The following is a 227,351-nucleotide window of genomic DNA, read 5'->3' as shown; positions in this document are numbered from 1 at the left end:
CGGTGCACGGCGTGGCGTCGGCCTCCGCGTACAGCAGCGCCTTGACCAGGGCGGGCGAGGCGTGCGGATGCGTCGACTTGATGAGGGCGGCCACCCCGGCGACGTGCGGGCTCGCCATCGACGTACCGGCCATGTAGCCCCACGTGCCGCCGGGCAGCGGGCCGAGGATCAGTCCGCTGGTCGCCGGGGCCTGCGGCGTCTGGTACGCCGTCGAGTCGCCGCCCGGCGCGGCGATGTCGATGACCCCGAGGCCGTAGTTGGAGAACGACGACTTGATCCCCTTGGCACCGGTCGCCGCGACCGTGACGACACCCGGCAACTGGGTCGGGATGTCGTAGCACTTGTGCGGGTCGACCGTACGGCTGCCCGGTGTGGAGTCGTTCGGGGAGGCCGGGTCGGTGATCGAGCGGGAGTCGAGGTCGTAGTTCTCGTTGCCGGCCGCCGCGACGTTGACCGTGCCCTTGCGCTCCGCGTACTGCGAGGCCCGCCGGACGGCCGTGACGAGCGCCTTCTGGTCGGGGTCGTCGGCGCAGTTGAAGTACCAGGGGTCGGTGTAGTAGCTGTTGTTGGTGACGTCGACCCCGTGGTCGGCCGCCCACACGAAGCCGCACACCACGGCCTCCGTGTAGAAGAAGCCGTCCGGGTTGCCGACCTTGATGCCGGCCACCTTCACGCCCGGCGCCACACCGGTGATGCCGACGCCGTTCTTGGCGCCCGCGATCTCCCCGGCCACATGGGTGCCGTGCGGGCTCTCGGAGGCGCTGGGCCGCCAGGCGCCGTCCGCGGTGTCCGGCTTGCCGGTGACGCAGTTGACGGAGGCCCGGCGGTCGAAGTTCGGGGCGATGTCGGGGTGGGTGTCGTCCACGCCGGTGTCGATGACGCCGACCGTGACCCTGGAACTGCCGAGCGTCTTCTGGTGCGCCTTGTCCGCCTTGATGGCGGGCAGGTCCCACTGCAACGGCTCCAGCGGGTCCTGCCCGGCGGCGGCCCGGGTCCCCGCACCGGCCAGCTGGGCGGCGGTGAGCGGCGTCGGGGTGCCGGTGTCGGTGGTCGACTGGGCGGGCAGCGGCGCCGTGCGCGTGGCACCGGCCGACTCCACGCCGCGCACCGTGCGGACGGCTCTCGCGAAGTCGGGGTTCGCGGAGTGGACGACGACGACGCCTATGCGGTCGTAGGAGGTCACTATGGTGCCCCCGGCCTTGCCTATCGCCTTCCGCACCTGTGCCGGGACTCCGTACCCGGGACGGACGTTGACGACGTAGCTGAGCGAGGTCGCGTCCGCCTGTGCGGTGCCGGCGGCGGGTGCGGCCGGGGTCGCCGAGGCGGTGGTGCCCGGCAGGAAGGCCAGGGCACCGGCCATGGCCATACCGAGCGGAAGGGCGAGGACGCGGCGAGCGCGCGGCTGAGACGCTGTCATGTGTCTGTCTCTCCAGTGTGTTCGCGGTGGCATGGGTGCAGCGGTGCGCGAGTCGTGCCCGGGTGGCTGCCGCGAGGGTGACGGCCCGCGCCGGTGTTGACGGCGCGGGCCGGCGTGCGCGGGCCCGCGGCCCGGACCGCGCGGCGGACACCGGAGGCCGCCGGTGCCGGGTCCGTACGGACGCCGGACACGGCGGCCGGAGCGGGCACCGGCCGGACCGCCGGCGTCGGCCGGCGTCCGGAACGCGGACGGACCAAGGGATCTCCCCATCTCCGGGCACGGCACCGCCCGAGCCACGGGTACGGCTCGGGCAGGTACATGACGGGTGGTGCAGGGCGAAACTATCCCGCCACCTCACCGGCCAGCAATGAGTGGGTCATGACTTGTCCAAGGCCACTTGCCGGAAGAACTCATAGGACTTGAACCGGACCTCGCGTGGCGCCGTGGACCTCGGACAGGGGGGCCGAGCACGATCGAGCCCCCGTCGCACCATCCGCGAACCTCCGTATCCGCACACGAGATCCGCACCGAGGAGACAGACGTGGCCACCGAGACACCGCCACCCCCGAAGACCGGGGCGCCCCTTCCCTCCGCCCAGGAGTTCACCACGGTGGCCCAGAGCGCCGAGTTCGGTGAACTGCGCCGCTCCCACCGCTCGTTCGCCTTCCCGCTGACCATCGCCTTCATCGCCTGGTACCTGCTCTACGTCCTGCTGTCCAACTACGCGGGCGGCTTCATGGGCACCCGCCTCTTCGGCAACATCAACGTCGCCCTCGCCCTCGGACTCGCCCAGTTCCTCACCACGTTCCTCATCGCCTGGTGGTACGCGCGGCATGCCGCGGCGAAGCTCGACCCCCAGGCGCAGGAGATCAAGTCCCGGATGGAGGGCGGCGCATGAGCCCCGCGACATATCCCGCGGCCCACACCCTGCTGGCCGCGGGCGGCGCCGCGAGCGAGCACCGGACCCTGATCGTCACGCTGTTCTCGGTGTTCGTCGCCGCGACCCTCGTCATCACCGTGTGGGCCGGCCGCCAGACCAAGGACGCCGCCGACTTCTACGCGGGCGGACGGCAGTTCACCGGCTTCCAGAACGGACTCGCCGTCTCCGGCGACTACATGTCCGCCGCGTCCTTCCTCGGCATCGCCGGCGCCATCGCCCTCTTCGGCTACGACGGCTTCCTGTACTCCATCGGCTTCCTGGTCGCCTGGCTGGTCGCGCTGCTCCTGGTCGCCGAACCGCTGCGCAACTCCGGCCGCTACACCATGGGCGACGTCCTGGCGTACCGCATGCGCCAGCGCCCGGTGCGCACCGCGGCGGGCACCTCCACGATCGTCGTCTCGATCTTCTACCTGCTGGCCCAGATGGCGGGCGCCGGCGTCCTGGTCTCCCTGCTGCTCGGCATCACCAGCGACGCCGGCAAGATCGGCATCGTCGCCCTGGTCGGCGTACTGATGATCGTCTACGTCACCATCGGCGGCATGAAGGGCACCACCTGGGTCCAGATGGTCAAGGCCGTGCTGCTCATGGTGGGCGCGGTCCTGCTGACCTTCCTGGTGCTGCTGAAGTTCGACTTCAACATCTCCGACCTGCTCGGCCGCGCCGCCGACAACAGCGGCAAGGGCGCGGCCTTCCTGGAGCCCGGACTGAAGTACGGCGCGAGCGGCACCACCAAGCTGGACTTCCTCTCGCTCGGCATCGCCCTGGTCCTCGGCACCGCCGGACTGCCGCACATCCTGATCCGCTTCTACACCGTCCCCACCGCCAAGGCCGCCCGCAAGTCCGTGCTCTGGGCGATCGGCCTGATCGGCGTCTTCTACCTGATGACCCTCGCGCTCGGCTTCGGCGCCGCCGCGCTCATCAAGCCGGACGAGATCATCGGCTCCAACAAGGCGGGCAACACCGCGGCCCCGCTGCTCGCGCTGCACCTCGGGGGAGTGGACTCCGACTGGGGCGCCATCCTGCTGGCCTCCATCTCCGCGGTGGCCTTCGCCACGATCCTCGCCGTCGTCGCGGGCCTCACCCTGGCCTCGTCCTCCTCCTTCGCCCACGACATCTACGCCAACGTCATCAAGAAGGGCCGGGCCACCGAGAAGCAGGAACTGGGCGCCGCCCGCTGGGCGACCGTCGGCGTCGGCGCGGTCTCCATCGTCCTGGGCGCCCTCGCCCGCGACCTGAACGTGGCCGGCCTCGTCGCCCTCGCCTTCGCGGTGGCCGCCTCCGCCAACCTGCCCACGATCCTCTACAGCCTGTTCTGGAAGCGGTTCACCACCGCGGGCGCCCTGTGGTCGATCTACGGCGGCCTGGTCACCGCCGTGGGCCTGGTGCTGTTCTCCCCGGTGGTCTCCGGCAAGCCCACGTCGATGTTCCCGGACGTCGACTTCCACTGGTTCCCGCTGGAGAACCCGGGCCTCATCTCCATCCCGGTCGGCTTCCTGCTGGGCGCGGCCGGCACCCTGCTGTCCAAGGAGAAGCCGGACCCCGCCAAGTACGCGGAACTGGAGGTCCGCTCCCTGACCGGCACTGGAGCGCACTGACACGAGCGCACACGAGCGCACTGACGCGAGGGCGCCGACACCCGCGTCCGCGCACCCGGGTACGCCCCGGACCACATCAGGGGCGTGCCCGGGACCGGCGGCCGTGCCATGGGGATCGTAGAGACCTACGACACGGCCGCCGCGCACGTCGTGGGATCGGGACCGGTGTCGCTGTCGGTCCGGTCACGTAGGCTCGCAGGTGAAGGAAGAAGAGATCGACGGGAAAGCTCGACGGGAAAGCTGGACGCCACCGCCGCCGAAGGATCCGCCGGTCCGCCGACACGCGACGAGGGAGGGGGCCCACGTGCTCATCGACACCTACGGCCGGGTCGCCACCGACCTGAGGGTCTCGCTGACCGACCGGTGCAATCTCCGCTGCACGTACTGCATGCCCGAGGAGGGCCTGCAGTGGCTGGCCAAGCCCGATCTGCTCACCGACGACGAGATCGTCCGGCTGATCGGCATCGCGGTCACCTCCCTGGGCATCGAGGAGGTCCGCTTCACCGGCGGCGAGCCACTGCTGCGCCCCGGCCTGGTGGGCATCGTGGAGCGCGTCGCCGCGCTGGAGCCGCGCCCCCAGATGTCCCTCACCACTAACGGCATCGGCCTGCGGCGCACCGCGGCGGCCCTGAAGGCGGCGGGCCTCGACCGGGTCAACGTCTCCCTGGACACCCTGCGCCCCGATGTCTTCAAGACCCTCACCCGCCGCGACCGCCACCGCGACGTCCTCGACGGCCTGCTGGCCGCCCGCGAGGCGGGCCTGACCCCGGTGAAGGTGAACTCCGTCCTGATGCCGGGGCTGAACGCCGACGAGGCCCCGGACCTGCTGGCCTGGGCCATGGAGCACGACTACGAACTGCGGTTCATCGAGCAGATGCCCCTGGACGCCCAGCACGGCTGGAAGCGCGAGGGCATGGTCACCGCGGCCGACATCCTGGCCTCCCTGCGCACCCGCTTCGAGCTGACCGCCGAGGGCGCCGACGCGCGCGGCGCGGCGCCCGCCGAGCGCTGGACCGTCGACGGCGGCCCGCACCGGGTGGGGGTCATCGCCTCCGTCACCCGCCCGTTCTGCGCCGCCTGCGACCGCACCCGTCTGACCGCCGACGGGCAGATACGCACCTGTCTGTTCGCCACCGAGGAGACCGATCTGCGCGCGGCCCTGCGCTCGGACGCCCCCGACGAGGAGATCGCCCGTCTGTGGCGGGTGGCGATGTGGGGCAAGAAGGCGGGCGCGGGCCTGGACGACCCGTCGTTCGTCCAGCCGGACCGGCCGATGTCCGCGATCGGCGGCTGACCGGGCCGGACCGCACAGCCCGGCCGCCGCAGGACCTCAGGGGGAGCCCGGAGGGAGCCGAAGGGCTCAGCTCTCGTGCGCCGCCTGCCACTCGGCCAGCGCGACCACGTCCTTCAGGAACCCGCGCACACCGAGGAACTGCGACAGATGCTCCCGGTGCTCCTCGCACGCCAGCCAGGTCTTGCGCCGCTCCGGCGTGTGGATCTTCGGATTGTTCCAGGCCAGCACCCACACGGCGGCGGCACGGCAGCCCTTGGCGGAGCAGATCGGGGCGGTCTCGTCACTCACAGTTCGTCTCACAGCCACTGCACACAAGGCGACGCCGAGCAGCCACGGGGGGAGCTGCCCGGCGTCGGTCCGTCGCTCCGACGGGGGATGCGGAGCGCGTACGAAGTATGTCACGGGAGACCCGTCGCCCGGGACCGGAACAACACGATTGATCTTGAGCATTTATTGAGGTTCGCCTGAAACGGACCACCTCCCGGCCCGCCCGTCGGGGAACGGCGCCGGTCACAGCCCGTCGCGGTGCTCCCGCGCGGATCCGGCCGCACCCGCCGCCGGATCACGCGCCATGTCCCCGGCGGCGGACTGCGTCAAGTCGTCGCTCCCGAAGGCGCCGTGCGCGCCGTCCCGCGGACCACCGCCCGCGCCGTCCCCGGTGCCGCTCCGCGTGCCGCCCTGAGCGCTGTCGCGTGCGCCGCCCCGGGTGCCGCTCCGAGTGCCGTCCTGGGCGCTGTCCCGTCCGCCGTCCTGCGCCGTGCGCGGCGGCGAGATCATCGGCTTCAGCGGTGCGGTCACGAACGTCGACGGCAGCCGCGGCGCGTTCTCCCGCCCGGCGTTGGCGATCACCACGGCGATGTAGGGCAGCGCCGCGCCGAGCACCAGGGCCACGATCGCCACGTACCGCTGGACGTCCCACAGCACCACCGCGAGCAGCACCGCCACCGTACGGACCGCCATGGAGATGACGTACCGGCGCTGCCGGCCGCGCACGTCCTCCTGGAGGCCCGTGCGGGCTCCCGTGATCCGGAACACCTCGGCGCCGCCACCGCCATGCTGCTTGCGCATCGCATTTCCACCATTCGCCCGCATCGGACAGTCCCCCGGCCCGTTCCGGCTCCCGGCCGGTCGGGGACACCGGCCCGCACTTCCTCGACGTCCACGGTACGCCGCGGGCACCGCGCCGACGAGGCCGGGGCGCCCTTCTGCCTGCGCGAACGACCCGGGCGGCGGTGTTCGAGGTGCGCCGCAGGGTGGACCGGCCGACACTGGCGGTGATGCTCATGTCGAGCGGGACGAGGAGGCAGCCATGGGCTGGTTGTGGGCGATCATCGTGGGTTTCGTGCTCGGCCTGATCGCCAAGGCGGTCATTCCAGGAAAGCAGCACAGTCCGCTCTGGCTGACCACCATCTTCGGCATGCTCGGCGCCATCGCGGGCAACGCGGTCGCACGGGCGGCCGGTGTCGCGTCCACCCGCGGCATCGACTGGACCCGGCACATCTTCCAGCTCGTCGCCGCGATCATCATCGTCTTCGTCGGCGACATGCTGTACATGGCGCTGTGGGGCAACAAGCACCGGCGCCGCGAACGGGCGTGAGACGCGCGGGGCGGTTCCCGGGACCCGAGGTCCGGGGAACCGCCCCCGCGGCACGTTCGCCCGTCAGCCCCCGGTGACCTCGACCGCGGCCAGGTTCTTCTTGCCCCGGCGCAGCACCAGCCACCGGCCGTGCAGCAGGTCCTCGCGGGACGGCACGGCGTCCTCGGCGGTGATCTTCACGTTGTTCACGTAGGCGCCGCCCTCCTTGACCGTGCGGCGGGCGGCCGACTTGCTGGGCACCAGGCCGACCTCGGCGAACAGGTCGACGACCTGGGCCGGCTCGGCGACCTCGATGTGCGGCACCTCGGACAGCGCCGCGGTCAGCGTCCGCTCGTCCAGCTCCGCCAGCTCGCCCTGGCCGAACAGCGCCCTGGACGCGGCGATCACGGCGGCCGTCTGGTCGGCGCCGTGCACCAGCGTCGTCAGCTCCTCGGCCAGCGCCCGCTGCGCGGCCCGCGCCTGCGGCCGCTCCTCGGTCTGCCGCTCCAGCTCCTCCAGCTCGGCCCGGGAGCGGAAGGACAGGATCCGCGAGTACTTGGAGATGTCCCGGTCGTCCACGTTCAGCCAGAACTGGTAGAACGCGTACGGCGTGGTCAGCTCCGGGTCCAGCCAGACGGCGCCGCCCTCGGTCTTGCCGAACTTGGTGCCGTCCGCCTTGGTCATCAGCGGCGTCGCCAGCGCGTGCACGCTCGCCTCCGGCTCCAGCCGGTGGATCAGGTCCAGGCCCGCCGTGAGGTTGCCCCACTGGTCGCTGCCGCCCTGCTGGAGCGTGCAGCCGTGGCGCCGGTAGAGCTGGAGGAAGTCCATGCCCTGGAGGAGCTGGTAGCTGAACTCGGTGTAGCTGATGCCCTGGTCGGACTCCAGACGGCGGGCCACCGAGTCCTTCGTCAGCATCTTGTTGACCCGGAAGTGCTTGCCGATGTCCCGCAGGAACTCGATCGCGGACAGGCCCTCGGTCCAGTCCAGGTTGTTCACCATGACCGCGGCGTTCTCGCCCTCGAAGGACAGGAACGGCTCGATCTGGCGGCGCAGCTTCTGCACCCAGCCGGCCACCGTCTCCGGCGAGTTCAGCGTGCGCTCGGCGGTCGGGCGGGGGTCGCCGATCAGGCCGGTCGCGCCGCCGACCAGGGCCAGCGGCCGGTGTCCGGCCTGCTGGAGCCTGCGCACGGTGAGCACCTGCACCAGATGCCCCACGTGCAGCGACGGCGCGGTCGGGTCGAAGCCGCAATAGAACGTGACGGGACCGTCCGCGAGCGCCTTGCGCAAAGCGTCCTCGTCGGTGGACAGGGCGAACAGCCCACGCCACTTCAGCTCGTCGACGATGTCCGTCACGGTTCTCGTGTCTCCTAGATGATGTGCTGCTCGTAGATGATGTGCTGCGCGGCCGGTGGCACCGCTGGCCGGCGCACCGCGTCCCCGGCGGTCGGGTGACAGCCGCCTACGAGGTTATACGCCCTGACTGACAGAGCTCATGTTGAAATCCGGGACGCGCAGCGGCGGCATGGCGGCCCGGGTGAACCAGTCGCCCCACTCCCGCGGCAGCGTCCGCTCGGTGCGCCCGGCCTCCGTCGCCCGGCCCAGCAGGTCCACCGGCGACTCGTTGAACCGGAAGTTGTTGACCTCGCCCGTCACCTCGCCGTCCTCGACCAGGTACACGCCGTCCCGGGTCAGCCCCGTCAGCAGCAGCGTCGCCGGGTCCACCTCGCGGATGTACCACAGGCACGTCAGGAGCAGGCCGCGCGCGGTCCCGGCGACCATCTCCTCCAGCGAGCGGTCCCCGCCGCCGTCCAGGATCAGGTTCCCGGCCGAGGGCGCCACGGGCAGCCCGGTCAGGCCCGCGCTGTGCCGGGTGGTCAGCAGATGCTCCAGGCGCCCGTCACCGATCCAGCGCACCGGCCGCACCGGCAGCCCGTTGTCGAACACCGACTGGTCGCCGCCGGAGGAGTGCGCGACGACGAAGGGCGCGCACTGGAGGCCCGGCTCGGCCGGATCGCTGCGCAGGGTCAGCGGCAGCTCGCTGAGCCGGTCACCGATCCGGGTGCCGCCGCCGGGCCGGGAGAACACGGTCCGCCCCTCGGCGGCGTCCCGGCCCGACGCGGACCAGATCTGGTAGATGAGCAGGTCGGCGACCGCGGTCGGCGGCAGCAGCGTCTCGTAGCGCCCCGCGGGCAGCTCCACGCGCCGCTGCGCCCAGCCGAGCCGTACGGCCAGCTCCGCGTCGAGCGCCGCCGGGTCGACGTCCTTGAAGTCCCGGGTGGCCCGGCCCGTCCAGGCCGAACGCGTACGGTCGGGGCTCTTGGCGTTGAGCTCCAGCGTGCCGCTGGGCTGGTCGTGCCGCAGCCGCAGCCCCGTCGACGTGCCCAGGTAGGTGGACACCAGCTCGTGGCTGGCGAAGCCGTACAGCTCGCGGCCACCGGCACGCGCGCGGGCGAACGACTCCCCGAGGGCGGGCGCGAAGTCCGCGAACACCGCCGAGGAGGTCTCGGCGGGCGCCTCGGTGAAGTCGGCGGCCACCGGCACGTCCGCGACCAGCGGCTGCGCGTCCTCGGCGGGCCCGGCCGCGCGGGCGGCGGCCTCGGCGGCCCGCACCAGCGGCTCCAGCTCGTCCGCGGTGACGGCCGACCGGGACACGACACCCGAGGCGGTGCCCTCACGGCCGTCGACCGTGGCGACGACGGTGAGCGTGCGCCCGCGCGTGACACCGTTCGTGGTGAGCGCGTTGCCCGCCCAGCGCAGATTGGCGCTCGACTCCTCGTCCGCGATGACCACGCACCCGTCGGCCCGGGACAGGGCCAGGGCCCGCTCGACGATCTCGTGCGGCTTGCTCGTACGCGGGCTCATCGGCCGGCCTCCTGGGTGGTGTTCAGGCTGTGCTTGCCCGGGGGGCGACCCCCGGACCCCCGGCAGGTGGTGCGGTCGGCGTTCATCGACCGGCCTCCTGGGTGGTGTTCAGGATGTTGACGCCCTTGAAGAGGGCCGAGGGGCAGCCGTGGGAGACGGCCGCGATCTGGCCCGGCTGGGCCTTGCCGCAGTTGAAGGCGCCGCCCAGGACGTACGTCTGCGGCCCGCCCACCGCGGCCATGGACCCCCAGAAGTCGGTGGTGGTCGCCTGGTAGGCCACGTCCCGCAGCTGCCCGGCCAGCCGCCCGTTCTCGATCCGGAAGAACCGCTGCCCGGTGAACTGGAAGTTGTAGCGCTGCATGTCGATCGACCACGACCGGTCCCCGACCACGTAGATGCCCCGCTCGACGCCGCCGATCAGGTCCTCCGTCGACATGCCCGCCGGGTCCGGGCGCAGCGACACGTTCGCCATGCGCTGCACCGGGACGTGCCCGGGGGAGTCGGCGTACGCGCAGCCGTTGGACCGCTCGAACCCGGTCAGCCGCGCGATCCTGCGGTCCAGCTGGTAGCCCACCAGCGTCCCGTCCTTCACCAGGTCCCAGGACTGCGCGGCGACCCCCTCGTCGTCGTAGCCGACGGTGGCCAGGCCGTGCTCGGCGGTGCGGTCACCGGTGACGTTCATCAGCTCGGAGCCGTAGCGCAGCTTGCCGAGCCGGTCGAAGGTGGCGAAGGAGGTGCCGGCGTAGGCGGCCTCGTAGCCGAGCGCCCGGTCCAGCTCGGTGGCGTGCCCGACGGACTCGTGGATGGTCAGCCACAGGTTGGACGGGTCGACGACCAGGTCGTAGACGCCCGCCTCGACACTCGGCGCCCGCATCTTCTCGGCGAGCAGGGCGGGGATCCGCTCCAGCTCCCCCGCCCAGTCCCAGCCGGTCCCGGTCAGATACTCCCAGCCGCGGCCCACCGGCGGCGCCAGCGTCCGCATCGAGTCGAACTCCCCGCTGGCGGCGTCCACCGACACGGCCGTCAGCTGCGGATGCAGCCGCACCCGCTGCTGCGTGGTCACGGTGCCCGCGGTGTCGGCATAGAACTTGTTCTCGTGCACGGCCACCAGCGAGGCGTCCACATGGTCCACGCCGTCCGCCGCGAGCAGCCGCGCGCTCCAGTCGGCCAGCAGCGCCGACTTCTCCTCGTCCGGCACCGCGAAGGGGTCGATCTCGTACGAGGACACCCAGATCCGCTCGGCGTGCACGGGCTCCGCCGCCAGCTCCACCCGCTCCTCGGAACCGGCCGCGGCGATCACCCGCGCGGACAGCTTCGCCATCTCCACCGCCTGCGAGGCGACCTTGGCGGCGGCGTCCATGCTCAGGTCCACGCCGGACGCGAAGCCCCACGCCCCGCCGTGCACCACCCGCACCGCGTACCCCAGGTCGGTGGTGTCCGACGCCCCGGCCGGCCGCGCGTCCCGCAGCCGCCGGGACGCGCTGCGCACCCGCTCGCACCGGAAGTCCGCGTGCTCCGCGCCCAGCGCACGCGCGCGTGCGAGGGCGGCGTCGGCCAGCGCGCGCAGCGGAAGGGCGGTGAAGGCCTCGTCGATCGTATGTGGCACGGGGGTCTCCCTGCTCTCGTCGCCTGTCGGACCGATCATGTCGCGCGGGCGGCGCCGCGGACCACACGTTTGCCGGTCGAGTCCGCCGCTTTCTGTAGGGACTCGACAGAGCGGCCCCCCTGCCACTGTCGGTGCCCGATTGTCCGCCGTAGCGGCCCTACCGATAGGTTTTCGGATGAAGCCGCCTGTCATCGCCTGCCGCCGCCCGTCGTCGGCGGGGCGCGGGTGTGCTGTCGGAACGATAGAGACCGCTAGGAAAGGGTGATCCGTTGAGCCGCTCGGTTCTCGTCACCGGAGGCAACCGGGGCATCGGCCTCGCCATCGCCCGCGCGTTCGCCGATGCCGGTGACAACGTAGCCATCACGTACCGGTCCGGGGAGCCGCCGGCCGGCTTCCTCGCGGTCAAGTGCGACATCACCGACCCCGAGCAGGTGGAGCAGGCCTACAAGGAGATCGAGGCCCAGCAGGGCACGGTCGAGGTCCTGGTCGCCAACGCGGGCGTCACCAAGGACCAGCTCCTGATGCGCATGACCGAGGAGGACTTCGCCACGGTCGTCGACACCAACCTCACGGGCACCTTCCGGGTCGTCAAGCGCGCCAACCGCGGCATGCTGCGCGCCAAGAAGGGCCGGGTCGTCCTGATCTCCTCGGTCGTCGGACTGCTCGGTTCCGCGGGGCAGGCCAACTACGCCGCCTCCAAGGCCGGCCTGGTCGGCTTCGCGCGCTCCCTCGCCCGCGAGCTGGGCTCGCGCAACATCACCTTCAACGTCGTCGCCCCCGGTTTCGTCGACACGGACATGACCCGGGCGCTCAATGACGAGCAGCGCGAGAACATCATGGCGCAGGTGCCGCTCGGCCGGTACGCGCAGCCGGAGGAGATCGCCGCCGCGGTGCGCTTCCTCGCCTCGGACGACGCCTCGTACATCACTGGAGCCGTCATCCCCGTTGACGGCGGACTGGGAATGGGTCACTGAACACCATGAGCGGAATTCTCGAGGGCAAGCGCGTCCTGATCACCGGTGTGCTGACGGAGGCGTCCATCGCCTTCCACGCCGCGAAGCTGGCCCAGGAGCAGGGCGCCGAGGTCATCCTGACCGCGTTCCCGCGGCCCACGCTGACCGAGCGCATCGCCAAGAAGCTGCCGAAGCCCACCAAGGTCATCGAGCTGGACGTCACCAACGAGGAGCACCTCGCGCGCCTGGCCGACGTCGTCGGCGAGGAGCTGGGCGGCCTGGACGGCGTCGTGCACTCCATCGGCTTCGCCCCGCAGGACGCGCTCGGCGGCAACTTCCTGAACACGCCGTTCGAGTCGGTCGCCACGGCCATGCACGTCTCGGCGTACTCCCTGAAGGCGCTGACCATGGCCTGCCTGCCGCTGATGCAGAACGGCGGCTCGGTCGTCGGCCTCACCTTCGACGCGCAGTTCGCCTGGCCGCAGTACGACTGGATGGGCCCGGCCAAGGCCGCCCTGGAGGCCACCAGCCGCTACATCGCGCGGGACCTGGGCAAGCAGAACATCCGCTGCAACCTCGTCTCCGCCGGGCCGCTCGGCTCCATGGCCGCCAAGTCCATCCCGGGCTTCAGCGACCTCGCCGCCGTGTGGGACTCCCGTTCCCCGCTGGAGTGGGACCTGAAGGACCCGGAGCCGGCCGGCCGCGGCATCGTCGCCCTGCTGAGCGACTGGTTCCCGAAGACCACCGGCGAGATCGTCCACGTGGACGGCGGACTGCACGCCATCGGCGCCTGAGTCCGGATCCGGACCGGACCGGGCGGTCGCCGTACGGCCGTCACACCGGCCGCTGTACGTCCGAGGGGCCCGCACCCGCCAGGGGTGCGGGCCCCTCCGCGTCGCCCGCCCGCCCGCCCGTCCGTCCGGCGGGTGGCCCGCCCGGTGCGGATCAGGCGTGTGCGGTCCGGTGCGGATCAGGCGTGCGCGGGCGGACCGAACCGGCCCGGAGCGCACTGGAACGGATAGCTCGCGGCCTCGGCGGCGGCGGCCTCCGCGTCGCCCGCGCGGATCGCGTCGACCAGCCGGGCATGGTCCATGTACGCCCGCGGGGTCAGCTCCGCGCCCACGTCCGCGCGCAGCGCGTCCCGGGTGACCTCGCCGAGGTCGGCGTACATCGCCGTCATGACGTCGTTGTGCGAGGCGGCCACCACCGCCAGGTGGAAGGTCGCGTCCGCGGCCACGAACGCCTCCGCGTCGCCGCTCTCCCAGGCCTCCTCGCGCCGCACCAGCAGGGCGTCGAGCTGCTTGAGGTCCTTCTCGCCGCGCCGCTCGGCGGCCAGCTTCGCCGCGGCCGACTCCAGCGTGGAGCGCAGCTCGGCGAAGTGCCGGGGATCCGCCCCGGCGAACCGGCGCTGCATCACCCCCGCCAGCTCACTGGTGGCCACCACGTAGGTGCCGGACCCCTGGCGGATGTCCAGCAGACCGTTGTGGGCGAGGGCCCGGACCGCCTCACGGACGGTGTTGCGGGCCACGCCGAGCTGCTCGACCAGTTCGGGCTCGGTCGGGATGCGGGAGCCGACCGGCCACTCCCCGGAGGTGATCTGGCTCCGCAGCGCGGCGATGACCTGCTCGGACAGGGCCGAGCGGCGGGGATGGCTCAGAGGCATGGCTCACCTTCGCACGCGGGGACCGGGACGGGTGCCCCGGGCTGTGGACGGACTGGACAGCTAATCATCCCATCATTCTATGATGGGCCTCATGGCACGTGAGGAATCAACCCGGACGACGACACCGACCGAGCGGCAGGCACCGGCCGTGCCCCCGGCCGCGCCCGCCGCCGCCCGGACGCCCGGGGCGACACCCGGGACGACGGCCGGGACCGCGGCGAAGCACGCCCCACGCGCGTGGGCGACCCGGCTGGTCGTCGTCGGCATCGTGCTGGCCGCGCTGAACCTCCGCCCCGCCATCACCAGCCTCGGCGCGCTCCTCGAAGAGGTGCGCGACGGCCTCGGCATGAGCGGCGGCGTCGCCGGACTGCTCACCTCCGTGCCTCCGCTCTGCTTCGCGGTCTTCGGCGTCATGGCCCCCCGGCTCGCCCGCCGGTTCGGACCCGCCGCCGTGGTCTGCGCGGGCATGGCCGCCATCGGCGCCGGACTGCTCATCCGCCCCTACGCGGGCGGCACCGCCGGATTCCTGGCCGCCAGCGCCCTCGCCCTGATGGGCATCGCCGTCAGCAACGTCCTGATGCCGGTCATCGTCAAGCGCTGGTTCCCCGACCGGGTCGGCTCCATGACCGGCCTGTACTCGATGGCCCTCGCCCTGGGCACCTCGACCGCCGCCGCCGCGACCGTGCCGCTGACCGACGCGCTCGGCGGCGACTGGCAGCCCGGCCTGGCCGTGTGGGCGGCGCTCGCCCTGGCCGCCGTGCTCCCGTGGCTGCCGCTGGTCCGGGACCGCGGCCCAGCCCCCGCCGTCACCCCGGAGGCCGTACGGCAGGACCGGGAACCGGCGGAGGGGGAGGTGTCCGCGTCCGGTGCGTCCGCTCCCGGTACGCCCGTGTCCGGTACGTCCGTGTCCGGTACGCCGGCGGCCGGGCGGCCCGCGCCGGCCCTGCGCATCACCCGGAGCCGTACCGCCTGGGCCCTGGCCGTCTTCTTCGGCCTCCAGGCCACCGCCGCCTACATCACGATGGGCTGGATGGCGCAGATCTTCCGCGACGCGGGTGTGTCCGCGGGCACCGCCGGACTGCTGCTCGCCGTGACCATGGTGATGGGCGTACCGCTGGCCTTCGTCATCCCGCGCGTGGCCACCCGGCTGCCCCACCAGGGTCCCATCGTCCTCGTGCTCGGACTGTGCGGCCTCGCCGGATACGCGGGCCTGTACTTCGCCCCGTCCGGCGGATCCTGGGCCTGGGCCATCCTGCTCGGCGTCTCCAACTGCGCCTTCCCGCTCGCGCTCACCATGGTCGGCATGCGGGCCCGGACCGGCGCGGGCGTGGCCCAGCTGTCGGCGTTCGCCCAGAGCACCGGCTACCTGATCTCCATCCCCGGGCCGCTGCTCGTCGGTGTGCTGAACCAGAGCAGCGGCGGCTGGGGCCTGCCCATCGCGCTGATGAGCGGCCTGATGATCCCGCAGATGGTGGTGGGCTGGCTGGCGGGCCGCGACCGCACGGTCGAGGAGGAGGCGGCGCGCTGAGCCGCCCCCCGGCTCACTTCCGCGGGGCGGGAGTGCGAGACTGGGGCCATGCAGCCTGTGCTCGACCCGAACCCGAAGAACAGCCAGAAGAAGATGCTGCTGGTCTTCGGGTCGTTCTTCGCCATCTTCGTGATCATCGCCGTCGTCGCGACCCTCGTCGCTCCCTGACACCCGGCGGCACGCGCCCGGCTCCCACCCGGTGCTCACCGGCGCCCCTCGCGGCGGTCCGGGGGCAGGGCTGGTGCCCGGGGGTAGGGCTATCCCCCCGTCCCCTAGGGGGCGCGGGTCAGGGTCAAGTGGGTGGGAATCCGGATGGGCCGGGGGCCGCCGTTTCCGTACCTTCGTGGTGTGGCCGCGGAACAGCGGTCCGCGGAGCACCCGAAGACCAGCGGAGGCAAGCATGTCGGCCCATACGCAGACCCGGCCCCACCCGGCGACCTCGGGTGGCGTCGACATCCGGTTGCCGTGGTGGGCCCTGGCCCTGCCGGCCCTCGCCTTCGTCGTCCTGCTCGTACTGATATCGAACCCGTCGAACGCCCATGCGGCAACCGGCGAGCCCGCGATCACCCAGCTGCTGGAGCACGCCCAGCATCTCCTCGGCCGCTGAGCCGTACGCCCCCGACCGGCACGGTCCGCGCAGGTCCCCGGCCCGCCCACAGCGCGACGCCCCTGTCAACTCCCTGCGCCCCATGGCCTGTTTCGTGCGAAGCTGGGAGTCATGAGCGCCGCAGAACCCCGCAGGATCGTCCTCTTCCGCCATGCGAAAGCCGACTGGCCGCAGGTGACCGACCATGAGCGACCGCTCGCCGAGCGGGGCCGCAAGGACGCCGCGGTGGCCGGCCGCAGACTGGCCGACGCCGGTGTCCCGTTCGACCTGGCTCTGTGCTCGACCGCGGTCCGGACCCGGGAGACCTGGAAGCTCGCCGTCCACGAGCTGCCGGACCGGCCGAAGACCGTCTACGAGGAGCGGATCTACGATGCCTCGCCCGGCGAGCTGATCGCCGTGCTCAACGAAACCCCCGACGATGTGCGCAACGCCGTCCTGATCGGCCACAACCCGGGCGTCCAGGGACTGGCCGAGATCCTGTCCGGCACGGCCGAGGACGACGCCCGCGAGCGGATGGGCCGCCGCGGCTTCCCGGCCGCCGCCTTCGCCGTCGTCACCTTCGACGGCTCCTGGAAGAGCCTGGAACCGGGCGTGGCCACGCTGACCGACTACTGGGCGCCGTCGGAGTAGCCCGCCCCGGCCCGCACGGGCCCGATACGACGGGCACGGCCCGATACGACGGGCATGGCCTGGCTTGGCACGGTACGGCAGGCGCGGGCCCTGTTCGACGGGAGCGACCGGCGCGGACTCGACTCCGCCCGGCGAGCATGGGCCTGGCCTGGTGGAGCACGGTTCGCGCGGCTCGCACGGGGGAGACCCGGCAGCGGCCCGGCCCAGGGACGGCCCGGCGCGGGCCGTGTTCGGCCCGGGACGACCGGCGCCGGCTCGATCCGGCACGGCCGACGCGGGCCCGGCCTGGTGCCGTACGGCTCGTACGGGCGCGACCCGGCCTCTCGCGACCGGCACTGGCTCGTCCGTGCAGGCCCCACCGGCACGGGCACCGTCGGGGGACCTGGGTGAGGATGATTCCGTGCGGGCCCGGACCGGCAAGGGCATGACAAACGCGGGCATGGCCCGAGCCCAGGTCAGGCCCACGCGCCTGGACCCGGGCCGACACGCCCCGCCCGGCGGACGCGCACAGCAGGCTCCTGGCGCGCCCCCGGACAGGATGACCGCAGGGTGGGTGTCCGTGCGCCCACCGGTGGGCGCACGGACGGGGGACAGCTCAGCGCTCCTCGTGCGCGTCCGCCGCCTCGACCTCTTCGCGGGTCACGCCGAGCAGATACAGGACCGTGTCGAGGAAGGGCACGTTCACCGCGGTGTACGCCGCCTCGCGCACCACCGGCTTGGCGTTGAAGGCGACCCCGAGGCCCGCCGCGTTCAGCATGTCCAGGTCGTTGGCACCGTCACCGATCGCCACGGTCTGCGCCAGCGGAACACCCGCCTCGGCGGCGAACCGGCGCAGCAGCCGCGCCTTGCCCGCCCGGTCGACGATCTCGCCCGTGACCCGGCCCGTGAGCTTCCCGTCGACTATCTCCAGCGTGTTGGCCTGCGCGAAGTCCAGCCCGAGCCGGTCCTTCAGATCGTCCGTGACCTGGGTGAAGCCACCCGAGACCACGCCGACCTGGTAGCCGAGGCGCTTCAGCGTGCGGATCAGCGTCCGCGCGCCCGGCGTGAGCCGCACCTCGCTGCGCACCTTCTCCACCACCGAGGCGTCCAGCCCCGCCAGCAGCGCCACCCGGGCGTGCAGCGACTGCTCGAAGTCCAGCTCCCCGCGCATCGCGGCGGCCGTCACCTCGGCGACCTCGTCCTCGCACCCCGCGTGCGCGGCGAACAGCTCGATCACCTCGTCCTGGATGAGGGTCGAGTCCACGTCCATGACGACCAGGCGCTGCGCCCGGCGGTGCAGGCCCGCCGCGACGACCGCGACATCGACGCCCAGGGCCGCCGCGTCCGTCGCCAGCGCGGTGCGCAGCGGTTCCGTCTCCACCCCGGACACGGCGAACTCCACGGCCGTCACCGGGTACTTGGCCAGCCGGAAGACACGGTCGATGTTGCCGCCGGTCTTGGTGATGCGTGCCGCGATCTGGGCGGTGGCCTCGGCGGTGAGCGGATGGCCGAGCACGGTGACCAGCGAGCGCCCCAGGCCGCGCGGCCGGTTGTCGCCGCGACCGGAGATGATCTCCGCCTGCATCCTCATCGACTCGGCCCAGCTGTGCACCGTGGCGCGCAGGTCGCCCTCGAGACCGGCGGGCGGCTGGGTGACGAGCGCGCACAGCACCATCCGGCCGCGGGTGACGACCTGCTCGATGTCGACCACGTCGACGGAGTAGGCCGCGAGGGTGTCGAAGAGGCCGGCCGTGATGCCGGGCCTGTCCTTCCCGAAGATCTTGACGAGAAGGGTGAGGTCATCGGAACTCTGCGAAGCACTCATGGTGCCTTCCACCGTATCCGGCACCCAGTGCCTCCTGCCCCTCAGGTCCGCCTGGCGGACGGCGAACACTCGGGGTCGGCCGGATGACCGCCGCCCGACGATCGGGCCACGGCACCGGGACCCACGGCGTGTCGCTCCACCGGAAGGCCCGGTCGCTCCACCGGAGCGTCCGGCGGGCCATGGTGGAGGGGGAGGGACGGCGGGCCTCCGCGATACTGCGCCTCGGGGCACCCGGTGCCATGGCCTCCCGCCGGGTGGCGCGATCTCGACGGCGGAGTCCGCCTCAGCGCCCCTGCGACCGGGCGGCCCGCCGTGGCACCGAGTGCGTAGCGGGCGGCCCCCGGACCGGAGCCGCATCCGTCCGCCCTGGCCACACCGCCCGCTCCGTCCGCCCCGGCCGCGCCGCCTGTCACCGCCCCCGGCGACCGCCTCGGTGACCGCCCCGGGGCCACTGCGGAGCCACCCCGGTGGCTCCGTCCGCGCCCGCCCCGCCCCGCCGCGGACCGGACGCACCCGCACCCGCCGCCCCCTGACCGCCCAGCTCACGAGGGCGGCGGCGACCGACGACGCCTCCGTCCGTGACGGTCCTGCGTCCGCCCCGCCCCGCCCCGCACCCCGCCCCGCGCACCCCAGCCCCGTGGCCGTACCTCGGACAGACCGTCCGTCACTTCCGGCGGACCGTCCGTCGCGCGGCGCGGGCGGCCGCCACCGCATGTCCGCCTCGGGGTGAATGCCACACTCCGTCCTCGTTTCCACCGGACGTGCGTCACCGACCGGTTGCCTGCGTTACCTACTCATGACAAGGCCCGGCTTTCGGTCAGAGGGCGGAGCCTGGAATAGTTCAGCACGATGTTCGACATCCCTAGACTCCCCGCTACGGGGGCAATTCGGGGGACAACTCAGTGGGGCTTGGAGTGCCGGAACTCGTACTGGAAACACATGGACGGACCTGGACGCTCGATCCGTCCCGGACCTACACCCTCGGCCGTGATCCGCAGGGTGACATCGCATTCGACGACGCCAGGGTCTCCTGGCGCCACGCCACGGTCAGCCACAACGGCCGCAGTTGGGTGATCGAGGACCACGGCAGCACCAACGGCACGTTCGTGCGGGGGCAGCGGGTCCAGCAGACGGAGATCGGCCCGGGTTCGGCCGTCCACCTCGGCAACGCCACCGACGGCCCGTGCCTGAACCTCTCGGCCGCGGCGGCGGCCGCCGCCGCACCGCAGGCGCAGCCCTACGCCGCGCAGGGCGCCGGGGCGGGCTGGGCCGGGCAGCAGGCGCAGCAGCCGCCGGCCGTCCAGCCGGACCCGCAGGCCGGCTGGCAACAAGCCCAGGCCCAGGCACCGCAGGCGGCGGCGATCCCGCAGCAGCCGGTGCCGCAGCAGGGCCCCGGTGGTGGCGCGGGGGCGCCGCCGGCCCACGGCGACCGCAGCCCCACCACGTTCCACCAGTTCTCCCTGGGCCGTGTGATGCGCATCGGCCGTGCCCTGGAGAACGACCTGGTCGTCTCCGACCTCCAGGTCTCCCGCAATCACGCGGAGTTCCACGCGACGCCCGACGGCCGCATGGAGATCCGCGACCTGGGCTCGCACAACGGCACGTACGTCAACGGCCAGCCGATCACCAAGGGCGGCTCGGCGACGCTCGGCCCGACCGACATCGTCGGTGTCGGCCACTCGACGTTCCGGATCGTCGGCGACCGCCTGGAGGAGTTCGTCGACACCGGTGAGGTGTCCTTCTCCGCCCGTCATCTGACCGTCACGGTCGACGGCGGCAAGCAGATCCTCAAGGACGTCTCGTTCGGCGTCCCGGAGAAGTCGCTGATCGCGGTCATCGGCCCGTCCGGTTCCGGCAAGTCGACCCTGCTCAAGGCGCTCACCGGCTACCGCCCGGCCGACCAGGGCGAGGTCCTCTACGACAACCGGAACCTGTACAAGCAGTTCGCCGAGCTGCGCCAGCGCATCGGTCTGGTCCCGCAGGACGACATCCTGCACAAGGAGCTGACCGTCAAGAAGGCCCTGAAGTACGCGGCCAAGCTGCGCTTCCCGGCCGACACCACGGGCGCCGAGCGCGACGCCCGTATCGACGAGGTGCTGCGCGAGCTGAAGCTCGACCCGCACAAGGACAAGAAGGTCACCTCGCTCTCCGGCGGCCAGCGCAAGCGCGTCTCGGTCGCCCTGGAGCTGCTGACCAAGCCGTCGCTGATCTTCCTGGACGAGCCGACCTCCGGCCTCGACCCGGGCATGGACCGCGATGTGATGACGCTGCTGCGCGGCCTCGCCGACGACGGCCGCACCGTCCTGGTCGTCACCCACTCGGTGGCCGAGCTGGCCATCTGCGACAAGCTCCTGGTGATGGCGCCGGGCGGCAGCGTCGCCTACTTCGGTCCGCCCGAGGAGGCGCTGAACTTCTTCGGCTACGAGAGCTGGGCCGACGTCTTCTCGGCGTTCGAGAACTACCGCGACTACGACTGGGCGGGCCGCTGGAAGGGCTCGCAGCACTACCAGATGTACGCCGCGGACATCGACGCGGTCGCCCCGCAGTCGGCGGCCGTGCCGCCGCCGCAGGCCATCAGGCCGCCCAAGCCGCAGGCATGGGGTTCGCAGCTGCTGACCCTGATCCGGCGGTATGTGTCGGTGATCGTCTCCGACAAGGGCTTCCTGGCGCTGACGGTGATCCTTCCGGCGGTGCTCGGCGCGGTCAGCCTGCTGATCGACCACGAGAAGGGCCTGCTGGTCAACCCGATCAACTCGCGGACGCATCTGCCCACCCCGAACGGCACCGCGACCACGGTCCTGCTGATCCTCGCGGTCGGCGCGTGCTTCGCGGGCGCGGCGAACTCGGTGCGCGAGCTGATCAAGGAACGGGTGATCTACGAACGGGAGCGGGCCACCGGCCTGTCCCGGTCGGCGTACCTGATGTCGAAGGTCGTCGTGCTCGGCCTGATCACCGTGCTCCAGGGGCTGATGGTCGGCCTGATCGGCTTCTCCAGCCGGGAGATCCCCGGCAAGGGGCTGGTCCTGGGCAGTGCCACGCTCTTCGAGCTGTGCCTGCCGATCATGGCGCTCGGCTTCACCTCGATGATGGTGGGCCTGGTCATCTCCTCGCTGGTGAAGACCGCCGAGAAGACGATGCCGCTGCTGGTGATGTTCGCGATCATCCAGGTCGTGTTCACCGGCTGCCTGTTCACGCTGCACGGCACGCTCGGCGTCAACGAGTTCTCGTACCTGATGCCCTCGCGCTGGGCGGTGGCGGGCGCCGGCACCACGCTGGACCTCAACAACATCGCCCCGAACGTCGACGACCCGACCAGCACCGACCCGCTGTGGGACCACACGGTCTCGGCCTGGAGCCTCGACATGGCCGCGCTGATCGCGCTCGGTGTGGTCTGCGGCTTCCTGGTGGCGCGCTTCCTGCGCCGCCACGAGCCGGAGGTCATGCGCAAGTGACGGCCGGCGCACCCCGCGCGCGGTGAGACGCGAGCGGTGACACGGGCCGCGGGGGACCGCGGCGCACCGTGCGAAGAGCGGCGAAGGGCGGCACCCGTACCGGGTGCCGCCCTTCCGCGTCGTGCCGTCAGAGGTCCGCGCCGACCCCCTGGGGTCAGTACGCGCTGTTGACGTTGTCGATCGAGCCGTAGCGGTGGGCGGCGTAGTTGGCCGCGGCGGTGATGTTGGCGACCGGGTCGTAGATGTTCGTCGGCGTGCCGGGCACGTGGTAGGTGTTGAAGGTCGGCTGGATGACCTGGAGCAGGCCCTTGGAGGGTATGCCGTTGCGGGCGTTGATGTCCCAGCCGTTCATGGCCATCGGGTTGCCCGAGGACTCCCGCATGATGTTGCGGTGCAGGCCGCTGTAGGAGCCGGGGATGTTGTGCTGGCGCATGATCGACAGCGACTTGCGGATCCAGCCGTCGAGGTTGTTGCCGTAGCTGGTGGCCGCGGCGACCGGCTCCATGCGGGGACGCCCGGCGGACCGGGAGGCGGCCTTCTCGGCCTTGCGGGCGGCCTCCGCCTTGTGGCGGGCCGCGGCCGCGGCCTTGTGCTGCGCGGCGGCGGTACGGGCCTTGTGCTGCGCGGCGGCCTGCTTCTTGGCCTCGATGGCCTGGATCTTGACGCTGGTGCCGGCGAGCTGGTCGGTGACGCTGGCCTTGACGTCCTTGACCGGCTGCGAGCCGATCTGCACCGGGGCCGCCACGGTGTCGGCGGACGCGGTGGTGTGGTCGCCGCCGGGGACGGCGGTGAAGGCGATCGCGGCGGCACCGAGGACGGCGACAGAGGCGACGGCGGCCTTGTGGGTACGGGTCAGGGCACGACTGGATCGGGGGATGCGGAAGTTTGCAGGCATGGTGAAACGGACCTCTTCGAGTAGCGCGGAGGTCGCTCTCCGGACTGCGGGAGGGGGTCCTTCCCACACGAACGCCGCGAACGGAAATCCGCGGCGCTGAGCGACGAGAGCAATTCTTAGCTGCCGCAAAATCCGAGGGCAAAGGTGTGACGTACGAAGCCGGGTAGTGGATCAGGAAGCGACAAAACGGGACAGACTGGGGTACCTGTCCCGTTCACCGGGGGAGAGTCCTCTCCTATGCCCCTTCGTACGTGATGTGCGCCCTATGTGCGTCCTCACATGGGGGGCGGGTCATTCTCACGGTTGGTTGCCGTCGCAACGCATTGTGTGAGTGGCCTCCTCCGCAGGGAGGAGACGAGCGCGGCCGACGTAGTGCCATGGGCGTGCCCGCGTACGGCCTCCGCACGACCACGCACGGCCGCGTACGACCACGCAGGGCCGTATACGACGACACACGGCCGCGTACGGCCGCGCGCACGGCCTCGCTCCGGCCTGCCCACTCCCGCCGCGTCCCCGTCCCCTGTCCCTGTCTCTGTCCCCGTCCCCTGTCCTCTGTCCTCGTCTCCGTCCTCGTCTCCGTCCCCGTCCCCGTCCCCAGACCTAGGTCCGGCGGCCCCGCGGAGGCGTCCGCAGGTCCCATCCCCCTGTCACACCGCGCCGGTACCGTGAGGTCATGAGTCAAGGCCCCCGGTCCGGCCTCGGTGCGGTGAGTGCCGCGCTGCTGGCCATGAGCAGGCACCTGGAGGTGCGCGACGTCCTGAAGACGATCGTCGCCTCGGCCCGCGAGCTGCTCGACGCGCAGTACGCCGCGCTCGGCGTCCCGGACGACCACGGCGGCTTCGCCCAGTTCGTGGTCGACGGGGTCAGCGAGGAGCAGTGGCGGGCCATCGGCCCGCTCCCGCGCCAGCACGGCATCCTCGCCGCGATGCTGCACCAGACGGAGTCCGAGCGCCTGGCAGACGTGCGCACCGACCCGCGCTTCGGGGGCTGGCCGGCCGCCCACCCGGAGATGTCCGACTTCCTGGGCCTGCCCATCCGCGACGGCGACGAGGTCATCGGGGCCCTGTTCCTGGCCAACAAGCGCTGCCCCAGGCCGGCCGGCGGCTGCGGCTTCACGGAGGAGGACGAGGAACTGCTCGCCCTTCTCGCCCAGCACGCCGCCATCGCCCTCACCAACGCCCGCCTCTACGAGCGCAGCCGCGAGCTCACCATCGCCGAGGAGCGCTCCCGCCTCGCCCACGAGCTGCACGACGCGGTCAGCCAGAAGCTGTTCTCCCTGCGCCTGACCGCCCAGGCCGCCGCCGCCCTCGTCGACCGCGACCCGGTGCGCGCCAAGGGCGAGCTCCAGCAGGTGGCCGTGCTCGCCGCGGAGGCCGCCGACGAGCTGCGCGCCGCCGTGGTCGAGCTGCGCCCGGCCGCCCTCGACGAGGACGGCCTGGTCGCCACCCTGCGCACCCAGATCCAGGTCCTCGACCGCGCGCACAGCGCCCGTGTCACCTTCACCGCCCGCGGCTTCCGCGCGCTGCCGGCCGCCCAGGAGGAGGCCGTGCTCCGGGTCGCCCAGGAGGCCCTGCACAACGCGCTGCGCCACTCCGGCGCCGCGCATGTCGACGTCACCCTGGACCGCCGCGGCCCCGGCGCCGTCCTGCGCGTCACCGACGACGGCACCGGCTTCGACCCGCGCGCGGTGCGCCGCGCCGGACGCCATCTCGGCCTGGTCTCCATGCGGGACCGGGCGAGCGGCGCCGGCGGCACGCTCACGGTGGAATCGGCGCCCGGCAAGGGCACCACGATCGAGATGGAGGCCCCGGGTGGCTGACGCAATCAAGGTGCTGGTCGTCGACGACCACCAGGTGGTCCGCCGGGGCCTGCGCACCTTCCTGGAGGTGCAGGACGACATCGAGGTGGTCGGCGAGGCGGCCGACGGCGCCGAGGGCGTGCAGCGGGCCGAGGAGCTGAGACCCGACGTGGTCCTGATGGACGTCAAGATGCCCGTCATGGACGGCGTCGAGGCGCTGCGCAGGCTGCGCGAGCTGGGCAACGCCGCGCGCGTGCTCATCGTCACCAGCTTCACCGAGCAGCGCACCGTGGTCCCGGCCCTGCGCGCGGGCGCCGCCGGGTACGTGTACAAGGACGTGGACCCGGACGCGCTCGCCGGCGCCATCAGATCCGTGCACGCCGGTCATATCCTGCTCCAGCCCGAGGTCGCCGGCGCCCTGCTGTCCCAGGAGGACACCGGCCTCGGCCAGGGCCGCGGCACCACCCTCACCGACCGGGAGCGCGAGGTGCTGGGTCTCATAGCGGACGGCCGCTCCAACCGCGAGATCGCCCGCGCCCTGGTCCTCTCCGAGAAGACCGTCAAGACCCACGTGTCCAACATCCTGATGAAGCTCGACCTGGCGGACCGCACCCAGGCCGCGCTGTGGGCCGTACGCCACGGTGCGGCCGGCTGACCCGACCGCACCGGCACCGCGCACGGCACCTGGCACATGGCGCACGCACACGGCACACGGCGCATGGCGCACGGCAACGGAACGTTCCGTTCCGGACTGAGATTCATACCGTCGTGGGAATGTCCCCCGGATGGCGCAACCTCCGGGGGCCCCGGCCGTTCTCCAGTGCGTGCCGCGGCGACTGCCGCGGCGGACACCAGAAGGGCTTGGAACGTGAAGAACCTGAAGAAGGCAGCGGCCGCGACGATGGTGGCCGGCGGACTCATCGCCGCCGGTGCCGGAATGGCCTCCGCCGCCGACGGCGCCACGGCGGCCGGTGCCGCCAAGGGCTCCCCGGGCGTCGTCTCGGGCAACACCATCCAGGTGCCCGTCGCCGTCCCGGTCAACGCCGTCGGCAACAGCGTCAACGTCATCGGCGTCCTGAACCCGGCCTTCGGCAACCTCGGCCTCAACCGCTGAGAACGGCGCCACACCGATGCCCACGGCCTCCCGGGTCCACCCCGGGAGGCCGGTCGGCTCAGCACCCCCCGCGCAGCAGCCCCACCGCTTCTACCGCGTGCCCCTCTCCCGCTTCTCCCGCTCCTCGATCACGGAGTTGTACGCCGCCACCTGCGCCCGCCGCGCCGTACGCTCCACCGGCCGCAGCGCGGCCCCCCGCGCGGCCATCTCCGACGCGCTCACCGCGCCGCCGTGCCCGTTGCCGTACGCCAGCGACACCAGCAGCCCCACCCGCTGCGCCAGCTCCAGCACCCGCACCGCCCGCGGCGGATACCCGGGCGCGAGCACCTCGCGGCCCCGCTCGGCCCGCGCCCGGTAGGCGTCGAGTGCCGCCTCCGCCACCGGCCCCGACCCGGCGACGTCCAGCCGCGACAGCACCTCGGTCGCCTCCCGCAGCGCCTCGGCGAGTTCCCGCTCGGCCTCGCCCAGCGACGGCACGTCGGCGGGCGGCGCCTCCCGCGCCGGCAGCACATGCCAGACCACCTCGGCGTGCACATCACCCGCCGGCCCCGCCTCGCGCACCTCGGGCACCAGCCCGAGCGCGGCACCGTGGCACACCACCCCCTCACCGGCCTCCAGCGCCCGCGCGTTGAACTCCGGCGGACCGCTCAGCCCCAGCGGATGACCCGGCACCGGCAGCGCCACCCGCAGGGCACCCGCCCCGAGCGTGCGCAGCCGCCCCAGCGCGAGCGTGAGCCCGACCGGCCCCGACTCGCCGGGCAGCCCCGCCACCCGGTGGACGGCGTCCTCACCCACCACGGCGAGCACGGCGTCGTCCGGCGCGACAAGTCCGGCAAGAAGGGCATTTCCCCAAGCTGCGAGGCGTCCTGAACGCGGTTCCGAGAGCATGCGTCCACCCTAAGGACCGGACCGATGGAACAGCCCGCCCGGCCGGTGGCGTAGATTCGGTGGGGGCTGCGCCCACCGGCGCGGCGGACCGAGCCACAGGCGTACGCGACAGCCGAGACCGGCGGCACACTGCAAGGGGAGACAACGCGCTCATGAGCGATGTTCTGGAGCTTCAGGACGTATCCGTGGTCCGCGAGGGCCGGGCTCTGGTGGACCAGGTCTCCTGGTCGGTCAAGGAGGGCGAGCGCTGGGTCATCCTCGGCCCGAACGGCGCCGGCAAGACCACCCTCCTGAACGTCGCCTCCAGCTACCTCTACCCCAGCAAGGGCACCGCCACCATCCTCGGCGAGACCCTCGGCAGGCCCGGCACCGACGTCTTCGAACTGCGCCCCCGCATCGGCGTGGCCGGTATCGCCATGGCCGAGAAGCTCCCCAAGCGCCAGACCGTCCTGCAGACCGTGCTGACCGCCGCCTACGGCATGACCGCCGGCTGGCAGGAGGAGTACGAGGACGTCGACGAGCAGCGCGCCCGCGCCTTCCTCGACCGCCTCGGCATGACCGACTACCTCGACCGGCGCTTCGGCACCCTCTCCGAGGGCGAGCGCAAGCGCACCCTGATCGCCCGCGCCCTCATGACCGACCCCGAACTGCTGCTCCTGGACGAGCCCGCCGCCGGACTCGACCTCGGCGGCCGCGAGGACCTGGTCCGCCGGCTCGGCCGGCTGGCCCGCGACCCGATCGCCCCCTCCATGATCATGGTCACCCACCACGTCGAGGAGATCGCGCCCGGCTTCACCCACGTCCTGATGATCAACCAGGGCAAGGTGCTCGCCGCCGGACCACTGGAGCTGGAGCTGACCTCCCGCAACCTCTCCCGCTGCTTCGGCCTCCCGCTCGTCGTCGAGCAGGTCGGCGACCGCTGGACCGCCCAGGGCCTCCCGCTCTCCTGACCCGCGCCGAACTCCCCGCCCGGACAGCCGACTCGCCTGCCGTCGCCGTCAACGGCCGCCCCCTCGGCCCCGGTTGACGACCGCTTCCCCGAACCCTGCACCGAGCCACCCCCCGTGCGCCCTGTCGGTCACGCGACCCGCGGTCCTACCATGACCATGTGAACGACATCGACGCATGGGTGTGGTGGCTCGTCGGCGCGGCTGCGCTCGGAATCCCGCTCGTGGTGACCGCGATGCCCGAGTTCGGCATGCTCGCGGTCGGCGCCGTCGCCGCCGCGATCGCCGCTGGACTCGGTTTCGGGACCGTCATCCAGGTCCTCGCCTTCCTCGCCGTCTCCGTCGCCCTCCTCGCCGTCGTACGCCCCATCGCCGCCCGGCACAGCAGGCAGAGTCCCCGACTCGCCACCGGCATCGACGCGTTGAAGGGCAGGCAGGCCCTCGTGCTCGAACGCGTCGACGGCGCCGGCGGACGGATCAAGCTCGCCGGCGAGACCTGGTCCGCACGGGCGCTCGACCCCGACCGCAGCTACGAGCCCGGGGCCGAGGTCGACGTGGTCGAGATCGAGGGAGCCACCGCCATCGTCATATGACCTGCGCCGAACACCCCACGAGGCGGTCGACGGTCTGTCAGACTCGACCAGCAAGATCTTCAACAGCCGCAGAGCCCATAAGATCTTCCTAGAGCGCCGAGGCGGAGAGGGGACAGGGAACCCACGATGGAACCGGTCATCATCGTCCTGATCATTCTGGTGGTGTTGGTCTTCATCGCCCTGATCAAGACCATCCAGGTCATCCCACAGGCCAGCGCGGCCATCGTGGAGCGCTTCGGCCGCTACACGCGGACACTGAACGCGGGCCTCAACATCGTCGTCCCGTTCATCGACACCATCCGCAACCGCATCGACCTGCGCGAACAGGTCGTGCCGTTCCCGCCGCAGCCGGTGATCACCCAGGACAACCTGGTCGTCAACATCGACACCGTCATCTACTACCAGGTGACCGACGCCCGCGCCGCGACCTACGAGGTCGCCAGCTACATCCAGGCGATCGAGCAGCTCACCGTCACCACCCTGCGCAACATCATCGGCGGCATGGACCTGGAGCGCACCCTCACCTCGCGCGAGGAGATCAACGCGGCCCTGCGCGGCGTCCTCGACGAGGCCACCGGCAAGTGGGGCATCCGCGTCAACCGCGTCGAGTTGAAGGCCATCGAGCCGCCCACCTCCATCCAGGACTCGATGGAGAAGCAGATGCGCGCCGACCGTGACAAGCGCGCCGCCATCCTCCAGGCCGAAGGTGTGCGGCAGTCCGAGATCCTGCGCGCCGAGGGCGAGAAGCAGTCCCAGATCCTGCGCGCCGAGGGTGAGGCCAAGGCCGCCGCGCTGCGCGCCGAGGGCGAGGCCCAGGCCGTCCGTACGGTCTTCGAGGCCATCCACGCCGGCGACCCGGACCAGAAGCTGCTCTCCTACCAGTACCTCCAGATGCTGCCGAAGATCGCCGAGGGCGACGCCAACAAGCTCTGGATCGTCCCCAGCGAGATCGGCGACGCCCTCAAGGGACTCTCCGGCGCCATGGGCAACTTCGGCCCCCTGGGCGGCAATTCGGGCGGCGGCGGCAACGGCGGCGGCAGCACCGTACCGGCCCAGAACGACGGCAGGAACGCCCCCGCCGAACGCCGCGAGAAGCCCTTCATCGACTGAGGCGCCGGGCCGTCAGGACTCCGGGGCAGCGGGCCAGAGGACACCGGGCCAGAGGACACCGGGACAGCGGAGAACGGGCACCCGGAGACACGGGTGCCCGCGGCCGGTGGACCGGAGGACGTCAGGCGGCCTCGCGGGCCAGCCAGTCCGGCAGCGCCGCACGGTCGTCCGCGCCCAGCGCGAACAGCATCGCGTCCGCCGGTGTCGGCTCGAACGGCTCCCGCAGCAAGGGCATCCCCGCCTCCTGAGGAGTCCGGTCCGCCTTGCGGTGGTTGTCCTCCGCGCACGAGGCCACCGTGTTCAGCCAGGTGTCCTGCCCGCCGTGCGACCGCGGTATGACATGGTCCACGGTCGTCGCCCGCCGCCCGCAGTACGCGCACCGGTGCCGGTCACGCACCAGGACACCCCGCCTCGACCACGGTGCTTGTCTTCGGAAGGGCACCCGTACGTACCGGCACAGCCGGATCACCCGGGGCGCGGGGATGTCCACCGCGGCCCCGCGCATCCGCAGTTCGGGGTGGGCCTGCTCGACGACGGCCTTGTCCTGGAGCACCAGCACCACGGCTCGGTTCAACGTCACCGTCGACAGCGGCTCGAAGCTCGCGTTCAGCACCAGCGTGTCCCGCATCCGGCCCACCTCCCGTGTGCACCTGCCCACCCCCCGGCGGGCCCGGCTCAACTCTCTACGGGCGCGTCGGGATGGACAACGCAATAAAAATGCCCGCCTCCGATCACTTCCAAGACCAGAGGCGGGCAAACGTTCCGTGAACGCGAAATCGCGCGGCGGGGGGCTCAGCTTTCGGCGGGCACCTCGTACTCACCGATCAGCTGCGCCCGCGCCAGCGTGTGGAACCGCAGGTTGAAGCCCACCACGGCGGGCGAGGCGTCCGCGTCCGGACCGAGCTTGTCCTGATCGACGGCGTACACCGTGAAGACGTACCGGTGCGGCCCGTCCCCGGGCGGCGGCGCGGCACCGCCGAAGTCCTTCGACCCGTAGTCGTTGCGCGCGTGCACCGCGCCCTCGGGCAGGCCCTCGAACCTCCCGCCGCCCGCACCGGCCGGCAGCTCCGTCACCGAGGCCGGGATGTCGAACACCACCCAGTGCCAGAACCCGCTGCCCGTCGGCGCGTCCGGGTCGTAGCAGGTGACGGCGAAGCTCTTGGTCCCGGCCGGGAAACCCTCCCAGCGCAGCTGCGGCGAGGTGTTCCCCGCCGACTGGACCTGGGCGTCCTTGAGCCTCGCGCCCTCCTGCACGTCGTCGCTCGTCACCGTGAACGACGGCACGGGCGGATGGAAGTCGTGGGGGAGTGGCCGCCGCTTCAGCTCGGGCACCTCGGTACCTCCTGGTCGTTCTGATCGTTCCGGCTGTCGGTACCGACCTTAGGGCCTTGCTAGAACCAGCTCCGCTTGCTGCCGACCTCGGCGATCCACTGGTGCAGATACGCCGCCCAATCGGTGCGCTGATAGTCGTGCAGGCCCACCTGGAACGAGCGGTAGGTGTCGCTGCCCTCGCTGAACAGACCGGGCTTCTTGTCCATCTCCATCACCACGTCCATCGCCTGCTCGTCGGCGACGAAGCTCAGCTCGACCTCGTTCAGACCCCGGTACTCCGACGGCGGGTAGAACTCGATCTCCTGGTAGAACGGCAGCCGCTGCCGTGTCCCGCGGATGTGACCGCGCTCCATGTCCGCGTGCTTGAACCGGAAGCCCAGCTGGATGAACGCGTCCAGGATCGCCTTCTGCGCCGGCATCGGGTGCACGTTGATCGGGTCGAGGTCACCGGAGTCCACCGCACGGGCGATCGCCAGCTCCGTCGTCACTCCGATGTTCATGCCGCGCAGCGCCTGCCCGTCGATCATCGTGACCGGCGTCTCCCAGGGGATCTCCAGACCGAAGGGCACCGTGTGCACGGCACCGGCCTGGAGCTCGAAGGCCCCACCGAGCCGCACCTTGGTGAACTCGATGTTCTGCTTGTACTCCTCGTCGCCGCTCTCCACCTCGACCCTGGCCTGCAGCCCGACCGAAAGACCCTCGATCGCCTGGTTCACGGACCCGCCCTGGATCCGCACCTCGCCCTGGACGACACCGCCCGGCACGACGTTGACCTCGTGCAGTTCGGTCTCGACGGACGCCCCGCCGGCTCCGAGGCTCGCGAGCAGCTTCCTGAACGCCATGACTCTCCTTATACGGTGTGGATCCCTGATCCCTACATACGCGATGCGGCCCCGACCGGTTCCGCGTCCACACCCTGGCAAGGGGAGGGATCTTTGACCAGTCCTTGAGACCCACCCGTCTGGACTACGCTCGGAAGCCATGATCGCGCCCTCGGACCGTACGCCGCTGCCCAGAGACTTCTTCGACCGTCCCGTCCTGGAGGTCGCCCCCGACCTCCTGGGGCGGACCCTGGTCCGGACGACCCCCGACGGCCCGATCGTCCTGCGCCTGACCGAGGTCGAGGCATACGACGGCCCGAACGACCCCGGATCCCACGCCTACCGCGGCCGTACGCCCCGCAACGCCGTGATGTTCGGCCCGCCCGGACACGTGTACGTCTACTTCACCTACGGCATGTGGCACTGCATGAACCTGGTGTGCGGTCCGGAAGGACAGGCGAGCGGGGTCCTGCTCCGGGCCGGCGAGATCACGGAAGGCGCCGAACTCGCCCGCACCCGCAGGCTCTCGGCCCGCAACGACAAGGAACTGGCCAAGGGCCCCGCCCGGCTGGCCACGGCCCTCGGTGTGGACCGCGCCCTGGACGGCACCGACGCCTGCGCGGCGGGCGACACCCCGATCCGCATCCTCACCGGCATACCGACACCCTCCGGCCAGGTCCGCAGCGGCCCCCGCACCGGCGTCGCCGGCGAGGGCGGCAACGGCGACGTCCACCCCTGGCGCTACTGGGTCGCCGACGACCCGACGGTGAGCCCGTACCGCGCCCACGTGCCCAAGAAGCGCCGAAGTTGACTCGCCTCGGGAAGGTGCGTAATGTATCCCGAGCCGCTGAACCGGGTACGGCGTTTGCCAGCAGCCGGAGCGGCCAACCCACTATCTAGCTCGCACCCCTTCGCCGGGGTCGATTCTGGTGTGCCTGCATGCCCGAATTCGAACTCGTCGGACCCGATTATGAATCGGGACGGGAATCGGCTAACGTAGTGAATGTCGAAAGGCCGGACGGCGAAAGCCGGAAAGCCCGAGACGCCCCCCCCGACAGGGAATCGGATCGAAAAAGGATCTGATAGAGTCGGAAACGCAAGACCGAAGGGAAGCGCCCGGAGGAAAGCCCGAGAGGGTGAGTACAAAGGAAGCGTCCGTTCCTTGAGAACTCAACAGCGTGCCAAAAGTCAACGCCAGATATGTTGATACCCCGTCTCCGGCCGTCATGGCCGGGACGAGGTTCCTTTGAAGAAAACACAGCGAGGACGCTGTGAACCGGGGGAACATTCCTTCCTCTTGGTTCCGCTCTCGTGGTGTCGCCCCGATTACGGGGAAGCATTCACGGAGAGTTTGATCCTGGCTCAGGACGAACGCTGGCGGCGTGCTTAACACATGCAAGTCGAACGATGAACCACTTCGGTGGGGATTAGTGGCGAACGGGTGAGTAACACGTGGGCAATCTGCCCTGCACTCTGGGACAAGCCCTGGAAACGGGGTCTAATACCGGATACGAGTCTCCAAGGCATCTTGGAGACTGTAAAGCTCCGGCGGTGCAGGATGAGCCCGCGGCCTATCAGCTTGTTGGTGAGGTAGTGGCTCACCAAGGCGACGACGGGTAGCCGGCCTGAGAGGGCGACCGGCCACACTGGGACTGAGACACGGCCCAGACTCCTACGGGAGGCAGCAGTGGGGAATATTGCACAATGGGCGAAAGCCTGATGCAGCGACGCCGCGTGAGGGATGACGGCCTTCGGGTTGTAAACCTCTTTCAGCAGGGAAGAAGCGAAGTGACGGTACCTGCAGAAGAAGCGCCGGCTAACTACGTGCCAGCAGCCGCGGTAATACGTAGGGCGCAAGCGTTGTCCGGAATTATTGGGCGTAAAGAGCTCGTAGGCGGCTTGTCACGTCGGTTGTGAAAGCCCGGGGCTTAACCCCGGGTCTGCAGTCGATACGGGCAGGCTAGAGTTCGGTAGGGGAGATCGGAATTCCTGGTGTAGCGGTGAAATGCGCAGATATCAGGAGGAACACCGGTGGCGAAGGCGGATCTCTGGGCCGATACTGACGCTGAGGAGCGAAAGCGTGGGGAGCGAACAGGATTAGATACCCTGGTAGTCCACGCCGTAAACGGTGGGCACTAGGTGTGGGCGACATTCCACGTCGTCCGTGCCGCAGCTAACGCATTAAGTGCCCCGCCTGGGGAGTACGGCCGCAAGGCTAAAACTCAAAGGAATTGACGGGGGCCCGCACAAGCGGCGGAGCATGTGGCTTAATTCGACGCAACGCGAAGAACCTTACCAAGGCTTGACATACACCGGAAAACTCTGGAGACAGGGTCCCCCTTGTGGTCGGTGTACAGGTGGTGCATGGCTGTCGTCAGCTCGTGTCGTGAGATGTTGGGTTAAGTCCCGCAACGAGCGCAACCCTTGTCCCGTGTTGCCAGCAGGCCCTTGTGGTGCTGGGGACTCACGGGAGACCGCCGGGGTCAACTCGGAGGAAGGTGGGGACGACGTCAAGTCATCATGCCCCTTATGTCTTGGGCTGCACACGTGCTACAATGGCCGGTACAATGAGCTGCGATACCGTGAGGTGGAGCGAATCTCAAAAAGCCGGTCTCAGTTCGGATTGGGGTCTGCAACTCGACCCCATGAAGTCGGAGTCGCTAGTAATCGCAGATCAGCATTGCTGCGGTGAATACGTTCCCGGGCCTTGTACACACCGCCCGTCACGTCACGAAAGTCGGTAACACCCGAAGCCGGTGGCCCAACCCCTTGTGGGAGGGAGCTGTCGAAGGTGGGACTGGCGATTGGGACGAAGTCGTAACAAGGTAGCCGTACCGGAAGGTGCGGCTGGATCACCTCCTTTCTAAGGAGCACATAGCCGAATGCAGGCAAATGTTCTGCACGGTTGCTCATGGGTGGAACGTTGACTATTCGGCACGGTTCGGATGTCTTCTGCTAGTACTGCTTCGGCGTGGAACGCAAGGGGATGGATGGAACGTGTCGGGCACGCTGTTGGGTCCTGAGGGAATGATGCCCTCAGTTTGCCGGCCCCGGTGAAGCATCGTTTGTTCGGTGTGTGACGGGTGGTTGGTCGTTGTTTGAGAACTGCACAGTGGACGCGAGCATCTGTGGCCAAGTTTTTAAGGGCGCACGGTGGATGCCTTGGCACCAGGAACCGATGAAGGACGTGGGAGGCCACGATAGTCCCCGGGGAGTCGTCAACCAGGCTTTGATCCGGGGGTTTCCGAATGGGGAAACCCGGCAGTCGTCATGGGCTGTCACCCGCTGCTGAACACATAGGCAGTGTGGAGGGAACGCGGGGAAGTGAAACATCTCAGTACCCGCAGGAAGAGAAAACAACCGTGATTCCGGGAGTAGTGGCGAGCGAAACCGGATGAGGCCAAACCGTATGCGTGTGAGACCCGGCAGGGGTTGCGTATGCGGGGTTGTGGGATCTCTCTTCTACGGTCTGCCGGCCGTGGGACGAGTGAGAAACCGTTGATGTAGGCGAAGGACATGCGAAAGGTCCGGCGTAGAGGGTAAGACCCCCGTAGTCGAAACATTAGCGGCTCGTTTGAGAGACACCCAAGTAGCACGGGGCCCGAGAAATCCCGTGTGAATCTGGCGGGACCACCCGCTAAGCCTAAATATTCCCTGGTGACCGATAGCGGATAGTACCGTGAGGGAATGGTGAAAAGTACCCCGGGAGGGGAGTGAAATAGTACCTGAAACCGTGTGCCTACAAGCCGTGGGAGCGTCGGATGCAGCTTGCTGTATCTCGTGACTGCGTGCCTTTTGAAGAATGAGCCTGCGAGTTTGCGGTGTGTTGCGAGGTTAACCCGTTGTGGGGTAGCCGTAGCGAAAGCGAGTCCGAACAGGGCGGTGGAGTAGCACGCTCAAGACCCGAAGCGGAGTGATCTAGCCATGGGCAGGTTGAAGCGGAGGTAAGACTTCGTGGAGGACCGAACCCACCAGGGTTGAAAACCTGGGGGATGACCTGTGGTTAGGGGTGAAAGGCCAATCAAACTCCGTGATAGCTGGTTCTCCCCGAAATGCATTTAGGTGCAGCGTCGTGTGTTTCTTGCCGGAGGTAGAGCACTGGATAGGCGATGGGCCCTACCGGGTTACTGACCTTAGCCAAACTCCGAATGCCGGTAAGTGAGAGCGCGGCAGTGAGACTGTGGGGGATAAGCTCCATGGTCGAGAGGGAAACAGCCCAGAGCATCGACTAAGGCCCCTAAGCGTACGCTAAGTGGGAAAGGATGTGGAGTCGCAGAGACAACCAGGAGGTTGGCTTAGAAGCAGCCACCCTTGAAAGAGTGCGTAATAGCTCACTGGTCTAGTGATTCCGCGCCGACAATGTAGCGGGGCTCAAGCGTACCGCCGAAGTCGTGTCATTCACGCAAATAGCCCCAACGGGTGTGTGGATGGGTAGGGGAGCGTCGTCTGCCGGGTGAAGCGGCACTGGAAGGTAGTCGTGGACGGTTGACGAGTGAGAATGCAGGCATGAGTAGCGATTCACACGTGAGAAACGTGTGCGCCGATTGACTAAGGGTTCCTGGGTCAAGCTGATCTGCCCAGGGTAAGTCGGGACCTAAGGCGAGGCCGACAGGCGTAGTCGATGGATAACCGGTTGATATTCCGGTACCCGCTGTGAAGCGTCAAACATCGAGCATCGTGATGCTAAGGCCGTGAAGCCGCCCTGATCTCTTCGGAGTTGAGGGGAGTGGTGGAGCCGCTGAACCGAGCGGTTAGTAGGTGAGTGATGGGGTGACGCAGGAAGGTAGTCCATCCCGGGCGGTGGTTGTCCCGGGGTAAGGGTGTAGGCCGAGGTAGGTAAATCCGCCTTGCATATGCTGAGACCTGATGCCGAGCCGATTGTGGTGAAGTGGATGATCCTATGCTGTCGAGAAAAGCCTCTAGCGAGTTTCATGGCGGCCCGTACCCTAAACCGACTCAGGTGGTCAGGTAGAGAATACCGAGGCGTTCGGGTGAACTATGGTTAAGGAACTCGGCAAAATGCCCCCGTAACTTCGGGAGAAGGGGGGCCATGTCTGGTGATCGGATTTTCTCCGTGAGCTGGGGGTGGCCGCAGAGACCAGCGAGAAGCGACTGTTTACTAAAAACACAGGTCCGTGCGAAGCCGTAAGGCGATGTATACGGACTGACGCCTGCCCGGTGCTGGAACGTTAAGGGGACCGGTTAGCTCCATTTCGGTGGGGCGAAGCTGAGAACTTAAGCGCCAGTAAACGGCGGTGGTAACTATAACCATCCTAAGGTAGCGAAATTCCTTGTCGGGTAAGTTCCGACCTGCACGAATGGCGTAACGACTTCTCGACTGTCTCAACCATAGGCCCGGTGAAATTGCACTACGAGTAAAGATGCTCGTTTCGCGCAGCAGGACGGAAAGACCCCGGGACCTTTACTACAGTTTGATATTGGTGTTCGGTTCGGCTTGTGTAGGATAGCTGGGAGACTTTGAAGCGTGCACGCCAGTGTGTGTGGAGTCGTCGTTGAAATACCAGTCTGGTCGTGCTGGATGTCTAACCTGGGTCCGTGATCCGGATCAGGGACAGTGTCTGATGGGTAGTTTAACTGGGGCGGTTGCCTCCTAAAGGGTAACGGAGGCGCCCAAAGGTTCCCTCAGCCTGGTTGGTAATCAGGTGTTGAGTGTAAGTGCACAAGGGAGCTTGACTGTGAGACCGACGGGTCGAGCAGGGACGAAAGTCGGGACTAGTGATCCGGCGGTGGCTTGTGGAAGCGCCGTCGCTCAACGGATAAAAGGTACCCCGGGGATAACAGGCTGATCTTCCCCAAGAGTCCATATCGACGGGATGGTTTGGCACCTCGATGTCGGCTCGTCGCATCCTGGGGCTGGAGTCGGTCCCAAGGGTTGGGCTGTTCGCCCATTAAAGCGGTACGCGAGCTGGGTTTAGAACGTCGTGAGACAGTTCGGTCCCTATCCGCTGTGCGCGTAGGAGTCTTGAGAAGGGCTGTCCCTAGTACGAGAGGACCGGGACGGACGAACCTCTGGTGTGCCAGTTGTTCTGCCAAGGGCATGGCTGGTTGGCTACGTTCGGGAGGGATAACCGCTGAAAGCATCTAAGCGGGAAGCCTGCTTCGAGATGAGGGCTCCCACCCACTTGATGGGGTAAGGCTCCCAGTAGACGACTGGGTTGATAGGCCGGATCTGGAAGCACGGTAACGTGTGGAGGTGACCGGTACTAATAGGCCGAGGGCTTGTCCTCAGTTGCTCGCGTCCACTGTGTAAGTTCTGAGGCAACGAACAGTTGCCGGCTTTGAGCTGAACTCACAATTAAAGAGTGTGCTTGTTCGCTCGAAACCATTAGGGTTTCGGTGGTCATAGCGTGAGGGAAACGCCCGGTTACATTCCGAACCCGGAAGCTAAGCCTTACAGCGCCGATGGTACTGCAGGGGGGACCCTGTGGGAGAGTAGGACACCGCCGAACAATCTTTGGAGGACCCCTGGTCACCAGCGTTCAGCTGGGACCAGGGGTCCTTTTGTTTTTTCGTCACACACAGCTTGGAGCGCGCCGGGTACCCGGTTGCGTGAGAATGATTTTGCGGTACAGCAGACAGGAGTCACCGATGTCCACCAACTCTCCCGACGAGCGTCCGGACCGCGATCAGCGCCGCCGGGACGTTGGTGACCGCGGCGAACGCGGTGACCGTGGCGGCTTCCGCGGCGGGCCGCGCCGCAGCGACGACCGTGGTGGCTACACCGGCCGTCGTGACGACGACCGTGGATACGGCCGGCGTGACGACCGTGACCGTGACCGCGGTGGGTACGGCGGCCGTCGCGACGACCGCTCGGACCGTCCCGACCGCGGCGACCGCCGGGACAGCGGTGACCGTGGTGGCTTCCGCCGTGGCAGCGGCGACCGCCCCACCTACCGCCGTGACGACCGCAGGGACGACCGTCGTGATGACCGTGGCGATCGCGGTGGCTTCCGTGGTGGTCGTGACGACCGCCGGGACAGCGGCGACCGCGGCGGTTTCCGCCGCGAGGGCGGCGACCGCCCGACCTACCGCCGTGACGACCGTCGCGATGACCGCCCCGGCAGCGACCGTGGTGGCTTCCGCCGTGACAGCGGCGACCGGCCCACCTACCGCCGCGATGACCGGCGGGACGACCGCCGCGACGACACCCGTGGCGGGTACGGCGCCCGGCGTGACGACGACCGTGGGTACGGCCGGCGTGACGACCGTGACCGTGACCGCGGTGGGTACGGCGCTCGTCGTGACGACCGCAGGGACGACCGGCGGGACGACCGCCGCGATGACCGTGGCGATCGCGGTGGCTTCCGTGGTGGTCGTGACGACCGCCGGGACAGCGGCGACCGCGGTGGCTTCCGCCGCGAGGGCGGCGACCGCCCCGCCTACCGCCGCGACGACCGCAGGGATGACCGCCCCGGCAGCGACCGTGGTGGCTTCCGCCGTGACAGCGGCGACCGGCCCACCTACCGCCGTGACGACCGGCGGGACGACCGTCGCGACGACCGGCGGGACAACGACCGTGGCGGGTTCCGTCGTGACAGCGGCGACCGGCCCACCTACCGCCGCGACGACCGCAGGGACGACCGGCGGGACGACCGCCGCGATGACCGTGGCGACCGCGGTGGCTTCCGTGGTGGTCGTGACGACCGCCGGGATGACCGCCGTGACGACCGGGGCGGACGTCCCGGCGGCTTCCGCCGCGACGATCGCGGGGAGCGGGGCGACCGTGGTGACCGCGGGGGACGTCCGGGTGGTTTCCGCCGCGAGGGTGACCGTCCGTCCTACCGTCGTGACGACCGGCGGGACGACCGCAGGGACGACCGTCGCGACGACCGCCGTGGCGGCGGCCGCTTCCGTGACGAGCGGGACCGGGACCGCGACCGGGAGCCGATCAAGCGGCTGCCGATCCCGGAGGAGGTCACCGGCGACGAGATCGACAAGGACGTACGGCAGGAGTTGCAGAGCCTGCCGAAGACGCTCGCCGAGGATGTCGCCAGGAACCTGGTGATGGTCGCCCGGCTGATCGACGAGGACCCGGAGGGCGCCTACGGCTACTCCAGGGTCGCGCTGCGGCTGGCGTCGCGTGTCGCGGCCGTGCGCGAGGCGGCCGGGTTCGCCGCGTACGCGAGCCAGAAATACAGCGAGGCGCTGGCGGAGTTCCGGGCCGCGCGGCGGATGACCGGCAACGTGGAGCTGTGGCCCGTCATGGCGGACTGCGAACGCGGGCTCGGCCGGCCGGAGAAGGCGCTGGACATGGCCGGTGCCCCCGAGGTGCACAAGCTCGACAAGGCCGGGCAGGTGGAGATGCGGCTCGTCGCGGCCGGTGCCCGGCGCGACATGGATCAGCTGGACGCGGCCATCGTGACGCTCCAGAGCCCCGAGCTGGCCTCGAACTCCGTCCAGCCGTGGACCGCCCGGCTGCGCTACGCCTACGCCGACGCGCTGCTGGCCGCCGGCCGGGAGTCCGAGGCGCGCGAGTGGTTCGCGAAGGCCGTCGAGGCCGACCGGGACGGCAGCACCGACGCGTCGGACCGCCTGGCCGAGCTGGACGGTGTGGAGTTCACCGACGCGCTCGACGAGCACGGCGAGAACGACACGGCCGACGCGTCGGACGCGGTCGCCGCGACGGACAAGGCCGACGAGCCCGAAGCCGCCCCGCAGCACAGCGGCGCCGACGACGCTGAGAACGACGAGAACGACGAGAACGACGAGAGCGCCGTCGAGGCCAAGAACGACGAAGGCGTCGACAAGGACTGAGTCCTCGAGCGTCCTTGCGCCGCGAGAGTGACGACGAGAGTGACGAAGGGCGGGCCCCGGTCGATACCGGCCGGGGCCCGCCCTTCGTGCGTCACGGCCTCCCCGCCCTCACAGCTCCAGTGCCCGCAGCACCAGCCCAGACGCCGGTTTCGGGCCGAACGACGTCGACTTGCGGGGCATCGTGACGCCCTGCCGGGCCAGCTCGCGCACCACGTCCTCGCGGACCGGGTGCAGCAGGACGGCCGTCCCGCCGTCGCGTTCGGCCTTCGCCACGGTGGCGGCGGTGTCGTGGATGTAGGCGATACGGGCGGGATCGTCCTCGGGGATGTCCCAGACGTGCTCCAGGAGCGTGGCGTGCAGGACGGTCGCGTCGAGCCTGCGCCAGGCCGCCGGACGGTCGGCGGGGACCGTACGGTCCAGGAGACCGGGGTCGGGGCGGTCCACCAGATGGAAGGAGCCGTCGCCCGCGAGGAGGAAGGCGTTGCCCGCGCAGGCCGCGTCCGCCAGCACCTCCAGCGCCTTGGCCAGGGGCGTCCCGTCCAGCCGCCGCACCCGGAAGTGGCCGCCGAGCGCCGTCAGCGCGTCGGCGACCGGCAGTCCGTGCAGCAGGCGGTGGATGGCGCGGACCCGGAGCGGATAGCGGGCGGTGTCCACCAGCAGGACGAGGCCGTAGTCCCAGGCGCTGGGCGAGGGGTGCTCCGCGCGCAGGCGCCGGTAGGTCGCCCAGCGGTGGTGGCCGTCGGCGATGAGGGCCTGGTGCGTGGCCAGGTCCTCCCGGATCCCGGCCAGGTCGGCGGGGTCGGTGAGGGCCCACAGGCGGTGGCCGAAGCCGTCCTCGGTGGTGGTGGAGAGCAGCGGGGGCCGTTCGGCGGTGCGTTCGATGATCACGGTCGTCGCGGCGGTGGAGCCGTTGCCGCGGTAGGTCAGCAGCAGCGGTTCCAGGTTGGCGCTGGTCGCGCGCATCAGAGCGGCGCGGTCGGCGACGACGTGGGGCATCACGTCCTCGTGCGGCAGCACCACGCCCTCCGCCGGGTCCGAGACGCGCAGCGCGCCGATCAGGCCGCGTTGCAGCAGGCCGTCGCCGTCGCGCTGCTCGTAGACGTACAGGCCGGGTTCCGGGTCGGTGGTCAGGACGCCCTCGGCGAGCCAGCGGCGCAGGGTGTCGGCGGCCTGTTCGTTGCGGGCGTCGGGCGTGCCGGCCTGGGGCAGGATCAGCCGGACGATGTTGTGGGGGTCGGCGGACTGGAGGTGGTGCAGTCCGTCGGGGCGTACGACGACGTCGTAGGGGGGTGACGTCACGGCGGCCAGACTGCCGACCCGGTCGGGGTCGTAGCGGAGGCCCCGGAACGGAGTGAGGTCGAGGCCGCGGCGCGGTGTTGCCGGCGAGTGACCTGCTGTGTTCATCCCGGCATCGTACGTGTGTCAGTGGCATGAGGGATGATCGGGGGAAACCGGCACACGAGGAGCGATGCGGAATGAGTCAGGGCGTCAGGACCGGTCCCGAGGGCAGTGCGCGGGCGCTGAGCGAGGCGTACGACACGGCGCTGCTCGACCTGGACGGGGTGGTGTACGCGGGAGGTGAGGCCATCGCGCACGCCGTGGACTCGCTCGCCGCCGCCCGTGCGGGCGGCATGCACCTGGCGTACGTCACCAACAACGCCCTGCGCACCCCGGACGCGGTGGCCGCGCACCTGACCGACCTGGGGATACGGGCCGAGGCGTCGGACGTCGTCACCTCGGCGCAGGCGGTGGCCCGGCTGATCGCCGAACAGCTGCCGCAGGGGGCGCGGGTGCTGGTCATCGGTGGTGAGGGACTGCGGGTGGCGCTGCGCGAACGCGGCCTGGAGCCGGTGGATTCGGCCGACGACGACCCGGCGGCCGTGGCCCAGGGATACGGCGGCCCGGAGATGCCGTGGGGGCGGTTCGCGGAGGCGGCCTACGCCGTCGCGCGCGGGGTGCCGTGGTTCGCCTCCAACACGGACCTGACGATCCCGAGCGCGCGCGGCATCGCCCCGGGCAACGGCGCGGCGGTGGAGGTGGTCCGGATCGCCACGGGTGCGGAGCCGCAGGTGGCGGGCAAGCCGCTGCCGCCCATGCACCGCGAGACGGTGCTGCGCACCGGGGCGCGGCGCCCGCTGGTGGTCGGCGACCGGCTGGACACGGACATCGAGGGCGCGTTCAACGGCGGGGTGGACTCGCTGCTGGTGCTGACCGGGGTGACCGACGGGGCGCGGCTGCTGTCCGCCCCGCCCGAGCACCGGCCGACGTACGTCGACGCCGATCTGCGCGGACTGCTCACCGGGCAGCCGGAAGTCACCCGGACGGGTGAGGGTTTCCGGTGCGGCGGGTGGACGGCGACGGCGGGCGCAGACCGGCTGGAGCTGGCCGGTGAGGGTGAACCGCTGGACGGGCTGCGGGCGTTGTGCGCGGCGGCGTGGACGGCGGGCGGCGCGCGGGCGTGTGGGCTGGAGAGCGAGAAGGCGCTGGCCCGCCTGGGGCTGTGACGCACTGTCGAGGCCAGGGGAGGGGTTAGGTTACCCTAACCAGGTGTTGGTCGACAGTCCCCCCGAAGAGCGCGCGGCGCGGGCCGCCGCACCCCCGAGCCGTCGCGGGGCGCGCGCCGCCGGGCTGCTCGCGTCCGCCGCGCTGCTGCTGCTCGTCGCCCTGGCAAGCGTCGCGATCGGCGCCAAAGGGCTGAGCCCGGCCCCAGGTCTGGCACGGACTGTTCCAGGACTCGGGGACGTACGGCGACGTCGTGGTCGGCCAGCGGCTCTCGCGCACCCTGCTCGGACTGCTCGCCGGGTCCGCGCTCGGGCTGGCCGGTGCCGTGCTCCAGGCGCTCACCCGCAATCCGCTGGCCGACCCGGGCATCCTCGGCATCAACGCGGGCGCGTCGGCCGCCGTGGTCACCGCGATCACCTACCTCGGCGTGACCGGCCTGAGCGGCTATGTGTGGTTCGCTTTCCTCGGCGCCGCCGCGGTGGGAGCGCTGGTGTGGTTCCTCGGCGGCAGCCGGGGCGCCACGCCGGTACGGCTCGCGCTGGCCGGTACGGCGATCGGCGCCGCGCTCTACGGCTATGTCCAGGCCGTGATGATCACGGACGACGCGGCGCTGGGCCGGATGCGGTTCTGGACCGTGGGCTCCCTGGCCTCCGCCACGAACGAGACCGTCGTGCAGGTGCTGCCCTTCTGCGTCGCCGGCACCGTCCTCGCGCTGCTGCTGGCCCGGCCGCTGAACGCCCTGTCGATGGGCGACGACACCGCGCGCGCCCTCGGTGCCCGGCTGCACCGCACCCGGGCGCTGGCGATGCTCGCCGCGACCGTGCTGTGCGGGGCGGCCACCGCCGCCTGCGGTCCGATCGTCTTCGTCGGCCTCATGGTCCCGCACGTGGTGCGCTCGTTCACCGGGCCCGACCTGCGCTGGATCCTGCCCTACTCCACCGTGCTGTCGCCCGTGCTGCTGCTCGGCTCGGACGTGATCGGACGGATCGTCGCCCGGCCCGCCGAGGTCCAGGTCGGCGTCGTCACCGCGCTCATCGGCGGCCCGGTGTTCATCCTGCTCGTCCGGCGGCGGAGGACGGCCCAGCTGTGAAGACGCACCGCACCCCCACCGCGAAGACCCCCCGGACGACCGCCCTCGGAACGACTACCACCGAGGCGGCCGCCGCCGGAACCGGGACCGCGCACACCCCCGGTGCCCGCGCGCCCCGCGCCGTACGTGCCGTCCGCGCCCCCGGCGGGCTCTCCCTGCGCCTGGACGTACGGGCGTTCACCGTCGTCGTCCTGCTGACGCTCGCCGCGCTCGCCGCGGGCGTGGTGCTCATCGGCACCGGAGACTTCCCGATCGACGCCTCCGACGTACTGAAGACGCTGGCCGGACAGGGCGACGCGGGCCAGGAGTTCATCATCCGCGAACTGCGGCTGCCCCGGGTCCTGGTCGGCCTGCTGGTCGGCGCCTGCCTGGGCCTGGGCGGTGCGCTCTTCCAGTCGGTCGCCCGCAACCCGCTCGGCAGCCCCGACGTGCTCGGCCTCTCCCAGGGCTCGACCGCCGGCGCCCTGGTGGTGATCGTGCTGCTGTCCGGCAACGCCGCCGCGGTCACCCTCGGCGCGCTGGCGGGCGGCCTGGCGACCGGGCTCGCGATCTATCTGCTGGCCTGGAAGCAGGGCGTCCACGGCTACCGGCTCGTCCTGGTCGGCATCGGCGTCAACGCGGTCGCCACCGCGGTCAACGGCTATCTCCTCACCAAGGCGGACTTCGTCGACGCGGCCCGCGCGGTGAACTGGCTGGCCGGCTCGCTCAACGGCCGCGACTGGGACCAGGTCTGGCCGCTGCTCGCGCTGTGCGCCGTACTGCTCCCGCTCGTCCTCGGCAACGCGCGCGGGCTGCGCATGCTGGAGATGGGCGACGACGTCTCCTACGCCCTGGGCGTGCGCGTCGAGCGGGTGCGGCTGCTGCTGATGGGCTCCGCCGTCCTGCTCACCGCCGCCGCGACCGCCGCCGCCGGACCGGTCGCCTTCGTGGCGCTGACCGCGCCGCAGCTCGCCCGCCGCCTGACCCGCTCGCCCGGCCCGAACCTGGTCCCGTCGCTGTGCATGGGCGCCGCCCTGCTGGTCACCGCCGACTGGGCCGCGCAGCGCGCCTTCGGCGCCGACCAGTTGCCCGTGGGCGTGGTCACCGGCGTGCTCGGCGGGGTCTACCTGCTGTGGCTGCTGGTCACCGAGCGCCGGAAGGGCCGGATATGAGCAGCCGGCCGGACATGAGCAACCCGAGTACCACCGTGAACGACCCGAGGAGCACCGTGAGCCGCCTGTCCGCCGACAACGTCACCCTGGCCTACGACCAGCGCGTCATCGCCGAGGAGCTGTCGGTCGAGATCCCCGACAACTCCTTCACGGTGATCGTCGGCCCGAACGCCTGCGGCAAGTCCACGCTGCTGCGGGCCCTGTCGCGGATGCTCAAGCCCAGCCACGGCCGGGTGCTGCTGGACGGCCAGGTCATCCAGTCGATGCCGGCCAAGCAGGTCGCCCGGACGCTCGGGCTGCTGCCCCAGTCGTCGATCGCGCCCGACGGCATCACCGTCGGCGACCTGGTGGGCCGCGGCCGCTACCCGCACCAGGGCATCCTGCGGCAGTGGTCGGCCGAGGACGAGCGGGTCGTCCAGGAGTCCATGGAGCAGACCGGGGTCACCGCGCTCGCCGAACGGTACGTGGACGAGCTGTCGGGCGGTCAGCGCCAGCGGGTGTGGATCGCCATGGCCCTCGCCCAGCAGACGCCGCTGCTGCTGCTGGACGAGCCGACGACGTATCTGGACATCCAGCACCAGATCGACGTCCTGGACCTCTGCGCCGACCTGCACGAGGAGCAGGGGCGCACCCTCGTCGCCGTGCTGCACGACCTCAACCACGCGGCCCGCTACGCCACCCACCTCATCGCGCTGCGCGAGGGCGAGGTCATCGCCCAGGGCGCGCCGAAGGAGATCGTCACCGCCGAGCTGGTGGAGAAGGTCTTCGGGCTGCGCTGCCAGGTCATCGACGACCCGGAGACGGGCACCCCGCTGGTGGTGCCGGCGGCCCGCGCGGCCCGCGCGCGTCACGCCTCCGTGGCGCCGGGGGCCGAGGTCACAGCAGCTTCCTGAGCCGGAACAGGTCCAGCAGGCTCGCCTCAAGACGCACCCGGCCCGAACCCCAGGCCGTGGCGAAGTTCAGCTCGCCGCCGACCAGCGCGAGAAGGTCCTCGCCCGCCATGGCGAGCCGGATCTGCGCCCTGTCCCGCGGCGGGCCCGGCAGGGTCTCGCGCACGTCGATCCGGCCGCCGGTGAGACGGCCGGCGAAGGTGACGTCGAGATCCGTGATGTGGCAGCTCACCGAGCGGTCCAGGGAAGCCGCCGCACGGACGTCGCCCTGCGCGCCCGCCATGCTGTCCGAGAGCTTCTCGAGTGCGGTACGGCACTCCTCGATCGTGGCCATCGCGACCGACGGTACCCCAGGGCTTCGCGGTAGCGTCTGGGCATGAGCGACTCCGTGCCCGAGGCCGAGCCCCGGACGCCGGCGGCGGCCCCCGGCGAGCCCGCCGCCCAGCAGCCCGCCGGCCCTGCCGGCCCCGTCGCCGGGGAACCCTTCGCGCCCGCCCCGCTCGGCGTGCCCCGTACGCCCACCGGCGACGCGGACGTCGACGCCGCCCTGGAGCGGCTCGGCGACGCCGACCACCTCGGGACCGACGGGCACCTGGAGGTGTACGAGGATGTACACGGGGGGCTGCGCGACGCGCTCACCGCGCTCGACACCCGCCCGGGACTTCCGGGACCCCAGGGCCCCCCGGCGCCGTCGGCGCCTTCACCGCCGTACCGACACAGGAGCTGAACCGAACGTGGCAGGAGTCGCACGCCGCCGTCTCGACGCGGAACTGGTCCGCCGCAAGCTCGCGCGCTCGCGCGAGCACGCCGGCCAGTTGATCGCCGCGGGCCGGGTCACCGTCGGCAAGACCGTCGCGACCAAGTCCGCCACACAGGTGGAGACCGCCGCCGCGATCGTGGTCACCGCCGACGACAGCGACCCCGACTACGTCTCCCGGGGCGGCCACAAGCTGGCCGGCGCGCTGGCGGCGTTCGTCCCGCGAGGGCTCGTCGTCGAGGGCCGGCGGGCGCTGGACGCCGGCGCGTCCACCGGGGGCTTCACCGATGTGCTGCTGCGCGCGGGCGCCGCGCACGTCGTCGCCGTCGACGTCGGCTACGGGCAGCTCGCCTGGTCGCTCCGGCAGGACGAGCGGGTCACCGTCAAGGACCGTACGAACGTACGGGAACTGACCCTGGAGGCGCTCGACGGGGAGCCCGTGGGCCTCGTCGTGGGCGATCTGTCCTTCATCCCGCTCGGCCTGGTACTGCCCGCCCTGACGCGGTGCGTGACGCCGGACGCCGATCTGGTGATGATGGTCAAGCCGCAGTTCGAGGTGGGGAAGGAGCGGCTGGGCAGCGGGGGTGTCGTACGGAGTCCGCAGCTGCGGGCGGAGGCCGTGCGCGGCGTGGCCGGGAAGGCGTGGGAGCTGGGACTCGGGGTGCGGGGCGTCACCGCGAGCCCGCTGCCGGGCCCGTCCGGGAACGTCGAGTACTTTCTGTGGCTGCGTGCCGGGGCGCCCGCCCTGGACCCGGCCGATGTTGACCGTGCAGTGGCGGAGGGGCCGCGTTGACACAGGACCTAGCTCGGACACACACCCAGGCACGAACCGTCTTCCTGCTGGCCCACACCGGGCGGCCCGCCGCCGTGCGCAGCGCCGAGCTGGTGGTCAAGGGGCTGCTGAAGGCCGGGATCGGCGTACGCGTCCTGGAGGCGGAGGCGCGCGACCTGCCGCTGCCGGACGAGGTGCGGCTGGCCGCGGAGGCCACACCGCAGTGCCTGGACGGCTGCGAACTGCTGATCGTGCTCGGCGGTGACGGCACGCTGCTGCGCGGGGCGGAGTTCGCCCGCGCCTCGGGCGTGCCGATGCTCGGCGTGAACCTCGGCAGCGTCGGCTTCCTCGCCGAGGCCGAGCGCGACGACCTGGACAAGGTCGTCGACCGGGTGGTGTCCCGGGCCTACGAGGTCGAGGAGCGGATGACCGTCGACGTGGTCGTGCACCGCAACGGCGACATCGTGCACACCGACTGGGCGCTGAACGAGGCGGCCGTGCAGAAGGTGTCCGCCGAGCGGATGCTGGAGGTCGTCCTGGAGATCGACGGGCGCCCGGTGACCGGCTTCGGCTGCGACGGCATCGTGTGCGCCACGCCCACCGGGTCGACGGCGTACGCCTTCTCCGCGGGCGGTCCCGTGGTGTGGCCCGAGGTCGAGGCGCTGCTGATGGTGCCGATCAGCGCGCACGCGCTGTTCGCGAAGCCGCTGGTGACCTCGCCCGACTCGGTGCTGGCCGTCGAGGTGCTGCCGCACGTGCCGCCGGGCGTCCTGTGGTGCGACGGGCGCCGCACGGTCGAGCTGCCCCCCGGGGCCCGCGTCGAGGTGCGGCGCGGCGCCGTACCGGTACGGCTGGCCCGGCTGCACCACGCGTCCTTCACCGACCGTCTGGTGGCCAAGTTCGCCCTGCCGGTGTCGGGGTGGCGCGGGGCGCCGCGCTGAGCTGTGCCCCGGCACGGCGCCCGCCACCCCGCTTCGGCGGGGACCACCGGATCCGGAACTCGTCCCACACGGAAACGACCGGACCGCCCCCGCCACGGCGGGCGGCGCACTGGTGAACGAGCGTGCCGTCCATGGGTAACGGTACGTGTTCTCCCCGGTCGGGTGGGGCGCGTCGCGCGAGGCGAGCAAAACCTCGTATGGTCGGGGTCGTGTTGGAGGAGATGCGGATACGGTCGCTCGGAGTCATCGACGACGCTGTCGTCGAGCTGTCGCCCGGCTTCACCGCGGTCACGGGTGAGACGGGTGCGGGCAAGACCATGGTGGTCACCAGCCTGGGACTGCTGCTGGGCGGGCGCGCGGACCCGGCGCTCGTGCGGATCGGCGCCGGGAAGGCGGTCGTGGAGGGGCGCGTCACCGTGCCCCCCGGAGCCGCCGCGGCCGTCCGGGCCGAGGAGGCGGGCGCCGAGCTGGACGACGGAGCGCTGCTGATCAGCCGTACCGTCTCCGCCGAAGGCCGCTCCCGCGCCCATCTGGGCGGGCGCAGCGTCCCGGTGGGGCTGCTCGCCGAGCTGGCCGACGACCTGGTGGCCGTGCACGGCCAGACCGACCAGCAGGGCCTGCTGAAGCTGTCCCGGCAGCGGCAGGCGCTGGACCGGTACGCGGGCGACGCCGTCGCCGTGCCGCTCGCCAAGTACGCGGAGGCGTACCGGCGGCTGCGGGCGGTCTCCGGCGAGCTGGAGGAGATCACCACGCGCGCGCGGGAACGCGCCCAGGAGGCCGGCATGCTCCGGTTCGGCCTGGACGAGATCGCCGCCGTCGAGCCGCGCGCCGGTGAGGACGCCGAGCTCGCCGAGGAGGCCGAGCGGCTCGGCCACGCCGAGGCGCTCGCCTCCGCCGCGACGCTCGCGCACGCCGCGCTCGCGGGCGATCCCGAGGACCCCGAGGGCATCGACGCGGCCACCCTGGTCGCGGGCGCCCAGCGCGCCCTGGAGGCCGTACGGGCGCACGACCCGGCGCTCGCCGCGCTCGCCGACCGGATCGGTGAGATCGGCATCCTGCTCGGTGACGTCGCCGGGGAGCTGGCCGGGTACGCGGGCGACCTGGACGCCGATCCGCTGCGGCTGGCCGCCGTCGAGGAGCGGCGCGCGGCGCTGACCGCGCTGACCCGCAAGTACGGCGAGTTCGAGCGGGGCATCGACGCCGTGCTGGCCTGGGCCGAGCAGGGCGCGGTCCGGCTGACCGAGCTGGAGGGCGACGACTCGCGGATCGGCGAGCTGACCGCCGAGCGGGACGCGCTCCGCGCCGAACTGGGCGGCCTCGCGCAGGACCTGACCGAGGCGCGCACCGAGGCCGCCGAGCGGTTCGCCGCCGCCGTCACCGCCGAGCTGGCCTCGCTCGCCATGCCGCACGCGCGCGTGTCGTTCGAGCTGCGGCAGACCGAGGACCCGGACGGCGTGGAGGTGCACGGCCGTACGGTCGCCCACGGCCCCTGGGGCGTCGACGAGGTCGAACTGCTGCTCGCCCCGCACCCGGGCGCCCCGCCGCGCCCGATCGCCAAGGGCGCCTCCGGCGGTGAGCTGTCGCGCGTGATGCTGGCCGTCGAGGTCGTCTTCGCGGGCACCGATCCCGTGCCGACGTACCTCTTCGACGAGGTCGACGCGGGCGTCGGCGGCAAGGCGGCCGTGGAGATCGGCCGGCGGCTCGCGAAGCTGGCGCGGAGCGCGCAGGTCGTCGTGGTGACGCATCTGCCGCAGGTGGCCGCCTTCGCCGACCGGCAACTGCTGGTGGAGAAGACCGACGACGGGTCCGTGACCCGCTCGGGCGTGAAGGTGCTGGAGGGCGAGGACCGGGTCAGGGAGCTGTCCCGGATGCTGGCGGGCCAGGAGGACTCCGAGACGGCACGGGCCCACGCGGAGGAACTGCTGGCGGCGGCGCGGGCCGACGGATAGCGGCCCGCGAGCCGGGCGGTGGTCGGCCAGGGGCGGTTCCTGGCGCGTTCCCGGGATCCCTAGAGTGATCGCATGATCGTACGAGCGGGCCGGAACGCCGCCCTTCTCACCTCGGCCGCACTCGCCTCGGCCGCGCTCACCCGGGCGTCCCTCCGGGCGCTGCGCACCCGGCCGCCCGGCGGGCGGGCGCGCTGGGAACGCGAGAACCACGCCGGCCGGACCGTCGGGCTGTACGCGGCCCCGGCCACCGCGCTGGCCGCGGCGGCGGGCGCGGCACGGGTGCGTCCGGCCGCCGCTCTCGCCGTGGCCGGCGCCGGGCTCTGCGGGGCCTACGACGACATCGCGGGCGCCGGTGACCCGCGCCGCGGCTTCCGCGCCCATCTGTCCGCCCTGTGCGCGGGCGAGGTCACCAGCGGCGCCGTCAAACTGCTCGGCGTCTCGGGGGCCGCGCTCGCCGCCGGGGCCCGGCTCAAGGAGCGGCCGGCCGACAAGGTGCTGGCCGCGGTCGTGATCGCCGGGACCGCGCACCTCGTCAACCTCGTGGACGTACGCCCCGGACGGGCCGCCGGGACGGTGCTGGCGCTCGCCGCGCCCGGACTGCTGCGCGAGGGGCCCGGTGCCGAGCTGGCGGCGACCGCCGCGGGCGTCGCCGCGGCGGTGCTCCCCGACGACCTCGGCGAGCGCGTGATGATCGGCGACACGGGGGCGCACGCCCTGGGCGCGCTGCTGGGCACCGCGATCGTCGCGGGCAACGGACGCGCCGGGCTGGCCGCGCACGCCGCCGCCCTGGTCACGGCGGCGGTCTGCGGCGGCCGGGTGAGCGCGGCGGCCGGCGCCCGCTGACGCCCGGCGGCACCCGCCGTCGTCCCGGACCGCTCGGGGGCGGATCCGGCGCGCGACCCCGAAAAGGGAAGTACGCTCCCGCGTGCGCCCCGCGCGACGGAGACTCCGGTTCATCCGGTACGGCGCTCCCTGCGTGCTCCCTGCGTGCGCCCCGCGTACGAAGCCGCCGCCCGGCCCGGTCCGGCGCTCGCGCGCGCCGCACGCCCCCGCAGAGGCACGGGCGCCTGCTCACTCGTGCGGATGACCCGGACCGGCGCGCCCGCCCCCGGGCGCCGTGCCGTGCGACCGCCCGCCGTACCCGGAACACCCGTACGTCCTGGCATCCTTGACGGAGAACACGGTGCGCCCAGGAGGCGCGCACGCCCGGCCCCGCGCCCCCGATACCTTCTGTACGTTTCCCGTTGACCGCACCACGCCGACCCAGGAGCCCCGCCCGCGTGACCCCCGTGAGCAGCACCGCACCGCACGGCCAGTCGCCACTGCGCACCGTGCAGGTGATCGGCGGCGGCAACGCGGGCAGCAGCGCCCATGTGCGGTCCCTGGCCGCGGGGCTCGTCGCCCGGGGCGTGCGCGTCACGGTGTGCGCCCCTGTGGAGGCCGACCACGCCTACGACTTCACCGGTGTCGGCGCCGACCATGTGCATGTGCCGCGCAGCAGCGACCCCGGTTCCGTGGCGGCACTCCGCGCGGCCTGCACCGAGGCGCACCTCGTGCACGCGCACGGACTGCACGCCTCCTTCCGCGCGGTGCTCGCGCTCCGCGGCCGGCGCACCCCGCTCGTCGTGACCTGGCACAACCGCGCGCACGCGGAGGGGGCGCGGGCCCGGTTCCTGCGGCTGCTGGAGCGGCGGGTGGTGAAGGCGGCCGCCGTGGTGCTCGGCACCACCTCCGACCTGGTGGAGCGGGCGCGCCGGGCCGGTGCGCGCGACGCCCGCCTCGCCGCCACCGCGCTGCCCGGCCCGCACCCGGAGGACGGCACGGACGACCCGGACCGCACACCGCCCAAGCTCCGGGCCGAACTCGGCGCCACCGGGCGCCCGTTGCTCCTGGCCGTCGGCTCGCTGGAGCGCCACCGCGGCTACGAGTTCCTGCTCGACGCGGCGGCCGCATGGCGCCGTCTCGACCCGATGCCGCTGGTGGTCGTCGCGGGGGAGGGGCCGCTGCGCGCGGCCCTGCAGCGGCGGATCGAGGACGAGGAGCTGCCGGTCCGGCTGATCGGGCTGCGCGACGACGTGCGGCGGCTGCTCACGGCCGCCGACCTCGCGCTGGTCACCAGCAGCTGGGAGCCGCGCTGCGTACTCGCCCAGGAGGCGCTGCTCGCCGGGGTGCCGCTCGTCGCGACCGCCGTGGGCGGGATCCCCGACCTGGTGGGCGACGCGGCCGAACTCGTCCCCTACGGCGAGCCGCACACCCTGGCCGCCGCCGTGGTGCGGCTGCTCGCCGACCCCGGGCGGCGCGAACTCCTGCGGAGGAAGGGCGCCGCGCAGGCCGCGAGCTGGCCCACCGAGGACGAGACCGTCGCCCAGGTCCTCAGCGTCTACGACGAGTTGACCGAACCGGGCCGGCCGGTCTGAGAAGGCCCCGGCGGGGCGCACACCGGGGCGCGGGCCCGGCTCAGGACACGTGCCGGCGGGCCCGCAGCGCCAGACTGAGTGCCAGGACCGTCTGCGGGTCGTCCAGGTCGGTGCCCAGCAGCTCGCCGATCCGGGCCAGCCGGTTGTAGAGGGTCTGCCGGTTCAGATGCAGCTCGCGGGCCGTCTCCGCCTTGCGGCCCGCGTGCGCCAGATAGGTCTGGAGGGTGGGCAGCAGCGGCGGCCGGGAGCGCGAGTCGTGGTCCTGGAGCGGACCGATGGCCCGGTCCACGAAGGCCGCCAGGTCCGGATGGCCGCGCAGCCGCCACAGCAGCAGGTCGATGTCGAGACGGCGGGCGTCGTACCAGGGCCGCTCGGGCAGCCCCTGCGCCGCCGTCGCCGTCTCGGCCGCGTGCCGCAGGCCCGCCGAGGCCGCCGCCCAGCCGCCCGGCACGCCCACGACCACCACCGGCGGCGCCGCGCCCGGCCGCCGCATGCCCGCACGCTCCGCACCGGCCCGCAGCGCCGCCGCGACCCGGTCGGCGGTCGCCGGGCGCTCCGCCTCGGAGCGCAGCCCGACCAGCAGCAGCACCCGGCCCTCGACCGGCCGCACGCCCAGCAGGGCGGGCACGCCGACCGTGGTCAGCTCCTCGGCGACCGCCCGCGCCAGCACCGCCCAGCCGCCTCCGCCGCCGCCCGGTGCCAGGCTGTCGCCCAGCCGCATGACCACCGGCAGCAGCGGGCTGCCGCCCGGCCGGAAGCCGAGGACGCGGGCCTGCGCGGGGGCGTCCTCGGCGGTGACGCGGCCCTCGGCGAGGTCGGTGAGGAAGTCCCCGCGTCCGCGCGCGGCCAGTTCCTCCTCCTGCCGGGCCTGCATCAGCACCACCGCGAGGATCCCGGCCACCCGCTCCACGGCCATGCGGTGCACCGGGGCGAGCGGCGCGCGCACGGGCAGCAGCACCAGGCGGGCGCGGACCGAGCCGGGGCCGGGACCGCCTCCGGGCACGTCCACCAGGACCGAACCGGCAGGCGGCGGCGCGTCCTTGTGCTGGGCGCGCAGCCCTTCCCAGACCTGGAGCGGATCGGCGCCCTCCGGCCCGGCGCCGGCCGCGTACAGCAGTCGTCCGTCGGGGGTCTCCAGGAAGACCGGGTTGGCGCCGAAGTCGGCGAGGATGCCCAGCACCTGCGGCACCCCGCCGCCGCCGAGCAGCGCCTCGGTGCAGCGGCGGTGCACCTCCTCGGCGCGCTGGAGCAGCGCGTAGTGACCGTTGACGATCTCGGTGTGGATCTCCTCGGTGACCGCCACGAACGGCACCTCGCGGTGCAGCTGGACCAGCGGGAGACCGGCACTGCGGGCCGTCTCGACGAGCGCGGCGGGCAGCCGGGCGAAGCGCGGGCCCAGCTCCACGACGAGGGCGGCGATGCCCCGCTCGGCGAGGGTGCGGACGAACGCGCGCTGGTCGGCGGGGCGGGTGCCCAGGCCGTAGCCGGTGGTCAGCAGCAGCTCGCCGCCCTTGAGCAGGGAGGCGATGTTGGGGACCTCCCCGGCGTGCACCCAGCGCACGGTGCGGCCCAGCCGGTCGCCGCCGGCCACGATCTCGGGCAGGCCGCTGCGGAGGCCGGGCAGTTCGAGGGCACGCTGCACGGTGATCCCGGCGCCCTCGGTGTCGAGTCTGCGGTCCATGAAACCGGACGCTACCTGGGGAAACGGCACCGGGACAGTACCGGGCGGACGGCAGGACCACGGCACGGCCGCGGCAGCCGGGTCGCCTTCCCGTCCCGGTCGGTCAGGCGTACGCCGCGGAAGGGCCGCCCTCGGCCGGCGGTCCGCGCCGCCGCCCCGGTTCCGGAGGGGACCTGTGCCGGAGGCCACTCGGGCGAGGAGAACGCAACTTCGACAGGACCTCACCGCAGCAGCTACCTTCACCGGGCCCTCGGCGGCCGCCCGCGGTCGCACGGGGGCTCCTCCCCGTCCCCGCGTGAGCCACCGAACCGGGTCCGCACCAGGAACCCACGACCGGAGAGAGAAGCATGCCCCGTCTTGCTCTGTACACATTCGGCGTCCTGAAGTCACCGCTCACCGACCCCGCGCCTGTCACGCGTGACTTCCACGACCGCGCCGGAGGCATCTACCAGAGGATCAGCCGGCACCCCGGGCACCTCGCTCACGCCGAAGCGGCCGAGGGCGAGCGGGGCACGCACTTCGAACTGGACTGGGGCGCGTGGGGGGAGTTCGCCGTACCGGCCTGGTACGGCAAGGGCCGTACGCCGGAGACCATCGCCCTGGCCGCGACCCTGTCGCTCTGGACCGGCCCGCGTCCCGCCTTCGACGCCGTCTACACCGGTCTGCACCGTGAGGCGCTGAACAGGCGTCACGACTGGTTCGAGCGGGCAAGGCACCCCGGCCACGCCCTGTGGTGGGTCCCCGACGACGTGACCCCCACCTGGCGGGACGGGGTGTCCCGGCTGGAACACCTCCACGACCACGGCCCGGCGCCGCACGCCTTCACCTTCCAGCACCCCTTCGACCCGGAGGGGAATCCCGCCCGGATCAGAGGCGCGGCCGCGGACGGGAGCGAGTGAGGGTCCGGCGGCCGCGGCGCGTCACCCGCCGTACGCCCCGCTCGCCGTCAGGCGCAGCGCGGTGTCGATCAGGGGGACGTGGCTGAAGGCCTGCGGGAAGTTGCCGACCTGGCGCTGGAGGCGCGGATCCCACTCCTCGGCCAGCAGACCGAGGTCGTTGCGCAGGGACAGCAGCTTCTCGAAGAGCCTGCGGGCCTCGTCGACGCGGCCGATCATCGCCAGGTCGTCGGCCATCCAGAACGAGCAGGCGAGGAAGGCGCCCTCGTCGCCGGGGAGGCCGTCGACACCGGCGTGGTCGCCGTCGGTGGGGTAGCGCAGGATGAAGCCGTCCGAGGTGGACAGCTCGCGCTGGATGGCCTCGATGGTGCCGATGACCCGCTTGTCGTCCGGCGGCAGGAAGCCCATCTGCGGGATGAGCAGCAAGGAGGCGTCCAGCTCCCGGGAGCCGTAGGACTGGGTGAAGGTGTTGCGCTCCTTGTCGTAGCCCTTCTCGCAGACGTCCCGGTGGATCTCGTCGCGCAGGTCCTTCCAGCGCTCCAGCGGGCCGTCGACGTCGCCGGACTCCATCAGCTTGATGGTGCGGTCCACGGCGACCCAGGCCATGACCTTGGAGTGCACGAAGTGGCGGCGCGGGCCGCGCACCTCCCAGATGCCCTCGTCCGGCTCCTGCCAGTGCTTCTCCAGGTAGCGGATCAGCTTGAGCTGGAGCAGCGAGGCGTAGTCGTTGCGGGCGAGGCCGGTCATGTGGGCCAGGTGGAGGGCCTCGGTGACCTCGCCGTAGACGTCGAGCTGGAGCTGGTGCGCGGCGCCGTTGCCGACCCGGACCGGGGCGGAGTTCTCGTAGCCGGGCAGCCAGTCGAGCTCCGCCTCGCCGAGCTCGCGCTCACCGGCGATGCCGTACATGATCTGGAGGTTCTCCGGGTCGCCGGCGACCGCGCGCAGCAGCCACTCGCGCCAGGCGCGGGCCTCCTCGCGGTAGCCGGTGCGCAGCAGCGAGGAGAGGGTGATCGCCGCGTCCCGCAGCCAGGTGTAGCGGTAGTCCCAGTTGCGTACGCCGCCGATGTCCTCCGGCAGGGAGGTGGTGGGCGCGGCGACGATGCCGCCGGTGGGGGCGTAGGTGAGGGCCTTGAGGGTGATCAGGGAGCGGACCACGGCCTCGCGGTAGGGGCCGTGGTACGTGCAGTGGCCGACCCATTCGCGCCAGAAGTCCTCGGTCGCCTCCAGCGACTGCTCGGGCTCGGGCTCCGGCGGCGCCTCCTTGTGCGAGGGCTGCCAGGAGATGGTGAACGCGATCCGGTCACCGGGGGCGACCGTGAAGTCCGCGTACGTGGTCAGCGCCTCGCCGTAGGTCTCCGCCGGTGTGTCGAACCACACGGAGTCGGGTCCGGCGACGGCCACCGTCCGGGACTCGTGGCGGTGCACCCACGGCACGATGCGGCCGTAGGAGAAGCGCATGCGCAGCGCCGAGCGCATCGGGACCCGGCCGGAGACGCCCTCCACGATGCGGATCAGCTGGGGGGCGCCGTCGCGCGGGGGCATGAAATCGGTCACGCGGACCGTGCCGCGCGGGGTGTCCCACTCCGATTCGAGGATCAGGGAGTCGCCCCGGTAGCTGCGCCGGTTCGCCGTGGGGGGCTCGGCGCCCGCGGGGAAGGCCGGGCCGAGCCGCCAGAAGCCGTGCTCCTCGTTGCCCAGCAGACCGGCGAAGATGGCGTGCGAGTCGAAGCGGGGCAGGCACAGCCAGTCGACCGTGCCGTCCCGGCAGACCAGGGCAGCGGTCTGCATGTCTCCGATGAGTGCGTAGTCTTCGATGCGCCCGGCCACGTGCAACTCCAGTCGAACGGCCACGTCACCCCGCATACGGGGCGGTCGCTAGTGCGGTCAAGGGGTTGTGATGCGTCGTTGAGCGGTGCAGCAGACCGCCGGTCGGCCGTGAGGCAGAACGACAACCTTTGCTCAACGAACTGACGAGCTCTCGTTGTTCCGGTGCGTACGGGCTGGGGTGGTGCCGTGTTGCCGGCCGGGCTCGGCAGCGAGTGTCCGAGCAGGATACGACGCACGTAGATGATCTGTGTGCCGCTCGGGACAACCCGCATGCGCCGAACGGGTGAGCCAAGGGTGAGAGACCCGTGACCGTCCCTTCTGCGTTCCGGCGCGTGCGCGGAGCGTGGCCGGAAGCCATCCCCCTCAGGCGCTGATACCCTGGTAGCCCGTGGACCGGTGGGCTCGAAACCCCCGAACCGCAGCGACGGCACCCCAGCCGGACAACCCGGGTCCCCCGGGCCGGACCGCCGTACCGCACGACAATCCGCGACCACGGGAGCCCCCTCTTGGCCATGCCGCCCAAATCAACGACGACCAAGCACATCTTCGTCACCGGGGGTGTCGCCTCCTCGCTCGGAAAGGGCCTCACCGCCTCCAGCCTCGGCATGCTCCTGAAGGCACGGGGCCTGCGCGTCGTGATGCAGAAGCTCGACCCGTACCTGAACGTCGACCCGGGCACGATGAACCCCTTCCAGCACGGTGAGGTCTTCGTCACCAACGACGGCGCCGAGACCGACCTGGACATCGGACACTACGAGCGCTTCCTCGACCGAGACCTGGACGGCACCGCCAACGTCACTACAGGACAGGTGTACTCCACGGTCATCGCCAAGGAGCGGCGCGGCGAGTACCTGGGTGACACCGTGCAGGTCATCCCGCACATCACCAACGAGATCAAGCACCGCATCCGGCGGATGGCGACCGACGAGGTGGACGTCGTCATCACCGAGGTCGGCGGCACCGTCGGCGACATCGAGTCGCTGCCGTTCCTGGAGACCGTCCGCCAGGTCCGCCACGAGGTCGGCCGGGACAACGTCTTCGTGGTGCACATCTCGCTGCTGCCCTACATCGGCCCCTCCGGCGAGCTGAAGACCAAGCCGACCCAGCACTCGGTCGCCGCGCTGCGCAACATCGGTATCCAGCCGGACGCCATCGTGCTGCGCTGCGACCGCGAGGTCCCCACCGCGATCAAGCGCAAGATCTCCCTGATGTGCGACGTCGACGAGGACGCCGTGGTCGCCTGCCCCGACGCCCGTTCGATCTACGACATCCCGAAGGTCGTGCACGCCGAGGGCCTGGACGCCTACGTGGTCCGCAAGCTCGACCTGCCCTTCCGCGACGTGGACTGGACGACCTGGGACGACCTGCTCGACCGCGTCCACAACCCCGACCACGAGATCACCCTCGCCCTGGTCGGCAAGTACATCGACCTGCCCGACGCCTATCTGTCGGTGACCGAGGCGCTGCGCGCGGGCGGCTTCGCCAACAAGGCCCGCGTGAAGATCAAGTGGGTCACCTCCGACGACTGCAGGACGCCAGCGGACGCCAGGGCGCAGCTCTCCGACGTCGACGGCATCTGCATCCCGGGCGGCTTCGGCGACCGCGGTGTGCTCGGCAAGGTCGGCGCGATCCGCTACGCCCGCGAGAACAAGATCCCGCTGCTGGGCCTCTGCCTGGGCCTGCAGTGCATCGTGATCGAGGCGGCCCGCGGCCTGGCCGGCATCTCGGACGCCAACTCCACCGAGTTCGACCCGGCCACCGCGCACCCGGTGATCTCCACCATGGCCGAGCAGATGGACATCGTCGCCGGTGAGGGCGACATGGGCGGCACCATGCGGCTGGGCATGTACCCGGCCAAGCTGGCCGAGGGCTCCCTCGTGCGCGAGGTCTACGACGGCAAGGAGTACGTCGAGGAGCGCCACCGCCACCGCTACGAGGTGAACAACGCCTACCGCGCCGAGCTGGAGAAGAAGGCGGGCATCGTCTTCTCCGGCACCTCCCCGGACGGCAAGCTCGTCGAGTACGTGGAGTACCCGCGCGAGGTGCACCCCTACCTGGTCGCCACCCAGGCCCACCCGGAGCTGCGCTCCCGCCCGACCCGGCCGCACCCGCTCTTCGCCGGGCTGGTGAAGGCCGCCGTCGAGCGGAAGATCGCCGAGTAGTCCGCCGGTTGTACGGTGGCCGGGGTGCCCGCGCGCGGAGCGGGCACCCCGGTTGCGTAGGTACCGACACGTGCGGAGGGCAGGGCATGACGATCAAGGACACCCCCGAGGAGTGGGAGGTCCGGGGCAGCCGGACGCCGTTCACCGGGGCCAAGACCTCGATGCGGACCGACGAGGTGGTCATGCCCGACGGCTCCGTGTCCGCCCGCGACTACCAGGTCCACCCCGGCTCGGTGGCCGTCCTGGCGCTGGACGGGCAGGACCGGGTGCTGGTCATCCGGCAGTACCGCCACCCGGTGCGGCAGCGGCTGTGGGAGATCCCGGCCGGTCTGCTCGACGTGCCCGGCGAGAACCCGCTGCACGCCGCCCAGCGCGAGCTGTACGAGGAGGCGCACGTCAAGGCGGAGGACTGGCGGGTGCTGACCGACGTGTACACCACCCCCGGCGGCTGCGACGAGGCCGTACGGATCTTCCTCGCCCGTGAGCTGTCCGAGGCCGAGGGCGAGCGCTTCGCCGCGGAGCACGAGGAGACGGACATGGAGCTGGACCGGGTGCCGGTCGGCGACCTGGTGCGCGGGGTGCTCGCGGGGGAGCTGCACAACAACTGCCTCGTCGTGGGCGTGCTCGCGCTCGTCGCGGCCCGGCAGGGCGAGGGCCTGGACGCGCTGCGCCCGGCGCTCGCACCGTGGCCGGCCCGTCCGTTCGAGTCCTGAGCGGGCCCCGGCCTCGCGCCGAGGCCGGTGTGACCATCGGCTGATCCGATCGGGCGACCTGCCCGCCGTGCTCGTCCCGGAACGTCGCAGAGCGTGAACTAGGCTCTTCAAACGCCCGTACCGGAGTCCCGGCGGGTATGCGCGTGCGGTGGGACGGGAGTGTGGCCCGTGACGGATCAGGCGGTGGACGCAGGCGGCGTGAAACCGGCCCGCGACAACCGGTCGCCCACAGTGATGGATCGTCACTTCCTCGGCCGCACGCGGGAGTTGAAGGGACTGCGCGCGGACATCGAACGCGCCGGACTCGACACCATCTCCGGCCGCAAGGCACCCCGCGCCCGGGTCCTGCTCATCGCCGGCCGGCCCGGATCCGGCCGCACCGCGCTCGCCGGCGAACTGGTGCGCCAGGTCGCCGACCGTTACCCCGACGGTGTGCTGCGGGCCCGGCTCACCGAGCCCGACGGCACCCCCGTGCCGGTCGGCCGGGCCGCCGGCGAACTGCTCACCGCGCTCGGCCTGCCCGTGCCGCCCGGCGCCGCCGAGGACGACCTCACCGACGCCCTGCGCGCCGCCCTCGCCGAGCGCCGCGCGCTGCTCCTGCTGGACGACGCGGCCGGTGCCGAACAGGTCGACGCGCTGCTGCCGGACAACGCCGACTGCCTGCTCGTCGCCGTCTCCCGGGGTCCGCTCACCGGCATCGCCGACGTCCGGCCCTGCACCCTGGGCGGGCTCGACACCAAGTCCGCGCTCGACCTGCTCACCCAGCACATCGACCCGGTGCGCATCACCGTCGACCCGCTCGCCGCCGAACGCCTCGTCGAGATCTGCGAGGGCCAGCCCGCCGCGCTCACCCTGGCCGCGGGACGGCTCGCCGCGCATCCCGAGGAGACCGTCTCCGACCTGGCCAAACGGCTGCACGCCGACACCGGCGAGGGCACCGCGCTCGCCCGCGTCCTGCGCCTGGTCCACGCGGAGCTGCCCCGCTCCGCCGCCCGGATGCTGCGCCTGCTCGCCCTCGCCCCGGCCGGCGACGTCGACCCGCACACCGCCTCCGCGCTGGCCGGCACCTCCCTGGAGGGCGCCCGCGGGCTGCTCGACCGCTTCGCCGCCCTCGGCCTGCTGCGCGCCCTGCCCGCGCCGCTGCCCCGCTACGAGGTGCCCGGCTGCCTGCACCCGCTGCTGCTGGAGCTGGCCGGGCGCGAGGAGCGCCCCGCCGAGCTCCAGCTCGCCCGCGCCCGGACGCTGGAGCGCACCGTGCGGCTGCTCCAGTCCTGCCGGGCGGTCACCGAGACCGACAGCCCCGAGACCCGCGAGAAGCTGAAGAGCCTGCCCCCCGGCCTGCGCTTCGCCGACCCGCGGGCCGCCGAGGAGTGGCTGCGGGTCCGCAGGCCCGCCCTGCTGGCCGCCGCCCGGCTCGCGGTCGCCGACGGGGAGCTGGACACCCTGGCCCGCCGACTGATGGCCCAGCTGGTCCGCGCCATGGTCGCCCACCTCGGCACCCAGGCGGCGGCGGGCGACCTGTACGGCATCCACCGGCTGGTCCTCGACGTCGCCGAGCGGCAGGGCCTGCCCCGGGAGCAGGCCGCCGCGCTGCTGAACCTCGCCGATCTGGACGCCCGCACCGGCCGGACCGCGAAGGCGCTGACCCGCTACCGCGCCGCGCTGGACGCCGGACGCGTGGCGAACGACCCGTACGCGACCGGCCGCGCGATGGAATCCGTGGGCGCCGCCCATCAGGAGCTGGGCGACCACGACCGGGCGGCCGACTGGTTCGGCCGGGCCCTGGCCCAGCGGCTGGCGCGCGGCGAGCACGAGGACGCCGCCCGGCTCTACGGCCGGATCGCCGCCGCCCACACCTACGCGGGCCACTACGGCGAGGCGCTGCGCAACTGGCGGGCCGCCGTCGCCGCGCACCGCAGGAGGGGCGATGTCCCCGCGCACGCGCGGGCGTTGAGCGAACTGGCCCGGGTCCAGGAGTACGCGGGCCGGCCCGAGGAGTGCCTGCGCACCTGCCAGGAGGCGGTCGAGTGGGCCCGCCGCGCCGAGGACGTACGGCTCCAGGCCGCGCTCCAGCTGCGGCTCGCCGACACCCTGGAACGGCTCGGCGACCCGGCGGCGGCTCGGCTGCACCGGGGGGCCGCCGAGCGCATGCTCGCGGACCCGGCGGAGCCGGCCGGCCGGGCTCCGGTGGCCGAAACCGGTGCCCTTCCGGAGCACACATCACGGGAAGAGGGCCAGGATGCCTGCGAAATCCGCAGCACATCCACTGAAGATTGATGCAATGAAAGGCTAGACAGCGGGAACGCCTTCATTAAACTGGCTCTGCCGCTCGTTCCCCTGCGGTGTCTCCTGGTATGCCCGTGCGTGCCGGGGTACGTCTTAATTGCCCCACATTCCCTGAGTCAAGGACCGTGATCGACGTGAAGGTCGGCATCCCCCGCGAGGTCAAGAACAACGAGTTCCGGGTGGCCATCACCCCGGCCGGCGTGCACGAGCTGGTGCGCAACGGACACCAGGTCGTCGTCGAGCGGAACGCGGGCACCGGCTCCGCGATCCCTGACGAGGAGTACACCGCGGCCGGTGCCGAGATCCTGGAGACCGCCGACGAGGTCTGGGCCGCCGCCGACCTGCTGCTCAAGGTCAAGGAGCCCATCGCGGAGGAGTACCACCGCCTGCGCAAGGACCAGATCCTCTTCACCTACCTGCACCTGGCCGCCTCCAAGGAGTGCACGGACGCCCTCCTGGAGTCCGGCACCACGGCGATCGCCTACGAGACCGTCGAGCTGCCCAACCGCGCCCTGCCGCTGCTCGCCCCGATGTCCGAGGTCGCCGGCCGCCTCGCCCCGCAGGTCGGCGCCTACCACCTGATGCGCGCGGCCGGCGGCCGCGGTGTCCTGCCGGGCGGCGTCCCGGGCGTGCCCGCGGGCAAGGCCGTCATCATCGGCGGCGGCGTCTCCGGCTGGAACGCCGCGCAGATCGCCATCGGCCTGGGCTTCCACGTGACCCTGCTCGACAAGGACATCAACAAGCTCAAGGAAGCCGACAAGATCTTCGGCACGAAGATCCAGACCGTCGTCTCCAACACCTTCGAGCTGGAGAAGGCGTGCCTGGAGGCCGACCTCGTGGTCGGCGCCGTGCTCATCCCGGGCGCCAAGGCCCCCAAGCTGGTCACCAACGAGCTGGTCTCCCGGATGAAGGCCGGCAGTGTCCTTGTCGACATCGCGATCGACCAGGGCGGCTGCTTCGAGGACTCGCACCCGACCACGCACGCCGAGCCGGCCTTCAAGGTCCACGAGTCGGTGTTCTACTGCGTCGCCAACATGCCCGGCGCGGTGCCCAACACCTCCACCTACGCGCTGACCAACGCCACGCTGCCGTACATCGTCTCGCTCGCCAACAACGGCTGGGTCGAGGCGCTGCGCCGGGACGCCGCGCTCGCCAAGGGCCTCAACACCCATGACGGCAAGGTCGTCTACCGGGAGGTCGCCGAGGCGCACGGCCTGGACCACGTCGAGCTGGCGTCGCTGCTCGTCTGACCCGCACGCGTCGAGGAGTCGACCAAGTCACCCGACGGAAAAAGGCGATACGTCAACTCGTGTCGTCAACGACACGCGCCCGGCCGGACCTTGCCCGCAAGGTCCGGCCGGATGTGTGTATGGTCACTTCGCCGCACACGGCCAACTCGCCTCGAACGCAACCATTCGACCGATTCACGCACCGGTGAAACCTGCTGTGCGACGGTCGTACGCCCTTGACAGAGGGATGTTTCATTGCCGACACATCGAGCCGGGTCCGGCGGATTGTGTTGCTGCGGACGCCCGACACGCCATAGAGTCGCCAACCGTCGGCATGGTGCCACGCTGACCTGTCTAGAAATTTCCTGGTCACCAAGGAGGTAAGACGACTTGTGAATGAGTCGACATTTTCTCCCGGGGGTGGTCAACCAGGAATGCCTGTGCGGGGCCAGAGCCCTGCGGGGCTCGAGGCTGTCGGCTCCGTCGCTGTGCGCACCTTCGCAGCCCACCAGGGTCACCGGTTCCCGCAGGTGACCCAGCCAGGACACCAGAGCATGGATGGCCATCACGTGAACGCCATGGCCGGCGACGGAAGTGGCGCGCCCCACAACCACTTCGCCGACTACGACGAACTGCCCGAGGGGCACTTCTACGACCCCGACGCCGAGTACGAACCCGATCCCGAGTACGCGGCCACGCTCGCGCCCGACGCGGCCCGACAGCGCCGTGAGCGCGTCGGCCCGACCGGACGCCCGCTGCCGTACTTCCCGATCCCCGGGCCGCTGACCGACCACGGACCCGCGAAGATCATCGCGATGTGCAACCAGAAGGGCGGCGTCGGCAAGACCACGTCGACCATCAACCTGGGTGCCGCGCTCGCGGAGTACGGACGCCGGGTGCTGCTCGTGGACTTCGACCCGCAGGGCGCGCTGTCGGTGGGTCTCGGCGTCAACCCCATGGAGCTGGACCTCACCGTCTACAACCTGCTCATGGAGCGGGGCATGTCCGCGGACGAGGTCCTGCTGAAGACGGCGGTCCCCAACATGGACCTGCTGCCCAGCAACATCGACCTGTCGGCCGCCGAGGTGCAGCTGGTCTCCGAGGTCGCGCGCGAGTCCACGCTCCAGCGTGCGCTCAAGCCGCTGATGGACGACTACGACTACATCGTCATCGACTGCCAGCCCTCGCTCGGTTTGCTCACCGTCAACGCTCTCACGGCCGCGCACAAGGTGATCGTGCCGCTGGAGTGCGAGTTCTTTGCGCTGCGCGGTGTCGCGCTGCTGACCGAGACGATCGAGAAGGTCCAGGAGCGCCTCAACCCCGACCTGGAGCTGGACGGCATCCTCGCCACGATGTACGACTCGCGCACCGTGCACAGCCGTGAGGTGCTCGCCCGCGTCGTCGAGGCGTTCGACGACCACGTCTACCACACGGTCATCGGGCGCACGGTCCGCTTCCCGGAGACCACGGTCGCCGGTGAGCCGATCACCACGTACGCCTCCAACTCCGTCGGTGCCGCCGCCTACCGCCAGCTCGCCAGGGAGGTGCTCGCCCGGTGTCACGCCGAGTGAGTCTGCCGGGGGCCGACGAACTGTTCCGTACGACAGGGGGGACCGCGCTCCAGGCGTCCACTCCCCGACGCCAGCCGGGCGGCGAGGCCAGGGTGCCGGCCCCGGCGGGCGAGAGCGACGCCGCCGCCCCGGCCGAGGACGCGCCGCACTCGGTGCCCGCGCAGGGCGGTGACGGCGAGGGCGCCGAGCACGTCGCGGCCGACACCGAGGCGGCCGACGCGGGCGAGTCCCGCAGCCGCGGTGCCGCGGGCGCCGGGGCGGAGCGCTCCGGCCGGCGCCAGACCCAGCCGGGCCAGGACGGCGCCGCTGCGGCCCCCCGCAAGCGCGGACGCTCGGCCAACCGCCGCCCCAGCGGACGCGAACGCCACGACGAGAAGATCACCGTCTACGTCTCCGCCGAGGAACTGATGGACCTGGAGCACGCGCGGCTGGTGCTGCGGGGCGAGCACGGCCTGGCCGTCGACCGCGGCCGGATCGTCCGCGAGGCGGTCGCCGTGGTCCTGGCCGACCTGGAGTCCCGCGGGGACGCGAGCATTCTCGTACGCCGGCTGCGCGGACGGTAGCGGTAGCCTGCGGAGGCCATGACCTCGAACGACGTACCTCCCCCGGACCCGGGCCCCGCCGCCGCGCGCAGGCGCGCCCTGGGCAGGGGACCCGGCGCGGCCCCGGCACCCACCGCGCCCGAGCCGCACGAAACGGGCCCGGCCCCGCGCCCCCCGGCTCCGCGCCCCCCGGCTCCGGCGGCCGTACAGCCTGCCCCGCCGGCCCCGCCCCGGCGGGACGCGGAACCCGCGTCGGCACCGGCCACCGCGCCGGAGGCGCCCGAGGGGCCCGTGGTGGCCGGAGCGCCGGCCGAGCCGTTCGCGGCGGTCGCGGCGGTCCCGCCCGTCGCGCCCGAGCCGGGAGGGGAGGGTGCGGCGTCCGCGGTCCCCGCCGGGGACGGGAATCGCGGCGAGGGCGGTGACGGGGTCTTCACCGTGCGGCTGGCCAACTTCGAGGGGCCCTTCGATCTGCTGCTCCAGTTGATCGCCAAGCACAAGCTGGACGTCACCGAGGTCGCGCTGTCGAAGGTCACCGACGAGTTCATGGCGCACATCCGGGCCATGGGTCCGGACTGGGACCTCGACCGGACGACCGAGTTCCTGGTGGTGGCCGCCACCCTGCTCGATCTGAAGGCGGCCCGGCTGCTGCCCGCCGCCGAGGTGGAGGACGAGGCCGACCTCGCGCTCCTGGAGGCCCGGGACCTGCTGTTCGCCCGGCTGCTCCAGTACCGCGCGTACAAGCGGATCGCCGACATCTTCGACGCCCGGCTCACCGCCGAGGGCCGCCGCCATCCCCGTACCGTCGGACTGGAACCGCACCACGCCGAGCTGCTTCCCGAGGTCGCCATCAGCATCGGCCCCGAGGGGTTCGCCCGGCTGGCCGTCAAGGCGATGCAGCCCCGGCCCAGACCCCAGGTGTACGTGGACCACATCCACGCGCCGCTGGTCAGCGTGCAGGAGCAGGCCCGGATCGTGGTCGAGCGGCTGCGGGAGACGGGCGAGGCCCGCTTCCAGGACCTGGTCGCGGACACCGACGACACGCTCACGGTCGTCGCCCGCTTCCTGGCGCTGCTGGAGCTGTACCGGGAGAGGGCCGTCGCCCTCGACCAGGAGACGGCCCTCGGCGACCTGCTGGTGCGCTGGACGGGCGGCGACGAGGACGCGCACACGCGGGTGACCGACGAGTTCGACCGGCCGCCCGAGAAGCCCGAGGAGGAACGAAAGCCATGAGCGCGGAAGCCCTGAGCGAGGAGACCGGGACCGAGGGACTTCCCGTCGGCCTGCGGCCCGTCGCCGCACTCGATCTCAAGCCCGCCCTGGAGGCCGTGCTCATGGTCGTGGACGAACCCGCGACCGAGGAACTGCTGGCCAGGACGCTCCAGCGGCCCCGGCGGCAGATCGCGGACGCGCTGCGCGAGCTGGCCGACGAGTACACCGCGCAGGGGCGCGGCTTCGAGCTGCGGCTGATCGCCGGCGGCTGGCGCTTCTACACCCGCCCCGAGTACGCGGCGGCCGTCGAGGGCTTCGTCCTGGACGGCCAGCAGGCCCGGCTCACCCAGGCCGCGCTGGAGACGCTGGCGGTGGTCGCCTACCGCCAGCCGGTCAGCCGCAGCAGGGTCTCCGCCGTGCGCGGAGTGAACTGCGACGGGGTCATGCGCACCCTGCTCCAGCGCGGACTGGTCCAGGAGGCGGGCACGGAACCCGAAACAGGTGCGATCCTGTACAGGACGACGAACTACTTCCTGGAGCGGATGGGCCTGCGCGGTCTGGACGAGCTCCCGGAGCTCGCGCCCTTCCTCCCGGAGGCGGAGGCGATCGAGGCCGAGACCCAGGAGGCCGTACCGTCGTTCGACCCGGACGCCCCGGACCCGGACGAGGGTCACGGGACGCACATGACTCACACGACGACGACGGAACTTTGATGCGAAGCAGCGGCAGCGGCAAGAGCGGCGGGCGCGGTAACCACCGCGGTGCCGGCAACAACAGGGACCAGAAGCAGGGGCAGGGACGCCCCGGCAAGCCCCGCCCCGAGGAGCGCCGCTACGACGTGGGCCCCGGCGCCACCAAGGACGGCCCGAAGTCGGGGCGCGGCGGAGCGGCCCGCGGCGGCGCCAAGGGCGGCCCCCGCAGGCCCGAGGGCCAGGGCGGGCGTACGGCCCCGGCGCGCTCGCGCGAGTACGAGACGCGTACGGAGGAGCGCAACCGCGACCGGTACGCGGGCAAGAAGGACATCAAGCTGCCCAAGACCTTCCCGGGCGCCGAGCAGGAGGGCGAGCGGCTCCAGAAGGTGCTCGCGCGCGCGGGGTACGGTTCGCGGCGCGCCTGCGAGGAGCTGATCGAGCAGGCCCGCGTCGAGATCAACGGCGAGATCGTCCTGGAGCAGGGCCGCCGGGTCGACCCGGAGAAGGACGAGGTCAAGGTCGACGGCCTGACCGTCGCGACGCAGTCGTACCAGTTCTTCTCGCTGAACAAGCCCGCGGGCGTCGTCTCCACCATGGAGGACCCCGAGGGCCGGCAGTGCCTGGGCGACTACGTCACCAACCGCGAGACGCGGCTGTTCCACGTGGGCCGGCTCGACACCGAGACCGAGGGTGTCATCCTGCTCACCAACCACGGCGAGCTGGCGCACCGCCTCACCCACCCCAAGTACGGCGTGCGCAAGACCTATCTGGCGCACATCGTCGGCCCGATCCCGCGCGACCTCGGCAAGCGCCTGAAGGACGGCATCCAGCTGGAGGACGGCTACGCGCGCGCGGACCACTTCCGGGTCGTCGAGCAGACCGGCAAGAACTACCTCGTCGAGGTCACCCTGCACGAGGGCCGCAAGCACATCGTGCGCCGCATGCTCGCCGAGGCGGGTTTCCCGGTCGACAAGCTCGTGCGCACCGCCTTCGGTCCGATCACCCTCGGCGACCAGAAGTCCGGCTGGCTGCGCCGCCTGTCCAACACCGAGGTCGGCATGCTGATGCAGGAGGTCGACCTCTAGGGTCTGGGCGGGGTCCGTACGCCGACGGGCGGTGGCGCCCTCGTGGTGCCACCGCCTCGCCGCGCGCGGCCGACGACACCCAGATGACGCCGGCGCCCGGCCGGGGGCTGCGCACGGCCATGGAGCGGGGGCCGCCGGCTCCGCGGCGGCTGGAGCGGCCGGTGGGAGGAGTTCGTGGACTGGTCGCGCTCCCCGGACAACAACCGGGCGCCCGGCCGCACCTGCATGGTCGCCTGCGGTCTGCTCGGCGACCCGGACCGGCCCTGGCAGCGGGCGAGCCAGGTCGAGTCCAAGGGGTGCGGGGCCAACATGCGGGTGGCGCCGCTCGGGCTGGTTCCCGACCTGGACGACGCCCGGCGGGCGGGCGCCGCGCAGTTGCAGGCCGCGCTCACCCACGGCCATCCGACGGCGCTGGCCGCCTCCGACCTCACCGCGCACGCCGTACGCCTCCTCGCGCACGGCACCGCCCCGGCGGACCTGGTCGCGCTGCTGCGCTCGTACGCCGAGGAGAACCGGACCCGCTACCACCACCTGTGGCTGGGCGACCTGTGGACGCGCGCCGGGGACGCGGCGCCCGAGCGGTTCATCGCCCGCGGCTGGGACGAGTGCCTTGAGGTGCTGGACCGGCTGGCCGAGGCCGTGGCGACGGTGTCCGCAGAGGACGATCCGTGCGAGGCCACCGGCGACGGCTGGATCGCCGAGGAGGCCCTGGCGACCGGCCTGCTGTGCTTCCTGCTCTTCCCCGACGAGCCCGTCACCGCCCTGCGCCGCGCCGCCTGCACCCGCGGCGACTCCGACTCCCTGGCCTGCCTGGCGGGCGCCTTCGCGGGCGCGCACCTGGGCCCCGGCGCCTGGCCCGCGGCCTGGACCGACCGCATCGAGTACCGGGACGAACTGCTGGCGCTGGGGGCCCTCTGGGACGTCTGAGCGGCCCCCCCGCGGGCTCAGACGGGCCGGGCGGGGGCGCCGAGCGCCGAGGCGCGGCGGACGCGGTACAGGAAGTCCTCCACGCGGCGCAGATCGGGTTCCTCGGGCAGCGGGGTGCGCGCCGCGGCCTGTTCGGTCTCGGCGGCCAGCCGGGTCATCCAGGACTCCACCTCGGACCAGGGGACCTCGCCGCCGCGCACGGCCAGCAGCCGGGTCCGGGCGTCGCCGGTGCCGATGTCCAGGCGGCCGGTGCGCAGCAGGTCGCGGGCGCTCGTCAGCAGGCGCAGCAGATGCATGGCGTGCTTCCAGCGCGGGGCGCCGTGCGCCCGGACACCGGCCTCCAGCCTGCGGCGCTGGGCGAGCGCGTAGCCGGTGAAGGAGGCGTGCACCCGGCGGGAGAGGAACGCCTCGCGCAGGGCGAGCAGTTCACGGCCGGTGTCGTCGGCGTACTCCACGAGCGGGGAGTGCAGGCACTCCAGGATGTTCGGATTGCCGCGCAGCGCCAGTTCGCAGAAGCGCTCCAGTTCCCAGCTGAACTGCTCCGGCAGCGGCCCCTCGGCGTGGGCGGGCGGCTTCTCGAAGCGCCAGAAGAGCGGGGCGGGGGCGACGAAGACGCCACGGCGGTCCGTGTCGCTGTCCTCCGTCGCCAGCCCGAATGCCCGCGAGCCCATGACACAGGCGTAGATCGTGTGGTCGCGAACCAGGTCCTCGGGCTGCATGCCCGGGAGCATACGCGGACCCTCACACCAGGCGGATGGAATTTCCCTCCACCTGGATCTCCTTGGCGGCCAGCGGCCGGGAGGCCGGGCCGTGCGCCACCGAGCCGTCGGCGGCGTGGAACATGCTGCCGTGGCAGGGGCAGGCGATGGTGCCGTTCTCCACCGAGGCGACGGTGCAGCCCTGGTGGGTGCAGACCGCGGAGAAGGCCTTGAACTGCCCCTTCTCCGGCTGGGTGACGACGACGCGCTGCTCCTTGAAGATCTTGCCGCCGCCGACCGGGATGTCGTCGGTGCGGGTCAGCTCCGCGCCGGCGGCGCTGTGCGAGGGGGAGGCGGCGGCCGCCGTGGTCGGTGCCGCGGAAGCGGTGCGCGGCGCCGAGGAGGCGGCCTGAGGGGAGGCCGCGCTGTCGCCGCCCGAGTTCGAGTCGCTGCAACCGGCGGCGAGCGCAGCCGCGCCCGTCGCGAGAACCGTGCGCCGGGTCGTGCCCTGAGTCATGCCGTCACTCCGAGGGTGCCGAGGTGGGGGGAGAGCCGCTCCGAGGGGAGCGCAAGCATCTTCGCACCGAAGACTCCCAAGTCGAAGTAAATGCGAACTCATTGGTGCAAATGGTGCATTCGTTCGCCGTCTCAGCGGGCGGGCGCCGCGCGTGGGCCGCCCGCCGCCCAACTAGGCTGGTCGCCCGGGAGCCGCGTCACCGGCGGGCCCGCAGCACTCAGGTGAGACTCAGGTCAGCACACGTCAGCAAGGAGCAGCGCCGTGGCGGTACGAGCGGTCCGGGGGGCCGTCCAGTTGGAACGGGACGACGCCGGTCACATGAGCGAGCAGGTCGAGGCGCTGCTCACCGCCGTCCTGGAGCGCAACGGCCTGACCGCCGACGACCTCATCAGCATCTGGTTCACGGCCACCCCCGACCTGCACAGCGACTTCCCCGCGGTCGCCGCCCGCCGGCTCGGCATCGTCGACGTACCGCTGATCTGCGCGCAGGAGCTGGACATCGAGGGCGCGATGCCCCGCGTGGTCCGGGTCCTCGCGCACATCGAGACCGACCGGCCGCGCGCCGAGGTCACCCATGTCTACCTCGGCGCGGCGGCCGCCCTGCGCAAGGACATCGCGCAGTGAGGACCGCACTCGTCATCGGCACCGGTCTGATCGGCACCTCCGCCGCCCTGGCCCTGGTCGGGCGCGGGGTGCGGGTGCACCTGGCCGACCGCGACCCCGAGCAGGCCCGTACGGCGGTCGCGCTCGGCGCCGGCACGGACGAGGCGCCCGAGGGACCCGTCGACCTGGCGCTCGTGGCTGCCCCGCCCGCGCACGTCGCCGGGGTGCTCGCCGACGCCATGCGCCGGGGCGTGGCCCGCGGCTACCTGGACGTGGCCAGCGTCAAGGGCGGCCCGCGCCGCGAGCTGGAGGCGCTGGACCTGGACCTGACCCGCTACATCGGCAGCCACCCCATGTCGGGCCGGGAGAAGTCCGGACCGCTGGCCGCGAGCGCCGACCTCTTCGAGGGCCGCCCCTGGGTGCTCACCCCCACCCGGGACACCGACACCGAGGTGCTCAACCTCGCGCTCGAACTGGTCTCGCACTGCCGCGCGGTCCCGGTCGTCATGGACGCCGACGCCCACGACCGGGCCGTGGCCCTGGTCTCCCACATGCCCCAGCTGGTCTCCAGCACGGTCGCCGCGCGCCTGGAGCACGCCGAGGAGGCGGCCGTACGGCTGTGCGGGCAGGGCATCCGGGACGTGACCCGGATCGCCGCCTCCGAGCCGCAGATGTGGATCGACATCCTCTCGGCGAACCCGGGCCCGGTCGCCGATCTGCTCACCGACGTCGCCGCCGACCTGGACGAGACGGCGCGGGCGCTGCGCGCGCTCCGGTCCGCCGACGTCGCCGAGCGCGACGAGGGCGGCGCCCGGGTCCGCGAGGTGCTGCGGCGGGGCAACGCGGGCCGGGTCCGGGTGCCCGGCAAGCACGGGTCGGCGCCGCGGGCGTACGAGGTCGTCGCCGTCCTCATCGACGACCAGCCCGGCCAGCTGGCCCGGATCTTCGCCGACGCCGGGACGGCCGGGGTGAACATCGAGGACGTCCGGATCGAGCACGCCACGGGCCGGCAGGCCGGTCTGGTGCAGCTGATGGTGGAGCCGAGGGCCGTCCCGGTGCTGACGGCGGCGCTGCGCGAGCGGGGCTGGGCGCTGCGGCAGTGAGCGCGGGGCACCTCCGGCAGCATGAGGGCCCCCGGGCAGCCAGTAACCTTGTGCCGGGGGCCCCGGCTCCCGCACACCCATCCACCACCCTTCACCAGGAAGGTGCCCCGCTGTGGAAGACGGCGCCGCCCGGACCGCCCAGCCCGTGATTGTCGCCATCGACGGCCCCTCCGGCACGGGCAAGTCGAGCACGTCCAAGGCCGTGGCCGCGCAGCTCGGCCTGAGCTACCTGGACACCGGCGCCCAGTACCGGGCGATCACCTGGTGGATGGTGACCAACGGGATCGACATCGACGACCCCACCGCGATCGCCGCCGTGGCCGCCAAGCCGGAGATCGTCTCCGGCACCGACCCGGCCCACCCGACGATCACCGTCGACGGCGTGGACGTGTCCGGTCCGATCCGCACCCAGGAGGTCACCTCCAAGGTCAGCGCGGTCAGCGCCGTGCCCGAGGTGCGGACCGTGATCACCGAGCTCCAGCGCACCCTGGCCGGAGCCGCCGACCGCGGCATCGTCGTCGAGGGCCGCGACATCGGCACCACCGTGCTGCCCGACGCCGATCTGAAGATCTTCCTCACCGCGTCGCCGGAGGCCCGCGCCGCCCGCCGCAGCGGCGAGCTGAAGGGCGCCGACGTGCACGCCACCCGCGAGGCCCTGGTCAAGCGGGACGCGGCCGACTCCAGCCGGGCCGCCTCCCCGCTGGCCAAGGCGGACGACGCCGTCGAGGTGGACACCACCGAGCTGACCCTCGCGCAGGTCGTCGAGTGCGTCGTCACGCTCGTCGAGGAGAAGCGGGCCGCCGCGTGAGTCTTCCGTCCCAGCAGACGGCCGGCGCCGCGTCCGAGCGCGGCGCGGACGTCGGCCGCCGGATCGGCGTCGGGCTGATGTACGGCCTGTGGCGCCCCCGGGTCCTGGGCGCCTGGAAGGTGCCCGCGACCGGGCCGCTGATCTTCGCCGTCAACCACTCCCACAACGTCGACGGACCCATGGTCATGGGCGTGGCACCGCGGCCGGTGCACTTCCTGATCAAGAAGGAGGCGTTCGTCGGACCGCTGGGCTCCTTCCTGACCGGCATCGGCCAGCTCCCGGTGGACCGGCACAGCGCCGACCGCACCGCGATCACCCGAGCGCTCGGCGTGCTGGAGCAGGGCGGCGTCCTCGGCATCTTCCCCGAGGGCACCCGCGGCGAGGGCGACTTCGCCGCGCTGCGCGCCGGGCTCGCCTACTTCGCCGTCCGCAGCGGGGCCCCCATCGTCCCGGTGGCGGTGCTGGGAAGCTCCGAGCGGCCGGGCCGGTTGATACGGGGGCTGCCCCCGCTGCGCTCGCGGGTCGACGTCGTCTTCGGCGACCCGTTCGAAGCGGGCGACGGCAGCGGCAGACGCACCCGGCGGGCACTGGACGAGGCCACCGGGCACATCCGGAAGCAGCTCGCCGACCACCTGGAAAACGCCAGGCGCCGCACCGGGCGCTAGGTGACACTTGAGTAGTGGCGGGCGCCACCGACCGTGGCGCCCGCCACCGATCACCACGATGAACTACGAGGTACGGACTTCATGAACGACGACATCCAGCCCGACGGCTCGGCCGAGCACGAGTACGAGCACGGGGCGCTCGGCGACGCCGAGTACGCGGAGTTCATGGAGCTCGCCGCCGTAGAGGGCTTCGACATCGAGGACGTCGAGGGCGCCATCGAGGCCGCCGGACACGGCCCGCTGCCCGTGCTCGCCGTCGTCGGCCGCCCCAATGTCGGCAAGTCGACCCTGGTGAACCGCATCATCGGCCGCCGCGAGGCGGTCGTCGAGGACAAGCCCGGCGTCACCCGCGACCGGGTCACCTACGAGGCCGAGTGGGCGGGCCGCCGCTTCAAGGTCGTCGACACCGGCGGCTGGGAGCAGGACGTCCTCGGCATCGACGCCTCCGTCGCCGCGCAGGCCGAGTACGCCATCGAGGCCGCCGACGCGGTCGTCTTCGTGGTGGACGCCAAGGTCGGCGCCACCGACACCGACGAGGCCGTCGTCCGGCTGCTGCGCAAGGCGGGCAAGCCCGTGGTGCTGTGCGCCAACAAGGTCGACGGTCCCAGCGGCGAGGCCGACGCCGCCTATCTGTGGTCCCTCGGACTCGGCGAGCCGCACCCGGTCTCCGCGCTGCACGGCCGCGGCACCGGCGACATGCTGGACCAGGTCCTGGAGGCGCTGCCCGAGGCGCCGCGCGAGAGCTTCGGCGCCGGCGGCGTCGGCGGTCCGCGCCGCATCGCCCTGATCGGCCGCCCCAACGTCGGCAAGTCCTCGCTGCTGAACAAGGTCGCGGGCGAGGAGCGCGTCGTCGTCAACGAGCTGGCGGGCACCACCCGGGACCCGGTCGACGAGATGATCGAACTGGGCGGTGTCACCTGGAAGTTCGTCGACACCGCGGGCATCCGCAAGCGCGTCCACCTCCAGCAGGGCGCCGACTACTACGCGTCCCTGCGCACCGCCGCCGCGGTCGAGAAGGCCGAGGTCGCCGTCATCCTGATCGACGCCTCCGAGTCCATCTCGGTGCAGGACCAGCGCATCGTCACCATGGCCGTGGAGGCGGGCCGCGCCCTGGTCCTCGCCTTCAACAAGTGGGACACCCTCGACGAGGAGCGCCGCTACTACCTGGAGCGGGAGATCGAGACCGAGCTGGGCCAGATCGCCTGGGCCCCGCGTGTGAACGTCTCGGCCCGCACCGGACGGCACATGGAGAAGCTGGTCCCGGCGATCGAGACGGCGCTGGCCGGCTGGGAGACCCGGGTGCCCACCGGCCGGCTGAACGCCTTCCTCGGCGAGCTGGTCTCCGCCCACCCGCACCCGATCCGGGGCGGCAAGCAGCCGCGCATCCTGTTCGGCACCCAGGCGGGCACCAAGCCGCCGCGGTTCGTGCTCTTCGCCTCCGGCTTCATCGAGGCCGGCTACCGGCGCTTCATCGAGCGCCGGCTGCGCGAGGAGTTCGGCTTCGAGGGCACCCCGATCCACATCTCGGTGCGGGTGCGCGAGAAGCGCGGCGCGAAGAAGAAGTGACCTGAGGTCCTTCCTGAGGACCGCAAGCCGGACCACAAGAGGGCGACCCCTGGCTCAGGGGCCGCCCTCTTGTGTCCCCGTACGCCCGGCGGCGGGCTCAGTCGCCGCGGCGCGGGGCGGGCGGCAGCGCCGCCGGGACGTGGTGCATCCCGGGCCCGGCCTCCTGCCGCCCCAGCGTCCCGACGCGCTGCCACTGCGTCTGCTGCCGTCCCGTGCCGTGCCGGGTGCTGTACGCGCCCGCGCTGTAGGCGATGTACGTGTTCGGGCCGAGGCCGCGCGGCAGGTTGCCGAACGCGACGAAGCCCAGGTCCTCCTCGCCGCTGCGGTCGCCCGGCAGCGTCCGGTAGGACTTGACGTACTCGGCGTAGAGCGCGTCGTAGATCGGCGTGGCCGAGTAGCCGTGCTGATCATGGGACGGCTGCGTGGACCGGTTCGGATGGTAGGACTGGCGGCGGGGAACCTCATATGCGTGCACGTATGTCCAAACGACCCCGAACCGGAAGAGATGCGGCTCAGGTCCCGGCGAGCGGCAGCGTCGCCGCGACCAGCCTGCCCTGCGCCGCCGCCTTGTCCAGGGCGTTGCGCAGCAGGTCCTCGCGGGGCTGGCGGCCGATGGCCCCGACCGGCGCCGCGAACATCAGGACCTGCTGGTGCTTGTTGGCCGCGGCCCGCCAGCCGTCGGTGACCTGGAGCGGCTGGTGCGCCTGCCACCAGGCGGCGGGCCTGCCGCCCTCCGTGCCCGGCTGGAGGACGGCGTGCAGCTGGCCCATGGCGAGCAGGACCGACCAGCCGTGCAGCACGGGCGGCACGGAGGCGAGGTCGGCCATCGGGACGTAGCCCTGCTCGGTGAGCAGGGTCAGGAATTCGTCGTCGGGGCCGTTGGAGCCCGGCCGGACGATGGGGCCGGTCGGCTCGACCACCAGCGCGGGGTGCAGTTCGCCCGCGACCAGGACGAGCCCGCTGGTCACTCCGAGGACGGCCTGTTCCGGCGCGGCCTGCTGCGGCGCGGTCCGCTCGGGGCTCTGCGGGGGCGTCCCCTGCGCGGGCACGCCGGCGGCCGGGGCGCCCGTGTCCGCGTTGATGGAGCGGACCGCGCCCCGCAGCTGCTCCTCGGTGACCTGGACGACCTGGGAGGGCAGGCAGGTGGAGTGGGCGAAGGCGAGGACGGCGGTCTCGTCCCCGACGAACAGAACGGTGCTGGTGCGCTCCTGCGCGGAGTCGCCGGGGGTGCGGCAGGACGTGCAGTCGTAACTGCCCGGGGCGTTCTCTCCGGCGAGCAGCCGGTCGGCTTCTTCGTCGCCGATCTCGGCGCGTACGGCGTCGCTGACGTCGAGCATGCGCGGCACGGGTGGCTCCTCGGGATGCGGTGCGTGGCGGGGCCGGGTGGCTCCCGGCCCTGAACCGGGAGGGCCCCCGGCTCATGCAGAAGACAACGGACGATCCGCGGGGGGAGTCACGCCCTGCGGCGCACGGAATCCGTCCGCCTCCACCCGTGGTCACGCAGGGTTTATGGTTCCTCACGCACTGTTGATGAAGGGGGAGGGTGCGGGGTCGCGGACCGGGCGGTGCGGAGCGGTGCCGTCCGCTCCATGGGCGGATCCGGAAGGCTGTCGGGGGGCCGTGGAATTCCTGTGCGGGCCTCTCTTGCCGGGCTGCTCGGAAGGAGGGGTGAAGGGGAAGCGGAATGGCCTTCCGGGTGCGCTCAGGTATTCGTTTCCCGCGCTTTCCCGGCTGCTTTCCGGCGGGAATTCCGCGCGGTTTCCGGGCTCCCGGGAATTGCGTTCGCATGCCCGCGCAAGGGGGATGCGGGCGGTGGCGGGAGTGGCGGAGTGCGGCGCCACGCGTTGTGGTGATCTTGTGACGTAAACGTGACAGGCCGGGCGCACGCGTACGGATGCGGCCACCGGGAGCGCGGTGGACTTCCCTGCCCTCCGGGGGACGCCTAGCGTGGGGGCATGGCACCGATTCCCACTCCGCCTGCGGAGCCCCAGGACAGTCCCGAACGGTATGTCGGCCTGGAGGCGGGACAGGCCGAACGGCTCGCGCGGGAGCGGGGCTGGTCCACGGTCCGTTCGCTGCCGCCGGGCGCGGTCATCACCATGGAGTACCGGGTCGGCCGGCTGAACTTCGAGGTCGGCGACGGAAAGGTGGCCCGCGCCTGGAAGGGCTGAGGACGCGCCACCCGCGGCGGTGCGCACCCGGGCGGGTGCGCACCGCGGGTCAGGGGCGGGCCGCCGAGGTAGTGCCGCGCGGGGCGCGCTCGGGCTGCGGCGGCCTGCGGCTGCCGGACGGGGTGACGGGTGCGTGCTCCGCGCGGGCGGTGTGCGGGCCCGGGACGAGGTGGACGGGTGTCCGGGAGGCGCGTCCGGCGCCGAGGGCCCCGTGGGCCGCCGGGGCCTCCTCCGCGGCCGGGACGCGCGGCTTGTGCACCACCGGCGTGCCCACCGGGAGGACCGGTCCGGGAACCGGGGCGCGCAGGCCGGAGCGGGTGCGCCAGCGGTCGCGCAGATCGAGGACGCGGGTCTCGGTGCGGGCGATCATCGGCTCGCACCAGGGCAGCGCGAGCAGGATCAGCAGACCGGCGGCCCAGCCGAGCACCACATCGCTGAGCCAGTGCGTGCCCAGGTAGACGGTGGTGAGGCCGACGCCGAGCGAGGTCACCGCGGAGAGCGCCGACAGCCAGCGGCGCGCGGTCGGGGTGGAGGCCAGATAGGCGAGGATTCCCCAGGTCAGCACGGCGTTCGCGGTGTGGCCGCTGGGAAATATATCGCCGCCGAGGCCCATCTCGTTGGAGCCGATGACGGTCGCGTAGTGCGGTCCGAGACGCCCCATGCCGTATTTCGCGGCGCCGACCGTGATGTTCAGCAGCAGCAGCGAGGTGGCGAGGGTGAGCAGCGGGCGCAGGGTGCGCTGCCGCCAGGAGCGCCAGCCCAGCCAGGAGGCGACCATCACGGCGGTGGGGCCGCGCTGGCCGAGGACGACGTAGTAGTCGAGGAACGCGTGGATCTGCGGCCACTGCTGGTACGGCCGGAAGAACATGACCTGCCAGTCCAGGCGTACCAGCCAGGAGGTGGTCACCACGGCCCAGACGATCGCCAGGTAGAAGCCCAGGGTCGCCGAGAAGAGCACGACCCGGTGCCGGCTCATCGTCGGCACGTCGAGGTGCGCCGACCGCTGTGGCTCACGGTCCAGCCTGGCGAACACCCGGTCCAGGCGGGTGAGGGTTCCTTCGGTAGGCACCTAATCGACGTTACAGCGAGTGAGTGGGCTCCCCGGACGAATCACGTGGTTTGTGATGACGATGTGATGTGGGGTTGCTCTCAACGGGGCTTGTTTTTCCTGGATTTCATCATAATACGCGCCGTCCGGCATGCATTTCCTTTGATCATTCCGGTGTCCGTCGTCGGGGTGTTTATGAATGCGCCGTGCGAACGCATGGGTGGAATTCACCGCGCGTACAGGGCGGGCGCCGGGCGGAGCACGGGACCGGAACGGAAAATGATCTTGGGGGAGCGACGGGAGCAGGGGGAGCGGCGCCGGGTCACGGCGGCCCCGAGCCGTTCAGCCAGAACGCGCCGTAGACGGCCGACGCCAGCGCGATGCCGCCGGTCAGCAGCGCCGCACGGGAGGCGCGCAGCCGGGCGAGGGCCAGGGCGAGCGGCAGCAGCAGCGGGAAGGCGGGCAGCAGCAGCCGCGGCTTGGAGCCGAAGTAGCTCGACGCGCACAGGGCGAGCGCGGTGACGATCCCGGAGTACACCAGCAGCGCGGGCGGCTGCCCCTGCCGCACCCCGGTGACGTACAGCCACACCACCAGCGCCACTGCGACGATCAGCCCGGCCCCGGCGAGCGCCGAGGGGAACGCGGCGAACTTCTCGCCGACGAAGCGCGCGAAGGCGTACCCGCCGTCGAAGCCGTTGCGCCAGCCCGCCTGGACGTCGAGATAGCCGAGCGGGCCGCCGCCGGTGCGGTGGCCGACCCACAGCACGTAGCCGGCCGCCCCCAGCGGGGCGAGCAGCATGCCGAGGACGCGCCGGCCGGGACCGGGACCGGGACCGGGCGCGGGCGTGAGCGGTGCCGCCGCGCGCCGCTCGCGCAGCAGCGAGAGGACGGCCGCCGTCCACACGGCGGCGGCCACCGCGAGCCCGACCGGCCGGGTCAGCCCGGCCAGCAGCGCCAGGGCGCCCGCGCCCACCCAGCGGCCGGTCAGCACGCAGTACAGCGCCCAGGCGGCGAGCGCCGTGAACAGCGACTCGCTGTACGCCATCGACTGCACGATCCCGACCGGCAGCACCGCCCACAGCAGCACCGCGCAGATCCCCGCCCTGCGGTCGTACACGTGGTCGACCACCGCGAAGATGCCCCAGGCCGCCGCGAGCGAGGCGAGCAGGCTGACCGCGAACCCCGCGTCGGCGTACGACAGCGGGCCCACCGCGGCGCCCAGCCGCTCCAGCCAGGGCAGCAGCGGGAAGAACGCCAGGTCCGCGTGGACGTCGCCATTGGGCAGGCGCACCTCGTAGCCGTAACCGCCGCCGGCCACCCGCGCGTACCAGAGGGAGTCCCAGCGGGCGGTCAGCAGCGTGTACGCGCTCTTGCCGCGCGCCGCGCTCCAGAGGGCCAGCACCAGCAGGCCCAGGGCGCGCACGGCCGCGTAGCCGCAGAGCGCGGGGGCGGCGCGGCGCAGAGCCCCGGTGCGGGCCGTCGCCCGGCGTGTCGCGAGATCGGTCACGGGCCCGATTATCGACCGTGGCCGAGAACCGTCCGGTGGCCGGGCGGTCCACCCGTACGAGGGAGTGGCGTACACCACACGCGTTCCGTCTGAAGTGTGAGAGATCGGCCACGCTCCGGGGCGGGGGACTCGCGTAGGCTGCCGTGTCACTCGCCGTTCGGCGCGCGGACCGGGAACCACCGCTCCTTCCCGGCCCAGGCCCTGGCGCGGAACGTCCCCACTGCGCGGGCCCGCCGAGGCGAGGGTTCATCTGGGAGGTACGTACATGTCCGGCACGTCCGCCGCGACCGCGGCGGTTCGCGGCCCGCACCGCCGGGCGGCCGGGGAGGGCGCGGGCCGCTGGGTCGTCCTGGTCGTGCTCTGCGTCAGCCTGCTGCTGGTGGCGGTGGACGCCACCGTGCTGCACGTGGCGGTGCCCGCCGTCACCGAGGACCTCAGGCCCGGCGCCGTCGAACTGCTCTGGATCGTCGACGTCTACCCGCTGGTCTGCGCCTCGCTGCTGATCCTCTTCGGCACGCTGGGCGACCGGGTGGGCCGCAGACGGATCCTGCTCCTGGGCTACGCCCTCTTCGGCGTCGCCTCCGCCCTCGCGGCCTTCGCCCACCATCCCCAGACGCTGATCCTGGCCCGAGCGCTGCTCGGCGTCGGCGGCGCCATGATCATGCCGGCCACGCTGTCCATCCTGCGGCAGGTCTTCCCCGACCGGCGCGAGCGGGCGCTCGCGATCGGCCTCTGGAGCGCGGTCGCCGCGGTGGGCGCCGCGGTCGGACCGCTGCTCGGCGGCTTCCTCCTCGAACACTTCTGGTGGGGCTCGGTCTTCCTGGTCAACATCCCGCTGATGCTGGTCAGCCTGCCGGTGGGACGGCTGCTGCTGCCCGAGTCGACCGGTGGCCGCGAGGGCCCGTGGGACGTGACCGGGGCGCTGCTGGCCGCGGCCGGTCTGTTCGGCAGCGTGTTCGGGGTGAAGCGGCTCGGCGGCGGTGAGCCGGTGCTCAGCGCGCTCACCCTGGGCCCGCTGCTGCTGGGCGCGGCGCTGCTGGTGCTCTTCGTACGGCGGCAGCGGCACCGGACGCACCCCCTGGTGGACCTCGGGATGTTCGCGCGGCCCGCCTTCGGCACCGCCGTGGGCTGCATCGTGCTGGCGATGCTGGCACTGGTCGGCCTGGAGCTGATCGCCGCCCAGTACCTGCAACTGGTGCTCGGCCTGTCCCCGCTGAGCACCGGACTGCGGCTGCTGCCGCTGACCTTCGCCGCGATGGCGGCCGGACTGGTCGGCGCGCGCGTGCTGCGCCGGTTCGGGCCGCGGCGCATGGTGTGCGCGGGCTTCTGCGCGACGGCCCTCGCCGTGCTCGCGCTGACCGCGATGGGCACCGCGGACGCCGCCGGGCTGCTGCTGGCCGCCTTCGTGCTGCTCGGCTTCGGCCTGGAGACGACGCTCTTCGGCGCGTACGAGTCGATGCTGAGCGAGGCGCCCGCCCACCGGGCGGGCGGGGCCGCGGCGATCGGCGAGACCTCCTACCAACTGGGCGCGGGCATCGGCATCGCCCTGCTCGGCACCGTGATGAACGCGGCCTACGCGCCCGGTGTCTCCCGGGTGCCCGGCGTCCCGGCGGGCGCCTCGGAGCAGGCGTCGCACTCCCTGGGGGAGGCATACGAGATCGCGGGGCGGCTCGGCGGGCCGCCCGGGGACGCGCTGCGGCGGGCCGCCCGGGACTCCTTCGTGCACGGACTGCATGTGACGCTGCTGGTGAGCGCGGGACTGCTGCTACTGGGCGCGCTGGCCGCGCTGCGGCTGCCGCGGGCGATGCAGTGCGAGGAACCGGCGGAGCGCCCCGCGGAACGACCGGCAGAGCGATCGGCGGCGGAGCTGCCCGCCCAGCGGGAGACCGAGCCGGTCCGGGTGGCGCTGGACGCGGGCCACCGGGCGCCGTAACGTCGGGCCGGAGCCGTTTGACTAGCAGTGCTAGTCAACTGAGTCGGAGATGCGAGGTGCCCATGCCGGCGTCGTCGAAACCGTCGCTGCCCCCGTTCGATCCCGTCGACCCGCTGGGGATCGACGATCTGCTGGACCCGGAGGACCTCGCCGTCCGCGCCACCGTGCGGGACTGGGCCGCCGACCGGGTGCTGCCGCACATCGCCGGGTGGTACGAGAGCGGTGAACTGCCCGGTGTCCGGGAGCTCGCCCGCGAGCTGGGCTCCCTCGGCGCGCTCGGCATGTCGCTCAGCGGCTACGGGTGCGCGGGCGCCACCGCCGTCCAGTACGGCCTGGCCTGCCTGGAACTGGAGGCCGCCGACTCCGGGATCCGCTCCCTGGTCAGCGTGCAGGGCTCGCTCGCCATGTACGCGATCCACCGCTTCGGCAGCGAGGAGCAGAAGCAGGAGTGGCTGCCGCGCATGGCCTCCGGCGAGGCCATCGGCTGCTTCGGGCTCACCGAGCCCGACCACGGCTCCGACCCCGCCTCGATGCGCACCCGCGCCAAGCGCGACGCGGGCGGGGACTGGGTGCTCGACGGGCGCAAGATGTGGATCACCAACGGCTCGGTCGCCGCCGTCGCCGTGGTGTGGGCGCAGACCGAGGACGGCATCCGCGGCTTCGTCGTCCCCACCGACGCGCCGGGCTTCTCGGCCCCCGAGATCAAGCACAAGTGGTCCCTGCGGGCCAGCGTCACCAGCGAACTCGTCCTCGACGGCGTACGCCTGCCGGCCGACGCGGTGCTCCCGGAGGTCAGCGGGCTGCGCGGCCCGCTCAGCTGTCTGTCGCACGCCCGTTACGGAATCGTCTGGGGCGCCATGGGCGCGGCCCGCTCCAGCTTCCAGGCCGCGGTGGACTACGCGCGCTCGCGCGAGCAGTTCGGCAGGCCCATCGGCGGCTTCCAGCTCACCCAGGCCAAACTCGCCGACATGGCGGTCGAACTGCACAAGGGGATCCTGCTCGCCCACCACCTCGGGCGCCGCATGGACGCCGGCCGCCTGCGCCCCGAGCAGGTCAGCTTCGGCAAGCTCAACAACGTACGGGAGGCGATCGAGATCTGCCGCACGGCGCGCACGATCCTCGGCGCCAACGGGATCTCCCTCGAATACCCGGTGATGCGGCACGCGACCAATCTGGAGTCGGTGCTCACCTACGAGGGCACCGTCGAGATGCACCAGCTCGTGCTGGGCAAGGCGCTCACCGGTCTCGACGCCTTCCGGTGAGCCCCGGGCGGGGCAGGGCCGGTGCGCGGCCCTGCCTCAGCTCTGGTTGAAGAACCCGTCGGAGCGGTGCGCCCCCGGGTCACCGCTGATGATCTCCGTGTCGGCGGGGGAGAGCAGGAACACCCGCGTGGACACCCGGTCGATGGAGCCGCGCAGTCCGAAGACAAGACCGGCCGCGAAGTCCACCACGCGCTTGGCGTCGGACGCCTCCATCGCCGTGAGGTTGACGATGACGGGCACGCCCTCGCGGAACAGCTCGCCGATGGCGCGGGCGTCCCGGAAGCTGTCCGGTGTCACCGTGCCGATGCGGCGGCCCTTCTCCTCGGCCGTGTCCGTGGCGACCTTCACGCGGGGGTCGGTGACCCAGGCGTCGCCGGACTCGGTCCCCTCGGAGTAGTCGTCGTCGTAGTAGCGCTCGTCTTCGTTGTCGTCGACGAGGCCGAGCCACGCACTCGCCTTGCGTACCGATCCCATGGACGCCTCCTCTCACTAGCGGTCTTTCTGTTCTCGCATCCCTATGGTCATCCATGATGCTGACAGCGCGCCAAGTGGATAGACGCCGCGCGGGGGGTTTGTGACGGTACTGGTGCACAGCCGATCCGTCGAGGGCCTTGTGCCCCAAGGGTCATGCTCTACACCGATGCTGACCGGGAGTGAAATATGATCGTCCACGGCACTCGGGTGACCCGTGGTGCGTCCGGGTGAACAGGCCGGTCGGTACGATGCGGCAGCTCAACGTCGCAGACACCACGGGGGATCGTCGTGTTCGGAATCGTCAGACCCTGCGCCCACCGGCTCGGTGAGAACCTCAAGGCCCAGTGGATGGCGCACTTGTGCGGACTGTGTCTGGCCCTGCGGGGCGATCACGGGCAGTTCGCCCGGGTCGTGACCAACTACGACGGTCTGCTCATATCGGTTCTGACGGAGGCTCAGGCCGACCGCGCCGACGGCAGGGCGGGGGCGGGACGGCGGACGGCGGGACCCTGTCCGCTGCGCGGCATGCGCACCGCCTCCGTCGCCCGGGGCGAGGGCGCCCGGCTCGCGGCGGCCGTCTCCCTGGTGCTGGCCTCGGCCAAGGTGCGCGACCACGTCGCCGACGGCGACGGACTGCTCGCCCGCCGGCCGGTGGCGCTCGCCGCCCGCCGGGTCGCGGACCGCTGGAACCGCGCGGGCGCCCGGAGCGGCGCCGACGTCGGCTTCGACACCGCCGTCCTAATGGAAGCGGTGGAGCGGCAGACCGGCCTGGAGTCCCTGGCCGGACCCGGCACCCCGGTCCTGGCCGTCACCGAGCCGACCGAGACCGCGACCGCCGCGGCCTTCGCGCACACCGCCGTCCTCACCGGCCGGCCCGGGAACGCCGCCCCGCTCGCCGAGGCCGGACGGCTCTTCGGGCGGCTCGCCCACCTCCTGGACGCCGTGGAGGACCAGGCGGCCGACGCCGCCTCGGGTGCCTGGAACCCGCTGACCGCGACCGGCACTTCACTCACCGAGGCCCGCCGGCTCGCCGACGACGCGGTGCACGGCATCCGGCTCGCCCTGCGCGACGCCGAGTTCACCGACGGACGGCTCGCGCACCTGCTGCTGGTGCACGAACTCCCGCGCTCCGTGGACCGCGCCTTCAACACCACCTCCTGCGGTCACGCGCCGGGCACCGAGGAGGCCGCGCACGGCGCCTTCGGCCCGCCGCAGGGCCCGTACGCCCCGCAGCGCCCGCCGGCCCACGACCCGCGCCACCCCGGCGGCGGCGACCCCTTCGGCGGCGAGCCGCCGCGGCCCGGCAGGCGGGGCCTGTTCACCGGCTGCGCGGTCGCCCTCGGCCTCTGCTGCACCTGCAAGGTGTGCTGCGCCTCCGAGTTCGAGGGCCCGTGGTCGCGGCAGCGGCGCGAGGGCTGGTGCAGCAACTGCGACTGCGACTGCCCCGATTGCAGCGGCTGCGGGGACTGCTGCGACTGCTGCGGCTGCGACGGGTGCGACTGCGGCTGCGACTGCTGAGCCCGCGGAGCCGCCGCCGCGTCAGGACTTCAGTTCCGGCGGGGAGATCCGCGACGCCTTGAGCGCCGAGTCCTTCGTGCCCCACTTGTCGAGGATCTTCGCGTACGTCCCGTCGGCGATCAGCTTGTTCACCGCCGCCCGGAAGGCCGGCGCCAGCTTCGTGCCCTTCTTGAAGGCGAAGCCGACGTCGAGCCGGTGGAACTCGTTGAGGAACTTCAGCCCCTGCTGCCGGGCGACCGCGTAGCGCAGCCCGTTGATCGTGGACATCACCACATCGCTGCGGCCCTGCTGGAGCGAGGACCACAGCGCGCCCGACTCGCTGTACGTCTGCACCTTGTACGCCTTCTCGCCCGCGTCGGCGCACTGCTGCTTGTTCTTCTCCAGGGTGGCCTCGAAGGTGGTCCCGGCGCCCGTGGCGACGTTCAGGCCGCACAGCTGCGCGAGGCTGGTGACCTTGCCCAGCTTGCTGTCCGCGCGGGCGGCGAAGCCCTGGCCGTCGTTGATGTAGGTGACGAAGTCGATGGTGCGGCGCCGCTCGTCGGTCACCCCGAAGTTGCCCGCGCCGAGGTCGTACTTGCCGCTGTCCAGGGCGGGCAGGATCGCCTCGAAGCCGGCCTCCCGCGCCTTCAGCCGGATGCCGAGCACCTTGGCGACGGCCTGCGCGAAGTCGACGTCCTGACCGGCGAGGGTCCTGCCGTCGCCGAGGTAGCTGGTGCCGGGCGGGGTGCCGCCCACCGCGTAGGCGATCGTCAGGTCCTTGACCCCGGGCGGCAGCAGCCGGGCGGCGGCGGGATCCTCGCGCACCCCGGAGACGACGTCCGCGGTCGGGATCCCGGCGGCCTCGGCCGCGCCCGCGCCGGAGCCCGTGGACGCCGCGCCGTCCGCGCCGGAGCCGCACGCGGTCAGCAGCAGCGCCGCCGAACTGATCAGGGCGAAGGGGAGGAAATGCCGTTTACGGGCGCGCGGGGGCGTACGCATGGTGCGGTCTCCTGGAAGGAAAACGGGAAGGAGGAGGTCCGGAGGAGGAAGAAGTCCGGATCAGACGGCGCGAGGGGAGGGGTGCGCGTGTGAAGGCGTCGGGAGGGGTCGCGAAGGCGCGCGGCGCGACAAGAGCGACAAGCGCCACAGGGGTGACAGGGGCGACAGGGGTGACAAGAGCGGGAAGGGCACGCTAGGACGTACCGGACGCACGGGACGGGCGCCGGGGACGGCCGAAGGCGGCAGGGCGTGCGGGAAGTCGGCTCAACAAGAACAGGACCACACTCGACCGAAGTCGATGTGGGAGCGCGTGACCAGCCACTGCTGCGGATGCATGGGGCAAGTGGAACAGGCATCCGGTTCCCCGTCAACCGCCCCGAGACGTCCGGCTCATATGCTGGACCCCCTTGACAACCCGGGGAAACAGAACCGTAGTCTCCTGGAGGACGGCCCTGCTGAGGGGCTCGGCCGTCCAGCGCCCCGCGGCGCGTCCCGTGTGAAGGCACCACCGTGTTCGACCTACGTCACGGAGCCTTCGCATGTCCTCCGGCACCCTCGCCAAAGCACCCGCCGCCCCCGGCACCCCCGGACCCGCCGACGCCCCGCGCATCGTGCCGCGCCGCCGGCCCGGACAGTGGGCGGCCGCCGTCGTCGTCCTCGTCCTGCTGGGCCTCGCCCTGGTCTCCGTCGTGCGCAACAAGGCGTTCCAGTGGGACGTCGTCGCCGACTACTTCACCTCCGACTCCGTCCTGCGCGGGCTCTGGCTCACCCTGTGGCTGACCGCCGTCGTCATGGTGCTCGGCTTCGCCCTCGGCACCCTGCTCGCCGTCTTCCGGCTCTCCGCCAACCCGGTGCTGCGCGCCGTCAGCCGCGGCTACGTCTGGCTGTTCCGGTCCATCCCGATCCTGGTCCAGCTGCTGCTGTGGTTCAACATCGGGGCGCTGTACCCGAGCCTCTTCGGGGTGCGGACCGTCGACCTGCTCGGCCCGGTCACCGTCGCGATCGTCGGCCTCACCCTGCACGAGGCCGCCTACGCCGCCGAAGTGGTGCGCGGCGGCATCGTCTCCGTCGACCGCGGCCAGATCGAGGCGGCCCAGGCGCTCGGCCTGAGCCAGTGGCGGCGCTGGCGGCGGATCGTCCTGCCGCAGGCGATGCGCTCCATCGTGCCGCCCGCCGGGAACATGCTGATCGGCACCCTCAAGGGCACCTCCATCGTCAGCGTCATCGCCGTCCAGGACCTGCTGTACTCGGCCCAGCTCGTCTACCACCAGACCTACCAGGTCATCCCGCTGCTGATGGTCGCCACCCTCTGGTACACCGCCGTCACCACGGTCCTGAGCATCGGCCAGCACTACGTGGAGCAGCACTACGCGCGCGGCACGGAGCGCACCCGATGAGATCTTCGCTGGTCGTCGTGGGGGCCGGGCCGCGGGGGACCGGTCTGCTGGAACGCATCGCCGCCAACGCGCCCGAGCTGTACCTGGGAGCGGGCCTCGACATCCACCTCGTCGACCCCCACCCGCCCGGCGCCGGACGCATCTGGCGCGCCGCGCAGTCCCCGCTGCTCTGGATGAACTCGCACGCCGAGGACGTCACCATGTTCACCGACGACACGGTCGACATGGCGGGACCGGTGCGCGAGGGCCCCACCCTGCACGAGTGGGCCGCACTGCCCGGCCGCACCTTCGCCGACCGCCGCCTCCAGGGCTCCTATCTGCGCTGGGTGCACGACGAGGCGGTGGCCGCGCTGCCCGCGGACATCACCGTCCACCACCACCGGCGGCGCGCGCTGCGGGTCAGCGGGCCGCGCGAGGGCCGCCAGCGGGTGTGGCTGGAGGGCCGCGACCATCCGCTCCTGGCCGACCTGGTGGTGCTCGCCCTCGGCCACCTGGACGCCGAACCCGACGACGAGCAGGCCCGCCTGGCCGCCCACGCCCGCGCCCACGGCCTGGTCCATCTGCCGCCGGACTTCACCGCCGACAGCGACCTGTCCGCCCTGCCGGCTGGCGAACCCGTCCTGGTCCGCGGCTTCGGCCTGGCCTTCGTCGACCTGATGGTGCTGCTCACCGAGGGCCGCGGCGGCCGCTACGAACAGGGCGCCTACGTACCCTCCGGACGGGAGCCGGTGCTGTACGCCGGTTCACGGCGCGGAGTGCCGTACCACTCGAAGATCGGCTACGACCTCACCGGCGCCCGCCCACCGCTGCCCCGCTTCCTCGGCCCGGCCCAGATCGACGCGCTGCGCGCCCTCCCCGAGGGGGACGGCACCCGGCGCGCGGCCGCCCGCGCGCTGATCGAGAAGGAACTGGGATTCGCCCACTACCACCGGCTGTTCGCCGCCCACCCCGAACGGACCGCCCTGGCCTGGGCGGACTTCGAGGCGGCGTACGCCACCGCCGGGCCGGACGAGCGAGGGGACCTGGTCGCCGCCGCCGTCCCCGACCCCGCCGACCGGCTCGACCTCGCCGCCCTGGACCACCCGCTGCACGGCGTACGGCACGCCGGTGCCGAGGACTTCCAGGAGGCGCTGCGCGGGCACATCGAGGCCGACCTGCGCCGCCGCCACGATCCCGCCCACAGCGCCGACCTCGGTCTCTTCCTCGGACTGCTGTCCGTGTACGGGCAGTTGGCCCGGCTCGGCGACACCGGGCCCTGGTGGCACGGCTTCTTCAGCTTCCTCGCCTCCGGGCCGCCCGGCCCCCGGCTGCGGCAGATGCTCGCCCTGTCCCGTGCGGGCGTCCTGCGGTTCGTCGGCGCGAACATGACCGTCACCGCCGAGGACGGGGTGTTCCGGGCGGCGAGCGAGACGGTGCCCGGCGTGGTGACCGAGGCGCGGGCCCTGGTCGAGGCGCGGCTGCCCGAACCCACCGTCCGGCGCACCCGCGACCCGCTGCTGCGCGAACTGCACGCCGAGGGCGCCGGCGAGACCGCGGACGGGCTGCTGCGGGTCGACCGCGCCGACGGCCGGATCCTGGACCGGGCCGGGCGCCCGTATCCCCGGCGCTTCGCGCTCGGCCCGTTCACCGACGGCCGGACGCCCGGCGCCTTCACCCGGCCGCGCACCGGCGGCCCGGCGTTCCGGCAGAACGACGCCACCGCCCGCGCGGTGCTGGCGTTCCTGCGCGCGCCCGCCCCGCACGCCGTCGGCTGAACCGCCCTCCCGCGTCTCCCGCCGCACCCCCCTCTCGTCTTGTCCCGTCCCACCGCACCGAAGGAACCCGCGATGAGCGTCATGGTCGACATCAGGTCCGTCCACAAGAGCTTCGGCTCGCTGGAAGTACTCAAAGGCATCGACCTGGAGGTGGACACCGGCCAGGTCACCGTGATCCTCGGCCCCTCCGGCTCGGGCAAGTCGACGCTGCTGCGCACCATCAACCACCTGGAGAAGGTGGACCGGGGCGCGATCAGCGTCGACGGCACCCTCGTCGGCTACCGGCGCTCGGGCGACACGCTGCACGAACTGCCCGAGCGTGAAGTGCTCCGGCAGCGCACCCGGATCGGCTTCGTCTTCCAGAACTTCCATCTCTTCCCGCATCTGACGGTGCTGGAGAACATCGTCGAGGCGCCGGTCGCCGCGCTGAAGCGGCCCCGCGCGGACGCCGTGGCCGCCGCGCTGCGGCTGCTGGAGCGGGTGGGCCTCGCCGACAAGGCGGACGCGTACCCGGGCCGGCTCTCCGGCGGCCAGCAGCAGCGGGTGGCCATCGCCCGCGCGCTGGCCCTGGAACCCCGGCTGCTGCTCTTCGACGAGCCCACCTCCGCGCTCGACCCGGAACTGGTCGGCGAGGTCCTCGACGTCATCAAGGACCTGGCCCGGCAGGGCACCACCATGATCGTCGTCACCCATGAGATCGGCTTCGCGCGCGAGGTCGCCGACACGGTGGTGTTCATGGACGACGGGCGGATCGTCGAGCAGGGGCCGCCCGCCGAGGTCCTCGACCGGCCGCGGCACGAACGGACACGGGCGTTCCTGTCCAAGGTGCTGTGACCCGGCGGGTGCCGTGACCCGGCGCCGACCCGGCCGCGGCGGTCGCGGCGCACGGCCGGGGGAGCTGGGCCATCCGGTCGTCGTCCGGGCGGGGGATTCGGGCGCGGGCCGCGGGCTCCGGGTGCGCGGGCGGGCGCCCGGGGTGCGCCCGCGCCCGGGTCCGCACCCGTGCCGAGTCCGGCACCGGACGCGCGACGGGCATCGGCTCCGGCGGCGCCGGGAACCCGCAAGCCCCGCGCCAACTCCTGGTGTTCGTACGGCAGAACACCTCGCGCGCCCCCGTCCCGCCCGGCGCGGGAGCGCGTACCGCACACGGGAGCGGGCCGCCGCACGGCGCCCGCACCTCGGTTTGGCCGCACGGCCGCACATGGAAGGGTTGATCACATGACGGACGCATCCGACCGCTGGAAGCAGTGGCACGAGGACCGCACCGCATCGGTGTCGGCGCCCTACGGGCCGCTCGCGCTGACCGGCACGCACTGGCTGGAGGACCACCCGGGCGGTCTGCTCCCGGGCGTCCCCGGGAGCTGGGCGGCCGACGGCGACGCGGTGGTGCTCGACGCCGTCGAGGCGGACGGACTGACCGTCGACGGCCGGCCCTTCGCCGGGCGGGTGCGGCTCGGCGCCGACACCGCGGCGCCGGCGGACGCGCGGGTGGCGCGGGGGGAGCGCCGGCTGGTCGTGCTCGTCCGCGAAGGCGCCTGGGGGGTACGGGACTACGACCCGGACTCCGCGGTCCGGCGGGCGTTCCGCGGCATCGAGGCCACCGCCCACGACCCGCGCTGGTCGGTGCCGGGGCGTTTCACCCCGTACGAGGAGAGTCGTACCGTACGCGTGCCGAACGCGGACGGGCGTGAGCGCGGCCTCGCCCTCGCCGGGGAGCTGGCGTTCACCCTGGAGGGGCGGGAACTGACGCTCCAGGCCGCCCGGCGGCCGGACGGCGGGCTGTGGGCGGTGTTCGCCGACGCCACCAGCGGGGACAGCAGCTTCCGCTTCCGTTTCCTGTATCCGCAGGCCCCGGACGCCGAAGGACGCACCACGGTCGACCTCAACCGCGCCGAGCTGCCGCCGTGCGCGTTCGCCGACCACTTCATCTGCCCGTTCCCGCCGCCGGGCAACACGCTGGACCTCGCGATACCCGCGGGGGAGCGCACCCTGCGCTGAGGCCCCGGCACCCTGGCGGCTGACCTGTCGTCAATCCACCCGGACCGCACACAGTCCACTCGAATCGCACACAGTCGCACGGCCGAAAGGCACTCTTGCGCCGACCGGCCGTTCGGCCGAATACTCCCCCACAGCGCTTGTCAGGGGCACAACGTGTCTGGAACCCGGACCACCGCCCCCGGCTCTGCGCCTCACGGGCCCCGACCCCACGCGGGCCCCCGACTTCCTTTGTGGAGGAACGAAAAGTGAGGATCAAGCGCACTTCCCCCCGCACCGTCGTCACGAGACAGACCCGGCTGGTGGCCGTCGCCGCCGGACTCGTGGCCGCCGCCGCGTTCGCGGTCCCCAGCGCGAACGCGTCCGACACCAGCACCTTCAGCGCCGCACAGCTCACCAGCGTGAGCGACTCGGTGCTCAAGGCCGATGTCCCGGGCACCGCCTGGGCCGTCGACAGCACGACCAACCGGGTCGTCGTCACCGCCGACAGCACGGTCTCCCAGGCCGACATCAACAGGATCAAACAGCGGGCCGGGGCCGACTCCGGGGCCCTGACCATCAAGCACACCCCGGGCAGGTTCAGGAAGCTGATCTCCGGCGGCGACGCCATCTACGCCAGCGGCTGGCGCTGCTCGCTGGGCTTCAACGTCCAGGACGCCAGCGGGAACTACTACTTCCTGACCGCCGGTCACTGCACCGACGGCGCGGGCACCTGGTGGTCGGACTCCTCGCACTCGACCACCCTCGGCACCACCGCCGGGTCCTCCTTCCCCGGCAACGACTACGGCATCGTGCGCTACACCAACAGCTCGGTGACCAAGTCGGGCGCCGTGGGCAGCCAGGACATCACGAGCGCCGCCACGCCCTCCGTGGGGACCACCGTGTACCGCCGCGGCTCCACGACCGGCACGCACAGCGGCCGGGTCACCGCGCTCAACGCGCAGGTCAACTACGGCGGCGGTGACATCGTCTCCGGTCTGATCCAGACCACGGTCTGCGCCGAACCCGGCGACTCCGGCGGCCCGTTGTACGGCGGCAGCACGGCCTACGGCCTGACCTCCGGCGGCAGCGGCGACTGCTCCTCCGGCGGTACGACCTTCTTCCAGCCGGTCACCGAGGCGCTGAGCGCCTACGGGGTCCACGTGTACTGACCCCGTCCCTCCTCCGTCCCTTCCGGGCGATCCCGGCCGTCCCCCACCGGCCGGAACAAGGCGGCCCCCGCACGCGAGTTCGCGTGCGGGGGCCGTCGTCCGTCCGGGCCGCGTCGTCCGTCCGGGGCCGTAAGCCCGTGGGGCGGGTCGAACGGTCCCGGCCGCACGGGTTCCGGTTCCGGCGCGGCACGGGCGAGATCCGGACAGGAGTAGACCTCACAGAGCGCCGACAGGTTACTCGCTCGTAGTGTTTGCAGAGTGAACGGGGGCGTCCCGACCTCGGGCGCTCAAGCCGCAAGGGGCGTACGCCGGTTGGCGTACGCGCGTCCAGAACTCGACCTTGTGTGCTCCCTGCGGGCCTCGGAATAGTAGGCGCCGTTCAACCGCCTTCCGGCCCGCTGAGGTCCCCACAACCTCGCGGGCCGATCCCCCCACAGGAGGACGTCAGTTGAAGCATCGACGCATACCCGCGCGCCGGGCGACCATGGCGACCGCGGGCATCGCCGCACTCGTCGTCGCCGGAGTCACTTTCCAGAGTGCGAACGCCAGTGAGCCGGACGCCGCCCCCACGGCCCGCGCGCTGTCGGCCCCCACGGCCGGAAAACTCGCCTCGACCCTGGTCAAGGACCTCGGGACCGACCGCACGGCGGGCGCGTACTACGACGCCCGCTCCGGTCACCTCGTGGTCAACGTGCTCGACAAGGCCGCGGCGCGGACCGTCGAGCGGGCGGGGGCCAGGGCCAGAGTCGTCGCGCACACCCTCGCCGAACTGGACGGCGCCCGTACGACGCTGGCGAAGCGGGCGACCATACCGGGCACCTCGTGGTCGACCGACCCCGTCAGCGGCAAGGTCGCGGTCACCGCCGACAGAACGGTCTCCCCGGCCGCCTGGGCGAAGCTGTCCAAGATCGTCGCGGGCCTGGGCGACAAGGCCGAACTCAAGCGGTCGAAGGGGGAGTTCAAGCCCTTCGTCGCGGGCGGTGACGCCATCACCGGATCGGGCGGGCGCTGTTCGCTCGGGTTCAACGTGGTCAAGGACGGGCAGCCGTACTTCCTCACCGCGGGCCACTGCACCGAGGCCATCTCCACCTGGTCGGACGCCGACGGCACCGTGATCGGCAGCAACGAGCGCTCCAGCTTCCCCGGGGACGACTTCGGCCTGGTGAAGTACACGGCCTCCGTCGACCACCCCAGCGCGGTCGACCTCTACGACGGGTCCACGCAGCCGATCACCAAGGCGGGCGAGGCGACCGTCGGCGAGCAGGTGACCCGCAGCGGCTCGACGACCCACGTCCACACCGGCACGGTCACCGGTCTGGACGCCACGGTGAACTACTCCGAGGGCACCGTCAGCGGCCTCATCCAGACCGATGTGTGCGCCGAGCCCGGGGACAGCGGCGGTTCGCTGTTCGACGGCGACACCGCGCTCGGTCTGACCTCCGGCGGCAGCGGTGACTGCTCCTCCGGCGGCGAGACCTTCTTCCAGCCGGTCACCGAGGCACTGTCGGCGACCGGCGCCGAGATCGGCTGACCCCACCTCGCCCCATCCCCCCCCACGGGATCCGGCGGAGCCCCGTCCTCGCGCGCGAGAGGGCGGGGCTCCTAGGCGTCCGCGCCCGGGTCCGCGCCCGGGTCCGTGCCCGGGTCCGTGCCGGTGTCCGGGGCCGCGTCGGGGGCAGGGCCCTGGGCGGCGGCGTCCGTACGGGGGCCGGTGCCAGGGGCCGGCCCGGAGGCGGCGGGGCCCGGGTCGGTGAAGGTGTCGTTCACGGGCGGCGCGGGTGCGGAGGAGCCGGCGGGCGCGGCGCCGCCCGCCTGCGCGGAGCCGCCGTGCCCGGCCGCCCCGGCGGTGGCCGCTCCTGCGGCGGCCGTCGCGGCCGTCCCGGCCACCGGGTCCGGGGAGTCCTTCCACGCCGCTCCGACGGCGCCGCCGCCGCGCCCGCGCCGCTGGCCCGAGGCCAGCAGGGTGACCACCACCCCCGCCGCCGCCCACGCCCCCAGCACCAGCAGCGCGCCGGTCAGGGCGTTGCTCCGGAAGTACGCGATCGAGCGGGCCGCCCAGGTCCCCGCGCCCGGCGGCAGCGCGGGCCCGATCGTCTTCCAGAACGGGGGCAGCAGCGGCAGCGGGAAGGCGCCGCCCGCGCTCGGGTTGCCCGCGATCACCACCAGCAGGATGGCCAGACCGATGCCGATGACGCCGAAGACCCCCTGAAGGGCGAGGGTGGCGGCGCCCACGGCGAAGGTGATCAGCGCCCCCAGGCCCCACAGGGCCGCGACACCGCCCGGCAGCGCGCCCAGGACCGGCCCCACGATGACCGCGCCGCCGAGCCCGCCGACGGCCGCGACGAAGGCCATGGCGCCCAGCCGGATCGCCGCGCGCCGCAGGTTGGCGGGGCGCGCCCCGGTGCTGATCGCGAGGATCGAGGCGCACAGATAGCCGCCGACGCACCAGCCCACGACCAGGTAGAAGGAGGACAGGCCGTTGAAGTCGCCGGTGGAGGCCGGTGCCACGTCCACCGTCCGCACCGTCCGGTGCTGGGCCTGCTCCACGGGCCCGACGATCCGCTCCAGGCTGGTGGCGAGGATGGTGCCGCCGCCGGTGGCGACCAGCAGGGTGTCGGTGGTGCCGCCCGGGGAGACGACCAGGGCGCCGTCGACGTCCCGGTCCAGGATCTGCCGGCGGGCCGCCGCCTCGTCGGCCACCGCGCGCGGGTCCAGGGGCGAGCCGGGCAGCTGCCGCAGCCTGGCGACCGTCTGCCCGGCCGCCGCCCCGGGCGCCGCGACGGCGAAGGGCACGTCCTTGGGCTTCGGGTGGTGCAGCGCGCCCACGTAGGAGGCGATGAACAGCAGCTGGAGCGCCAGCACCCCGACCACGAGCAGCGTGGCCCGCGGGGTGACGGCGTCCTTGACCTCCTGGACGAAGGAGTGGCGGGGCCGGCGGGCGTGCGGGTGGGTCATGGTCTCACGCTGCGGTCCGGCGGGTGTTCGCGCAGGTGGGAGGCGCCCGAACGGGCGTCGCACAGATGTTCGGGAATTGGTTTATGGTGGAGGGCGAGTAGTGAACTGATGTTCGAAAGCCTGTGTGTACGGGCCCACGACCGCGGGAGGTGCGGATGCCGGGTTTCACGCATCTGCACACCGTCTCCGGGTTCTCCCTGCGCTACGGCGCCTCGCACCCGGAGCGGCTGGCCGAGCGCGCCGCCGAGCGGGGCATGGACGCCCTCGCCCTCACCGACCGCGACACCCTCGCCGGTACGGTCCGCTTCGCCAAGGCCTGTGCGGCGGCGGGCGTCCGCCCGCTGTTCGGCGCGGAACTGGCGGTGGCCGGGCCCGACGCGTCCGTACGCGGGGACGGGGTCGTACGGCATGGCGGATCCGTACGCCGCGACGGGTCCGTACGCGGCGGCGGGCCCGCGGGGCAGGGCGGTCCGGGGTGGCCCGGCGGGGGACCGCGGCCGGAGCGGCGCCGGGCACCGGTGCGCGGCGGTGCCTTCGTCGACGAGTCGACTCCGCGGGTCACCTTCCTCGCCCGGGACGGCGCCCGCGGCTGGGCCGACCTGTGCCGGCTGGTCACCGCCGCCCACGCCGCGCCCTCGGACATCCCCCTGCTGCCCTGGTCCGGCAACCATGGCGACGGTCTGACCGTGCTGCTCGGACCCGGTTCCGACGTCGGCAGGGCGCTGGCCGCCGGCCGCCCCGACCGGGCCGCACGGCTCCTGGTCCCCTGGCGCGAGGTCTACGGCGACGCCCTGCGCCTGGAGGCCGTCTGGCACGGCCGCACGGGCACCGGCCCCGGCTCCCTGCGGCTGGCCGCCCGGACCGTCGGCTTCGCCGCCGAGCAGCGGGTCCGGCCCGTGCTCAGCAACGCCGCCCGCTACGCCGACCCGGACCAGGGCCCGGTCGCCGACGTCCTGGACGCCGCCCGCCGCCTGGTCCCCCTCGGCGCCACCGGGGAGCGGGACTCCGGCGAGGCGTGGCTGAAGGGACCCGGCGCCATGCTGGAGGCGGCCGAGAGGATCGTGGAGGCCGCCGGGTTCCGGCGCGACACCGCCCACCGGCTGCTGGAGCAGACCCGGGCGGCGGCCGCCGAGTGCCTGGTCGACCCGGAGGACGACCTCGGCATGGGCGCGGTCCACTTCCCCGAGCCGCACCTCGTCGGCGCCGGGCGCCGCACCGCCCAGCGCGCGCTGGCCTCCCGGGCGGCGGCGGGCATGGTACGGCGCGGCTACGCCGGACGGCGCGCGTACTGGGCGCGGATGCACGAGGAACTGGACGTCATCGCGTACCACGGCTACGCCTCCTACTTCCTCACCGTCGCCCAGGTGGTGGACGACGTACGGGAGATGGGCATCCGGGTCGCCGCGCGCGGTTCCGGGGCGGGCTCCCTCGTCAACCACCTCCTCGGCATCGCCCACGCCGACCCGGTCGAGCACGGGCTGCTGATGGAACGCTTCCTGTCCCGGCGGCGGTTCGTGCTGCCCGACATCGACATCGACGTGGAGTCCGCGCGCCGTCTTGAGGTCTACCGGAAGATCATCGGCCGGTTCGGCGCGGAGCGGGTGGCGACGGTCGCCATGCCGGAGACGTACCGGGTGCGCCACGCGATCCGCGACGTGGGCGCGGCCCTGTCCATGGACCCCGCCGAAATCGACCGGGTCGCCAAGTCCTTCCCGCACATCCGCGCCCGCGACGCCCGCGCGGCCCTGGAGGAACTGCCCGAACTGCGGGCGCTGGCGGGGCGGAAGGAGCGGTACGGCAGGCTGTGGGAGCTGGTCGAGGCGCTGGACGCGCTGCCGCGCGGGGTCGCCATGCACCCCTGCGGGGTCCTGCTGTCCGACGCCTCCCTGCTCGCCCGGACGCCGGTCGTGCCCACCAGCGGCGAGGGGCTGCCCATGTCCCAGTTCGACAAGGAGGACGTGGAGGACCTCGGGCTGCTCAAGCTGGATGTGCTGGGCGTGCGGATGCAGTCGGCGATGGCGCACGCTCTCGCCGAGGTGGAGCGGACCACGGGGGAGCGGGTCGACCTGGACTCCGTGCCGCCGGGCGATCCGGCGACGTACCGGCTCATCCGCTCCGCCGAGACCCTCGGCTGCTTCCAGATCGAGTCCCCGGGCCAGCGCGACCTGGTCGGCCGGCTCCAGCCCGCCGACTTCCACGACCTCGTGGTCGACATCTCCCTCTTCCGGCCCGGCCCGGTCGCCGCCGACATGGTGCGGCCGTTCATCGAGGCCCGGCACGGCCGGGCGCCGGTGCGCTATCCGCACCCGGACCTGGCCGGACCGCTGGCGGAGACGTACGGCGTCGTCGTCTTCCACGAGCAGATCATCCACATCGTGCACCTCATGACCGGCTGCGGGCGCGACGAGGCGGACCGGGTGCGGCGCGGGCTGTCCGACCCGGAGTCGCAGGGGCGGATCAGGGTGTGGTTCGCCCAGCACGCGGCGGCGCGGGGATACAGCGCAGAAACGATTCAGCGCACCTGGGAGATCGTCGAGGCGTTCGGTTCGTACGGCTTCTGCAAGGCGCACGCGGTGGCCTTCGCCGTGCCCACCTACCAGTCGGCGTGGCTGAAGGCCCACCATCCGGCCGCCTTCTACGCCGGGCTGCTCACCCACGACCCCGGCATGTACCCGAAGCGGCTGCTGCTGGCGGACGCGCGGCGGCGCGGGGTGCCGATCCTGCCGCTGGACGTGAACCGGTCGGGAGTCGCCCATCGTATCGAACTGGTGTCTGACGCGAAGAGGGGCAAAGCTGGTAAAGCACCTGAAAAGGCCGAAGGTCCTGAAGGTCCCGAAGGTGCCGGTACGTGGGGGCTGCGGCTGGCCCTCTCCGACGTGCTCGGCATCAGCGAGGCCGAGGCGGCGCGGATCGCGGACGGACAGCCGTACGCCTCGCTGCTCGACTTCTGGAAACGGGCCCGCCCGAGCCGCCCGGTCGCCGGACGGCTCGCCCAGGTGGGCGCGCTGGACGCGTTCGGTGCCAACCGCCGCGACCTGCAACTGCACCTGACCGAGCTGCACCGGGGCGCCCGGGGCGCGGGCGGCGGTCAGCTCCCCCTGGCCGGAGGGAAGGACACGGCCACCGCCGGGCTGCCCGACCTGTCCGACGCCGAGAGGCTCAGCGCCGAACTGGGCGTGCTGTCCATGGACGCCTCCCGCAATCTGATGGACGACCACCGGGCGTTCCTCGACGAACTGGGCGTGGTCTCCGCGCGCCGGCTGCGTACGGCGCGGCACGGGGAGACGGTGCTGGTCGCGGGCGCCAAGGCGGCCACCCAGACCCCGCCGGTCCGGTCCGGCAGGCGGGTCATCTTCACCACCCTCGACGACGGCACCGGCTTGGTCGACCTCGCCTTCTTCGACGACTCCCACGACGCCTGCGCGCACACCGTCTTCCACTCCTGGCTGCTGCTGGTGCGCGGAGTGGTGCAGCGGCGCGGCCCGCGCAGCCTCAGCGTGGTGGGCGCCGCCGCCTGGAATCTCGCCGAACTGGCCGAACTGCGCGCCGAGGGCGGTCTGGAGGAGGTGGCGGCCCGCCTGGCCCGCCCCGGCGGCCCACCGGAGGCGGCCGCGGACGGGGACGGCCCGGACGACGGATCCGGGGGAGGCGACGGCGGTGACCGCGAGGGCCGGGAGGGCCGGGAGGGCCGCGGTGGCGGGCGGCGGGCCCGGCTCGCCGGCTCGGACGGGCGGCCCGCGCCCGCCGGTTCCGCCGCCCAGGACCCGATGGAGGCCGCGCGCGGGCGCCGCATCCGCATGCCCACCGGCTACGAGATGCATCCATGGGCGGATCTGCGCCCGGCGGGAGAAGGGCCCGCGAACGGAAGGAAGTTGTGGCACCAGAGTCCAGGGAGCGCGGGATGACCATCCTCTGCGTACGTTTCCAGCTGCCGCCGATGTACGAGGCGGCCCTGCCCGGACTGCTCGGGCTGCTGGAGGAGTTCACCCCCGTGGTCGAGGCGCTGCCGCCGGACGGCGCGCTGGCCGATCTGCGGGGCGCCGAACGGTACTTCGGGCGCGACGCGGTCGCACTCGCGGCGGTGATCCGGGTCCGCGCGCTCGCGCGGTTCGGCGTCGACTGCGTGATCGGCGCCGGGCCGGGCCCGATGCTGGCCCGGGTGGCACTGGGGGACGCCCGGCCCGGGGCGCCCTGCGCCGCGCCCGCCGAACCGGCCGCCGCCGCGGAGTTCCTCGCCCACCGGCCCGTCACCGCGCTGCCCGGCGCGGGCCGGGCGACGGCCCGCACCCTGGGCGAGTACGGCCTGGACACCCTGGGCCTGGTCGCCGCCGCGCCCCTGCCGACCCTCCAGCGCCTGGTCGGCGCGAAGGCGGGCCGCGAACTGCGCGACCGGGCGAACGGCGTCGACCGCGGCCGGGTCGTCCCGGGCGCCGTCGAGCGGTCCCTGCTCGCCGAACGCCCCTTCGACCGCGACGAACTGGACCCCGGCCGGCACCGCGCGGCGCTGCTGTCGGCGGCCGGGGAACTGGGCGCGCGGCTGCGCGCCCTCGGCAAGGTCTGCCGCGCCCTGACCCTCACCGTGCGCTACGCCGACCGGTCGGCCACCGTCCGCGGCCGCACGCTCGCCGAACCGACCGCCCACTCGGCGGCGCTGACCGGGACCGCGTACGCCCTGTACGAGGCCCTGGGCCTCCAGCGCGCCCGGGTCCGCGCGCTCGTCCTGCGCGCGGAGGGGCTCGGCGACGCCGGGCACGCCTCCCACCAGCTCACCTTCGATCCCGTGGACGAGAAGGTCCGCCGTATCGAGGAGGTCGCGGACCGCGCGCGGGCCCGGTTCGGGCCGCGCGCGGTGATCCCGGGGACCCTGGCTTCCTAATGCTGTTGTCAAGCAGCCGTCGTGACCGGCGGTGTGACCTCGTAGCGCCGCCGGTCACGGATGAGGGCCCAGATGACGTTGACGCGTCGGCGGGCGAGGGCGAGGACGGCCTGGACGTGCTTCTTCCCTTCGGCGCGTTTGCGGTCGTAGAACTTCCGGGAGTTCGGGTCGTAGCGGACGCTGACCAGCGCGGAGGTGTAGAAGACCCGCTGGAGTCTGCGGTGATAGACCAGGGGCCGGTGCAGGTTGCCGCTGACCTTGCCCGAGTCGCGCGGCCGAGGGGCGACGCCGGCGAACGCCGCCAGGGCGTCGGGGGAGTCGAAATCGTCGAGGCTGCCACCGACGGCGGCGAGGAACTCGGCCCCGAGGGTCGCGCCGATGCCCGGGACGCTTAGGACGATGTCGGCGAGTTCGTGCCCGCGAAACCGGCCCTCGATGAGCTTGTCCATCTCGGCGATCTGCTCGTTGAGGGCCGTCACCTCCTCGGCCAGGGTGTGGACCAGCGTTGCGATGGTCTTCTCCCCGGGAACGGCGGTGTGCTGCCGCTCGGCGGCCTCGACCGCTGCTTCGGCCAGGGATCTCGCGTTGCGGACCTTGCGGTTGGCCAGCCACTTCGTCAGCCGAGTGACCCCGGACCGGCGGATCGCGGCCGGGGTCTGGTAGCCGGTCAGCAGCCTGAGTGGGCCCGTATTGGTCACGTCCAGGGCCCTCTCCAGGGCCGGGAACATGCTCAGCAGGGTGCCGCGCAGGCGGTTGACGACGCGGGTGCGGTCCTCGACGAGGTCGGACCGGCGGCCGGTCAGCAGCTTGAGTTCGACGACGGCTTCGTCGCCGGGGCGGATGGGCCGCAGGTCGCGGCGCATCCTGGCCTGGTCGGCAATGACGTAGGCGTCGCGGGCGTCGGTCTTGCCCTCGCCGCGGTAGCCGTCGGATGCCCGGTTCACGAGCCGGCCGGGCATGTAAAGGACGGCCTGGCCGTGGCTGACGAGGAGGGCCGGCAGCAGTGCGGGTTCTCCGCCGGTCATGTCGATGGCCCAGGTGACCTCGCGGCCGTCGGCCAGGTCCAGGACGTCGCCGATCAGCTTCAGCAGCTCGGGCTCGTCGTTGACGACCCGCCGCGACAGCAGCGTCTTGCCGTCCGTGTCCAGAGCGAGGCCGTGATGGTGGCCCTTGCCGCTGTCGATCCCCGCCCATATCCGGCTCATCTTGCTCCTGACGTGCTCGTTCGGACTCTTCGTGCCACGGACGACCTCGCCGGCATTGCTCTGCACAGCGACTTGCTCGCACTTCCTAATCGGCGGCCGAGTCGTCGTGGGGCACTGGGCGGCGAAGCCAGGGAAACCACGAGACGGCAGCCGCCTGATAGCCACACCCAGCACCCCTGGGCGACCCAACCCTACGAATGGCTCGATCAACCCGATCAAGAAGGTAGAGCCGCCTGAACGAGCGGCCTTCCGGCTGCCCGGGGCCCCCGCCCCTCCGCTGTCCTGTCCGGCCTGTCCGGCCTGTCCGGCCGGTCCGGCCGGTCTAGTTGGCCCACGGCGGGGTGAGGACGGTGCCGTCCGCGAGGCGGGCCGTCAGGCCGACGGACGTGGTGACCCAGGAGACCGCGGTGCGGTCCGTGGGGTTCTCCACGGTGAAGGTCGCCCCGGCGTTGACGATCACGGTGTCGCCCGCGGTGACGCGCTCGGTGCGGTCGTCGAGCGTGACCAGGAGTTCGCCGTCGAGCAGGTGGAGGATCTCCTCGCGGTCGACGGTGTGGGCGGGCGCCCTGGTGCCCGCGGGGATCTCGGCGCGCCAGGCGCACAGCTCCCCGGCGCCGGTGCGCGGGGTGGCGTACGAGACGAAACGGGCGCCGTGGATCTCGTGGGTCGTGGCTTCGGACGGGTGGACGACGGGCATGGGGGTCCCCTTCGGGGGTGGGTGAACCGCTCGACGGGCGGCTCGGGCGGCTCGGGCGGGGGCCGGGTGGCCCGGGGTGGATGGCTTTATGGTCAAGCAGCTTGACTATATAGTCAAGTCGCTTGTCTGAGTAAGTGGTCAAGCCGCCTGATCGCATGGTCAAGGCGTCTGACCGAGTGGTCAGGCGCCTTGACCATGGGGGCGGTGCTTCAATGTCCCCGTGCACAGCTCCGAGGCCATGGCCCTCTCCGCCGCCCTGCTCGCCGTCGCCGGCCGGCTGACCCAGCGCATCCATGACGGCGTCGCCGCCCGCGGGTTCGAGGGGCTGCGGCCCGCGCACGGTTTCGCGTTCGCGCGGCTGGCGCCGGGCGGGGCGACCGTGACCGAGCTGGCCGCCCATCTCGGGGTCACCAAGCAGGCGGCCAGTCAGCTCGTCGACGAGATCGTGCGCAAGGGGTACGCGGAGCGGCGCCCCCATCCCGCCGACGCGCGGGCCCGGCTGATCGTGCTGACCGCGCGGGGGCTGGCCTGCACCCGCGCGGCGGAGGAGTCGGCCGCGGAGGCGGTGCGGGGGTGGATCGCCGTGCTCGGCGAGGACGAGGTGGGCGCGCTGGGGGAGCGGCTGGCGCGGATCGCGCCGTCGGGGCCGATCCGACCGTCTTGGTGACGGTTCGTCATGGCGTGTCACTCGCACACGAGTTGACGCGCGGAGCGGACTCGCGAGTTTTTACTGACGCGTAACTTCACACTTCGACTACTCGTCCGTAACTTGACGAGTGAACAGCATCCTGGTGATCCGGATCACAGGGCGCAGTGCCGTCGCACCTCCCTTGAGCCGCAAGGAGATCACACGATGCTGCCCTTCCAGCGCGCCCGCAGACACCTGGCCGCCCTGTTCCTGGCCGCCGCCGTCGCTCTCGTCCCGGCCGCCGCGGCCCACGCCTCCGGCGCCCCCAGCTCGGGCTGGAACGACTACAACTGCAAGCCGTCCGCGGCCCACCCCCGCCCCGTCGTCCTCGTCCACGGCACCTTCGGCAACTCCGTCGACAACTGGCTCGGTCTCGCGCCCTATCTGACGGCCCGCGGGTACTGCGTCTTCTCGCTCGACTACGGCCAACTGCCGGGCGTCCCGGTCTTCAACGGCCTCGGTCCCATCGACAGGTCGGCCGGGCAGCTGTCCGCCTACGTCGACAAGGTGCTCGCCGCCACCGGAGCGGCCAAGGCCGATCTCGTCGGCCATTCGCAGGGCGGCATGATGCCCCGCTACTACCTGAAGTTCCTCGGCGGCGCCGCCAAGGTGAACGCCCTCGTCGGCATCGCCCCCGACAGCCACGGCACCACCCTCAGCGGTCTGACCAACCTGCTGCCGTACTTCCCGGGCGCGAAGGACCTGATCTCCGCCGCCACCCCCGGCCTCGCCGACCAGATCGCCGGGTCCCCCTTCGTCACCAGGCTCAACGAGGGCGGGGACACCGTGCCCGGCGTGCACTACACGGTCATCGCCACCCAGTACGACGAGGTGGCCACGCCCTGGCGGACCCAGTACCTGAGCGGCTCCGACGTCCGCAACGTGCTGCTCCAGGACCTCTGCCCGCTCGACCTCTCCGAGCACGTCGCCATCGGCACCGTCGACCGCATCGCCTTCCACGAGGTGGCCAACGCGCTCGACCCGGCCCACGCCACCGCCACCACCTGCGCCTCCGTGTTCAGCTGACCCGGGGAGCCCCGCCGGGCGCGGTCCGGGGTCCGTCCGGCCTGAGCCGCCGGACGGACCCCGTGTCCACGGGCCGCCTCAGCGGCCGGAGCGGGCCGCCCGCCGCCTGACCGAGAGGAACAGCGCCGCCGATCCCGCCGCCAGGGCCGCCGCGCCGCCCATCGCGACGTACGGGGTGCTGCCGGACCCGCCGGTCTCGGCGAGATCCGCGGTCCGCGCCCCGTCGGCCGTCACGGAGCTGCCCGCAGCCGCGTCCGTGCCGGTGCCGGTACCCGTGGCGCCGTTCCCGTTCCCGTTCCCGTCCTGGGCCGGGGCCGCGGGTGCCGGGTCCGTCGTCGTCCGGGCGTCGGCGTCCCCGTGGCCGTGGTGCTCGACGGTGGACCGGCCGGCCCCGGCCCGGATCTGCCGCTCGGTCGGCGCGGAGGCCGAGGGCGCGGGAGAGGACGCCTTGGCGGAGGCGCCGCCCGCAGCGGAGCCGCCCGCACTCCCGCCGCCGCTGCCGCTCGCCGCACCGCCGAAGGTGACGTCCGAGCAGGAGTAGAACGCCTCGGGGCTGTCCGAACGCTGCCAGACCGCGTACAGCAGTTGCTTGCCGGTGCGCTGGGGGAGCGTGCCCGAGAACGTGTAGAAGCCGCCCGAGGCCACCGGGTCGGTGACCGTGGCCACCGGGTGCGCGAGATCCAGGGCGGACCAGGCCAGCGGCTCGGCCGGGTCGTAGCCGGGCTTGGTGAGGTACACGGTGAACGTGCCCTTGTGCTGGGCGGTCACGCGGTACTTGAAGGTGTACGGGCCGCTCTTCACGGCCGTCGCGGGCCAGTCCGCTCGGGGCAGGTCGAGGCCCTTGAACTCCGGGTCGTCCGCACTGCACAGCCTGCCGTCCGGGATCCGCTCCTGGTGCCGGCCGTTCACGTCGCCGATCCGGATGCCGTTCCAGTCGTACAGGGCCTGGGGGCCGCCGGCCGCGACCGCCGCCCGGCACGCCGCCGACGTCGGGTTCTCCGGGTTCTCGGCGTAGCACTGGAAGACCCGGCTGACCGGGCCGCCCATGGTGCCGTGCGCGGACGCGGGCGCGGCGGCGAGCGCGGTCAGGGCGAGCGGCGCCAGCGCCAGGACGGAGAGCGCGGCGGCCTGGCGGCGTGGACGAGCGGGCATGGGGGGACTCCTCGCGACGGGTCGTTTCTGACGGGTGCCGGCACCGGGGGCGGACCCCGTGGGGTGCTCAGAAACTAGCCCCGAGGAACGGGGAGAACGCCCGATCAGGGCGGTACGAGGGGATCCTTATGCTCGCGTTAAGGAAGCGCTGAGACTGCGCTCAGACAGAGGGCGCGCACGGCGTACACACGGTGTGCGGAAGGCGTGCGCGGTGGCGCGCGGGGCAGGTCCCGGCGCGCGGAGTGCGGTGCGCGCTGCCGGTCACCCCTCCGGCCACCAGGTACGTGCGATGTCCTTGCGGACCTCGGGCCGTCCGGCGGGACGCTCGTCGGTCTCCTCGCGGATCCGCCGGCTGTCCGTCTTCCTCAGGGGCTTCTGCACTGTCGTACGGCGCATCGCTGCCTCCTTCGACGGTCTACCGGGTTCCGTGTTCGTACGGAGGTAGACCTTTCGGGCGAGAGTTCCTCATCGGTGCGGGTCTGTCTGTGGCGGCTGTCACGATCCGGTTGTCAGTGGCGGGTGTCACTCTGGGGCGCATGAGTGCACACACGACGACCGATCGTGACGCCGCGGCCTGGGGCGCCGCTGGAGCGGCGGTGGACTGGGACGCGCGGGCGGCCGTCTTCGACGACGAGCCGGATCACGGGCTGCGCGATCCGCGGGTGCGCGCCGCCTGGGCGGAGCGGCTGCGCGACTGGCTGCCGCCGCGGCCCGCCGCGATCCTCGACCTCGGCTGCGGCACCGGCAGCCTCTCGCTCCTCGCGGCCGGGCAGGGGCACCGGGTGACCGGTGTGGACAGCTCCCCGGCGATGCTGGAGCGGGCCCGCGCCAAGCTCGCCGGCGCCGGCCGCGACGCGGAGTTCCTGACCGGTGACGCGGCGGACCCGCCGGTGGACGGGCGCCGTTTCGACGCCGTCCTGGTCCGCCATGTGCTGTGGGCGCTGCCGGATCCCGCCCGCGCGCTGCGGCGCTGGCGGGAGTTGCTGGAGCCCGCAGGACGGCTGGTCCTGGTCGAGGGCGTCTGGGGCACGGTCACGCCCGTCGGCATACCCAACGAGCGGCTTCTCACTCTCCTCACACCCCTCGTGCGGCACACCCGCGTCGAACAGCTCTCGGGTGACGCCCGGCTGTGGGGCAAGGACGTCACCGACGAGCGGTACGCGGTGGTGGCGTCGGTGTGACCGGTGGAGGACCGGGCGGCGGGTGGGCGCGCCGGGTCGGACGGGCCGCGGCGCGGCGGCCGGGCGGCCGGGCGCGGCCCCGTACGGCGGCTCAGTCCAGCAGCGCCGCGAAGCCCTCCGTGCGGGCCAGCCGCTCCAGTTCGGCGAGGGCGGCCACGGCGGCGTCGGCCGCCGCCGGGTCGCGCTCCGCCAGCCCGCTCGCGGCGAACTCGTCCTCGTCCAGGCGCAGTACGTCCGTGCCGTCCGCCGAGCGCCACAGGTCCAGGTCCAGGTCCTCCACGACCAGCTCACCGCCGGTGAGCACGGCAGGGCGGGTGATGTCGCAGTACCAGCCCTTGAGCCGGCCGCCGCCGTCGCGGACCTCCTTGACCGCGTACCACCGGTCGCGCCAGTAGTGTTCGGTGAACACGTCGCCCGGTTCGAACCGCACGAAGCCGAAGTCCCGTACGCCCTCGGCCGCCCAGGGTGCCCGGACCACCACGCGCACGCCGTCGTCGCGCACCAGCGCGCTCCGGTAGCGGATCTTCGTCCGGCCGCCCTTGACGAGGACGACGTCCACCGGAGTGCCGGGCGCGTCAGCCGAGTTCGCGGACATACCGCACCTCCGTGGCGCACACCTCGTAGCCGAACCACCGGTTGACGGCGATCATCGGTTCGTTGCCGGTGTCGTTGCCGGTGAACGCCTCCCGGACGCCGGCCGCGCGGGCGCGGTGCAGCGAGTCGTTCTTGGCGAGCTTGGCCAGGCCCCGGCCGCGGAACGCCTTGGCGGTGCCGGTCATCGCCGTGCTGTAGCGGGTGGCGCCGTCCGTGTGGGCGAGGGTGAAGGCGGCGGGCCGGTCGTCGACCACCGCGACGGACGTCAGGTCGTGGCTCAGCAGCGGGTTGCGCCAGGTCTCCTCCAGCCAGGTCGCGTAGTCGCTCAGGTCCGAGGCCACGTCACCCGGTTCGTCCGCGGCCGTCTCCGCGTCCAGCTCGAACAGGGGGCGCGGGTCGGCGGCGTAGTCGGATCCCCGGCGCAGCTCCACGCCGGGCGGCGGGTCCTGGAGCGGCGGGAGCCCACCGGCCGCCAGGTCCAGGCGCAGGAAGTACGCGGAGCGGCTGCCGCGGTAGCCGCGCCGCTCGGCGAAGGCACGGTTGTCCGGCGTGTCCAGCACCCAGGAGAGCAGCCGCACCGCGCCGCGGGCGGCCAGGTGCTCCTCGGCGGTGCGCACCAGCAGCGCGCCCGCGCCGCGCCCGGTGTGCGCCGGGTCCACGTACACGTTGACGTTGCCCTGTCCGGGCACCGGGCTGTCGTGGGACAGGAGCACCTGCGCCGTGCCGATCACCTCGCCGTCGGCCTCGGCGACCAGCGGCCGGTAGTGGGCGTCGGCATGCAGCCGGGTGGCGGTGTGGGCGAGGGACTCGGAGGTGAACAGCACGAACGGCAGCGCGCGACGGCGCACCCGGGCGAACCCTTCGAGGTCTGCGGGCACGTCGGGGCGCATTTCGCGGACGATCACGGTCATGCAGGCGCACGCTACGGGCCGCCCCCGCACACCCGCCTCCCATTTTCCGCCGCCCCGGACGACCCGCCGCCCCGGACGACCCGCCCGGCGGACGAGACCCGCCCGGCGGACGGCCCGCCCGGGGCGGCGGACAGCAGCCCGCCCCGGCGCCCGCGTCCCCCGGCGCCCGCGCCCGCGTCCGCGCCCTCCCGGTCCGGTCCCGTTCCGGCGGCTGCCCTCCCGGGGCGCGCGGGTGCGCGACAATCGGCCCGTGACCCTGAAGATCCGCATCCACGACGGCGCCCCTCCCTACGAGCAGGTGCGGGCCCAGATCTCCGAGCAGGCCCGGTCGGGCGCGCTGCCGGTCGGCCACCGGCTGCCCACGGTGCGGGCGCTGGCCGAGTCCCTCGGGCTTGCGGCGAACACCGTGGCCAAGGCGTACCGGGCGCTGGAGACGGACGGGGTGATCGAGACCCGGGGCCGCAACGGCACCTTCGTGGCCGCGGCGGGCTCCGCCGCCGACCGGGAGGCGGCGAGTGCCGCGCAGGGCTACGCGGAGCGCGTACGGCGGCTCGGCCTGGACGAGGACGCGGCGCTCGCGGCCGTCCGGGACGCCCTGCGGGCGGCGTACGAGGCGTAGCGCGTCAGGGGCGTACGGACAGCCGGCCGGGGGTGCGGGTCACCGCCAGCCCCGCGTGCCGTGCCGCGCGGGCGAACTCCACCGCGTCCCGCACCGCCGCCCCGGCCGGGTCGTTGTTGAAGTAGGCGTACACGTCCGTGTCCGTGCCGTCCGGCCAGGCCGTGGCGACGCGGTCCACCCAGGTGCGCAGGGACCTGCGGCCGTAGCGCGGCCGGTCCCGCGCGCGGCCCTCGTGGAAGCGGACGTAGCCCCAGTCGGCCGTCGGCCGCAGCGGGGTCACCGGGCGGCCGCGGACATCGGCCCAGCACAGGGCGGCGCCCCGCGCCTCCAGCACGGCGCGTACCGCCGGTGTCCACCACGACGCGTGGCGCGGCTCCACCGCGACCCGGGTGCCGGGCGGGAAGCAGGACAGACAGGCGTCGAGCAGCCCGGCGTCGCCCCGCAGCGTGGGCGGGAGCTGGAGCAGCACGGGCCCGAGCCGGTCGCCGAGGCCCGCGGCGTGCGTCATCAGGCGGTGCACCGGCTCCGTGGGGTCCTTGAGGCGTTTGACGTGGGTGAGGAAGCGGCTCGCCTTGACCGCGACGACGAAGTCCGGCGGGACGCGCTCCCGCCAGGCCGCGAAGGTCTCCGGGGACGGCAGCCGGTAGAAGGCGTTGTTGACCTCGACCGTGGCGAACGCCGCCGCGTACTCCTCCAGCCAGCACCGCACCGGGCACCGGGGCGGGTACAGCACGCCCCGCCAGTCCTCGTACTGCCACCCCGACGTCCCGACGAACAGGGTCATGGCCCCATCACACCACCGGGGCGCCCCGCTGTCCCCTCCACCCGGCGCCGGTCACCGGGCGCCGGTCACAGGTACAGGCCCGCGTCCGCGCCCTCGCGGGGCTCCGGGAGCGCGGTCGGGGAGGTGCCCCGGCGCAGCGCGTACAGCTCGGCGAGGGTCGCTCCCTCGCGGCCGACGCCCTCCTCGGTGCCCAGCCAGTCCACGGCCTCCCGGCGGGTCAGCCGGCCCACCTCGATGCGGGCCAGGCAGCGGCCCGGCCGGACCACGGCGGGATGCAGCCGCTCCAGGTCCTCGTTGGTCGTCACCCCGACCAGGACGTTGCGGCCCTGGCCGAGCAGTCCGTCGGTGAGGTTGAGCAGCCGTGAGAGCGCCTGGCCCGCGGTGTGCTTGGCCTCGCCGCGGATCAGCTCGTCGCAGTCCTCCAGCAGGAGCAGCCGCCAGCGGCCCTTGCCCGCCGCGTCCTCCTCGCCGATGGCGATGTCCATCAGATAGCCGACGTCGGAGAACAGGCGCTCAGGGTCGAGGACGCAGTCCACCTGGCACCAGTCCCGCCAGGAGCGGGCCAGGGTGCGCAGCGCGGAGGTCTTGCCGGTGCCCGGCGGGCCGTGCAGCAGCAGGAGGCGGCCCGCGATGTCCTGGGGGGTGGTCTTCATCAGGCGGTCCATCGCGTCCGCGACCGGCGCCGTGTAGTTGGCCCGGACCTCGTCCCAGGTGCCCGCGGAGATCTGCCGGGTGGTGCGGTGCGGGCCGCGCCGCGGGGAGACGTACCAGAACCCCATCGCCACGTTCTCCGGCTGGGGTTCGGGCTCGTCCGCGGCGCCGTCCGTGGCCTGGCCGAGGATCCGCTGGGCCAGTTCGGCGTCGGTCGCGGTGACCGTGACGTCCGCCCCCCGGTTCCAGCGGGAGACCAGCAGGGTCCAGCCGTCGCCCTCGGCGAGGGTCGCGCTGCGGTCGTCGTCGCGGGCCACGCGCAGTACCCGGGCGCCGTCCGGCAGCAGGGTGGCACCGGAGCGGACCCGGTCGATGTTGACCGCGTGCGCGTACGGCTGCTCGCCCGTCGCGAAGCGGCCGAGGAACAGCGCGTCGACGACGTCGGACGGCGAGTCGGAGTCGTCGACGTTGAGCCGGATCGGCAGCGCGTCGTGCGGGTTCGCAGGCATGCGGCCATGATCTGCCACCGGACCGCCCCGCGCACCCCGTTTCCCGGCCGTGCCGGGCGTGTCGGCCGCCGTCCGGGTCCGGATGCGCCGGAATCCCGTGTCGCGGCGTCAGGAACCGGCGTACAGGCGTATGAAGAGCCGTCAACGCGACCAATGACCCGTACGGGTTGTCATCCGGCTGCACCGGCGGGTCCGTTCGGGCCATGGCGCGGGGCCCGTACCGACCCCTACTCCCCGTGATTCCTTGTGAGTTCACCCTTTCTTTGGCATGGACACTTCCAGTCGACGCGCGTAGCTGCTACCACGGATCCGATAGCGAAGCTGCTAGAGGGAGGTTCCATGAGACGTTCCCGAATTGCCGCGTACGTCGGCTCAGTTCTGCTGACCGTAGGTCTCGTCCTCACCGGGACGGCCACGGCGCAGGCCGCACCATCGGCCGCGACCGGCGGCTATGTGGCCCTCGGCGACTCCTACTCCTCCGGAGTGGGCGCCGGCAGTTACATCAGCTCCAGCGGTGACTGCGACCGCAGCACCAAGGCGTACCCCTATCTGTGGAACGCCGCGAACCACCCGTCCTCGTTCTCCTTCACCGCCTGCTCGGGCGCCCGGACGGACGACGTCCTCGCCGGCCAGCTCGGCCCGCTCAACTCCGGCACGTCCCTGGTGTCGATCAGCATCGGGGGCAACGACGCCGGGTTCTCCGACGTCATGACGACCTGTGTGCTCCAGTCGGACAGCAACTGCCTCTCCCGCATCGCGACCGCCAGGGCCTACGTCGACTCGACGCTGCCCGGCAAGCTCGACAACCTCTACTCGGTGATCCGCGGCAAGGCGCCCTCCGCGCGGGTCGTCGTCATCGGCTACCCCCGCTTCTACAAGCTCGGCCAGACCTGCCTCGGCCTCTCGGAGACCAAGCGCTCGGCCATCAACGACGCCGCCGACCGCATCGACACCGTCATCGCCAAGGCCGCGGCCAACCACGGCTTCGTCTTCGGCGACGTCCGCACCACCTTCAGTGGCCACGAGATCTGCTCCGGCAACTCCTGGCTGCACAGCGTCGACTGGCTCGACATCGGTGACTCCTACCACCCGACGGCCTCCGGCCACTCCGGCGGCTACCTGCCGGTGCTGAACAGCGCCGCCTGAACCCCGCCGGGGCCGGGCACGTGAGATCGCCCACGTCCCGCGCCGCCGGTGCCCGCCTCCCCCCACTGGAGGCGGGCACCGGCCACCTGATGACACGCCCTTGAGCGGTACCGGCCCCCGCGCCGCCGTCCGCTCACGCGCCGTGACGGTGCGCCGGGGCCCCGGCCGCCCCGGCCCGTCTGCCTGCCGGTTGTCCAACTCGCCGTGGAACCGGTCGGATTCGGAGAGTAGTCGTCAACACCCTTACGCAGAAGGTGAATCCTGCGACCGAGATACACGGGTGCCCGTGCGGGGCGATAGGGTTACCCTGCCCGGGGTCGGGTGGACTCGTACGGGTGGGGAGTGACATGGAGCAGATAACAGTGCGCAGCAGGGCCAGGGTCCCTGCGATCACCTGCGGAAGCAGCGCGACCAGCTCGCGCCTCGACCGCCATCTCGCGGTGCTCGGCGGACCCGCCGTCCCGCAGCGGGAGGCCGCCGAGGCGACGCTGCTGATGCGTGAGCTGACCACGCGTGCCGCGCACGACCGCACCGGCAGGGGTGCGCGGATGCGCCGGGTGTCGCTGTTCGCGCCCCTGCGCCGACTGCGTCGCACGCTGTTCGGCGGGCACTAGCGACACCGCCGTCCGCGGCCTCTCCGGCACCACCGGAGGGCGCCGCCGACGTTCCCGGGCCCGACCTCACCAGGGCCGGCGTCCGGGTCCCGAGCAGACCGCCTCACCGCCTTCGTACGGCGCCGCGCGCATGCCGCCCGCATCCCCACGGCCGCGGCGCCCCGTACGGCTGTCCGGCCTCCCGTGCCCGAGCGGCACGGGAGCCGGCCGCCCGGCTCCTGTCGCCCGGCGCGGCGACACCCCGTCCTCACCCGGACCCGCCCGGCCCGTGTCGCGCAGCCCTCGGCGCGCGCGTGCCGCCGTTGCTCAGCCCTCGGCGCGCGCGTACCGCCGCACCGCCGACGGCGCGCTGACGGCGAGCAGCACCGCGCACCAGGCCAGCGTCCCCGCGACGGGATGGGCCACCGGCCAGGAGGCGTGCTCCGGGACCGGGCCGTTGCCGAAGAGGTCGCGCAGCGCGGTGGTGAGCGCGCTGATCGGGTTCCACTCGGCGAGCACGCGCAGCCAGTGCGCCAGATTCCCGGTCGGGATGTACGCGTTCGACAGCAGCGGCAGGACGAAGGTCGCGGCGCCGAGCTGGCCGGCCGCCTCCTCGCTGCGGGTGAGCAGCCCCAGCCAGATCCCCACCCAGGTGCAGGCGAACCGGAAGAGCAGCAGCAGTCCGACGGCGCCCGCCGCCCCGGCCGCGCTCCCCTCGATCCGCCAGCCCACCGCCAGCCCGACCAGCAGCAGCGGCACGGTCCCGGCCGCCGTGACGACGAGGTCGGCCACCGCCTGCCCGAGCGGCACCGCCGCCCGGCTCACCGGCATGGTGCGCAGCCGGTCGTGCACCCCTCGGTGGACGTCCTGCGCCGACTGGAACATCCCCGTCATGATCCCGCCGGCCGCGGTCGCCGCGAGCAGTCCGGGCACCAGGAAGGCGCGGTACTCGCGGCCGGGCACGGCCAGCGCGCTCCCGAAGACGTAGCCGAAGAAGAGCAGCATGTTGATCGGCATGATCTGGGTGAGGACGGCGAGGCCCGGGTTGTTGCGGACCCGGCGCAACTGCCGTCCCGCCAGCGCCGTCCCGTCGTGCACCAGTGCGCTCATGCCGCGATCTCCTCGCTGTCGTGGGAGGCTCCGGTCAGCCGGAGGAAGACGTCGTCCAGGGTGGGCGGGCTCAGGCTCGCGTCGAGCAGCGGCACGCCCGCCGCGTCCAGTTCGCGCACCAGCCGGGGCAGGGTGAGGGTGGGGTCGGTGGCGACCGCGCCGACCGCGGCCCGCTCGTGGTCGAACACCGGCTCGGCGCCGGTGAGCCGGTCCAGGACGGCCGCCGCCCGTGCCATCTCGTCCGGGTGCGCCACCACGACCTCGGCGCGCGTGCCGATCAGGGCCTTGAGCCGCGCGGGCGATCCGGTGTGCGCGACCCGGCCCCGGTCCACCAGGGCGATGTCGTCGGCCAGCCGGTCGGCCTCGTCCAGGTACTGGGTGGTCAGCACCACCGTCGTGCCCCGCCGCTTCAGTGCGCGCACCGCGTCCCAGATCTGGTTGCGGCTGGCCGGGTCGAGGCCGGTGGTGGGCTCGTCCAGGAAGAGCACGGCGGGCCGGCACAGCAGGCTGGCCGCGAGGTCCAGCCGGCGGCGCATCCCGCCCGAGTAGGTGGCGGCGGTGCGGTCGGCGGCCTCGGCGAGACCGAACCGCTCCAGCAGCTCCCCGGTGCGCGCCGCCGCGTCCGGGATCCGGTGCAGCCGGCCGAACAGCCGCAGGTTCTGCCGTCCGGTGAGGTCCGCGTCGACGGACGTGTCCTGCCCGGTCACCCCGATCCGGCGGCGCACGGCGGCCGGTTCGCGCACCAGGTCGTGCCCGGCCACCCGGGCGGAGCCCGCGTCCGGCCGCAGCAGTGTCGTCAGCAGCCGTACGGCCGTCGTCTTGCCCGCGCCGTTCGGCCCGAGCACCCCGCAGACCGTGCCCTCGGCCACCGCCAGATCCAGGCCGCGCACGGCGTGTACGTCGCCGAACCGCTTCTCCAGACCCTCACTAAGTACAGCGTACGTAGTCGTCATGGGGCGACCATAGCGCACTACGTACGCTGTACGTAACTAACATGGTGGGGCGAGGTGATGTCCCATGGCCGGCCGAGGCGCCGAACCCGAGGTGATCTGGGCCCGCCCGGAGCGGACGGGGCGGGGGCCGAAGCCTGCCCTCACCCGTGCCGACATCGCGGCGGCGGCCGTCCGGCTCGCCGACGCCGGCGGCCTGGAAGCGGTCTCGATGCGGCACGTGGCCGCCGAAGTGGGCTGCGGCACGATGTCGCTGTACAACTACGTCCCCCGCAAGGAGGACCTGTACGAGCTGATGGTGGACGCCGTCAGTGGTGAGCACGAGCTGTGGGAGCCCAGCGGCGACTGGCGCGCCGACATGGTCCGGGTGGGCCACCAGACCCGGTCCCTGATGCGCCGCCACACGTGGCTGCCCCGCCTGATGTCCGGGATCTACGGCTTCAGCCCCAACGCCCTGCGCTATCTGGAGCACTGCCTGGCCTGCCTGGACCCGCTGGAGGCGTCCTACGGCACCAAGATGGAGCTGGTCGCCATGGTCAACGCCGTGGTGACCATGTACGTCGCCAACGAGCTGGCGGCCGCCGAGCGCACCCGCTCCCTGCCCTGGACGGCGGAGCAGGAGAACGCCGTGCGGATCGCCTACCTGGGCGGCCGGATCGCGAGCGGCGCCTACCCGCGCATGGCGGCGGCCTTCACGGAGGACGCCGGCCCCATCGATCTGGAGGCGGTGTTCGACCGGGCCCTGACACGGGTCCTGGACGGGTTCTGCCCGCGCGGCTGAGCACCCGCGGCCGAGCACGCGCCGCGCGCCGTACGCCGGCGCCGCCCGCGCCGGGCGGGCCGGAGCGGGGACGGGCCGTCAGATGAGGGTGAACTGGCCCCCGGGGCCTTCCTCGGCGTGGTCCAGGACCGAGGCCGGCCGGCGGGCCGCCGCCGGTACCGGCAGCACGCCCGCCGCCCGCAGCGCGGACGCCGTGACCGTCCGGTCCGGCTCCGGGGCCTCCAGCGGCTCCTGCCCCGCCCGCGCCTCGGCCAGCAGCGCCAGGACGGTGATCAGCTCCAGCAGCTCCGAGGTCCACGCCTGCGGCCACAGGGGCGGGCGGATCGCCGCCAGGGTGCCCTGTTCGCCCTGCGCCGTCCGGGCCGCGAACCACTGCTCCAGGACCCGGCCGGCGCCGGTCTCGAAGTCCCAGGCGGCCGCGGGCACCGGGGAGACGCGGCCCTCGTCGAGGTGGAGGGTCTCCTCGGCCCGGTCGTAGTGGAGGGCGCGCGGGTGGTCCGGCAGCGGTGCGCGGACGTACGGGCGGCGCCCGCCGGGCAGTTTGGGGCGCTCGCCGTCGCGGCGCATCAGCCACAGCGCCCGGCGGCCCGCCGCGACGCCCCGCGCCCACCGGCCGGTGTCCGAGGTGAGCGGGACGGCCGTCCCGTCCGGGCCCGGCCGCGCCGCCGCCAGGATCCAGGCGAGCACGTCCGGCGGCTCGGGACGGTGCCCCAGGAGGGCGGCCAGATGCTCCGTCAGGCCCGGTGCCAGGTTGGGTTCCCGCGCGCCCGGACGGCGGTACAGCGGGCGGATGCGGCCCGGCCGCAGGAAGGGCGGCAGCGAGGTCGCCAGCAGCGCCGGTCCGGCCGCGCCCGGTGCGGCGCCCGGCTCCACCACGAAGACCTGCCGCTCGTCCGCCACCCGCCACAGCTCGGGCCGGGCCGCGTCGATCAGCCGGTGGTCCGCGAGGAGCCACTGCTCGTCGAAGGGCGCCATGAGCACCCGTACCGGCTCCGGGCACGGGCCCGGGTCCCGGGCCAGTTGCCCGGTGCCGCCGGAGCGGCCGGGCAGCTGTCCCGCCGCGGTGTACGGCGTGCGGGCGCGCGTCGGCTCGAACAGGGCCTCCCGGTCCGCCCCCTCGGCCCTCAGCAGCGCGTTCCAGCGGGCCCTGAGGCAGCCCGGGTCCGGGGCCGCGGGCCACGGCCGGCCGAGCCGCGGCGGTGCGACGGACCACGGCATGAGGTCCGCCAGCAGCGGGGCGTCGTCGTGCGTCACGCGGGGCATCGTACGACGCGGCGACGGCCCGCAGGTCACGTGGCGTCGAGGGTCACCGTGAAGGAGAACCGGTCACCGCGGTAGTGGATGACGACCACGTCCAGCGGCCGGCCCGACTCGTCGTAGGTGATGCCCGTGTAGTGCAGGATCGGGCTGAGCAGCGGCACTTCGAGCAGCCGGGCCGTCTCCGGGTCGGCCAGCCGCGCCTGCACGGTGTCCGTGATCCGGCTGATGCCGGCGCCCACCACGTCCCGCAGCACCTTGGTCATCGGCCAGCGCACCAGGTCGTCCGGCGATATCCGCTCGGCCAGCTCCGGACGGACGTAGTTGCGGGCGTGGTTGGTGGGCTCGCCGGTCTTCTCGTCGCTGCGCAGCCGGTGGTAGGCCGCCACCTCCTCCAGGTCCGGGAAGAACTCGGCCAGTTCGGCGGTCACCGGCGCGGTGCCGTGGTCCAGCAGCTCGGTCGTCATACCGGACTGCTGGGCCACGATCGCGTCCACCGAGCCCAGCAGCCGCACCGGGGCGCCCCGGTGGGCCGTGGGCGCGATGAAGGTGCCGCGCCGCCGGTGCCGGGTGATCAGCCCCTCCTCCTCCAGCTCCTTCAGCGCCTGCCGCATGGTCAGCACGCTCACGCCGTAGTGCCCCGCCAGTTGCTCCTCGGTGGGCAGGCGCAGCGGGTCCCGGGGCGAGCGGCCGAGGATCGAGGCGCGCAGGGACTGGGACACCTGGTACCACAGCGGCAGCTTGCGGTTCAGGACGATCGAATCCGGAGCAAAGGAGGTCACGGGCTATCCGTACCGGTCTGGTCCGTTCAGTGCAATGGCCGGAAGTGTTTCTCCAGGCCCTGCCAGACGTCGTCGTAGCGCTGCTGGAGGTGGTCCGCGCGGGCCGCGTGCGGTGTGAGCGTCACCGGCCAGCGGGTCTCGAACATGAACGCCAGTCCGTCGTCGATCTTCTGCGGCTTCAGCTCGGCCGCGCTCGCCCGCTCGAAGGTCTCCCGGTCCGGGCCGTGCGCCGACATCATGTTGTGCAGCGAGCCGCCGCCCGGCACGAAGCCCTCCGCCTTGGCGTCGTAGGCGCCCTCGATCAGGCCCATGTACTCGCTCATCACGTTCCGGTGGAAGTACGGCGGCCGGAAGGTGTCCTCGCCCACCAGCCAGCGCGGCGCGAAGACGACGAAGTCCACCCCGGCCAGGCCCGGAGTGTCGCTCGGCGAGGTCAGCACCGTGAAGACCGACGGGTCCGGGTGGTCGTACGAGATCGTCCCGATGACGTTGAAGCGGCGCAGGTCGTAGACGTACGGCACATGGTTGCCGTGCCAGGCGACGACGTCGAGCGGGGAGTGGCCGTAGGTGGCCGTCCAGAGGTTGCCGCAGAACTTGTTGACCACCTCCACCGGTCCTTCGGTGTCCTCGTAGGCGGCCACCGGCGCGCGGAAGTCACGGGCGTTGGCCAGGCCGTTGGCGCCGATGGGGCCGAGGTCGGGCAGGCGGAAGGGGGCGCCGTAGTTCTCGCAGACGTACCCCCGGGCCGTCCCGTCCAGCAGCTCCACCCGGAAGCGCACCCCGCGCGGGATCAGCGCCACATGGCCGGGCTCGGCGTGCAGCAGGCCGAACTCGGTGCGCAGCAGCAGCCCGCCCCGCTCCGGCACGATCAGCAGTTCGCCGTCCGCGTCGCTGAAGAAGCGCTCCATCGAGGAGTTGGCGTGAAACAGATGCACCGCCATGCCGGTGCGCTGGGTGGCGTCGCCGTTGCCGCCGAGGGTCCACAGGCCCGCCAGGAAGTCCGTGTCCGGGCCCGGCTGCGGCAGCGGGTTCCAGCGCAGCCGGTTGGGGTCCGGGACGGACTGGGTGAAGGGGGCCGTGCGCAGCGCGCCGTTGCCCGCGCGGGTGAACGCCGGGTGGGCGGCCGAGGGGCGGATGCGGTACAGCCAGGAGCGGCGGTTGTGCGCCCTGGGCTCGGTGAAGGCCGCACCGCTGAGCTGCTCCGCGTACAGCCCGAAGGGCGCGCGCTGGGGCGAGTTGCGGCCCTCGGGCAGCGCGCCCGGAACGGCTTCCGAACTGTGCTCGTTGCCGAAACCGGAGAGGTACTCCAGTGCCTCGGCGGTCTTGCGTGCGTCCCCGCTCATGATCGCTCCCTTGCAACCTGATTCCTATGGAGCACCGTAGGATTGCGATTTCCCGGGCGCAAGAGGGACGTCGGCCCCCCTTCCGGCGGACGGCCGGAACCCGACCTGAGGGGGATCCGGCCGCCGGAGGGCTGTTCTACGCTCCCGGGCATGACGTCGTGGACGCGCCGGCCACTCGCGGTGCTCGCGGTGTCCGCCCTGCTGCTCGCCGCATCGGCCGGCTGCGGGGCGGGCGGTACGCGGGGGAGCGGGGATGGCGGGGAGAAGGGGGAGGGCGGACCGGCCACCCCGGTGGGAAAGATCATCGATCACACCGACGAGCAGGGGCGGGCCTACCGCGAGGTGGACCGGAAGGGCGCGCCCGAGATCGGCGTCGAGGTGCGGCCGGACGCGGCGGGCAGCTGGGACGTGCGGCTGACCGTCCGCCGCTTCCGCTTCTCCCCGGCCGGTACGGCGGCCCGCCCGGTGTCCGGACGCGGTCTCGCCCATCTGCTGGTCGACGGCCGCCTCGTCGGCCGTCTGCGCGCCCCCGAGTACCGGCTCTCCGCCCGCCTCGTCCCGCGCGGCACCCACCACGTCACCGCGCGCCTCTACGCCGACGACGACACGGTCTGGGCGGTCTCCGGCAGGCCCGTGCAGAGCACCGCCGACATCACGGCTTCGGACCCGCGCGCGGGGGAGGGGGCGTCCGTGTCCGGGGGTGGCGCGGGCGCGGGGGCGGCGCCTTCCGCAAGCGGCGGGGGCGCGGGCGCGGCGTCGTCCGGGAGCGGGGCGGTGTCGTCGGGTGCGGTGCTGTCCGGGGCGGTGGCGCCGGGCGGGGCGGCGTCCGGTGCGGTGACATCGGGCGGGGTGGTGTCCGGCGCGGTGGCCTCGTCCGGTGCGGCGCGCGGTCCGGCGGCCGGGCAGGTCGGCGGTGGGGCGGCGGCCCGGTCCGAGGGTGCCGTGTGGTCGCCCGTGTCCTCCGCGCCCGTGTCCTCCGTGCCCGTGTCCTTTGCGCCCGTGTCCTCCGCGCTCCCGTCCTCCGCGCTCCCGTCCTCCGCGCTCCCGTCCTCCGTGCTCCCGTCCTCCGCGCCCGCGCCGTACGTGGGCGCGCCCTCCGGTGGTGCGCCCTCCGTGCCCGTACGCCCCGCGCCGCCGGTGCGCGCGCCGTCCGCGCCGCTCGCGGCTCCCGTACCGCCCGCGCCCGCGCTGTTCGTGGCCGCGCAGGCAGCGCCGTCCACGCCGTCCGCGCCCGCGTTCCCGGCTCTCCCCGCACTCGGGGCGCGCGGCGCGCGGGGAGCCGTGTGCGCGGGGGACGACCCGGGTGCCGGTGTCCGCACCGCGGGCACCGCTTCACCCGGCCGCCGCGGCCGGGCATCATGAGTGCCGTGCCCCATGCGACCCCGCTCCGTCGCGCACCCGTGCAGCGGCGCAGCGCCGAACGGCTGACCAGGATCCTGGACGCCTGCGCCGAACTCCTCGACGAGGTCGGCTACGACGCCCTGAGCACCCGCGCCGTCGCGCTGCGCGCCGGTGTGCCCATCGGCTCGGTCTACCGGTTCTTCGGCAACAAGCGCGCGATGGCCGACGCGCTCGCCCACCGCAATCTGGAGCGGTACTCCGAGCGCGTCCAGGAGCGCCTGGCGGGGCTGGCGGACGACGGCTGGCGGTCCGCCATGGACGCCGTGCTCGACGAGTACCTGGCGATGAAGCGGACCGCGCCCGGCTTCTCCCTCGTGGACTTCGGCAACCAGATACCGCTGGGCGCCCGGCACGCCGAGCCCAACCACCGCCTCGCCGACCGCCTCACCCAGCTGCTCGCCGGGTATCTGCGCCGCGAGCCGGACGACGATCTGCGCCGTGCGTTCCTGATCGCCGTGGAGACCGCCGACACCCTTGTGCAGCTCGCCTTCCGGGTCGACCCCGAGGGCGACGAGCGGATCATCGAGGAGATGCGGGAACTGCTGCGGGCGTACCTGGGGCGCGTGCTGGGCTGAGCCCCCCGCCCGGCCCGTCCGCCCGGCCCGTCCGCCCATCCCTCCGGCTCGCCCGCCCTGTCCGACCTGTCCGACCCGTCCGCTCCGGTGCCCGGTTGCGCCGGGCGGGTGACAGCGGACGGCGCGTCGGGGCGGGGTGCGGTGGCCCCGGCGGGCGATGTGAAAGAGAGTCAGGTGAAAGAGCGATTTGTATGAAAATCGTCTGACTCGGAGGAACGCGCATGCCCACCCTGACACTCCCACGCACCCTCGGCTCCCGCGTCGGTGCCGCCGCGGCCCTGACGGCCCTGACCGCTGCGGGTGCCACCTGGCTGGCGGCGCCCGTGGCGATGGCCCAGGGAGAGGCCGGCGACATCAAGATCCACCGGGTGGGCGTGCCCTTCGGCGTCTCGAAGGACGACCCGGTGGTGTGCCGCTTCTACCTGGACGCCGTCAACTTCGACGTCCTGCCCACCATCGGCTACACCATCCAGGCCATGCCCCCGTTGCCCACCAGCGCCACCGTCACCGGCACCATCGCGCTCGCCGCCGGGGCGGGCCACACCGACCCGCTGGGCCTGGCCGACGGGCAGTACAAGCTCGTCTGGACCGTCGCGGGCGTGCCCAAGGAGAAGATCTTCCATGTCAACTGCCGTGACGACGACGGCCGCAAGGAAGGCGCCCAGGGCCCGGCCGGGCAGATCGAGGACCAGGGCCGTGGCAACGGCGAGCAGCACTCCGGGCCCGGCGCCGGGCAGAACGGCCAGAACGGGCAGGGCCCCAAGGGCGGCGTGCACGCGGGCGGCGGCGGCCTCGCCTCGGCCGCCGCGTACACCCCGGTGGCCGGGGCCGCGGCCGTGGGGCTCGTCGTGGTCGGCGGGGTCGCGTACCTCCGGCTGAACCGCCGGCGCACCCGTGGCGCCGCGTAGGCGCCGACGCAGGCCCTGGTACCGGACCCGCGCCTACCGCCTCGCCAGGACGGCCGCGCTGACGGCCGTCCTGGTCACGGTGGGCACGCGGTGCGACGGGCACCGCGACCACGGCGCACCGCGGCGGGCGGCCGGCCCGCACGCCGAGGCGGCCGCCGCCCCGGCGGACCGGCGGGACGGCCCGGCCGGCACTGCGGCCCCGACCGGGCCCCCGCCCCGGCCGCTGCCCCGCTCCCCGGCGACCTCCCTGCGCATCCCCTCGCTCGGCATCGACGCGCCCGTCACCGGGATCGGCCTCGCCGCCGACCGGCAGCTCGGGACCCCGCCCGTCGACAAGCCTAAGCTGGTGGGCTGGTACCAGGACGGGCCCACCCCGGGCGAGTCCGGCACCGCGCTCGCGGTCGGGCACCGCGACACCACCACCGGTGCCGCCGTCTTCGCCGCGCTCGGCCAGGTGGAGCCCGGCCGCTCCATCGAGGTGCGGCGCGCGGACGGCCGTACCGCCGTGTACACCGTCGACAAGGTGCGGGTCTTCGACAAGGACCGCTTCCCCGACAAGGAGGTCTACGGCCGCTCCCGGCGGCCCGAGCTGCACGTCATCACCTGCGGCGGCCTCTACACCCGGCGCACCGGCTACTCCAGCAACGTGGTCGTCTTCGCCCATCTGACGGCGACGAGATGAGCCGCGCGCGGAGGCGGCGGGCCGAGGCGCGCGCGGGGCGGGGCGGCGGGCGCCGGCCGCCCCGCCCCGCCGCTGGGCGCGGACCGACCGCCTCCGTCCCCCTTCGCACCTGAACCCGCCCGAACCCGCCTGATCCCCCGATGCGGCCGTATCCCGCCCGATCCCGCCTGATGGACGAAAGTGTGCGAGATCGTGCCCGATGTCTTCCCCGGGCCGCACCCGTCCGTTAGCTTCCGTGACTCACACGCCCCGTACGACCCGCGCGAGGCGTCCGCCGCGCTGCGCCCAGCGCCTGGGTGAGTCACCGAAGGCATGCCTCATGACACGCGCCATCTCCCTGCACGACGTGAGCAAGACCTACAGCAGCAAGACCCCACGGGTGGTGGACCGGCTGTCGCTCGACGTGGCGCCCGGTGAGTTCCTCGTCCTGCTCGGACCCTCCGGCTGCGGCAAGTCCACGGTCCTGAGGATGATCGCCGGACTGGAGGAGATCACCGAGGGGGTGCTGCTGCTCGACGGGGAGTACGCCAACGAACTGCCGCCCGCGGCCCGGGACATGGCGATGGTCTTCCAGAACTTCGCGCTCTACCCGAACATGACCGGCCGCGGCAACATCGGCTTCCCGCTGCGCATCGAGTCGCCCGGCGCCGACCACGGCCCCCGCATCGACGCCACCGCCCGGATGCTCGGCATCGAGGACCTGCTCGACCGCCTCCCCGGCCAGCTCTCCGGCGGCGAGCGCCAGCGCGTGGCCATGGGCCGGGCGATAGCCCGCCACCCCTCCGTCTTCCTGATGGACGAGCCGCTGTCCAACCTCGACGCCAAGCTCCGCAGCCATCTGCGCGCCGAGATCGCCCGGCTCACCAGGGAACTGGGCGTCACCACCCTCTACGTCACCCACGACCAGTCGGAGGCCATGTCCCTGGGCGACCGGGTCGCCGTGCTGCGCGGCGGGGTGCTGCAACAGGTCGGCACCCCGCGCGCCGTCTACGCGCTGCCCCGCAACGTGTTCGTCGCCGCCTTCATCGGGACCCCGCGCATCAATCTGCTGCGCGGACTGGTCCGCGCCCCGCTCGACGGGGCCATGACGATCAGGCTGGGCAAGCAGTTCCTGCGGCTGCCCGAACCGCTCTCCCTGGACCACCAGTTGCTGCGCGTGCAGCAGGGCCGCGAGGTGATCGTGGGGCTGCGCTCGGAGGCCGTGCGGATCGCGAAGCCCGCCGCCGCGCGGCCCGGTGAGGTGCCGCTGACCGGGCTGGTCGAGCACCTGGAGTTCCAGGGCCACGAGGTGCTCGTCCACTTCGACACCGGGTCGAGCCCGGCCGTCGTACCGGAGCTGGAGGCACCGCGCCCGCACACCCGGCCGGACCGGCGCCGCCGCCGCGACGCCACCGTGCTGGAACGCCTGCGGGAGCGGGCCGGGGCCCTGCGCGGCGGCCCGGTGGCGCTGCTCGACCGGCCACGCGGGGCGGCTGGCGGAGAGACCGGCGCCGCACCGGAGGGCGCCCGCGCGGCCGAGCCCCGGCTGCCCGGTGACCTGGTGGTGCGCACCACCCCCGACATCCGGCTCCGGCACGGCATGCAGGTGCCGCTCCTGGTCGACCTCGCCCACCTCTTCGTCTTCGACCGGCACGGCGAGCGCGTCTGCCCGGCCCCGGACCGGCTGCCGGACCTCCAGGAGTGACCGGCGGGAACGACCGCCGGGCGTGATCTGCGGGCGTGATCTGCGAGAGCGACCGCCGGGAGGGTCCCCGGGAGTGACCTGCGGGAGTGAGCCGCCGCACACCGGGCGGGGAGGGGTGCGGTTCCCTGGCGCCACAAAACTATCGGCGCTAGTTTATGGATCGGCCGAGCCCGGCCCGCACCCCCCGTGGACCGCGCGCCGACGCGGCCGACGCCCCCGCCCCGGAGGAGCACCATGAAGGCACACGACGGCATGTACATCGGCGGCGCCTGGCGCCCCGCCCCCGACCGCGACGCCATCGAGGTGGTGAACCCGGCCGACGAGCAGGTCGTCGCCACCGTCCCCGCGGGCACCGCCGAGGACGTCGACGCGGCGGTGCGCGCCGCCCGCGCCGCCTTCCCCGGCTGGGCCGCGACCCCGCCCGCCGAACGCGCCGCCCGCCTGGCCGCCCTGCGCGACGTCCTCACCGCCCGCAAGGACGAGATCGCCGAGACCGTCACCACCGAACTGGGCGCCCCCGAGCAGTTCGCCCGGTCGGTCCACGCGGGCCTGCCCCTCGCGGTCGCCGCCTCCTACGCCGACCTCGCCGCCACCTACGCCTTCGAGGAGCGGACGGGCAACTCCACCGTCCTGCACGAGCCCGCCGGCGTGGTCGGCGCCATCACGCCCTGGAACTACCCGCTGCACCAGATCGTCGCCAAGGCAGCCCCCGCCCTGGCCGCGGGCTGCACCCTCGTCCTCAAGCCCGCCGAGGACACCCCGCTCACCGCCCAGCTCTTCGCCGAGGCCGTCGACGAGGCCGGATTCCCGGCCGGTGTCTTCAACCTGGTCACCGGGCTCGGCCCGGTCGCCGGACAGGCCCTGGCCGAACACCCCGGCGTCGACCTCGTCTCCTTCACCGGCTCCACGGCCGTGGGCCGGCGGATCGGCGCCACGGCGGGCGCCGCCGTCAAGCCGGTCGCCCTGGAACTGGGCGGCAAGTCCGCCAACGTCATCCTGCCCGGCGCCGACCTCGCCAAGGCCGTGCACGTCGGCGTCGCCAACGTCATGTCCAACTCCGGCCAGACGTGCAGTGCCTGGACCCGCATGCTCGTCCATCGCGACCGGTACGACGAGACGGTCGCCCTCGCCGCCGCTGCCGCCGCCAAGTACGCCGACCGCATCGGCCCCCTCGTCAACGCCCGGCAGCGCGACCGGGTCCGCGGCTACATCGAGCGCGGCGTCGCCGAGGGCGCGCGCCTGGTGGCCGGCGGCCCCGAGGCGCCCCGCGAGCGCGGCTACTACGTCAGCCCCACCGTCTTCGCCGACGTCACCCCCGGCATGACCATCGCCCAGGAGGAGATCTTCGGCCCGGTCCTCTCGGTCCTGCGCTACGAGGACGAGGAGGACGCCCTGCGCATCGCCAACGGCACGGTCTACGGACTCGCCGGAGCGGTCTGGGCGGCCGAGGAGGCCGAGGCGGTCGCCTTCGCCCGCCGCATGGACACCGGCCAGGTCGACATCAACGGCGGGCGCTTCAACCCGCTGGCGCCCTTCGGCGGTTACAAGCAGTCCGGAATCGGGCGGGAACTCGGCGCGCACGGACTCACCGAGTACCTTCAGACCAAGTCCCTCCAGTTCTAAGGGAGTCACGCGCCATGGCCGTACGTGCCGCCGTCCTGCCCGCCATCGGCTCACCGCTGGAGATCACCGGCATCGACCTGCCCGAACCCGGCCCCGGACAGGTCCGCGTCCGGCTCGCCGCCGCCGGGGTCTGCCACTCCGACCTGTCCCTGACCGACGGCACCATGCGCGTCCCGGTCCCCGCGGTCCTCGGCCACGAGGGCGCGGGCACCGTGCTCGCCGTCGGCGAGGAGGTCACCCATGTCGCGCCGGGCGACGCCGTCGTCCTCAACTGGGCGCCGTCCTGCGGCGCCTGCCACGCCTGCGGTCTCGGCGAGGTCTGGCTGTGCGCCGACGCCCTCCGCGGCGCCGCCGACGTCTACGCCCGCACCACCGGCGGCACCGACCTGCACCCCGGTCTGAACGTCGCCGCGTTCGCCGAGGAGACGGTCGTCGCCGCCTCCTGCGTCCTGCCGCTGCCCGACGGCGTCCCGCTCGCCGACGCCGCCCTGCTCGGCTGCGCCGTCCTCACCGGCTACGGCGCGGTCCACCACTCCGCCCGAGTGCGCGCCGGGGAGACGGTGGCCGTCTTCGGCGCGGGCGGCGTCGGACTCGCCACCCTCCAGGCCGCCCGGATCGCGGGCGCCGGGCGGATCGTCGCCGTCGACGTCAGCCCGGCGAAGGAGGAACTGGCCCGCCGGGCGGGCGCCACCGACTACGTCGTCGCCTCCGAGAACACCCCGCGCGAGATCCGCGCCCTCACCGGCGGCCAGGGCGTCGACGTCTCCGTGGAGTGCGCGGGCCGCGCCGTCTCCATCCGCGCCGCCTGGGAGTCCACCCGCCGCGGCGGCCGGACCACGGTCGTCGGCATCGGCGGCAAGGACCAGCGGGTCACCTTCAACGCCCTGGAGATCTTCCACTGGGGCCGCACCCTCTCCGGCTGCGTCTACGGCAACGCGAACCCGGCCGAGGACCTGCCCGTACTCGCCGCCCACGTCCGCGCCGGCCGCCTGGACCTGGACGCCCTGGTCACCGAGCGGATCGCCCTGGACGGCATCCCAGCCGCCTTCGAGAACATGCGCGCGGGGAAGGGCGGCCGGGCCCTGGTGGTGTTCTGACGCCGGGGGAGCCGCGGGCGCCGGACCACACCTGCGCCGTCCGGCGCGGAACCCGGGCGCGTTCGCCGCAGGACCCGGTGGGCTCGCGGCGGGGCCGGTGCGCCCGGCGGCGAGGGCGCCGGATCGCCGCTGCCCACCCCCGCCCCCGCCGCAGCCCGCCCCCGCCCTCGCCGCTGCACGTTCCCGCCGCAGCCCGTGCGGCCGCTCGCGCCGAGCATCCGCTCGGGCCGCGGTCGCCGACTCCGCCGTCCCGGCGCGGCCCCGGGCGCTCACCGTGGGCCGTGTGGGCCCCGGTGGGCGCTAGGTGCGGCACCCGGCGCCCGAGTACACACCGGACCGCCGCCGCCCGCGTCCCCGCGCCGGCCGCCCGCTCAGCGCACCTGCTCGGGACGCGGCCGGGCCGTCCCCGCGTCCGCCTCCGCCCGGTCCGCCTCCGCCCGGTCCGCCTCCGGCAGGGCCTCCGCCGCCGACCGCCTCCGCGGGCGCGAGCGGGACACCGCCACACCCGCCAGGCACAGCACCCCGCCGCCCAGCGTCAGCAGTCCGGGCACCTCGCCCAGCACCAGCCACGACATCAGCACCACCAGCGCGGGCACGGCGTACGTGGTCGCGCCCATCCGGGTCGCGCTCGTCCGGGCCAGGGCGTACGCCCAGGTGGTGAAGGCGAGGGCGGTCGGGAACAGGCCGAGATAGACCACGTTGAGCGTGGCGGTCAGCGGCGCGCGGGCCGCCTCGTGGACGAGCTGCCCGGCGAACGGCAGACACGCCACCGCGCCGACCAGGCACCCGAAGGTGGTCACCTGGAGGACGCTCGCCCGGCCCAGCGCGGGCTTCTGCGCGACGACCCCGAAGGCGTAACCGACGGCCGCGAGCAGGCACAGCACCACGCCCACCACCGAGGAACCGCCCGCCCCGGACATCGAGAGCCCCACCGTCACCGCCCCGGCGAACGACACCCCCATGCCCGCCAGCAGCCGCGGCGGCATCCGGTCGCCCAGCAGCCGCGCGCCGAGCAGGGCGATCAGCAGCGGGCCGACATTCACCACCAGGGCGGCCGTCCCGGCGTCCACCCGCTGCTCACCCCAGTTGAGCGCCACCATGTAGAAGCCGAACCACAGCAGACCCGACAGCGCGATCCCGCGCCACGCCTCCCGCGGCGGCCACCCCTCCCGCCGCACCAGGCACAGCGCCCCCAGCGCCACGGCTCCGGCCAGCAGGCGTCCGAGCGCCAGCGCCCCGGGCGAGTACGCGGCTCCCGCGCTGCGGATCGAGACGAAGGCGGAGGCCCACAGCACCACGGTGACCGCGGCGGCACCGGCCGCCAGTCGGGACGGGGTCAGGACCTGGTGTTCACGCATCATGTCTCCGGAGGCTAGGCGGGGAGGGAAAGGGAAAGCTCGCGGATTCCGGACACGGAGTCCACCGGCCGGCCGTCAGGCCAGTGCCGTGTGCTCGATGCCGAGCAGTCCGGACAGGGCGGTGGCGCCGGCCGGGGTGACCCGTACGGCGCGCTCCGAGCCGATGCGCTCGCACCAGCCGGTGTCCAGGGCGTGCCGGCACAGGGCGGCGCCCGCCGCGCCCGCCAGATGGGGGCGGCGCTCCGTCCAGTCCAGGCAGGCGCGGGCGAGCGGGCGCCGCCCCCGCCGGTCCAGCGCGATGCCCGCCGAGGCGAACCACCCCAGCCCCGCGTCCGTGAGCGCGAACCCGGTGCCCGTATCGCCGGACCCCGTACCGCCGGACCCCGTGCCACCCGTCCCCGTGCCACCGGAGCCCGTACTGCCCGGGGCCGTACCGCCGGTGCCCGCGCCGGCGTCCGCCCGCAGCAGGCCGCGCGCGGTCAGCGCGTCCGTCACCGCGATGCCGAGGCGCCCGGCGAGATGGTCGTAGCAGGTGCGGCCCCGGGCCATCGCGGAACCGGCGCCCGCCTCGCGCAGGGTGCGCGGACGGCGGGCCGCGGGCGCCGCCCGCGCGGCCAGGTCCTCCACCAGCTGGGCCACCCGCGCGTCGGCGAGGCGGACGTACCGATGGCGGCCCTGCCGCTCCTGGGCGAGCAGGCCGCCCGCGACGAGCCGGTCCAGATGCGCGCTGAGCGTGGAGGCGGCCACGCCCGCGCGCCGGGCCAGCTCACCGGCCGTCCAGGCCCGTCCGTCGAGCAGCGCCAGCAGACAGGCGGCGCGGCTCTCGTCGGCGATCAGCCCGGCGAGCGCCGCCAGCGCGGGTGCCTGCGGATCCTTGGGGGTCATACGTCCCAGGATGGGGTACGGACGGTTCGGCGGGCGCCGAAGTGTGGCCGCGGGCGGCTACGCCTCGGCGCGGGCCTGCTCGTACTGGTGCGCCAGCCCGTCCAGCAGGGCCGTGAGCCCGGTCTCGAAGGCGCGTTCGTCGATCTTCTCCTGCTGCTCGGCGAGCAGATGGGCCTGGCCGAGGTGGGGGTAGTCGGCGGGGTCGTAGGCGCCCGCGTCGTCCGGGAAACCGGCGGCGAAGGAGCCGAGCGCGGAGCCCATGACGAAGTAGCGCATCAGCGCGCCGACCGAGGTGGCCTGCGCGGGCGGCCAGCCCGCGTCGACCATCGCCCCGTAGACGGCGTCGGCCAGGCGCAGCGCGGCCGGGCGGCGGCCGGGGCCGTGTGCGAGGACCGGGACGATGTTGGGGTGCGCGCGCAGGGCGGCCCGGTAGGAGACGGCCCAGTCGTGCAGCGCGGTGCGCCAGTCGCGCCCGTCCTCGAACATCGACAGGTCGACCTGGGCGCTGACCGAGTCCGCGACCGCCTCCAGGATCTCGTCCTTGGTGCGGAAGTGGTTGTAGAGCGAGGGGCCGCTGACGCCCAGTTCGGCCGCGAGCCGGCGGGTGGAGACGGCGGCCAGGCCCTCCGCGTCCACCAGCTCCCGCGCCGTCGCGACGATGCGGTCGGTGCTGAGGAGGGGCTTGCGCGGTCGGGCCATGGCGCACATAGTAGGGCTGCGGACTAAAACTAGCAGTGGTAATTTAATTGTTCGGCTTTCAAGGTCCAGGGTCGTCGCAGGCCCGGGATCCGGCATCTGTGGGGTGATCCGTCATGCATCTCGGGCTCAGCGAGGAGCAGACAGCGGTACGGCAGCTCGCCCGGGACTTCGTCGCACGGGAGATCGCCCCTCACGTCGTCGCCTGGGACCGCGCCGAGGAGGTGGACCGGGGCATCGTGAAGAAGCTCGGCGAGGTCGGCTTCCTCGGGCTGACCATCGACGAGGAGTACGGCGGCTCGGGCGGCGACCACCTCGCGTACTGCCTGGTCACCGAGGAGCTGGGCCGCGGCGACTCCTCCGTGCGCGGCATCGTCTCCGTCTCGCTCGGCCTGGTCGCCAAGACGATCGCCGCCTGGGGCGACGCGGAGCAGAAGCGGCGCTGGCTGCCGGGCCTGACCTCCGGCGCGTACGTCGGCTGCTTCGGCCTCACTGAGCCCGGCACCGGCTCCGACGCGGGCAGCCTCACCACCCGGGCCGTGCGCGACGGCGACGACTTCGTCCTCGACGGCACGAAGATGTTCATCACCAACGGCACCTGGGCCGACGTCGTGCTGCTGTTCGCCCGCTCCACCGACGCCCCCGGCCACAAGGGCGTCTCCGCCTTCCTGGTGCCCACCGACACCCCGGGCCTGACCCGCCGCACCGTGCACGGCAAGCTCGGGCTGCGCGGCCAGGCCACCGCCGAGCTGGTCCTGGAGGGCGTGCGCGTCCCCGCCTCCGCCCTGCTGGGCGAGGAGGGCAAGGGCTTCTCGGTCGCGATGTCGGCGCTGGCCAAGGGGCGGATGTCGGTGGCCGCGGGCTGCGTCGGCATCGCGCAGGCCGCCCTCGACGCGGCCGTGCGGTACGCGGGCGAGCGCGAGCAGTTCGGCAAGCCCATCGCCCGCCACCAGCTCGTCCAGGAGCTGATCAGCGACATCGCCGTGGACGTGGACGCCGCCCGGCTGCTGACCTGGCGGGTCGCCGACCTCGTCGACCGCGGGCAGCCGTTCGCCGTCGAGTCGTCCAAGGCCAAGCTGTTCGCCTCGGAGGCCGCCGTGCGCGCGGCCAACAACGCCCTCCAGGTCTTCGGCGGCTACGGCTACATCGACGAGTACCCGGTGGGCAAACTGCTGCGCGACGCCCGGGTGATGACCCTCTACGAGGGCACGAGCCAGATCCAGAAGCTGGTCATCGGACGGGCGCTGACGGGCGTCTCCGCCTTCTGAGGTCCGGCCGTGCAAGCTTCCGGGACGCCCGGCCGGGCCTGGCGCCGGGACCCGACCGCGCGGGCTCCGGGACCCGGGACCCGGCCGCGAGGGCTTCCGCGGCCCGTCCGCACGGGCGTCTGAGTACGCGTCTGAGTACGTCGGCGGATGTGGCGGCGGCCACATCCGCGGATGCTGGGCCGCATGAGTGACACACCGGTCAAGCACCAGAACACGGCCGCCTTCTACGGCCAGGCCGTCGCCTCCTTCGCCATCGCCATGGCGGCCACCGCCATCGGCATCTTCCGGCTGGACGCCAACGCCTGGGTGCGGTCCTTCCTCGCCATCGCCGTCCTCTACCTCGTCACCTCCGCCTTCACCCTCGCCAAGGTGATCCGGGACCGGCAGGAGGCCGGGCAGATCGTCAGCAGAGTCGACCAGGCCCGGCTGGACAGGCTGCTCTCCGAGCACGACCCCTTCGAGAAGATCTGACCGGCCGGGCCCCGGCCCGCTCCGGGGCCCGGCCGCAACCGCCCCCACCGGGGACGCTAAGCGCCCGCTCAGCTTCGGCGGTATGGTGGACCCCTTGACGCAGAGAGGGGCGAACGAGCGATGAGTACGGCGCAGGAGACGGCCGGCGGGGACGCGCAGCCGTGGGCCGAGGTCACCCCCGACGCGGCCCGGCGGCTGCTCGTGGCCGCGGTGGAGGCCTTCGCCGAGCGGGGCTACCACGCGACGACGACCCGCGACATCGCCGGCCGGGCCGGGATGAGCCCCGCCGCGCTCTACATCCACTACAAGACCAAGGAAGAGCTGCTCCACCGCATCAGCCGCATCGGCCACGAGAAGGCACTGGAGATCCTGCGCACGGCCGCCCGGCGCGAGGGCAGCGCCACCGAGCGGCTCGCGGACGCCGTCAGCTCCTTCGTCCGCTGGCACGCACGCGGGCGCACCACCGCGCGCGTCGTGCAGTACGAACTCGACTCCCTCGGCCCGGACGCCCGCGCCGAGATCCTCGCGCTGCGCCGCCTGGTCGACGCCGAGGTGCGCGCGGTCGTCGAGGAGGGGGTGGCCGCGGGCGAGTTCGACGTCCCGGACGTGCGCGGCACGACGCTGGCCGTGCTCTCCCTGTGCATCGACGTCGCCCGCTGGTTCAACGTCGAGGGGCCCCGCACGCCGGAGGAGGTCGGCGCGCTCTACGCCGACCTCGTGCTGCGCATGGTCGGGGCCCGGCCGGACGCCGCTCGGCCGTAGGTCAGAGGTAGTAGCGGGAGACCGACTCCGCCACGCACACCGGCTTGTCGCCGCCCTCGCGCTCCACGGTGAAGGCGACGCTCACCTGCACCCCGCCCTCGACGTCGCGCACGCCGGTGATCGACGCCGTGGCGCGCAGCCGGGAGCCGACCGGCACGGGGGAGGGGAAGCGCACCTTCTCGGTGCCGTAGTTGACGCCCATCTTCACGCCCTCGACCCGGATCAGCTGCGGCCCGAACAGCGGGAGCAGCGACAGGGTCAGATAGCCGTGCGCGATGGTCGTGCCGAAGGGGCCCGCCGCGGCCTTCTCCGGGTCCACGTGGATCCACTGGTGGTCGCCGGTCGCCTCGGCGAACAGGTCGATCCGCTTCTGGTCGACCTCCAGCCAGTCGGTGTACCCCAACTGCTCGCCCACCGCCGCCCTCAGCTCGTCGGCGGAGGTGAAGATCCTCGGCTCTGCCATCTGCCCGGCCTCTCGCGTCGCACATCGTCCCGTATGTCTAAGCAACTGCTTAGCATGCTCGGTGTGGCGGCCCCTGTCAACGGAACCGGGCCCGGACGCGGTGGGTAGGCTCTGAGGAGTGCCCCAGATTCCCGAGAAGATCAACGAGCTGACCGTGGGCCAGATGTCCGCCCGCAGCGGCGCGGCCGTCTCCGCCCTCCACTTCTACGAGGCCAAGGGCCTGATCAGCAGCCGCCGGACCACGGGCAACCAGCGCCGCTACAGCCGTGACGCGCTGCGCCGGGTCGCCTTCGTCCGGGCCGCCCAGCGCGTCGGCATCCCGCTGGCCACGATCCGCGCGGCCCTCGCCGAACTCCCCGAGGAGCGCACCCCCACCCGCGAGGACTGGGCCCGCCTCTCCGCGGCCTGGCGCTCCGAACTCGACGAGCGCATCAAGCAGCTCAACCGCCTGCGCGACCACCTCACCGACTGCATCGGCTGCGGCTGCCTCTCCCTGGACACCTGCGTCCTGTCCAACCCGGACGACGCGTTCGGCGACCGCCTGACCGGCTCCCGCCTGATGGCCGAGCGCCCCGGTGTCACCGCCCCCGCCGACCGGCCGAAGAACCCCTGACCCCACCGCCCGCCCCCACGCGACCGATGCTCCGGGGCGCGGCGGCACCCGGCCCGGTGCCGGGGCACCGTGATCCGCTCGGGCGGTGTGCGTCGGCTCCGGTGGCACCGCGCGCCGGCCGGTGCCCCTGTTCGGGCGGGTGCAGGCGTAGGCGTACGTGGGCGCCACCGCCGGGGGAGGGGCGCGCCTGCCGGACGCACCGCCGTGGTGGTCCGTCGCGGACCCGGTGCTCGGGCGGACGCCGGGGCGGCGTGGTCCGCTCGCGCGGGCGGTGCGCCCGGCGCCGACACCGGCGGTGCCGGGTGGGAGCCGTGCCCCGGCCGCGTCCCGGTGCCGGGCGGCAGAAGGCCCCGCCGTACGGGTGGGGCGCGAGCCGGGTGTGCACGGGGCATCACCGTCGGCGGAGGGGCGGACCGCCCGGCGCCACCGGCGCTGGAGCGGACGCCGGGGCGGGGCGTCCCGCGCGGTACGACGGCGAGCGGCGCCGGTGGCGCCGGGCGGGGCGGGGCGGAGATGACCCGCGGGCGGGCGACCCGGGTGCGTCCGGGGCCCGGCGCGAGCCGGTGCACCTGCCCAGGCGGGCGGGCCCGGATCAGGCGCGTACGTACGCGGTACTGCGCCGGGAGGGAGACCCGCCGTCCCGGCGCGGCGCCCGTCCCGGGACCGGTACGGCACCGATGCGTCCGTGGATGGCTGCGCCGTTCCGGGGCGCCGCTGAGGCGTCCGTTCCGCTCCGATGCCCGTCCCGGCGCGGGGGCTGGCCAGGGGCCTGTACGGCACCGAGGTGCCCGCCCCGGCGCGGCGCCCGTCCCGGAGCCCGTACCGCACCGATGCGTCCACGGATGCCCGTACCGTTCCGGAGCGCCGCCGAGCGCCCGTTCCGCTCCGGTGGCCGTCCCGGCGCGGTGCCCGGCCAGGGCCCCGTACGGCGTCGATGCGTCCGCGGATGCCCATTGCCGTCCCGGAGCGCCGCCGAGACGCCCGCCCCGGCGCGGCGCCTGCGGCGCGGCGTCCGGCCCGCCCGGCGCCGCCGGGACCCCGCCCCGCCCCGGCGCTCCCGCGGTAGCCCACACCGCCCCGGGCAGCCCCCGGACGGGGAGGCGCCCCGCCGCCCAGAACCCCTTCGTGCCCCCGCTCCGCCCGCGGCCTACGGCCCGCCGTCCTGACGGTGGACCAGGCGCAGCGCCTCCGTTACCAACTGGGCGTTGGACGCGGCGGGTTCGCCGTCGGGCAGGTGGAGGGTGTCCTCCAGGCCGATGCGGGTGGGCAGGCCGAGGCGGGCCGCCAGGGTGAGGACGGGCCAGGTGCTCGCCTCCTCGCCGTGCAGCAGGACCGGGCGGCCGTGCGCGTCGCCGACGGCGGCCAGCAGGGCGCGGGCGGACGCCTCGGCACTCACGACGGCCGGGTCCGTCACCTCCGCCAGGACGCGCAGCACCCGGGGAGCGAGCGGCGAGGCGGCGAACCGGGCCGGGCCGTCCGTGCCCGACCAGAGGCCGGCCTCGACGCCGACGCCCCGGTCGAGCAGGGCGGCGGCCAGTTCCTCGGCGCCCGGCTCGTGCCAGTTGACCGAGGCGAAGTCGGGCAGCACCGTCCAGTCCCGCACCCGCGCGAGGCGGGCCGCCGGACGGGGCTCCGTCCAGGCGCCCGTGGTCACCCCGACCGGCACGGCCACCCGCTCCCTGATCGCCTCCACCGTGGCCGCCACCACGCGGGGCGACAGGCTCTCGCGCCCGCACGGTGTACGGGGATGGACGTGCACCTCGGTGGCGCCCGCCGCGACGGCCTCCGCCGCGGACCCGGCCGCCCGGTCCGGGGTGAGCGGCACCGCCGCGCCGTCCCGGGCCGTACGGGAACCGTTCAGACACACCTGCATGGCCGCAAGGGTGCCCCGGACCGCGACCCGGCACTCCCCGGCGCCGGTCCGGCACCCCGTCCGGCGTCCCGTCCGGCTCAGGCCGACACCAGCAGCCGCCGCCCGCGCCGGGCGTCCGCCAGGGCCGCGGGGGTGAGCACGGGCCGCGGGACCAGGATGCCGCAGTCCGCGCAGACCGGTCCCGAGGACGGCTCGTGGTCCAGGCCGTACCGCCACACCAGGCGCTCCGCGCCGCACACCGGGCACGCCGCGCCCGGGTCGCGCTCCAGCGCGGCGATCAGCCGGCGCAGCACCTCGGCCAGCGGCTCGCCGGGGTGCACCCGGGGGTCGTCGCACCAGGCGACCCCGAAGCCGCCCCAGGTCAGCCGGTGCCAGTCGTCCACGCTGCCCGGCCGGCGCAGCCCGTCGTGCTTCTCCTTCCTGCGCCGCCCGGCGAACTCGGCCTCGTAGGCGAGCCACACCGAACGCGCCTCCTCCAGCTCCTCCAGCGCGGCCACGAGCCGCACCGGGTCGGGGGACCTGTCCTCCGGGCCGAACCCGGCGCGGGAGCACAGATGGTCCCAGGTCGCCCGGTGCCCGTAAGGGGCGAACCGCTCAAGGCACTTGCGCAGTGAGTAGCGCCGCAGTGCCAGATCGCACCGCGGGTCCCGCACCTGTCTCGCCAGACTCCGGAAACCGGCCATCGCCCTGCACCTCCGTCACACCTGCACCTGCTACTTCGGTCACTTCGGCGCCGTCGTACGGATGGGTCGTACCGACGTCGTCGGATAGACGCGTCTGCCCGCGATTCGGCTCCATCCGATTTCCGGTGTCCGCCACAGCTTCGCCCTGATCGACCGTCATGTCCGTCACGCAGACTCCAAAAAGTGACGCGTGTTCATCTTCCAAGTCGGAGCTACCGCCGGTAACGTCCCGCCCCACCCCCGTCGGGAGGAGCAGTCATGCCACGGCGCACCCCACTCAGCGCGCTCGACAGAATGAGAACTCCCCGCAGATTCCCCGGGTTCCTGAAGACCGCATCCGTATGCGTCCTCATTGCCGGTCTTTTGTCACCCTTTTCCCAAGCGGTCGCCGCGAGCGGCGCGCCGAAGGCCGCTGCCGCGGACGACTACTGCGGCGGACAGTGCTCGGACATCCTGCCGCCGGGCGAGAACGGCAACGCCACCCTCGCCCAGATCCTCCTCAACCAGGCGTTCGGCACCCAGCCCGGCCACGCCGAGGACCAGCTCGGCCCGTACGCGAACCTGGCCAAGGGCTACCCGGCGCTCACCACCGACAAGATCAACACCTTCTTCAACGACGCCTCGTTCGGCGTCCCCTCCGGCCAGGTCGCCTCCAGCGAGAAGCCGGCCGGACGCGGCGACGTCACCATCGTCCGCGACAAGAAGACGGGCGTACCGCACATCACGGGCACCACCCGCTACGGCACCGAGTTCGGCGCCGGGTACGCCGCCGCCGAGGACCGGCTGTGGCTCATGGACGTCTTCCGGCACGTCGGCCGCGGCCAGTTGACCTCCTTCGCGGGCGGCGCCCCCGCCAACCAGGGCCTTGAACAGCAGTTCTACCGCAACGCGCCCTACACCGAGGCCGACCTCCAGGCGCAGATCGACACCGCCGTGGCCAAGAACGGCGAGCGCGGGCAGCAGGCACTCGCCGACGTGAACGCCTACCTCGCCGGGATCAACGCCTACATCGACGCCTCCGACCCCGGCCGCTACTTCCCCGGCGAGTACGTCCTGACCGGGCACAAGGACGCCATCACCAACGCGGGCACCATCGACCACTTCAAGGTCACCGACATGGTCGCGCTGGCCTCGGTGGTCGGCTCGCTGTTCGGCGCCGGCGGGGGCGGCGAGGTGAACAACGCCCTGTCGCTGCTGGAGGCCCAGGCCAAGTACGGCGTGGCGGAGGGCACCAGGGTCTGGGAGTCCTTCCGCGAGCGCAACGACCCCGAGGCCGTCCTCACCCTGCACGACGGCCAGAGCTTCCCCTACGCCGCCAAGCCCGCCTCCGCGCAGGGCGAGGCGCTGCCCGACGCGGGCTCGGTGACGGCCGAACCCCTGCTGTACGACCGCACCGGCAGCGCGAAGAGCCAGGCCGCGACGGGCACCGCGGACTCCGCCGCGAAGAGCGCCCTGTCCTCGGCCCGCCGGGGCATGTCCAACGCCCTCGTCGTCAGCGGCGCGCACACCGCGAGCGGCCACCCCGTCGCCGTCTTCGGGCCGCAGACCGGCTACTTCGCCCCGCAGCTGCTGCTGCTCCAGGAGATACAGGGGCCGGGCATCAGCGCCCGCGGCGCCTCCTTCGCGGGCCTGAGCATGTACGTCGAACTGGGCCGCGGCCAGGACTACTCGTGGAGCGCCACGACCTCCGGCCAGGACATCATCGACACCTACGCCGTCGAGCTGTGCCAGGACGACCACCACTACCTCTACCACGGCACCTGCACCGCCATGGAGCAGGTGCAGCAGGCCAACGCGTGGAAGCCCACCGTCGCCGACGGCACCGCGGCCGGCTCGTACACCATGCGGGTGTGGCGCACCAAGTACGGCCCGGTCCAGTACCGCGCCACCGTCGGCGGCAAGAAGGTCGCCTACACCACCCTGCGCTCCTCCTACCTGCACGAGGCCGACTCCATCATCGGCTTCCAGATGCTCAACGACCCCGACTACGTCAAGGGTCCGCAGGACTTCCAGCAGGCCGCGCAGCACATCAACTTCACCTTCAACTGGTTCTACGCCGACTCCCGGCACACCGCGTACTACAACAGCGGCGACAACCCGGTGCGGGCCGCCGGAGTCGACGCCGAGTTCCCGGTGTGGGCGCAGCCGGCCTACGAGTGGCGCGGCTGGGACCCGGCCTCCAACACCGCCGACTACACCGCGCCCGCCGCGCACCCCAACTCCGTCGACCAGGACTACTACATCTCCTGGAACAACAAGCAGGCCGAGGACTACGCGGCCGCGCCCTGGGGCGAGGGCTCGGTGCACCGCGGCAACCTGCTGGAGGACCGGGTGAAGAAGCTCGTCGCGGCCGGCGGGGTGACCCGCACCGCGCTGACGCAGGCGATGGCGGACGCGGCCGTCGCCGATCTGCGCGCCGAGGACGTGCTGCCGAAGCTGCTGAAGGTGATCGACGGCGCGCCGGTCACCGACAGCGCGGCCGCGGCGGCGGTGGACAAGCTGCGGGCCTGGCTGACCGCGGGCGCCCACCGCACCGAGACCTCGGCCGGCTCCCAGAAGTACGCCGACGCGGACGCCGTCCGCATCCTCGACGCCTGGTGGCCGCTGCTGGTCAAGGCCGAGTTCGAACCGGGGCTCGGCAGCGACCTGTACACCGCCTTCGGCGCCAACCTGCCCGTCGACGAGGCGCCGTCCGCCGGACACGGCCCGACCGGCTCGCACGCGGGAAGTGCCTTCCAGTACGGCTGGTGGAGCTATGTCGACAAGGACATCCGCGCGGTCCTCGGCGAGCGGGTGAACGGCCCGCTGGCGCGGAAGTACTGCGGCGCCGGCAGCCTGACCGCCTGCCGCGACAGCCTGCTCGGCACGCTCAAGCAGGCGGCGGGACTGACCGCGGCCCAGGTCTACCCGGGCGACGACCAGTGCTCGGCGGGCGACCAGTGGTGCGCCGACTCGATCGCCCAGCGCGCCCTGGGCGGCATCAAGCACGGCAGGATCAGCTGGCAGAACCGGCCCACCTACCAGCAGGTCGTGGAGTACACCTCGCACCGGTGACCCCCGGGCCCCGGCGGTGAGGGTGCCGGCGGCGGGTCAGCGCACGCGACCCGCCGCCAGCACCAGCCGGGCCAGCTCCGGGTGCACGATGTCGCTGTGCGCACCGGCCGGCGGCCCGCCGTTCCTGATCACCGCGGACGCGTCCACGTTCACGCAGCCGGTGGCGGGCAGCGGCCCGCGCAGCGCGTCGGCCAGGGTGCACGCGCGCGTGCCGGGCACCCCCTGCACGCCGTCGTGCCCCAGGGCGCCCCACCGGGGCCCGAGCAGCGCCCCGATGTCCACGCCGAGCACCGACCGGTCGTCGCCGGACAGCCGCGACGCCAGCGGGTAGAAGGTGCCGAGCGCCGTGTCGTGGGAGGAGTGGCAGCACACCACGGGCCCGTCGACCCGGTGCTCCTGGCCCTGGAGCACCCCGCCCGTACGCGGGTCGCCGGGCAGCCGGGCGGCGAACGCGTAGTGCGAGAACGCGCCCTGGAGCAGCGTCACCGACTTCACCGCCCGCACCCGCGCGGGCAGCCCGCGCAGCGCGAACGACACCAGCCGCCCGCCGAAGCTGTGCCCCACCAGATGGATCCGCAGCTCGGGCACCGCCTGCGCGAGCCGCCCGGCCACCGGTCCGAGCCCGCGCTCGCCGACCGTGCCCGCGCGCCGCTTCATCGCGTAGTACGCCGCCTGCCGCAGCAGTTCCTTGGCGCCCTCCCACGGGTCCGGCAGCGCGAACGCCGCCGCGCCGCCGGGCGCCTCAAGACCCGCCAGGGCAGCGGCGAACTCCGCGCAGACCTCAGCGGCGGGCCGGGTGAACATACGGGGGCCGCTCTCCGGGACGCCCTCCGCCACCGTGTCCGCGGCGAAGTGCGCCTGCGGCCCCGGCGGCACCACCTCCACCAGCAGCCGCACCAGCCGCCCGAACTCCTCCTCCGCCCCCTGCTCGCGCGGCCGCTCGTCCAGCATCCGCACCAGCCGGTCCACCACCGTGGCCCGCCCCGGGAAGGTCTCCAGCAGCGCGTGCCGGGTGTCCTTGTCGAGGGCGGGGCCGGGCGCGGAGGCGGCGGTGGAGCGCGGGAAGTCGGGGATCGGCTCGTCGCAGAACCGCATCGACGGCCAGATCACCCCCACGTACCCGACCCGCGCGCCCGGCGCGAGGTCCGGCACGGGGGCGAGGAAGTGCCGGTAGAGGCGGGTGGCACCGGTGCGGTCGTTGTTCCAGCCGTGCGCGAGGACGATCAGGTCGCGTACCCCGCTCGCGCCCGCCTGCGCGAGCAGCCGGTCCCGCTCCGGGCCGTCCACGTCCCCGTCCGCGTCGAACGTCAGCTCCCAGTAGGGGGCCGGATTCGTCCCTGGTTCCGTCATGACCGTCCCCCTCGTCCCGAAGCGGTGCGATGTGGGATGCATCGTCCCGCCGCCGGGGCGAGTTGGCCATACGTCAGGACGGGCGCGGAAGGGGGGTTCCCCGGCACGCCGCCGCCGTGCGCCGCGCCGGTGCGCGCCTCACCGGTACAGCAGGTGGCGTCCGCGCGTACGGCGGAAGGCGGCCAGCTCGGTGCGCCAGCCGCCGACCACCTCGTCGGTGTCCGCGCCCGCGTCGATCATCGTGCGCACCCGGGCGGATCCGGTGAGCTTGTCGATCCAGTCGTCCGGGCGCCAGGCGAAGCCGCTCCAGACCCGCTTGGCGGTCACCAGCAGCGCGATCCCGGTGCGCAGCGGGTCGAAGGCGGCCCGGTCGTGCACATGGATCTGCACCCCGCCGGCCGTCTTCCCCGCGAACTTGGAGAACGTCGGCGCGAAGTACGCCTCGCGGAAGCGGACCCCGGGCAGGCCGAGCGCGTTGGCGGCATCCGCCCAGCGGCCGTCCAGGCCCTCCGCGCCCAGCAGTTCGAAGGGGCGGGTGGTGCCCCGGCCCTCGGAGAGGTTGGTGCCCTCGAACATGCAGGTCCCCGCGTAGACGAGAGCCGTGTCCGGGGTCGGCATGTTCGGGCTCGGCGGCACCCAGGGCAGCCCGGAGGCGTCGTAGAACGAGGACCGGTCCCAGCCGGTCATCAGCACCGTCTCCAGCCGTACCGGGGCGGCCAGGAACTCCGCGTTGAACAGCCGCGCCAGCTCCGCGACCGTCATGCCGTGTGCCTGGGCGACGGGCTGCCGCCCCACGAACGTCGCGAACTCCTTGTGCAGCACCGGCCCCAGCGCCTCGCGGCCGGTCATCGGGTTCGGCCGGTCCAGCACCACGAACCGCTTCCCGGCGAGCGCGGCGGCCTCCATGCAGTCGTACAGCGTCCAGATGTACGTGTAGAAGCGGGCGCCCACGTCCTGGATGTCGAAGACCACGGTGTCCACGCCGGAGGCGGTGAACACGTCGGCCAGCGGCTGCCCGCTCTTGAGGTACGTGTCGTACACCGGCAGCCCGGTCGCCGGGTCGTCGTAGCGGCCCTCGGAGCCGCCCGCCTGCGCGGTGCCGCGGAAGCCGTGCTCGGGCCCGAACACGGCGCGGAGGTCCACCCGGCGGTCGGCGTGCATCACGTCGACGATGTGCCGTACGTCCCGGGTGACGCCGGTCGGGTTGGTGACGACGCCGACACGCTGCCCGGCCAGCGGCGCGTAGCCGTCGGCCGCCAGCCGCTCGAACCCGGTCCGCAGCGGCCGGCCCCGGCCCCGTGGTGCCGCCTCGGCCTGCGCGGCGGGGACGGCGGAGGCGGCCACCGCGGCCGAGGTGGCGAGCAGACTCCGACGGGACAGCTTCATCCGGTGACCTCCGTGATCGCGGGCGGGTGACATGCCCACGCACGCTAGCGTGCGCCCCGCCGTCAGGGAACGAGCCGGGAGCGAGCCGGCGCACGCCCGGCCCGAACCCCTCTTCCCCACGGCATACCGACCGGTTAGTGTGTCGCCGCGGAGCCGATCCGCGAGCGCGTCGGACCAGGGCGAAGGAGATCGCTGGTGGAAGCCGTTCAGGGTGCGGGCGTGGTCGTCACCGGGGCCGGAGCGGGCATCGGCGCGGCGCTGGCCCGCCGGTTCGCCGCCGAGGGCGCCAGAGTCGTCGTCAACGACCTCGACGCCGCGAAGGCGGCCGCCGTCGCCGCCGAGACCGGCGGCATCGCACTGCCCGGCGACGCCTCCGCGATCGTCGCCGACGCCCGCGACGCGCTCGGCGGCACCGTCGACGTCTACTGCGCCAACGCGGGCCTCGGCTCGGCCGGCACCGAGGCCGCGGGCGAGGAGGTCTGGGCGCGGGCCTGGGACGTCAACGTCATGGCCCATGTCCGCGCCGCCGAGGCGCTGCTGCCCGGCTGGCTGGAGCGCGGGGCCGGCCGGTTCGTCTCCACCGTCTCCGCCGCCGGACTGCTCACCATGATCGGCGCCGCCCCCTACAGCGTCACCAAGCACGGCGCCTACGCCTTCGCCGAGTGGCTGTCGCTGACGTACCGCCACCGCGGGATCAAGGTCCACGCGATCTGTCCGCAAGGGGTGCGCACCGACATGCTCGACGCGGCCGGGAGCGCGGGCGACCTGGTGCTCAGGCCGACCGCCGTCGAACCCGCTGACGTGGCCGACGCCCTGTTCAAGGGCATCGCCGAGGACCGCTTCCTGATCCTGCCGCACCCCGAGGCGGCCGGCTTCTACCGGGCCCGCGCCACCGACCCCGACCACTGGCTGGCCGGCATGAACCGCATCCAGCGCACCTGGGAGCAGGCCCGGTGAGCGCCGCGCCCGCCTCCCGGTACGCGGCCAAGCCCTGGCTGCCGCTGCTCGACGACGCCCAGCGCGCCCCCGTCCACCCCGCCGACTCCCTGGTGCACGCCCTGCGCCGGTCGGCCGCCGAGACCCCCGACCGCACCTTCCTCGCCTACTTCGACGCCCGCCTCAGCCACCGCGAGACCGACGAGCTGAGCGACTCGGTGGCCGGACAGCTCGCCGCGCGCGGACTGCGCCCCGGCGACCGGGTGGCCGTCGTCCTCCAGAACTCGCCGCACTTCGTGCTCGCCGTCCTCGGCGCTTGGAAGGCGGGCGCGACCGTCGTCCCGGTCAACCCGATGTACAAGTCCGCCGAGGTCGCCCACGTCCTCAAGGACGCCGAGGTCAGCGCGCTCGTCTGCACCGACCGGGCCTGGGAGTCCTTCCTGCGCGCCACCGCGGCCGGCTCGTCCGTGCGGATCGTCTTCACCGCCTGCGAACGCGACTTCCAGACCCGCGACGACCCGCGCGCGCTCGCCTTCGAACGGCTGCCCGAGACCCCGGACGCCGACGACCTGACGGCCGTGGCCCGCGCCGGGCACCCGGCCCCCGCCGCGCCCGCCCCGGCGCCCGGCGACCTCGCGCTGATCAGCTACACCTCGGGCACCAGCGGCACCCCCAAGGGCGCCACCAACACCCACGGCAACATCATGTACAACGCCGAACGCCAGCGCACCGGCCTCGGCCTGCCCGAGGCGCCCGTCTACTTCGCGCTGGCACCGCTGTTCCACATCACCGGCATGGTCTGCCAGTTCGGCGCTTGTCTGAACAGCGCGGGCACCCTGGTCCTGGCCCACCGCTTCGAACCCTCCCTCGTGCTGGAGGCGTTCGCCGAACACCGTCCGCACTACACCGTCGGCCCGTCCACCGCCTTCATGGCGCTGGCCGCCCACCCCGCCGTCACCCCGGACCACTTCTCCTCCTTCCACGTCATCTCCTCGGGCGGCGCGCCCCTGCCGCCCGCGCTGGTCGAGGCGTTCCGCGCCCGCTTCGGCCCGTACATCCGCAACGGCTACGGCCTCACCGAGTGCACCGCGCCCTGCGCCTCCGTACCGCCCGGCCGGGAGGCTCCCGTCGACCCGGTCTCCGGCACCCTCGCCGTCGGCGTGCCGGGACCCGACACCGTCGTGCGCATCGTCGACGACACCGGCGCCGAGACGCCCTTCGGCACCCCCGGCGAGATCGTCGTCAGCGGCCCGCAGGTTGTCCCCGGCTACTGGCGGCGCCCCGACGCCACCGCCGAGACCTTCCCCGGCGGCGAACTGCGCACCGGCGACATCGGCTTCATGGACGAACAGGGCTGGCTGTACGTCGTCGACCGCAAGAAGGACATGATCAACGCGTCCGGCTTCAAGGTCTGGCCGCGCGAGGTCGAGGACGTCCTCTACACCCACCCGGCGGTGCGCGAGGCGGCCGTGGTCGGCGTGCCCGACGCCTACCGCGGCGAGACCGTCAAGGCGTACGTCAGCCTCCGCCCGGACGCCGCCGCGGAGCCGGACGCGCTCGCCGCGTACTGCAAGGAGCGGCTGGCCGCCTACAAGTACCCGCGGCAGGTGGAGATCCTGCCGGAGCTGCCGAAGACGGCGAGTGGGAAGATCCTCCGGCGGGAACTGCGTTCACGTGGTGACCGCGACGGCACCGAGCAGGACCCACGACACCCGTAGCACCACGGAAAGGCAGGTGGCGGCAGTGCCCAGGACGACGGAATCGGCCGGGACCCCCGTCCCCCAGCGGCTGCTGGCCGCCGCCACCCGGCTCTTCGCCGCCCAGGGGTACGACCGCACCTCGGTCCAGGAGATCGTCGAGGCGGCCGGCGTCACCAAGGGCGCGCTGTACCACTACTTCGGCTCCAAGGACGACCTGCTGCACGAGGTGTACGCGCGCGTGCTGCGCCTCCAGCAGGAGCGCCTCGACGCCTTCGCCGACGCCGACGAACCCGTGCACAAGCGGGTGCGGGACGCCGCCGCCGACGTCGTCGTCACCACCATCGACAACCTCGACGACGCCTCGATCTTCTTCCGTTCCATGCACCACCTGAGCCCGGAGAAGTACAAGCAGGTGCGCGCCGAGCGGCGGCGCTACCACGAACGCTTCCGCGCGCTCATCGAGGAGGGCCAGGACCAGGGCGTCTTCTCCCGGGCCACCCCCGCCGACCTGGTGGTCGACTACCACTTCGGCTCCGTCCACCACCTGTCCACCTGGTACCGCCCGGACGGCCCCCTCACCCCGCAGGAGGTCGCCGACCACCTGGCCGACCTGCTGCTGCGGGCGCTGCGCCCGTGAGGTGAGCCGGCCGGGCCGCCGCGGCCGGGTTCCGGGGCCGCGGCCCCCGCCCGGCCGGCACGACCGTACGGCCCGGCTCGGGCCGCCGTATCCGCACGCACGGCAGCCCGGCCCGCTCCGGCTCCCCGACGGCCCGGCGCACGAACGCCGCCCCGACCCCTGCCCGCACCGGCGAGGTCCTCGCGCGGGGGTCCGCCCGGCCGCGGCGAGCGGATGGCCCGGCCCGGTGGCCGGCACCAGCTCCTCGTGCCGGGCCACGTACGCGGTCAGCCCCTCGGGCAGCTCCCGCGCGTCCGGTGCCGGACAGGCGAGGTCCGGCTCGCCCGCCCGCAGCGCCCGCCCGGCCTCCGTGAGCACCACCCGGCGGCCCGTGCCGCCGAACAGGCCGGCGCCCGGCTCCCGTGCCGGATCGCGCGCCGACCAGCTGAGCGCCGACCGCACGACGAGTTCGGCGCGGGCGGCCGTGAATCCGCCCTCGGTCACGTGTCACGGCTTGCGGCACTCCGCGCCGTCTCCTCGCGTTCCTCCGCACCCTCGCCCGCGCGCCGGGTTGCGGCGCGGGCGGGCGGCACGGAGGGTCGGTGCCATGAAAGGCATCAGCTACCACCGCTACGGCGGACCCGAGGTGCTGGAGTACGGGGACGTGCGCGACCCCAAGGTCGGCCCCGATTCGGTGCTGGTCGAGGTGCGGGCCGCCGCCGTGAACCCGGTCGACTGGAAGTGCCGCGAGGGCTACCTGGACGCCCTCCTGGACCCCGTCTTCCCCGTGGTGCCCGGCTGGGACCTCGCCGGGGTCGTGGTCCGGCCGGGCGCGGCGGTCACCGAGTTCTCCGCCGGGGACGAGGTCATCGGCTACGTCCGCGAGGACTTCCTGTCCCGCGGCACCTTCGCCGAGTACGTCGCCGCCCCGGTGCGCACGCTCGCCCGCAAACCGCGCGGCCTCTCCTTCGCCGAGGCGGCCGGCATCCCGCTGGCCGGGCTCACCGCCTACCAGGTGCTCACCGGGGCGCTGCGGGTCAGGCGGGGCGAGACCGTGCTCGTGCACGCCGCGGCGGGCGGCGTCGGCTCGTTCGCCGTCCAGCTCGCCGCCCATCTGGGCGCCCGCGTGATCGGCACGGCGAGCGAGCGCAACCACGCCTATGTGCGCTCCCTGGGCGGCGAGCCGGTCACCTACGGCGAGGGCCTGGCCGAGCGGGTGCGCGGGCTCGCGCCCGAAGGGGTGGCCGCGGTGTTCGACACGATCGGCGGCGAGACCACCAGGACCTCCGCCCAGCTGCTCGCCCCCGAGGGCCGCCTCGCCTCCATCGCCGACCCGGAGGTCACCGACCACGGCGGCCGCTACTGCTTCGTCCGCCCCGACGCCCGGGATCTGCTGCACCTGTCCGAGCTGGCCGAGCAGGGGGTGCTGAGCGTGCACGTCGCGGAGACGTACCCGCTGGCACGGGCGGCGGACGCGCTGCGGCACAGCCAGGAGGGCCGGACCCGGGGGAAGATCGTCGTGACGGTGGACCGGGGGACGGCGGCGTAGCGGCCCCTGGCCGCTCCCGCCGGAGCGGTCCGGGGCCGCCTCAGAGGACCAGCGCCGACGCGCACACCGCCAGGGCCACCGTGCAGAGCACCGCCGCGGTGGCCAGGCGGGCGGTGAGGGCGGGCGGGGCGGCCGTCCGGGACAGACAGCGGATACGGGCCTGGGCCACCAGCAGGAAGCCCAGCCACAGCAGGAAGCACAGGGCGCAGACGAGCACCCCGGCGGGCGAGACACCGCCGTGCAGCGCCGCCTTCACGGCGAGCACGGCGACCACCGTGCCGGACAGCGTCGTACGCCGCCAGGCGAGCCGCGTCCGCTCCGGCTGGAGCCCGGGATCGCGCCCGGCGGCCGCCGCCCCCGCACCGCCGCCCGCGGGCGCGCCGCCAGGGCCCCCGGTGCCCCCATGACTCTCGTCGGCCCCGTCGGCCCCGCTCACCCGGCCCGTCCCGCGAGGACCACCACGACCATGGCGACGGCCACGACGGCGACGACCAGGCCCAGCACGGCGGGGAAGCGGGAGGCGGGCAGGTCCTCGCCGCGCCGCATCGCCCGTTCGCAGCGCACCCAGTGGTTGACGGCGCGCAGACAGCACAGCACGCCCGCGGCGAGCAGGGCGAGGGCGAGACCGACGCGCCAGGCCCAGCGCAGCCCCGGCAGGAACTGGTCCACGGCGAACCCGCCGCCGATCAGGGCGAGCGCGGTCCGCAGCCAGGCGAGGAAGGTCCGCTCGTTGGCCAGCGAGAAGCGGTAGTCCGGGGTGCGGCCCTCCTGCCTGACCTCCTCGGGGGCGAACCACAGGCGGACGTTCCGTGCGAAGTCGATCACGGTGGGGACCTTACCCACGCACACGTCCGGCGGACGCCGGGGGCCGGGTCATCCCGCCGCCCGGTACGCCCGCAGCCGCTCGTACGCGGCGAGGCCGTCCGGCACCCACTCCCACTCGCCGAGCCGCCGCCCGACCTCGTCCTCGGACAGGAAGCCGTGCCAGGCGACCTCCTCGGCCTGCGGGCGCACCGGCAGCTCGCAGCGCACCCGGTACACCGCCGACCACCAGCTGTGCCCGGCGCCGTCGTCGTACAGGAACGTGAACAGATGCTCGGGGCGCGGCAGCCCCGTCACCCCCAGCTCCTCCTCGGCCTCGCGCAGGGCCGCGTCGTCGTAGCTCTCCCCGGCGCCGACGACACCGCCCACGAACAGGTCGTACAGGGACGGGAAGACCAGCTTGGACGCGGTGCGGCGGTGGACGAAGAGCCGCCCCCCGGCGTCCCGCGCCTCCACGAAGACGCAGCGGTGCCGCAGCCCGCGGGCGTACACCTCCCCGCGGGGTGCCTGTCCGACGACGCGGTCGTCGGCGTCGACGATGTCGAGGATCTCCTCCGCAGCGCTCATGTCCCCATCCAAGCAGCCCGCCCGGTCCCGGCAGCGGGCGCACCGCACGCAGCGGGTCCGGCGGCCAAGCTCAGCGCGGCTGGAGCTTCCGCTTCTGCTCGGGCACCGAGGCGCCGCACGGCATCGCCGGATGCAGGCCGAGCAGCACGATGCCCGCCACGATCGCCGCCAGGCCCGCCGCCTCCCCGGTCAGCGCGGCGACGTCGGTGCGCAGGCGGTCGCCGAGGAAGCCGACCCCGCAGGCGATCCCGGCCAGCGGTTCGGCCGCGGTGAGCGCGGGCAGCGACATGCGCAGCGGCGCCGTCTCGAAGGCGCTCTGCACCAGGATCAGCCCGGTGACGCCGATGACCAGCAGTCCGTACGGCTGCCAGCCGGTGAACAGCTCCGACCAGCCGCCCGCCGAGAAGCGCTGCCCGCTCACCCGGGTGAGCGCGTCCTGCACGCCGTACAGCAGCCCCGCGGCCACCGCGAGCAGCACCGGCCCCCAGCTGAGCCGGGAACGCTTGGCGTAGGTGGTCAGCAGCAGCGCGAGGCCGACCATGGTCCCGATGATCAGCCAGTGCCGCAGCGGATCGGTGACCGCGCTGCCCGCCCGGGGCCGGCCCGCCAGGATGAACGCCGTCACACCGCCCGCCAGCAGCGCGAGCCCCAGCCAGCCCTGGCGGCCCAGCGGCTGCCGGGTCTGGCAGCGCGACAGCGCCAGGGCGAACAGCAGATTGGTGGCCAGCAGCGGTTCCACCAGGGAGATCTCGCCGTGGCCCAGGGCGACGGCGCCGAGCACCATGCCGAGCACCATCAGTCCGAGCCCGCCCAGCCAGCGCGGCACCCTCATCAGGTCCAGCAGCAGCCGGGGCGAGAGGAAGTCGCTGAGCGGAGCGCGCTGGGCGGCGTTCTGCTGGAGGACGAAGCCGAAGCCCAGGCAGCACGCGGCGCTCACGGCGAGAGTCAGAACCAGAACCGACACGCTGCGTACCTCGATCATCCGGCCGGGCCACGGGGTGCGTAAGGGCCGACTCTAGCGTTCCAGGGCACTGTCCGCCGATGCGTGTACCCGGATCCGCGCGCTCGATCCGGCCGCCGCGGCCCGTCCGGGAGGGCGGCGGCACGGCGACACGTGGGCGGCGGCACGGCGACACGGCCATGGTGGGCCGCCGCGCCGAAGCGCGCCATGGCCTACGCCACACGGGTGAAGGAACCCCGCGGACCCGGTCCGGCGGTGCTCCGCCCGCCGCTCTCCACAAGTACCGCCCCTTCATGTCGAGTTGACGCGTGTAACACTCCGGTGGCCCTTGACGCCGACTGTTGGCTGCGGGTTTGCTGTCCGTGATCGGACGACCAGCGATCGGTGACCGGGAGCGGATCCGCACCCGGCCGGAGGGACGCGAGCGGCGGCAATCCACGAGCGGCGCGGCCCACCACGGACGAAGAGCGACGCCCAGAGCACGGCAGAGCGACGCACACAGCACGAACGAAGAGCGCGTGAGGAAGTCCCGCGGTGCCCCCACCCCCGCCTCCCCTCGGCCGTGGCCGCAAGCGTGCGGCCCACGCCTTCGACGCCGCTCTCGACGACGCCGAACTCGTCACGGCCCGCTCCGCCCTCGCCCAGGGCCGCTGGCAGGCGGTCCGCTCGCTGCTCGCGCGCACTGGTGACGACTGGGACCGCCGCGCGCACCGCGTCACCGTCCTCGCCCGCGAGGCGCACACCGCCGCCTGGACGCGCGACTGGCTGCTCGCCGAACCCGAGTCCGCCGACGCGTCCGTGCTGCTCGGCGCCGCCCTGGTCGAGCGCGCGCTGCACGGCCGGCAGAAGCCGGGCCCGGCCCGCGAGGCGTGCCGTGCGGCGGCCGCCCTCGCGCCCGCCGACCCGACGCCCTGGCTCGCCCTGCTCCTGCTGGAGCGCTCCCTGGGCGCCGAGGAGGACGTGGTCCGCCTCTTCGACGAGGTGCGGCTGCGCCACCCGGACCACCACCACGCCCACCACCTGATGGTGGCGGCGCTCGCCGAACGCCACGCCGCCGCCGGACCCGACCCGCTGCACGAGGTCTACGACTTCGCCAACTGGGCCGCCGAGCAGGCCCCCGCCGACTCCCCGCTGGCCATCCTTCCCGTGGTCGCCCACGCCGAGCGCTATCGCGCGCTGGCCGCGGCGGGGCGGGCGGGCGCCGACCCGGCCGGCTGCGGGCACTGGGCGGGCCGCAGGGCCAGACAGGTGATGAAGGCCGCCTTCGACTGGTGGCTGGAGTGGGGGCAGGAGGGCCATCCGCGGCGCGTGGTCGACCTGAACTACCTCGCCCACGCCAAGCACTGCGAGGGCCGCGCCGCCGAGGCCGCCGCCCTCTTCCTGCGCATCGGCGACCACGCCACCGAGCACCCCTGGTCCTACCCGGAGCGTGACCCGTACACCGCCTTCCGCACCGCCCGCGCCGCCGCGCTCGGCACCGCCTGGCGCGCCTCCCGGCCCCCGCAAGCCCCCAGACCCAGGCCCCGACGCCCGAAAGGACGGCCCCGATGACGACGGGCAGTTCGAACCCGAGCAGACCGACCGCCGACGGCGGCGGCATCAGCACCTTCAAGGGCCCGGAACGCGCCCTGCGCGCCGACCGGCTCGGCACGGGCGGCCTGCTGCTGTCCGTGCTGGCCGCGACCGCCCCGCTGATGGTGGTCGCCGGGGTCATGCCCACCACCTTCGCGGTCATGGGCATCGTCGGGCAGCCGCTGCTCTTCGTGATCCTCGGCGTGGTGCTGGTCCTCTTCAGCCTCGGGTACGCCGAGATGAGCCGCCACGTCCACAACGCGGGCGCCTTCTACGCCTACATCTCCCGGGGGCTGGGCGGCACCGCCGGGGCGAGCGCGGCCCTCGTCGCCCTCGTCGCCTACAACGCCCTCCAGGCCGGCATCTACGGCATCTTCGGCTTCGAGGTGTCCAACCTGTTCGCCACCTACGCCGACCTCACCGTCGCCTGGTGGATCCCGGCGCTCGCGGCCGTCGCCCTGGTCGGCGCGCTCGGCTGGCTGAAGATCGACGTCAACGCGCGCGTGCTCGGCGTGCTGCTGGTGATCGAGGTCGTGCTGGTCGTCGTCTTCGACGTGGCCGCCGTGGGCGACCCGGGCCCGGCCGGTCTGTCCCTGCACGCGTTCGACCCGGACACCCTGTCGGGCGCGGGCATCGGCACCGCGCTGTGCTTCTGCATCGCCGCCTTCCTCGGCTTCGAGCAGGCCCCCGTCTACGCCGAGGAGACCAGCCGCCCGCACATCCTGGTGCCCCGCGTGATGTTCCTCGCGGTCGCCGGGGTCGCCGTCTTCTTCGCGCTCAGCAGCTGGGCGCTGACCGTCGCCACCGGCCCCTCGGCGATCGTCGGCACCGCCCGCGAGGAGAGCGCCGGGCTGCTGTTCTCGCTCACCGAGTCCCGGCTCGGCGGCACCTTCACCGACGTCCTGCACGTCCTGTTCGTGACGGGCATGTTCGCGGCGATGCTCAGCTTCCACAACGTCGTCGCCCGCTACGCCTTCGCCATGGGCCGCGAGGGGCTGCTGCCCCCGGTCTTCGGCCGCACCTCCAGCGCCAGCGGGGCACCGGCCACCGGCTCCCTGTCGCAGACCGTCTTCTCGCTGCTGATCGTGGTCGCCTTCGCGGTCACCGACGACAGACCGGCCGGCGACCCGACCGCCCCCGTCCTGCACCTGTTCACCTGGGGTGGCAACATCGGCGCGCTCGGCGTGATCCTCCTGATGGCGGCCGCCTCGCTGTCGGTGATCGTCTTCTTCGTACGGCGCGGCGCCGCGCGCACCCAGGGCTGGCGGCTGGTCACCTCCGCCCTGGCCGGACTCGCCCTGCTGGTGATCGCCCTCTACACGGTGAAGGACTTCGACGTCCTGGTCGGCACGGGCCCCGGCTCGGCCCTGAGCCGGATCCTGCCCGGCATCATCGGCCTCGCCGCGGTCGTCGGCCTGGTCCAGGGCGCCGTGCTGCGCGCCCGCAGACCCGAGGCCCACGCCCGCATCGGCCTGGGCAACGAGGCGTTCCAGCTGGAGAAGGCGGCCGGGTCGGCACCGTGACGCCCTGCGGGGCGGGTGCGGGCGGCGGTGGTGCCTCGTACGTGTTTCGGCTTGTACGCGCTTCGGCTCGTACGAGCTTCGGCTTGCACGCGCTTCGGCGCCACCGCCGCCGGACCCGGCGCTAGACGATCAGCGACAGCAGCAGGACCAGCGCACCGGCCACCACGGAGATGATCGTCTCCATCAGCGACCAGGTCTTGACCGTCTGCCCGACGCTCAGCCCGAAGTACTCCTTCACCAGCCAGAACCCGGCGTCGTTGACATGGCTGAAAAACAGCGAGCCGGCCCCGATCGCCAGCACCAGCAGCGCCGTGTGCGCGGTCGACATGTCGGCCGCCAGCGGCGCGACCAGACCGGCGGCCGAGACGGTCGCCACGGTCGCCGAGCCGGTCGCCAGCCGGATGGCCACCGCGATCAGCCAGGCCAGCAGCAGCGCAGGGATCGACCAGTCCTTGGAGATGTCCAGGATCATCTGGCCCACACCGCAGTCGATCAGCGTCTGCTTGAAGCCGCCGCCGGCGCCGACGATGAGGAGGATGCCCGCGATGGGCATCAGGCCCTTCTCCACGGTGGAGTTGATCCGCTCCCTGGTGAAGCCCGCGGGGCGGCCCAGGGTGAACATGCCGACGATCACGGCGGCCAGCAGCGCGATCAGCGGGGAGCCGATGACGTCGAAGACCCGCTGGGTCATGTTCGTGCCGTCGTCGACGACGATGTCCACCAGGGCCTTGGCCAGCATCAGCACGACCGGCAGCAGCACCGTGGCGAGCGTGGCGCCGAAGCCCGGCCGGTGCTCCAGCTTCTCCGAGGCGCGCTCCGGGAGCATGCGGTCGGGCGCGGGCACGTCCACCCAGCGGGCCGCCACCTTGGAGAACAGCGGACCGGCGATGATCACGGTCGGCACGGCGACGACGATGCCCAGCGCCAGCGTCACGCCCAGGTTGGCCTTGACCGCGTCGATCGCGACCAGCGGACCGGGGTGCGGCGGGATCAGACCGTGCATCACGGACAGACCGGCCAGGGCCGGAATGCCGATCCGCATCAGCGAGTAGTTGCCGCGCTTGGCCACCATCAGCACCACCGGGATCAGCAGCACGATGCCGACCTCGAAGAACAGCGGCAGCCCGATCACCGAGGCGATCAGCACCATGGCCCAGGGCATCGCCCGGCCCTTGGCCCTCGCCAGGATCGTGTCCACCACCTGGTCGGCGCCGCCCGAGTCGGCGAGCAGCTTGCCGAGCACCGCGCCCAGCGCGATCAGCACGCCGACACCGGCGACCGTCGAACCGAGTCCGCTGGTGAAGCTGGTGATCGCCTTGTCCAGCGGCGCGCCCGCGACCGCGCCGAGCACCAGCGAGCCGATGGTCAGCGACAGGAAGGCATGCAGTTTGAACCGGGTGATGAGCAGGACGATGACGGCGATGCCCGCCAGGACGGCGATGCCCAGCTGGGCGTGTCCGGCCGAGGTGATCGCCGGGGGCGCGTCCGCTGCCAGCATCTCGACGCTGAGTCTGGTCACGGGGTGTTCCCTTGGAGGTGAAGAGGGACAGGAAGGAAGGGGACGGTGGGGGTCGTCGGAGGAGGCGCGGCCGGTGGCCGCAGGGGAGCGGGAGCGTCAGCGCGAGGACGGACCGCCGGGCGCGGTGGCGTCCGGCGCGGCACCGTCGAGGCCGTCCAGGGCGGCCACGGCGCGCGCGGCGATCTGCTCGGGCGTACCCGAGACGTCCACCGCGACACCGCGCTCGTCCGCCTCCAGCGGCTGGAGCGTGGCGAACTGCGAGTCCAGCAGCGCGGTCGGCATGAAGTGCCCCTGGCGCTGCGCCATCCGGTCCTCGATGAGCTCGCGGTCACCGGTCAGATGCACGAAGACGACCCCGGGGGCCGCCGCCCTGAGCCGGTCGCGGTAGGCCCGCTTCAGGGCCGAGCTGCTCACCACCCCGCCGAGCCCGGCCCGCCCGTGCGCCCAGGCGCCGATGGCGTCGAGCCAGGGCCGGCGGTCCTCGTCGCCGAGCGGGATCCCGGCCGCCATCTTGTCGATGTTGGCCTGTGGGTGGAAGTCGTCGCCCTCGGCGTACGGGACGCCGAGCCGGCCCGCGAGCAGGGGACCGATGGTGGTCTTGCCCGTACCGGCGACGCCCATCACCACGACGACGTGGGGGGTGCGCATCACTGCCTCGCTGTCTTCCTCGAGATGGACCGACATGGGTCTGACATGGGTCCGACATGGGACGCCGACATCCGGCGTCCGCCACACTGAAACCCATTAGGTACGACGAATTCAAGAGTCTGTGACATATAAGTCTGACTTTTCGATTCCGTGATCCACCCCGTACGCTGAGTGCATGAGCACACCGGGCCGGGGGCTGCACGGCCGCGTACTGGACACCCTCGGCCCCGCGATCACCGCGGGTGAGTACCCCCCCGGCAGTGTCCTGCGCACCGATGAACTGGCACAGCGTTTCGACGTCTCACGCTCCGTGATGCGCGAGGCGGTACGCGTCCTGGAGTCCATGCACCTGGTCGCCTCCCGCCGCCGCGTCGGCGTGACCGTACGCCCGCAGCACGAGTGGAACGTCTACGACCCCCAGGTCATCCGCTGGCGGCTGGCCGGCGCCGACCGGCCGCGCCAACTGCGCTCCCTGACCGTGCTGCGCTCGGCGGTCGAACCGGTCGCGGCCGGACTCGCCGCCCGGTACGCCGACGCCGAGCAGTGCGCCGAACTCACCGAGTGCGCCCTCGGCATGGTCGCCAACTCACGCGGCCACCGGCTGGAGCAGTACCTGTTCCACGACATGGCCTTCCACCGCGTCATCCTCACCGCCTCGGGCAACGAGATGTTCGCGCGCCTGGGCGACGTCGTCGCCGAGGTCCTCACCGGCCGCACCCACCACGAGGTCATGTTCGAGGACCCCGACCCCGCCGCCGTCACCCTGCACGTCCAGGTCGCCGAGGCCGTCCGCGCCCGCGACGCCGAGCGCGCCGAGCGGCTGACCCGGGAGATCACCGTCGGCGCCCTCCAGGAACTGGACGTCCTGGCGCCGTAGCCGTGCCACGGCCCCGGCGCGGCTACGCCAGGAAGTCACCGTCCACGTACACCCACGCGCCGTCCACCCGCTCGAAGCGGCTGCGCTCGTGCAGCGAACCGCCCCGGTAGGACGCCCGGAACGTCACCGTCCCGGTGGCGTGGAAGGCGGAGCCGTCCGCCGTGTCCAGGATCTCCAGGCCCGTCCAGCGCATCCCCGGATCCAGTTCCAGAAGCTCCGGCCTGGTCCGCGGGTGCCAGGTCCGCAGCAGATACCCCGCGTCCCGGCGCACGAAGGCGCTGTACCGCGACCGCATCAGCGCCTCGGCGCTCGGAGCGGCGGCCGCGCCGGAGTGGAGACGGCCGCAGCACTTCTCGTACGGCCCGGTCAGCCCGCACGGGCAGGAACGCGTGGTCATGGCGCCCATTCTGCCCGCCCCCGCGCGCGCCGGCGGACGCTGCCTGCCGGACCGCGCGGCCCGCACCCGCGCGAGGCACAGTGGACAGTGGAAGGGGCGCGAAGAGCAGCAGGAGCAGCAGGAGGAGCAAGAGGAGCCGGAGAAGCCCCGGCGAGCGGAGCCGGGGCGAGCGGAGCTGAGGAGGGACCGACGATGACGCGACCCGTCGACACCAGCCGGCCTGCGTCCGTCAAGGAATGGCGGCTGAACCTGTACCTGTCCGAACACGACCCGGACACCACCGCCCGGATCGTCCTGGACACCGGCGACAACGTCCTGGAGAGCTGCGCGGAGGCCCGCCGCAGCCCCTACGACCCCGAGGTGCCCGAGATAGGCGACGAACTCGCCGCCGGCCGGGCCCTGATCGCGCTGGGCCGCGAACTGATGCGCGCCGCCGCGGGCGACATCGAGGCGGTCGGGGCGCCCGAGGCGACATCGTCCGCCCCGCTGTGGACCTCCGGGGAGTAGGGAGCCCGACCGTGCTCTTCACGGATCGTGCGGCGGCGGGCAGGCACCTCGGCGACCGGCTGGCCGCGCTCGCCGGGCGGCCGGACGTCGTGGTGCTCGGCCTGCCGCGCGGCGGCGTCCCGGTCGCCGCCGCGGTGGCCAGGGCGCTCGACGCCCCGCTGGACCTCTGCCTGGTACGGAAACTCGGCGTGCCCGCACAGCCCGAGCTGGCCATGGGTGCGATCGGCGAGGACGGCGTGCGGGTCGTGGACGACACGGTGGTGCGCGAGGTGGGCGTACCGCCGGCGGCGCTGGAGCGCGTGGCGGAGCGCGAGCAGCGCGAACTGCTCCGCCGGGCCGCCCGCTACCGCGGCGACCGGCCCGCGCTCCCCGTCGCCGGGCGGACCGTCGTGCTGGTCGACGACGGGGTGGCCACCGGTTCGACCGCGCGGGCGGCCTGCCGGACGGTACGGGCCAGGGGCGCCGCGCGCACCGTGCTCGCGGTGCCGGTCGCCCCGCCGGACTGGCCCCGGCGCCTGGCGGGCGAGGCCGACGAACTGGTCGCTCTGGAGACCCCGTCGGGCTTCTTCGCCGTCGGCCAGTTCTACACGGACTTCGCCCAGCTCGACGACGAGGACGTCATCGCCTGCCTGCGCGAGGCGGCTTCCGGCGACGGGACGGAGCGGACCGGGGAGCCGAGGGAGACCGCCGAGGAGGCCGAGGCCGAGGCCGGGGTGGAAGTGGAGGCTGAGGCGGAAGTGGAGGCTGAGGTGGAGGTCGAGGCGGGCCCGGTCCGGCTGGCCGGACACCTGACGATCCCCGCCGCCCCGGCCGGCCTCGTGGTCTTCGCGCACGGCAGCGGCAGCGGCAGGCACAGCCCGCGCAACCGGTACGTCGCCGCCGGGCTGCACCGCGCCCGGCTCGGCACCCTGCTGTTCGACCTGCTCACGGAGGAGGAGGCGGGCGAACGCGGCAACGTCTTCGACACCGCCCTGCTGGCCGCCCGCCTCACCGCCGCCACGGCCTGGCTGCGGCGCCGCCCGGACACCCGGAACCTCCCCCTCGGCTGCTTCGGCGCCAGCACCGGAGCAGCCGCCGCGCTGCGGGCCGCCGCGGAGCCGGGGACGGACATCGCCGCCGTCGTCTCCCGCGGCGGCCGCCCCGACCTCGCCGGCCCCGCCCTGCCCGCCGTGACCGCCCCCACCCTGCTGATCGTCGGCGGCGCCGATCCCCAGGTCCTGGACCTCAACCGCCAGGCCCAGACCCACCTGACCTGCGAGAACCACCTCGCCGTCGTCCCCGGCGCCACCCACCTCTTCGAGGAACCCGGCACCCTGGACCAGGCCACGGACCTGTCCCGCACCTGGTTCACGACCCACCTGCCGCCGCCCACCGCACCCGAAAACGCGAAAGACCCCAGATGAACTGGGGTCTCTGCTGGTGTCCGAGGGGGGACTTGAACCCCCACGCCCGATAAAGGGCACTAGCACCTCAAGCTAGCGCGTCTGCCATTCCGCCACCCGGACAAGGTGTCTGCCGTGCGGGGTTTCCCCCGCGGCGACGACGTAAACATTACCAGGCTTTCCGGTGTGCCCGATCACCCCCGGTCCGCGCCCGACCCGGGGCGTGAACGCGCTGTGACGGGCCGGGGGCGCCCTTGGGTCCCGGGCGCCGGGAGAGGGAGGATGAGTGGACCACGGGCACACGAGATGGGCCACCAGCACACCAGCGGGAGGAAGCAGCGTGAGCGAGACGGACACGGCCAGGGGCGTCACCGGCGAGGACGAGGTCGTGGACCTCTGCCGTGAGCTGATCCAGATCGACACCAGCAACTACGGCGACCACTCGGGCCCCGGCGAGCGCAAGGCCGCCGAGTACGTCGCCGAGAAGCTCGCCGAGGTGGGCCTCGAACCGAAGATCTTCGAGTCCCACCCCGGCCGCGCCTCGACCGTGGCGCGCATCGCGGGCGAGGACCCGTCCCGGCCCGCGCTGCTCATCCATGGCCACACCGACGTCGTACCGGCCAACGCCGACGACTGGACGCACCACCCCTTCTCCGGGGAGGTCGCGGACGGCTGCGTGTGGGGCCGGGGCGCGGTGGACATGAAGGACATGGACGCCATGACGCTGGCGGTCGTGCGCGACCGGCTGCGCAGCGGGCGCCGGCCGCCCCGGGACATCGTGCTCGCCTTCCTCGCCGACGAGGAGGCGGGCGGCACGTACGGCGCCCGGTACCTGGTCGACCGCCACCCGGACCTCTTCGAGGGCGTCACGGAGGCGATCAGCGAGGTCGGCGGCTTCTCCTTCACGGTCAGCGAGCAGCGGCGGCTCTATCTGATCCAGACGGCCGAGAAGGGCATGCACTGGATGAAGCTGACCGTGGCCGGCACCGCGGGCCACGGGTCGATGATCCACCGGGACAACGCGATCACCGAGCTGTCCGACGCCGTCGCCCGGCTCGGCCGGCACGAGTTCCCGGTGCGGGTCACCAAGACCACCCGGGCCTTCCTCGACGAACTCGGCGACGCCCTCGGCACCGAGCTGGACCCGGAGAACATGGAGGGGACCCTCGCCAAGCTGGGCGGCATCGCCAAACTCATCGGCGCGACCCTGAGCAACACCGCCAACCCGACCCAGCTGGGCGCCGGTTACAAGGTCAACGTCATCCCGGGCGAGGCGACCGCGCATGTCGACGGGCGCTTCCTGCCGGGCTTCGAGGAGGAGTTCCTGGCCGACCTGGACCGGATCCTCGGCCCCCGGGTCAAGCGCGAGGACGTGCACGCCGACAAGGCCGTGGAGACCACGTTCGACGGGCCGCTGGTGGCGGCGATGCAGTCCGCGCTGGTGGCCGAGGACCCGGCCGCGAAGGCCATCCCGTACATGCTCTCCGGCGGTACGGACGCCAAGTCCTTCGACGACCTGGGGATCCGGGGCTTCGGCTTCGCCCCGCTGAAGCTGCCGCCGGAGCTGGACTTCGCGGGCATGTTCCACGGGGTCGACGAGCGGGTGCCGGTGGACGGTCTGCGGTTCGGCGTGCGCGTGCTGGACCGCTTCATCGACGCCTCCTGACCCTGGTCAGCGCCCGCTTGACCCCGGTAATCGACCGCTTGTGCGGGCATGACTGAGAAGAGTGAATCCGACCATAAGCTCGTAGCTCCATTACTCCCTCCTCGTTACAGGTAATGCGATCAGCAACACGGGATCGCTTTTGCCAACTAGGAGGAATAATGATCAAGAAGGTCGTCGCTGCCGCGGTTGCCACCGGTGGGCTGGTCCTCGCGGGCGCGGGCCTGGCCGCCGCCGACTCCGGAGCCCAGGGTGCCGCCGTGCAGTCCCCGGGCGTCGTCTCCGGCAACGTCATCCAGGTGCCCGTGCACGTGCCGGTGAACGTCTGCGGCAACACGATCTCGGTGATCGGGCTGCTGAACCCCGCCTTCGGCAACGCCTGCGTCAACAAGTGACGTTGTGCCCCACCCCGTGAGGGTCTGAATTCATCGACTCCGTGGGGGGTCTGAACCCGCCGGCCCCGGCGCGCGCGCCATGCGCTCCGGGGCCGGCCGGTTTTTCCGCGCGGTCGCCGGGTGTGCTCATCCGCCCGAGTGCGAGCGCGCGTTCCGGAAGGTTCGAGAAGGTCGAGAGCAGGGATTCAGCAACATGCGACAGGTCACCCGCAAGGGCCTGATGACCGTGGCCGCCGCCACCGGCGTGCTCGCCGCGGCGAGCGGAGCCGCGCACGCCGACGCGGGCGCCACCGGCACCGCGGCCGGCTCGCCGGGCGTGCTGTCCGGCAACACGGTGCAGGTGCCGGTGCACGTGCCCGTGAACATCTGCGGCAACACCGTGAACGTCGTCGGGCTGCTCAACCCGGCGATGGGCAACAAGTGCGCCAACGGAGGCGAGGGCAGCGGCACGTCCGGCGGGCACGGCGGGCACGGAGGGCACGGCCACGGGGGGACGGGGCACGGCGGAAGCGGTCACGGCGGGAGCAGCCACGGCGGCTCCGGCGGCGGTGCGCAGGCCGGCGGCCACACCGGGGGGTCGCCGGGCGTGGGCTCCGGCAACCAGGTCCAGGTGCCGATCGACGTGCCCGTGAACGTCTGCGGCAACAGCGTCGACGTCATCGGCGTGGGCAACGCGGCCTTCGGCGACACCTGCGCCAACCCGGGCGGCCCCGGCGGTCACCCCACGCCTCCGGGCCACGGCAACCCGCCCGGCCACCCGGGCACTCCGGGCCACCCCGGCACGCCCGGACATCCGGGGCACCCCGGTCACCCTGGCACTCCCGGCCACCCCGGCACCCCGGGCCACCCGGGCACGCCCACCAGTCCGCCCGTCACGGGCAGCCGGACGCCCGGCGGAGCGGTGCACATCAACCAGCCCGCCCCGCAGACCGCGACCCCGCCCCGGGCGAGCGGCCAACTCGCGCACACCGGCAGTGAGCTGCCCCTGGGCCTCGCCCTGCCGATCGGCGCCGGAGCGCTGCTGGCGGGCGCGGTGCTGTACCGCAGGGCGCGCGCCTCGGCCTGAGCCGCACCGGCGCACACCTGAGCGGGCCCCGCGTCGGCGGGGCCCGCGAGGTCCGGGCGGGGACGGGACCAGGACGGCTTCGGCCGGGTCACCAGGTGGCGCGCACCTGGCGGATGATCCGCCGTCGCAGCCGCACCCGGCGGCTGCCGTCGCGCAGCAGGCTCAGGCGGTACAACTCCCAGTGTCCGTACTCGGCATGGTCGGTCAGCAGACGTGTCGTCTCGTTGCGGGACACCCCACGCGGGACGAACACGTCGACAAATTCGTATTCCGGCATCGCATCTATTGTGCGGGCTGGGGCCCGGTACGGATAGCGTCTGCACTATGTCTGATGCTGCGCAGCCCACCGCTGCCGAGGTACGCGCCGCCGCCGAGGCGGTCAAGACCGCGCTCGACCGTCACCTGGCGGCGGTCGAACGCAGGTCGGGGGACGACGACCCGGCCGTCTACGAAGCGTTCAACCAGCTGGCCGCCGCCGCGGAGGCGTACGACGAGCTGCTCTACGACCGCTACGACGAGGTCACGCCCTTCGAGATCCCCGGTGACGACTCGCTGCCGCCGTACGCGGGCCCCGAGGAGCCGAACGCGATCAGCGTGCTGATCCGCCGCGACTACGCCGTGGCCGACCCGCAGCGGCTGCTGGCCCAGGCCGAGCGGGTGGAGGCCGCGGACGCCGAGGGCGCCGCGGGCATCGGCACGGGCCCGTCCGACACCGTGCACGGGGCCCTCGGGGTGCTCTTCGGCGAGTTCGAACCCGACGAGATCGCTTCCCGGCACAAGGAGTTCGGCCTGGAGGAGGGCGACTCCACCCTCTGGGTCACGGCCTCGGACGAACCCGCCGACCCGGGCGACTGGCTGGAGGCCCCCTTCGAACAGGTCGATCCGGAACTGGTCGTCTGCCGCTTCGACGTCAGCGCGGTCTTCGACGACGAGACGGACGACGACGAGACCGGCGCCGATGACGCCGACGACCTCGACACAGATCTCGACGAGGACGACGACGAGGACGACGAGGATCTGGAGCCGCTGGACGCGCGCGAGCACTGAGCGGCGCGGCGGGCCGCGGCGGTCGGGGAGGGGCGCCCGAGGAGGGGGCTCCCGGGCGGGCCACCGCCCCGCCGTGCCCTGCGCCGCCCCGCCGCGCCCCGCCCTGCGCCCCCGTCCCGCCCCCGGGCGGCGACCCCCGAAGCCCGAGGACCCGGGCGGTGTCCCTCGAAGCCCGGGACGGGCCGCACGGCCGTCAGCCCTGGGCCGCCTGGGCGGCTTCCTCCCCACCGGTCTGCGGGACCAGCAGGACGGGCAGCCGGGTCGTACGCGGCCGGGCCGCGACCTCGGCCACGGCCCTGGGCAGCGCCTGCTCCACCCCGTGCACCACGGACAGATGGCGGCTCGCCCGGCCGAAAGCGGTGTAGACCCACGGCCGGCTGAGCGCCTGCGCCGCGTCGCCCGGCAGCACCACCACCGCCGCGGGCCACCGGCCGCCCACGGCCTGGTGCGCGGTCAGCGCCCATCCGTGCCGCACATGGCCGTCCACCTGGTCCTTCGGGACGACCACGGACTCGCCCGAGCAGGACAGGTGCAGACCGTCGGCGTCCGCCCGCACCACCTGGCCGGGCAGCGCGCGGCCGGGGGCGGGGGAGTAGACGACACGATCGTCCGGGTCGAAGCCGCCGAAACGGCCGGGGCCCGGATTGAGCCGTTCCTTGAGGGCGGCGTTGAGCGCACGGGTGCCCGCCGCGCCGCCGTGGCCCACGGTGATCACCACGGTCTGCGCGGTGGGGACGCCGATCGCCCGCGGCACCGAGTCCGCGACGAGCTGCACCGTGCGGTGCACGGCCTCGCCCGCGTCCCGCACCGGGACGATGACAACCTCCTTGCCCGGCGCCTCCACCTGGGTCAGCTCGCCGACGCCGATACCGGAGACCAGCTCGCCCAGCGGGCCCGGGTCCGGTGTCCGCGAGGCGATGTGCGGACAGATCCCCGCCGCCAGCAGATCCGCGAAGACCCGTCCGGGCCCCGCGGACCACAGCACACCGGGATCTCCGGCCAGCACCAGCCGGGCGCCGTCCGGCAGGGACTCCGCGACCAGGGCGGCCGTCTCGACGTCCAGCTGGGGTGCGTCGAGCACGACGAGGAGGTCCAGGTCGAAGGCGCCGTCGGTGTCCCGGCCCGGCCCCTCGGCACCGGACAGCAGCCCGGCGACCGTGGCCACGGCGGACGCGTCCGCCGCGGACTCCGGGGCGGACGCGTCCGCCCCGGAGTCCGCCGAGCCGTCCGCACCGGGCCGCTGCTCGGCCCCGCCGTGACCGCCGGGCCCCTCGGAGGACCCGCCGAGCAGCGCAGCGAAGGCGTCCCGGCCCAGCGGGCTGTGCGCGGCGGCCCAGGCGCGCAGCCCGAGAGCGCGGGCCTCCCGGAGCAGCCGTGCCGCCTCGGCCCGGGACGCCTCCCCGCCCGTGTGCAGCACCAGGGCGTGACCGGCGACCGCGCGGATCAGCTCGGCGGCGGAACCCCGGGCCGCACCGGCGGCCCGCTCCCAGTCCTCGCCCGGACCGTCCTCCTTCGGCACGGAGTTGACCAGCCGGGCCAGGCCGTCCGCGAGGCTCTCCTCGGCGAGCGCGTACCGCTCCAGGCCGACGAGGATCCGTACCGGGCGACTTTCGCCCTCCTCGCCCGCGCCGCCGTCCTCCTCGCCGGGGACCGCGTCGTGGGCCGGGCCGTGGGCCGGGGCGGGGGCCGGGGCGGCCGGTGCTCCCGGCTCGTCCAGGGCGTCCTGGAACACCAGGGCCTCGCCCTCCGCGAGCGCGGACTGCAGGGCCTCGTCCGGGTCGGGGACGCCTCGCTGGGCCAGTGCGGAGGTGAGGGCCGGAGCCTCCAGCGCGGTGTGCCCGGCGAGCGCCGCCTGCTCCAGGAGCCAGACCGTGAACGCCCGGCCGCGCCGCTCGTCGGCGGGCCCGCACTCGGCACCCAGCAGCGCCCGCGCGAAGCCGTCGGCCTGCTCGGGGCGCACCCCGGGAACACGCAGCAACTGCCAGGGGTCGGCGCGCAGCAGGTCCGCCGCGCCCTCGCCGAGGGCCGTCGCGACGGCGGCGGCGAGCGCCTGCGGTGCCCCGCCCTCGGCCAGCACCCGGCCCACGGCCTCGACGGTCTCACCGGCCGGGGCCGCGGGCGCGGTGGCCGCCGCCGGCGGCGGGACGGGCGCCGGGCGCGTCCGCTCGGCGGCGGGCCTGCGTCGCGCGGTCTCCGCCTCGGGCTCGGCGAACACGGCGGCCGCGGGCTTCTCGCCGCTCTCCACGGCCCGCACCGCGGCGAGCAGATCGGCGGCCGGACCGCTGAGCTTCGTCCCGGCCTCGATCGGTCCTCTCGCTTCCTTCTCGGCCTTCCGGCGCTCGATGCGCTCCCGCTCGATCCGCTGGGCCGCCAGCTCGGCCGCCGCCTCGGACAACTGGGCGCCGCCGTCCGCGCCGCCCGCGGACCCGGCGTCGGAGCCCTCCCCGGCCGCGGTGTCCGCGCCGCCGTCCCCGGACTCTTCGGTCTCTCCGGCCGAGCTGCCACCCTCGCCGTCGCCGTCGCCGTCGCCGTCGCCGTCGCCCTCGCCGTCGTCGCTCCCGTCGGCGTCCGCGGGGCCCGGGGGTTCGGCGGCGTCGGTGTCGGCGTCCGGAGTCCGCGCCCCTTCGCTCCCGCTCGCGGCAGGCTCCCGCCCGTCGGTGTCCGGCGTCCCCGGCCCGGTGTTCTCCGTGGTCTCCGGCTCCGTGCTCACAGCGTGCTCCAGTCGTGATCGGGATAGCGGTGCACGGGCGCCGACACATCGTCGAGCGCCCGGCAGATCTCGTCAGGAAGACTAAGGCTCTCCACTGACAACGCGGCCATGAGCTGCTGCGCCGTGCGCGCGCCGACGATCGGGGCGGTCACCCCGGGCCGGTCGCGGACCCAGGCCAGGGCGACCTGGAGCGGGGTCACCGCCAGCCCGTCGGCGGCCGTCGTCACCGCGTCGGTGATCCGGCGCGCGGCGTCGTCGAGGTACGGCTCGACGAACGGCGCCAACTGCTCCGAGGCGCCCCGCGAGTCCGGCGGCAGCCCGTCGCGGTACTTGCCGGTCAGCACGCCCCGGCCCAGCGGCGAGGACGGCAGCATCCCGATGCCCAGGTCGAGCGCGGCGGGCAGCACCTCGCGCTCGACGCCCCGCTGGAGCAGCGAGTACTCCATCTGCGTGCTCGCCAGCCGGGTCCGGGTGCCCGGCGCCGCGAGCTGCCAGGTCGCCGCCTTGGCCAGCTGCCAGCCGCAGAAGTTGGAGACCCCGGCGTACCGCACCCGCCCGCTGCTCACGGCCAGGTCGAGTGCCTGGAGGGTCTCCTCCAGCGGGGTGGAGGGGTCGTAGGCGTGCACGTGCCACACGTCGATGTGGTCCGTGCCCAGCCGGGCGAGGGAGTCGTCAAGGGCCGCCAGCAGATGGCCGCGGGAGCCGTCGAAGCGCCGGTCGGGGTCGGGGACGCTGCCCGCCTTGGTCGAGACGACCAGGTCGTGGCGCGGCACCAGGCCGTCCATGAGCCGTCCCAGCAGGTACTCGGCCTCGCCGTCGCCGTAGACGTCCGCCGTGTCGACGAGGGTGCCGCCCGCCTCCCAGAACGCCTTCAGCATGTCCGCCGCGTCGTGCTCGTCGGTGTCCCGGCCCCAGGTGAGGGTGCCGAGGCCGATGCGGGACACGCGCAGGCCCGTACGGCCGAGATGCCTCTGCTCCATGAACGCCGAGATTACTGGCCACGGATGCCCCGTGGGTGACCTGTGGACAACCGGATCCGCCCCGGTGGCGACCTGTGGACAACCGGCCGCGTCCCGGCGCGGGCCCCGGACGAGTCCGCCGTCACACCGTCCGTGGCCTGCCGGATCCACCGGCCTCGCGCTAGGGTCGTGCGCACACGCACGTTACTCATCGGTAAGGGGATTGGGCATGCGGCTCGGGATCAACCTCGGCTACTGGGGTGCCGGCATGGACGCGGACAACCTGGCCGTGGCCCAGGAGGCGGACCGCCTCGGCTACGACGTGTGCTGGGCGGCCGAGGCCTACGGCTCGGACGCGGCCACCGTGCTCACCTGGGTCGCGGCGCAGACCGAGCGCATCGACGTCGGCTCGGCCATCTTCCAGATCCCCGCCCGGCAGCCCGCGATGACGGCGATGACCGCCGCCACGCTCGACTCGCTGTCCGGCGGCCGGTTCCGGCTCGGCCTCGGCGTCTCGGGCCCGCAGGTCTCCGAGGGCTGGTACGGCGTCAAGTTCGACAAGCCGCTGGCCCGCACCCGCGAGTACGTCGAGATCGTCCGCAAGGCCATGACCCGCGAGCGGCTGACCCACGACGGCGAGCACTGGACGCTGCCGCTGCCCGGCGGCCCCGGCAAGCCGATCAAGCTGACCGTGCACCCGCAGCGCGAGCACATCCCGCTCTACATCGCCGCCATCGGACCGAAGAACCTGGAGCAGACCGGCGAGATCGCCGACGGCGCGCTGCTCATCTTCCCCTCCGCCGACCATCTGGAGGAGACGGCGATCCGCCCGCTGCGGGCCGGACGGGAGAAGGCCGGGCTGACGATGGACGGCTTCGACGTCTGCCCGACCGTGCCCCTCGCGCTCGGCGACGACAAGGACGTGTCCGCGCTCGCCGACACCTTCCGCCCGTACACGGCGCTGTACGTCGGCGGCATGGGCAGCCGCAAGCAGAACTTCTACAACCAGCTCGCCGGACGCATGGGCTATGAGAAGGAAGCCGCCGAGATCCAGGACAAGTACCTGTCCGGCGACAAGCAGGGCGCCGCGGCCGCCGTGCCGCAGCGGCTGATCGACCAGACCACGCTGCTCGGCTCCGTCGACCGGATCGCGGACCGGATGAAGGCGTACGCGGCGGCCGGTGTCACCACCCTCACCCTGGCCCCGGCGGGCTTCACCCGCGACGAGCGCCTGGCGTCGCTGCGCGCCGGCACCGCGGCCCTGGAGCGCGCCGGGCTGGCGTGACACCCGGTCCGTGCCACCGGACCACCGGACGAGGGCGGACGCGCCGGTGCGCGCCCGCCCTCCCGGGACGTCTCACGGCCGTGGTGGGGGCTCGGGGGTCCTCCCCGCCACGGCCGTCACCGGGAACAACGCGCCGGGGCCCGCGGGGTTACGGCCCACGCGCCGGGCGTACGCCGCGCCCTCCGGCGCAACCCGCCCCGCGCCAGTCGCGTCACCCGGGCGACCGCACCCGGCACGTCCTCCGCGTCGGTGCGTCGGTGCGTCGGTCCGGCGGTGCAGTGGTGCACTGGTGCACTGGTGCACTGGTGCGGCTCCGGGCCCGCCCGGACCCGCCGTCCTCACAGCCAGTCCCGCCGCTTGAACTGCCGGTACAGCAGCACCTCCAGGACGGCCATCAGTCCGATCACCGCCGGGTACGACCAGATCCAGTGCAGCTCGGGCATGTGGTCGAAGTTCATGCCGTAGATGCCGGCGATCATCGTCGGGATCGCCGCCATGGCCGCCCACGCGGAGATCTTCCGCATGTCGTCGTTCTGCTGGACGCTGGTCTGCGCCAGATGGGCCGAGAGGATGTCCGAGACGAGCCGGTCCAGGCCCTCCACGGACTCGTTCACCCGGGTCAGGTGGTCGCTGACGTCCCGGAAGAAGGGGTGCGCCGCTTCGTCCACGAACGGCACCGTCGCGGTGAACGCGCCCACCCCGGTCCCGCCCAGACGGGACATGGGCACCGCCAGCGGGCCCGTCGCGCGCCGGAACTCGGTGATCTGCCGCTTGAAGTTGTAGATGCGGGAGGCGGTGTGCCGCGAGCCGCCCCGGTCGGGGGAGAAGACCTCCGCCTCCAGCTCCTCCAGGTCGGTCTGCAGCTCGGTCGCCACGTCCAGATAGTGGTCGACGGTCGCGTCGGCGATCGCGTACAGCACGGCGGTCGGACCCTTGCCGAGCATCTCCGGCTCCTGTTCGAGCCGGTGCCGTACGACAGCCAGTCCATCGCTCTCTCCGTGACGCACCGTGACGACGAACGAGTCGCCCAGGAAGATCATGATCTCGCCGGCCGACACCTCGTCGCTCTGCGGCTCGTACCCCACCGGCTTGAGCACCGCGAACAGCGAATCGTCGTAGACCTCCAGCTTGGGCCGCTGATGCGCCTTCAGGGCGTCCTCGACCGCCAGCGGATGCAGGCCGAACTCCTCGGTGACCAGGCCGAACTCCTGCTCGGTCGGCTCATGCAGTCCCACCCACACGAACCCGCCGGCCGCCCGCGCCTCGGCCAGGGCGTCGGAGAAGTCCTCCGGGCCCTCCGTGCGGTGTCCGCCACGGTAGATGCCACAGTCGACGATCACTGAGCGTGTTCCCCTTTCGTCCGGCCGACGCCGGAGCCGCGTATACCCCTACCCTGGCCGCATGCCCACGCTGATCCTCGTCAGGCACGGACGTTCCACCGCCAACACCGCGGGACTGCTCGCCGGCTGGACGCCCGGCGTCGCACTCGACGAACGCGGTGCCGCACAGGCCGCCGCGCTGCCCGGCCGGCTCGCCGCGCTGCCGGTCGCCGAGGTGGTCACCAGCCCGTTGCAGCGCTGCCAGGAGACCGTACAGCCCCTCCTGAACGCGCGGCCCGGCCTGGGCGCGCACACCGACGAGCGGATCGGGGAGTGCCACTACGGCGACTGGTCGGGCCGCAAACTCGCCGAGCTCAAGGACGAGCCGCTGATGGAGGTCGTGCAGGCGCACCCCTCCGCCGCGGCCTTCCCCGGGGGCGAGTCCCTGCGCGCCATGCAGACCCGGGCCGCCGAGGCGGTGCGCGAGTGGAACGCGCGCGTGGAGCGCGATCACGGCCCCGACGCCGTCTACCTGATGTGCTCCCACGGCGACATCATCAAGTCCCTGGTCGCCGAGGCGCTCGGCCTCCACCTCGACCTCTTCCAGCGGATCTCCGTCGAACCCTGCTCCGTCACCGCGATCCGCTACACCAGGCTGCGGCCCTTCCTGGTGCGCCTCGGCGACACCGGCGACCTCACCTCCCTCGCGCCGCGCGAGGAGAGCGCCGGCGGCGACGCACCGGTCGGGGGCGGCGCGGGCGCACCGTGATCGTCGGCCGCAGTAGGGTGAAGCGGTCGCCGTAGCCCCACCCCCTCCGTCGTTTACCGTCGTTTCCCCCGTTTCTCCCGATCCCCATGGAGACAGGACGTGTCCCGTCAGGTGTTCCTCTACGACCCCCCGGACCGTTTCGTGGCCGGCACGGTCGGACTGCCCGGACGCCGTACGTTCTTCCTCCAGGCCACCGCAGGCTCCCGGGTGACCAGCGTGGCCCTGGAGAAGACCCAGGTCGCGGCGCTCGCCGAACGCATGGACGAACTGCTCGACGAGGTGGTGCGCCGCAGCGGCGGCAACGCCGCCGTGCCCGCGATGGCCCCCACCGAGATCGCCGACACCGGCCCGCTGGACACCCCCGTCGAGGAGGAGTTCCGGGTCGGCACCATGGCGCTCGCCTGGGACGGCGAGGAAGAGCGCATGGTCGTCGAGGCCCAGGCCCTCGTCGAACTCGACGCCGAGTCCGAGGAGGACCTCGCCGAGGCCGAGGAGCGGCTGCTCCAGGACGAGGAGAACGGCCCCCCGATGCTGCGGGTCCGGCTCACCGGCACCCAGGCGAGGGCGTTCGCCAAGCGCGCACTCGACGTCGTCAACGCCGGGCGGCCGCCGTGCCCGCTGTGCAGCCTCCCGCTCGACCCGGAAGGACACGTATGTCCGCGCCAGAACGGATACCGCCGCGGGGCGTGACGCCGCACGCGGCGTCCGCCGAACTGCTCGCCCGCGGCGAGCTGACCGTGCGCGGCCGCATCCGTGAGGCCTCCAACGCGGCGCTGCTGTGCACCGTCGCGCACGAGGGCCGGGAGGCGTCCTGCGTCTACAAGCCGGTCGCCGGGGAGCGCCCGCTGTGGGACTTCCCCGACGGCACCCTGGCCGGCCGCGAGGTGGCCGCCTACGAGGTATCCGAGGCGACCGGCTGGCACCTGGTGCCGCCGACCGTGCTGCGCGAGGGCCCCTACGGCGAGGGCATGGTCCAGCTGTGGATCGAGGCCCAGGAGGAGGGACCCGGCACCGAACTGCTCGCCCTGCTGGACGCCGAGGAACCGGGCCCCGGCTGGAAGGCGATCGGCTTCGCCGAGGTCGGCGAGGACCGCACCGCGCTCTTGGTGCACGCCGACGACGAGCGGCTGCGGCGGCTGTCCGTGCTGGACGCGGTGATCAACAACGCCGACCGCAAGGGCGGCCATCTGCTGCCCGTCCCGGACGGCCGCCTCTACGGCATCGACCACGGCGTCACCTTCCACACCGAGAACAAGCTGCGCACCCTCCTGTGGGGCTGGGCGGGCGAGCCCCTGCCGCAGGAGGCCCTGAGCGTCCTCAAGGGCCTCAGGGACGCCCTGGGCGACGGCGGCGCCCTCGCCGCCCGGCTGGCCGCCCTCATCGCCCCGGCGGAGATCGGGGCCGCACGCGCGCGCGTGGACGCCCTCCTCGCCTCCGGGGTCCATCCCGAGCCGACGGGGGAGTGGCCGGCGATCCCCTGGCCGCCGGTGTAGCGGCAGCGCGGCAGCACACCCGCCGTGATCGCGCAAGAACGCCTTACCGGTCATCTGCGCGGTCCGGTTCGTAGACGGGACCGCGGTCCGGTTACGCTCATGACATGCATGCCTGGCCCGCTTCCGAGGTCCCCGCCCTGCCTGGTCAGGGCCGCGACCTGAGGATCCACGACACCGCGACCGGGGGCCTGGTGACCCTCGACCCCGGTCCCGTCGCCCGTATCTACGTCTGCGGCATCACGCCGTACGACGCCACCCACATGGGGCACGCGGCGACCTACAACGCGTTCGACCTCGTCCAGCGTGTGTGGCTCGACACCAAGCGCCAGGTCCACTACGTCCAGAACGTGACCGATGTCGACGATCCGCTGCTGGAGCGGGCGCAGCGCGACGACGTCGACTGGGTGAAGCTGGCCGAGCAGGAGACGGCGCTGTTCCGCGAGGACATGACCGCCCTGCGGATGCTGCCGCCGCGCCACTACATAGGCGCCGTGGAGGCGATACCCGGCATCGTCCCGCTGGTGGAGCGCCTGCGTGACCTGGGCGCCGCCTACGAACTCGACGGCGACGTCTACTTCTCCGTCGAGTCCGACCCCCACTTCGGCGCGGTCTCGCACCTCGACGCCGCCGCGATGCGGCTGCTGTCCGCCGAGCGCGGCGGCGACCCCGACCGCCCCGGCAAGAAGAACCCGCTCGACCCGATGCTGTGGATGGCGGCGAGGGACGGCGAACCCAGCTGGGACGGCGCCTCCCTGGGCCGCGGCCGGCCCGGCTGGCACATCGAGTGCGTGGCCATCGCCCTCGACCACCTCGGCATGGGCTTCGACGTCCAGGGCGGCGGCTCCGACCTCGTCTTCCCGCACCACGAGATGGGTGCCTCGCACGCCCAGGTGCTCACCGGCGAGTTCCCGATGGCCAAGGCGTACGTGCACGCGGGCATGGTCGCGCTGGACGGCGAGAAGATGTCCAAGTCCAAGGGCAACCTGGTCTTCGTGTCCCGGCTGCGCCGCGACGGAGTGGACCCGGCCGCCATCCGGCTCTCGCTGCTCGCCCACCACTACCGCTCCGACTGGGAGTGGACCGACCAGGTGCTCGCCGATGCCGTGGCGCGGCTGGAGCGCTGGCGCGCGGCCGTCTCCCGGCCCGACGGCCCGTCCGCCGACGCGCTGGTGGAGGAGATCCGCGACGCCCTCGCCGCCGACCTGGACTCCCCGGCCGCGCTCGCCGCGGTCGACCGCTGGGCCGCGCTCCAGCAGGAGCGGGGCGGCACCGACACCGGCGCGCCCGGCCTGGTCTCGCGGGCCGTGGACGCCCTGCTGGGAGTGGCCGTCTGACCCGGCCGGTTCCCTGACGGCGATCGGGGGCGGTGCGCGATCCGCGCACCGCCCCCGATCCGTCCGTCCCCGGCTCCGGACCGCTCAGTCCTTCGGAGCGTCGTCCCCCGGCTCGCCGTCGCCGCCGTCCCGGCCGGCGCTGCCGTCGTCGGTCTCCGCCTCGGGCTCGTCGGTCTCCGCCTCGGGCCGCTGCGGCTTCGGCGGCCGGGTGCGCCCGCCGGGGCCGTCCCGCAGGAACGAGCCGCCCTCGCCGCCGTCCGCCGTGGCGTGCCCGCCGGAGGAGGGCCCGCCGCCGTCCCGGCGCCGCAGATACCGCTCGAACTCGCGGGCGATGGCCTCGCCCGACGCCTCCGGCAGCTCGGCGGTGTCCCGGGCCTCCTCCAGCGTCTGCACGTACTCGGCGACCTCGGTGTCCTCGGCGGCCAGCTGGTCCACGCCCACCTGCCAGGCCCGTGCGTCCTCGGCCAGCTCGCCCAGCGGGATCCGCAGGTCGAGCAGGTCCTCCAGGCGGTTCAGCAGCGCCAGTGTGGCCTTCGGGTTGGGCGGCTGCGACACGTAGTGCGGCACCGCCGCCCACAGGGAGACCGCCGGGACACCCGCGTGCGTGCACGCCTCCTGGAGGACGCCCACGATGCCCGTCGGGCCCTCGTACTTGGTCTCCTCCAGGTCCATCCGGCGGGCCAGGTCGGCGTCGGAGGTCGTCCCGCTGATCGGCACCGGGCGGGTGTGCGGGGTGTCGCCGAGCAGGGCGCCCAGGATCACCACCAGTTCCACCCCCAGCTCGTGCGCGAAACCGAGCAGTTCGTTGCAGAACGAGCGCCAGCGCATGGACGGTTCGATCCCGCGCACCAGAACCAGATCGCGCGGTTTGTCCCCGCCGATCCGCACCACCGACAGCCTGGTCGTCGGCCAAGTGATCTTACGCACACCGCCGTCCATGAAGACCGTGGGGCGGTTCACCTGGAAGTCGTAGTAGTCCTCGGCGTCCAGCGCCGCGAACACCTCGCCCTTCCACTCCTTCTCCAGATGCGCGACCGCGGTGGAGGCGGCGTCGCCGGCATCGTTCCAGCCCTCGAACGCGGCCACCATGACCGGGTCGATCAGCTCGGGTACCCCCTCGAGCTCGATCACCCAGCGCCTCCTTCCGACGTGCCCTCGCTTGACCCACCAACCTTACGGCGTGCCGCGGGGGCGACCGCGACCCCCTTGCACGGGGGAGTGAACGCATCACTGCCCCGTCCGAGACACTCGAACACCCATGATCGCCGCTGCCCGCCGCCGGACCTGCGGCGCGCCCCACACCTCCGAGGGCTGACCGCTGTCACAGCGCCGAGCGCAGCCAGTGCTCGACGCTCGCGATGTGCACCGTCGCCCACGAACGGGCCGCCTCCGCGTCCCGGTCGCGCAGTGCCCCGAGGATCGCCCGGTGCTCGCGCAGCGTGCGGCCCACGGCGTCCTCCTGGGCCAGCCCGCGCCAGACCCGGGCCCGAGTGGTGGGCCCGGACAGCCCGTCGAGCAGAGCGCAGAGCACCGAGTTGCCCGAGCCGGCCACGACGCCCCGGTGGAACTCCAGGTCCGCTGCGACCAGTTCCTCCACCGAAGGGGCCGGGCCCAGCGAGTCCAGCCGCGCCTCCAGGGCGTCCAGACACCGCTCGTCGAGGCGGGCGGCCGCCAGCGCGGTCGCGGCCGGCTCCAGGATGCGGCGCACCGCCAGGAACTCCAGCACGGTGTCGTCGCGGTGGAAGTCGACGACGAAGCTCAGCGCCTCCAGCAGGAGTTGCGGATCCAGACTGCTCACATACGTGCCGTCGCCCTGGCGCACGTCCAGGATCCGCATCAGCGACAGCGCGCGCACCGCCTCCCGCAGGGAGTTGCGCGACAGCCCCAGACCGGCGGCGAGTTCGCTCTCCCCGGGCAGCCGGTCACCGGGCCGCAGCGCACCGGAGACGATCATGGCCTTGATCTTCTCGATCGCCTCGTCGGTCACTGCCATGCTCGGTCTCCGCTCCGTCAGACATGGGATGTCTCGGCGGCCATTATGCGGCCGGGCCGCCGGCTGCTCCCGGCCCGCGCACCCGTGCGAAGCCCTGGACGGCTCTCGCGTACGGAGCCCCGGAAGGCCCTCCCGCACAGCCGTCGGGGGCGGTCCCGCAGCCGCGGAACCGCCCCCTCCGCCGTGCGGACTACTTCTTGTCGAGCACGTCCTGCACCTTCGCGCGGACCTCGTCCGTGGCCAGGCCGCGGATCGTCAGCGTCGTACGGCGGCGCAGCACGTCGTCGGGCGTCTCGGCCCACTCCTGGTCGCGCGCCCACACGACCTGCGCCCAGATCTCCGGGGCGTCCGGGTGAACCCGCTCGCCCAGCTCCGGGTTCTCGTTGGCCAGCCGGGCGATGTCCAGGGCCAGCGAGCCGTAGTGCGTGGCCAGGTGCCGGGCGGTGTCGGCGGCCATGCGCGGGCCGGGCGCCGGACGGTCCACCAGCAGCCGGTGCGCGACCGCGCGTGGGTTGGCGATACCCGGCAGCGGCAGCTTCTTCGGCAGCGACGAGATCGGCTCGAAGTCGTCGCCCAGCGGGTGGCCCGGCAGCGACTCCAGCTTCTTCATCACGGTGCGGCCGATGTGCCGGAACGTGGTCCACTTGCCGCCGGCCACGGACAGCATGCCGCCCCTGCCCTCGGTCACGACCGTCTCGCGCTTGGCCTTGGCGGTGTCGCCGGGGCCGCCGGGCAGCACCCGCAGACCCGCGAAGGCGTACGTGATCAGATCGCGGTCGAGCTGCTGGTCGCGGATGGAGAACGCGGCCTCGTCGAGTATCTGGGCGACGTCCTTGTCGTTGACCGCGACATCGGCCGGGTCGCCCTCGTACTCCTCGTCGGTGGTGCCCAGCAGCAGCATGTCCTCCCAGGGGAGGGCGAAGGTGATGCGGTACTTGTCGATGGGCGTGGCCAGCGCGGCCTTCCACGGCGCGGTGCGCTTGAGGACCAGGTGCGCGCCCTTGGACAGCCGGATGGAGGGCGCCGCGTTCGGGTCCTCCAGCCTGCGCAGGTGGTCGACCCACGGACCGGTGGCGTTCAGCACCAGCCGGGCGTCCACGCCGAACTCGTCGCCGGACAGCCGGTCCTTCAGTTCGGCGCCGGTGACCCGGCCCTTGGTGAAGCGCAGCCCGGTGACCTCGGCGTGGTTGAGGACGACCGCGCCCGCCTCGACGGCCGCGCGGACCGTCATCAGCGCCATGCGCGCGTCGTTCATCTGGTCGTCGCCGTAGACGGCCACGGCCTTGAGGTTCTCGGTGCGCAGCTCGGGCACGTCCTGCGCGGCCTTGGCCGGGCTGAGCAGGTGGCCCACGCCGTCACCGAATGCGGAGAGCGCGGAGTAGGCGAAGACGCCCGCCCCGAGCTTCGCCGCGCCGTGCGGCCCGCCCTTGTACACGGGGAGGTAGAAGGTGAGCGGGTTCGCCAGGTGGGGGGCCACCTGGCGGGAGACCGCACGGCGCTCGAAGTGGTTCTCCGCCACCAGCTTCACCGCGCCGGTCTGCAGGTAGCGCAGACCGCCGTGGAGCAGCTTGGAGGAGGCGGAGGAGGTGGCGCCGGCCCAGTCGCCGGCGTCGACCAGGGCCACCCTGAGTCCGGACTGCGCGGCGTGCCAGGCGGTGGAGATGCCCAGGATGCCGCCGCCGATCACGAGGAGGTCGTACGTCGCCTTGGAGAGCTGTTCCCGGGTCTCGGCCCGGCTCGGGTTCGAGCCGGAGGCCGGGTGCGTCCCGAGGGCAGGCACGGACAGGGTGGACTGACTGGTCATGGTGGTTCTTACTCCTCGTCAGCTTTCTTCGGCGATCCAGCCCATGGTCCGCTCGACGGCCTTGAGCCAGCTCTTGTACTCACGGTCGCGGGTGTCCGCGTCCATGCGGGGGGTCCATTCGGCGGCCCGGCGCCAGTTCTGGCGCAGGTCGTCGGTGGAGGCCCAGAAGCCGACGGCGAGACCGGCGGCGTAGGCGGCGCCGAGGCAGGTGGTCTCGGCGACCATCGGGCGCACCACGGGGGCGTCCAGGAAGTCCGAGAGCGTCTGCATCAGCAGGTTGTTGGAGGTCATGCCGCCGTCGACCTTCAGCGCGGCCAGCTCGACGCCGGAGTCCTTGGTCATGGCGTCGGCGATCTCCCGCGTCTGCCAGGCGGTGGCCTCCAGGACGGCGCGCGCGAGGTGCGCCTTGGTGACGTACCGGGTCAGGCCGGCGATCACACCGCGGGCGTCGGAGCGCCAGTACGGGGCGAACAGGCCGGAGAAGGCCGGCACGAAGTAGGCGCCGCCGTTGTCCTCGACCGAGAGCGCCAGCGTCTCGATCTCGGCGGCGGTGGAGATCAGGCCCATCTGGTCGCGCATCCACTGCACCAGGGAGCCGGTGACGGCGATCGAGCCCTCCAGCGCGTAGACCGGCTTCTGGTCGCCGATCTGGTAGCCGACCGTGGTCAGCAGCCCGCTGTAGGAGTTGATGATCTTGTCACCGGTGTTCATCACCATGAAGGTGCCGGTGCCGTACGTCGACTTGGTCTCGCCCTCGGCGAAACAGGTCTGGCCGAACAGCGCGGCCTGCTGGTCGCCGAGGGCGGAGGCGACCGGGATCCCGCCGAGCAGCTCGCCCAGGCGGCCGCCCTTGACCTCGCCGTAGACCTCCGCGGAGGAGCGGATCTCGGGCAGGATCGCCGTCGGGACGCCGATGGACTCGGCGATCTTCGGGTCCCACTCCATCCTGTGCAGGTTCATCAGCAGGGTGCGGGAGGCGTTGGTGACGTCGGTGACGTGCTTGCCGCCCTCGGCACCACCGGTCAGGTTCCAGATGACCCAGGTGTCCATCGTGCCGAAGAGGATGTCGCCCGCCTCGGCGCGCTCGCGCAGGCCCTCGACGTTGTCGAGCAGCCAGCGGGCCTTGGGCCCGGCGAAGTAGGAGGCCAGCGGCAGGCCGGTCTCGCGGCGGAAGCGGTCCTGGCCGACGTTGCGGCCCAGCTCGCGGCAGAGGGCGTCGGTGCGGGTGTCCTGCCAGACGATGGCGTTGTGGACGGGCTCACCGGTGTTCTTGTCCCACAGCACGGTGGTCTCGCGCTGGTTGGTGATGCCGATGGCCTTGATGTCGTCGCGGGTGATGCCGGCCTTCTCGACGGCTCCGGCGACGACCTCCTGGACGTTGGTCCAGATCTCGGCGGCGTCGTGCTCGACCCAGCCCGGCTTGGGGAAGATCTGCTCGTGTTCCTTCTGGTCGACGGAGACGATCCGGCCGTCCCGGTCGAAGACGATGCAGCGGGAGGAGGTCGTGCCCTGGTCGATGGCGGCGATGAAGGGTCCGGCGGTGTGGGCGTCGGTCACTGTCTGCTCCTGAGGTCCGTGGTCAGTGGGGCTGCGCGTACGGCGCGTGCGGTGCGGCTCGGCGCGCGCCGCCCGTGGGGCGGGCGCGCCGCTCGTCAGGCGAAGGCGACGTTGTAGACACCGGCGGCGATGGCCGCGCCGACCAGCGGGCCGACCACCGGGATCCAGGCGTAGCCCCAGTCCGAGCCGCCCTTGTTGGGCAGCGGGAGGAGGGCGTGCACGATACGCGGGCCGAGGTCGCGGACCGGGTTGATCGCGTAGCCGGTGGGACCGCCGAGCGAGAGGCCGATGGAGACGACCACGAAGCCGGTGATCAGGGCGCCGATGACACCGAGGCCGTTGCCCTTGTCGTTCAGGCCCTGGGTGAGGATCGCGAGGATCAGCACGAAGGTGCCGATGATCTCCGTGGCGAGGTTCTGCACCACGTTGCGGATCTCCGGGCCGGTGGAGAAGACACCGAGCACAGGGCCTGCGCCCTTCTCCTGCGCCTCGACGGCCTTGGCGGTGGTGGCCTGCGCGCCGGGACCACCGACGATCTCCTTGTCGGTCAGGTGCGCCTGGAACTGGCTGTAGTAGGCGGCCCAGACGAGCACCGCGCCGATCATGGCGCCGAGCAGCTGACCGGCGAGGTAGGTCGGCACGTTCGTCCACGCGCCGTCCTTGATGGCGATGGCGAGCGTCACGGCCGGGTTGAGGTGGGCGCCGGAGAGCGGACCCGATATGTACGCGGCCGTCATGACGGCGAAGCCCCACCCGAAGGCGATGGCGAGCCAGCCGGCGTTGCGGGCCTTGGAGGCCTTCAGGGTGACGGCGGCGCAGACGCCGCCGCCGAGCAGGATGAGTATGGCGGTACCGATGGTCTCGCCGATGAAGATGTCGGAGCTGGACACCCGCGACTCCTTTGTCCTTCGTCCAGGGGAAGCCGAACCCCGGGTCCCTCCGGGGGTCTGGTGCCCTCGGGGTGAGAGCGATGCCGGCCCTTGGCGTTGTCACACTCTAACGCGTTTTTCCGCAAGGTGTTCGACAATGCCGACCGGTGGACGCGAGTCTCACCCTCTCCCAGACGGGCGTCAAGAGGTCTGTTGCGCAAAGCACGATCGTTACGTGGCGCCCCGGACCGCACCGGCGCGCGCGGCCCGGCACGGCTGCCGTGCGCGGCCCGGCGCGACACCCGCGCGCGGGTGTGCGAAAGGCCGGTACGCGAGGGCGTACCGGCCGGTGCGGCCCGGGGCCGCGGAGGGTGGGCGACGACGCGTCGCCGGAGCGCGGACGGCCGCTCAGAACCGCCCGGCGCCCAGGTCGCGGGAGACCGCGCGGGCGCAGTCGCGTACCGCCGCTATCAGCTCCGGGCGCAGCTCCCCGTCCCGGCAGACCCGCTCCACGGCGCCGGTGATGCCGACCGCCCCCACCGGCATCCGCCGCCGGTCGTGGATGGGCGCCGCGATGGACGCCACACCCTCCCAGGTCTCCTCCACGTCGGCCGCGTACCCGCGCGCGCGGGTGAGGTCCAGGAGCTGCTCGAAGTCGGGGGCCGTGCACACCGTCCGGTCCGTGAAGGCCCGGCGCTCGGTCTCCAGCGCCTCGCTGTGCGCGACCGGGTCGTAGGCCGACAGGACCTTGCCCAGGGCCGTGGAGTGCAGCGGCTGCATGGCCCCGATCTCCAGGACCTGCCGGCTGTCGTCGGGCCGGAAGACGTGGTGCACGATCAGCACGCCCTGCTGGTGCAGGACGCCCAGGTGGACGCTCTCCCCGCTGGAGCGGGCCAGGTCGTCGGTCCACACCAGGGCGCGCGCCCGCAGTTCGTGCACGTCCAGATAGGTGGTGCCCAGGCGCAGCAGCTCCGCGCCGAGCTGGTAGCGCCCGGAGGCGTCGTCCTGCTCCACGAACCCCTCCTGCTGGAGGGTGCGCAGGATGCCGTGGGCGGTGCCCTTGGCGAGGCCCAGCGACGAGGCGATGTCCGACAGGCCGAGCCGTCGCTCGCCGCCCGCGAGCAGCCGCAGCATCGCGGCGGCCCGTTCGAGCGACTGGATGTTCCGTGCCATCGCCGTGCTGCCCTCCGTCCCCTTCGACCGCCGGCGTGCGATGTGCTGCCGCCGTTCGGCAATGCCGAACACTACCGGTCCTTGTCGACTCTCCGCTAATGGTCGGCCCTCGGCTGTTACGCAACCGGCCATCCGCCCCGGCAACGGTGACATGCTCGTCCGTGTGGTGGACGCCCCTGACCGCCCGCCTCCGGTCCCGGCTACTCTTGCGGCGTGCGCCCTTCCCGGGAGCCCTGGGCCGACCGCCCGGGACCGCCGGGGAAGACGCAAAGCCGACAGCCGTCGCACCTTCAGGGAGCCCCTTCATGGCCTCGTTGCCGCCGACCCCTTCCGCCGACGCCACCGCCGGTGGTTCCGCCGACAGCCGGACCCGGGTGTCCGCCCTCCGCGAAGCGCTCGCCGCCCGCGTGGTGGTCGCCGACGGAGCGATGGGCACCATGCTCCAGGCCCAGGAGCCCTCGCTGGACGACTTCCAGCAGCTGGAGGGCTGCAACGAGGTCCTGAACGTCACCCGCCCCGACATCGTCCGCTCGGTCCACGCCGCGTACTTCGACGCCGGTGTGGACTGCGTGGAGACCAACACCTTCGGCGCCAACCTGACCGCCCTGGGCGAGTACGACATCCCCGAGCGGATCACCGAACTGTCCGAGGCCGGGGCCCGGATCGCCCGCGAGACGGCGGACGAGTTCGCCGCCCGGGACGGCCGGCAGCGCTGGGTCCTCGGCTCCATGGGACCGGGCACCAAGCTGCCCACCCTGGGCCACACCACGTTCGCCGCCATCCGCGACGCCTACCAGCAGAGCGCCGAGGGGCTGCTCGCCGGCGGCGCCGACGCGCTGCTGGTGGAGACCACGCAGGACCTGCTCCAGACGAAGGCGTCGGTGATCGCCGCCCGCCGGGCCATGGCGACGGCGGGCTACGACGTGCCGCTGGTGGTCTCGGTGACCGTCGAGACGACCGGCACCATGCTGCTGGGCTCGGAGATCGGCGCCGCGCTGACCGCGCTGGAACCGCTGGGCGTCGACATGATCGGCCTGAACTGCGCCACCGGCCCCGCCGAGATGAGCGAGCACCTGCGCTACCTCGCCCGGCAGGCCCGCGTCCCCCTGTCGTGCATGCCGAACGCCGGCCTGCCCGTGCTCACCAAGGACGGCGCGCACTACCCGCTGACCGCTCCGGACCTGGCCGACGCGCAGGAGCACTTCGTCCGCGACTACGGCCTGTCCCTCATCGGCGGCTGCTGCGGCACCACGCCCGAGCATCTGCGCCGGGTCGTGGAGCGGGTGCGCGGCCTGACCCCCACCGCCCGCGACCCGCGCCCCGAGCCGGGCGCCGCGTCCCTGTACCAGACGGTCCCCTTCCGGCAGGACACCTCGTACCTGGCCATCGGCGAGCGCACGAACGCCAACGGCTCCAAGAAGTTCCGCGAGGCCATGCTGGAGGCCCGCTGGGACGACTGCGTGGAGCTGGCCCGCGAGCAGATCCGCGAGGGCGCGCACATGCTCGACCTGTGCGTGGACTACGTCGGCCGGGACGGCGTGGCCGACATGGCCGAGCTGGCCGGGCGCTTCGCCACCGCCTCCACCCTGCCGCTGGTCCTGGACTCCACCGAGGTCGAGGTCATCCGGGCCGGTCTGGAGAAGCTGGGCGGCCGCGCGGTGATCAACTCGGTGAACTACGAGGACGGCGCGGGACCGGACTCCCGCTTCGCCCGTGTCGCCGAGCTGGCGGGCGAGCACGGCGCCGCGCTGGTCGCGCTCACCATCGACGAGCAGGGCCAGGCGCGTACGCCCGAGAAGAAGGTCGAGATCGCCGAACGGCTGATCGACGACCTCACCGGCAACTGGGGCATCCGCGAGGAGGACATCCTCGTCGACTGCCTGACCTTCACGATCTGCACCGGCCAGGAGGAGTCCCGCAAGGACGGCCTGGCCACCATCGAGGGCATCCGCGAGCTGAAGCGCCGCCACCCCAAGGTGCAGACCACGCTCGGCCTGTCCAACATCTCCTTCGGCCTGAACCCGGCCGCCCGGATCCTGCTGAACTCCGTCTTCCTCGACGAGTGCGTGAAGGCGGGCCTGGACTCCGCGATCGTGCACGCCTCCAAGATCCTGCCGATCGCGCGGTTCGACGAGGAGCAGGTCACCACGGCCCTCGACCTGATCTACGACCGGCGCCGCGAGGGCTACGACCCGCTGCAGAAGCTCATGCAGCTGTTCGAGGGCGCCACCGCGAAGTCCCTGAAGGCGGGCAAGGCCGAGGAACTGGCCGCGCTGCCGCTGGACGAGCGGCTGAAGCGGCGCATCATCGACGGCGAGCGCAACGGCCTGGAGGCCGACCTCGACGAGGCGCTGGAGACCCGCAGGGCGCTGGACATCGTCAACGACACCCTGCTGGACGGCATGAAGGTCGTCGGCGAACTGTTCGGCTCCGGCCAGATGCAGCTGCCGTTCGTGCTCCAGTCCGCCGAGGTCATGAAGAACGCGGTGGCCCATCTGGAGCCGCACATGGAGAAGACCGACGAGGCGGGCAAGGGCACCATCGTGCTCGCCACCGTCCGCGGCGACGTCCACGACATCGGCAAGAACCTCGTCGACATCATCCTGTCCAACAACGGCTACAACGTCGTCAACCTGGGCATCAAGCAGCCCGTCTCGGCCATCCTGGAGGCCGCCGACGAGCACCGGGCCGATGTGATCGGCATGTCCGGACTGCTGGTCAAGTCCACGGTGATCATGAAGGAGAACCTGGAGGAGCTGAACGCCCGCGGCCTCGCCGCCAGCTATCCGGTCATCCTCGGCGGCGCCGCGCTGACCAGGGCCTACGTCGAACAGGACCTGTACGAGATCTACGAGGGCGAGGTCCGCTACGCCCGCGACGCCTTCGAGGGGCTGCGTCTGATGGACGCCCTCATCGGCGTCAAGCGCGGCGTCCCCGGCGCCAAGCTGCCCGAACTGCGTCAGCGCCGGGTCCGCCCGGCCGCCGCCGAGATCGAGGAGCGCCCGGAGGAGGGCCACGTACGCTCCGACGTGGCCACCGACAACCCGGTGCCCGAGCCGCCGTTCTGGGGCACCCGGGTCAGCAAGGGCATCCCGCTCAAGGAGTACGCGTCCTGGCTGGACGAGGGCGCGCTGTTCAAGGGCCAGTGGGGGCTGCGCCAGGCCCGCACCGGCGACGGGCCGACCTACGAGGAGCTGGTGGAGAGCGAGGGCAGGCCCCGCCTGCGCGGGCTGCTCGACCGGCTCCAGACGGACAACCTCCTGGAGGCGGCCGTCGTCCACGGCTACTTCCCGTGCGTGTCCAAGGACGACGACCTGATCGTCCTGGACGAGCGGGGCAACGAGCGCACCCGCTTCACCTTCCCGCGCCAGCGCCGCGGCCGCCGGCTGTGCCTGGCGGACTTCTTCCGCCCGGAGGAGTCGGGCGAGACCGACGTCATCGGCTTCCAGGTCGTCACCGTCGGCTCGCGGATCGGCGAGGAGACCGCACGGCTGTTCGCCTCCGACTCCTACCGCGACTACCTGGAGCTGCACGGCCTGTCCGTGCAGCTGGCCGAGGCCCTGGCCGAGTACTGGCACGCCCGGGTCCGCTCCGAGCTGGGCTTCGCCGGCGAGGACCCGGACGCCATGGAGGACATGTTCGCCCTGAAGTACCGCGGGGCCCGCTTCTCCCTCGGCTACGGCGCCTGCCCCGACCTGGAGGACCGCGCGAAGATCGCCGCCCTGCTGGAGCCCGAGCGGATCGGCGTCCACCTCTCCGAGGAGTTCCAGCTCCACCCGGAGCAGTCCACCGACGCCATCGTGATCCACCACCCGGAGGCGAAGTACTTCAACGCCCGCTGAGCGGTTCCCGCGGCCCCCGGGACAGGAGCACCGGTCTCCGGTCCCGGGGGCCGCGTGCGCCCGGCGCGCGGCCCCCGGCGACGGCCGTGGGGCCCGCTGCCGGCCCGCGCGAGGCGGGTGCGAGGCCCGCGCGAGGTGTTCGCAGGGCGTTCGCCCGGTCCGCGTCGTACACTGGTCGGTCCACTGCAGGCCGGTTCCCGCGCGGGAACCGGCCTGATCGTCCCTCAAGGAGGTATGCCGGATGACCAGTACGGTCCCCGCGCTCGGCACCTGTACGGCCGAAGGCTCAGCCCTTCAGGCGGTGCTCCTCGACATGGACGGCACGCTGGTGGACACCGAGGGTTTCTGGTGGGACGTGGAGGTCGAGGTCTTCGCCACGCTCGGCCACCGCCTCGACGAGGCGTGGAGACACGTCGTCGTCGGCGGCCCCATGACCCGCAGCGCCGGCTTCCTCATCGAGGCCACCGGCGCCGCCGTCACCCTCGCCGAGGTGACCGTGCTGCTCAACGCGGGGTTCGAGGACCGTATCGGCCGGACCCTGCCCCTGATGCCGGGCGCCGCGCGGCTGCTGGCCGAGCTGTCCGCGCACGAGATCCCCACCGCCCTGGTCTCCGCCTCCCACCGGCGCATCATCGACCGCGTCCTGGCCTCGCTCGGCCCCCACCACTTCGCCCTGTCGGTCGCCGGCGACGAGGTGGCGCGCACCAAGCCGCACCCCGACCCGTATCTGCTGGCCGCCTCCCGGCTGGGCGCGGACCCGGCGCGGTGCGCGGTCGTCGAGGACACCGCGACCGGGGTCGCCGCCGCGGAGGCGGCCGGCTGCCAGGTGATCGCCGTGCCCTCCGTCGCGCCCATCGCCCCCGCCCCGCGCCGCACCGTCGTCGGCTCGCTCGAAGAGGTCGACCTGCCGTTCCTCCAGTCGCTGATGACGTACCCGCAGCCGCCGAGCACGGGCTGACCCGGACGCCGGGGCGCCGGGGCGCCGGAGAGGGGCCTCGGCGGGCGCCGCGGCGGAATCGTCCCGGTCCGTACTGGCGTACGGGATAATCCTGGTGACGGGTGTGCGAATGAAGGGGAATCCCGCCGGATGGCTGAATTCCGGCACCGGTCCGCCGAGTTGGCAATGTGACGTTCGTCACGTGACTCAGGGTGGACGGTGGTCCGCCGGTGTGCAGGGCCCCCCGTGCCGGGCCTCAACCGACCGCCCTTGTGTCCCGATTGGTGAAAGGCTGCACGAATCCTTCCGGTGGCGCGTTTTCACACCGTCGACAGCCGGTTCCGCTGTGTGATGGCGGAGCGGATCCGGGGGCGGCGGGCCGCGTCCGGGGCGCGGACTAGTCTCGTCGCGAGACCATCGTCCTCACCCCGTGATCGGCCGCACCACCCCCTCTGCATGCCGGGTACACGGACATGACAGCCCCTGGAGAAACTCGAGCATGAACCGCAAGACTTTGGTGCTGCCGGCCGTGGTCGGACTGCTCGCGCCGGTGCTCGCCGCATGCGGTGGTTCCGACAGCGGCGGCAAGAGCGGCGACGCCATCGTCATCGGCACCACGGACCGGTTCACCGCCACCAAGGACGCCCCCGCGCCGCTGGACCCGGCGTACGCCTATGACATCGGCACCTGGAACCTGCTGCACCAGACGCTGCAGACTCTGATGATCCAGCCCAAGGGCGACGGCCAGCCGGTCCCCGAGGCCGCCGAGAAGTGCGGCTTCACCGACAGCGGCAACGAGCGCTACGCCTGCACGCTGCGCGAGGGCCTGAAGTTCGCCGACGGCACCCCGGTCACCGCGGCCGACGTGAAGTTCTCCGTCGACCGCGCCCGCGCCATCAAGTCGGAGAACGGCGTCTTCGCCCTGCTCTCCACCGTCGACACCGTGGAGACCCGCGGCGACCGCGAGGTGATCTTCCACCTCAACACGGCCGACGCCACCTTCCCCTTCAAGCTGTCGACCCCCGTCGCGGGCATCCTCAACCCCAAGGACTACGACAAGGGCAAGCTGCGCGACGGCTTCAGCGTGGACGGCTCCGGTCCGTACACCATGAAGGCCGACGTCAAGAACAACGAGCTCGTCGACGCCGTCTTCACCAAGAACCCCCACTACCAGGGGACGTTGAAGGTCAACAACGACAAGGTCGAGCTGCGCAGCTTCACGGACGCCGACGCCATGGGCGCCGCCCTGGACAAGGGCGACATCGACCTGATGACCCGTGCGATGTCGCCGGACCAGATCCGCAAGCTCTCCAACGCCTCCGGCGACAGCAAGATCGACCTCGTCGAGATGCCCGGTCTCGAAGTGCGCTTCCTCGCCTTCAACACCGATGCCGCCAGCGTGAAGGACAAGGCCGTACGGCAGGCGATGGCCCAGCTGATCAACCGCAGCGACCTGGTCGCCAAGGTCTACGGGACCCAGGCCGACGCGCTGTACTCGATGGTCCCGGCGACCATCACCGGCCACTCCAACTCGTTCTTCAACAAGTACGGCGACCCCAACGTCGGCAAGGCCAAGTCGCTGCTGGAGAAGGCCCACATCACCACCCCGGTCAAGTTCACGATGCACTACACGACCGACCACTACGGCCCGGCCACCAAGAAGGAGTTCGAGGTGCTCCAGCAGCAGCTCAACTCCAGCGGCCTGTTCGACGTCGACATCCAGGGCACCCCCTGGAAGGTCTTCCACCCGACGTCGCAGAAGGGCCAGTACGACGTCTACGGCATGGGCTGGTTCCCCGACTTCCCGGACGCCGACAGCTTCATCGCGCCGTTCCTGGACGCCGACAACACTCTCAACACGCCGTACGTCAGCAACGAGATCCGCAAGAACCTGCTCCCCGAGTCCCGCCGCCAGGCCGACCGGCTCGCCGCGTCCACCAGCCTGACCGCCATCCAGGACCTCGTGGCCAAGGACGTGCCGCTGCTGCCGCTGTGGCAGGGCAAGCAGTACGTCGCCACCCGTGACGACATCACCGGCGCCGCCTACGTCATCGACTCCTCGGCCACCCTGCGGCTGTGGGAGCTCGGCCGCGGTGTGAGCGGCTGACCCACACGGCTCCGCGCACGACAGAGGCGCCCCTGCCCGGCCTGCCGGGAGGGGGCGCCTCTCTCGTTCCTCGTACGCCGGACCGCTCTCGTCCGGGACGTCCCGTACCCGGGGGCGGCGCGGGTCACTGCGCGCCGGGCCGCACCAGACCGCTCTCGTAGGCGTACACCGCGGCCTGCACCCGGTCGCGCAGCCCCAGCTTGGTCAGCACATGCCCGACGTGGGTCTTGACCGTCGTCTCGCTCACGAACAGGTCGGCGGCGATCTCCGCGTTCGACAGCCCGCGTGCCACCAGCTTCAGCACCTCCACCTCACGGTCGGTGAGGGTGTGCAGGGTGTCCGGCACCGGTTCGTCCCCGGAGGGCAGATGCGTGGCGTACTTGTCCAGCAGGCGGCGCGTGATGCTCGGCGCCAGCATCGCCTCGCCGGCCGCCACCACCCGGATCGCCTGCACCAGCTCATTGGCCGGCGCGTCCTTCAGCAGGAAACCGCTCGCCCCCGCGCGCAGCGCCTCCACCACGTACTCGTCGAGGTCGAAGGTGGTCAGCACCAGCACCTTCGCCGGGCCGTCCCGCTCGGGGCCGGTGATCTGCCGGGTGGCCTCCACCCCGTCCATCCGCGGCATACGGATGTCCATCAGCACCACATCGGGCTGTAGCGCACGCACCTGGTCCAGGGCCTGGAGGCCGTCCCCGGCCTCGCCCACGACCGCGATGTCCTGCTCCGCCTCCAGGATCATCCGGAACCCGGTGCGCAGCAGTGGCTGGTCGTCGACCAGTAGGACGCGGATGGCCACGTAAGTCTCCTTCGCTGGACCCTAGAGCCCCATTGTGCCCTGTACCTGCGCGGGTACCTGCGGCTCGGTCCCGCCCACGGGCAGCGGGTACGGCGGGGGAGTGCCGCCGAACTCGGGGCAGTGCTCGCGGTGGTCGCACCAGCCGCACAGCTTCGTGGGGCGCGGCCGCCACTCACCGGTCTCGGTGGCCAGCCGGATCGCCTCCCACAGCGCCAGCAGCTTGCGCTCCACCCGCTCCAGATCCGCCATGACCGGGTCGTACGTCAGCACGTCACCGCTGCCCAGATACACCAGCTGCAGCCGCCGCGGCACCACCCGCTTCAGCCGCCACACCACCAGGGCGTAGAACTTCATCTGGAACAGCGCGCCCTCGGCGTACTCCGGCCGCGGGGCCTTGCCCGTCTTGTAGTCGACGATGCGCACCTCACCGGTGGGCGCCACGTCCACCCGGTCGATGATGCCGCGCAGCCTGAGCCCGGAGTCCAGCTCCGCCTCGACGAACAGCTCCCGCTCGGCCGGCTCCAGACGCGTCGGGTCCTCCAGCGTGAACCAGCGCTCCACCAGCCGCTCCGCCTCGGCCAGCCAGCGGGCCGCCCGCTCGCCGTCCGTGTCGTCGGCGAACAGCTCCACCAGCTCGGGACGGGCCTGCCGCAGCCGGTCCCACTGCCCCGGCACCAGCGCCTTGGCCCGGGGCGCGGTCCGCTCGGCGGCCGGGGCGTCGAAGAGCCGCTCCAGCACCGCGTGCACCAGCGTGCCCCGGGTGGCGGCCTCGCTCGGCTTCTCCGGCAGCCGGTCGATCACCCGGAAGCGGTACAGCAACGGGCACTGCATGAAGTCACCGGCCCGGGAGGGCGACAACGACGAGGGCGGCGCGGGGGTCCGCACGGTCGGCCCCCCGGCCACCACGGCCGCGTCCGTCCCGGCGACCGCGTCGATCCCCACGGCCGCGCCCGCGTCCGTGACCACGTCCGCGCCCGTGACCGCGCCGGGGCCCGCCGCCCCGCGCTCCCCGGCCGGCCCGGTGCCTCCCGCGTCGTCCGTGGCGTCCGCCGCTGCGGCCTGCGTGCTCGTCTCCATGCCACAGACCCTACGGCCCGCCACTGACAGTGACCCCCGGCGCAGGCCGGTGAAGTGCGTTACGGCGGGTACGACACTGGGGTGCCGGGCGGAACCGTTCGCCCCGGCCGCATACCATCGACCCGAGACCTCCCGGCCGGCAGAGCGGGGAGCAGCGCTTCGAACGAGGGGACACCGTGGACGTGAGCGGCGGGAGCGGGCAGCCGCGTTCCGGCAACGACGAGCCGGCCGAGTCCCCCACGGGACCCGCCGGTCCGGCGCCCCACGACAGCCCCGCCCGTCCCGGTTCCCCCGCGGAGCGGCCCGCCTCCGGCCACGGCGACCCCGCGCACCCGGCCGACGGCCCCCCGCCCGCCCCGGACCACGGCGGCACCCCCGGCACCGGCACGGACCCGGACGCCGCAGCCCCGGCGGGCGACCGCCCCCGGACCGCCCGCGGCCAGGACCCCGGCGGCCGCGACGAGCACCCCGGCGATCACCCCTCCGACCACACGGAACCCCCGGCCGGCCACGGCACCCGTCCCGGCCAGGCGCCCCGGCCGCCGGCCGGCCACGACCCCCACCCCGACCGTGCTCTCGCCCACTCCGGCCCCGGCCGGACACCGCCGCCCCCGCCGCGGCGCCCCCGCGAACCCGGCGGCGGACTGCTCATGGGGCGCCCCTTCGGCGTGCCCGTCTACGTCGCGCCCAGCTGGTTCCTGATCGCCGCGCTGATCACCTGGGTGTTCGGCGGCCAGCTCGACCGCGTCCTGCCCCAGCTCGGCGCCGCCCGCTATCTGGTCTCCCTCTTCTTCGCGGTCGCCTTCTACGGCTCCGTACTGGTCCACGAACTGGCGCACACGGTGGCCGCCCTGCGCTTCAAGCTCCCGGTGCGCCGCATCCAGCTCCAGTTCCTCGGCGGGGTTTCCGAGATCGAGAAGGAGGCCGAGACACCCGGCCGCGAGTTCGTGCTCGCCTTCGTCGGACCCCTGCTCTCCCTGGTCCTGTCCGGCGTCTTCTACCTCGCCCTCCAGCCCGTGGAGCGCGGCACGGTCCCGGGAGTCCTGCTGGCCTCCCTGATGATCTCCAACCTGATCGTCGCCGCCTTCAACCTGCTGCCCGGCCTGCCCCTGGACGGCGGGCGGATGCTCCGCGCCGTCGTCTGGAAGATCACCGGCCGCCCCATGAGCGGCACCGTCGCCGCCGCCTGGGTCGGCCGCGCCCTGGCCGTCTCCGTCCTCATCGGCCTGCCGCTGCTCAGCCAGTCCGGCGCGCTCGGCACCGCCGCCGAGGACAGCGTCGGCCTGGGCACCGTGACCGACGCCCTGCTCGCCGCGATCGTCGCCGCGATCATCTGGACCGGCGCCGGGAACAGCCTGCGCATGGCCCGGCTGCGCGAACACCTGCCCGAGCTGCGCGCCCGCGCCCTGACCCGCCGCGCCGTCCCGGTCGAGACCAGCACCTCCCTGGCCGAGGCGCTGCGCCGCGCCAACGCGGCCGGTGCCCGCGCCCTGGTGGTCGTCGACGGCCACGGCGAACCGCTCTCCCTGGTCCGCGAGACCGCCATCGCGGGCGTACCCGAGCACCGCCGCCCCTGGGTCGCCGCCAGCTCGCTCGCCCAGGACCTCACCGACGGCATGCGCGTCTCCGCCGAGCTGGCCGGCGAGGAACTGCTGGACGTGCTGCGCGCCACCCCCGCCACCGAGTACCTGGTGGTGGAGGAGACCGGCGAGATCTACGGGGTGCTGTCCGCCGCCGACGTCGAACGCGCCTTCGTGAAGGCCATGGCCCGCCCCAGCTGAGTCCCGCTCTCCCGAAGCGGTGGTCGGCGGGCCTCCCGGGGGCCGGTAGGCTGGTCACATGTCCGAACCGACCGGTGCCGCCCGCCGCCGCGGGCCCTTCAAGGTCGGGGACCAGGTACAGCTGACCGACCCCAAGGGCCGCCACTACACGTTCACGCTCGAGGCCGGGAAGAACTTCCACACCCACAAGGGTTCCTTCCCGCACGACGAACTGATCGGCGCACCCGAGGGCAGCGTTGTCCGCACCACCGGCAACGTCGCCTACCTCGCGCTGCGTCCCCTGCTCCCCGACTACGTCCTGTCCATGCCCCGCGGCGCAGCCGTGGTCTACCCCAAGGACGCGGGGCAGATCCTCGCCTTCGCCGACATCTTCCCCGGCGCCCGCGTCGTGGAGGCGGGCGTGGGCTCCGGCTCGCTCAGCAGCTTCCTGCTGCGGGCCATCGGCGACCAGGGCATGCTGCACAGCTACGAGCGGCGCGCCGACTTCGCCGAGATCGCCCAGGGCAACGTCGAGCGCTACTTCGGCGGCCCGCACCCCGCCTGGCAGCTCACCGTCGGCGACCTCCAGGACAACCTGTCCGACACGGACGTCGACCGCGTCATCCTCGACATGCTCGCCCCCTGGGAGTGCCTGGAGGCCGTCTCCAAGGCGCTGGTCCCCGGCGGCATCCTGTGCTGCTACGTCGCCACCACCACCCAGCTCGCCCGGACCGTGGAGTCCATCCGGGAGATCGGCTGCTTCAACGAGCCGACCGCCTGGGAGACGATGATCCGCAACTGGCACATCGAGGGCCTGGCCGTCCGCCCCGACCACCGCATGATCGGGCACACCGGCTTCCTGCTCACCGCCCGCCGCCTCGCGGACGGCGTCGAGCCCCCCATGCGCCGCCGCCGGCCCGCCAAGGGCGCCTACGGCGACGACTACGAGGGCCCCAACGCCGACGGCGGCGCCGGCCGCTGACCCGGCCGCGCACCACCGGCAACACGTCGGCGCCGTGGCGCAGTTCCCCGCCGGGTCGGGGAACTGCGCCACGGCGCCCGTTCGTTGGGCCGCAGCACGAAGGCCGAGGTCCGCGGCCGGTCGCGGCCCGCAGGAGTACCCACCCCGCCGTTCCTTCGCACTGTGACGTGTGGCACGATGCTGGCCATCCCACCGGCACAGCCCTCACGGGAGACACTCCTAGTGCAGCACTCCGCCGTCCCGGAACTGGCACACGCGCACACCCGCACCCGCCCCGTCCACTGGGTCGCCACCGCAGCGGCCGTCGCCGGGGTGATCGCCCTCGCCCCGGCCCTGCGCCCCGGCTCCGCCACCGCCGCCCAGCACACCGGCGCCGGCACCCGGACCGAGAGCGCCCCCGTCACCGCCGAGCCCCCCGCCACCACCGGGGTGGCCTTCCCCATCCAGTGCGGTCCGCTCAAGCCGGTGGTCGCCGAGCAGGCCACCGGGGACCTCGACCACGACGGCCGCCCCGAGACCGTGGCCGTGGTGCACTGCGACGGCTCCATGGGCACCCCGCCCGACGCCGTCTACGTCCTGACCCGCGCCCGGGAGACCGGCGCCACGCGCGTGGTGGCCACCCTCGTCGACCCCAAGGACCGGTTCACCGTCACCGACTTCGCCGTCCGCGCGGGCGAGGTGACCGCCACCCTGCTCGGCTACTCCTCGCCCGACGTGCCCAATTGCTGCCCCGACCTGAAGGACGGCGCGAAGTGGCGGTGGCACAACGGCGCGTTCGTCCGCTCCGGACCGCAGCAGTCGCGCAGCGTCTGAGCGGACGAGCGGTCCGGGCCCGTGCGCCGCACGGGGCCCGCGGGACCTGCCGGGGTGTGAGGAATCAGACAACCGCGACGGCGGGCGTCCGGACGGTCACTCAGCGTCCGGGCCGTACACCTCGACCCTGTCCAGAACCCGCCGCACATGGATGCACTCGCCCGGACACTCCCGCGCCGAGTCCACCACGTCCGTGAGAAGCGGCAGCGGCACGGGCGTTGCCGCGCCCTGCGCCTGGAGCAGCTCGTCCCCGGGGCCCTTCACATAGGCCAGCCCGTCGATGTCCAGCTCGAACACCTCCGGCGCGTACTGCGCGCAGATGCCGTCGCCGGTGCACAGGTCCTGGTCGATCCAGACCTCCAGCTCCTCGCCGCCGTCCGCGGTCTGCTGCTGCACGCTCATGTCTCCTGCCGTTTCACGTCGGACCGGACGGGAATCAGGCCAGCTCCGACGGGTGTTGAACGTCTCGACCCTACCTCCGTCCGCTTTCCAATCATGTTCGGTGGGTATTCCCCTGGCGTGAGGGAGAGCGCAAGGGTGAAGATCGGACACACCCCGACAGTCTTTGTGATCTAGGGGTTTCAATCGACACCCACCCAGGTAGGGTCTGGAAGCGTCCAGCTCCCCTTGGAGGAGGTGAGGACCGTGGCAGCCCACGACGACGACATGAACCGCGGCATCCGCCCGGGACGAGGGTCCGACGACCCGGCCGGGCAGATCGCCTACCTTGAGCAGGAGATCGCCGTCCTGCGACGCAAGCTCGCCGACTCTCCGCGGCACACGAGGATTCTCGAGGAGCGGATCGTCGAGCTGCAGACCAACCTGGCCGGCGTCTCCGCGCAGAACGAACGGCTGGCGAACACCCTCCGCGAGGCCCGCGACCAGATCGTGGCCCTCAAGGAGGAGGTCGACCGGCTCGCGCAGCCGCCGGCCGGCTTCGGCGTCTTCCTTCAGTCCAACGAGGACGGCACCGCCGACATCTTCACCGGCGGCCGCAAACTGCGGGTGAACGTCAGCCCCGGCGTCGAGCTCGACGAGCTGCGGCGCGGCCAGGAAGTGATGCTCAACGAAGCGCTCAACGTGGTCGAGGCCATGCAGTACGAGCGCGTCGGCGACATCGTCACCCTCAAGGAGATCCTGGAGGACGGCGAGCGCGCCCTGGTCATCGGGCACACCGACGAGGAGCGCGTGGTGCGCCTCGCCGAGCCGCTGCTCGACGTGACCATCCGCGCAGGCGACGCCCTCCTGCTCGAACCCAGGTCGGGCTACGTCTACGAGGTCGTGCCCAAGAGCGAGGTCGAGGAGCTCGTCCTCGAAGAGGTGCCCGACATCGGCTACGAGCAGATCGGCGGCCTCGGCAACCAGATCGAGATGATCCGGGACGCGGTCGAGCTGCCGTACCTCTACCCGGACCTGTTCAAGGAGCACGAACTGCGCCCGCCCAAGGGCGTCCTGCTCTACGGGCCGCCCGGATGCGGCAAGACGCTCATCGCCAAGGCCGTCGCCAACTCGCTGGCCAAGAAGGTCGCCGAGGTCACCGGCCAGGCCGCCGGCAAGAGCTTCTTCCTCAACATCAAGGGCCCCGAGCTGCTGAACAAGTACGTCGGCGAGACCGAGCGGCAGATCCGCCTGGTCTTCCAGCGCGCCCGGGAGAAGGCCAGCGAGGGCACCCCCGTCATCGTCTTCTTCGACGAGATGGAGTCCCTCTTCCGCACCCGCGGCTCCGGTGTCAGCTCGGACGTGGAGAACACCATCGTCCCGCAGCTGCTCGCCGAGATCGACGGCGTGGAGGGCCTGCAGAACGTGGTGGTGATCGGCGCCTCCAACCGCGAGGACATGATCGACCCCGCCATCCTGCGGCCCGGCCGGCTCGATGTGAAGATCAAGATCGAGCGTCCGGACGCCGAGGCGGCCAAGGACATCTTCGCGAAGTACCTCACCGAGCGCCTGCCGCTGCACGGGGACGACCTCACCGAGCACGGCGGCGACAAGCAGGCCACGGTCGGGGCCATGATCCAGACCGCGGTCGAGCAGATGTACGCGGAATCCGAGGAGAACCGCTTCCTGGAGGTCACCTACGCCAATGGCGACAAGGAAGTCCTTTACTTCAAGGACTTCAATTCCGGCGCCATGATCGAGAACATCGTGGGCCGCGCCAAGAAAATGGCGATCAAGGACTTCCTGGAGAAGGAACAGAAGGGTCTTCGCGTCTCCCACCTGCTCCAGGCATGTGTGGACGAGTTCAAGGAGAACGAGGACCTGCCGAACACCACCAACCCGGACGACTGGGCCCGGATCTCCGGAAAGAAGGGCGAGCGGATCGTCTACATCCGCACCCTCATCACCGGAAAGCAGGGCGCGGACACCGGCCGCTCCATCGACACGGTGGCGAACACCGGGCAGTACCTGTAAAAACAGGGCGGCTGCGGGTGCCCACGCCGGGTACCCGCAGTCGACTGTTTTCCGGGGCCATCGCAGGGAGCGGGCAGAGCAGGTACAGCAGGCAATGACGCAAATGATCTCCCCGTCGGCGCAAAGGCGTTCTAGGCTCTTTCGTACCGCCGGGTCGCGCAGTGCGGGGACGGGCACCGCACAGGCACCCGAGCACCCGCGGTACTTGAGCGCCGCCCCCGACCGGGGGCGCCGCCGGGCAAGGAGGGCCGCATGACCGTACGGCGAGTGATGGGCATCGAGACGGAGTACGGGATCTCCGTCCCCGGTCACCCGAACGCCAATGCCATGCTCACCTCGTCCCAGATCGTCAACGCCTACGCGGCGGCGATGCACCGGGCCCGCCGGGCCCGCTGGGACTTCGAGGAGGAGAACCCGCTGCGGGACGCCCGCGGCTTCGACCTCGCCCGCGAGGCCGCCGACTCCACCCAGCTCACGGACGAGGACATCGGCCTGGCCAATGTGATCCTCACCAACGGCGCCCGGCTCTACGTCGACCACGCCCACCCCGAGTACAGCGCCCCGGAGGTCACCAACCCGCGCGACGCCGTGCTGTGGGACAAGGCGGGCGAGCGGATCATGGCCGAGGCCGCCGAGCGGGCCGCCCAGCTGCCCGGGGCCCAGCCGATCCACCTCTACAAGAACAACACCGACAACAAGGGCGCCTCCTACGGCACGCACGAGAACTACCTGATGCGGCGCGAGACCGCCTTCTCCGACATCGTGCGCCACCTCACGCCCTTCTTCGTCTCCCGCCAGGTCGTCACCGGCGCCGGCCGCGTCGGCATCGGCCAGGACGGCCACGAGCACGGCTTCCAGCTCAGCCAGCGCGCCGACTACTTCGAGGTCGAGGTCGGACTGGAGACGACGCTCAAGCGTCCGATCATCAACACCCGCGACGAACCGCACGCCGACGCGGAGAAGTACCGCCGGCTGCACGTGATCATCGGCGACGCCAACCTCTCCGAGATCTCCACCTATCTCAAGCTCGGCACGACCGCCCTGGTCCTTTCCATGATCGAGGACGGCTTCATCGCCGTCGACCTGGCCGTGGACCAGCCCGTGCGCACCCTGCACCAGGTCTCGCACGACCCGTCCCTCAAGCGGCTGATCACGCTGCGCAGCGGCCGGACACTCACCGCTGTGCAGCTCCAGATGGAGTACTTCGAGCTGTCGCGCAAGTACGTCGAGGAGCGCTTCGGCGCGGACGCCGACGAGCAGACCAAGGACGTCCTGGCCCGCTGGGAGGACACCCTCAACCGGCTGGAGAACGACCCGATGAGCCTGGCCGGCGAGCTGGACTGGGTCGCCAAGCGGGCGCTGATGGACGGCTACCGGCGCCGTGACGGCCTCGACTGGGACGCCGCCCGGCTGCATCTGGTGGACCTCCAGTACGCCGACGTACGCCCCGAGAAGGGCCTCTACAACCGGCTGGTGGCCCGCGGACGCATGCAGCGCCTGCTGGACGAGTCCGAGGTCGACCGGGCCCGCAGGAAGCCGCCGGAGGACACCCGGGCCTACTTCCGCGGCCGCTGCCTGGAGCAGTACGCCGACGACGTGGCCGCGGCCTCCTGGGACTCGGTCATCTTCGATCTCCCCGGACGCGACTCCCTCCAGCGCGTCCCAACCCTGGAACCGCTTCGCGGAACGCGTAATCACGTCAAGGAGCTGCTGGACCGGTGCCGGACGGCGGAAGACCTGGTCAGGGTCCTGTCCGGCGGCTGAGCGGGTACCCGGTCCGGGCAGTGCCGGCCGGAGGGACGGGGTGGAAATGCCCGGCTCCGGGAATCATCGAGATGGCCCCCGCGCGTTGTGGAAACTGCGGGGCCGATGTCGGACCCGGCTTGTAGGGTCTGATCATCACCGAACGGCGGTAATGCCGACCATGTCGGGCGAACTGAGCGGGGTGAGGGTTATGGCAACCAAGGACACCGGCGGCGGGCAGCAGAAGGCCACGCGCTCGACCGAGGAGGTCGAGGAGCAGGCACAGGACGCGCAGGCCACCGACGACCTCAAGGAACGCCAGGAGAAGCTCTCGGAGGACGTCGACGACGTCCTGGACGAGATCGACGACGTGCTCGAGTCCAATGCGGAGGACTTCGTGCGCTCGTTCGTCCAGAAGGGCGGCCAGTAGCACACCCGGCACGAGTCCCGGCACCGGCCCCCGTGAGCGGGCCGGTGCCGGGACGGATGACCGGCGTCGGCACGGGTAGGGTCCGTGCACAGATTTGATGATCGGCTCGGCCGTCCCCGGCGGGGCCGCAGTCTTACGTGGAAGGAATCGCGTGGAAGCCAACACTCGTAGCACCGGGCGTCTACCAGCTGCCTTCCTGACGCCCGGGTCCTCGTCCTTCATGGACTTCCTCTCCGAGCACCAGCCCGAGCTGCTGCCCGGCAAGCGGCAGCTGCCGCCCGCGCAGGGTGTGCTGGAGGCGCCGCACGGCACGACGATCGTGGCCGTGAGCTTCCCCGGAGGCGTCGTGCTGGCCGGTGACCGCCGGGCCACGATGGGCAATGTGATCGCGCAGCGGGACATCGAGAAGGTGTTCCCGGCGGACGAGTACTCCGCCGTCGGCATCGCCGGTACGGCCGGCCTGGCCGTGGAGATGGTCAAGCTGTTCCAGCTGGAGCTGGAGCACTTCGAGAAGGTCGAGGGCGCGCAGCTCTCGCTGGAGGGCAAGGCCAACCGCCTGTCCACCATGATCCGGTCCAATCTGGGCATGGCCATGCAGGGCCTGGCCGTAGTGCCGCTCTTCGCGGGGTACGACGTGGACCGCGGCAAGGGCCGCATCTTCTCCTACGACGTGACCGGCGGCCGCAGCGAGGAGCACGGCTACGCGGCCACGGGCTCCGGCTCGGTCTTCGCGCGCGGTGCCATGAAGAAGCTCTTCCGCACCGACCTGACCGAGGCCGAGGCGACCACACTGGTGGTGCAGGCCCTGTACGACGCGGCAGACGACGACTCGGCGACCGGCGGTCCCGACGTCGCCCGCCGGATCTATCCGATCGTCACCGTGATCACCGATGACGGCTTCCGCCGGCTCACCGACGACGAGTCCTCCGAGATCGCCCGCTCGGTGCTCCAGCGGCGTCTGGAGCAGCCGGACGGACCGCGCGCCGCGCTGCTGTAGCCGCGGCCGGATCTTGCCAGGGTGATCGAGTGACCTCTACAGAAAGGGACGGATAACCGGTGTCGACGCCGTTCTATGTCTCACCCCAGCAGGCCATGGCCGACCGGGCGGAGTACGCCCGCAAGGGCATCGCTCGCGGCCGCAGCCTGGTCGTGCTCCAGTACGCCGACGGCATCGTGTTCGTCGGCGAGAATCCGTCCCGCGCGCTGCACAAGTTCAGCGAGATCTACGACCGGATCGGCTTCGCCGCCGCCGGCAAGTACAACGAGTACGAGAACCTGCGCATCGGCGGTGTCCGCTACGCCGACCTGCGGGGTTACACCTACGACCGGGACGATGTGACGGCCCGGGGCCTGGCCAACGTCTACGCCCAGACGCTCGGCACGATCTTCTCCAGCGCGGCCGAGAAGCCGTACGAGGTGGAGCTGGTGGTCGCCGAGGTGGGGGAGACCCCGGAGGGCGACCAGATCTACCGGCTGCCGCACGACGGGTCGATCGTCGACGAGCACGGCTCGGTCGCGGTCGGCGGCAACGCCGAGCAGATCAGCGGCTACCTGGACCAGCGCCACCGGGACGGGATGACGCTGGCCGAGGCGCTGAAGCTGGCGGTGCAGGCGCTGTCCCGCGACACCAACGGCAGCGAGCGGGAGATCCCCGCCGAGCGCCTTGAGGTGGCGGTGCTGGACCGCACGCGTCCGCAGCAGCGCAAGTTCAAGCGCATCGTGGGCCGCCAGCTGGCCCGGCTGCTGGAGGGCGGCAGCCCGGACATCTCCAAGGACAGCGACGAGCCGGAGGACACCGATGGCGCCGACGGCGCCGAGGGTTCCGGCGGTTCCGACGGCTCCGGCACGAGCGAGAAGTAGTTCCCGCCGTTCCGGTCGCCCCGGCCGGTGTCCCTGAGACGCCGCGGCCGGGGCACCGGCGTCTCAGGAGGCGCCGGGCGGGGCCGTGGAGCCGCGGACGACCAGTTCGACGGGGATGTCCCCGCCGTCGGGCGTACGGCCCTCCAGGACGGCCAGCAGGGCGTGCATGCCGCGGGCGCCGAAGGTCTCCGCGTCCAGCCGGACGGTGGTCAGCTCGGGGTCGATGGCGGTGGCCAGGGCCAGATCGTCCAGGCCGGTGACGGAGATGTCGTCGGGCACGCGCAGCCCGAGCCGGCGCAGCGCCTTGTAGGCGCCCGCGGCCAGCTTGTCGTCGTCGCAGACCAGGGCGGTAGGGCGCGGCCCCGGGGCGCCGAGCGCGGCCTCGGTGGCGGCGTGGGCGTCCTCGATGGAGATCGGGGCGCGGGCGGTGCGCAGCGAGGTGCCGGGCACCGCGGCCAGGCGCGCGGCCAGTTCCCGGGCCCGCGCCTCGAAGGTCCAGGACGGCACGTCGGCCGCGAGGTGCAGGAAGCGCCGGTGGCCGAGGCCGAGCAGGTGCGCGGCGACCTGGCGGACGCCGTCGGCGATGTCCAGGTTCACCGTCGCGGCGCCGAGACTGCCCTCCGGGTCGCTGTCCAGCATGACCAGCGGCAGCTGGTCGCCGCGGATGGCGGTGAGCGCGTCGGCGGCCATGGAGGAGGCGATCACCCCGTCCAGGGCGGCCTGGGCGGAGGCGAAGGGGTTCCTGGCGGGGCCGATGCCCTCGGGGGAGGGATAGAGGACCACGCCGAAGCCGTGCTCGGCGGCGACCCGGGCGGCGCCGGTGTAGACACCGGCGAAGAACTCGGTGGTGAGCGCCGGGACGACCAGGAGCACGGTCCGGGTGTGGCCCAGGCGCAGGTTGCGGGCGGCGAGGTTGGGCCGGTAGCCGAGATCGCGGGCGGCCTCGCGCACCCGCTCGGCGGTCGGCTCCGAGACCCGGCCGCGCCACTTGTCGCCCAGGACCAGGGAGACGGCGGCCTGGGAGACTCCGGCGGCCTGGGCCACGTCGCGGCTGGTGGGCCGGGTGCTTCCTCGTGCCACCGTGCTGCTGCTCCTCTGCCTCGGGCCGCCCGGGTGTCCCGGGTGCGCGTGCGCGCGTGCGGCCGGTCGCGGTCGTCTGGACGGGTGAACAGCGCACATGGTACGTATGGCGACGGAAGTTATACGTAACACTTCCGACGTCTACGTCTTGGAGGACACGCGATGGCCGCGGGATTCGCGGGGTACCTGGAGATCCTCGGGGCGCGGCACGCCGCCCGGCTGCTGGCCGGCACGCTCGTGGGGCGGCTGCCGAACGCCACCGCGGCCATCGCGATCGTGCTGTTCGTGCGCGCGGAGGGGGGCTCGTACAGCCTGGCGGGGGCGCTGGCGGCGGTGTACGGCGTCGCCAACGCCGTGGGCCAGCCCGTCCTCGGCCGCCTGGTCGACCTGTACGGGCAGCCGCGCGTCCAGCTGCCCGCCGCGCTCGCCGCGGGCGCGGCCATGACCGTCTTCGCCTGCGCCGGCACCGAGCCGCCCGCCCTGGCCTGGGCCGCCGTGGCCGCGGCCGGGCTCTTCACCCCGCCCCTGGAGGGCGGCCTGCGCGCCCTGTGGCCCGCCGTGCTGCGCCGCGAGGAGCAGCTGCACACGGCGTACGCCATGGACGCGGTGGCGCAGGAGGTCATGTTCACCGTCGGGCCGCTGCTGGTGACGCTGTGCGTGTCGCTGTGGTCCGCGCAGGCCGCCCTGGTGCTGCTGAACGCCGTGGGGGTCCTCGGCGCGCTGTCGGTGGTCCTCTCGCCGCCCTCGCGGGCGTGGCGTTCGGCGCCGCGCGAGGCGCACTGGCTGGGCGCGCTGCGCTCGCCCGGTCTGCTGGTGCTGCTGGGCGCGTTCCTGTTCGTCGGGATCGCGCTGGGCTCCATCACGGTGGCGGCGGTGCCGTACGCGGACGCGCACGGCGGTGACGCGGTGTACGGCTGGCTGATGGCGGCGCTGGGCCTGGGCGCGCTGGCCGGCGGTGCGGTCTACGGGGCGCGGGAGTGGCCGGGCGCGCCCGAGCGGCGACTGCGGGTGCTGGTGGCGCTTCTGGCGGTGTGTTACGTGCCGCTGACGCTGATGCCGGGCGCGGTGGCCATGGTGCTGCTGACGGTGGTCTCCGGGGTGTTCCTGGCGCCGTGCATCGCCTGCGCGTTCATCATCGTGGACCGGCACGCGCCGCGGGGGACGGTGACGGAGGCGTTCTCCTGGCTGGTGACCACGTTCACCGTGGGCACGTCGGTGGGGACCGGGGTCGCGGGACCGGTGGTCCAGTCGGGCGGTGCGCTGGGGGGATTCGCCCTGCCGGCCGTGGCGGGTGCCGTGTCGCTGCTGGTGCTGCTGGCCACCGGACCGGTCCTCGCACCTCCCGGTGGAGAGGCGGTCGTTGCCGCTTCATCGGAAAATGATCCAAATCGTGCTGCCGAACCCCGTTTCAGCTCGGGGGATCGGGCGTAATGTTCAGTCATGGACCGCCGCATTTTCGGGCTGGAGAACGAGTACGGCGTCACGTGCACGTTCAGGGGACAGCGCCGCCTGTCGCCTGACGAGGTGGCGCGGTACCTCTTCCGCCGTGTCGTGTCATGGGGCCGCAGCAGCAATGTCTTTCTGCGAAACGGCGCCCGGCTCTATCTCGACGTGGGGTCACATCCGGAATACGCCACACCCGAATGTGACAATGTGATCGAACTGGTCACCCACGACAAGGCCGGAGAGCGCATTCTCGAAGGACTCCTGGTAGACGCGGAACGACGCCTGCACGAGGAGGGAATCGCGGGCGACGTCTACCTCTTCAAGAACAACACGGACTCGGCGGGCAACTCCTACGGCTGCCACGAGAACTATCTGGTGGCGCGGCACGGGGAGTTCTCCAGGCTCGCGGACATCCTCATCCCGTTCCTGGTCACCCGGCAGCTGCTGTGCGGCGCCGGAAAGGTGCTCCAGACCCCGCGCGGGGCGGTGTACTGCGTGAGCCAGCGGGCCGAGCACATCTGGGAGGGCGTCTCCTCGGCGACGACCCGCTCCCGGCCCATCATCAACACCCGCGACGAACCGCACGCGGACGCCGAGCGCTACCGCCGGCTGCATGTGATCGTGGGCGACTCCAACATGTCCGAGACGACCATGCTGCTCAAGGTCGGCGCCACCGACCTGGTGCTGCGGATGATCGAGGCGGGCACCGTGATGCGCGACCTCACCCTGGAGAACCCGATCCGGGCGATCCGCGAGGTCAGCCACGACATCACGGGCCGCCGCAAGGTGCGCCTGGCCAGCGGCCGCGAGGCCTCCGCCCTGGAGGTGCAGCGGGAGTACTACGAGAAGGCCGTGGACTTCTGCGAGCGGCGCGGCATCCGCACCGGTGTGGTGGAGCGGGTGCTGGAGCTGTGGGGCCGCACGCTCGACGCGATCGAGGCGGAGGACCTCGACCGGATCGGCACCGAGATCGACTGGGTGATGAAGTACCAGCTGATCGAGCGCTACCGGGCCAAGCACAACATGACCATGTCGAATCCGAGGGTCGCTCAGATAGACCTCGCGTACCACGACATCCACCGCCGCCGGGGGCTGTACTACCTGCTGGAGAAGAAGGGCCGCGCCACCCGGATCTGCAACGACCTGAAGATCTTCGAGGGCAAGTCCGTGCCGCCGCAGACCACTCGGGCGCGGCTGCGCGGCGACTTCATCCGGCGGGCGCAGGAGCAGCGCCGGGACTTCACGGTCGACTGGGTGCATCTGAAGCTCAACGACCAGGCGCAGCGCACGGTGTTGTGCAAGGACCCGTTCCGTTCGGTCGACGACCGGGTCGAGAAGCTGATCGCCGGAATGTGAGCCCGCGGGACCGGCCGGGTCCCGCGGGGTGAGGCACGCGTTCCGCACGAATCACCGGAACGCCACACGGGCGCCGTACGTTTCACGTGCGGCGCCCTTCTCGACCCGTAGAGTTGCGCGCACGCCAACCACAAGATCGACCGATTACGAGGCCCACCGTGCGCCGACGCTCTCTGCTCCTCTTCGCCCCCGCGGGACTGGTCACCCTGGCCGCCTGCGGCAACGACAAGTCCGGCTCGGGCAGCGACGGTGACAGCGCCTCGCAGTCGCCGTCGCCCAGCGCGCCGGCGACCTCGTCGGTCGCGCCACCCCCGAAGATCGTCTCCGGCCCGCTCCCGGCGATCACGGCGGGCACCAAGTTCGGCGAGAAGCCGGCCGTCGCCAAGGGCGGCGGCGCCCCGTCCAAGGACCTCGCGGTCAAGACGGTGATCGCCGGCGGCGGCCGCACCCTCGCGGAGAACGACTACGTGCAGGCGCACTACCTGGGCCAGGTCTGGGACACCGCGAAGGTCTTCGACAACTCCTACGACCGCAAGACGCCCCTGCTCATCCAGCTCGCCCAGGGCACGATCATCGACGGCTGGCGCTATGCGCTGGCCGGCAAGAAGGTCGGCAGCAGGGTCGAGTTCTCGGTCCCGCCGACCTGGGGGTACGGCGCGCAGGGCAACGCCCAGGCGGGCATCAAGGGCACCGACACGCTGGTCTTCGTGGTCGATGTGCAGGACGCCTTCAACTCCAAGAGCTCCGCCAAGGGCAAGGACGTCCCGCAGAACGACGCGAACCTGCCGAAGGTCGGGACGAACACCGACGGCGCCGCGCCCTCCATCGACCTGCCGAAGACGGCGGCGCCCAAGAAGCTGGTCGCGGAGAACGTCATCGAGGGCGACGGCCCGGTCGTCAAGGCGGACAGCACCGTGCTCGTGCAGTACAAGGGCGTGCTGTGGGACGGCGGCAAGGAGTTCGACTCGACGTACAAGAGGAACCAGCTCACGTCGTTCTCGCTCCAGCAGGTCGTCAAGGGGTGGGCGCAGGGCCTGACCGGCAAGAAGGTCGGCAGCCGCGTCCTGATCGTCATCCCGCCGTCCCTGGGCTACGGCGACAACCCGCCGCCGGACAGCGGCATCAAGAAGGACTCGACACTGGTGTTCTCCGTGGACATCCTGGCCGCGATGTGAGCCGTCGGGGATGTAAGACTGTCGCCGTTGCCTTTCCGAGAGACAAGCAGGAGCTAGAGACGTGAGCATCGACAAGCCCGAGATCGACTTCCCGGGCGGCGAGCCCCCGGCGGACCTGGAGATCAAGGACATCTGGGAGGGCGACGGCGAGGTCGCGCAGGCGGGTCAGACCGTCACCGTCCACTACGTGGGCGTCGCCTTCAGCACCGGCGAGGAGTTCGACGCCAGCTGGAACCGCGGCACTCCCTTCCGCTTCCCGCTCGGCGGCGGCCGGGTCATCAAGGGCTGGGACCAGGGCGTGCAGGGCATGAGGGTCGGCGGCCGTCGCCAGCTGACCATCCCGGCCCACCTCGCCTACGGCGACCAGAGCCCGACCCCGGCCATCAAGCCCGGCGAGACCCTGATCTTCGTCGTGGACCTGCTCGGCGTCTGATCATCCCGGTCCGGCCGCCTGGGGCCCATGCCCGCCGGGCATGGGCCCTCGGCTTTGGTCACCGCGCCCCGGAGCGGTACGGTCATCGGCAGTAGGCACCATGAGGAAGGTGACGGGCGTCGATGGCGATTGCCAAGGCCGAGCGGCTGATGAATCTGGCGCTGTGCCTGCTGGGGACCCGCCGCCCGCTCAGCAAACGTGAGCTGCGCGAGTCCATCGAGGCGTATGTCGAGGCGTTCGGGCCCGAGCGGTCCGCCTCCGGGTCCGACGACTCCTTCAACCGCATGTTCGAGCGGGACAAGGACGACCTGCGCGAGCTGGGCCTGGTCATCGAGACCGTGGAGAGCCTGGACGGCGAGATCGGCTATCTGGCGCGCCGGGACAGCAACCGGCTGCCGCCCATCACCCTGGACGCCGAGGAGGCCGCCGCCCTCGGCCTGGCCGCCAAGGTCTGGCAGCAGGCCCGGCTGGCCGGTGCCGCCAGCGGCGCCCTGCAGAAGCTGCGCGCGGCCGGACTGCCCGAGGACGTCGACCCGTACGAGGCGCACAGCGCGCTGGAACCGCGCATCCCCGTGCACGAGGCGGCCTTCGAACCGCTGATGCTGGCCTGCCGCGACCGCCGCCCGGTGCTCTTCGACTACCGCAAGGCCAGCGCCGCCCGCCCCGAGCCCCGCCATGTCGAGCCGTGGGCCCTGGAGTGCTGGCGCGGCCACTGGTACCTGGCCGGGTTCGACCGCGACCGCGGCGCCGAGCGGGTGTTCCGGCTCTCCCGGATCACCGGCAAGGTGCGCTCGCGCGGCGCCCGCTTCACCGCGCCCGTACCGGACGTCGTCACCGTCCGCGAGACCGTCGCGAGCTGGGCCGGGGAGATCGCCGACCGCTCGGCGCGGATCCGGCTGCGCTCGGGCGCGGGGTACCCCCTTCGGGCGAAGGCCACCGTCGTCCGGGAACTCGGCGACGGCTGGGACGAGTTGGAGATCCCGTACGGGCACGGACTGGATGCCTGGCTGGTGGAGTTCGGACCGGACGTGCTGGTGCTGGAACCGGCCGAGCTGCGCGCCGACGTGGTGGACCGGCTGCGCGCCGTGGCCAAGGGCTGAGGGGGAGCGAGCAACACTGTGGAAGGCAAACCGGTCAGGCCCGCGAACGCCATCGACCAGACCCGGCGGATGCTGTCCCTGGTGACGTATCTGAGGGAGCGGCCCGGCGCCCGGATCGAGGACGTCGCGCGCGCCTTCGGCATCAGCGAGGACGAGCTGGTCTCCGACCTCGACGTGCTGCCCATGTGCGGCACCAGCTTCCGCGGCGGCGACCTGCTCGACATCGACACCGACGGCGAGCGCATCTGGTGGCACAACCCCGCCGCGCTCGGCGCCGACGCCGCCGAGCCGCTGCGGCTGGCCGCCGACGAGGCGACCGCCCTGCTGGTGGCGGCCCGCGCGGTGGCGACCCTGCCGGGCCTGCGCGAGAGCGACCGGCAGGCCCTGCTGCGGGCGACCGCCAAGGTGGAGACGGCGGCGGGCGAGGCGGCGGGCGCCAGCTCGCGCCTCTCGGTCACCTTCGAGTCCGAGGGCGGCGTCTTCGCCGACGTCGACCGGGCCATCTCCGAGCGCCGCCGCCTGTGGATCCGCTACTACTCGCCCGCGCGCGACGAGGTCACCGAGCGCGAGATCGACCCCATCCGCCTGGTCAGCGTCGGGCACACGTATGTGGAGGCGTGGTGCCGCCGCTCCGAGGCGCGCCGCACCTTCCGGCTGGACCGCGTCGCCGAGATCAAGATCCTCGACGAGCCGTCGGCGCCCCCGGAGATAGAGCTGCGGGACCTGTCCGAGGCGCTGGTGCAGCCCGCGGCGGAGGACCCCGAGGTCGTCGCGGAGGTCGGTCCCGGCGGGCGCTGGGTCGCCGAGTACTACCCGCACGACAGCGCCGAGGAGCTGCCCGACGGGGGACTGCGCATCACCCTGCGCACCCCCGACCCCGCCTCGCTGCGCCGGCTGGCGCTGCGGCTGGGCCCGGACGGCCGGATCGTGGCGCCGGCCGCGCTGGCCGACAGCGCCCGGGAGGCGGCGCGCGAGGCCCTGGCGGCGTACGACGGCATCGGGGCGGCGGACGCCCCGGGCGCCGCCGGGCGCGCGGGAACGGCACAGGCGGGGCGCGGCGGCTCGGCCGGGCCGGCCCAGGGCGACGACAGGCAGGAGCAGGCGCTGTGAACGAGCCGACGGCAACCGGGAGCCAGGGCATGTCGGTGGCGACGGCCTTCGCCGGGATGCGCAACGTCACACCCGCGCTGTTCCGCGCCTGCTGCCCCGACTGCCGGGCCCGGTTCGAACTCGGCGCGGACGCGCTGCGCCTGGTCGTCGGCGCCACCAGCCGCACCACCTTCTACTCCTTCACCTGCCCCGAGTGCGCCGCCACCGTCCGCAAGCCGGCCGGGGAGCGCATCGTGGAGCTGCTCACCGGCGGCGGGGTCAGGACCCTGCGGCTGCACGCCGTCTGAGACCGCCGGGCGGCCGGTGCAAAGACGGTCCGCGGACCGTCTAGGCTCAGGGGCATGGTGTGGCCGATGATCGCGGTAGCTGCGGGGTTCGTGGGACTTGTCGTCCTCGGTGTGCTGGCGGTCCGGGTTTTCCTGGAGGCGCAGCGCCTCGGTCGGCAGGTGTCGGACTCGGCGCGGCGCATCAGCAGGGCGGCCGAGGATCTGGAGCGGGCGACGGTGAGCGCGGCGCGCGCAGCCGACTCCCTGTGAGAAGGACCGGGAACTCCTGTGAGGTCCCGAACGTCACTTCTGGTGGAGCGCTGCGGCCTGTACCCACGCTGGTCCGGCTGGGTACGCTCTACGCGCGGCCCGGGAAACGAGGCACGGTCCGCACGGCACGAGTACACGTGGGGATGGTCTCGCGTTCATCCCCGGGCGATACGATCGCTGTCAGCACGATGGCCAGACACCTGTCCGTCCCGTCGGGCAGGCCCAGCCGCCCCGCCTCAGTGAGAAGGTGAAGACTGATGTTCCGCAACGCACTCGAGCCGTGGCACCTGGTGCTGTTGATTCTCGTGATCGTCCTCGTGTTCGGTTCGAAGAAGCTTCCGGACATGGCCCGTTCGCTCGGCAAGTCCGCGCGCATCCTCAAGAGCGAGGCCAAGGCGATGAAGGGCGAGGGCAAGGCGTCCTCGACCGCCGCCCAGCCGGCCGAGGAGGAGCAGGCGCAGCAGGCCCAGCGCACGATCCAGGCGGCCCCCGGTGAAGTGTCCACCTCCCGCCCGGTCGGTGAGCCGACGGACACGACCACCCAGCGCTGACGCGAGGACCGGGACCTTCTCCGGTCCACTGCACGAGATGAGGAAGTGGGTTGCTCAAACCTGCCCTTAAAAAGGAGAGGGATCCCGAGGGGCGCATGCCGCTCGCGGACCACTTGCGCGAGCTGCGCAACCGGCTCGCGAAGGGTGTCCTGGCGATCCTCGTCGTGACGGTGGCGGCGGCCTTCTACTACAAGGACATCACCGACTTCATCACCCGGCCGGTGCTGGACTCCATCGGATGCCCGGACTCGTTCGGGAATCTGGCCAAGTCGAAGGACGTGCACTGCGCGCACCTCACCGTCAGCGGCCTGCTGGCGCCCTTCACCCTGGCCCTGAAGGTCGCCCTGACGACGGGCATCGTGCTGGCGTCGCCGGTGTGGCTGTACCAGCTGTGGGCGTTCGTGGCGCCCGGTCTGCACCGCAACGAGAAGAAGTACGCCTACGCCTTCGTGGCGTTCGGCTTCCCCCTCTTCCTCGCCGGCGGCTACCTCGCCTACAACGTGCTGCCGACGACGGCGAAGTTCCTGATCGACCTGACGCCCAGCAACGCCGAGAACCTGCTGCCCCTGGACGACCTGCTCGACCTGAGCATCCGCATGGTCGTCGTCTTCGGCCTCGCCTTCGAGATGCCGCTGCTGCTGATCATGCTCAACCTCACCGGTGTGCTGTCCGGCCGGCGCATGCTCGGCTGGTGGCGCGGCATGATCGTCGGTATCGCGGCCTTCGCCGCCGTGGCGACGCCCAGCCCGGACCCGGGGACCATGCTGTCCCTCGCGGCACCGATCTGGGGACTGTTCTTCATCGCCGTGGGCTTCTCCATGCTGAACGACCGCCGCAAGCAGCGGCGCGCGGGAGGCGGCCTGTCCGACGACGAGGCCTCCGACCTCGACCTCACGCCCGAGGACATCGGCGAGATCGAGCCCGTCGGCGCCGGCCGGTCGGTGCCCGAGCAGTCCGGCCCCGAGCGGGTCAACGGCTACGACGACGTGACCTGACCCCGGCCGCACCTGACCCCGGCGGCCGCAGGCGTCCGCGAGGGCCGGCCCCTCGCCCCGCGAGCGGCCGGCCCTCGCGCGTGCCGGGGGGCCGGTCAGGGCCCGGCCGCCCGGGGCGGGACCCGGCAGGTCGGGGCGATCGGGATAATGATCGTCCTGTTGTCGGTGCGGCCCGGTACGCTCGAAAGCACGATGACTCAGGACCTCTCACCGGCCGAGCGGTACGCGGCAGCGCGCAGGCGAGCTGCCGAGCAGGCCACCGCGCTCGCGGGTTTCCGCGAGATGTACGACTTCGGCCTCGACCCGTTCCAGATCGAGGCCTGCCAGGCCCTGGAGGCGGGCAAGGGCGTGCTGGTCGCCGCGCCCACCGGCTCCGGCAAGACGATCGTGGGCGAGTTCGCCGTCCATCTCGCCCTTCAGCAGGGCAAGAAGTGCTTCTACACGACCCCCATCAAGGCGCTGTCCAACCAGAAGTACTCCGACCTGTGCCGCCGCTACGGCAGCGACAAGGTGGGCCTGCTCACCGGCGACAACAGCGTGAACTCCGACGCCCCGGTGGTCGTGATGACCACCGAGGTCCTGCGGAACATGCTGTACGCGGGCTCCCAGACGCTGCGCGGCCTCGGCTATGTGGTCATGGACGAGGTGCACTACCTCTCCGACCGCTTCCGCGGTGCCGTCTGGGAGGAGGTGATCATCCACCTGCCCGAGTCGGTGACGCTGGTGTCACTGTCGGCGACCGTGTCCAACGCCGAGGAGTTCGGTGACTGGCTGGACACCGTCCGCGGCGACACCGAGGTGATCGTCTCCGAGCACCGCCCCGTCCCGCTGTTCCAGCACGTGCTGGCCGGGCGCCGGATGTACGACCTGTTCGAGGAGGGCGAGGGCCACAAGAAGGCCGTCAACCCCGACCTCATGCGCATGGCCCGGATGGAGGCCAGCAGGCCGTCGTACCAGGACCGCAGACGCGGCCGGAACATGCGCGAGGCGGACCGCGAGCGCGAGCGCCGCCAGCGCTCCCGGATCTGGACGCCGGGCCGCCCCGAGGTGATCGAGCGGCTCGACGCCGAGGGCCTGCTGCCCGCCATCACCTTCATCTTCAGCCGCGCCGCCTGCGAGGCCGCCGTCCAGCAGTGCCTGTACGCGGGTCTCAGGCTCAACGACGAGGAGGCGCGGGAGCAGGTCCGCGCCCTCGTCGAGGAGCGCACCGCCGCCATCCCGCGCGAGGACCTGCACGTCCTCGGCTACTACGAATGGCTGGAGGGCCTGGAGCGCGGCATCGCGGCCCACCACGCCGGCATGCTCCCGACCTTCAAGGAGGTCGTCGAGGAGCTGTTCGTGCGGGGCCTGGTCAAGGCGGTCTTCGCCACCGAGACCCTGGCCCTGGGCATCAACATGCCGGCCCGCTCGGTGGTCCTGGAGAAGCTCGTCAAGTGGAACGGCGAGCAGCACGCGGACATCACCCCCGGCGAGTACACCCAGCTCACCGGACGGGCCGGCCGCCGCGGCATCGACGTCGAGGGGCACGCGGTGGTGCTGTGGCAGCGCGCCATGAACCCCGAGCACCTGGCGGGGCTGGCGGGCACGCGTACGTATCCGCTGCGCTCCAGCTTCAAGCCGTCGTACAACATGGCGGTCAACCTGGTCGAGCAGTTCGGCCGGCACCGCTCGCGGGAACTGCTGGAGACCTCCTTCGCGCAGTTCCAGGCGGACCGCTCGGTCGTCGGCATCTCCCGGCAGGTGCAGCGCAACGAGGAGGGCCTGTCGGGCTACGAGGAGTCGATGACCTGCCATCTCGGCGACTTCACGGAGTACGCGCGACTGCGCCGCGAGTTGAAGGACCGGGAGAACGAACTGGCCCGCCAGGGTGCCACCCAGCGGCGGGCCGAGGCCGCCGTGGCGCTGGAGAAGCTCAAGCCCGGTGACGTCATCCATGTGCCCACCGGCAAGTTCGCGGGCCTGGCGCTGGTGCTGGATCCGGGGCTGCCGGCCGGCCGCTCCCACGGACACCGCGGCTTCGATCACCAGGACGGCCCGCGTCCGCTGGTGCTGACCGCCGAGCGCCAGGTCAAGCGGCTGGCGGCCATCGACTTCCCGGTGCCGGTGGAGCCGCTGGAGCGGATGCGGATCCCGAAGTCGTTCAACCCGCGCTCCCCGCAGTCCCGCCGCGACCTGGCCTCCGCGCTGCGCACCAAGGCCGGGCACATCCCGCCCGAGCGGCACCGCAAGCGGCGTTCGCAGGCGGTCGACGACCGGGAGATCGCCCGGCTGCGCACCGCCCTGCGGGCCCACCCGTGCCACGGCTGCGACGACCGCGAGGACCACGCCCGCTGGGCCGAGCGCTACCACCGGCTGATGCGGGACACCCGGCAGCTGGAGCACCGCATCGAGGGCCGCACGAACACCATCGCGCGCACCTTCGACCGGATCGTCGCGCTCCTGACCGAGCTGGACTATCTGCGCGGTGACGAGGTGACCGAGCACGGCAAGCGCCTGGCCCGGCTCTACGGCGAACTCGACCTGCTCGCCAGCGAATGCCTGCGCGAGCGGGTGTGGGAGGGCCTGGGTCCGGCCGAACTCGCCGCGTGCGTCTCGGCGTTGGTGTACGAGGCGCGGGCCGCCGACGACGCCATGGCGCCCAAGCTGCCCTCGGGCCGGGCGAAGGCCGCGCTCGGGGAGATGGTGCGCATCTGGGGCCGTCTGGACGCCCTGGAGGAGGACTTCCGGATCAGCCAGACCGAGGGCGTCGGCCAGCGCGAGCCCGACCTCGGCTTCGCCTGGGCCGCGTACATGTGGGCGTCGGGCAAGGGCCTCGACGAGGTGCTGCGCGAGGCGGAGATGCCGGCCGGCGACTTCGTGCGCTGGTGCAAGCAGGTCATCGACGTCCTCGGGCAGATCTCGGCGGCGGCTCCCACGGAGGACTCCACCGTGGCGAAGAACGCGCGCAAGGCGGTCGACGGCCTGCTGAGGGGAGTGGTCGCCTACTCGTCGGTCGGGTGAGTCCACCCGTCCCGGGGCCCTGGGGCGTGACGGTGTGCGGTCGGTCCGCGCGCGGTCACGCCCCAGGGCCTTTTCTCACCCGTCCCGGTGACGGGCCGTCGTATGCCCGTACGTCGTCACGGTCGGTGTTCGAGTGAATCCGCGGCGTGCGAAACGGCCGAGGGTACTCCAGTCTCCCGGCCCGTTTCAGGCGGTTGCCGAAGATGACACGGCGTTGATCCGGTCGGACTAAGCTCGCCCGCAGCGCACCGAGTTGATGGGTATTCGTGCGTTTGTTCCCCAATGTTCCCCATGTTCCAAGGTGCGGCAGTTCGCCGACCCACCCGGCCCGACGCTGCCCCGAACCACCCCCGCCGATTCATCTCAGAAGGCTTACATGGTGAGTGTCCAATCGCCTCCCGGCAGCCGCGAACTTCCCCGCGCACGCGTGCTGCTGCTCCCGGTCATACTGATGGCGGCGGCCACCGGCGCCGCCGTCGCCCTGGTGGCGGACCCGGCCCGCCTCGCCGTGGGCTGCTGCGGCGCCCTCGCCACCCTCCTGGTGCTTCTCGCGGCCGCCGAAGCGGTGCGCCGCGGCCGCACCGTACGCGAGCAGCGGGCCGAGCACGCCCGGCAGACCGACTACCTGAAGCGGCGCATCGCCGGCCACGACGAGGAGATCTCCTACCTGGCCTCGGAGATCCTCCCGGCCGCCGTCGCCTATCTGCGCGCCAGCCACACCCCGCGCGAGGTCATGCGCGACCTCATCGACGGCGACCCGGAGTGGTGCCGGATCCCGGAGCCGCAGCGCGCGGTGGTCCGCATGATCCTCAAGATCGTGGACCAGGAGGAGTCCATGCGGGACTCCACACAGCGCTCCTTCGTCAGCATCGCCCGCCGGGTGCAGGCGATCGTGCACCAGCAGGCCAAGGAACTGCGGGAGATGGAGGAGGACCACGGCCGCAGCCCCGAGGTCTTCGACGACCTGCTGCGCATCGACCACGGCACCGCGCTGATCGGCCGCCTCGCCGACTCCATCTCCGTCCTCGGCGGCGGCCGCCCCGGCCGCCAGTGGCCCAACCCGGTCACGCTCTACAGCGTGCTGCGCGGCGCCATGTCCCGGATCCTGGAGTACCGGCGCATCGAGCTGCACTCCATCGCCAAGGTCAACATCAAGGGCACCGACGTCGAGCCGGTCATCCACGCCGCCGCCGAACTCCTCGACAACGCCACCCGCTACTCGCCCCCGCAGACCAAGGTGCACGTGACCGCCGTGGAGGTGCAGAGCGGCGTCGCCATCGAGATCGAGGACGGCGGCGTCAGCCTCAACGAGGAGTCCCGCGCCCGGATCGAGAAGATGGTCGAGGCGGCCAAGGCCGGGGTCGACCTCCAGGAGCTGGCCGAGAGCCCGCGGCTCGGCCTCGCCGTCGTCGGCCGCCTGTGCACGGCGTACAAGATGCAGGTCTCCCTGCGGGCCTCCGCGTACGGCGGGGTCCGCGCCGTCCTCGTCGTGCCCAGCGACATGATGACCACCGATCCGGCCCCCGGGCTCGCCCACGGCATCGGCGCCACCTCCATCCCGCGGCCCGGCGAGGACGCCGTCGAGGGACCCAAGCGCGCCCCCAAGAAGCGCCGCCCCACCAGCCCGCGCATTCCCGCCTCGGTCCCGATGGAGGACGAGGTCCCCGAGGTCACCGAATGGACGCCGGGCGGCCTGCCGCAGCGCCGCAGCCGGGTCAAGATCCCGCTCAGCCAGCGCATCGCCGAACAGGTCGCCGCCGAACGGGCCGAGCAGGAGGGCGGCTCCGTGTGGAGCACGCCCCGGGCCGCCGTCCGCCGGCCCGCGCAGCAGGAGACCGAGCCCGGCCTGTGGGTGGAGGCGTTCTGGGACGGCCTGAAGAAGGACAACCCGGGCCCGGACCCGACCGCGTTCACCCAGGACCCGACCGCGTTCCTGCACCTGATCGAGAAGCCGGCCCGTGACGGAGCCGACGACGAGGGGGACCTCAAGTGATCCAGCAGCGTGCCAACTTCGACTGGATGCTCAAGGAGCTGAACGACGGCGTACCGGGCATCGAGATGATCGTGGTGCTCTCCGCCGACGGCCTGCGCATCGCCCGCTACGGCGGTGACCCGGACGCGGCCGACCGGGTCGCCGCGGCCTGCGCGGGGCTCCAGAGCCTGGCCGGCGCCGTCGCCGTCGAGATCCCCGACAGCGACGGCCGGATGAAGCTGGTCATCATCGAGATCGACGGCGGCTACTTCTATCTGATGTCCGCCGGGGCCAACGCCTATCTGGCCGTCCTCGCCGACATCCGCACCGAACCCGGCATGATGAGCGCCCGGATGCGCGATCTCGTGGTCCGGATCGGGGCCCACCTGACCAGTCCGCCCCGGCGCGGTGGGCAGACCGTATGACCCCTCCGCGACGCCAGAGGCGCTACCCCGCACACGAACCGCCGCCGCCCAGACCCGCCAGGCAGGGCGAGGAGAGGAACCCGGAGCGGCTGTACGTCGTGGCCGGCGCGGGCGAGGACGGTGCCCGCGCCGCCCTCGACCTGGTGACCCTCGTGGTGGCGCGCGCCGAGCCGCCGCCGTCCGCCACCCCCGAGCAGGCGGCGCTGCTGCGGCTGTGCACCGCCCCGCTGTCCGTGGCCGAACTCTCGGCCTACCTCAACCTGCCGTTCAGCGCGATGACGGTCCTGATCACCGAGCTGCTGACGGCCGAACTGGTCCAGGCGCGCGCCCCGATCGTGCGCCAGGCGGTCCCCGACCGTTCCCTCCTCGAAGCGGTGATGCATGGACTTCAACGGCTCTGACACCCTCCCCGGCCCGCGCACCGGTGACCATCTCCCGCACACGGCCCAGGCCGCGGTGAAGATCGTCATCGTCGGCGGGTTCGGGGTCGGCAAGACGACGATGGTGGGCTCGGTCAGCGAGATCAGGCCGCTGACCACCGAGGAGACCATGACCCAGGCCGGGATCGGGGTCGACGACGACTACGGCTCCGACTCCAAGACGGCCACCACCGTCGCCATGGACTTCGGGCGTATCAGCATCACCGACCAACTGGTGCTCTACCTCTTCGGCACGCCCGGTCAGGAACGCTTCTGGTTCCTGTGGAACGGCCTGTTCGAGGGGGCGCTCGGTGCGGTCGTCCTGGTCGACACCCGCCGCCTGGAGGTCAGCTTCGACGTGATGGGCCGGCTGGAGGAGCGCGGCGTGCCCTTCGTGGTGGCCGTCAACTCCTTCCCGGACGGTCCCCGTTACCCGATCGCCGAACTGCGCACGGCGCTGGACCTGTCGGAGGAGATCCCGATGGTCGAGTGCGACGTACGCCGCCGGGCCTCCAGCCGGGACGTGCTGATGACCCTCATGCGCTTCCTGCACTCCCTGGCCATGACGGGCCCGCGCACCTGAACGGCCCGTGACACTCCCGGCTCGCCCGGCTCTCTTCCGCCCTCTTCTGTTCCCTTCCGCCCCCTTCTGTTCCCTTCTGCTTTCCTGCTTCCCCTTCCGTCTCTCCGTCTCTCCTTCCGTCCTTTCCGCTTCGAAAGCGACCGCTGTGACGCCTGAACCCCAGCACCTGACCGGTCCGGACGACCGCATCCCCGCCCCGCCCCCCGGCTGCCCCGCGCACGGCGTCGGCCCCGGTGGGCTGCACCGCCTGCACGAGGCGCCCGACCTCGGTGACCTGTACGAGCAACTGCGCGACCGGCACGGCCCGGTGGCGCCCGTGCTGCTGCACGACGACGTCCCCATGTGGGTGGTCCTCGGCCACACCGAGAACCTGCACATGGTGCGCACCCCCTCGCAGTTCACCCGGGACAGCCGCATCTGGACCCCGCTCAAGGAGGGCATGGTCAAGCCCGACCACCCCCTCATGCCGCACATCGCCTGGCAGCCGATCTGCTCGCACGCCGAGGGCGACGAGCACAAGCGGCTGCGCGGCGCGGTCACCGCGGCCATGGCCACCATCGACCACCGGGGGCTGCGCCGCCACATCGGCCGCGCCACCCAGCGCCTGGTCAACCGCTTCTGCGAGACGGGCCGCGCCGACCTCGTCGACCAGTTCGCCGAGCATCTGCCGATGGCCGTGATGTGCGAGGTCCTCGGCATGCCCGAGGAGTACGGCGACCGGCTGGTGCAGGCCGCCCGCGACATGCTCAAGGGCACCGAGACCGCCATCGCCAGCAACGACTACATCATGGGCTGTCTGAGCGGGCTCGCCGCCCGCCGCCGGGCCCGCCCCGAGGACGACTTCACCAGCCACCTCATCGCCGACCCGGCCGGTCTGAACGACGAAGAGGTCGGCCAGCACCTGCGGCTGGTGCTCATCGCCGCCTACGAGGCCACCGCGAACCTGCTGGCCAACACCATCCGCCGGGTGCTCACCGACCCGGGGTTCCGCGCCCAGCTCAACGGCGGGCAGATGACGGTGCCTGAGGCGGTCGAGCAGTCCCTGTGGGACGAGCCGCCCTTCAGCACCATCTTCGCCTACTTCGCCAAGCAGGAGACCGAGCTGGGCGGCCAGCGCATCCGGCGCGGCGACGGGCTGCTGCTCGGTATCGCGCCCGGCAACGTCGACCCCCGGGTCCGGCCCGATCTGGCGGCCGACATGCAGGGCAACCGGTCCCACCTCGCCTTCAGCGGCGGCCCGCACGAGTGCCCCGGCCAGGACATCGGCCGGGCCATCGCGGACGTCGGTGTGGACAAGCTGCTGATGCGGCTGCCCGACATCCGGCTCGACTGCCACGAGGACGAGCTGCGCTGGACCGAGTCGATCGCCTCGCAGCACCTGGTGGAGCTGCCGGTGCGGTTCACCCCGCGCCCGCAGCAGGACGTGATGGCCCAGCCGAGCCACACCCCGATGCCGGTGCCGCAGCCGCGCACCGCCTGGGAGATCAGCACCGTACCGGCCACGCCCGCACCGTCCCCCGAGCCCGTGCCGGACGAGGGGACGGCCGACGCCACGGTGTCGGCGGGACCCTCGCGCGGCCGGACGGCGGTGACCGCCGAGGCGCCCGCACGCCCGGCGTCCGCGCCCGCGGCCACCGCCCCCGCGGCGCCGACCGCCCGGACCGCCGGGACCACCGGCACCGGGGTCGGGATCGGCGGCGGCACGGACACCGGCCCCGGCGCGGACCCCGGCGGCGACTTCGTGCCGGACCGCCCGCTCGGCGCCTGGCAGCGCTTCCTGCGCTGGTGGCGCGGCTACTGACCCGCGTCCCACGCGGCCGGGGACTCCCAGGCCCGCAGGGTCCGGCCGCTGCGCAGCCGGTGCTCGGCGCCCGTGACCGGGTCGGTGAACTCCAGCTCCCGCGCCAGCAGTTGCAGCGGGCGCCGGAAGTCACCGGCCGGGCCGGGGCCGGTCACCACCGGGTAGAGCGGGTCGCCGAGGATCGGCACGCCCAGCGCGCTCATGTGCACCCGCAGCTGGTGCGTCTGCCCGGTGGCCGGGGTGAGCCGGTAGCGGGCCAGGCCGTCCGCGCGGTGTGCGAGCAGTTCGACGTGCGTGAGCGCGTTCGGCTCGCCGGGCACCTCGCGGGCGGCCGGCTCCCCGCGCTCCTTCACGATCCGGCCGCACACGGTCCGGGGCAGGGCGAGCGCGGGATCGTACGGCGCCACGGCCTCGTACACCTTGCGCACCCGCCGGTCGCGGAAGAGCGTCTGGTACGCGCCGCGCTCCTCGGGCCGCACCGTGAACAGCACCAGCCCGGCGGTGAGCCGGTCCAGGCGGTGCGCGGCGCCGAGCGCCGGGAGAGCCAGTTCGCGGCGGAGCCGGGCCAGCGCGGTCTCGGCGACATGGGTGCCGCGCGGGGTGGTGGCGAGGAAGTGCGGCTTGTCCGCGACGACCAGGTGCTCGTCGCGGTGGACCACCTCCAGCGGGAACGGCACCGGCACCTCGTCGGGCAGCTCCCGGTGGAACCAGACGAACATCCCGGGCTCGTACGGCGCTTGTGGTGCCACCGGCCGTCCGTCGGCGCCGACGATCAGCCCCTGGTCGAACATCTCGGCGACCGCGCCGGGAGCCGCCCCGGACAGCCGCTCCACCAGGTGCTCGCGCACGGTCGCCCAGGTCCCCCCGGCGGGCAGCCGCACCCGCACCGGGTCCACGCCCCGTAGCTGGGGCAGCGGAGCGGGCGGTGCGGGGCGGGAACGGCGTCTCATCGGCAGCAGCCTACGAGCCGCCGGGCCCGGGGGAAAACCGCTGGGCCGCCCGGTCCGCGCCCGGCAGGATGCGGATCATGCCCGACCTCACCGCTCCCGTCCTGCCCGCCCACGCCTTCTCCCGTGCGCCGCAGCCCGCCGTGCCCACCGGCGACGGACTCCTGCTGCGTCCCTTCCGGCCCGGGGACGCGCCCGCCGTGCACGCCGTCTTCCAGGACCCGGTCATGCACCGGTGGCATCTGCGCTCCGCCGGCTGTGAGGAGGAGGTGAGCGGCTGGATCGCCCAGTGGCACGCGGCCTGGGCGGCGGACCGGGAGGCCCACTGGGCGGTGGCCGAGGACGGCGGCGCCGGGCGCCTGCTGGGCCGGGTCGCGCTGCGCGAGGTCCGCTTCGCGGACGGCGCGGCCGAGGTGGCGTACTGGACGGCGCCCGAGGCGCGGGGCAGGGGAGTGGCCGCCCGTGCCACCGCCGCTCTCGCCCGCTGGGCGCTGGAGGAGACCGGCTTCCACCGCCTGGAACTGCTGCACGCCGTGGCCAACGAGGCGTCCTGCCGGGTCGCCGCCCGGACCGGCTTCGCGCTGGAGGGCACCAAGCGCCGCTCGGGTCTGCACACGGACGGCTGGCACGACATGCATCTGCACGCCCGGGTGCGGGGCGACTGAGCGGGCCGGGCGAGGACCGCGCCCGCGTGCGACGACGCGAGGGGCGGCCCCCCGCGTGCGCGGGTGCCGCCCCTCGGGATGCGTCCTCGGCTCAGGCGGCGCTCGGCGCGCCCTCCTGCTCGGCCTCGACACGGGCGTTCCACTCGGACTTGGAGGCCTGCCAGCCGTCCTCGTTGTGGCCCAGGCGCCAGTAGCCGGAGATCGACAGGTCCTCGCGGGGGACGCCGTGCTCGACGCGCAGCAGCCGCCGCAGCTCCTTCACGAAGCCCGCCTCGCCATGTACGAAGGCCTGCACGCGGCCGACGGGGAAGTCCAGCGCCCGTACGGCCTCGACCAGGGCCTCGCCGACGGGCCGCTCGCCGCGGTGCAGCCAGACGACCTCCACGTCGGAGTCGATCTTCTGCTCCTCCTCGGGCCCGGAGACCTCCACGAAGGCGTGCGCGGTGACGCCCGGGGGCATGGCCTCCAGGGAGCGGGCGATGGCGGGCAGGGCGCTCTCGTCACCGGCCAGCAGATGCCAGTCGGCGGTGGGGTCCGGGGCGTAGGCGCCGCCGGGGCCCATGAAGCGCACCACGTCGCCCGGCCGCACGCGCAGCGACCAGGGGCCGGCCAGGCCCTCGTCGCCGTGCACCACGAAGTCGATGCTCAGCTCGCGGTGCTCGGCGTCCCAGGCGCGCACGGTGTAGGTCCGGGTCACCGGCCACTGCTCGGGCGGGAACTCCTCGCGGACGCGCTGCAGGTCGAAGGGCTCGGGATAGGTGACGCCGGGGGCCGGGAACAGCAGCTTCACATAGTGGTCCGTGCAGGTGTCGGCGGCGAAGCCGGCCAGCTCCTCGCCGCCGAGCACCACGCGCTGCATGTGCGGAGTGAGCCGTTCGGTGCGGATCACCCGCGCGGTGTGGACCCTTCGCGGTTTGCGCGCCGGACGTTCTGCCATGACGGCCTCCCAGTTCACGTGCTTAGGCTTACCTAAGTTAGCACCTTCCGCCGGGCGGCACCTCTTCCGCGGGGGACTTCCCCGTGCGCGTCGTCGCTCCGCGTCACGCCTCCAGGGTGCTGACCAGGCGCTGGAGGGACCCGCCCAGTCCCCAGCGGCCGGACAGCTCCGCCAGCGCCGCCGCGTCGCGCGGGGTGCGCGGCACGGCCGTGTCGACGTCCGGCAGCGGGACGTCCCGGGCCACGCGCACGACCTTCGGGGCCACCGCGAGATACGGGCGCGCCTCCTCCAGTCGTCTGCGCTGCGCCGGGGTGAGCTTCGCCCGCGGGTCGTCGACCGCGGCCATGATCCCGGCCAGGTCGCCGAAGGCGTCGAGCAGCCGGGCCGCCGTCTTCTCCCCGATGCCGGGCACACCCGGCAGACCGTCGCTCGGATCGCCGCGCAGCAGTGCCAGGTCCGCGTACCCGCCGCCGTCGACTCCATACTTCTCGCGCAGCACCGCCTCGTCGGTGAGCTGGAGCGTGCCGACACCCTTGAGCGGGTAGAGCACGCGCACCCCGCGCGCGTCGTCCACCAGCTGGTACAGATCGCGGTCGCCGGTGACGATGTCGACCGGGCCGGCGGCGCGGGCGGTGAAGGTGCCGATGACGTCGTCGGCCTCGTACCCGGCGACGCCCACGCGGGCGATGCCGAGGGCGTCGAGCACCGCCTCGATGACCGGGACCTGCGGCGAGAGGGTGTCGGGCACCTCCTCCTCGTCCGGGCCGCCCGGGTGCTCCGCGGCCACGCGGTGCGCCTTGTAGGACGGGATCAGCTCCACCCGCCAGTGCGGCCGCCAGTCGGCGTCCATGCAGGCCACCAGGTGGGCGGGCCGGTGGTCGCGGACCAGGCGGTCGATGAAGTCGAGCAGTCCGCGCACCGCGTTCACCGGGGTGCCGTCGGGGGCCCTGACGGACTCCGGGACGCCGAAGTAGGCGCGGAAGTACAGGGAGGCGCTGTCGAGGAGCATCAGTGGTCCGGTCACGCCTCGCATCATGCCGTACCCCACTGACAGTCACCCGGCGCCGTGTGAGCCACGCCACTTTTGTGTTTGCCCCCGGGGGACCTGGGCAGGCGCGGGCCCGAGCGAAGGTAGTTGCGTTATTCAACTGTTACTGATCCTTCGCAACTGTCCCTGTCCCCTATGACGAGAGGTGCGCGTGGCATCCAGGCTTGAGGCCCAACACCTGTACAAGGTGTTCGGCAGACGACCCGACGAGGCAGTGGAGAAACTCCGGCAGGGTGCCGGCCGCGACGAACTGCGGGCCGGCGGCACCACCGCCGCCGTCATCGACGCCTCCTTCACCGTGGACCCCGGACAGATCTTCGTCGTGATGGGGCTGTCCGGCTCCGGCAAGTCCACACTCCTTCGGATGCTGAACGGCCTCCTGGAGCCGACCGCCGGGCAGGTGCGCTTCGACGGCGAGGACCTGACCGCGCTCACCGACCGCGAACTGCGCGAGGTCCGCTCGAAGAAGATCAGCATGGTCTTCCAGCACTTCGCGCTCTTCCCGCACCGCAGCGTCCGCGACAACGCCGCGTACGGCCTGGAAGTGCAGGGCGTGCCCCGCGCCGAGCGCGCACGCCGCGCCGACGAGGCGCTCGCCCTGTGCGGCCTGGCCGGCTGGGAGGACTCCTGGCCCGACGAGCTGTCCGGCGGCATGCAGCAGCGCGTCGGCCTCGCCCGCGCGCTCGCCACCGACGCCGACCTGCTGCTGATGGACGAGTCCTTCAGCGCCCTGGACCCGCTGATCCGCCGTGACATGCAGGACCAGCTGCTCCAGCTCCAGAAGACCCTGAAGAAGACGATCGTGTTCATCACCCACGACCTCAACGAGGCCATGCGCCTGGGCGACCGGATCGCCGTCATGCGCGACGGCCGGATCGTGCAGAACGGCACCGCCGAGGACATCCTGCTGCGCCCGGAGGGCGACTACGTCGCCTCCTTCATCCAGGACGTCGACCGCTCCCGCGTTCTGACCGCGGAGTCGGTCATGGACCGCGAGGTGCGGGGCGACGAGGCCGACTGCGGTTGCCAGACCGCGACGCCGCACACCCCGTTCACCGAGCTGTGCGCGCTCAGCGCCCGGCTGCCCCACCCGGTCGCCGTGCTCGACGAGCACCGCGAGCTGGTGGGCGTCGTACCGCGCGGGCGGCTCATCGGCTTCCTCGCCGACGAGCCCGACGCCGCCGACGCCACGCCCGTGACCTGCGACGCGCCGCGCGGCAAGGGCGGCAAGGACGGCAAGAAGGAGGTGGCCCGTGCCTAGGATCCCGCTCGGCGACTGGGTCAACTCCGCGGTCGACTGGCTGCTGGGCCACATGTCCTGGCTCTTCGACTTCTTCAAGACCGTCTTCACCGGCGCCTACGACGGCATCAACGCCGTCCTCCAGGCGCCCGAGCCGTTGCTGCTGGCCGGCATCTTCGCGGTGCTCGCCTTCTGGCTGCGCGGCACCCTGGCCGGTGTCCTCGCCTTCGTCGGGTTCGCCTTCATCGACTCCCTCGGGCTGTGGGACGACGCGATGGTCACCCTGGCGCTCGTCCTGGTCGCCACGATCATCGCCCTGGTGATCTCCGTACCCGTCGGTGTCTGGGCGGCCCGTTCGGACCGGGTCAGCGCGATCGTGCGGCCCTTCCTGGACTTCATGCAGACGCTGCCGGCGATGGTCTACCTCATCCCGGCCATCCTGTTCTTCGGCACCGGCGGTCCCGCGGGCATCGTCGCCACCCTGATCTTCGCGCTCGCCCCCGGCGTGCGCATGACCGAGCTGGGCATCCGCCAGGTCGACAAGGAGCTGGTGGAGGCCGCCGAGGCGTTCGGCAGCACGCCCCGCAGCATCCTGCTGCGCGTCCAGCTGCCGCTGGCGCTGCCCACCGTGATGGCCGGCGTCAACCAGGTGATCATGCTCGGCCTGTCCATGGCCGCGATCGCCGGCATGGTCGGCACCGGCGGCCTCGGCGGCGACGTCAACGAGGCCATCGGCCAGCTCGACGTGGGCCTCGGCTCCGAGGCGGGCGTCGCCATCGTGATCCTCGCGATCTACCTGGACCGCATGACCAACGCCCTGGGCACCCAGGTCTCGCCGCTCGGCCGCCGGGCCGCCGCCCGCGCCCGCGCGCTGGCCGGCCTGAAGATCTGGTCGTACCGGCCCAGCCCGCAGATCGCCGTGATCGGCGTGGTCGTGCTCGCGCTGGCCGCCGGCGGCATGGGCGTCTTCGGGGGCGGCGACAGCGCCACCGCCGCCGACGACGGCCAGAACGTCGGCAAGGGCAAGAAGGTCACCATCGGCTACATCCCCTGGGACGAGGGCGTGGCCTCCACCTTCCTGTGGAAGGAGGTCCTGGAGCGGCGCGGCTACAAGGTCGACGCCCGCCAGTTCGACGCCGGACCGCTCTACACCTCGCTCGCCCAGGGCAGCGTCGACTTCGAGACGGACTCCTGGCTGCCCACGACCCACGCGCAGTACTGGAAGAAGTACGGCGACCGGCTCGACGACCTCGGCTCCTGGTACGGGCCGACCTCGCTGGAGCTGAGCGTGCCCTCGTACATGAAGGACATCAACTCCCTCGACGACCTCAAGGGCAAGGCGTCCCTGTTCGGCGGGAAGATCACCGGCATCGAGCCCAGCGCCGGCGAGATGGCCCTGCTCAAGAGCAAGGTCCTCAAGGACTATGGCCTGGACAAGGAGTACAAGGTCGTCGACAGCTCCACGCCCGCCATGCTGGCCGAGCTGAAGCGCGCCTACAGCAAGAAGGAACCGGTCCTCGTCACCCTGTGGTCGCCGCACTGGGCGTACAACGACTACGACCTGAAGAAGCTCAAGGACCCCAAGGGCGCCTGGGGCAAGGGCGACGGCGTGCACACGCTGTCCCGCAAGGGCTTCGCCGACGACAACCCGGTCGTCGGCGACTGGCTGAAGAACTTCAAGCTGGACGAGAAGCAGCTCACCAGTCTGGAGGCCGAGATCAACAAGGCCGGCAAGGGGCGGCAGCAGGACGCCGTGCGCACCTGGCTGAAGTCCAACCCGGGCGTCGTCGACAAGCTGGCCCCGGTGCCCGGCGGCGCCGGGAGCACCCCGGCCGAGGCCAAGCGCGCGCTGAACGTCGCCTGGTTCCCCTGGGACGAGGACGTCGCCGTCACCCACCTGTGGAAGCACGTCCTGGAGCGGCGCGGCTACAAGCTGAACCTCAAGCAGATGGACGTCGGCCCCGTCTACACCGGCCTGGCCGGCGGGGACATCGACCTCAACTTCGACGCCTGGCTGCCCTACGCCCAGAAGAACTACTGGGACAAGAGCAAGGACAAGCTCAAGGACCTCGGCACCTGGTACCAGCCGACGTCCCTGGAGATCGCCGTGCCGTCCTACGTCAAGGACGTGAAGTCCCTGGCGGACCTGAAGGGCAAGTCGTCCGAGTTCGGCGGGAAGATCATCGGCATCGAGCCGGGCACCGGTGAGATGACCCTCCTCAAGAGCAAGGTCCTGCCCGGCTACGGCCTGGACAAGGAGTACAAGGTCGTCGACGGCTCCACGCCCGCGATGCTCGCCGAGCTGAAGCGCGCGTACGCCAAGAAGCAGCCCGTCGCCGTCGTGCTGTGGTCCCCGCACTGGGCCTACAGCCGCTACGGCCTCACCAAGCTCGCCGACGACAAGAAGCTCTTCGGCGAGGGCAACACCATCCGCACCATCTCCAGCGAGAAGTTCCCCGAGCAGTACCCGCAGCTCACCGAGTGGATCAAGAAGTTCCGGATGAGCGAGGGCGAGCTGGGCAGCCTGGAGAGCGAGATCAACGCCCGCGGCAAGGCCCAGGAGGACGAGGCCGTCGACGCCTGGATCGCGAAGCACCCGGACGTCGTCCAGCGGATGACCCCGCAGTAGCGGCACCGGCGGCGCGCCCGGCGGCCCGCCGCACCGCACACCGCCCGAGGGGCGGGTCCGGCCACGCACCTGACGGTGTGGCCGGACCCGCCCCTCGGGCCGTCCACAGGGCGGATCCGGCCAATCACGGACCGTCACCCCACCGCCCCGTACGGCACCGGAGCCCGTACGGTGGCTGTGAGCGCGACCGGATCGCGGCGTGAACCAGGGGGTCGCGACGACGGGAGGCGTACGGGGAAGTGACGGGCAGGTGAAACGGTTTGCCGAACATGCGTAGGGTGCAGACAACTCAACAGGAGCGGTGCGCCCCGGCACGGAGCCCGGGACGGACCGCGCGGGGGCGGGCCGGCGAGCGGGCCCGCGGACAGCACGACGACGAGCGAAGGAGGGAGCCGGAGCGATGGGCGACCACAAAGAACAGCCCCTGCGCGTGGGCGCGGCCGTACGGCGCCGCCGCCGCGCGCTGAACCTGACCCTCGCCGTCGTGGCCGGGCGCAGCGGCCTGTCGGTGCCCTTCCTGAGCCAGATCGAGAACGACCGGGCCCGCCCCAGCCGAAGCTCCCTGGAGAAGGTCGCCGACGCGCTGCGCACCACCGCGGTGGAACTGCTGGCGGCGGCCGACCCGGCGTGCAGCGTCGACGTGGTCCGCGCCGAGCTGCCCGAGAGCGGCGAGCCGGAACCGGCGCCCCGGATGCGCGCCCTGGTCCGCGGCCACCACCAGCTGCACGCCTCGGAGTTCACCGGGGACCACGACGCAGGCCGCGAGTTCCAGCACCGCAACGACGAGCTGATGTACGTCGCCGACGGCGCGGTCGAGGTCGAGGCCGAGGGCCGCGCGTACCGGCTGGTGCGCGGCGACACCATGTATCTGACCGGCGGGGTGCGCCACCGCTGGCGGGCCACCGTCGCGGACACCCGCGTGATCGTGGTCGCGGTGGCCGAGCACATCGAGGCGGTGCAGGACCGGACGCGCTGATGGTCCGCGTCGTCTCCCTGGTCCCCTCGCTCACCGAGGCGGTCGCCGCGACCGTCCCCGGCGCGCTGGCCGGCGCCACCGACTGGTGCAGCCACCCGGCCGGCCTGGACGTCGTCCGTGTCGGCGGCACCAAGAACCCCGACACCGCCCGTATCGCCGCCCTCGCCCCCGATCTGGTGATCGCCAACGAGGAGGAGAACCGCGCGCCCGACCTCGACGCGCTGCGCGCCGCCGGGACCGAGGTGCTGGTGACCGAGGTGCGGGACGTACCGGGCGCGTTCCGCGAGCTGGCGCGGGTGCTGACGGCCTGCGGGGCGGCGGCCCGGCCGCGCTGGCTGGACGAGGCCGAGGCCGCCTGGGCGGCGCCGCCCGCTCCCGAGGTGCGTACGACCGCCGTCGTGCCGGTGTGGCGCAGGCCCTGGATGGTGCTCGGCCGGGACACCTTCGCCGGGGACGTGCTGGCCCGCCTGGGCGTCGACCACCTCTACGCCCGCCACGCCGAGCGCTACCCGCGCGTCCCGGTCGAGGATCTGCGGGCGGCCGCCCCGGACGTGGTCGTGCTGCCGGACGAGCCGTACCGGTTCACCGCCGCCGACGGCCCCGAGGTCTTCGCGGGCCTGCCCTGCGCGCTGGTCAGCGGACGGCATCTGACGTGGTACGGGCCGTCGCTGGCCGAGGCGCCGCGGCTGCTGGGCGAGGCGCTGCGAGCAGCGCTCCGCTGAGCAGTCCGCGCGCGGTGTGCACGGCCGCGGCGGCCCACGCGGTGAGCAGCACCGCGTACAGGGCCACGGCGAGCGTGTCGTACGCGACGAGATGGGTGTGCCGGGCCAGGGCCGAGGCGCCGGTCACACAGGTGCCCACCGGGAAGGTGAAGGACCACCACGTCATGGCGAAGCCCATGCCCTGCCGGGCGGCGCGCACCACCTGGGCGGCGGCGAAGGCGAACCAGAGCACGGCGAAGCCCATGACCGGCACCCCGTACAGCAGCCCGAAGACCGCGAAACCCGTGTCGAAGGGGGCCGGTACGACGCCCGGCGCGGTGTCCGCGAAGGCACCGGCGGCCGTCGTCGACTGCCCCAGCGGGCCCAGGACCAGGAACAGCGTCGGCGTCAGCGCGAGCGGCAGCGGCCCCACCAGCAGCAGCCGGCCCAGCACCAGCGGCAGCAGGGCGAGCGTCGCCAGCAGGCTCAGCCCGAACATCGCCACACAGCCCAGCAGCAGGGTCTCCCGCAGCTGACCGGCCGGCAGATGCAGCACCAGGGCGGGCCCCAGCGCGGCGGACACCATCGGCGCGACCACCGGCAGCAGCCACACCGGTGTCGTCTCGCGCGGCTCGATCCGGTGGTGCACGGCCATCAGGTACGGCACCGCGACCGCCGCCACCAGCCCGACCGCCGTACCGGCCGTGAACAGCGCGGTGTCCAGGACGAGCGCGGCGGACGCGCCGATCCAGTCCCGGCCCACCGAGAGCGCGCCGCCGCCCACGGCGAGCAGCGCCATCGAGAGACAGCCGTAGAACGGGGCCGCCGCCGGGTCCAGGAGGTGCGCGCGGGCCTGGTCGCGATGGTGGATCCAGTGCAGCGCGCGGGCCGTGAGCAGCACGGCGAGCTGGACCAGTGAGAGCGCCCAGACGGCCGCGCACACCGTGCGCAGCCCCGGGACGTGCACCGGCAGCGCCGCACCCGCCCCGGCGACGGCGGCGGTGCCCATGACCGAGCCGTACCAGTTGGGCCCCAGCAGGCGCAGGGCCGGGAGGCGGCGGGGGGCCGCCGGGCCGGGCGTACGGGCCGGAGGGGACGGGTGGGAGTGCTGTGCCGGGGAATGGGCTGCGGTGACCATGACTTGAGGCTTTCGCAGGGCCGCTGCCCCCACCAGGGGGTTTGTCTCTATCGGGGCATAAGCTGGCTTTATGGGAAGGAGGCCGGAGGTGGACGCAGGCAACGGCGAGGGGCGGCCGCCCGGGGCGGCGCCGCTGGCCCACCGGGTGCCGGACCTGGGCGCGCTGGAACTGCTCCTGGCGGTGGCGCGGCTGGGCAGCCTGGGCGCCGCCGCCCGCGAGCTGGGCATCACCCAGCCGGCGGCGAGCAGCCGGATCCGCTCCATGGAACGGCAGCTCGGGCTGGCCCTGGTGGACCGCTCGCCGCGCGGTTCCCGGCTGACCGACGCGGGCGCGCTGGTCACGGACTGGGCCCGGCGGGTCGTGGAGGCGGCGGAGGCGTTCGACGTGGGCGCGCAGGCGCTGCGCGACCGCCGGGACTCGCGGCTGCGGGTGGCGGCGAGCATGACGATCGCCGAGTATCTGCTGCCCGGCTGGCTGATCGCGCTGCGCGCGCGGCGCCCGGACACGGCGGTGTCGCTGCTGGCCGGGAACTCCGCGGTGGTCGCCGAACGGCTGCTGGCGGGCGAGGCGGACCTCGGTTTCGTGGAGGGGGTGTCGGTGCCGCCCGGACTGGACTCCGTGGTGCTCGCCCATGACCGGCTGACCGTGGTGACCGCGCCGGGCCATCCGTGGGCCCGGCGGCGGCGCCCGCTGGAGGCGGCGGAACTGGCCGCGACCCCGCTGATCCTGCGCGAGACGGGCTCCGGGACCCGGCAGGTGCTGGACGCGGCGCTGGGCGGGCTGGCCCGGCCGCTGATCGAACTCTCCTCCACCACGGCGGTGAAGGCGGCGGCCGTCAGCGGCGCGGGCCCGGCCGTCCTCAGCGAACTGGCCGTCGGCGACGAACTGACCCTGCGCCGCCTGGTGACCGTCCCGGTCCGGGACGTCGCCCTCCGCCGCGACCTGCGCGCGGTCTGGCCCACCGGCCACCGCCCGACGGGCCCCGCCCGGGACCTGCTGTCCTTGACCCGGACCTGATCCTGATCCGGACCTGATCCTGACCTGACCCGGGCCTGATCCGGGTCCGGCCGGGGAGGGCTGGGCGGGCGGGACGCGGTGCCGTGCGAAGGGGCCGCGCCGCCGCCGTGCCTCCGGCCAGGGACCCGTGCCGGACGCGGGCACGGGGTCGGTGCCCGAGCCGGTCCGCGTCCGAGCCGTGCGTATGGTCCATAGCCGCTCCGTGTGAAAGGGCCGCGCCTTCGTCGAGGGGGCCGGTCCGAGGCGCGCGCATGGTCATGCCCGATCCGCGGGCGCGTCGCGCGGGGTTCGCAGCCGGTCCGGGCGGGAGGGGCCTGCCGGGTGTCTGCGGGGGCGCTGGCCCGTTCGGGCGGGCCGTACGCGGTCCCCGTGCGGGGTGGCCGTCGGGGCGTCGCCGAAGGGCCGGCAAGTCGCCACCGGGGGCGTCCCCCCTCAGCCGCCGCCCGTCCCGGCCGCCGCCGCGACCAGGGCGCCCATCACGCGGGTGTCCTCGGCCATCTCCGGGTGCCACTGCACCCCCAGGGCCCAGGGGGCGCCGGGAGGTGGTTCGAGCGCCTCGACCGTGCCGTCCCCGGCGTGCGCGGAGGCGACGAGGCCGGCGGCCAGCCGGTCGACGGCCTGGTGGTGATAAGCCGGGACGGACGTGGGTTCCGGGACGGCCGCCGCGTACCGGGTGCCGGGCACCGGGACGACCGGGTGGGCGCCGAAGACGCCGACGGCCCCGGCGTGCCCGTCCAGGTGCTGCACCAGGGTGCCGCCCAGCGCCACGTTCAGCAGCTGCATGCCCCGGCAGATGCCGAGCAGCGGCACCCCGGCCGCCAGCGCGGCCCCGATCAGCGCGAGTTCCCAGGCGTCGCGGGCCCGCGCGGGCGGACCGGTGCGGGGATCGGGCGCGGCTCCGTACCGTACGGGCTCCACGTCCGGGCCGCCCGCGATCACCAGCCCGTCCAGCCGCTCCACGGCCGCCGCCGCCCGCTCGGGCGCGTCCGGCGGCAGCATCGCGGCGAGGCCGCCCGCGCG

The 227,351-nt window shown here is 73.0% G+C and carries 197 protein-coding genes, 1 tRNA gene, 3 rRNA genes and 4 pseudogenes (2 of these 205 running past the window's edge); 131 read left to right on the top strand and 74 right to left on the bottom strand.

What is annotated here, in order from left to right; all coding sequences use genetic code 11:
- Positions 1-1,417, bottom strand: the 5' portion of a protein-coding gene (locus tag R4Z62_RS06825) for a S8 family serine peptidase (protein ID WP_355481613.1). It extends 116 nt beyond the left edge of the window; 1,417 of the gene's 1,533 nt are visible here — the first part of the coding sequence; it begins with the start codon at positions 1,415-1,417; its stop codon lies off the left edge, out of view.
- Between the two features lie 541 nt (positions 1,418-1,958).
- On the opposite strand from R4Z62_RS06825, the gene R4Z62_RS06820 reads away from it, so the two are divergent.
- From R4Z62_RS06820 to moaA, 3 genes are all read left to right on the top strand, one after another.
- Complete coding sequence (locus R4Z62_RS06820; RefSeq protein WP_064532148.1) at positions 1,959-2,315, top strand: DUF485 domain-containing protein; 357 nt, start codon at positions 1,959-1,961, stop codon at positions 2,313-2,315.
- Positions 2,312-3,952: a monocarboxylic acid transporter gene (locus R4Z62_RS06815; protein WP_064532146.1), complete on the top strand. Its 1,641-nt coding sequence runs from the start codon at positions 2,312-2,314 to the stop codon at positions 3,950-3,952. Before R4Z62_RS06820 ends, R4Z62_RS06815 begins: the two co-directional genes overlap by 4 nt.
- 304 nt (positions 3,953-4,256) lie before the next feature.
- The gene (moaA, locus tag R4Z62_RS06810; protein ID WP_355481616.1) at positions 4,257-5,246 is read left to right on the top strand and encodes a GTP 3',8-cyclase MoaA; all 990 of its coding nucleotides are present in this window, start codon (positions 4,257-4,259) and stop codon (positions 5,244-5,246) included.
- Between the two features lie 66 nt (positions 5,247-5,312).
- Here the strand turns inward: moaA and R4Z62_RS06805 are convergent, their stop codons facing one another.
- Positions 5,313-5,534: a hypothetical protein gene (locus tag R4Z62_RS06805; RefSeq protein WP_064532142.1), complete on the bottom strand. Its 222-nt coding sequence runs from the start codon at positions 5,532-5,534 to the stop codon at positions 5,313-5,315.
- Between the two features lie 222 nt (positions 5,535-5,756).
- On the bottom strand, positions 5,757-6,314 hold the full coding sequence (locus R4Z62_RS06800) for a DUF3099 domain-containing protein (RefSeq protein ID WP_491519337.1): 558 nt from the start codon (positions 6,312-6,314) through the stop codon (positions 5,757-5,759).
- A gap of 241 nt (positions 6,315-6,555) precedes the next feature.
- Between R4Z62_RS06800 and R4Z62_RS06795 the strand changes: the two genes are divergently transcribed.
- Positions 6,556-6,843, top strand: coding sequence for a GlsB/YeaQ/YmgE family stress response membrane protein (locus R4Z62_RS06795; RefSeq protein ID WP_064532140.1), 288 nt, complete (start codon positions 6,556-6,558; stop codon positions 6,841-6,843).
- 63 nt (positions 6,844-6,906) lie between these two features.
- On the opposite strand, the gene tyrS is transcribed toward R4Z62_RS06795, so the two are convergent.
- The 3 genes from tyrS to R4Z62_RS06780 form a co-directional block, all read right to left on the bottom strand.
- Positions 6,907-8,175 (bottom strand): tyrosine--tRNA ligase, encoded by a 1,269-nt coding sequence (gene tyrS, locus R4Z62_RS06790; RefSeq protein ID WP_064532138.1) that lies wholly within the window; start codon positions 8,173-8,175, stop codon positions 6,907-6,909.
- 114 nt (positions 8,176-8,289) lie between these two features.
- Positions 8,290-9,684 carry a metallopeptidase TldD-related protein gene (locus tag R4Z62_RS06785; protein ID WP_491519336.1) on the bottom strand — a complete coding sequence of 465 codons (1,395 nt, stop codon included), beginning with the start codon at positions 9,682-9,684 and terminating at the stop codon, positions 8,290-8,292.
- Between the two features lie 82 nt (positions 9,685-9,766).
- A complete protein-coding gene (locus R4Z62_RS06780) occupies positions 9,767-11,329 on the bottom strand; it encodes a TldD/PmbA family protein (protein ID WP_491519335.1) in 1,563 nt (520 codons plus the stop codon).
- Positions 11,330-11,559: 230 nt separating this feature from the next.
- On the opposite strand from R4Z62_RS06780, the gene fabG reads away from it, so the two are divergent.
- Both fabG and fabI read left to right on the top strand, forming a co-directional pair.
- A complete protein-coding gene (fabG, locus tag R4Z62_RS06775) occupies positions 11,560-12,264 on the top strand; it encodes a 3-oxoacyl-[acyl-carrier-protein] reductase (protein ID WP_018567714.1) in 705 nt (234 codons plus the stop codon).
- A gap of 5 nt (positions 12,265-12,269) precedes the next feature.
- The gene (gene fabI, locus R4Z62_RS06770; protein ID WP_064532132.1) at positions 12,270-13,037 is read left to right on the top strand and encodes an enoyl-ACP reductase FabI; all 768 of its coding nucleotides are present in this window, start codon (positions 12,270-12,272) and stop codon (positions 13,035-13,037) included.
- A 176-nt stretch (positions 13,038-13,213) separates the two neighbouring features.
- Here fabI and R4Z62_RS06765 read toward each other — a convergent pair whose 3' ends face one another.
- Entirely contained in the window at positions 13,214-13,906 is a 693-nt protein-coding gene (locus R4Z62_RS06765) for a FadR/GntR family transcriptional regulator (protein ID WP_018567716.1), read from the bottom strand.
- Positions 13,907-13,997: 91 nt separating this feature from the next.
- On the opposite strand from R4Z62_RS06765, the gene R4Z62_RS06760 reads away from it, so the two are divergent.
- The 4 genes from R4Z62_RS06760 to R4Z62_RS06745 all read left to right on the top strand — a co-directional run bounded on the left by R4Z62_RS06760 (position 13,998) and on the right by R4Z62_RS06745 (position 16,671).
- Positions 13,998-15,434: a CynX/NimT family MFS transporter gene (locus R4Z62_RS06760; protein ID WP_491519334.1), complete on the top strand. Its 1,437-nt coding sequence runs from the start codon at positions 13,998-14,000 to the stop codon at positions 15,432-15,434.
- Positions 15,435-15,482: 48 nt separating this feature from the next.
- The gene (locus R4Z62_RS06755) at positions 15,483-15,602 is read left to right on the top strand and encodes an SGM_5486 family transporter-associated protein (RefSeq protein WP_252100480.1); all 120 of its coding nucleotides are present in this window, start codon (positions 15,483-15,485) and stop codon (positions 15,600-15,602) included.
- A 232-nt stretch (positions 15,603-15,834) separates the two neighbouring features.
- A complete protein-coding gene (locus R4Z62_RS06750) occupies positions 15,835-16,041 on the top strand; it encodes a hypothetical protein (protein ID WP_491519333.1) in 207 nt (68 codons plus the stop codon).
- Between the two features lie 111 nt (positions 16,042-16,152).
- Entirely contained in the window at positions 16,153-16,671 is a 519-nt protein-coding gene (locus R4Z62_RS06745; RefSeq protein WP_018567720.1) for a SixA phosphatase family protein, read from the top strand.
- A 595-nt stretch (positions 16,672-17,266) separates the two neighbouring features.
- On the opposite strand, the gene serB is transcribed toward R4Z62_RS06745, so the two are convergent.
- Entirely contained in the window at positions 17,267-18,475 is a 1,209-nt protein-coding gene (gene serB / locus R4Z62_RS06740; protein WP_018567721.1) for a phosphoserine phosphatase SerB, read from the bottom strand.
- A 914-nt stretch (positions 18,476-19,389) separates the two neighbouring features.
- On the opposite strand from serB, the gene R4Z62_RS06735 reads away from it, so the two are divergent.
- Positions 19,390-21,927: an ABC transporter ATP-binding protein/permease gene (locus R4Z62_RS06735; RefSeq protein ID WP_355481626.1), complete on the top strand. Its 2,538-nt coding sequence runs from the start codon at positions 19,390-19,392 to the stop codon at positions 21,925-21,927.
- 154 nt (positions 21,928-22,081) lie between these two features.
- Here the strand turns inward: R4Z62_RS06735 and R4Z62_RS06730 are convergent, their stop codons facing one another.
- Entirely contained in the window at positions 22,082-22,822 is a 741-nt protein-coding gene (locus R4Z62_RS06730) for a transglycosylase SLT domain-containing protein (protein ID WP_491519332.1), read from the bottom strand.
- Positions 22,823-23,495: 673 nt separating this feature from the next.
- On the opposite strand from R4Z62_RS06730, the gene R4Z62_RS06725 reads away from it, so the two are divergent.
- The 3 genes from R4Z62_RS06725 (at position 23,496) to R4Z62_RS06715 (ending at position 25,734) form a co-directional block, all read left to right on the top strand.
- Positions 23,496-24,641 (top strand): GAF domain-containing sensor histidine kinase, encoded by a 1,146-nt coding sequence (locus R4Z62_RS06725; protein WP_064532120.1) that lies wholly within the window; start codon positions 23,496-23,498, stop codon positions 24,639-24,641.
- Positions 24,634-25,275 (top strand): response regulator, encoded by a 642-nt coding sequence (locus tag R4Z62_RS06720; protein WP_355485540.1) that lies wholly within the window; start codon positions 24,634-24,636, stop codon positions 25,273-25,275. The genes R4Z62_RS06725 and R4Z62_RS06720 overlap by 8 nt, the downstream gene beginning before the upstream one ends.
- Positions 25,276-25,488: 213 nt before the next feature.
- Positions 25,489-25,734: a chaplin gene (locus tag R4Z62_RS06715; protein WP_491519331.1), complete on the top strand. Its 246-nt coding sequence runs from the start codon at positions 25,489-25,491 to the stop codon at positions 25,732-25,734.
- 90 nt (positions 25,735-25,824) lie between these two features.
- Here the strand turns inward: R4Z62_RS06715 and R4Z62_RS06710 are convergent, their stop codons facing one another.
- The gene (locus tag R4Z62_RS06710; RefSeq protein WP_491519330.1) at positions 25,825-26,622 is read right to left on the bottom strand and encodes an Rv1486c family protein; all 798 of its coding nucleotides are present in this window, start codon (positions 26,620-26,622) and stop codon (positions 25,825-25,827) included.
- A 152-nt stretch (positions 26,623-26,774) separates the two neighbouring features.
- Here R4Z62_RS06710 and R4Z62_RS06705 point away from each other — a divergent pair, with 152 nt between their 5' ends.
- The 3 genes from R4Z62_RS06705 (at position 26,775) to R4Z62_RS06695 (ending at position 29,272) form a co-directional block, all read left to right on the top strand.
- Positions 26,775-27,572 (top strand): ABC transporter ATP-binding protein, encoded by a 798-nt coding sequence (locus R4Z62_RS06705; protein WP_026252519.1) that lies wholly within the window; start codon positions 26,775-26,777, stop codon positions 27,570-27,572.
- Positions 27,573-27,730: 158 nt separating this feature from the next.
- Positions 27,731-28,162 carry an NfeD family protein gene (locus tag R4Z62_RS06700; RefSeq protein WP_491519329.1) on the top strand — a complete coding sequence of 144 codons (432 nt, stop codon included), beginning with the start codon at positions 27,731-27,733 and terminating at the stop codon, positions 28,160-28,162.
- Positions 28,163-28,288: 126 nt separating this feature from the next.
- Positions 28,289-29,272 carry an SPFH domain-containing protein gene (locus R4Z62_RS06695; protein ID WP_064532110.1) on the top strand — a complete coding sequence of 328 codons (984 nt, stop codon included), beginning with the start codon at positions 28,289-28,291 and terminating at the stop codon, positions 29,270-29,272.
- Positions 29,273-29,393: 121 nt separating this feature from the next.
- On the opposite strand, the gene R4Z62_RS06690 is transcribed toward R4Z62_RS06695, so the two are convergent.
- The 3 genes from R4Z62_RS06690 to R4Z62_RS06680 all read right to left on the bottom strand — a co-directional run bounded on the left by R4Z62_RS06690 (position 29,394) and on the right by R4Z62_RS06680 (position 31,446).
- Complete coding sequence (locus tag R4Z62_RS06690; RefSeq protein ID WP_064532108.1) at positions 29,394-29,900, bottom strand: HNH endonuclease; 507 nt, start codon at positions 29,898-29,900, stop codon at positions 29,394-29,396.
- A 164-nt stretch (positions 29,901-30,064) separates the two neighbouring features.
- A complete protein-coding gene (locus tag R4Z62_RS06685; RefSeq protein ID WP_355485548.1) occupies positions 30,065-30,604 on the bottom strand; it encodes a YbhB/YbcL family Raf kinase inhibitor-like protein in 540 nt (179 codons plus the stop codon).
- Positions 30,605-30,663: 59 nt separating this feature from the next.
- Complete coding sequence (locus R4Z62_RS06680) at positions 30,664-31,446, bottom strand: sporulation protein (RefSeq protein ID WP_491519328.1); 783 nt, start codon at positions 31,444-31,446, stop codon at positions 30,664-30,666.
- Between the two features lie 139 nt (positions 31,447-31,585).
- Between R4Z62_RS06680 and R4Z62_RS06675 the strand changes: the two genes are divergently transcribed.
- The 6 genes and pseudogenes from R4Z62_RS06675 to R4Z62_RS06650 all read left to right on the top strand — a co-directional run bounded on the left by R4Z62_RS06675 (position 31,586) and on the right by R4Z62_RS06650 (position 40,200).
- Positions 31,586-32,236, top strand: coding sequence for a DNA-3-methyladenine glycosylase (locus R4Z62_RS06675; RefSeq protein ID WP_491519327.1), 651 nt, complete (start codon positions 31,586-31,588; stop codon positions 32,234-32,236).
- A 528-nt stretch (positions 32,237-32,764) separates the two neighbouring features.
- Positions 32,765-34,288: ribosomal RNA gene (locus tag R4Z62_RS06670) — 16S ribosomal RNA — on the top strand.
- A gap of 267 nt (positions 34,289-34,555) precedes the next feature.
- Positions 34,556-37,673, top strand: a 23S ribosomal RNA gene (locus R4Z62_RS06665).
- Between the two features lie 105 nt (positions 37,674-37,778).
- Positions 37,779-37,895: ribosomal RNA gene (gene rrf / locus R4Z62_RS06660) — 5S ribosomal RNA — on the top strand.
- The 16S, 23S and 5S rRNA genes sit together here, the layout of an rRNA operon.
- A gap of 106 nt (positions 37,896-38,001) precedes the next feature.
- Positions 38,002-39,288: pseudogene (locus tag R4Z62_RS06655) on the top strand (hypothetical protein); the annotation flags it as partial.
- 54 nt (positions 39,289-39,342) lie between these two features.
- On the top strand, positions 39,343-40,200 hold the full coding sequence (locus tag R4Z62_RS06650; protein ID WP_491521846.1) for a tetratricopeptide repeat protein: 858 nt from the start codon (positions 39,343-39,345) through the stop codon (positions 40,198-40,200).
- Positions 40,201-40,308: 108 nt separating this feature from the next.
- On the opposite strand, the gene R4Z62_RS06645 is transcribed toward R4Z62_RS06650, so the two are convergent.
- Positions 40,309-41,604 carry a DUF1015 domain-containing protein gene (locus tag R4Z62_RS06645; RefSeq protein WP_389600860.1) on the bottom strand — a complete coding sequence of 432 codons (1,296 nt, stop codon included), beginning with the start codon at positions 41,602-41,604 and terminating at the stop codon, positions 40,309-40,311.
- Positions 41,605-41,675: 71 nt separating this feature from the next.
- Between R4Z62_RS06645 and R4Z62_RS06640 the strand changes: the two genes are divergently transcribed.
- The 4 genes and pseudogenes from R4Z62_RS06640 (at position 41,676) to R4Z62_RS06625 (ending at position 45,836) form a co-directional block, all read left to right on the top strand.
- The gene (locus tag R4Z62_RS06640) at positions 41,676-42,704 is read left to right on the top strand and encodes an HAD-IIA family hydrolase (protein ID WP_491519326.1); all 1,029 of its coding nucleotides are present in this window, start codon (positions 41,676-41,678) and stop codon (positions 42,702-42,704) included.
- 43 nt (positions 42,705-42,747) lie between these two features.
- A pseudogene (locus R4Z62_RS06635) lies at positions 42,748-43,792 on the top strand (FecCD family ABC transporter permease).
- Between the two features lie 155 nt (positions 43,793-43,947).
- Positions 43,948-44,943, top strand: coding sequence for a FecCD family ABC transporter permease (locus R4Z62_RS06630; RefSeq protein ID WP_064537287.1), 996 nt, complete (start codon positions 43,948-43,950; stop codon positions 44,941-44,943).
- Between the two features lie 14 nt (positions 44,944-44,957).
- A complete protein-coding gene (locus tag R4Z62_RS06625) occupies positions 44,958-45,836 on the top strand; it encodes an ABC transporter ATP-binding protein (protein ID WP_107440778.1) in 879 nt (292 codons plus the stop codon).
- Here R4Z62_RS06625 and R4Z62_RS06620 read toward each other — a convergent pair.
- The gene (locus tag R4Z62_RS06620; RefSeq protein WP_355484252.1) at positions 45,820-46,167 is read right to left on the bottom strand and encodes a sterol-binding protein; all 348 of its coding nucleotides are present in this window, start codon (positions 46,165-46,167) and stop codon (positions 45,820-45,822) included. The two genes, R4Z62_RS06625 and R4Z62_RS06620, sit on opposite strands and share 17 nt — an antisense overlap.
- 42 nt (positions 46,168-46,209) lie before the next feature.
- On the opposite strand from R4Z62_RS06620, the gene R4Z62_RS06615 reads away from it, so the two are divergent.
- From R4Z62_RS06615 to R4Z62_RS06590, 6 genes are all read left to right on the top strand, one after another.
- Positions 46,210-46,560 carry a hypothetical protein gene (locus tag R4Z62_RS06615; RefSeq protein WP_491519325.1) on the top strand — a complete coding sequence of 117 codons (351 nt, stop codon included), beginning with the start codon at positions 46,210-46,212 and terminating at the stop codon, positions 46,558-46,560.
- 7 nt (positions 46,561-46,567) lie between these two features.
- Complete coding sequence (locus R4Z62_RS06610; protein ID WP_389600870.1) at positions 46,568-47,383, top strand: TlyA family RNA methyltransferase; 816 nt, start codon at positions 46,568-46,570, stop codon at positions 47,381-47,383.
- Positions 47,380-48,303, top strand: a complete 924-nt coding sequence (locus R4Z62_RS06605; RefSeq protein ID WP_079158856.1) for an NAD kinase — start codon at positions 47,380-47,382, stop codon at positions 48,301-48,303. The genes R4Z62_RS06610 and R4Z62_RS06605 overlap by 4 nt, the downstream gene beginning before the upstream one ends.
- A gap of 197 nt (positions 48,304-48,500) precedes the next feature.
- A complete protein-coding gene (gene recN, locus R4Z62_RS06600; RefSeq protein WP_491519324.1) occupies positions 48,501-50,252 on the top strand; it encodes a DNA repair protein RecN in 1,752 nt (583 codons plus the stop codon).
- Between the two features lie 72 nt (positions 50,253-50,324).
- Positions 50,325-51,095: a hypothetical protein gene (locus R4Z62_RS06595; protein WP_385500857.1), complete on the top strand. Its 771-nt coding sequence runs from the start codon at positions 50,325-50,327 to the stop codon at positions 51,093-51,095.
- A gap of 437 nt (positions 51,096-51,532) precedes the next feature.
- Positions 51,533-52,669 carry a glycosyltransferase family 4 protein gene (locus R4Z62_RS06590; protein ID WP_491519323.1) on the top strand — a complete coding sequence of 379 codons (1,137 nt, stop codon included), beginning with the start codon at positions 51,533-51,535 and terminating at the stop codon, positions 52,667-52,669.
- Between the two features lie 40 nt (positions 52,670-52,709).
- On the opposite strand, the gene R4Z62_RS06585 is transcribed toward R4Z62_RS06590, so the two are convergent.
- Entirely contained in the window at positions 52,710-54,350 is a 1,641-nt protein-coding gene (locus R4Z62_RS06585) for a PucR family transcriptional regulator (RefSeq protein ID WP_064532074.1), read from the bottom strand.
- Positions 54,351-54,697: 347 nt separating this feature from the next.
- Here R4Z62_RS06585 and R4Z62_RS06580 point away from each other — a divergent pair, with 347 nt between their 5' ends.
- Entirely contained in the window at positions 54,698-55,249 is a 552-nt protein-coding gene (locus R4Z62_RS06580) for a DUF3291 domain-containing protein (RefSeq protein WP_389600877.1), read from the top strand.
- A gap of 21 nt (positions 55,250-55,270) precedes the next feature.
- Here the strand turns inward: R4Z62_RS06580 and R4Z62_RS06575 are convergent, their stop codons facing one another.
- Positions 55,271-57,073, bottom strand: coding sequence for a glycoside hydrolase family 15 protein (locus R4Z62_RS06575; RefSeq protein WP_064532070.1), 1,803 nt, complete (start codon positions 57,071-57,073; stop codon positions 55,271-55,273).
- A 512-nt stretch (positions 57,074-57,585) separates the two neighbouring features.
- Here R4Z62_RS06575 and pyrG point away from each other — a divergent pair.
- The 10 genes and pseudogenes from pyrG to R4Z62_RS06525 form a co-directional block, all read left to right on the top strand.
- Positions 57,586-59,235, top strand: coding sequence for a CTP synthase (gene pyrG, locus R4Z62_RS06570; RefSeq protein WP_064532067.1), 1,650 nt, complete (start codon positions 57,586-57,588; stop codon positions 59,233-59,235).
- A gap of 86 nt (positions 59,236-59,321) precedes the next feature.
- Positions 59,322-59,948, top strand: a complete 627-nt coding sequence (locus tag R4Z62_RS06565; protein ID WP_064532066.1) for an NUDIX domain-containing protein — start codon at positions 59,322-59,324, stop codon at positions 59,946-59,948.
- A 168-nt stretch (positions 59,949-60,116) separates the two neighbouring features.
- A complete protein-coding gene (locus R4Z62_RS06560) occupies positions 60,117-62,225 on the top strand; it encodes a tetratricopeptide repeat protein (protein ID WP_064532064.1) in 2,109 nt (702 codons plus the stop codon).
- 134 nt (positions 62,226-62,359) lie between these two features.
- Entirely contained in the window at positions 62,360-63,484 is a 1,125-nt protein-coding gene (gene ald / locus R4Z62_RS06555; RefSeq protein WP_385500872.1) for an alanine dehydrogenase, read from the top strand.
- Between the two features lie 413 nt (positions 63,485-63,897).
- Complete coding sequence (locus R4Z62_RS06550; RefSeq protein WP_079158855.1) at positions 63,898-65,034, top strand: ParA family protein; 1,137 nt, start codon at positions 63,898-63,900, stop codon at positions 65,032-65,034.
- On the top strand, positions 65,019-65,597 hold the full coding sequence (locus tag R4Z62_RS06545) for a hypothetical protein (RefSeq protein ID WP_491519322.1): 579 nt from the start codon (positions 65,019-65,021) through the stop codon (positions 65,595-65,597). Before R4Z62_RS06550 ends, R4Z62_RS06545 begins: the two co-directional genes overlap by 16 nt.
- Before the next feature lie 18 nt (positions 65,598-65,615).
- Positions 65,616-66,806, top strand: a complete 1,191-nt coding sequence (locus R4Z62_RS06540; protein WP_491519321.1) for a segregation and condensation protein A — start codon at positions 65,616-65,618, stop codon at positions 66,804-66,806.
- Complete coding sequence (gene scpB / locus R4Z62_RS06535; RefSeq protein WP_443069701.1) at positions 66,803-67,498, top strand: SMC-Scp complex subunit ScpB; 696 nt, start codon at positions 66,803-66,805, stop codon at positions 67,496-67,498. The genes R4Z62_RS06540 and scpB overlap by 4 nt, the downstream gene beginning before the upstream one ends.
- Positions 67,498-68,562, top strand: a complete 1,065-nt coding sequence (locus R4Z62_RS06530; RefSeq protein WP_491519320.1) for a pseudouridine synthase — start codon at positions 67,498-67,500, stop codon at positions 68,560-68,562. Before scpB ends, R4Z62_RS06530 begins: the two co-directional genes overlap by 1 nt.
- Positions 68,563-68,630: 68 nt before the next feature.
- Positions 68,631-69,489, top strand: a pseudogene (locus R4Z62_RS06525) (ADP-ribosylglycohydrolase family protein); the annotation flags it as partial.
- Between the two features lie 17 nt (positions 69,490-69,506).
- On the opposite strand, the gene R4Z62_RS06520 reads toward R4Z62_RS06525, so the two are convergent.
- Together R4Z62_RS06520 and R4Z62_RS06515 are read right to left on the bottom strand one after the other, a co-directional pair.
- The gene (locus tag R4Z62_RS06520; RefSeq protein ID WP_037896714.1) at positions 69,507-70,208 is read right to left on the bottom strand and encodes a nucleotidyltransferase domain-containing protein; all 702 of its coding nucleotides are present in this window, start codon (positions 70,206-70,208) and stop codon (positions 69,507-69,509) included.
- A 22-nt stretch (positions 70,209-70,230) separates the two neighbouring features.
- Positions 70,231-70,704 (bottom strand): Rieske (2Fe-2S) protein, encoded by a 474-nt coding sequence (locus R4Z62_RS06515; protein ID WP_064532052.1) that lies wholly within the window; start codon positions 70,702-70,704, stop codon positions 70,231-70,233.
- Positions 70,705-70,965: 261 nt separating this feature from the next.
- Here R4Z62_RS06515 and aroH point away from each other — a divergent pair, with 261 nt between their 5' ends.
- From aroH to der, 5 genes are all read left to right on the top strand, one after another.
- Positions 70,966-71,328 carry a chorismate mutase gene (aroH, locus tag R4Z62_RS06510; protein WP_064532050.1) on the top strand — a complete coding sequence of 121 codons (363 nt, stop codon included), beginning with the start codon at positions 70,966-70,968 and terminating at the stop codon, positions 71,326-71,328.
- Positions 71,325-72,410 (top strand): prephenate dehydrogenase, encoded by a 1,086-nt coding sequence (locus R4Z62_RS06505; RefSeq protein WP_382849199.1) that lies wholly within the window; start codon positions 71,325-71,327, stop codon positions 72,408-72,410. Before aroH ends, R4Z62_RS06505 begins: the two co-directional genes overlap by 4 nt.
- 112 nt (positions 72,411-72,522) lie before the next feature.
- Positions 72,523-73,218: a (d)CMP kinase gene (gene cmk / locus R4Z62_RS06500; RefSeq protein ID WP_385500887.1), complete on the top strand. Its 696-nt coding sequence runs from the start codon at positions 72,523-72,525 to the stop codon at positions 73,216-73,218.
- Between the two features lie 77 nt (positions 73,219-73,295).
- Entirely contained in the window at positions 73,296-73,883 is a 588-nt protein-coding gene (locus R4Z62_RS06495; protein WP_064537281.1) for a lysophospholipid acyltransferase family protein, read from the top strand.
- Between the two features lie 81 nt (positions 73,884-73,964).
- Positions 73,965-75,449: a ribosome biogenesis GTPase Der gene (gene der, locus R4Z62_RS06490; protein WP_064532044.1), complete on the top strand. Its 1,485-nt coding sequence runs from the start codon at positions 73,965-73,967 to the stop codon at positions 75,447-75,449.
- Between the two features lie 97 nt (positions 75,450-75,546).
- Here der and R4Z62_RS06485 read toward each other — a convergent pair whose 3' ends face one another.
- On the bottom strand, positions 75,547-75,924 hold the full coding sequence (locus tag R4Z62_RS06485; protein ID WP_018570452.1) for a hypothetical protein: 378 nt from the start codon (positions 75,922-75,924) through the stop codon (positions 75,547-75,549).
- Positions 75,925-75,961: 37 nt separating this feature from the next.
- On the bottom strand, positions 75,962-76,795 hold the full coding sequence (locus R4Z62_RS06480) for a DUF8842 C-terminal domain-containing protein (RefSeq protein WP_064532042.1): 834 nt from the start codon (positions 76,793-76,795) through the stop codon (positions 75,962-75,964).
- Positions 76,796-77,404: 609 nt separating this feature from the next.
- On the opposite strand from R4Z62_RS06480, the gene R4Z62_RS06475 reads away from it, so the two are divergent.
- Positions 77,405-77,620 (top strand): I78 family peptidase inhibitor, encoded by a 216-nt coding sequence (locus R4Z62_RS06475; protein WP_355485619.1) that lies wholly within the window; start codon positions 77,405-77,407, stop codon positions 77,618-77,620.
- Between the two features lie 49 nt (positions 77,621-77,669).
- On the opposite strand, the gene R4Z62_RS06470 is transcribed toward R4Z62_RS06475, so the two are convergent.
- Complete coding sequence (locus R4Z62_RS06470; protein WP_491519319.1) at positions 77,670-78,689, bottom strand: phosphatase PAP2 family protein; 1,020 nt, start codon at positions 78,687-78,689, stop codon at positions 77,670-77,672.
- 301 nt (positions 78,690-78,990) lie between these two features.
- Positions 78,991-80,175, bottom strand: a complete 1,185-nt coding sequence (locus tag R4Z62_RS06465; protein ID WP_385500893.1) for a hypothetical protein — start codon at positions 80,173-80,175, stop codon at positions 78,991-78,993.
- Between the two features lie 265 nt (positions 80,176-80,440).
- On the opposite strand from R4Z62_RS06465, the gene R4Z62_RS06460 reads away from it, so the two are divergent.
- Together R4Z62_RS06460 and R4Z62_RS06455 are read left to right on the top strand one after the other, a co-directional pair.
- Positions 80,441-82,108, top strand: coding sequence for an MFS transporter (locus R4Z62_RS06460; RefSeq protein WP_064532034.1), 1,668 nt, complete (start codon positions 80,441-80,443; stop codon positions 82,106-82,108).
- A gap of 62 nt (positions 82,109-82,170) precedes the next feature.
- Positions 82,171-83,370: an acyl-CoA dehydrogenase family protein gene (locus R4Z62_RS06455; RefSeq protein WP_385500896.1), complete on the top strand. Its 1,200-nt coding sequence runs from the start codon at positions 82,171-82,173 to the stop codon at positions 83,368-83,370.
- A 36-nt stretch (positions 83,371-83,406) separates the two neighbouring features.
- On the opposite strand, the gene R4Z62_RS06450 is transcribed toward R4Z62_RS06455, so the two are convergent.
- Positions 83,407-83,844, bottom strand: coding sequence for a cell division protein SepF (locus tag R4Z62_RS06450; protein ID WP_064532030.1), 438 nt, complete (start codon positions 83,842-83,844; stop codon positions 83,407-83,409).
- 288 nt (positions 83,845-84,132) lie between these two features.
- Between R4Z62_RS06450 and R4Z62_RS06445 the strand changes: the two genes are divergently transcribed.
- Positions 84,133-85,362, top strand: coding sequence for a DUF5685 family protein (locus R4Z62_RS06445; protein WP_491519318.1), 1,230 nt, complete (start codon positions 84,133-84,135; stop codon positions 85,360-85,362).
- A 21-nt stretch (positions 85,363-85,383) separates the two neighbouring features.
- Here R4Z62_RS06445 and R4Z62_RS06440 read toward each other — a convergent pair whose 3' ends face one another.
- Positions 85,384-86,340, bottom strand: coding sequence for an ABC transporter substrate-binding protein (locus tag R4Z62_RS06440; RefSeq protein ID WP_355485325.1), 957 nt, complete (start codon positions 86,338-86,340; stop codon positions 85,384-85,386).
- Between the two features lie 539 nt (positions 86,341-86,879).
- Between R4Z62_RS06440 and R4Z62_RS06435 the strand changes: the two genes are divergently transcribed.
- The 6 genes from R4Z62_RS06435 (at position 86,880) to R4Z62_RS06410 (ending at position 94,168) form a co-directional block, all read left to right on the top strand.
- Positions 86,880-87,737, top strand: coding sequence for an amino acid ABC transporter permease (locus tag R4Z62_RS06435; RefSeq protein WP_064532024.1), 858 nt, complete (start codon positions 86,880-86,882; stop codon positions 87,735-87,737).
- Entirely contained in the window at positions 87,734-89,491 is a 1,758-nt protein-coding gene (locus R4Z62_RS06430) for an FAD/NAD(P)-binding protein (protein WP_491519317.1), read from the top strand. The genes R4Z62_RS06435 and R4Z62_RS06430 overlap by 4 nt, the downstream gene beginning before the upstream one ends.
- A 72-nt stretch (positions 89,492-89,563) precedes the next feature.
- Positions 89,564-90,325 (top strand): amino acid ABC transporter ATP-binding protein, encoded by a 762-nt coding sequence (locus R4Z62_RS06425; protein WP_018570440.1) that lies wholly within the window; start codon positions 89,564-89,566, stop codon positions 90,323-90,325.
- Positions 90,326-90,709: 384 nt separating this feature from the next.
- On the top strand, positions 90,710-91,489 hold the full coding sequence (locus tag R4Z62_RS06420) for a DUF1684 domain-containing protein (RefSeq protein ID WP_491519316.1): 780 nt from the start codon (positions 90,710-90,712) through the stop codon (positions 91,487-91,489).
- Positions 91,490-91,734: 245 nt separating this feature from the next.
- Positions 91,735-92,637: a S1 family peptidase gene (locus tag R4Z62_RS06415; RefSeq protein ID WP_064532016.1), complete on the top strand. Its 903-nt coding sequence runs from the start codon at positions 91,735-91,737 to the stop codon at positions 92,635-92,637.
- A gap of 448 nt (positions 92,638-93,085) precedes the next feature.
- On the top strand, positions 93,086-94,168 hold the full coding sequence (locus R4Z62_RS06410) for a S1 family peptidase (protein WP_491519315.1): 1,083 nt from the start codon (positions 93,086-93,088) through the stop codon (positions 94,166-94,168).
- A 401-nt stretch (positions 94,169-94,569) separates the two neighbouring features.
- Here R4Z62_RS06410 and R4Z62_RS06405 read toward each other — a convergent pair.
- A pseudogene (locus tag R4Z62_RS06405) lies at positions 94,570-95,592 on the bottom strand (ABC-2 transporter permease); the annotation flags it as partial.
- 155 nt (positions 95,593-95,747) lie between these two features.
- On the opposite strand from R4Z62_RS06405, the gene R4Z62_RS06400 reads away from it, so the two are divergent.
- Both R4Z62_RS06400 and R4Z62_RS06395 read left to right on the top strand, forming a co-directional pair.
- Positions 95,748-99,497 (top strand): DNA polymerase III subunit alpha, encoded by a 3,750-nt coding sequence (locus tag R4Z62_RS06400; RefSeq protein ID WP_491519314.1) that lies wholly within the window; start codon positions 95,748-95,750, stop codon positions 99,495-99,497.
- The gene (locus R4Z62_RS06395; protein WP_491519313.1) at positions 99,494-100,468 is read left to right on the top strand and encodes a DNA polymerase Y family protein; all 975 of its coding nucleotides are present in this window, start codon (positions 99,494-99,496) and stop codon (positions 100,466-100,468) included. The genes R4Z62_RS06400 and R4Z62_RS06395 overlap by 4 nt, the downstream gene beginning before the upstream one ends.
- Positions 100,469-100,476: 8 nt before the next feature.
- Here R4Z62_RS06395 and R4Z62_RS06390 read toward each other — a convergent pair whose 3' ends face one another.
- Both R4Z62_RS06390 and R4Z62_RS06385 read right to left on the bottom strand, forming a co-directional pair.
- The gene (locus R4Z62_RS06390) at positions 100,477-101,673 is read right to left on the bottom strand and encodes an IS110 family RNA-guided transposase (protein ID WP_491519312.1); all 1,197 of its coding nucleotides are present in this window, start codon (positions 101,671-101,673) and stop codon (positions 100,477-100,479) included.
- A 322-nt stretch (positions 101,674-101,995) separates the two neighbouring features.
- A complete protein-coding gene (locus tag R4Z62_RS06385) occupies positions 101,996-102,370 on the bottom strand; it encodes a cupin domain-containing protein (RefSeq protein WP_064532006.1) in 375 nt (124 codons plus the stop codon).
- 220 nt (positions 102,371-102,590) lie between these two features.
- Between R4Z62_RS06385 and R4Z62_RS06380 the strand changes: the two genes are divergently transcribed.
- Entirely contained in the window at positions 102,591-103,037 is a 447-nt protein-coding gene (locus tag R4Z62_RS06380; RefSeq protein WP_064532005.1) for a MarR family winged helix-turn-helix transcriptional regulator, read from the top strand.
- Between the two features lie 186 nt (positions 103,038-103,223).
- Complete coding sequence (locus R4Z62_RS06375; RefSeq protein ID WP_491519311.1) at positions 103,224-104,084, top strand: esterase/lipase family protein; 861 nt, start codon at positions 103,224-103,226, stop codon at positions 104,082-104,084.
- Positions 104,085-104,162: 78 nt separating this feature from the next.
- On the opposite strand, the gene R4Z62_RS06370 is transcribed toward R4Z62_RS06375, so the two are convergent.
- Both R4Z62_RS06370 and R4Z62_RS06365 read right to left on the bottom strand, forming a co-directional pair.
- The gene (locus R4Z62_RS06370; protein ID WP_491519310.1) at positions 104,163-105,236 is read right to left on the bottom strand and encodes a lytic polysaccharide monooxygenase auxiliary activity family 9 protein; all 1,074 of its coding nucleotides are present in this window, start codon (positions 105,234-105,236) and stop codon (positions 104,163-104,165) included.
- Positions 105,237-105,497: 261 nt separating this feature from the next.
- Positions 105,498-105,632 (bottom strand): hypothetical protein, encoded by a 135-nt coding sequence (locus R4Z62_RS06365; protein ID WP_107440593.1) that lies wholly within the window; start codon positions 105,630-105,632, stop codon positions 105,498-105,500.
- Positions 105,633-105,772: 140 nt separating this feature from the next.
- Here R4Z62_RS06365 and R4Z62_RS06360 point away from each other — a divergent pair, with 140 nt between their 5' ends.
- The gene (locus tag R4Z62_RS06360) at positions 105,773-106,417 is read left to right on the top strand and encodes a class I SAM-dependent methyltransferase (RefSeq protein ID WP_173860805.1); all 645 of its coding nucleotides are present in this window, start codon (positions 105,773-105,775) and stop codon (positions 106,415-106,417) included.
- Positions 106,418-106,508: 91 nt separating this feature from the next.
- Here the strand turns inward: R4Z62_RS06360 and R4Z62_RS06355 are convergent, their stop codons facing one another.
- Together R4Z62_RS06355 and R4Z62_RS06350 are read right to left on the bottom strand one after the other, a co-directional pair.
- Positions 106,509-107,012, bottom strand: a complete 504-nt coding sequence (locus tag R4Z62_RS06355) for a ribonuclease FAU-1 family protein (RefSeq protein WP_491519309.1) — start codon at positions 107,010-107,012, stop codon at positions 106,509-106,511.
- Entirely contained in the window at positions 106,993-107,922 is a 930-nt protein-coding gene (locus tag R4Z62_RS06350) for a GNAT family N-acetyltransferase (RefSeq protein ID WP_491519308.1), read from the bottom strand. Before R4Z62_RS06350 ends, R4Z62_RS06355 begins: the two co-directional genes overlap by 20 nt.
- A gap of 250 nt (positions 107,923-108,172) precedes the next feature.
- Here R4Z62_RS06350 and R4Z62_RS06345 point away from each other — a divergent pair, with 250 nt between their 5' ends.
- Entirely contained in the window at positions 108,173-108,541 is a 369-nt protein-coding gene (locus tag R4Z62_RS06345) for a GntR family transcriptional regulator (RefSeq protein WP_064531993.1), read from the top strand.
- A gap of 4 nt (positions 108,542-108,545) precedes the next feature.
- On the opposite strand, the gene R4Z62_RS06340 is transcribed toward R4Z62_RS06345, so the two are convergent.
- The gene (locus R4Z62_RS06340; RefSeq protein ID WP_491519307.1) at positions 108,546-109,325 is read right to left on the bottom strand and encodes a DUF72 domain-containing protein; all 780 of its coding nucleotides are present in this window, start codon (positions 109,323-109,325) and stop codon (positions 108,546-108,548) included.
- 65 nt (positions 109,326-109,390) lie between these two features.
- Positions 109,391-110,485, bottom strand: a complete 1,095-nt coding sequence (locus tag R4Z62_RS06335) for a DUF5925 domain-containing protein (RefSeq protein ID WP_064531989.1) — start codon at positions 110,483-110,485, stop codon at positions 109,391-109,393.
- Positions 110,486-110,824: 339 nt separating this feature from the next.
- Here R4Z62_RS06335 and R4Z62_RS06330 point away from each other — a divergent pair, with 339 nt between their 5' ends.
- Both R4Z62_RS06330 and R4Z62_RS06325 read left to right on the top strand, forming a co-directional pair.
- A complete protein-coding gene (locus tag R4Z62_RS06330) occupies positions 110,825-111,631 on the top strand; it encodes an SGNH/GDSL hydrolase family protein (RefSeq protein ID WP_355483836.1) in 807 nt (268 codons plus the stop codon).
- 347 nt (positions 111,632-111,978) lie between these two features.
- Entirely contained in the window at positions 111,979-112,245 is a 267-nt protein-coding gene (locus R4Z62_RS06325) for a hypothetical protein (RefSeq protein ID WP_064531985.1), read from the top strand.
- Positions 112,246-112,551: 306 nt separating this feature from the next.
- On the opposite strand, the gene R4Z62_RS06320 is transcribed toward R4Z62_RS06325, so the two are convergent.
- Complete coding sequence (locus R4Z62_RS06320; protein ID WP_355483838.1) at positions 112,552-113,334, bottom strand: ABC transporter permease; 783 nt, start codon at positions 113,332-113,334, stop codon at positions 112,552-112,554.
- Positions 113,331-114,287, bottom strand: a complete 957-nt coding sequence (locus tag R4Z62_RS06315; RefSeq protein WP_491519306.1) for an ATP-binding cassette domain-containing protein — start codon at positions 114,285-114,287, stop codon at positions 113,331-113,333. Before R4Z62_RS06315 ends, R4Z62_RS06320 begins: the two co-directional genes overlap by 4 nt.
- 64 nt (positions 114,288-114,351) lie before the next feature.
- Here R4Z62_RS06315 and R4Z62_RS06310 point away from each other — a divergent pair, with 64 nt between their 5' ends.
- Complete coding sequence (locus R4Z62_RS06310) at positions 114,352-115,065, top strand: TetR/AcrR family transcriptional regulator (RefSeq protein ID WP_064531980.1); 714 nt, start codon at positions 114,352-114,354, stop codon at positions 115,063-115,065.
- Positions 115,066-115,143: 78 nt separating this feature from the next.
- Here the strand turns inward: R4Z62_RS06310 and R4Z62_RS06305 are convergent, their stop codons facing one another.
- Genes R4Z62_RS06305 through hmgA form a run of 3 tightly spaced genes read right to left on the bottom strand, consistent with a single transcriptional unit; the run spans position 115,144 to position 118,447 of the window.
- Complete coding sequence (locus R4Z62_RS06305) at positions 115,144-116,328, bottom strand: type ISP restriction/modification enzyme (protein ID WP_491519305.1); 1,185 nt, start codon at positions 116,326-116,328, stop codon at positions 115,144-115,146.
- Positions 116,329-116,354: 26 nt separating this feature from the next.
- On the bottom strand, positions 116,355-117,104 hold the full coding sequence (locus R4Z62_RS06300; RefSeq protein ID WP_355483843.1) for a GntR family transcriptional regulator: 750 nt from the start codon (positions 117,102-117,104) through the stop codon (positions 116,355-116,357).
- A gap of 26 nt (positions 117,105-117,130) precedes the next feature.
- Positions 117,131-118,447 carry a homogentisate 1,2-dioxygenase gene (hmgA, locus tag R4Z62_RS06295; protein WP_491519304.1) on the bottom strand — a complete coding sequence of 439 codons (1,317 nt, stop codon included), beginning with the start codon at positions 118,445-118,447 and terminating at the stop codon, positions 117,131-117,133.
- A 150-nt stretch (positions 118,448-118,597) separates the two neighbouring features.
- Between hmgA and R4Z62_RS06290 the strand changes: the two genes are divergently transcribed.
- The 7 genes from R4Z62_RS06290 (at position 118,598) to R4Z62_RS06260 (ending at position 126,417) form a co-directional block, all read left to right on the top strand.
- Positions 118,598-119,809: a hypothetical protein gene (locus R4Z62_RS06290; protein WP_491519303.1), complete on the top strand. Its 1,212-nt coding sequence runs from the start codon at positions 118,598-118,600 to the stop codon at positions 119,807-119,809.
- Positions 119,806-120,423, top strand: coding sequence for a TetR/AcrR family transcriptional regulator (locus R4Z62_RS06285; protein WP_064537278.1), 618 nt, complete (start codon positions 119,806-119,808; stop codon positions 120,421-120,423). The genes R4Z62_RS06290 and R4Z62_RS06285 overlap by 4 nt, the downstream gene beginning before the upstream one ends.
- A gap of 221 nt (positions 120,424-120,644) precedes the next feature.
- Positions 120,645-121,331: a hypothetical protein gene (locus tag R4Z62_RS06280; RefSeq protein ID WP_064531971.1), complete on the top strand. Its 687-nt coding sequence runs from the start codon at positions 120,645-120,647 to the stop codon at positions 121,329-121,331.
- Positions 121,318-122,013, top strand: a complete 696-nt coding sequence (locus R4Z62_RS06275) for a class F sortase (RefSeq protein WP_491519302.1) — start codon at positions 121,318-121,320, stop codon at positions 122,011-122,013. Before R4Z62_RS06280 ends, R4Z62_RS06275 begins: the two co-directional genes overlap by 14 nt.
- Before the next feature lie 319 nt (positions 122,014-122,332).
- On the top strand, positions 122,333-123,697 hold the full coding sequence (locus R4Z62_RS06270) for an ABC transporter ATP-binding protein (RefSeq protein ID WP_491519301.1): 1,365 nt from the start codon (positions 122,333-122,335) through the stop codon (positions 123,695-123,697).
- 234 nt (positions 123,698-123,931) lie between these two features.
- Positions 123,932-125,320 (top strand): aldehyde dehydrogenase family protein, encoded by a 1,389-nt coding sequence (locus tag R4Z62_RS06265; RefSeq protein ID WP_491519300.1) that lies wholly within the window; start codon positions 123,932-123,934, stop codon positions 125,318-125,320.
- Positions 125,321-125,334: 14 nt separating this feature from the next.
- Positions 125,335-126,417, top strand: coding sequence for a Zn-dependent alcohol dehydrogenase (locus tag R4Z62_RS06260; protein WP_064531965.1), 1,083 nt, complete (start codon positions 125,335-125,337; stop codon positions 126,415-126,417).
- 371 nt (positions 126,418-126,788) lie between these two features.
- On the opposite strand, the gene R4Z62_RS06255 is transcribed toward R4Z62_RS06260, so the two are convergent.
- From R4Z62_RS06255 to R4Z62_RS06245, 3 genes are all read right to left on the bottom strand, one after another.
- Complete coding sequence (locus R4Z62_RS06255; protein WP_491519299.1) at positions 126,789-127,778, bottom strand: DMT family transporter; 990 nt, start codon at positions 127,776-127,778, stop codon at positions 126,789-126,791.
- 72 nt (positions 127,779-127,850) lie between these two features.
- On the bottom strand, positions 127,851-128,660 hold the full coding sequence (locus R4Z62_RS06250; RefSeq protein WP_491519298.1) for an ArsR/SmtB family transcription factor: 810 nt from the start codon (positions 128,658-128,660) through the stop codon (positions 127,851-127,853).
- Between the two features lie 57 nt (positions 128,661-128,717).
- On the bottom strand, positions 128,718-129,359 hold the full coding sequence (locus tag R4Z62_RS06245) for a TetR/AcrR family transcriptional regulator (protein WP_355483860.1): 642 nt from the start codon (positions 129,357-129,359) through the stop codon (positions 128,718-128,720).
- Positions 129,360-129,472: 113 nt separating this feature from the next.
- On the opposite strand from R4Z62_RS06245, the gene R4Z62_RS06240 reads away from it, so the two are divergent.
- The 3 genes from R4Z62_RS06240 to R4Z62_RS06230 all read left to right on the top strand — a co-directional run bounded on the left by R4Z62_RS06240 (position 129,473) and on the right by R4Z62_RS06230 (position 131,857).
- On the top strand, positions 129,473-130,624 hold the full coding sequence (locus R4Z62_RS06240; protein WP_018570404.1) for an acyl-CoA dehydrogenase family protein: 1,152 nt from the start codon (positions 129,473-129,475) through the stop codon (positions 130,622-130,624).
- 183 nt (positions 130,625-130,807) lie between these two features.
- Positions 130,808-131,095, top strand: a complete 288-nt coding sequence (locus R4Z62_RS06235; protein WP_026252962.1) for a YiaA/YiaB family inner membrane protein — start codon at positions 130,808-130,810, stop codon at positions 131,093-131,095.
- A 120-nt stretch (positions 131,096-131,215) separates the two neighbouring features.
- Complete coding sequence (locus tag R4Z62_RS06230) at positions 131,216-131,857, top strand: TetR/AcrR family transcriptional regulator (RefSeq protein ID WP_382848475.1); 642 nt, start codon at positions 131,216-131,218, stop codon at positions 131,855-131,857.
- A gap of 1 nt (position 131,858) precedes the next feature.
- On the opposite strand, the gene R4Z62_RS06225 is transcribed toward R4Z62_RS06230, so the two are convergent.
- On the bottom strand, positions 131,859-132,320 hold the full coding sequence (locus tag R4Z62_RS06225) for a MaoC family dehydratase (protein WP_064531954.1): 462 nt from the start codon (positions 132,318-132,320) through the stop codon (positions 131,859-131,861).
- Positions 132,321-132,438: 118 nt separating this feature from the next.
- Here R4Z62_RS06225 and soxR point away from each other — a divergent pair, with 118 nt between their 5' ends.
- Positions 132,439-132,933 (top strand): redox-sensitive transcriptional activator SoxR, encoded by a 495-nt coding sequence (gene soxR, locus R4Z62_RS06220; protein ID WP_491519297.1) that lies wholly within the window; start codon positions 132,439-132,441, stop codon positions 132,931-132,933.
- 1,147 nt (positions 132,934-134,080) lie between these two features.
- Here the strand turns inward: soxR and R4Z62_RS06215 are convergent.
- Together R4Z62_RS06215 and R4Z62_RS06210 are read right to left on the bottom strand one after the other, a co-directional pair.
- Positions 134,081-134,806, bottom strand: coding sequence for a 3-keto-5-aminohexanoate cleavage protein (locus tag R4Z62_RS06215; RefSeq protein WP_491519296.1), 726 nt, complete (start codon positions 134,804-134,806; stop codon positions 134,081-134,083).
- Between the two features lie 77 nt (positions 134,807-134,883).
- A complete protein-coding gene (locus R4Z62_RS06210; RefSeq protein WP_018570398.1) occupies positions 134,884-135,489 on the bottom strand; it encodes a hypothetical protein in 606 nt (201 codons plus the stop codon).
- Positions 135,490-135,747: 258 nt separating this feature from the next.
- Between R4Z62_RS06210 and R4Z62_RS06205 the strand changes: the two genes are divergently transcribed.
- The gene (locus R4Z62_RS06205) at positions 135,748-138,543 is read left to right on the top strand and encodes a penicillin acylase family protein (RefSeq protein ID WP_491519295.1); all 2,796 of its coding nucleotides are present in this window, start codon (positions 135,748-135,750) and stop codon (positions 138,541-138,543) included.
- A gap of 36 nt (positions 138,544-138,579) precedes the next feature.
- On the opposite strand, the gene R4Z62_RS06200 is transcribed toward R4Z62_RS06205, so the two are convergent.
- Both R4Z62_RS06200 and R4Z62_RS06195 read right to left on the bottom strand, forming a co-directional pair.
- Positions 138,580-139,893 carry a serine-threonine protein kinase gene (locus R4Z62_RS06200; RefSeq protein WP_491519294.1) on the bottom strand — a complete coding sequence of 438 codons (1,314 nt, stop codon included), beginning with the start codon at positions 139,891-139,893 and terminating at the stop codon, positions 138,580-138,582.
- A gap of 138 nt (positions 139,894-140,031) precedes the next feature.
- Positions 140,032-141,279 carry an exo-beta-N-acetylmuramidase NamZ family protein gene (locus R4Z62_RS06195; protein ID WP_491519293.1) on the bottom strand — a complete coding sequence of 416 codons (1,248 nt, stop codon included), beginning with the start codon at positions 141,277-141,279 and terminating at the stop codon, positions 140,032-140,034.
- Positions 141,280-141,471: 192 nt separating this feature from the next.
- Between R4Z62_RS06195 and R4Z62_RS06190 the strand changes: the two genes are divergently transcribed.
- The 4 genes from R4Z62_RS06190 to R4Z62_RS06175 all read left to right on the top strand — a co-directional run bounded on the left by R4Z62_RS06190 (position 141,472) and on the right by R4Z62_RS06175 (position 146,080).
- The gene (locus tag R4Z62_RS06190) at positions 141,472-142,236 is read left to right on the top strand and encodes an SDR family oxidoreductase (RefSeq protein WP_355484199.1); all 765 of its coding nucleotides are present in this window, start codon (positions 141,472-141,474) and stop codon (positions 142,234-142,236) included.
- Entirely contained in the window at positions 142,233-143,933 is a 1,701-nt protein-coding gene (locus R4Z62_RS06185; protein ID WP_355484174.1) for a class I adenylate-forming enzyme family protein, read from the top strand. The genes R4Z62_RS06190 and R4Z62_RS06185 overlap by 4 nt, the downstream gene beginning before the upstream one ends.
- Before the next feature lie 25 nt (positions 143,934-143,958).
- Entirely contained in the window at positions 143,959-144,552 is a 594-nt protein-coding gene (locus tag R4Z62_RS06180) for a TetR/AcrR family transcriptional regulator (protein WP_355484176.1), read from the top strand.
- Positions 144,553-145,138: 586 nt separating this feature from the next.
- Positions 145,139-146,080 carry an NADP-dependent oxidoreductase gene (locus R4Z62_RS06175; protein WP_355484178.1) on the top strand — a complete coding sequence of 314 codons (942 nt, stop codon included), beginning with the start codon at positions 145,139-145,141 and terminating at the stop codon, positions 146,078-146,080.
- Between the two features lie 40 nt (positions 146,081-146,120).
- Here R4Z62_RS06175 and R4Z62_RS06170 read toward each other — a convergent pair whose 3' ends face one another.
- The 4 genes from R4Z62_RS06170 to R4Z62_RS06155 form a co-directional block, all read right to left on the bottom strand.
- Positions 146,121-146,516 carry a DUF202 domain-containing protein gene (locus tag R4Z62_RS06170; protein WP_355484180.1) on the bottom strand — a complete coding sequence of 132 codons (396 nt, stop codon included), beginning with the start codon at positions 146,514-146,516 and terminating at the stop codon, positions 146,121-146,123.
- Entirely contained in the window at positions 146,513-146,905 is a 393-nt protein-coding gene (locus R4Z62_RS06165; RefSeq protein ID WP_064537276.1) for a YidH family protein, read from the bottom strand. Before R4Z62_RS06165 ends, R4Z62_RS06170 begins: the two co-directional genes overlap by 4 nt.
- Positions 146,906-146,953: 48 nt before the next feature.
- Positions 146,954-147,469 carry an NUDIX hydrolase gene (locus R4Z62_RS06160; protein ID WP_064531935.1) on the bottom strand — a complete coding sequence of 172 codons (516 nt, stop codon included), beginning with the start codon at positions 147,467-147,469 and terminating at the stop codon, positions 146,954-146,956.
- Positions 147,470-147,539: 70 nt separating this feature from the next.
- On the bottom strand, positions 147,540-148,433 hold the full coding sequence (locus tag R4Z62_RS06155; RefSeq protein ID WP_026252958.1) for a DMT family transporter: 894 nt from the start codon (positions 148,431-148,433) through the stop codon (positions 147,540-147,542).
- A 531-nt stretch (positions 148,434-148,964) separates the two neighbouring features.
- Between R4Z62_RS06155 and R4Z62_RS06150 the strand changes: the two genes are divergently transcribed.
- Positions 148,965-149,981, top strand: coding sequence for a hypothetical protein (locus tag R4Z62_RS06150; protein WP_385501016.1), 1,017 nt, complete (start codon positions 148,965-148,967; stop codon positions 149,979-149,981).
- Complete coding sequence (locus tag R4Z62_RS06145) at positions 149,978-151,525, top strand: APC family permease (RefSeq protein WP_355484184.1); 1,548 nt, start codon at positions 149,978-149,980, stop codon at positions 151,523-151,525. The genes R4Z62_RS06150 and R4Z62_RS06145 overlap by 4 nt, the downstream gene beginning before the upstream one ends.
- 121 nt (positions 151,526-151,646) lie before the next feature.
- Here R4Z62_RS06145 and R4Z62_RS06140 read toward each other — a convergent pair whose 3' ends face one another.
- Positions 151,647-153,044 carry a GntP family permease gene (locus R4Z62_RS06140; protein WP_355484186.1) on the bottom strand — a complete coding sequence of 466 codons (1,398 nt, stop codon included), beginning with the start codon at positions 153,042-153,044 and terminating at the stop codon, positions 151,647-151,649.
- 96 nt (positions 153,045-153,140) lie between these two features.
- On the bottom strand, positions 153,141-153,692 hold the full coding sequence (locus R4Z62_RS06135) for a gluconokinase (protein WP_355484201.1): 552 nt from the start codon (positions 153,690-153,692) through the stop codon (positions 153,141-153,143).
- A 175-nt stretch (positions 153,693-153,867) separates the two neighbouring features.
- Here R4Z62_RS06135 and R4Z62_RS06130 point away from each other — a divergent pair, with 175 nt between their 5' ends.
- Positions 153,868-154,569 (top strand): FadR/GntR family transcriptional regulator, encoded by a 702-nt coding sequence (locus tag R4Z62_RS06130; protein ID WP_064531928.1) that lies wholly within the window; start codon positions 153,868-153,870, stop codon positions 154,567-154,569.
- A gap of 22 nt (positions 154,570-154,591) precedes the next feature.
- On the opposite strand, the gene R4Z62_RS06125 is transcribed toward R4Z62_RS06130, so the two are convergent.
- Positions 154,592-154,966 (bottom strand): YchJ family protein, encoded by a 375-nt coding sequence (locus tag R4Z62_RS06125; protein WP_173860804.1) that lies wholly within the window; start codon positions 154,964-154,966, stop codon positions 154,592-154,594.
- 192 nt (positions 154,967-155,158) lie between these two features.
- Between R4Z62_RS06125 and R4Z62_RS06120 the strand changes: the two genes are divergently transcribed.
- Positions 155,159-155,473 carry a dsRBD fold-containing protein gene (locus R4Z62_RS06120; protein WP_064531924.1) on the top strand — a complete coding sequence of 105 codons (315 nt, stop codon included), beginning with the start codon at positions 155,159-155,161 and terminating at the stop codon, positions 155,471-155,473.
- An 11-nt stretch (positions 155,474-155,484) separates the two neighbouring features.
- A complete protein-coding gene (locus R4Z62_RS06115; protein WP_491519292.1) occupies positions 155,485-156,876 on the top strand; it encodes a phosphoribosyltransferase family protein in 1,392 nt (463 codons plus the stop codon).
- A gap of 14 nt (positions 156,877-156,890) precedes the next feature.
- Here R4Z62_RS06115 and R4Z62_RS06110 read toward each other — a convergent pair.
- Positions 156,891-156,978, bottom strand: a tRNA-Leu gene (locus R4Z62_RS06110).
- Positions 156,979-157,195: 217 nt separating this feature from the next.
- Here R4Z62_RS06110 and R4Z62_RS06105 point away from each other — a divergent pair.
- From R4Z62_RS06105 to R4Z62_RS06095, 3 genes are all read left to right on the top strand, one after another.
- Entirely contained in the window at positions 157,196-158,521 is a 1,326-nt protein-coding gene (locus tag R4Z62_RS06105; RefSeq protein WP_018570378.1) for a M20/M25/M40 family metallo-hydrolase, read from the top strand.
- 158 nt (positions 158,522-158,679) lie between these two features.
- Positions 158,680-158,913 (top strand): chaplin ChpH, encoded by a 234-nt coding sequence (gene chpH, locus R4Z62_RS06100; protein ID WP_037859555.1) that lies wholly within the window; start codon positions 158,680-158,682, stop codon positions 158,911-158,913.
- A 193-nt stretch (positions 158,914-159,106) separates the two neighbouring features.
- Entirely contained in the window at positions 159,107-159,979 is an 873-nt protein-coding gene (locus R4Z62_RS06095) for a chaplin (protein WP_491519291.1), read from the top strand.
- Positions 159,980-160,067: 88 nt separating this feature from the next.
- On the opposite strand, the gene R4Z62_RS06090 is transcribed toward R4Z62_RS06095, so the two are convergent.
- On the bottom strand, positions 160,068-160,256 hold the full coding sequence (locus tag R4Z62_RS06090) for a DUF5703 family protein (RefSeq protein WP_064531917.1): 189 nt from the start codon (positions 160,254-160,256) through the stop codon (positions 160,068-160,070).
- Positions 160,257-160,303: 47 nt separating this feature from the next.
- Between R4Z62_RS06090 and R4Z62_RS06085 the strand changes: the two genes are divergently transcribed.
- Positions 160,304-161,026, top strand: a complete 723-nt coding sequence (locus R4Z62_RS06085) for a hypothetical protein (protein ID WP_491519290.1) — start codon at positions 160,304-160,306, stop codon at positions 161,024-161,026.
- Between the two features lie 193 nt (positions 161,027-161,219).
- Here R4Z62_RS06085 and R4Z62_RS06080 read toward each other — a convergent pair whose 3' ends face one another.
- Together R4Z62_RS06080 and R4Z62_RS06075 are read right to left on the bottom strand one after the other, a co-directional pair.
- A complete protein-coding gene (locus tag R4Z62_RS06080) occupies positions 161,220-163,736 on the bottom strand; it encodes a helix-hairpin-helix domain-containing protein (protein WP_491519289.1) in 2,517 nt (838 codons plus the stop codon).
- Positions 163,733-164,716 (bottom strand): aldo/keto reductase, encoded by a 984-nt coding sequence (locus tag R4Z62_RS06075; protein WP_064531912.1) that lies wholly within the window; start codon positions 164,714-164,716, stop codon positions 163,733-163,735. The genes R4Z62_RS06080 and R4Z62_RS06075 overlap by 4 nt, the downstream gene beginning before the upstream one ends.
- 208 nt (positions 164,717-164,924) lie before the next feature.
- On the opposite strand from R4Z62_RS06075, the gene R4Z62_RS06070 reads away from it, so the two are divergent.
- Positions 164,925-165,980, top strand: coding sequence for an LLM class F420-dependent oxidoreductase (locus tag R4Z62_RS06070; protein WP_064531910.1), 1,056 nt, complete (start codon positions 164,925-164,927; stop codon positions 165,978-165,980).
- Positions 165,981-166,318: 338 nt separating this feature from the next.
- Here the strand turns inward: R4Z62_RS06070 and R4Z62_RS06065 are convergent, their stop codons facing one another.
- Positions 166,319-167,320, bottom strand: coding sequence for a magnesium and cobalt transport protein CorA (locus R4Z62_RS06065; RefSeq protein ID WP_064531908.1), 1,002 nt, complete (start codon positions 167,318-167,320; stop codon positions 166,319-166,321).
- Positions 167,321-167,381: 61 nt separating this feature from the next.
- On the opposite strand from R4Z62_RS06065, the gene R4Z62_RS06060 reads away from it, so the two are divergent.
- From R4Z62_RS06060 to mshC, 4 genes are all read left to right on the top strand, one after another.
- Positions 167,382-168,068 carry a histidine phosphatase family protein gene (locus R4Z62_RS06060; RefSeq protein WP_491519288.1) on the top strand — a complete coding sequence of 229 codons (687 nt, stop codon included), beginning with the start codon at positions 167,382-167,384 and terminating at the stop codon, positions 168,066-168,068.
- 99 nt (positions 168,069-168,167) lie between these two features.
- Complete coding sequence (locus R4Z62_RS06055; protein WP_064531904.1) at positions 168,168-168,758, top strand: DUF3090 domain-containing protein; 591 nt, start codon at positions 168,168-168,170, stop codon at positions 168,756-168,758.
- Positions 168,722-169,561 (top strand): SCO1664 family protein, encoded by an 840-nt coding sequence (locus R4Z62_RS06050; protein ID WP_491519287.1) that lies wholly within the window; start codon positions 168,722-168,724, stop codon positions 169,559-169,561. The genes R4Z62_RS06055 and R4Z62_RS06050 overlap by 37 nt, the downstream gene beginning before the upstream one ends.
- 104 nt (positions 169,562-169,665) lie before the next feature.
- The gene (gene mshC / locus R4Z62_RS06045) at positions 169,666-170,895 is read left to right on the top strand and encodes a cysteine--1-D-myo-inosityl 2-amino-2-deoxy-alpha-D-glucopyranoside ligase (protein WP_389601249.1); all 1,230 of its coding nucleotides are present in this window, start codon (positions 169,666-169,668) and stop codon (positions 170,893-170,895) included.
- 84 nt (positions 170,896-170,979) lie between these two features.
- On the opposite strand, the gene R4Z62_RS06040 is transcribed toward mshC, so the two are convergent.
- The 6 genes from R4Z62_RS06040 to R4Z62_RS06015 form a co-directional block, all read right to left on the bottom strand.
- Positions 170,980-172,026: a PAC2 family protein gene (locus R4Z62_RS06040; protein WP_064531898.1), complete on the bottom strand. Its 1,047-nt coding sequence runs from the start codon at positions 172,024-172,026 to the stop codon at positions 170,980-170,982.
- 190 nt (positions 172,027-172,216) lie between these two features.
- Positions 172,217-172,888, bottom strand: coding sequence for a FadR/GntR family transcriptional regulator (locus tag R4Z62_RS06035; protein WP_491519286.1), 672 nt, complete (start codon positions 172,886-172,888; stop codon positions 172,217-172,219).
- Positions 172,889-173,078: 190 nt separating this feature from the next.
- Entirely contained in the window at positions 173,079-174,692 is a 1,614-nt protein-coding gene (locus R4Z62_RS06030; RefSeq protein ID WP_491519285.1) for a glycerol-3-phosphate dehydrogenase/oxidase, read from the bottom strand.
- 18 nt (positions 174,693-174,710) lie between these two features.
- Positions 174,711-176,249 (bottom strand): glycerol kinase GlpK, encoded by a 1,539-nt coding sequence (glpK, locus tag R4Z62_RS06025; RefSeq protein WP_064531892.1) that lies wholly within the window; start codon positions 176,247-176,249, stop codon positions 174,711-174,713.
- A gap of 95 nt (positions 176,250-176,344) precedes the next feature.
- Positions 176,345-177,139 (bottom strand): MIP/aquaporin family protein, encoded by a 795-nt coding sequence (locus tag R4Z62_RS06020; RefSeq protein WP_491519284.1) that lies wholly within the window; start codon positions 177,137-177,139, stop codon positions 176,345-176,347.
- A gap of 387 nt (positions 177,140-177,526) precedes the next feature.
- On the bottom strand, positions 177,527-178,291 hold the full coding sequence (locus R4Z62_RS06015) for an IclR family transcriptional regulator (RefSeq protein ID WP_026252954.1): 765 nt from the start codon (positions 178,289-178,291) through the stop codon (positions 177,527-177,529).
- Between the two features lie 305 nt (positions 178,292-178,596).
- Between R4Z62_RS06015 and metH the strand changes: the two genes are divergently transcribed.
- The 3 genes from metH (at position 178,597) to R4Z62_RS06000 (ending at position 185,177) form a co-directional block, all read left to right on the top strand.
- A complete protein-coding gene (metH, locus tag R4Z62_RS06010; RefSeq protein ID WP_491519283.1) occupies positions 178,597-182,133 on the top strand; it encodes a methionine synthase in 3,537 nt (1,178 codons plus the stop codon).
- 241 nt (positions 182,134-182,374) lie between these two features.
- Positions 182,375-183,091: an HAD family hydrolase gene (locus R4Z62_RS06005; protein WP_491519282.1), complete on the top strand. Its 717-nt coding sequence runs from the start codon at positions 182,375-182,377 to the stop codon at positions 183,089-183,091.
- A 478-nt stretch (positions 183,092-183,569) separates the two neighbouring features.
- Positions 183,570-185,177 (top strand): ABC transporter substrate-binding protein, encoded by a 1,608-nt coding sequence (locus R4Z62_RS06000; RefSeq protein WP_064531885.1) that lies wholly within the window; start codon positions 183,570-183,572, stop codon positions 185,175-185,177.
- Between the two features lie 124 nt (positions 185,178-185,301).
- Here the strand turns inward: R4Z62_RS06000 and R4Z62_RS05995 are convergent, their stop codons facing one another.
- Together R4Z62_RS05995 and R4Z62_RS05990 are read right to left on the bottom strand one after the other, a co-directional pair.
- A complete protein-coding gene (locus R4Z62_RS05995; RefSeq protein WP_018570356.1) occupies positions 185,302-185,973 on the bottom strand; it encodes a response regulator in 672 nt (223 codons plus the stop codon).
- Positions 185,974-185,994: 21 nt separating this feature from the next.
- The gene (locus R4Z62_RS05990; protein WP_355478540.1) at positions 185,995-187,050 is read right to left on the bottom strand and encodes a RecB family exonuclease; all 1,056 of its coding nucleotides are present in this window, start codon (positions 187,048-187,050) and stop codon (positions 185,995-185,997) included.
- A gap of 176 nt (positions 187,051-187,226) precedes the next feature.
- On the opposite strand from R4Z62_RS05990, the gene R4Z62_RS05985 reads away from it, so the two are divergent.
- The 3 genes from R4Z62_RS05985 to R4Z62_RS05975 all read left to right on the top strand — a co-directional run bounded on the left by R4Z62_RS05985 (position 187,227) and on the right by R4Z62_RS05975 (position 190,605).
- Positions 187,227-188,831, top strand: coding sequence for a site-2 protease family protein (locus tag R4Z62_RS05985; RefSeq protein WP_491519281.1), 1,605 nt, complete (start codon positions 187,227-187,229; stop codon positions 188,829-188,831).
- A gap of 58 nt (positions 188,832-188,889) precedes the next feature.
- Positions 188,890-189,792 (top strand): tRNA (adenine-N1)-methyltransferase, encoded by a 903-nt coding sequence (locus tag R4Z62_RS05980; protein ID WP_018570353.1) that lies wholly within the window; start codon positions 188,890-188,892, stop codon positions 189,790-189,792.
- A 222-nt stretch (positions 189,793-190,014) separates the two neighbouring features.
- Positions 190,015-190,605 (top strand): hypothetical protein, encoded by a 591-nt coding sequence (locus R4Z62_RS05975; protein WP_491519280.1) that lies wholly within the window; start codon positions 190,015-190,017, stop codon positions 190,603-190,605.
- Positions 190,606-190,701: 96 nt separating this feature from the next.
- Here R4Z62_RS05975 and R4Z62_RS05970 read toward each other — a convergent pair whose 3' ends face one another.
- The gene (locus tag R4Z62_RS05970; RefSeq protein WP_398338786.1) at positions 190,702-191,007 is read right to left on the bottom strand and encodes a ferredoxin; all 306 of its coding nucleotides are present in this window, start codon (positions 191,005-191,007) and stop codon (positions 190,702-190,704) included.
- A 243-nt stretch (positions 191,008-191,250) separates the two neighbouring features.
- On the opposite strand from R4Z62_RS05970, the gene arc reads away from it, so the two are divergent.
- From arc to prcA, 5 genes are all read left to right on the top strand, one after another.
- Positions 191,251-193,017: a proteasome ATPase gene (gene arc, locus R4Z62_RS05965; protein WP_064531880.1), complete on the top strand. Its 1,767-nt coding sequence runs from the start codon at positions 191,251-191,253 to the stop codon at positions 193,015-193,017.
- 252 nt (positions 193,018-193,269) lie between these two features.
- Positions 193,270-194,781, top strand: a complete 1,512-nt coding sequence (gene dop / locus R4Z62_RS05960; protein ID WP_355478549.1) for a depupylase/deamidase Dop — start codon at positions 193,270-193,272, stop codon at positions 194,779-194,781.
- Between the two features lie 190 nt (positions 194,782-194,971).
- Positions 194,972-195,190: a ubiquitin-like protein Pup gene (locus tag R4Z62_RS05955; RefSeq protein WP_064531875.1), complete on the top strand. Its 219-nt coding sequence runs from the start codon at positions 194,972-194,974 to the stop codon at positions 195,188-195,190.
- Positions 195,191-195,341: 151 nt separating this feature from the next.
- Complete coding sequence (prcB, locus tag R4Z62_RS05950; RefSeq protein WP_064531873.1) at positions 195,342-196,187, top strand: proteasome subunit beta; 846 nt, start codon at positions 195,342-195,344, stop codon at positions 196,185-196,187.
- 59 nt (positions 196,188-196,246) lie between these two features.
- Entirely contained in the window at positions 196,247-197,050 is an 804-nt protein-coding gene (prcA, locus tag R4Z62_RS05945) for a proteasome subunit alpha (RefSeq protein WP_491519279.1), read from the top strand.
- A gap of 63 nt (positions 197,051-197,113) precedes the next feature.
- Here prcA and R4Z62_RS05940 read toward each other — a convergent pair whose 3' ends face one another.
- Positions 197,114-198,130, bottom strand: coding sequence for a LacI family DNA-binding transcriptional regulator (locus R4Z62_RS05940; protein ID WP_385501073.1), 1,017 nt, complete (start codon positions 198,128-198,130; stop codon positions 197,114-197,116).
- 162 nt (positions 198,131-198,292) lie between these two features.
- On the opposite strand from R4Z62_RS05940, the gene R4Z62_RS05935 reads away from it, so the two are divergent.
- The 16 genes from R4Z62_RS05935 (at position 198,293) to R4Z62_RS05860 (ending at position 215,032) form a co-directional block, all read left to right on the top strand.
- A complete protein-coding gene (locus R4Z62_RS05935; RefSeq protein WP_491519278.1) occupies positions 198,293-199,561 on the top strand; it encodes an MFS transporter in 1,269 nt (422 codons plus the stop codon).
- 9 nt (positions 199,562-199,570) lie between these two features.
- Positions 199,571-200,932 carry a Pup--protein ligase gene (gene pafA / locus R4Z62_RS05930; RefSeq protein ID WP_026252952.1) on the top strand — a complete coding sequence of 454 codons (1,362 nt, stop codon included), beginning with the start codon at positions 199,571-199,573 and terminating at the stop codon, positions 200,930-200,932.
- 158 nt (positions 200,933-201,090) lie between these two features.
- A complete protein-coding gene (locus R4Z62_RS05925) occupies positions 201,091-202,107 on the top strand; it encodes an FKBP-type peptidyl-prolyl cis-trans isomerase (RefSeq protein ID WP_491519277.1) in 1,017 nt (338 codons plus the stop codon).
- Positions 202,108-202,168: 61 nt separating this feature from the next.
- Positions 202,169-202,540: an FKBP-type peptidyl-prolyl cis-trans isomerase gene (locus R4Z62_RS05920; protein WP_491519276.1), complete on the top strand. Its 372-nt coding sequence runs from the start codon at positions 202,169-202,171 to the stop codon at positions 202,538-202,540.
- A 122-nt stretch (positions 202,541-202,662) separates the two neighbouring features.
- On the top strand, positions 202,663-203,640 hold the full coding sequence (locus tag R4Z62_RS05915; RefSeq protein ID WP_018570340.1) for a helix-turn-helix transcriptional regulator: 978 nt from the start codon (positions 202,663-202,665) through the stop codon (positions 203,638-203,640).
- Between the two features lie 18 nt (positions 203,641-203,658).
- Complete coding sequence (locus R4Z62_RS05910) at positions 203,659-204,750, top strand: helix-turn-helix transcriptional regulator (protein WP_491519275.1); 1,092 nt, start codon at positions 203,659-203,661, stop codon at positions 204,748-204,750.
- Positions 204,747-205,037, top strand: a complete 291-nt coding sequence (locus tag R4Z62_RS05905; protein ID WP_018570338.1) for a hypothetical protein — start codon at positions 204,747-204,749, stop codon at positions 205,035-205,037. Before R4Z62_RS05910 ends, R4Z62_RS05905 begins: the two co-directional genes overlap by 4 nt.
- A 54-nt stretch (positions 205,038-205,091) precedes the next feature.
- Positions 205,092-205,286 (top strand): hypothetical protein, encoded by a 195-nt coding sequence (locus tag R4Z62_RS05900; protein WP_018570337.1) that lies wholly within the window; start codon positions 205,092-205,094, stop codon positions 205,284-205,286.
- 257 nt (positions 205,287-205,543) lie between these two features.
- The gene (tatA, locus tag R4Z62_RS05895; RefSeq protein WP_018570336.1) at positions 205,544-205,837 is read left to right on the top strand and encodes a Sec-independent protein translocase subunit TatA; all 294 of its coding nucleotides are present in this window, start codon (positions 205,544-205,546) and stop codon (positions 205,835-205,837) included.
- Positions 205,838-205,932: 95 nt separating this feature from the next.
- Positions 205,933-206,832, top strand: coding sequence for a twin-arginine translocase subunit TatC (tatC, locus tag R4Z62_RS05890; RefSeq protein ID WP_018570335.1), 900 nt, complete (start codon positions 205,933-205,935; stop codon positions 206,830-206,832).
- Between the two features lie 147 nt (positions 206,833-206,979).
- Positions 206,980-209,832 carry a DEAD/DEAH box helicase gene (locus R4Z62_RS05885; RefSeq protein ID WP_064531859.1) on the top strand — a complete coding sequence of 951 codons (2,853 nt, stop codon included), beginning with the start codon at positions 206,980-206,982 and terminating at the stop codon, positions 209,830-209,832.
- Positions 209,833-210,208: 376 nt separating this feature from the next.
- The gene (locus R4Z62_RS05880; protein ID WP_491519274.1) at positions 210,209-211,825 is read left to right on the top strand and encodes a sensor histidine kinase; all 1,617 of its coding nucleotides are present in this window, start codon (positions 210,209-210,211) and stop codon (positions 211,823-211,825) included.
- Positions 211,822-212,229: a roadblock/LC7 domain-containing protein gene (locus tag R4Z62_RS05875; protein ID WP_064531856.1), complete on the top strand. Its 408-nt coding sequence runs from the start codon at positions 211,822-211,824 to the stop codon at positions 212,227-212,229. Before R4Z62_RS05880 ends, R4Z62_RS05875 begins: the two co-directional genes overlap by 4 nt.
- Entirely contained in the window at positions 212,226-212,630 is a 405-nt protein-coding gene (locus tag R4Z62_RS05870; protein ID WP_064531854.1) for a DUF742 domain-containing protein, read from the top strand. The genes R4Z62_RS05875 and R4Z62_RS05870 overlap by 4 nt, the downstream gene beginning before the upstream one ends.
- Positions 212,611-213,231, top strand: coding sequence for a GTP-binding protein (locus R4Z62_RS05865; RefSeq protein ID WP_064531852.1), 621 nt, complete (start codon positions 212,611-212,613; stop codon positions 213,229-213,231). Before R4Z62_RS05870 ends, R4Z62_RS05865 begins: the two co-directional genes overlap by 20 nt.
- A gap of 145 nt (positions 213,232-213,376) precedes the next feature.
- Positions 213,377-215,032 (top strand): cytochrome P450, encoded by a 1,656-nt coding sequence (locus tag R4Z62_RS05860; protein WP_491519273.1) that lies wholly within the window; start codon positions 213,377-213,379, stop codon positions 215,030-215,032.
- On the opposite strand, the gene R4Z62_RS05855 is transcribed toward R4Z62_RS05860, so the two are convergent.
- Positions 215,026-215,982, bottom strand: a complete 957-nt coding sequence (locus tag R4Z62_RS05855) for an RluA family pseudouridine synthase (protein ID WP_491519272.1) — start codon at positions 215,980-215,982, stop codon at positions 215,026-215,028. The genes R4Z62_RS05860 and R4Z62_RS05855 overlap by 7 nt on opposite strands.
- A 77-nt stretch (positions 215,983-216,059) precedes the next feature.
- Between R4Z62_RS05855 and R4Z62_RS05850 the strand changes: the two genes are divergently transcribed.
- Complete coding sequence (locus R4Z62_RS05850) at positions 216,060-216,644, top strand: GNAT family N-acetyltransferase (protein WP_491519271.1); 585 nt, start codon at positions 216,060-216,062, stop codon at positions 216,642-216,644.
- A gap of 91 nt (positions 216,645-216,735) precedes the next feature.
- On the opposite strand, the gene R4Z62_RS05845 is transcribed toward R4Z62_RS05850, so the two are convergent.
- Positions 216,736-217,581 carry a siderophore-interacting protein gene (locus R4Z62_RS05845; RefSeq protein WP_064537270.1) on the bottom strand — a complete coding sequence of 282 codons (846 nt, stop codon included), beginning with the start codon at positions 217,579-217,581 and terminating at the stop codon, positions 216,736-216,738.
- A gap of 103 nt (positions 217,582-217,684) precedes the next feature.
- Positions 217,685-218,590 carry a 5'-3' exonuclease gene (locus tag R4Z62_RS05840; protein WP_355478704.1) on the bottom strand — a complete coding sequence of 302 codons (906 nt, stop codon included), beginning with the start codon at positions 218,588-218,590 and terminating at the stop codon, positions 217,685-217,687.
- A gap of 190 nt (positions 218,591-218,780) precedes the next feature.
- Here R4Z62_RS05840 and R4Z62_RS05835 point away from each other — a divergent pair, with 190 nt between their 5' ends.
- The 4 genes from R4Z62_RS05835 to R4Z62_RS05820 all read left to right on the top strand — a co-directional run bounded on the left by R4Z62_RS05835 (position 218,781) and on the right by R4Z62_RS05820 (position 224,196).
- On the top strand, positions 218,781-219,890 hold the full coding sequence (locus R4Z62_RS05835) for a quaternary amine ABC transporter ATP-binding protein (protein WP_064531845.1): 1,110 nt from the start codon (positions 218,781-218,783) through the stop codon (positions 219,888-219,890).
- Positions 219,883-222,498: an ABC transporter permease/substrate binding protein gene (locus R4Z62_RS05830; RefSeq protein WP_491519270.1), complete on the top strand. Its 2,616-nt coding sequence runs from the start codon at positions 219,883-219,885 to the stop codon at positions 222,496-222,498. The genes R4Z62_RS05835 and R4Z62_RS05830 overlap by 8 nt, the downstream gene beginning before the upstream one ends.
- A 400-nt stretch (positions 222,499-222,898) precedes the next feature.
- Positions 222,899-223,474 (top strand): helix-turn-helix domain-containing protein, encoded by a 576-nt coding sequence (locus R4Z62_RS05825; RefSeq protein ID WP_381737014.1) that lies wholly within the window; start codon positions 222,899-222,901, stop codon positions 223,472-223,474.
- Positions 223,474-224,196, top strand: a complete 723-nt coding sequence (locus R4Z62_RS05820; protein ID WP_491519269.1) for a helical backbone metal receptor — start codon at positions 223,474-223,476, stop codon at positions 224,194-224,196. The genes R4Z62_RS05825 and R4Z62_RS05820 overlap by 1 nt, the downstream gene beginning before the upstream one ends.
- Here R4Z62_RS05820 and R4Z62_RS05815 read toward each other — a convergent pair.
- Complete coding sequence (locus tag R4Z62_RS05815) at positions 224,108-225,313, bottom strand: TDT family transporter (RefSeq protein ID WP_491519268.1); 1,206 nt, start codon at positions 225,311-225,313, stop codon at positions 224,108-224,110. The two genes, R4Z62_RS05820 and R4Z62_RS05815, sit on opposite strands and share 89 nt — an antisense overlap.
- A gap of 70 nt (positions 225,314-225,383) precedes the next feature.
- On the opposite strand from R4Z62_RS05815, the gene R4Z62_RS05810 reads away from it, so the two are divergent.
- Entirely contained in the window at positions 225,384-226,331 is a 948-nt protein-coding gene (locus R4Z62_RS05810) for a LysR family transcriptional regulator (protein WP_491519267.1), read from the top strand.
- A 432-nt stretch (positions 226,332-226,763) separates the two neighbouring features.
- Here R4Z62_RS05810 and R4Z62_RS05805 read toward each other — a convergent pair whose 3' ends face one another.
- A protein-coding gene (locus tag R4Z62_RS05805; RefSeq protein ID WP_355478582.1) for a gamma-glutamyl-gamma-aminobutyrate hydrolase family protein crosses the window boundary here: on the bottom strand, positions 226,764-227,351 show its 3' portion. The gene runs 126 nt beyond the window's last position; only the last 588 of its 714 coding nucleotides appear in the window; the start codon falls outside the window, past its right edge — the gene reads right to left on this strand; the stop codon is at positions 226,764-226,766.

It is taken from the genome of Streptomyces sp. PL-25 (genome assembly GCF_058344915.1).
Note: the sequence above shows the minus strand (reverse complement) of the source record. Positions and strands in the feature narration are given on the sequence as shown.

Excerpts from the sequence above, each read along its gene's own strand:
- R4Z62_RS06815 (WP_064532146.1), top strand. The coding sequence starts at position 2,312 with ATGAGCCCCGCGACATATCCCGCGGCCCACACCCTGCTGGCCGCGGGC.
- R4Z62_RS06800 (WP_491519337.1), bottom strand. The coding sequence starts at position 6,314 with ATGCGCAAGCAGCATGGCGGTGGCGGCGCCGAGGTGTTCCGGATCACG.
- R4Z62_RS06795 (WP_064532140.1), top strand. The coding sequence starts at position 6,556 with ATGGGCTGGTTGTGGGCGATCATCGTGGGTTTCGTGCTCGGCCTGATC.
- R4Z62_RS06785 (WP_491519336.1), bottom strand. The coding sequence starts at position 9,684 with ATGAGCCCGCGTACGAGCAAGCCGCACGAGATCGTCGAGCGGGCCCTG.
- R4Z62_RS06780 (WP_491519335.1), bottom strand. The coding sequence starts at position 11,329 with ATGATCGGTCCGACAGGCGACGAGAGCAGGGAGACCCCCGTGCCACAT.
- fabI (WP_064532132.1), top strand. The coding sequence starts at position 12,270 with ATGAGCGGAATTCTCGAGGGCAAGCGCGTCCTGATCACCGGTGTGCTG.
- R4Z62_RS06765 (WP_018567716.1), bottom strand. The coding sequence starts at position 13,906 with ATGCCTCTGAGCCATCCCCGCCGCTCGGCCCTGTCCGAGCAGGTCATC.
- R4Z62_RS06760 (WP_491519334.1), top strand. The coding sequence starts at position 13,998 with ATGGCACGTGAGGAATCAACCCGGACGACGACACCGACCGAGCGGCAG.
- R4Z62_RS06755 (WP_252100480.1), top strand. The coding sequence starts at position 15,483 with ATGCAGCCTGTGCTCGACCCGAACCCGAAGAACAGCCAGAAGAAGATG.
- R4Z62_RS06750 (WP_491519333.1), top strand. The coding sequence starts at position 15,835 with ATGTCGGCCCATACGCAGACCCGGCCCCACCCGGCGACCTCGGGTGGC.
- R4Z62_RS06745 (WP_018567720.1), top strand. The coding sequence starts at position 16,153 with ATGAGCGCCGCAGAACCCCGCAGGATCGTCCTCTTCCGCCATGCGAAA.
- serB (WP_018567721.1), bottom strand. The coding sequence starts at position 18,475 with ATGAGTGCTTCGCAGAGTTCCGATGACCTCACCCTTCTCGTCAAGATC.
- R4Z62_RS06730 (WP_491519332.1), bottom strand. The coding sequence starts at position 22,822 with ATGCCTGCAAACTTCCGCATCCCCCGATCCAGTCGTGCCCTGACCCGT.
- R4Z62_RS06725 (WP_064532120.1), top strand. The coding sequence starts at position 23,496 with ATGAGTCAAGGCCCCCGGTCCGGCCTCGGTGCGGTGAGTGCCGCGCTG.
- R4Z62_RS06710 (WP_491519330.1), bottom strand. The coding sequence starts at position 26,622 with ATGCTCTCGGAACCGCGTTCAGGACGCCTCGCAGCTTGGGGAAATGCC.
- R4Z62_RS06705 (WP_026252519.1), top strand. The coding sequence starts at position 26,775 with ATGAGCGATGTTCTGGAGCTTCAGGACGTATCCGTGGTCCGCGAGGGC.
- R4Z62_RS06695 (WP_064532110.1), top strand. The coding sequence starts at position 28,289 with ATGGAACCGGTCATCATCGTCCTGATCATTCTGGTGGTGTTGGTCTTC.
- R4Z62_RS06690 (WP_064532108.1), bottom strand. The coding sequence starts at position 29,900 with ATGCGGGACACGCTGGTGCTGAACGCGAGCTTCGAGCCGCTGTCGACG.
- R4Z62_RS06680 (WP_491519328.1), bottom strand. The coding sequence starts at position 31,446 with ATGGCGTTCAGGAAGCTGCTCGCGAGCCTCGGAGCCGGCGGGGCGTCC.
- R4Z62_RS06675 (WP_491519327.1), top strand. The coding sequence starts at position 31,586 with ATGATCGCGCCCTCGGACCGTACGCCGCTGCCCAGAGACTTCTTCGAC.
- R4Z62_RS06645 (WP_389600860.1), bottom strand. The coding sequence starts at position 41,604 with ATGAACACAGCAGGTCACTCGCCGGCAACACCGCGCCGCGGCCTCGAC.
- R4Z62_RS06640 (WP_491519326.1), top strand. The coding sequence starts at position 41,676 with ATGAGTCAGGGCGTCAGGACCGGTCCCGAGGGCAGTGCGCGGGCGCTG.
- R4Z62_RS06625 (WP_107440778.1), top strand. The coding sequence starts at position 44,958 with ATGAGCAACCCGAGTACCACCGTGAACGACCCGAGGAGCACCGTGAGC.
- R4Z62_RS06620 (WP_355484252.1), bottom strand. The coding sequence starts at position 46,167 with ATGGCCACGATCGAGGAGTGCCGTACCGCACTCGAGAAGCTCTCGGAC.
- R4Z62_RS06615 (WP_491519325.1), top strand. The coding sequence starts at position 46,210 with ATGAGCGACTCCGTGCCCGAGGCCGAGCCCCGGACGCCGGCGGCGGCC.
- recN (WP_491519324.1), top strand. The coding sequence starts at position 48,501 with ATGGTCGGGGTCGTGTTGGAGGAGATGCGGATACGGTCGCTCGGAGTC.
- R4Z62_RS06595 (WP_385500857.1), top strand. The coding sequence starts at position 50,325 with ATGATCGTACGAGCGGGCCGGAACGCCGCCCTTCTCACCTCGGCCGCA.
- R4Z62_RS06585 (WP_064532074.1), bottom strand. The coding sequence starts at position 54,350 with ATGGACCGCAGACTCGACACCGAGGGCGCCGGGATCACCGTGCAGCGT.
- R4Z62_RS06580 (WP_389600877.1), top strand. The coding sequence starts at position 54,698 with ATGCCCCGTCTTGCTCTGTACACATTCGGCGTCCTGAAGTCACCGCTC.
- pyrG (WP_064532067.1), top strand. The coding sequence starts at position 57,586 with ATGCCGCCCAAATCAACGACGACCAAGCACATCTTCGTCACCGGGGGT.
- R4Z62_RS06565 (WP_064532066.1), top strand. The coding sequence starts at position 59,322 with ATGACGATCAAGGACACCCCCGAGGAGTGGGAGGTCCGGGGCAGCCGG.
- R4Z62_RS06550 (WP_079158855.1), top strand. The coding sequence starts at position 63,898 with ATGCCTGTGCGGGGCCAGAGCCCTGCGGGGCTCGAGGCTGTCGGCTCC.
- R4Z62_RS06540 (WP_491519321.1), top strand. The coding sequence starts at position 65,616 with ATGACCTCGAACGACGTACCTCCCCCGGACCCGGGCCCCGCCGCCGCG.
- scpB (WP_443069701.1), top strand. The coding sequence starts at position 66,803 with ATGAGCGCGGAAGCCCTGAGCGAGGAGACCGGGACCGAGGGACTTCCC.
- R4Z62_RS06530 (WP_491519320.1), top strand. The coding sequence starts at position 67,498 with ATGCGAAGCAGCGGCAGCGGCAAGAGCGGCGGGCGCGGTAACCACCGC.
- R4Z62_RS06520 (WP_037896714.1), bottom strand. The coding sequence starts at position 70,208 with ATGCAGCCCGAGGACCTGGTTCGCGACCACACGATCTACGCCTGTGTC.
- R4Z62_RS06515 (WP_064532052.1), bottom strand. The coding sequence starts at position 70,704 with ATGACTCAGGGCACGACCCGGCGCACGGTTCTCGCGACGGGCGCGGCT.
- R4Z62_RS06495 (WP_064537281.1), top strand. The coding sequence starts at position 73,296 with ATGTACGGCCTGTGGCGCCCCCGGGTCCTGGGCGCCTGGAAGGTGCCC.
- der (WP_064532044.1), top strand. The coding sequence starts at position 73,965 with ATGAACGACGACATCCAGCCCGACGGCTCGGCCGAGCACGAGTACGAG.
- R4Z62_RS06475 (WP_355485619.1), top strand. The coding sequence starts at position 77,405 with ATGGCACCGATTCCCACTCCGCCTGCGGAGCCCCAGGACAGTCCCGAA.
- R4Z62_RS06460 (WP_064532034.1), top strand. The coding sequence starts at position 80,441 with ATGTCCGGCACGTCCGCCGCGACCGCGGCGGTTCGCGGCCCGCACCGC.
- R4Z62_RS06455 (WP_385500896.1), top strand. The coding sequence starts at position 82,171 with ATGCCGGCGTCGTCGAAACCGTCGCTGCCCCCGTTCGATCCCGTCGAC.
- R4Z62_RS06450 (WP_064532030.1), bottom strand. The coding sequence starts at position 83,844 with ATGGGATCGGTACGCAAGGCGAGTGCGTGGCTCGGCCTCGTCGACGAC.
- R4Z62_RS06440 (WP_355485325.1), bottom strand. The coding sequence starts at position 86,340 with ATGCGTACGCCCCCGCGCGCCCGTAAACGGCATTTCCTCCCCTTCGCC.
- R4Z62_RS06435 (WP_064532024.1), top strand. The coding sequence starts at position 86,880 with ATGTCCTCCGGCACCCTCGCCAAAGCACCCGCCGCCCCCGGCACCCCC.
- R4Z62_RS06430 (WP_491519317.1), top strand. The coding sequence starts at position 87,734 with ATGAGATCTTCGCTGGTCGTCGTGGGGGCCGGGCCGCGGGGGACCGGT.
- R4Z62_RS06425 (WP_018570440.1), top strand. The coding sequence starts at position 89,564 with ATGAGCGTCATGGTCGACATCAGGTCCGTCCACAAGAGCTTCGGCTCG.
- R4Z62_RS06420 (WP_491519316.1), top strand. The coding sequence starts at position 90,710 with ATGACGGACGCATCCGACCGCTGGAAGCAGTGGCACGAGGACCGCACC.
- R4Z62_RS06400 (WP_491519314.1), top strand. The coding sequence starts at position 95,748 with ATGCCGGGTTTCACGCATCTGCACACCGTCTCCGGGTTCTCCCTGCGC.
- R4Z62_RS06395 (WP_491519313.1), top strand. The coding sequence starts at position 99,494 with ATGACCATCCTCTGCGTACGTTTCCAGCTGCCGCCGATGTACGAGGCG.
- R4Z62_RS06390 (WP_491519312.1), bottom strand. The coding sequence starts at position 101,673 with ATGAGCCGGATATGGGCGGGGATCGACAGCGGCAAGGGCCACCATCAC.
- R4Z62_RS06385 (WP_064532006.1), bottom strand. The coding sequence starts at position 102,370 with ATGCCCGTCGTCCACCCGTCCGAAGCCACGACCCACGAGATCCACGGC.
- R4Z62_RS06375 (WP_491519311.1), top strand. The coding sequence starts at position 103,224 with ATGCTGCCCTTCCAGCGCGCCCGCAGACACCTGGCCGCCCTGTTCCTG.
- R4Z62_RS06370 (WP_491519310.1), bottom strand. The coding sequence starts at position 105,236 with ATGCCCGCTCGTCCACGCCGCCAGGCCGCCGCGCTCTCCGTCCTGGCG.
- R4Z62_RS06365 (WP_107440593.1), bottom strand. The coding sequence starts at position 105,632 with ATGCGCCGTACGACAGTGCAGAAGCCCCTGAGGAAGACGGACAGCCGG.
- R4Z62_RS06360 (WP_173860805.1), top strand. The coding sequence starts at position 105,773 with ATGAGTGCACACACGACGACCGATCGTGACGCCGCGGCCTGGGGCGCC.
- R4Z62_RS06355 (WP_491519309.1), bottom strand. The coding sequence starts at position 107,012 with ATGTCCGCGAACTCGGCTGACGCGCCCGGCACTCCGGTGGACGTCGTC.
- R4Z62_RS06350 (WP_491519308.1), bottom strand. The coding sequence starts at position 107,922 with ATGACCGTGATCGTCCGCGAAATGCGCCCCGACGTGCCCGCAGACCTC.
- R4Z62_RS06340 (WP_491519307.1), bottom strand. The coding sequence starts at position 109,325 with ATGACCCTGTTCGTCGGGACGTCGGGGTGGCAGTACGAGGACTGGCGG.
- R4Z62_RS06335 (WP_064531989.1), bottom strand. The coding sequence starts at position 110,485 with ATGCCTGCGAACCCGCACGACGCGCTGCCGATCCGGCTCAACGTCGAC.
- R4Z62_RS06330 (WP_355483836.1), top strand. The coding sequence starts at position 110,825 with ATGAGACGTTCCCGAATTGCCGCGTACGTCGGCTCAGTTCTGCTGACC.
- R4Z62_RS06325 (WP_064531985.1), top strand. The coding sequence starts at position 111,979 with ATGGAGCAGATAACAGTGCGCAGCAGGGCCAGGGTCCCTGCGATCACC.
- R4Z62_RS06320 (WP_355483838.1), bottom strand. The coding sequence starts at position 113,334 with ATGAGCGCACTGGTGCACGACGGGACGGCGCTGGCGGGACGGCAGTTG.
- R4Z62_RS06315 (WP_491519306.1), bottom strand. The coding sequence starts at position 114,287 with ATGACGACTACGTACGCTGTACTTAGTGAGGGTCTGGAGAAGCGGTTC.
- R4Z62_RS06310 (WP_064531980.1), top strand. The coding sequence starts at position 114,352 with ATGGCCGGCCGAGGCGCCGAACCCGAGGTGATCTGGGCCCGCCCGGAG.
- R4Z62_RS06305 (WP_491519305.1), bottom strand. The coding sequence starts at position 116,328 with ATGCCCCGCGTGACGCACGACGACGCCCCGCTGCTGGCGGACCTCATG.
- hmgA (WP_491519304.1), bottom strand. The coding sequence starts at position 118,447 with ATGAGCGGGGACGCACGCAAGACCGCCGAGGCACTGGAGTACCTCTCC.
- R4Z62_RS06290 (WP_491519303.1), top strand. The coding sequence starts at position 118,598 with ATGACGTCGTGGACGCGCCGGCCACTCGCGGTGCTCGCGGTGTCCGCC.
- R4Z62_RS06285 (WP_064537278.1), top strand. The coding sequence starts at position 119,806 with ATGAGTGCCGTGCCCCATGCGACCCCGCTCCGTCGCGCACCCGTGCAG.
- R4Z62_RS06280 (WP_064531971.1), top strand. The coding sequence starts at position 120,645 with ATGCCCACCCTGACACTCCCACGCACCCTCGGCTCCCGCGTCGGTGCC.
- R4Z62_RS06270 (WP_491519301.1), top strand. The coding sequence starts at position 122,333 with ATGACACGCGCCATCTCCCTGCACGACGTGAGCAAGACCTACAGCAGC.
- R4Z62_RS06265 (WP_491519300.1), top strand. The coding sequence starts at position 123,932 with ATGAAGGCACACGACGGCATGTACATCGGCGGCGCCTGGCGCCCCGCC.
- R4Z62_RS06260 (WP_064531965.1), top strand. The coding sequence starts at position 125,335 with ATGGCCGTACGTGCCGCCGTCCTGCCCGCCATCGGCTCACCGCTGGAG.
- R4Z62_RS06255 (WP_491519299.1), bottom strand. The coding sequence starts at position 127,778 with ATGATGCGTGAACACCAGGTCCTGACCCCGTCCCGACTGGCGGCCGGT.
- R4Z62_RS06250 (WP_491519298.1), bottom strand. The coding sequence starts at position 128,660 with ATGACCCCCAAGGATCCGCAGGCACCCGCGCTGGCGGCGCTCGCCGGG.
- R4Z62_RS06245 (WP_355483860.1), bottom strand. The coding sequence starts at position 129,359 with ATGGCCCGACCGCGCAAGCCCCTCCTCAGCACCGACCGCATCGTCGCG.
- R4Z62_RS06240 (WP_018570404.1), top strand. The coding sequence starts at position 129,473 with ATGCATCTCGGGCTCAGCGAGGAGCAGACAGCGGTACGGCAGCTCGCC.
- R4Z62_RS06235 (WP_026252962.1), top strand. The coding sequence starts at position 130,808 with ATGAGTGACACACCGGTCAAGCACCAGAACACGGCCGCCTTCTACGGC.
- R4Z62_RS06230 (WP_382848475.1), top strand. The coding sequence starts at position 131,216 with ATGAGTACGGCGCAGGAGACGGCCGGCGGGGACGCGCAGCCGTGGGCC.
- R4Z62_RS06225 (WP_064531954.1), bottom strand. The coding sequence starts at position 132,320 with ATGGCAGAGCCGAGGATCTTCACCTCCGCCGACGAGCTGAGGGCGGCG.
- R4Z62_RS06215 (WP_491519296.1), bottom strand. The coding sequence starts at position 134,806 with ATGCAGGTGTGTCTGAACGGTTCCCGTACGGCCCGGGACGGCGCGGCG.
- R4Z62_RS06210 (WP_018570398.1), bottom strand. The coding sequence starts at position 135,489 with ATGGCCGGTTTCCGGAGTCTGGCGAGACAGGTGCGGGACCCGCGGTGC.
- R4Z62_RS06205 (WP_491519295.1), top strand. The coding sequence starts at position 135,748 with ATGCCACGGCGCACCCCACTCAGCGCGCTCGACAGAATGAGAACTCCC.
- R4Z62_RS06200 (WP_491519294.1), bottom strand. The coding sequence starts at position 139,893 with ATGACGGAACCAGGGACGAATCCGGCCCCCTACTGGGAGCTGACGTTC.
- R4Z62_RS06195 (WP_491519293.1), bottom strand. The coding sequence starts at position 141,279 with ATGAAGCTGTCCCGTCGGAGTCTGCTCGCCACCTCGGCCGCGGTGGCC.
- R4Z62_RS06175 (WP_355484178.1), top strand. The coding sequence starts at position 145,139 with ATGAAAGGCATCAGCTACCACCGCTACGGCGGACCCGAGGTGCTGGAG.
- R4Z62_RS06160 (WP_064531935.1), bottom strand. The coding sequence starts at position 147,469 with ATGAGCGCTGCGGAGGAGATCCTCGACATCGTCGACGCCGACGACCGC.
- R4Z62_RS06145 (WP_355484184.1), top strand. The coding sequence starts at position 149,978 with ATGACGACGGGCAGTTCGAACCCGAGCAGACCGACCGCCGACGGCGGC.
- R4Z62_RS06135 (WP_355484201.1), bottom strand. The coding sequence starts at position 153,692 with ATGCGCACCCCCCACGTCGTCGTGGTGATGGGCGTCGCCGGTACGGGC.
- R4Z62_RS06130 (WP_064531928.1), top strand. The coding sequence starts at position 153,868 with ATGAGCACACCGGGCCGGGGGCTGCACGGCCGCGTACTGGACACCCTC.
- R4Z62_RS06125 (WP_173860804.1), bottom strand. The coding sequence starts at position 154,966 with ATGACCACGCGTTCCTGCCCGTGCGGGCTGACCGGGCCGTACGAGAAG.
- R4Z62_RS06120 (WP_064531924.1), top strand. The coding sequence starts at position 155,159 with ATGACGCGACCCGTCGACACCAGCCGGCCTGCGTCCGTCAAGGAATGG.
- chpH (WP_037859555.1), top strand. The coding sequence starts at position 158,680 with ATGATCAAGAAGGTCGTCGCTGCCGCGGTTGCCACCGGTGGGCTGGTC.
- R4Z62_RS06095 (WP_491519291.1), top strand. The coding sequence starts at position 159,107 with ATGCGACAGGTCACCCGCAAGGGCCTGATGACCGTGGCCGCCGCCACC.
- R4Z62_RS06090 (WP_064531917.1), bottom strand. The coding sequence starts at position 160,256 with ATGCCGGAATACGAATTTGTCGACGTGTTCGTCCCGCGTGGGGTGTCC.
- R4Z62_RS06085 (WP_491519290.1), top strand. The coding sequence starts at position 160,304 with ATGTCTGATGCTGCGCAGCCCACCGCTGCCGAGGTACGCGCCGCCGCC.
- R4Z62_RS06075 (WP_064531912.1), bottom strand. The coding sequence starts at position 164,716 with ATGGAGCAGAGGCATCTCGGCCGTACGGGCCTGCGCGTGTCCCGCATC.
- R4Z62_RS06070 (WP_064531910.1), top strand. The coding sequence starts at position 164,925 with ATGCGGCTCGGGATCAACCTCGGCTACTGGGGTGCCGGCATGGACGCG.
- R4Z62_RS06060 (WP_491519288.1), top strand. The coding sequence starts at position 167,382 with ATGCCCACGCTGATCCTCGTCAGGCACGGACGTTCCACCGCCAACACC.
- R4Z62_RS06050 (WP_491519287.1), top strand. The coding sequence starts at position 168,722 with ATGTCCGCGCCAGAACGGATACCGCCGCGGGGCGTGACGCCGCACGCG.
- mshC (WP_389601249.1), top strand. The coding sequence starts at position 169,666 with ATGCATGCCTGGCCCGCTTCCGAGGTCCCCGCCCTGCCTGGTCAGGGC.
- R4Z62_RS06035 (WP_491519286.1), bottom strand. The coding sequence starts at position 172,888 with ATGGCAGTGACCGACGAGGCGATCGAGAAGATCAAGGCCATGATCGTC.
- R4Z62_RS06030 (WP_491519285.1), bottom strand. The coding sequence starts at position 174,692 with ATGACCAGTCAGTCCACCCTGTCCGTGCCTGCCCTCGGGACGCACCCG.
- R4Z62_RS06015 (WP_026252954.1), bottom strand. The coding sequence starts at position 178,291 with ATGGCACGGAACATCCAGTCGCTCGAACGGGCCGCCGCGATGCTGCGG.
- metH (WP_491519283.1), top strand. The coding sequence starts at position 178,597 with ATGGCCTCGTTGCCGCCGACCCCTTCCGCCGACGCCACCGCCGGTGGT.
- R4Z62_RS06005 (WP_491519282.1), top strand. The coding sequence starts at position 182,375 with ATGACCAGTACGGTCCCCGCGCTCGGCACCTGTACGGCCGAAGGCTCA.
- R4Z62_RS06000 (WP_064531885.1), top strand. The coding sequence starts at position 183,570 with ATGAACCGCAAGACTTTGGTGCTGCCGGCCGTGGTCGGACTGCTCGCG.
- R4Z62_RS05990 (WP_355478540.1), bottom strand. The coding sequence starts at position 187,050 with ATGGAGACGAGCACGCAGGCCGCAGCGGCGGACGCCACGGACGACGCG.
- R4Z62_RS05980 (WP_018570353.1), top strand. The coding sequence starts at position 188,890 with ATGTCCGAACCGACCGGTGCCGCCCGCCGCCGCGGGCCCTTCAAGGTC.
- R4Z62_RS05970 (WP_398338786.1), bottom strand. The coding sequence starts at position 191,007 with ATGAGCGTGCAGCAGCAGACCGCGGACGGCGGCGAGGAGCTGGAGGTC.
- dop (WP_355478549.1), top strand. The coding sequence starts at position 193,270 with ATGACCGTACGGCGAGTGATGGGCATCGAGACGGAGTACGGGATCTCC.
- R4Z62_RS05955 (WP_064531875.1), top strand. The coding sequence starts at position 194,972 with ATGGCAACCAAGGACACCGGCGGCGGGCAGCAGAAGGCCACGCGCTCG.
- R4Z62_RS05935 (WP_491519278.1), top strand. The coding sequence starts at position 198,293 with ATGGCCGCGGGATTCGCGGGGTACCTGGAGATCCTCGGGGCGCGGCAC.
- pafA (WP_026252952.1), top strand. The coding sequence starts at position 199,571 with ATGGACCGCCGCATTTTCGGGCTGGAGAACGAGTACGGCGTCACGTGC.
- R4Z62_RS05915 (WP_018570340.1), top strand. The coding sequence starts at position 202,663 with ATGGCGATTGCCAAGGCCGAGCGGCTGATGAATCTGGCGCTGTGCCTG.
- R4Z62_RS05900 (WP_018570337.1), top strand. The coding sequence starts at position 205,092 with ATGGTGTGGCCGATGATCGCGGTAGCTGCGGGGTTCGTGGGACTTGTC.
- tatA (WP_018570336.1), top strand. The coding sequence starts at position 205,544 with ATGTTCCGCAACGCACTCGAGCCGTGGCACCTGGTGCTGTTGATTCTC.
- tatC (WP_018570335.1), top strand. The coding sequence starts at position 205,933 with ATGCCGCTCGCGGACCACTTGCGCGAGCTGCGCAACCGGCTCGCGAAG.
- R4Z62_RS05885 (WP_064531859.1), top strand. The coding sequence starts at position 206,980 with ATGATCGTCCTGTTGTCGGTGCGGCCCGGTACGCTCGAAAGCACGATG.
- R4Z62_RS05880 (WP_491519274.1), top strand. The coding sequence starts at position 210,209 with ATGGTGAGTGTCCAATCGCCTCCCGGCAGCCGCGAACTTCCCCGCGCA.
- R4Z62_RS05870 (WP_064531854.1), top strand. The coding sequence starts at position 212,226 with ATGACCCCTCCGCGACGCCAGAGGCGCTACCCCGCACACGAACCGCCG.
- R4Z62_RS05865 (WP_064531852.1), top strand. The coding sequence starts at position 212,611 with ATGGACTTCAACGGCTCTGACACCCTCCCCGGCCCGCGCACCGGTGAC.
- R4Z62_RS05855 (WP_491519272.1), bottom strand. The coding sequence starts at position 215,982 with ATGAGACGCCGTTCCCGCCCCGCACCGCCCGCTCCGCTGCCCCAGCTA.
- R4Z62_RS05850 (WP_491519271.1), top strand. The coding sequence starts at position 216,060 with ATGCCCGACCTCACCGCTCCCGTCCTGCCCGCCCACGCCTTCTCCCGT.
- R4Z62_RS05845 (WP_064537270.1), bottom strand. The coding sequence starts at position 217,581 with ATGGCAGAACGTCCGGCGCGCAAACCGCGAAGGGTCCACACCGCGCGG.
- R4Z62_RS05840 (WP_355478704.1), bottom strand. The coding sequence starts at position 218,590 with ATGCTCCTCGACAGCGCCTCCCTGTACTTCCGCGCCTACTTCGGCGTC.
- R4Z62_RS05825 (WP_381737014.1), top strand. The coding sequence starts at position 222,899 with ATGGGCGACCACAAAGAACAGCCCCTGCGCGTGGGCGCGGCCGTACGG.
- R4Z62_RS05820 (WP_491519269.1), top strand. The coding sequence starts at position 223,474 with ATGGTCCGCGTCGTCTCCCTGGTCCCCTCGCTCACCGAGGCGGTCGCC.
- R4Z62_RS05815 (WP_491519268.1), bottom strand. The coding sequence starts at position 225,313 with ATGGTCACCGCAGCCCATTCCCCGGCACAGCACTCCCACCCGTCCCCT.
- R4Z62_RS05810 (WP_491519267.1), top strand. The coding sequence starts at position 225,384 with ATGGGAAGGAGGCCGGAGGTGGACGCAGGCAACGGCGAGGGGCGGCCG.